The following is a 226,692-nucleotide window of genomic DNA, read 5'->3' as shown; positions in this document are numbered from 1 at the left end:
ACGACATGTCCATGTCGGCTTCAGTGAGGTCGTAGAAGCCCGGCTCGAGCTCGGGCAGCCTGGGGCGCTCCTGGCGCTTGAGCGGGTCGAGATCGGCCCAGCGCGAGCCGAGCACGCGGTACGCCGCGATGAGCGACTGCACGTGCACCTGGCGACGCGCGACGGCCAGTTCAGAGCCCGAGACCTTGTTGTTGAACGCGTTCGCCTTGGCGCGCTGCGCGAACGACTCGACCACCGGCGCGTGCGCGATGTCGGGGTTCGTGGAGCCGTCGGCCGCCGGCACGTTCTGCAGCGCGTCGAAGTAGGCGCGCCAGTTGTCCGGCACCGAGCCGGGGTTGTCGAGGTAGGCTTCGTAGAGCTCCTCGACGTAAGGCGCATTGCCGCCGAACAGGTACGAGTTCGACCTGTATTCCTGCATCATCTCGCTCACCTTTCGCGCCGGTTTCCGGGCTGGTAGGGGGTTGGAAAAACCTTCCGCGAGCGGCTACGCCACTGCTGCGGGACAAGCGACCCGGTCGTGCTCAGGAGACAAGCCGGGTAGGACCTGATTCGGCCGGCACTGTAACACCGAGGGGTATCCCCCGTTGCCGAATCGGAAGGGGTCTGCGGCAAGGCGGATGCCCGCAGTGCAGAAGCCGAGGCGCACGGCACGCATGCGATCACTTCAGCGCGGCAACAGCGCGCACGGCGCGGCAGCGCCGCGCCGCGGGGCGTCGCCGGCAGCGTGGCGGCCGCGCCGGCTGGCTGCCGGCAGACGACTCAGGTGGCGGTCTCGGTCGACGCGAGGCGGCGCCGCGCCGCCTGATATTCGCCGCGCAGGCGCTCGATCAGTTCGCGCGCCGGCACGACTCCCTTGATGCGGCCGATGCCCTGACCGCTGCCCCAGATGTCCTTCCAGGCCTTCTTGGCCTCGCCGCCGAAGTTCATCTTGCTGGGGTCGCTCTCGGGCAGGTTGTCGGGGTCGAGGCCGGCCGCCCGGATCGACGCCTTCAGGTAGTTGCCGTGCACACCGGTGAAGAGGCTCGAGTAGACGACGTCGTCGCTGCTGCCCTCGACGATCGCCGCCTTGTAGGCGTCTGGCGCACGCGCTTCGTCGGTGGCGATGAACGCCGAGCCGATGTACGCGAAGTCGGCACCCATGGCCTGCGCGGCGAGCACGCCACCCCCGGTGGCCATGGCGCCGCTCAGCGCGAGCGGGCCGTCGAACCATTCGCGGATCTCGGCGATCAGCGCGAACGGGCTCTTCACGCCGGCATGGCCGCCGGCGCCGGCCGCGACCGCGATCAGCCCGTCGGCGCCCTTGTCGATGGCCTTGCGCGCGAACGTGTTGTTGATGACGTCGTGCATCACCACGCCACCCCAGCCGTGCACCGCCTCGTTGAGGTCGCTTCGGGCGCCGAGCGAGGTGATGATGACCGGCACCTTGAAGCGTGCGCAGACCTCGAGGTCGTGCTCGAGCCGGTCGTTGCTTTTGTGGACGATCTGGTTCACCGCGAACGGCGCTGCGCGCCGGTCGGGGTTGGCGCGATCGTGCGCGGCGAGCGTCTCGGTGATCTCGGCAAGCCAGTCCTCGAGCTGCGACGCCGGGCGCGCGTTGAGCGCCGGCATCGAGCCGACGATGCCGGCCTTGCACTGCTCGATCACGAGCCGGGGGTTGCTGATGATGAAGAGGGGCGCGCCGATCACCGGCAGCGTCAGCGAACGAAACACGGCAGGCAGCGTCATGGGGCGGTCCGCTTCAGAACGAGTCGTTGTCGAGGGCCATCACGCTGGCGCCGCCATCGACGATGGCGGCGCGCAGTGCGGGGGTGCGGGTCAGCAGATGCTCGGCGTAGAACCACGCCGTTGCGACCTTCGCGCGCAGGAACGCCGCGTCGCCCCTGCCGGCGGCGAGCGTGTCCTCGGCGGCGATCAGCGCGCGCGCCATCTGCCATCCGGCCACGGTATAGCCGGCGAGCATGAGGTAAGGCACCGAGCCCGCGAACACCGCGTTGGGGTCGCTGCGTACGCGCTCGACGACGAAGTTCGCGACGGCCTCGAAGTCGGCCCGCGAGGCCGCCAGGCGGGTCGCCATCGCGCGAGCCGCAGCGCTGTCGCGCGGGGCCAGCGCGGCCTCGGTGCGCGCGATCTCGGTCGCGATCGAGCGCGCGGTCTGACCGCCGTCGCGGCCGGTCTTGCGGCCGACCAGGTCATTCGCCTGGATCGCGGTCGTGCCCTCGTAGATCGGCAGGATGCGGCTGTCGCGGAAGTACTGAGCGGCGCCGGTCTCCTCGATGAAACCCATGCCGCCGTGCACCTGGATGCCGAGGCTCGCCACCTCGACGCTCATCTCGGTGCTGAAGCCCTTCACCAGCGGCACCATGAATTCGTAGAACGCCTGCGAACGCTTGCGGGTCTCGGGGTCGGAGTCGTGGTGCGCGACATCGAACGCGGCCGCCGCGACGATCGCCATCGCGCGCGCGCCTTCCGTGTAGGCACGCATCGTCATCAGCATGCGCCGCACGTCGGGATGGTGGACGATGGTCGCGGAGCCCGGCACCGAGCCGTCCACCGGCCGCGACTGCACGCGCTCGCGGGCGTACGCTGCCGCCTTCTGGTATGACCTTTCGGCGACCGCGATCCCCTGCACGCCGACCGCGTAGCGCGCCGCGTTCATCATGATGAACATGTACTCGAGGCCGCGGTTCTCGGCGCCGACCAGGTGCCCGATCGCGCCGCCGTGATCGCCGAACTGCAGGACCGCAGTCGGGCTCGCCTTGATGCCCAGCTTGTGCTCGATGCTGACGCAGTGCACGTCGTTGCGCTCGCCGAGCGCGCCGTCGGCACCGACCAGGAACTTCGGCACCACGAACAGGCTGATGCCCTTGACCCCTTCGGGCGCACCGGCGATCCGTGCGAGTACGAAGTGCACGATGTTGGCGGCCATGTCGTGCTCGCCGTAGGTGATGAAGATCTTGGTGCCGAACAGCTTGTACGAGCCGTCGCCCTGCGGCTCGGCGCGCGTGCGCACCAGCGCGAGGTCCGAGCCGGCCTGCGGCTCGGTGAGGTTCATGGTGCCGGTCCACTCGCCCGAGATCATCTTCGGCAGGTAGAGCGCACGCTGCTCGTCGGTACCCGCGGTGAGCAGCGCCTCGATCGCGCCATCGGTCAGCAGCGGGCAGAGAGCGAAGCTCAGGTTGGCGCTGTTGAGCATCTCGGTGCACGCCGCGCCGATCGTCTTCGGCAGGTTCTGTCCGCCGAACTCGGTGGGGTGCTGCAAGCCCTGCCAGCCGCCTTCGGCGAACTGGCGGAACGCCTGCCTGAAACCGGGCGTCGTGCGCACCGTGCCGGCGTCCCACGACGATGGCTCGAGGTCACCGGTGCGGTTGAGCGGCGCGACCACGCTCTCGTTGAAGCGGGCACATTCGTCGAGCACCGCCTCGGCGGTGTCGACGCTGGCGTCCTCGAATCCGGGCAGCTGTCCGATCTGCTCGAGTCCGGCGAGTTCGGTCATGCAGAACAGCATGTCCTTGACGGGCGCGCGATAGCTCATGGTGTCTCCGTGGGGATCGAAAGGAAAAAGGGCGCCCCGTGGCGCCCTTCGTCCTGCAAACGTGCGTGGCGGGTGCCCTCAGAGCTTGCTGATCAGCTCCGGGACCGCGGTGAACAAGTCGGCCTCGAGGCCGTAGTCGGCGACGCTGAAGATCGGCGCCTCCGCGTCCTTGTTGATCGCGACGATGACCTTCGAATCCTTCATGCCCGCGAGGTGCTGGATCGCGCCGCTGATGCCGGCCGCAATGTAGAGCTGCGGTGCGACGATCTTGCCGGTCTGACCAACCTGCCAGTCGTTCGGCGCGTAGCCCGCGTCGACCGCGGCACGGCTCGCGCCGAGCGCGGCACCGAGCTTGTCGGCGAGCGGCGTCAGCACCTCGTTGAACTTGTCGCTCGAGCCGAGCGCGCGGCCGCCGGAGACGATGATCTTGGCCGAGGTGAGCTCGGGCCGATCGTTCTTCGCGATCTCGCTGCCGACGAAGCTCGAGAGGCCCGAGTCGCCGACCGCCGAGACGGTCTCGACCGCTGCGCTGCCGCCTTCGGCGGCCGCGGCATCGAAGCCGGTCGTGCGCACCGTGATCACCTTCACTGGGTCAATGCTCTGCACCGTCGCGATCGCGTTGCCGGCGTAGATGGGGCGCTCGAAGGTGTCGGCCGAGTCGACCTTGGTGATGTCCGAGATCTGACCGACGTCGAGCTTGGCCGCGACCCGCGGCGCGACGTTCTTGCCGCCCGCAGTGGCGGGAAAGAGGATGTGCGAGTAGCCCGAGGCGAGCGCGAGCACCTGCGCCGCGAGGTTCTCGGCGAGGCCGTGCGCGAACGCTTCGCTGTCGGCGAGCAGCACCTTCTTGACGCCCGCGATGCGCGCTGCAGCGGCGCCCGCATCGGCGGCGCCCTGCCCCGCGACGAGCACGTGCACGTCCGGGTCGCACTGAATCGCGGCCGTCACGGTGTTCAGCGTCGACGTGCGGATGCTCTGGTTGTCGTGCTCGGCGATGACGAGAGATGGCATGAGGCGGTCTCGGTAGGTTCGGTACGGCAGGGATCGTCGCTGCGCGGCTCGCGGTCAGATGACCTTGGCCTCGTTGCGCAGCTTCTCGACCAGCGTGGCGACGTCGGGCACCTTGACGCCCGCACCGCGCTTGGGCGGCTCGCTGACCTTGAGCGTCTTGAGGTGCGACGTGGCATCGACGCCCAGGTCTGATGGCTTGACCACGTCAAGCGTCTTCTTCTTGGCCTTCATGATGTTCGGCAGCGTCACGTAGCGCGGCTCGTTGAGGCGCAGGTCGGTGGTGACGATCGCAGGCAGCCTGATCTTGAGCGTCTCGGCGCCGCCGTCGACTTCGCGCGTGACGGTGGCGTAGCCGTCGGCGACCTCGACCTTCGAGGCGAAGGTCGCCTGCGGCAGGTCGGCGAGCGCGGCCAGCATCTGGCCGGTCTGGTTGCAGTCGTCGTCGATCGCCTGCTTGCCGAGGATCACGAGGTCCGGCTTTTCCTTGTCGAGGAGCGCCTTCAGCAGCTTGGCCACGGCGAGCGGCTGCAGTTCGCCGTCGTGCTGCACGAGGATCGCGCGGTCCGCGCCGATCGCCATGGCGGTGCGCAGCGTCTCCTGGCACTGCTGCACGCCGCACGAGACCGCCACGACCTCGGTGACGACGCCCTTCTCCTTGAGCCGGACCGCTTCCTCGACCGCGATCTCGTCGAACGGGTTCATGCTCATCTTGACGTTGGCGATGTCGACTCCGCTGCCGTCCGACTTGACGCGAACCTTGACGTTGTAATCGACCACCCGCTTGACGGGAACCAGAACCTTCATCGAGGAGCTCCTGAGTGGCAGGCGACCGGGTGGCCGCCGCATGGACGCGCGCCGCGGCGCACCGAAAAAGAACGAGCGTGCGATTTTGCCATCGGCGTCGAGCACGATGGGTGCAGCTGGTGCCCGGGACGGGCATCGAACCCGTACGCCCTCTCTCGAGCAGCGGCGGATTTTAAGTCCGCTGTGTCTACCAGTTTCACCACCCGGGCCGAGCGGCGAATTATCCGGCGAGGCGCGGCTCCGCCCGCGTCAGTCGATCGGGTTGTTGCCGTCGATGCCGTGCGCGGCCTTGTACCGGCGGTGGGTGAGGTCGAGCTGGTCCATCACGCGCGCGACGGCGGCCATGTCCTTGTCGGGTTCGGCAAGCAGACGGCGCAGTTCGTTGCGCAGGCGGTCGTATTCCGCGGCGAGCTCTTCAGCGTTCATGGATCTTGTCGCCGCACGAGGTGCGGTGCGGCTCGTCAAGCCAGGGTGGAGGCGCGGCCCGGAGTCGAACCGGGCTGAACGGATTTGCAATCCGGTGCATAACCGCTTTGCTACCGCGCCATGTGCGAATCATCGCAGACGATGCCCGACGTCGACGCCGGACCGAAAAAAGGGAAGCACGAGGCTTCCCTTTTTTCTTTATCTGGAGCGGGAGAAGAGTCTCGAACTCTCGACCTCAACCTTGGCAAGGTTGCGCTCTACCAACTGAGCTACTCCCGCATTGCTGTCGGTCTTCAGCAGCACCGTCAACGTCGAACAGTATATGCCAGAACCACGGGCCTTGTACAGGCCCTCGCGAATCAGTGCGTCAACAACTCCGCACCAGCAGGCGGAACCGCGGCCTTCGCCTCTTCCGCAGGCTTGGCCGGCTCCTCGTCAGGCAGCGCTTCGGGAACCGACTCGAGCGCGAGCTCGAGCACGCGGTCGATCCAGCGCACCGGCACGATCTCGAGCTGGTTCTTCACGTTCTCGGGGATCTCCTGGAGGTCCTTGACGTTCTCCTCGGGAATGAGAACCGTCGTGATGCCGCCGCGGCGCGCCGCGAGCAGCTTCTCCTTGAGCCCGCCGATGGCCGTGACCTCGCCGCGCAGCGTGATCTCGCCCGTCATCGCGACATTCGCCTTCACCGGGATGCCGGTGAGCGCCGACACGAAGGCCGTCGTCATCGCGGCACCCGCGCTCGGGCCGTCCTTCGGCGTCGCGCCATCGGGCACGTGGATGTGCACGTCGCGCTTCTCGAACATCTCGTCCTTGATGCCGAGCCGCTTGGCGCGGCTGCGCACCACCGAGCGAGCCGCCTCGACCGACTCCTTCATCACGTCGCCGAGCTGACCGGTGCGGATGATGTTGCCCTTGCCGGGCATCACCGCCGCCTCGATGGTCAGCAGGTCGCCGCCGACCTCGGTCCACGCGAGGCCGACCACCTGGCCGACCTGGTTCTGCTTCTCGGCACGGCCGTAGTCGTGCTTGCGAACGCCCAGGAACTCGTGCAGGTTCTCCTCGGTCACGACGACCTTGCCGCTGGTCTGCTGCAGCTGGATCGCCTTGACGACCTTGCGGCACACCTTCGAGATCTCGCGTTCGAGCGACCGCACGCCGGCCTCGCGGGTGTAGTAGCGAACGATGCCGCGAACCGCCGATTCGGTGATCTCGAGCTCGTCTTCCTTGACGCCGTTGTTCTTCGACTGCTTCGGGATCAGATAACGCAGCGCAATGTTGACCTTCTCGTCCTCGGTGTAGCCCGAGAGGCGGATGACCTCCATCCGGTCCAGCAGCGCCGGCGGAATGTTCATCGAGTTCGAGGTCGCGATGAACATGGTGTCCGACAGGTCGAAGTCGACCTCGACGTAGTGGTCGCTGAAGGTGTGGTTCTGCTCGGGGTCGAGCACCTCCAGCAGCGCCGACGACGGGTCGCCGCGGAAGTCCATGCCGAGCTTGTCGATCTCGTCGAGCAGGAACAAGGGGTTGCGCGTGCCGACCTTGGTCAGCGACTGCAGCACCTTGCCCGGCATGGAGCCGATGTAGGTGCGGCGGTGACCCCGGATCTCGGCCTCGTCGCGCACGCCGCCGAGCGCCATGCGGACGAACTTGCGCCCGGTCGCGCGCGCCACGCTCTGGCCGAGCGAGGTCTTGCCGACGCCCGGAGGCCCGACCAGGCAGAGGATCGGCGACTTCACCTTGTCGACGCGCTGCTGGACCGCGAGGTACTCGAGGATGCGGTCCTTGACCTTGTCGAGGCCGTAGTGGTCCTCGTCGAGCACCTGCTTGGCGAACGCGAGGTCCTGGCGCACCTTGGTGCGCTTGGACCACGGCAGGTTGACGAGCGTGTCGATGTAGTTGCGCACGACGGTCGCCTCGGCCGACATCGGCGACATGAGCTTGAGCTTCTTGAACTCGGCGTCGACCTTCTTGCGCGCCTCCTTCGGCATCTTGGCCGCGATGATCTTCTTCTCGAGCTCCTCCATGTCGGCGCCCTCTTCGCCGTCACCGAGCTCCTTCTGGATCGCCTTGACCTGCTCGTTGAGGTAGTACTCGCGCTGGCTCTTCTCCATCTGCCGCTTGACGCGGCCACGGATGCGCTTTTCCACCTGGAGGATGTCGACCTCGTGCTCGAGCTGCTCGAGCAGCTTCTCAAGGCGCTTGTCGACCTCGTAGAGGTCGAGCACGGATTGCTTGCTCTCGAGCTTGAGCGGCAGGTGCGCGGCGATCGTGTCGGCGAGGCGCCCGGCGTCGTCGATACCCGCGATCGACGTCAGGATCTCGGGCGGGATCTTCTTGTTGAGCTTGACGTACTGGTCGAACTGCTGCGTCACGGCGCGGCGCAGCGCCTCGACCTCGGGCTTCTGGTCGGTCTCGGGCGGCACCGGCGTGACCTCGGCGACGAAGTGCTCGCCGTTGTCGACGATCGAGTGGGTGTCGGCGCGCTGCACGCCTTCGACCAGCACCTTCACGGTGCCGTCGGGGAGCTTGAGCATCTGCAGAATCGACGACACGCAGCCGACGGCGAACATGTCGTCGGGGCGCGGCTCGTCCTTGCCGGCGGCCTTCTGCGCCACCAGCATGATCTGGCGGCCCGCTTCCATCGCGACCTCGAGCGCCTTGATCGACTTCGGGCGACCCACGAACAGCGGGATCACCATGTGCGGGAACACGACGACGTCGCGCAGCGGCAGCAGCGGCAACGTGATGCGTGCAGCGGGGAGAACAGGATGTCCGGACATTGTTGAACCTTTCTTTCTCCAGCCGATGTAGGGCTGGAGCGTTCGATTGCAAGGAGCCGGCCGCTGGGTGGGGCGGCTCCGGGATGACGGACTTGGGCGGGCGGGGAGCCCGTCAGGCGCTGAACTTCGCCTGCTCGCGGTAGACCAGCAGCGGCTTGGCCTCGTCCTGGATCGTGTGCTCGTCCAGGACCACCTTCGCGACGCCGTCCAGCGTCGGCAGCTCGAACATGGTGTCGATCAGCGACTGCTCCATGATCGAGCGCAGGCCACGCGCACCGATCTTGCGTTCGAGCGCCTTGCGGGCGATCGCCGACAAGGCCGATGGCCGGATCTCGAGCTCGACGCCGTCCATCGCGAAGAGCTTCTGGTACTGCTTGACCAGCGCGTTCTTCGGCTCCGTGAGGATGCGCACCAGCGCCTCGTCGGTCAGCTCGCCGAGCGTCGCGACCACCGGCAAGCGGCCGACAAGTTCAGGAATGAGGCCGAACTTGATCAGGTCTTCGGGCTCGACATCGCGGAAGATCTCGGAGACGCGCTTTTCGGACTTGCCGTGGACCGCCGCGCCGAAGCCGATGCCCGACTTCTCTGAGCGGTTCTGGATCACCTTCTCGAGGCCGTCGAAGGCGCCGCCGCAGATGAACAGGATGTTCGTGGTGTCGATCTGCAGGAAGTCCTGATTCGGGTGCTTCCTGCCGCCCTGGGGTGGCACCGACGCCATCGTGCCCTCGACAAGTTTGAGCAGCGCCTGCTGCACGCCCTCGCCCGAGACGTCACGCGTGATCGACGGGTTGTCAGCCTTGCGCGAGATCTTGTCGATCTCGTCGATGTAAACGATGCCGCGCTGGGCCTTCTCGACGTCGTAGCCGCAGTTCTGCAGCAGCTTCTGGATGATGTTCTCGACGTCCTCGCCGACGTAGCCGGCTTCGGTGAGCGTGGTCGCGTCGGCGATCACGAACGGCACGTTGAGCAAGCGCGCGAGCGTCTGCGCGAGCAGCGTCTTGCCCGAGCCGGTCGGGCCGATCAGCAGGATGTTGCTCTTGGCGAGCTCGATGTCGTCCTTGGAGCGGCTCATGTGCTTGAGCCGCTTGTAGTGGTTGTAGACCGCGACCGAGAGCGTGCGCTTGGCCACTTCCTGGCCGATCACGTACTGGTCGAGGCTCGCCTTGATTTCGCTGGGGATCGGCAGGTCGGTCTTGGCGGCCTTCGGGTCGGCGGCGTCCGCCGGAACCTCATCGCGGATGATGTCGTTGCAGAGCTCGATGCACTCGTCGCAGATGAAGACGCTCGGCCCGGCAATGAGCTTCTTCACCTCGTGCTGGCTCTTCCCGCAGAACGAGCAATACAGAACCTTCTCGCCGGAAGAACCTTTTTTTTCTGCCATGGGAGGGAAATCGCGTCTCGGAAGGGGGGCGCGAACAATGATAGTTGAAAAGAAAATGGGGCCTTACCGTCAAGAAAGGCCCCAATCCCGGCATTGTTGCCGCCCGCCGAAGCGGGCCGGCGTCAGCTCGATTCCGGCATGGTCCGGTGCGTCAGCACCTGGTCGATCAGCCCGTAGGCCTTCGACTCCTCGGGGTCCATGAAGAAGTCGCGCTCCATGTCGGTGCGGATCTTCTCGATGGGTTGACCGGTGCGCTCCGCGTAGATCTTGTTGAGCTGCTCGCGGGTCTTGAGGATCTCGCGGGCGTGGATCTCGATATCGGTGGCCTGCCCCTGCGCGCCGCCAGAGGGCTGGTGGATCATCACGCGCGAGTTCGGCAGCGCGAAGCGCTTGCCCTTGGCGCCGGCCATCAGCAGGAACGAGCCCATGCTCGCGGCGATGCCCATGCAGAGCGTCGACACGTCCGGCTTGATGAATTGCATCGTGTCGAACACCGACAGGCCCGCGCTCACCGAGCCGCCCGGCGAGTTGATGTAGAGGTGGATGTCCTTGTCCGGGTTCTCGCTTTCGAGGAAGAGCATCTGCGCCACGACCAGATTGGCGGTCTGATCGGTCACGGGCCCGACCAGGAAGATTACCCGCTCGCGCAGCAGGCGGCTGTAGATGTCGTAGGCGCGTTCGCCGCGGCCCGACGTCTCGATCACGATCGGGACCATGCCCAGACCTTGCGTTTCCAACGCGCTCATCGTTCGTCCTTGTTAGTGATCCGCAGCATGTGGGGGCCTCGAGTCGCGGCTCAAGAGGCGCCCCGGGGAGCTGGCGACGCCATGAGCCGAGGCGCCGTCCGGACTGGCCCGGCAGCGCCAGCCGCCATCAGCTGGCCATCAGCTCGTCGAACGGCAACGTGCGCTCGTTGACCTTCGCGCGGCCGAGCACGAACTCGGCGACGTTGTTCTCGACGACCACGGCCTCGACCTCGGCCATGCGCTCGCGGTCGCTGAGATACCAGCGCATCACCTCGGCCGGCTTCTCGTAGCTCTGCGCCAGCTCCTCGATGTGCGCCTGCAGCTGCTCGGGGCGCGCCTGCAGGTTGTTGCTGCGCACCAGCTCGCCGACCACCAGGCCGAGGCGGACGCGGCGCTCGGCCTGCGCCTGGAACATTTCGGCCGGGATCGGCGCGTTGTCGGCGTCCTTGATGCCGCGCTTCTTGAGGTCGGAGCGTGCCTCGGCGATGAGCCGATCGACCTCGCCGGAGACGAGCGCACGCGGCACGTCGAGCTCGGCGGCCGTGAGCAGCGTGTCCATCACGTTCGCCTTGTTGCGGGCGAGGACGCGGAACTTGACCTCGCGCTCGAGGTTCTTGCGCACGTCGGCGCGCAGCGCCTCGACCGTGCCGCCCGCGATGCCGAGCGCCTTGGCGAACGCCTCGTCGACCTCGGGCAGGCGCGCGGCCTCGACCTTCTTCAGCGTAACGAGGAAGTCGGCTTCCTTGCCGGCGACCTCGCGGCCCTGGTAGTTCTCGGGAAACTGCAGCGGGAAGGTCTTGGATTCGCCGACCTTCATGCCGCGCACGGCCGCGTCGAACTGCTCGAGCATCTGGCCTTCGCCGATGATGAACTGGAAGTCGCTGGCACGGCCACCGTCGAACGGCACGCCGTCGACCTTGCCCTCGAAGTCGATGGTGACGCGATCGCCCACGCTCGCCGGCTCGGCGGCCGGGCGCTGCGCGAAGGTGCGACGCTGCTTGCGCAGGATGTCGATGGTCTTGTCGACCGCCTCTTCGGTCACCTCGGCGGAGACGCGCTCGACCTCGGCCTGCCCGATGTCGCCCAGCTTCACCTCGGGGTAGACCTCGAACGTGGCGTCGAAGGCGACCTGGCCTTCTGGCGCGTCGGCCTTCTCGGTGATGCGCGGCGTGCCGGCAACCCGCAGCTTGGCCTCGTTGACCGCCTCGGAGAAGACCTGCCCGACCTTGTCGTTCATGACCTCGTTCTGCACCGAAAAGCCGTAGCGCTGCGCGACCACGCTCATCGGAACCTTGCCGGGGCGGAAGCCGTCGGCCTTCACGGTGCGGGCAATGCGGCGCAGGCGCGACTCGACTTCGGAGGCGATGCTCGACGACGGCAGCGTGAGCGTGATGCGACGCTCGAGCTTGTCGAGGTTTTCAACGTGGACGGGCATGGTTGGAACTTTCGAATTTCAGAGCTGGTGCGCGGGGCCGGACTCGAACCGGCACGCCGGTGAAGGCGTCAGGACCTAAACCTGGTGCGTCTACCAATTTCGCCACCCGCGCGTGGGTTCGGACGGCTGCGATGGCCGTCGCCGGGCCACTTGGCAGTGCGAGCCGGAACCCGGTAGTTTAGCGGCTCGCCCCGGCGCGCCCGGCGTGAATCCCGCCCGAGCATGGACAATCGCGCGGTGAGCGTAGAGCATTACGAGAACTTTCCCGTCGCATCGCTGCTGTGCCCGCCGCGGCTGCGTCCGGCCGTCGCGGCGATCTACCACTACGCGCGCACCGCGGACGACCTTGCCGACGAGGGCGACGCGGCACCGGCCGAGCGCCTCGAGGCGCTCGCGGCCTACCGGGCCGACCTGCTGGCCGTCGTCGCCGGTCAGGCGCCGTCGCCGCGCTGGCGAGCGGTGTTCGAGCCGCTCGCTCGTGCCATCGGCACTTATGGGCTGCCGACGCCGCTGCTGCTCGACCTGCTGAGCGCGTTCGAGCAGGACGTGGTGAAGCAGCGCTACCGCGACCGCGCCGAGCTGCTCGACTACTGCCGGCGCTCCGCCAACCCGGTGGGCCGCCTGCTGCTGCACCTCCACGGCGTGGACGATGCCGAGTCGCTGGCGCATTCGGATGCGATCTGCAGTGCGCTTCAGCTCGTCAACTTCTGGCAGGACCTCGGCATCGACGCGTCGCGCGGACGCATCTACGCGCCGGAGGGCGACCTCGCCCGATACGGCGTCAACCCCGACGACCTGCTGGCGCGCCGCGACGGACCGGCGGTGCACCGGCTGGTCGCCGAAGAGGTCGCGTGGGCGCGCGGGCTCATGCTGGCGGGCGCGCCGCTGGTGCACCGCCTCGGGGGCCGCGCCGGCTGGGAGCTGCGGCTCGTCGTGCAGGGGGGCCTCAGGATCGCCGAGCGCATCGAACGGATCGGCTGCACGACGCTCGTCGCACGCCCCGTGCTGCGCTGGCACGACGCTCTTGCGCTCGGCTGGCGCGCCCTCGCAATGCGCCGCCGCGACACGCACGTCGCCGCCGAGGCCGCATGACGCCCGAAGCCTATGTCCAGCAGAAGGCGGCAGCGAGCGGGTCGAGCTTCTACTACGCGTTCCTGTTCTTGCCGCCGCCGCGGCGCGCTGCGATCACGGCGTTCTATGCGTTCTGCCGCGAGGTCGATGACGTCGTCGACGAGGTGAGCGACCCGGGCGTCGCGGCGACGACGCTGGCGTGGTGGCGCAGCGAAGCCGCCGCCGCATTCGCCGGGCAGCCGACGCACCCGGTGACGAAGGCGCTGATGCCGCACACCGGGACGTACGACATCGAGCTCGGCCACCTCACGGCGGTGATCGACGGCTGCCAGATGGACCTCGAGCAGTCGCGCTACCTCGACTACCCGGGGCTCGAGCGCTACTGCCACCTGGTTGCCGGCGTGGTCGGCGAGGTCGCCGCCAACATCTTCGGCCGGACCGAGTCGGCCACGCTCGCCTACGCACACCGGCTGGGCCTGGCGATGCAGCTCACCAACATCATCCGCGACGTCGGCGACGACGCCCGGCGCGGCCGCATCTACATCCCGATGTCGGAGCTGAAGCAGTTCGACGTGAAGGCGCGCGAGATCCTCGACCGCCAGTACAGCGACCGCTTCACCGCGCTGATGCGCTTCCAGGCCGAACGCGCCGAGCGCACCTACGACGAGGCGTTCGCCCACCTGCCGGACGCCGACCGACGCGCCCAGAAGCCGGGGATCATGATGGCCAACATCTACCGCAGTCTCTTGCGCGAGATCGAGGCCGACGGGTTCCAGGTGCTGCACCAGCGCACCTCGCTGACCCCGCTGCGCAAGCTCTGGATCGCGATGCGCACGAACTGGCGCGGGCGGTGACGCAGCTCGGCCGCGGCGCCGGGCCACAGGGTCGACGCGGCCGTGCGCGCCCCAGCTTGACGCACGAGCGGAACCAGTGAACGAGCGGGCCTCGACGGGTGCCGGCGCGCCACACGTTGCCGTCGTCGGCGCTGGCTGGGCGGGGCTCGCCGCAGCCGTCGAGGCGACGCAGCTCGGCGCGCGGGTGCACGTCTTCGAGATGGCTCCCGGCGTGGGGGGTCGGGCGCGCGACGTCGCCGCCGGCCCGGTCGCGCTCGACAACGGCCAGCACATCGCGATCGGCGCGTACACCGAGACGCTGCGTCTGATGCGCACCGTTGGCGTGGCCGAGGCCGAGGCCTTCGTGCGTCAGCCGCTGGCGCTGGTCGGCGCCGACGGCAAGGGCCTGCGGCTGCCGCCCGGGCACCCGTTGCCCGCATTCGTGCGCGGCGTGCTCGCACAGCGGGGCTGGTCGCTGCGCGAGCGCCTGGCGCTGCTCGCCGCCGCGGCGCGCTGGGCGGCGAACCGCTTCGCCTGCGCACCGTCGCTCAGCGTCAGCTCGCTCACGGCTGGGCTGCCGGTTCGCGTGCAGGCCGAGCTGATCGAGCCGCTCTGCGTCGCTGCGCTCAACACGCCGGCCCACCAGGCGAGCGCCGCGGTGTTCCTGCGCGTGATCCGCGACGCGCTGTTTGCCGGCGCCGGGTCGTCCGACCTGCTGCTGCCGAAGGTGGGGCTCGGCGCGGCCTTTCCCGAGCCGGCGGCCCGCTGGCTGCGGAGCGCCGGCGCGACGCTGTCGACGCACCAGCGGGTGACGGCGCTGCGGCAGGTGGCCGACGGATGGCAGGTGGACGCCGCGACCTTCGACGGCGTGATCGTTGCCGCGAGTGCCTCCGAAGCCGCGCGCCTGCTGGTCGGCATCGACTCGGCCTGGTCGCGACAGGCGGGCTCCCTCGCCTACGAGCCGATCGTCACTGTCTACGCGACGAGCGCCGGAACGCGCCTGCCGGCGCCGATGCTCGCGCTCGCGGCCGGCGCGGAGCGCCCGGCGCAGTTCGTGTTCGACCGTGGCCAGCTCGGCGGACCCGCCGGAATGCTCGCGTTCGTCGTCAGCGGAGCGGGCGAGTGGCTGGCGCGCGGCATCGACGAGTGCGTGGCCGCGACGCTGGAACAGGCCGCCGCCGAACTCGGCGCCCACATGCGGACGCCGCTCGAGGTGGTGCGCGTCATCACCGAGAAACGGGCGACCTTCCGCTGCACGCCGGGCCTGCAGCGCCCGGCCGGACGCGTCGCGGACCGCCTGCAGGTGTCAGGCGACTACGTGGCCGGGCCGTATCCGGCGACGCTCGAAGGCGCGGTGCGGAGCGGTGTCGAGGCTGCACGGCAGCTCGCGCGCGAGCTCGGGCTTCCCGGCTGCAAGAGTCGCTGATCGCCCGCCAATGCGACAGGCACCGCCCGTACGTTGCGGGTGGTCGGTCGGACCCGAGAAACGAACCGGCGCAACGACAGCGTCGGCGGCTCAGACCCCCGGACGCGACCACCCTGACGGCGGAGGCCGGACGTTCGCCGGCCGCAGCCGGCTGCGACGGTCAGCCGGCCGGCTTGTGCGAGGCGACCGTGGTCGGCAGCGACTCGGTGACCCAGCGGCGCACCCGCTCGGCGTCACCGATGCGCGAGTAGCGGCCGGCCGAGTCGAGGAACACCATGATCAGCTGGCGCCCCGCGAGCTTGGCCTGCATGACGAGACAACGGCCCGCCTCCGAGATGTAGCCGGTCTTCTGCAGCCCGATATTCCACTCGGGGCTGCGCACGAGCCCGTTGGTGTTGCGGAACTGGACCGGGTGGTTGGCAACCTCCACGGCGTACTCGGGCGACGTCGAGAGCTGGCGGATGATCGGGTGCTGGTGTGCTGCCTTGACGAGCAGCGCCAGGTCGCGCGCGCTCGACTGGTTCCGGCTCGAGAGGCCCGTCGGCTCGACGAAGAAGGTGTCGCGCATGCCGAGCTCACGCGCCTTGCGGTTCATGGCGGCGACGAACGCCGGCAGCCCGCCCGGATAGTTGCGGCCGAGCAGATTGGCGGCGCGGTTCTCGGACGACATCAGCGCCAGGTGAAGCATTTCCTCGCGCGAGAGCTGGGTGCCGACGGCGAGCCGCGAGCGGCTGTTCTTGAGGGTATCCACGTCGTCCTCGGTGACGACGAGCATCTCGGTCAGCGGCTGATGCGCTTCGGTGACGATGAGCGCCGTCATCAGCTTGGTGAGCGACGCGATCGGCAGCACGGCCTCCGAATTCTTGCTGAACAGCACCTCGTTGGTGTCCTGGTCGAGCACCAGGGCGACGCTCGACTTGAGGTCGAGCGAGTCGGTCCGGTCGTGCAGGCCGTAAATCTGGCCGAACGACTGCCGCGCGGGCTCGCTCTGAACGGCCGCGACGAGCTTGCGGCTGACGCCGCGCTGCTGCGAATGCACGACGACCACCTGCCGTGATTTCGCGCTGCCGGCAACCCTGGCGGTGACGCCGCGGTCCGTGTTGCGCAGCACGACCAGCGGTCGCGCGGTGGTGCTCCTGGCCGTCACGCCCGCGGGCTTGCGCTTGGCTTGCGAACGCTGCCCGGCATCCGCCTCAGGGTGCACCAGGGCGAGCACCGCTCCGCACACCACCAAACCGGTTGCAAGCCAATTACGCGTTCTCACGGGCGATCCTTCAGGAAGTTTGGTGCAAATCCTATTTTGATCGAGAAAAACGCGCAAGATCAAAAACTTGCAAGGCGTTTCTAAAGTGCCGGCGGGCCGGCACTTGTTGGCACCGGCCGGCTTGCTAGCCCTGCGCCGCGACGCGCTCGGTCTTGCTGTGCAGCTTGTTCAACGCCGAGAGGTACGCCTTGGCCGACGCGACCACGATGTCCGGGTCGGCGCCCACGCCGTTGACGACGCGCCCGCCGCGTTGCAGCCGCACCGTCACCTCGCCTTGCGATTCTGTGCTGCCCGACGTGATGGCATTGACCGAATAGAGCAGCATTTCGGCGCCGCTTTGCACCTTCGACTCGATCGCGCGCAGGCTCGCGTCGACCGGGCCGTTGCCGGCGCTCTCGACCTCGAACGTGGTGTCGCCGGCGCTGAAGGCGACCTGGGCGTGCGGACGCTGGCCGGTCTTCGAATGCTGCGAGAGAGCGAGCAGGCGGTAGTGCTCGTCCTCGGTCTCGGCCGCGCCCTCCATCACCAGCGCGAGGATGTCCTCGTCGAAGATGTCGCTCTTGCGGTCGGCGAGCTCCTTGAAGCGGGCGAATGCCTGGTTCACCTCGGCTTCGGACTCGAGCTCGATGCCGAGTTCGTTCAGGCGCTGCTTGAACGCGTTACGCCCCGACAGCTTGCCGAGCACGATCTTGTTGGCGCTCCAGCCCACGTCCTCGGCGCGCATGATCTCGTAGGTGTCGCGCGCCTTCAGCACGCCGTCCTGGTGGATGCCCGAGGCGTGCGCGAACGCGTTGGCGCCGACCACCGCCTTGTTCGGCTGCACCACGAAGCCGGTGGTCTGCGACACCAGGCGCGACGCCGGGACGATCTGCGCGGTGTCGACGCCGACGTCGAGCCCGAAATAATCCTTGCGGGTCTTGACCGCCATCACGATCTCCTCCAGCGAGGTGTTGCCCGCGCGCTCGCCGAGCCCGTTGATCGTGCACTCGACCTGGCGCGCGCCGCCGATCTTGACGCCGGCGAGCGAATTCGCGACCGCCATGCCGAGGTCGTTGTGGCAGTGCACCGACCAGACCGCCTTGTCGGAGTTCGGGATGCGGCGCCGCAGGTTGGCGATGAACTCGCCGTACAGCTCCGGGATCGCGTAGCCGACCGTGTCGGGTACGTTGATCGTGGTCGCGCCTTCGGTGATCACGGCCTCGAGCACGCGGCACAGGAAGTCGGGGTCGGATCGATAGCCGTCTTCCGGCGAGAACTCGATGTCGCCCGCCAGGTTGCGAGCGAACCGCACCGACAGGCGCGCCTGCTCGTACACCTGCTCGGGCGTCATGCGCAGTTTCTTCTCCATGTGGAGCGCACTCGTCGCCAGGAAGATGTGGATGCGGGTGCGCGCGCCGCCCTGGAGCGCCTCGGCGGCCCGCGAGATGTCGCGGTCGTTGGCGCGTGCCAGCGAACACACGGTGCTGTTCTTCACCGCCTGGGCAATCGCTCGCACCGCCTCGAAGTCGCCGTTCGACGACGCCGCGAAGCCGGCTTCGATGACGTCGACCTTGAGCCGCTCGAGCTGGCGCGCGATGCGAAGCTTCTCGTCGCGCGTCATCGAGGCGCCAGGCGATTGCTCGCCGTCGCGCAGGGTGGTGTCGAAGATGATCAGCTGGTCGGCCATGGCGGAACCCCGGGTTGAAAAACAAAACGGCCCGCTGCGGTTTGCAAGCGGGCCGGTGTACGAGACGGTTGGACGCGGTCGTTCAGCGAACCCTGATGCTCGGAAGAAGAAGGAGAATCGCGGAAAGCCGCAGGCGCGTCATCGGGCCAATATAGCACGAGTCTTCGTCGAACTGCCAAGTCGTTCGAGGGCTGCGCGGGCCCGACGCGACGGGCCCCGCAGACGATCGTGGGCGCTCCCAGCGTTCGCCGCCGCGCACGCTCGCGGCTGCAATCGGCCCCCTTCCACCCGCCCGAGGGCGCTGTCGACCCGAGGGATCGGCACGTCCCTGATTATGGGAACCGCCGACGTCCCTGGGCTCGAGCGCCCGGCCCGCGCGCCGCAGGTTGCCGGCGGAGTGCCGCCTCCGAACCGCGAGTCGCCGACGCGCGGCACGCCCTTGAAGTCATGACCGGTGTAGCCGCGAGGACCGCGCCCGAGCCCTCGTCGCCCGCGGGGAGCTCTAGCGGTGCAGCCCCTGCTCGTCGGGCTCGTCGGTCGAGATCGCGATCACGCTGACCGGCTTGCCCTTGACGCGGCGCCGCACGTACATCGCGTAGCCCGAGAGGCCGTAGAGCATGAAGAGGCCGAACAGCGCGCCCGGCACGTGGAGGTTGATCACCGCGATGCCGAGCGCGATGAGGACGATCACGACGAACGGCACCGAGCGCTTCAGGCTGAGGTCCTTGAAGCTGTAGAACGGCACGTTGGTCACCATCGTCAGGCCCGCGTACAGCGTGAATGCGAACGTCAGCCAGCCGAGCCACGGGCCCTCGGCACGCGGTGCGAAGCCCTCGTTGTCCATCAACCAGATGAAGCCCATGACCAGTGCCGCCGCGGCCGGGCTCGGCAGACCTTGGAAGAAGCGCTTGTCGACGACGTTGACGTTGGTGTTGAAGCGCGCGAGGCGCAGCGCGGCGCACGCGCAGTAGACGAACGCGGCGATCCAGCCGGCCTTGCCGAGGCCCTTGAGCGACCACTCGTAGGCGATCAGCGCCGGCGCAGCCCCGAACGAAACCATGTCGGAAAGGCTGTCCATCTGCTCGCCGAACGTGCTCTGCGTGTTGGTCAGGCGCGCGACGCGCCCGTCCAGGCTGTCGAGCACCATCGCGCCGAACACGCCCCACGCGGCCTGCTCGAAGCGCCCGTTCATCGCCATCACGACGGCGTAGAAGCCGCCGAACAACGCGGCGACCGTGAACAGGTTCGGCAGGATGTAGATGCCCTTGCGACGACGCCGCGGCGGCGGCTCGAGCGCATCGGCGGCGACCGCCGGGTCGTCGTCGAGCGTCGAGTCGCCGTCGTGGGTCATCGCGTCAGGGCTGCCGGAGACGTCAGTTCTTCGACTGATCGACCAGACGGTTCTTGCGGATCCACGGCATCATCGCGCGCAGCTGCTCGCCGACCACCTCGATCGGGTGCTCGGCCGTGATGCGGCGGCGCGACATCAGCGTCGGCGCGCCGGCGCGGTTCTCGATGATGAAGCTCTTGGCGTACTCGCCGGTCTGGATGTCGGTCAGCGCCTTCTTCATCGCCGCACGGGTGTCGTCGGTGACGATCTTGGGGCCGGTCACGTACTCGCCGTACTCGGCGTTGTTCGAGATCGAGTAGTTCATGTTGGCGATGCCGCCCTCGTAGATGAGGTCGACGATCAGCTTGAGCTCGTGCAGGCACTCGAAGTACGCCATCTCGGGCGCGTAGCCCGCCTCGACCAGCGTATCGAAGCCCGCCTTGATCAGCTCGACCGTGCCGCCGCACAGCACCGCCTGCTCGCCGAACAGGTCGGTTTCGGTCTCTTCGCGGAAGTTGGTCTCGATGACGCCGGCCTTGCCGCCGCCGTTGGCGGCCGCGTAGCTGAGCGCGAGGTCGCGCGCCTTGCCGGATCGGTCGGCGTGCACCGCGATCAGGTGCGGCACGCCGCCGCCTTGCGTGTAGGTCGAACGCACGGTGTGACCCGGCGCCTTGGGCGCGACCATCCAGACGTCGAGGTCCTTGCGCGGCACGACCTGACCGTAGTGCACGTTGAAGCCGTGCGCGAAGGCGAGCGAGGCGCCCTGCTTGATGTTCGGCTCGACTTCGGTGCGATACACCTCGGCGATCTGCTCGTCAGGCAGCAGCATCATCACGATGTCGGCCTGGCGCACCGCGTCGGCGACTTCGGCGACCTTGAGCTTGGCCTGCTCGGCCTTGCCCCACGACGCGCCGCTGCGGCGCAGACCGACGGTCACGTTGACGCCGCTGTCCGACAGGTTCTGGGCGTGCGCGTGGCCCTGCGAGCCGTAGCCGATGATGGTGACGTTCTTGCCCTTGACGAGGCTGAGGTCGGCGTCTTTGTCGTAGTAAACCTTCATGCAGTTCTCCTTCGTGTCGTTGGGATGGGGTGCCGCTCTCGTCAGAGGCGCAGGATGCGTTCGCCGCGGCCGATGCCGCTGGTGCCGGTGCGCACCGTCTCGAGGATGACGCTGCGGTCGATCGCCTCGAGGAAGGCGTCGAGCTTGCCGGTGTCACCGGTCAGCTCGATGGTGTAGCTCTTGTCGGTGACGTCGATGATGCGGCCGCGGAAGATCTCCGCCATCCGCTTCATCTCCTCGCGCTCCTTGCCGACGGCGCGCACCTTGATCAGCATGAGCTCGCGCTCGGTGTAGGCGCCTTCGGTCAGGTCGACGACCTTGACGACCTCGATCAGGCGGTTGAGATGCTTGGTGATCTGCTCGATCACCTCGTCGGACCCGGTGGTCACGATCGTCATGCGCGACAGCGACGCGTCCTCGGTCGGCGCGACCGTCAGCGTCTCGATGTTGTAGCCGCGCGCCGAGAACAGCGCGACCACGCGCGACAGCGCGCCCGGCTCGTTCTCCAGCAGCAACGCGATGATGTGTTTCATGTTCGAACCTCTGGCTGGCACGCCGCCTGGCGACGTGCTCGATGGATGGGGCGGCGCGCGGGGCACGCCCGCAGGCGCGCCCGGCGGCGCTCAGGTCCGGGTCGACACGCGACCCGGTGCCGGGGTCAGAGGTCTTCCGACCCCAGCAGCATCTCGGTGATGCCCTTGCCGGCCTGCACCATCGGCCAGACGTTCTCGGCGGGATCGGTGCGCACGTCGAGGAACACGGTGCGATCCTTGAGCCGGATCGCCTCGCGCAGCGCCGGCTCGACGTCGGACGGCCGCGCGACCACCAGCCCGACATGCCCGTAAGCCTCGGCGAGCTTCACGAAGTCGGGCAGCGCGTCCATGTAGCTGTGCGAGTAGCGGCTGCCGTAGTCGATCTGCTGCCACTGGCGCACCATGCCCAGGTAGCCGTTGTTGAGCGAGATCACCTTGACCGCCGTGTTGTACTGGCGGCAGGTCGAGAGCTCCTGGATGCACATCTGGATCGAGCCTTCGCCGGTGATGCAGAAGACGTCCGAATCCGGCTTGGCGAGCTTGATCCCCATGGCGTACGGCAGGCCGACGCCCATGGTGCCGAGGCCGCCCGAGTTGATCCAGCGCCGCGGCTCCTCGAACGGGTAGTACTGGGCCGCCCACATCTGGTGCTGCCCGACGTCCGAGGTGACGTAGGTGTCGCGGTCGCGCGTGAGGTTGCGCAGCGTCTCGATCACGTACTGCGGCTTGATGACCTCGTTGCTGCCGGCGTACTTCAGGCACTCGCGGCCGCGCCACGTGTCGATCTGGTTCCACCACTGGCGCAGCACGGCGGCGTCGGGCCGCGACGAGGCCTCGCGCAGCTGCGCGGCGAGCTCGACCAGCACCTCCTTCACGTCGCCGACGATCGGCACGTCGACGCGCACCCGCTTCGAGATCGACGACGGGTCGATGTCGATGTGGATGATCTTGCGGTCGACCGATGCGAAGTGCTTGGGGTTGCCGATCACGCGATCGTCGAAGCGCGCACCGACGGCGAGCAGGACGTCGCAGTTCTGCATCGTCATGTTCGCTTCGTAGGTGCCGTGCATGCCGAGCATGCCCAGGAACTTGGGGTCGCTCGCCGGGAAGGCGCCCAGACCCATCAGCGTGTTGGTGCACGGCGCGCCGAGCAGGTCGACGAGCGCGCGCAGCTCGGCCGACGCGTTGCCCAGGATCACGCCGCCGCCGGTGTAGATGTACGGGCGCTTGGCGCCGAGCAGCAGCTGCACGGCCTTCCTGATCTGCCCGCCGTGGCCCTTGCGCACCGGGTTGTACGAGCGCATGTCGATCGACGCCGGGTAGTGGAACGGCGCGGTCGCCATGGACACGTCCTTCGGCACGTCGACCACCACCGGACCCGGGCGGCCAGTACGCGCGATGTGGAACGCCTTCTTGATCGTCGAGGCGAGCTCGCGCACGTCCTTGACGAGGAAGTTGTGCTTGACGATCGGGCGCGTGATGCCGACGGTGTCGCACTCCTGAAACGCATCGAGCCCGATCGCCGGCGTCGGCACCTGCCCGGTCACGATCACCATCGGGATCGAGTCCATGTACGCGGTCGCGATGCCCGTGACCGCGTTGGTGACGCCCGGTCCGGAGGTGACGAGCGCGACGCCGACCTCGCCGGTCGCTCGTGCGTAGCCGTCGGCCGCATGGACCGCCGCTTGCTCGTGGCGGACCAGCACGTGCTGGATCGACTGCTGCTTGTAAAGCGCGTCGTAGATGTAGAGGACGGCGCCGCCGGGGTAGCCCCAGAGGTACTTGACGCCTTCGGCCTGCAGGCTGCGGACCAGGATCTCGGATCCGTTCGGATCGGCGGGAGGGGTGGGGGGAATGGCGGCGAGCGCCACCTTGGCTTCGGGAGCGAAAGTTTCCATGTCGGACCTCTGTGAATTTCTCTGACGAAAAACCATCGGTGCACCTTGCCCGCCCTCGTGAGGCGGGTACGGTAGCTGCGGGGCCGGACATCGGCGCCTCGGATCGGGCGCGGCGGTCTCGGCAGTTCTGTTGTGCAACCGCACATTATCGCACCCGCGCCAGGTCGGATCCGTTGCTGGCGGGCCGCATTCGGCCGGCGTGGATAATCGCGCCGACTCCGCCCGGCCGACCTTGGCATCCGACAAAGAACTTTCCGACTTCCTGAAGAGCGTCGAGAAGCGTGCCTTCAAGCGCGCCTCGTACGCGGTCCGTGACGACGATGCCGCCCTCGACATCGTCCAGGAGTCGATGATCCGGCTGGCGAGCAGCTATCACGATCGTCCGCCCGCCGAGCTGCCGCTGCTGTTCCAGCGCATCCTCTCGAACGCGACGATGGATTACTTCCGTCGTCAGAAGGTGCGGAACTCCACGCTCACGAACTTCTCCGAGTTCGAGCGCGCCGGCGACGATGGCGAGTTCGACATACTGGAGACGCTCGAGGCGCTCGGCAGCTCGCCGGCGACCGAAAGCGCGGCCGATTCGGTGTCGCGGGCACAGATCCTGCAAACCATCGAGACCGAGGTCGCACAGCTCCCGGGCCGTCAACGCGAGGCTTTCCTGCTGCGTTACTGGGAGGAACTCGACGTCGCTGAAACCGCTGCCGCCATGGGCTGCTCGGAAGGGAGTGTCAAGACGCACTGCTCGCGGGCGGTCCATGCGCTGGCCAGAGCCCTCAAGGCGAAGGGAATCTCTCGATGAACCCCCAACACCCCCTGACCCGCCCCGCCGTCCGCGACGCCCTCGAACTGCGCCTGGCCAAGCGGATCACCGCCCACCTGACCGAGCGCAGCGACGAGATCGACGGCGACATTGCCGAGCGGCTGCGTTTCGCGCGAGAACAGGCGCTCGAGCGCGCGCGCACCGCTCGCCAGACTCAGGAGCAAGCCGCTGGCGTCCTGGTCGGCGTCAGCGCGGCCGGCGCCGGCATCCGCGCCGGCGGTCCGAGCTGGTGGTTGCGCCTCGCGTCGGTGGCGCCGCTGGTCGCGCTCGTCGGCGGCCTGGTGCTCATCCAGCACGGCCAGTCGCGCGCGCAGATCAAGGTGGCCGCCGAGCTCGACGCCGCCCTCCTCGGCGACGACCTGCCGATCAACGCCTACCGCGACGCGGGTTTCGTCGAATACCTCAAGAGCGCGCCCGGTCCATGAACACGCGAGCCGGACTGCCCGGCCGCGCGCTGCTCGGGGTGGCGCGCGAAATCCTCGGCGGCGGTGGTGCCCTGCTCGTGCTTGCCCTCATCGCATCGCCGTTCGCGACGGCAGCGGCGCCGGGCGCACCTGCCAACGCGGCGAGCGTCGCGTCCGCCGCCGCGGCGACGAGCGCGACCCCGCGCGGCAACGACGGGGCCGGCCGACGCGCGGCGAGCGCCGAGCGCGGCGTGCGCTGGTCGGCGCTGACGCCGACGCAGCGTCAGGTGCTGGCTCCGCTCGAGCGCGACTGGCCGTCGATCGAGCCCGAGCGCAAGCAGAAATGGCTCGTCATGGCCGAGCGTTTCCATACCCTGCCCCTTGCCGAGCAGACGCGCATCCAGGAACGCATGGCCGAGTGGGCCAAGCTCACGCCAGCCGAACGCGGACACGCCCGCATGCGCTTCCAGGAAGCCAACCGTGTCGCCGCCGACGAGCGGCGCCAGCGCTGGCTCGACTACCAGGCGCTGCCGCCCGAGCAGAAGCGGCGCCTCGCCGCGCGCGCGGCATCGGCGCCGGCTGCAGAGGCAGCCGCGCCGAACGCACTGCACCCGGTGCTCGAAAGCTCGCAGGCGAAGTCGAACGTCGTACCGAACCCGTCGCTGTCGGCACAGCCGAAGACGATCGCGCCGACCGTCGTGCGCGCGGGACCGGGTGCCACCACGACCCTGATCTCCCGGCGGCCGTCGCCGCCGCCGCATCAACAGACCGGCATGCCCAAGATCGCCGCCACCCCCGAGTTCGTCGACCGCTCGACGCTGCTGCCCAAGCGCGGCCCTCAGGCCGCTGCGATCGGCAGCCCGGCAGCGCCCGCCGCGCCGCCGGAACCGGCTCGATGAGCGCCGACAGCGTGGTGGCCGGCGCGCCGCCGGCGTTCGGGCCGACCCCGGGGCTGGCACGCCGCATGGCGTGCTTCGTCTACGAAGCGATGCTGCTGTTCGGCATCGGCCTCATCCCGGGCGCGGTCGGAGCATGGTTCGTCGCGCAGACCGAGCACCAGCACCCGTTGCAGAGCGACGCGGCGCTGCGCGTCTACGCCTTCGTCTTCTACGGTGTCTACTTCACCTGGTTCTGGTCGCGCCGGGGCCAGACGCTCGCGATGCAGACCTGGCGCATCGAGGTCGTCACCGCCGACGGCAAGCGCCTCAGTCAGGCCCGGGCGCTGATGCGCTACCTCGCGGCCTGCATGTGGTTCCTGCCGGGAACGCTTTACGCGCAGGTGAACCGCCTGCCGCCATGGCAGAGCCTGGCCGCCGTCGGCGCCGGCATCGTCCTGTACGCCCTTCTCACGCTGCTGCAGCGCGAGCACCAGTTCTGGCACGACGTGGTGTGCGGGACGCGCCTCGTCGAGCTGCCGCCGCCGCCGAAGCGGCGCCTCTTCGACTAGGGCCCACCACCACGGTGCCTGTCGCATTTGCGAGCCGACGACGTCGGCCTGCGGGGCGGGCCAGCCTGCGCCGTCGCGATCAGACCGCGTCTTCGTCGGTCTCGCCGGTGCGGATCCGCACCACCGTCTCGACCGGCGTGACGAAGATCTTGCCGTCGCCGATCTTGCCGGTCTTGGCCGCCTTGACGATCGCGTCGATGCAGCGGTCGGCGTCGTCGTCCTTCACGACGAGGTCGATCTTGACCTTGGGCAGGAAGTCCACCACGTATTCCGCGCCTCGGTAGAGCTCGGTATGCCCCTTCTGGCGCCCGAAGCCCTTCACCTCGGTGACCGTGAGGCCGGTGACGCCGTTGGCGGCCAGCGCTTCACGCACTTCTTCGAGCTTGAACGGCTTGACGATGGCGGTGATCTGTTTCATGCCGAGGGCTCGGAAGTCGCGGGGCGGGCTAGTTTAGGGCAAGGGTGCGCGCCTCGGCCGCGAGCGGTGAAGGGACTGCCTGGCCGTCGCATGCACGCCGACCACGCGCTCCCTAAGATCGGCGCTTTTCGCCTGCCATCTCCATGAAGAACGCCAGCCAGCGGCGCCCGGCAGCGGCGAGCGCCGACGAAGGCGTCACGGTCGAGGTCGAGGACGATCTGACCGCCATCGATGCCGCCGAATGGGACGCGCTCGTCGAGCGCCAGCCGTCGGCCAACCCGTTCGTGCGCCACGCCTACCTGCTCGCGCTCGACCGCTCGCGCAGCGCGATCGAGGACACCGGCTGGGCGCCGCACTACCTGCTGGTGCGGCGCGCCGGCCGGCTGGTCGGCGCCTGCCCGGTCTACCTGAAGGGCCACTCGTACGGCGAATACGTGTTCGATTGGGCCTGGGCCGACGCGTACCGGCGCCATGGGCTGACGTACTACCCCAAGCTGCTGGGCGCGGTGCCGTTCACGCCGGTGCCGGGGCCGCGCCTGCTGGCTGCGGACGACGCCGTGCGGCGCGCGCTCGTGCTTGCGCTCGAGCAGCTGGCCGCCGGCAACGAGCTCTCGTCGGCGCACCTGCTGTTCGTCGACGCTGCCGACCAGGCGGTGCTGCGCGAACGGGGCTGGCTGATGCGGCGCACGGTGCAGTTCCACTGGCACAACCGTTCGCCCGAGCCGTACGCCGACTTCGCCGAATTCCTTGCGCACCTGCAGCGCGACAAGCGCAAGAAGATCCAGCAGGAGCGGCGCCGCGTCGCCGACGCGGGCATCGAGTTCGAGCAGCGGCAGGGCAGCGCGATCACGCCGGCCGACTGGGACTTCTTCTATCGCTGCTACACCCTCACCTACCGCGCGCACCACTCGGCCCCGTACCTGACGCGCGACTTCTTCGCGCGCGCCGCGGCGGCGCTGCCCGAGAACTGGCTGATGTTCATCGCGCGCCGCGACGGCGAGGCGATCGCTGCCTCGCTGGTCGTCATCGACCCGGTGCGCAAGACCGCGTTCGGACGCTACTGGGGCACCCTCGCGCCGGTGAACTGCCTGCACTTCGAGGCGTGCTACTACCGTCCGCTCGCCTGGTGCATCGCCAACGGCTTCGAGCGCTTCGAAGGCGGCGCGCAGGGCGAACACAAGATGGCGCGCGGCCTGCTGCCGGTCGAGACCTGGTCGGCGCACTGGCTGGCGCACCCGCAGTTCGCCGACGCGATCGGCAACTACCTGGCGCGCGAGGGCGCCGGCATCGACGACTATCTGGACGAGCTGAACGAGCGCCGACCGTTCAGGGCCGAGACGAGCAGCTGAGAAGCGAGCGCCGGGGCGCGCCGATCACGCCTCCAGCCAGCTCTCCGCACCAACGCTTCAGAGGCGCCGATCGACCGGCGGACTGGCCCTTTCGTGCCGCGCCCGTTCATAGGCGGCGATCGAGTTGCGGACTTCCTCGCGTGCCGCGTCGGGGCCTTCCCAGCCCACCACCTTGACCCACTTGTTGGGCTCGAGGTCCTTGTAGTGCTCGAAGAAGTGCTGGATCTGCTGCAGGCGCAGCTCGTTCATGTCTTCAGGCTTCTGCCAGTGCTTGTAGATCGGCAGGATCTTGTCGATCGGCACCGCGAGCAGCTTGGCGTCGCCGCCGGCCTCGTCGGTCATCTTCAGCACGCCGATCGGGCGGCACGTCACGACGACGCCGGCGCCGAGCGGGAACGGCGTGATCACGAGCACGTCGACCGGGTCGCCGTCGTCCGACAGCGTCCGCGGCACGTAGCCGTAGTTGCAGGGGTAGTGCATTGCCGTGCTCATGAAGCGGTCGACGAACATCACCCCGCTCTCCTTGTCGACCTCGTACTTGATCGGGTCGGCGTTCATCGGGATCTCGATGATGACGTTAAATTCGTCGGGCGCGCGCGCGCCGGGGGTCACGTGGTGGAAGCTCATCGGTATCGCCGTTGAAGAAGGTCGCGCATTTTATGCGGGGGCCTGTGGCCGGTCCGTGCCGCCAAGCTGCGGCGGGCGCCATCGGCACGAATCCCAGGGTGTGGCGCCGACGCCGCGTCGCGCGAGACCCGGTCCGACCCTCGGGGTTCAAAGCGATGTTGGCAGCAGGGTTGTTCCTTTACATTCAGGCGGTTCGGTACGTCGCCGGCAAGACCTCACGGTCGCGCGGCGCCGTTCCTCGGACGTTCCCAGCAGAACACGACACACGAGGAAGGAACCAACTTGATCTCTCCCACGACGGCGCTCTATGTCTCGCTGGCCTGCGGACTCGCCGCAGTCCTCTACGGCTTCTTTCAGCGCAACTGGATCCTCAGCCAGAACGCCGGCAACCCGCGCATGCAGGAAATCGCCTCGGCGATCCAGCAAGGCGCCGCGGCCTATCTGGCCCGGCAGTACAAGACGATCGCGCTGGTCGGCGTGGTGCTCGCGGTCCTCATCTTCGTGTTCCTCGACAAGCTGAGCGCGGTCGGCTTCGTGCTCGGCGCGATCCTCTCCGGTGCCTGCGGCTTCATCGGCATGAACGTCTCGGTGCGCGCGAACGTGCGCACGGCGCAGGCGGCCACCAACGGCATCGGGCCGGCGCTCGCGGTCGCCTTCAAGGGCGGCGCGATCACCGGCATGCTGGTGGTGGGCCTCGGCCTGCTCGGGGTCGCCGGCTTCTACATGTATCTGACCGCCGGTGACGCGGGCCGCTCCACCGACCTCGCCGCGACCCTCAAGCCGCTGCTCGGCTTCGCGTTCGGCGCCTCGCTGATCTCCATCTTCGCGCGGCTCGGCGGCGGCATCTTCACCAAGGGCGCCGACGTCGGCGCCGACCTCGTCGGCAAGGTCGAGGCGGGCATTCCCGAAGACGACCCGCGCAACCCGGCGGTGATCGCCGACAACGTCGGCGACAACGTCGGCGACTGCGCCGGCATGGCCGCCGACCTGTTCGAGACCTACGCCGTCACCATCATCGCGACCATGTCGCTCGGCGCACTGATGGTCACCGGCGCCGGCGCCAATGCCGTGATCTACCCGTTGCTGCTCGGCGCGGTGTCGATCATCGCCTCGATCATCGGCTGCGCGTTCGTGAAGGCCGCACCCGGCATGAAGAACGTGATGCCGGCGCTCTACAAGGGTCTGGCGGTCGCGGGCATCCTGTCGCTGATCGCGTTCTACTTCGTCACCCGCGCGATGTTCCCGCAGGCGACCACGCTAGCCGACGGCGGCACGGTCTCGGCGATGTCGCTGTTCGGCGCCTGCGTCGTCGGGCTCGCGCTCACCGCGCTGCTGGTCTGGATCACCGAGTACTACACCGGCACGCAGTACAAGCCGGTGCAGCACATCGCGCAGGCGTCGACCACCGGCCACGGCACCAACATCATCGCCGGCCTCGGCGTCTCGATGCGCTCGACGGCGTGGCCGGTGCTCTTCGTCTGCGCCGCGATCATGATCTCGTACTGGCTCGCCGGCCTCTACGGCATCGCCGTCGCGGCGACCGCCATGCTGAGCATGGCCGGGATCGTGGTCGCGCTCGACGCCTACGGCCCGATCACCGACAACGCCGGCGGCATCGCCGAGATGGCGGAACTGCCGTCGGCGGTGCGCGACATCACCGACCCGCTCGACGCGGTCGGCAACACCACCAAGGCGGTGACCAAGGGCTACGCGATCGGCTCGGCGGGCCTCGCCGCGCTCGTACTGTTCGCCGACTACACGCACTCGCTGGCCGGTCGCGGCATGAACATCTCGTTCGACCTCAGCGACCCGCGCGTGATCATCGGCCTCTTCATCGGTGGCCTGATCCCCTACCTGTTTGGCGCGATGGCGATGGAAGCGGTCGGCCGCGCGGCGGGCGCCGTGGTGGTCGAGGTGCGGCGCCAGTTCCGCGACATCAAGGGCATCATGGAAGGCACCGGCAAGCCCGAATACGGCCGTGCGGTCGACATGCTGACCACCGCGGCGATCAAGGAAATGGTCGTACCGTCCCTGCTGCCGGTGATCGCGCCGATCCTCGTCGGCCTGCTGCTCGGCCCGGCCGCTCTCGGCGGCCTGCTGATGGGCACCATCGTGACCGGCCTCTTCGTCGCGATCTCGATGTGCACCGGCGGGGGCGCCTGGGACAACGCCAAGAAGTACATCGAGGACGGCCACCACGGCGGCAAGGGCAGCGAGGCCCACAAGGCGGCCGTCACCGGCGACACCGTCGGCGATCCTTACAAGGACACCGCCGGCCCCGCCGTCAACCCGCTGATCAAGATCATCAACATCGTCGCGCTGCTGATCGTTCCGCTGCTGCCGATGGCGGGCAGCGGCAGTGCGGCAGCCCCGCACGGCGCCCCGGCGTCGGCGGTGCAGAGCGCACCGGCGACGGCTCCGGTGCCCGCGACGGCGCCGGTCGCGTCGATGGCACCGGCCATCACCTCGGCCACGCCGGCGAGCGACGCGGCGAGCGGCGCGGGCGTGTCGAGCGGCGCGGCGGTGAGCACCGGCAACGCTGCGAGCACCGCCGGCGCGATGAGCGGCACCGTGGGCGCTGCCAGCGACGCCGGCGCGGCAGCTGCCCCGGCCTCGGCGGCGTCACGCTGAGCGTCGGCTCTTCCGACGAGAACGCCGTGCTCAGCACGGCGTTTTTGGTTCTGGCGCCGCCTCTAGCGGAGGTTCAACGCCTGAGCGAGTCGCGGATCTCGCGCAGCAGCTTGACCTCCTCGGCGACCTCGGGCGTGGGAGCCGGCGCCTTTCGCTTGAGCCGGTTGATCTGCTGGACCATCATGAAGATGATGAACGCGAGGATCAGGAAGCTCACGCCGGCCGTGATGAAGCTGCCGTAGGCCAGCACCGCCCCGCCCTTCTTGGCCTCCGCGAGCGGTAATCCGAACGGCTGTCCGGCCAGCGGCAGGTAGTAGTTGGAGAAGTCCAGCCCGCCGATGATGCGGCCGATCACCGGCATGATCACGTCGCCGACCAGCGAGTCGACGATGCGTCCGAACGCGGCGCCGATGATCACGCCCACCGCGAGGTCGATCACGTTGCCCTTGATCGCAAAGTCCCTGAATTCGGACACGAAGCTCATCGGCTGACTCCTTGTGGCACGCCGGACCGGCGCGGTGCCGAAAGCATACGGTCACCCGGGCGCGTCGCCACCCACGGCCTCGTTCAGACACGAAGGGCCGGCACCTCGCGGTACCGGCCCTTGCGGCGTTCGAACGGTCAGCGGCGGTCTGCGCGCGCCGCAACGCCCAGCGTCATTCGGTGGTCGCGCCCGACGCCTCGACCACGGCCTTCCAGCGCACGCGCTCGGTGGCCGCGAGCTTGCTCATCTGCTCGGGCGTTCCGGGCGTCGCCTCGAGGCTGTTCTCGCGCAGCAGTGCATTGAACTGCGGCTGGGCGAGGATCTCGTTGACCGCCTTGTTCATGCGCAGCAGCGTCTCGCGCGGCATCGACTTCTGCGCGACGAGGCCGAACCACACCACCGTGACCAGCTTCGGATAGCCGAGCTCGACCACGGTCGGCACGTCGGGCAGCTGGAACCAGCGCTTGTCGGTCGTCACTGCAAGCGGCTTGACCTTGCCGCCCTTGATCTGCTGCAGCAGCTGCGGCATGTTGTCGGTGTTGAACTGCACCTCGCCCGCCACCACCGCCTGCATCGCCGGGCCGTTGCCCTTGTACGGGACGTGCACGATGTCGATGCCGAGCGTCGTCTTCATCAGCTCGTTGAGCAGGTGGCCGGTGCTGCCGACGCCCGCGCTCGAGTACGCCACCTTCCCGGGGTTCGCCTTGGCATAGTCGATGAGACCCTTGAAGGTGGTCACCGGCAGGCTCGACGACGCGACGATGGCGTTGGTGGTCTGCGCGACCAGCCCGACCGGCTGCAAATCGGCGACCGGGTCGTAGCCCAGCTTGTCCTTGAACAGGAACTGATTGATCGAGATCTGCGACTGCGTGACCATCATGAACGAATGGTCGTCGGCGGCGCTCTTCACGAACGCGGTGGCGCCGACGCTGCCGCCGGCACCGCCGCGGTTCTCGACCAGCACCTGCTGACCCAGCTTCTCGGTCAGCCGCTCGGCGAGCAGGCGCGACAGGATGTCGGTCGAGCCGCCGGCCGCGTACGGCACCATCAGCTTGATCGGGCGGCTCGGCCAGTTGGCCTGCGCGGCGGCGGGTACGGCGAGACCGGCACCCAGCGTGGCGACCAGCGCACCGACCAGCGAACGACGATGACGGGCGAAGAGGTTCGACTTCATGGCGTCTCCAGGGTTGAGCCGTACGGCTGCATCGCGACCGGCCGAGGTGGCTTCGGGATTCGTGCCGGGAAATTCTAGAAGTCGCCTCTGTGAGGAAAGCTCATGCGCGAGGCGCTGCGCGAGAGCCGGGCTCACGCCGCACGCGCACGCGGTCGACGAGCCTGTGCGGCGGGGGCGTTCAGCCGCGGTGCGCGCTTGGTCGAACGCTCACGGCACGAGCCGCTGGTCGTAGAACCACGGCCGCTCCTTGCGCGCGACAAGCCGCGCGGCGTCGCGATGCGCCGGGTTGACGAGCGCGTTGAACTCCTCCGGCACGATCACCGACGGCACCAGGAGCAGGGCGCTGGCTCCCGACTGCAGCCAGGCGTCGCCGGTGTCGAGCGAAACCTTGCCCTCGGGAATCGCGCTCCAGCCGACCGGCAGGTCGGCGGCGGTGCGGACCTCGCGCCGCGCCCAGACCTCGTCGGGCACCTCGATGCGCACCAGGAAGCGGTTGAGCGGCAGTCCGTCGGCATTGAGGTGGACGATGGTCTCGAGGCACGCCAGCGCGATGCTCGAGGCGCTGTAGACGACCGGCCGGCCCTTGCGGTTCCAGCGCCCGCCGGTCTTCTCGGCGCCGCGGCCGCCAAGATCGTGGGCTTCGTAGTCGGGCGCGTCGGTCGCGATGCGCCAGAGTGCAACCGTCAAGCGTAGGCCGCGCTCTGCATGCGCGCGACGAGGTCGGCCACCAGCGCCTGACCCTCGGGCGTGTCCATCAGCTCGGCGGGGCGCTGGCCCCCGAGCGCCGGCAGCGGCCGCTCGAGCCAGCGCGCCACCCACGTCGCGGCGTCGAAGCCTTCGGGCCGGCCCGACTCCTGCACCATCGCCTGCACCTGGCCGACGAGGCGCGACATTCCGAGCACGCGCGAGCCTTCGTCGGGGGAGAGCGCCTTGTTCTCGCGCGACTTGCGGTCGACCGTCGCGCGCGGCAAGCCGAGCGTGCCGACCAGCTTTTCCTTGGATACCGCCATGCTGCGCGCCATCGCGTCGAGCGCGCTCGCGGGCACGCCGCTCTTGACGAGGCGGATGCGCTCCATGGGCCCGGCCTGGTAGACGCCGAGGTAATCGGTGGCAGCCACCGGCGCCGCCGCCTTGGCAGCGGGTGCCTCGCGCGGCACGCGCGGCGCCCCCGACCCGCCATAACCGGTGATCGACATCGTGCTCTTGGCCATTCGCGCTCCAATCAGATGAGCGTTCATTGTCGATCATTTGACGAGAAACAGCAAGCGTGGCGACCGTGCGTACCGACGCCTCGCGCGCGGCGCCGGGATGCCGACCCCGCAGCACTCGAGCGCTCCCGCCGCCGCGCTACCCCGCCGCCGCGCTACCCCGCCGTCGCCCGGAGCGCGCGCTTGGCCGGTGCGCCCCGCGTGGCGCGCTCGCGACTCTGCTCCTCGAGGTAGGTGTCGAGGTTCCTCAGGTGCTGCGTCATCGCCGCGCACGCCGCCTCGGCGTCGCGCTCGCGCAGGTGCTGCAGCACCTTGCGGCGCACCGCGATCATGTCCTCGCGCGGCGTGGGATCGACCCGCGCCAGCAGGGTGCGCACGATCTCCGAGAGCGCGTCGACGAGCATGACGATCACCTCGTTGTGGGTCGCGCGCGCGAGCAGCCGATAGAACTCGCCCACCGAACGCACGTTGCGCGAGCCCTGGCCGTGGCGAAAGCGTTCGGCGTGGAACGCGATGTCGGCCTCGATTGCGTCGAGCTCGGCGGCGGTTGCGCGCTCGCACGCCAGCCGCAGCGCGACGCAGGTCAGCTCGATGCGCGCCTCGGTGACGCTGGCGGTCGGCATCTGCCCGAGCGCGACCATGTCGCGCACCGCCTGCGTGACGCCGTCGGGCTGGCCGGTCCGGATGAAGAAGCCGCCGTTGACGCCGGTGCGGGCCTCCACGAGACCGGCGAGCTCGAGGCTGCGCAGCGCCTCGCGCACGCCGCTGCGGCTGATGTCGAACTGCTCGGCGAGCTCGCGCTCGCCCGGCAGACGATGCCCGGCCTGCAGCGAACCGTCGGCGATCTGACGCCGTATCTGGTCGCAGACCGCCTCGAACGCGCGGCGCTTGCGCACCGGAACGAAAGACGGCGCGCCGGCGCTCGCGTCGCGCGCCAGCGTTGGCGACGCCGATGTCGGCGTGGCCGCGGCGGGCGCCGTCGGCGCGCTCGCAGTCCTGGTGTTCGGCATCGATGCTCCCTCGTTCGGTCCGACCGTTCGGCGCGGTGCCACGGCGTGCCGTCGCACCGAGCTGCAGGAGACGTTATACGCGTCTTTTCATCATTGGTTGAACCTATGCGCACCGAACGCTACACTCGCTGCCGATGCCCGTCAGGAGACCCGCTTGGATCTAGCCCTCACCACCGCGCAGCAGGCCTTCCGCGACGAGGTGCGGGCGTTCATCCGCGAGCGGCTGCCGGCCGACATCCGCCAGCGCCTGCGCCTGGGGCATCCGCCGCGCAAGCAGGACACCGTCACCTGGCAGCGCATCCTCAACGAGCGCGGCTGGGCGGCGCCGCACTGGCCGCGCCGCTACGGCGGCTCCGAACTCGGCCAGATGGAGCGGCTGATCCTCCTCGACGAGATGTACCGCGCGCCCGCGCCGCTGCCGCAGGTGTTCAACCTCACGATGCTCGGCCCGGTGCTGATGAAGTTCGGAACGCCCGCGCAATGCGACTGGTTCCTGCCGCGCCTCGCGAACCTCGACCTCTGGTTCTGCCAGGGCTTCTCGGAACCGGGCTCGGGCTCCGACCTCGCGTCGCTGCGCACCCACGCGCGCCGCGACGGCGACCACTACGTCGTCAACGGCCAGAAGATCTGGACCACCACCGCGCACTTCGCGGACTGGGTGTTCGCCCTCGTCCGCACCGACGCCGCGGCGCACAAGCAGCACGGCATCTCGTTCCTGCTGATCGATCTGCGCACGCCGGGCATCACGATCCGCCCGATCACCTCGCTCGACGGCGACCACCACCTCAACGAGGTGTTCTTCGACGACGTGCGCGTGCCGGTCGCCAACCTCGTCGGCGAGGAGAACAGGGGCTGGAGCTGCGCCAAGTTCCTGCTCGCGAACGAGCGCACCGGCATCGCGAACGTGGGCCTGTGCCGCGAGCGCCTCGAATTCGCGCGCGAGCTCGCCGGCTCGACGCGCGAGGGCGAGCGCACGCTGCTCGACGATGCGCAGCTCGCATCCGAGTTCGCGACGCTCGACGCCGAGATCCGCGCGCTCGAGATCACCAACTGGCGCTTCCTGCTGAGCGAGCGTGCACGCGACGCGTTGCCGGCCTTCGCGTCGGTTCTCAAGCTGAAGGGCGTCGAGCTGCAGCAGGACATCGCCGCCCTGCTCGCGCGCCTGCACGGCCCCGCCGGCCTGGAACGGCGCCCGCTCGACGACCGCGAGCACCCGCCGCTCGCGCCGCGCTACTTCTATTCGCGCGCGGCGAGCATCTACGGCGGGACCAGCGAGGTGCAGAAGGACATCCTCGCCAAGGCGATCGTCGGGTGAGCACACGGAGCGCGCGATGAACTTCGAACTCGACGACGACCAGATCCAGCTCCACGACAGCGTGCGCCGCCTGCTCGCCGACCGCGGCCGCTTCGAGCAGCGCCGCACCGCGGCCGCCTCGGACGCCGGCTTCAGCAGCGAGCTCTGGAGCGGGCTCGCCGAGCTCGGCGTCACCGGTCTTGCCGTCGACGAGGCGTACGGCGGCTTCGCCCGCAGCGCGGTCGACCGCATGGTGGTGATGCAGGCCTGCGGGCGCGCGCTGCTGCTCGAGCCGCTGCTCGCGTCGGCGGTGCTCGGCGCGACCGCGCTGCAGCACGCCGGCGACGAGGCGCAGCGGCGTACCCTGCTGCCGGGCGTCGCCGCCGGCACGCGGCTGCTCGCCTGGGCGCACGACGAGGCGGGCGCGCATCACGCCGAGCGCCGGATCGCGACCCGCGCGCGGGCCGAGGGCGGCGCCTGGCGCCTCGATGGCCGCAAGATCAACGTGCTGCACGGCGCGGCGGCATCGAGCCTCGTCGTCAGCGCGCGCATCGACGGCGCCCCGGGCGACACCGGCGGCATCGCCCTCTTCATCGTCGACGCCGACGCGGCCGGCATGCAGCGACGCGCGCACCGTCTCGTCGACGACACGCCGGCCGCCGAGATCGCCTTCGACGGCGCCGCCGCCGAACCGCTCGGCGACCCGCGCGACGCCGGCGCCGCCGACGCCGCGCTGCGCGCGACGCTCGCCGCCGGCATCGGCGCGGCGTGCGCCGACATGGTCGGCGCGATGGAGCTCGCGTACGAGCTCGCCGTCGACTACCTCAACACGCGACGCCAGTTCGGCCGGCCCATCGGCGAGAACCAGGCGCTCCGCCACAAGGCAGCCGAGATGCTGGTCGGCCTCGAGATGGCGCGCAGCATGGCGATCGCCGCGGCGGTCGCGCTCGACGACCCGGCCGGCGACGAATCGGCGCGCGACCTCTCGCGCGCCAAGCTCGTCGTCGGCCGTCATGCCCGCCTCGTCTGCCAGCACGCGGTGCAGATCCACGGCGGCATCGGCATGACCGAGGAATACGCGGTCGGCCACGCGCTGCGCCGCGTCCACGTCCTCGACCAGCTGTTCGGCGACGTCGCCGCGCAGGCGCGCCGCCTCGCCGCGGCGGCCTGAGGCCGCTCGGCACGCTGCCAAGACGGACCCGGTCGCCCCGCGAATGGTCCGACCCTTCAACCCCGCGCCCGAGACCTCATGGCTGATCCGCTGATCTATCTGGACGAGCGCGCGGTGACGCGCGACGAGCTGCTGCTGCAGGCGCGGCGCGCGGCGACCGGGCTTGCGTCGCTCGGCGTCGGCGAAGGCGATTTCGTCGCCATGCTGTTGCGCAACGACTTCGCCTTCCTCGAGGCGCAGCAGGCCGCCGCGGCGGTCGGCGCCTATTCGGTGCCGATCAACTGGCACGGCAAGGCCGAGGAAGTGCGCTACGTGCTCGACGACGCGAAGCCGAAGGTGCTGATCGCGCATGCAGACCTCGTCGAGCCGCTGCGCGACGAGCTGCCGAGCGCGTTGCAACTGATCGTGGTGCCGACGCCGCCCGAGGTGCAGCAGCGCTATTCGATCGACCCGGCGCTCGCGCGTCCGCGCGCCGGCGACCTCGCCTGGCCCGACTGGTGCGCCGGGTTCGAGCCGTGGAGCGCGCCCGCGAGGCGCAGCCGCGCGACCATGATCTACACCTCCGGCACCACCGGCCACCCGAAGGGCGTCCGGCGCGAGCCGGCGACGCCCGAACAGGCTCAGGCCTACGTGGAGCTGATCGGGCGCGTCTACGGGGTGCGGCCCGGCATCCGCGCGCTGATCGCCGGACCTCTCTATCACGCGTCACCCAACGCCTATGGACGGCAGGCGCTGCCGAACGCCGACGTGCTGGTGATGCAGTCGAAGTTCGAGCCCGAGGAAACGCTCGCGCTGATCGCGACGCATCGGCTCACGCACGCGGTCATGGTGCCGACGATGTTCGTGCGCCTGCTGCGCCTGCCGGCGGAGGTGCGCGCGCGCTACGACGTGAGCTCGCTCGAGTGGGTCACCCACACCGGCGCGCCCTGCCCGGTCGAGGTGAAGAAGGCGCTGATGGACTGGTGGGGCCCCGTGGTCTACGAGACCTACGGCGGCACCGAGGTCGGCACCGCGACGCTCTCGACGCCGACCGACTGGCTCGCCCACCCCGGCAGCGTCGGCGTGCCGACCCCCGGAACGCGCATCGCGTTCTACGGCGAGGACGGCCGCCACGTGCCGGACGGGGAAGTCGGGGAGATCTTCATGCGGGTGCCGGCGTATGCCGACTTCACCTACCTCAACCACGAAGCCAAGCGCGCGAGCGTCGAGCGCGACGGTCTGATCAGCTGCGGCGACGTCGGTTACCTGAAGGACGGCCATCTCTACCTCTGCGACCGGCGCTCCGACATGGTGATCTCGGCCGGCACCAACATCTACCCGGCCGAGATCGAGATGACGCTGCTGCAGTGCCCGGGCGTGCAGGACTGCGCGGTGTTCGGCATTCCCGACGAGGAGTTCGGCGAATCGCTCGCGGCCGCCGTCCAGCCGCTGCCCGGCGCCACGCTGAGCGTCGAGGACGTACGCAGCTACCTGAAGGCGCACCTCGCCAACTACAAGGTGCCGCGCCGCATCGACTTCCACGCGCAGCTGCCGCGCGAGGACAGCGGCAAGATCTTCAAGCGTCACCTGCGCGACCCGTTCTGGAAGGCGGCCGGGCGCCGCATCTGAGCACGGCACCGGTGATGGACGCCGCCGACGTCGAGCGCGCCCTGACCCGCGTGATGCGGCGCATCGACAGCCCGCTCGGCGAAGTGCGCTCGCTGCAGCGCGTCACCGGCGGCGCGACCAAGCGCACCTGGTCGTTCGACTGGCACGCCGCCGGACACGTCGACCGGCTCATCCTGCAGACCGTCGATGCACTGCCGGCGCGCCGCCACGGCCCGCCGAAGCTCGCCGCCGCCGAAGACGCCGCGCTGATGGTCGCGGCGCGCCGCGCCGGCGTTGCCGCGCCGGTCGTGCGCCACGTGCTGCAGCCCGACGATGCGCTCGGCGACGGCACCATCACCGAGCGCGTCGACGGCGAGACGCTCGGCCGCAAGGTGGTGCACGACCCGGCGCTCGCGCCGGCGCGGCGGCGGCTCGCGGCGCAGTGTGGCGCGGCACTCGCCCGCATCCACCGCATGCCGCCGGGCGGCCTCGGCTTCCTGCAGCGCCTCTCGCCCGCCGACGAGCTTGCGACGTACGGCGCGCTGCTCGCCGAGCACGACCTGGGCGACCCCGCGCTCGCCTATGCGTTGCGCTGGGTCGGCGCGAACCTGCCGCGGCGCTGGGACGTGGGCGTGGTGCACGCGGACTTCCGTACGGGCAACCTGATCGTCGGGCCGGAGGGCCTCGCCTGCATCCTCGACTGGGAGATCGCGCGCATCGGCGACCCGATGCAGGACCTCGCGGTGCTGTGCCTGCGCACCTGGCGCTTCGGCGGGGCCGGCGAGGTCGGCGGCTTCGGCAGCCGCGCCGAGCTGTATGCCGCGTACGAGGCGGCCGGCGGCCGCGTCGACGTCGAGCGGGTGCGCTTCTGGGAGGCGTTCTCGAACCTCAAGTGGGCGATCTCGTGCGTGCGGCGCGGCCTCGCCACGCGCGCCGATGGTCGTCCGGCGAGCCTCGAGCTCGCCGCCGTCGGGCGTCGTCTCGAGGAGCCGCTGTGGGACTTCCTCGCCCTCGCGCGGAGCGTCGCATGACCCGCTCGATCCCCGACGCCGCGGTGCTGCTCGGTGCGGTCGCCGACTACCTCGAATCGGAGCTGCTGCCGACGCTCGCCGGCTACCACCGCTTCCAGACCCGCGTCGCGGCGAACGTGCTGCGCACGCTCGGGCGCGAGGCGCAGCTGGGCGCAACGCACGACGCGGCCGAGGGGGAACGGCTCCGCGCGCTGCTCGGCCACGCCGGCGAGGTCCCGGCGCTGCGCCGCGAGCTCGCCGTGCGGATCGCCGACGGGACCCGTGCGATCGACGATCCGCGCCTGCTCGAGCACCTCGAGCGCACCCTCGCCGACGCGCTGCGCGTCAACAACCCCGACTGGATCGGCGATGCGGAGGCCGGCGCACCGCACCCGTCCGCACGATGAAGGAGACGCCGTGGACCTCGGCCTCGAAGGACGCAGCGCACTGATCACCGGCGCGTCGAAGGGCATCGGTGCCGCGGTCGCCGCGGCGCTGGCTGCCGAAGGCGTGGCGACGCTGCACCTCGCGGCGCGCGACGGCGCCGCGCTCGAGCGCGTCGCCGCCGAGCTGCACGCGCGCCACGGCTGCCGCGCCGTCGCACACCCGACCGACCTGCGCGACCCGAGCCAGCTCGAACGCCTCGCCACGGATGCCGGCGACGTCGACCTGCTGATCAACAACGCGGGCGACATTCCCTCGGGCACGCTCGAGCAGGTCGACGCGGCGGCCTGGCGGCACGGCTGGTCGCTGAAGGTGTTCGGCACGATCGACCTCACGCGGCAGGTCTACGCGCGCATGAAGGCACGCCGCAGCGGCGTGATCGTCAACGTGATCGGCGCCGCCGGCGAGCGCCTGCCGGCCGCCTACATCGCTGGCAGCACCGGCAACGCCGCCCTGATGGCGTTCACGCGATCGCTCGGCGGGCAGAGCCTGAACGACGGCGTGCGCGTGCTCGGCATCAACCCCGGGCCGGTCGCGACCGACCGCATCGTCGCGTTGATGCGGCACCGCGCGCAGACGCAGTGGGGCGACGCCGAGCGCTACGTCGAGCTGATGCAGGCGTTCCCGCTCGGCCGCCCCGCCGAGCCGCGCGAGATCGCCGACGTCGTCGCCTTCATGGCGTCGGCACGCGCGAGCTACATGAGCGGCTGCATCGTCACCGTCGACGGCGGCGCGGCCGCATCGGGCGCGTCGCGCTGAAGCAGGTCCTCAGCCATCCATGGCGGGAAGGCACGAGCTTCACCCGAACAGCGCGTGGAGGACGGCGACGGTGCGGTCGCCCTGCACCGCGTCGACGTCGACGAACGCCGCACGCGGGCCGCTCTTGACGACGCGGGCGCGGCAGCTCGTCGCGACGCCGCGCGCCGCGTGCAGGTAACGCACCGTGAGCGACGCCAGCTCGAGCGGCGTCGCTGCCGGGACGGCCGCGCGTGCCGCAGTCATCAGCGCCGCGGCGATCGCCCCGCCGTGGAACGCCGGCAGGGTGACCGAACCGACCAGCCGGTCGGCGAACGGCAGGCACCAGTCGCCCTCGACCTCGCGGGCGCCGAGCGTCTCGTCGAAGCTCGACGCGTCGCCCGCGCCGGCCGACGCGAAGCGTGCGACGGCTGCGTCGCGTGCCGCCGCATACGCAGCGTCGGCAGGCGCCTGCCCCGGGCCGCTGCCGAGGATGTAGCGGCCCACGAGGCGCGCGAACGGCGCGCCGCGCGGGCTCGACGCGGCCGCGCCGTGCACCAGCGCGCTGCCGCAGCCCTGCGCGATGACGGCGGCGTCGACCCAGGCGTCGGCTCCGGCCGCCGGCGCGTCGAGCACGTCGATGCGCAGCTCGATCGTCGCCGTCGCAGCCGACGCGGTCGCCGCGTAGACCGCCGCGCCGCCGGCGTAGTCGAGCAGCGCGATCGCGGCGCGCAGGTCGATGTGGTCGGGCGCTTGCGCGTCACGCACCGCCGGCGCCAGAGGCAATTGCATGTTGATGCCGCTGGCGTCGTCGCCGAGCCAGCGCGCGTCGAGCGTCCGCACGAACGGGATGCTGGCCGAGTGGCGCGCGAGATCCATGGCGGCTCGGTCGATCAGCGCCGCAGCGGCGCGGCGCGGGTTCGCATGCTCAGCACACGCATGGCCGCCCAAGCGGCAGCTGGAGCGGATGGCAAGCCTTTGCGGAGAAGGAGCATGCGGTCCTTTGGTTGAACCAATCAACATTCTGGCGTCGGCCATCGCACCCGTCAACCGCAAGAAAAATGCTCAAACACGCCCACAAGGCACTTGCATGGTCCAACCAATGATCTATGATTGGTAGGACCACACCGGTTCTACCGGCTCTCGCCCCCACCCCCCCGGCCGGCGAACCTCTCCCTCGACGCTGAGGAAGCTCCGATGCTGAGTCCCGAAGACAACGAACGCCTCACCCGGGTCGGCCCGGGGACCCCGATGGGGCAGCTGATGCGGCTCTACTGGCTGCCGTTCCTGCCGGCGGCCGACCTCACGCCCGACGGCCAGCCTCAGCGCGTGCGCCTGCTCGGCGAGGAACTGCTCGCGTTTCGCGACAGCAGCGGCGCGATCGGCCTCGTCGACCACGCCTGCCCGCACCGCGGTGCGCCGCTCGTCTTCGCTCGCAACGAGGACTGCGGTCTGCGCTGCGTCTATCACGGCTGGAAGTTCGGTACCGACGGCCGCGTGCTCGACATGCCGGCCGAGCCGGCCGACACGCGCCTGAAGGACAAGATCCGCCTCAAACACTACGCGTGCGTCGAGCGCAACGGCATGGTCTGGGCCTACATGGGCGAGGACCAGGACACGCCGCCGCCGCTGCCGAACATGGAATGGAACCTGGTGCCCGAGGCCAACGTGCACGTGAGCCTGCGCATCCAGGAGTGCAACTGGCTGCAGGCGGTCGAGGGCGAGATCGACTCGGCGCACGCCGCCATCCTGCACGGCCGCATCGACGCGGGCGGCGCGATCAGCGACTGGGTGCAGAAGCGCGACCTGCGGCCGGTGTTCGAGTGCCAGCGCCGCGACTTCGGCATGAGCATCGCGTCGCGCCGCGTGCTCGACCCGGAGACCCACTACTGGCGCGTCAACCAGTTCCTGCTGCCGTTCTACACGCTGGTGCCGCCGCAGTCGCGCTACCCGGAGCTGAGCGGCCACGCCTGGGTGCCGATCGACGACTGCAACACGCTCTGCATCATGTTCTCGTACACGCCGGCGGCGCCGTTCTACGAGAAGTCGCGCCAGGTGTTCGTCGACGGCCATCTCGGCCGCGAGACCGGCCACCCGAGCCGCCATGCCTACGCGCCGCGACCGCCGACCGAACCGTTCGCCAAGTACTGGACCAAGTTCAACACGCAGAGCGGCTTCCTCTTCAACTACGACGCCCAGACCAAGACCTGGTTCTCGGGGCTGCCGGGCCTGTGGGTGCAGGACGCCGCGTGCCAGTCGGGCGTCGCGCCGATCTACGACCGCTCGAAGGAGAACCTGGGCATCAGCGACACCGGCATCGCGATGACGCGGCGCCTGCTTCTCGACAGCGTGAAGAAGCTGGCGAGCGATGGCATCAAGCCGGTGCGCCACGACGACCCGGATCTCTGGATGGTAAGAGCGGTGTCGCTGACCCTGCCGGCCGGAACGCCGTGGCAGGAAGCCGGCAAGCTGCCGATGACCGCGCGGGTCGGCGAGGACTTCGGCTACACGCCCTGAGCCCCGATGCCTGACCTCCTCGCGCTGCGCCTGCGCCAAATACGTCTCGAGGCCGACGGCGTCGCGTCGTACGAGCTCGTCGCCGCCGACGGCCGCGTGCTGCCGCCGTTCACGGCGGGCGCGCACGTCGACCTGCACCTGCCGGAGCAGCGCGTGCGCAGCTACTCGCTGGTCAACGACCCCGCCGAGCGCCATCGCTACGTGATCGCGGTGCAGCTCGACCGCGACGGCCGCGGCGGCTCGCGCTGGCTGCACGGCGTGCCGCGCGTCGGCGACGTGCTGCAGGCCAGCAGCCCGATCAACGACTTCGCGCTCGACGCATCCGATGCGCCGGCGGTGCTGGTCGCCGGCGGGATCGGCATCACCCCGATCGTCTCGATGCTGCACCGCCTCGTGAAGCTCGGCCGCCCGTGGCGGCTGCATTACGCCGCGCGCTCGCGCGAGCAGGCGGCGTTCCTCGATGCGGTCGAGCGGCTCGCCGGCGACGCGCCGTCGCGCGTCAGCCTTCATCTCGGCGCCGGCGACCCGCGGCTGGACCTGCGCGCGGTGATCGCGCAGGCACCGCCCGACGCGCACCTCTACTGCTGCGGTCCGGCACGCATGATCGACGAGTTCGTCGCGCTCGCCGCCGGCCGCGCGCCGACGCAGGTGCACGTCGAGCGCTTCGCGGCCGCCAGCGAGGCCGCGACCGGCGGCGGCTTCGAAGTGGTGCTGAAGAAGAGCGGCCAACGCTTTCTCGTCGAGCCCGGCAAGACCATCCTCGACACGCTGCTCGACCACGAGGTCGAGGTGCAGTACTCGTGCTCGTCGGGCGTCTGCGGGACCTGCCGCACCCCGGTGCTCGAAGGCACGCCGGACCATCGCGACGACTACCTGTCGGACGACGAGAAGCGCGCCAACGACTCGATCATGGTTTGCTGCTCGGGCTCGCGCTCGAAGACTTTGGTGCTCGACCTGTGACGACGCGGCCGCAATCCTCGTCGGGCACCGGTCGCGCCACGCCGCCCCCGGCGATCGCCGGCATCGTCAACTACCTGCGCGAGCGCCGCCTGCAGCCGGGCGACCGGCTGCCGTCGGAGCGCGACTTCGCCGAGCGCCTCGGCGTCGGCCGCAACGCGGTGCGCGAGGCACTCGCCACGCTGGTCACGCTGCGCGTCGTCGACTCGCGGCCCAACTCGGGCATCTTCCTGCGCCACGTCGCGCAGGAGAGCAGCTTCGAGACGCTGGTGATGCTCGCCGGCCTCGGGGAGGCGCCGAGCGCCGAAGAGGTCGACGAGACGATGGAGGTGCGGCGCCCGCTCGAAGTGCTCGCTGCGAGCCTGGCGTGCGAGCGGCGCACCGAGGACGACCTGCGGCGGCTCGACGCGGTCCAGCAGCGCACCGAGGCCGTGCTCGCGCGCGGCGGCAACATCGTCGGCGAGGACACCGAGTTCCACCTCGCGCTCGCCGCCGCCTCGCACAACTCGGTGCTGGTGCGCGTGCTGAACGCGTTCTACGAGTTCACCGCCGGCCGCCGCGCGGTGTGGTTCGAGAGCCAGGCCGAAGGTGCCGCGTCGGCGACCGACCACCGCCGGCTCATCGCGCACGTCGCCGCGCGCGATGCGACGGCAGCGCAGCAGCTCGTGCTCGGCCACATGACGCGCGCCAGCCGCTACTGGAACGAGCTGCTCGAAGGCGGTCTCGCCACTTCCGCAACGTCTGCTTCCGGCGCGGCCGCCCCTTCGACCGTTAGCCACCGTCAACCCGGACCCACGCCATGACACGCACATCCCTCGCCCGCCGCCTCGTGCTCGCCTGCATCGTCGCCGCGGCCTTGCCTGCGGCGGCGCAGACGTACCCCACCAAGCCGATCCGCGTGATCGTCCCGTATGCGGCGGGCGGCAGCACCGACCAGCTTGCGCGGGCGATCCAGCAGCCGATGAGCGACCTGCTCGGTCAGCCGGTGATCATCGACAACCGGCCGGGCGCCGGCGGCACCATCGGCACCGACATGGTCGCCAAGGCGGCGCCCGACGGCTACACGCTGGTGTTCGGCAACACCGGGCCGAGCGCGGTGGTCTCGATGATGCGCAAGACGCCGTACGACGAGCTCAAGGACTTCCGCCCGATCTCGACCGTCGCGATCACGCCGATGATCCTGGCGGTGCCGGCCGACATTCCGGTCACGACCGCCAAGGAGTTCGTCGCCTGGGTCGGCAAGCACCCGAACCTCAACTACGGCTCGGTCGGCAACGGCTCGCTGTCGCACATGACCGGCGAGTACTTCAACAGCCTCGCCGGCACCCGGCTCACCCACATCCCCTACAACGGCGGCGCGCCGCTCACCACCGCGTTCGTCGGCGGCCAGGTACAGGCGTCGTTCGTCACCGGCCTCGACGGGGCGACCATGCTCGCGACCGGCAAGGTCAAGTACCTGGCGGTCGGCACGCCGCAACGCACGCCGGTGGTGCCGGGACTGCCGGCGATCGCCGAGGAGATCCCGGGCTTTCGCAGCTCGGCGTGGTTCGGGCTGCTGGCGCCGAAGGGCACGCCGGACGAGATCGTCGCGAAGCTCAACGCGGCGGTCGTCGCGGCGGTCAGGCGCCCCGAGATCCAGAAGCTCTTCGCCAGCCGCAACGTCGAGGCGCGCAGCAGCACGCCAGCCGAGATGGAGGCGCTGATCCGCGACGAGATCGCGCAGTGGAAGCCGGTGATCCGCGACTCGAAGATCGAGATGTGAGCACGATGACGCGCGACGACATCCAGCGGCGCCTCGCCGACTTTCCCGAGCCGCGGCCGCGCCCGGCCGGAGCGCGCCTCGCGCTCGAGGGCATCCGGGTGGTGGACTTCACCCACTTCATCGCCGGCCCGCTCGCGACCATGATCCTGGCGGACATGGGTGCCGAGGTGGTGAAGATCGAGGCCATCGGCCGCGGCGACGAGTACCGCTACTACCCGCCCGCGCACCCGGACGACGCGACGCTCGGCGGGCCCTACCTCTGGTGCAACCGCAACAAGCAGAGCGTCGCGCTCGATCTCAAGAGCCCCGAAGGCCTGCAGATCGCCCGCGAGCTGATCGCCAGAGCCGACGTCGTGGTCGAGAACTTCTCGACCGGCGTGATGGAGCGCCTCGGCCTCGGCTACGACGCGTGCAAGGCGACGAACGAGCGACTGATCTACGCGTCGGTGTCGGCATACGGGCGCGAGGGCGCGTTCGCCGACCGGCTCGGCTTCGATCCGATCGCGCAGGCCGAGAGCGGCTTCGTGTCGATGAACGGCTACCCCGATCGCCAGGGCGTGCGCGCGCTGTCGCCGGTGATGGACATCAGCACCGCGATGATGGCCGCCAACGCGATCCTCGGTGCGATCGTCGCGCGCGAGCGCCACGGCATCGGCCAGCAGGTCGAGGTCGCCCTCTTCGACAACGCGGTGCTGATGACCGGCTACGCGACGGTGCAGCACCTGTTCAGCGGCGACGAGCCGCAGCGCCACGGCAACACCAGCCCGGACACCTGCCCGTCGGGCGTGTTCCAGGCCAGCGACGCGGCGTTCTACATCAACTGCGGCAACAGCAAGATCTTCCAGCGACTGATGGCGCAGGTGCTCGAGCGCCCGGACCTCGCCGCCGCACCCGAGTACGCGACGCCGAAGGACCGCATCGCGCGCCGCGCCGAGCTGTTCGAGATCCTGGGTGACGCCTTCTCGCGCGAGCCGTGGTCGCACTGGCAGCCGCGCATGCGCGCTGCCGCAGTGCCGTGCGGCCAGGTGCGCACGGTCGGCGAGACGCTGCGCTCGCCCGAGGCGCGCGAGCGCGGCATCGTGAGCCGGCTCGCCCACCCGGAGCACGGCTGGGTCCCGAACATCGCGTCGCCGATCCGCTATTCGGCGACGCCGCTGGCCGATCCGCAGCCGGCACCGTCGATCGGCGAGCACACCGCCCGCGTGCTGCGCGAAACCCTCGGCTACGCCGACGCGCGCATCGGCGAGCTCGCGGCGGCCGGCGCGATCGGCACCGCGGCGCGCGAATGACCGAGCGGACGCTGCGCGGCCGCGTTGCCGTGGCCGGCATCGGCGAGACGCCGTACTACCGGCACGGCGCGTCGCCCGACCCCGAGTTCAAGCTGGTGCTCAAGGCGATCCTCGCGGCGTGCCGCGACGCCGGGATCGACCCGCGCGACATCGACGGCTTCGCGTCGTACAGCAACGATCGCAGCGAGCCCGTACGCCTTGCCGCCGCGCTCGGTACGCATCGGCTCCGCTCGGCGACCATGCAGTGGGGCGGCGGCGGCGGTGGCTGTTGCGCCGCGGTCGCGAACGGCGCCGCGGCGATCCACGCCGGCCTGGCCGACTGCGTCGTGGTCTATCGAGGGCTCGCGCAGGGCCAGTACGGCCGCTTCGGCCAGAGCGCGGGCGACGTCACGGTGTCGGGCGAGATGGCGTTCCAGGCACCCTACGGCGTGCTCGCGCCGCCGCAGAAGTTCGCGCTGCGCGTGCAGCGCTACCTGCACGAGCACGGCATCGAGCGGGCGGCGCTGCGCGCCGTCGCTATGGCGTCGTACCACCACGCACAGGCGAATCCGCGCGCCGTGATGCACGGCAAGCCGCTCACCGAGGAACGGTACGACCAATCGCGCTGGATCGTCGAGCCGCTGCGCCTGTTCGACTGCTGCATGGAGAACGACGGCGCCGCCGCGATCGTGCTGCTGCCCGCCGAGCGCGCGCGCGACATGGCTGCCGGGCCCGCCTTCGTGCTCGGGGCGGCGACGGGCGCCGATCACCGCTTCGGCGCGCCCGCGCACAACTCCCCCGACTACGCCCGTGCGAACTACCACGGCGTCGCGGCCGACCTCTACGCGATGGCTCGAGTCGGCCCCGCGGACGTCGGTGTCGTGCAGAGCTACGAGAACTTCACCGGCGGCGTGGTGATGGCGCTCGCCGAGCACGGCTTCTTCGCGCCGCACCAGGCCAACGAGTTCCTGCGGCTCGAGAACCTGCTCGCGCCCGACGGCAAGCTGCCGCTCAACACCAGCGGCGGCAACCTCGCCGAGTGCTACATGCACGGCTTCGAGCTGGTGCTCGAGGCGGTGCGCCAGGTGCGCGGCACGTCGACCAGCCCGGCGCGCCGGCGCGACGTCGCGCTGGTGATCGGCGGGCCGATGGTCGCGCCGGCGAGCAGCCTGCTGCTCGGCTCCGAGGCTGCCCTGTGAGCGGGGCTGGCAGCTACCTGCCGCCGGGCCTGCCGGCGCCGGTGCCCGAGCCCGACGAGCTGTCGCGGCCGTTCTGGGATGGTCTCGTCGCCGAGCGCCTGCGCATCCAGCGCTGCCGTGCGTGCGCCACCTGGCAGTTCGGGCCCGAGTGGATCTGCCACCGATGCCACGCGTTCGACCCCGACTGGGTCGACGTGGCACCGCGCGGCCTGATCCACAGCTGGGAGCGCGTCTGGCATCCGTCGCACCGTGCCCTGCAGGGCCGCGTGCCTTACCTCGTGGTGCTGGTCGAACTGCCCGACGCCGGCGGCGTGCGCCTCGTCGGCAACCTGCTCGGCGACCCGTTGCAGGAGGTGCGGATCGGTGCTCCCGTCAGCGGGGTGTTCGAGCACCACGACGAGCCGTTCCGCCACGCCCTGCTGCAGTGGCGCGTCGCCGACGAGCGGTGAAGGAGAGCATGTCCGCCGGCAGCGTGCCGGCGTAGGCGACGCTCGCCGGCGGTGCGGTGTCGATGAGCCCGGAAGCGACGCTGGCCTGACCCTGCTGGGGCTGCCGTTCATCGGCGGCCGCGTGCTGCCAACGCCTTCGTCAGCAGCGCGCCCGCCCGTGGCTCAGCACGACGACGTCGCGCTCGACGACCCGACAACGGAACGCGACCTCGCCGCCCTCGCGCCAGGCCTCGAGGCGCAGCGTCTCGCCGGGGTACACCGGCGCCGAAAGGCGCGCCGCGATCGAGGTCAGCCGCGCCGGGTCGCCGTCGCAGAACGCGCGAACGAGGCCCCAGCCGGCGATGCCATAGGTGGCCAGGCCATGCAGGATCGGGCGCGCGAAGCCGGCGCGCGCCGCGAACGCCGGGTCGACGTGCAGCGGGTTGACGTCGCCCGACAGCCGATAGAGCAGCGCCGCGTCGGGCCGCGTCGGCAGGTCGAGCTCGACGTCGGGCGCGCGCTCCGGCGTTGCCGGCAGCGCCGGCGCCGGCGCGTCGCCACCGCCAACGTTCGCGAAGCCGCCGTCGCCGCGCAGGAAGAGCACCTGCTCGCTGGTCGCGACGAGCGCGCCGCTCGCCTCGTCGCTGAGCGTCTTCTCGACGTGCATCAAGGCGCCCTTGCCCGCGCCCTTGTCGGCGATTCCGACGACGCGGCTGCGCCCGATCAGCGTGCCCTCGGGGGCGAGCGGCCGGTGCAGCGTGACGCGCTGCTCGCCGTGCACGAGCTTGGTGTAGTCGATGCCGAGCTCGGGCCGGTCGCGCATCCAGAAGCCCGGGGACGCGAGCACCGCCGCCATGGTCGGCATCGCGACCAGGTTCCTTTCGTACGTGAAGCGCAGCTGCACCGGGTCGAGCGGGTCGGCGCCGATGCCGAGGCCGAGCGCATAGAGGATCGTGTCCTTGGCGGTGTACGCGTGACGAACGTCGGGTGAGGTCCAGGCGCGGGTCTTCTCGTATTCCATCGTCAGTCCTTGGCAGGCCAGCGGAACTGCGGCGCCTCCTTCGCGGCGAAGCGGCGCAGCGCTTCGGCCGTGTAGTCGCTCGTCGCGGCGATCGCCTGGCCGGCGGCTTCGAGGTCGAGCATCGCTTCGAGCTCGCTCTGCAGCGACACCTGGAGGGCGCGCTTGGAAAGGCTCATCGCGGTCGGCGGCGCGCCGCAGAAGCTGGCGGCGATGGCGTTCGCACGCGTCAGCAACGCATCGGGTGCGTGCACCTCGAGCGCGACGCCGAACTGCAGGGCCTCGGCGGCGCCGATCTCGCGCGCCGAGAAGATCAGCTCCTTGGCCCGCTGCAGGCCGACAACGCGCGGCAGCAGGTACCACGCGCCGACATCGGGAACGAGGCCGATGCGGTGGAACACCATCGCCAGACGCACCCGGTCGCTCACCAGCACGAGGTCGGCGGCGAGCGCGATGCTGAAGCCCGCGCCGTAGGCGACGCCATCGAGCGCGGCGATGACCGGCTTGTCGATCGCGAGCAGCGCGGTCGCGAGCTCGCGATAACGCTGCATGCCGGCGCGCCGCTGCTCGGGGCTGCGCGCGCCGCCCTGCTGCATGCCCTTGACGTCGCCGCCCGAGCAGAAGTTGCCGCCGGCGCCGGCGAGCAGCACCACGCGCACCGCCTCGTCTTTGGCCAGGGCGCGGAACGTGGCCGCGAGCTCGTCGGCCATCGCCGGCGACAGCGCGTTCTTCACTTCGGGTCGGTTGAGCGTGACGCGCGCGACGCCGCCGTCGCGCTCGACCTGCAGCGTGGCCGTGCTCATGCCGCCGCCCTTGCGGTGGCGACCGACACCGGTACGCCATCGGTCATGAGGTCGCAGTACTCGGTCATGCCGAGAACGCGGTGCTCGCCGCAGCGGTATTCGGTCATGGCTTCGACGATCCGCGTGTAGCTGCGGCCGTCGCCGCTGCTGCGCTTGTGGCGCAGCGGCACCGTGGTCAGCACGCGGCCGGTCATCGTGTACGTGCCGCTCGCGGTGGTCACGTGCGCGGCGAGCGAGCGCGGCACCCAGTCGGGGTCGTAGTCGGTGTCGATGCGGCCGTCGAGCACCGGCTCGTAGATGCCGCTCCGCAGCACGTTGCCGCTCACGCGAGCGGGTCCGCCTTCGGGCCGGCCCTTGAGCGACAGCAGGATCCCGAAGTCGCGGCCGAACGTGACCGGCAGCCACTTGTACCAGTAGAAGCTGTGCCAATGGCGCGGTCCCCAGCTCTTGTCGCGGTAGCCGGTGCCGTCGCGAAGGTCGTGGCGGACGCCGTCGATGGTGACGTGCCCGGCGACCGCCATGTTCTGCTCCGTGTGGCCGCGATAGACCGCGTGCTCGGGGTCGAGCGTGGCGCGCTCGCCCTGGAGCGTGACGATCTCGCCGCCGTGCATCGGCGAGACCCCCTCGAAGTCGAGCTCGATGTGCGCCGGCCGCTGCGGGAAGCGCTTGAACGCGCGACCCGGGTCTGCCATCGCCATCGGCTCGTCCATCAGCAGCAGGTCGCCCTCGTAGCGCACGCGATGGCGCCGGAACGGCTCGACCACGTCGAAGCGCATGCCCGCGGCGTCCATTGCCGCATTGCCGGCGAGCGCCGGGCGCCGGTACATGAAGCCGACGCGGCCGTCCGGCAGATATACGCAGCACGTCATCTCGGCGTGGCCTTCGTTCGGCCGGTTGCCGATGCGGACCCAGAGGCCGAGCCCCGCGTCCGAGTCGAACGCGTTGAAGTACATGCTCTCGTTGTAGTTCGAGACGGGCTCGGGTTCGTGCGTGTACTCGTCTCGTGGGTCGAGCTTCAGGCGCGTGTTCGGGGGCATGTACATCGGAGTCTCCTTGCCTCGGCTCGCCGTCGATGCGCGTGCGGCACGACGCGCGGCAGCGCCGCGCTCACAGGCTGATGTGGAAGCCCCCGTTCACCGCCAGATGCTGCCCCGTGATGTAGCTCGCCCCGTCCGAGAGCAGGAAGCACACGGTCTTGACCACTTCCTCGGGCTGCGCCCAGCGCCCCATCGGGATCTGCGCCAGCATGCCGTCGCGGAACTTGTCGCCACGCACGACTTCCGTCATCGGCGTCTCGACGACGCCGAAGCAGATCGAGTTGCTGCGGATGTTGTGCTTGCTCCACTCGCGCGCCGCGGTCATCGTCATGCCGAGCATGCCGGCCTTGGCCGCCGCATAGTTGATCTGCCCGATCGCGCCCTTTCGGCCGGCATCCGACGAGATGTTGACGATCGAGCCGCCGGTGGCGTCGCCGCTGCGCGCCCGCTCGAGCATGTGGCGGCCGACCGCCTGGGTCCAGAAGAAGGTGCCGGTGAGGTGCACGTCGATGACGTCCTGCCACTGCTGGCGCGTCATCTTCTCGATCATCGCGGGCCGCGTGATGCCGGCGTTGTTGACGAGGCCGTGCACGGCGCCGAAGCGCCCGATCGCGTCGCTCACCGCGCGCGTGGCGAGCTCGGGGTCGACGACGCTGCCGACCACTTCGAGCACGCGCCCGGCCGGCAGCGAGGCGAGCGCGGCGTGCAGGGTCTCGGCGTTGAGATCGACCGCGACGACGTTGGCACCGAGATCGACCGCGAGTTCGGTCAGCGCCTTTCCGATGCCCTGCCCGGCGCCGGTGACGACGACGGTGCGGCCTTCGAGCGAGACGATCGGCGCAGCCTGGGGCATCGGAGTTCCTGTCGTTGTTCGATGGTAGAACCAATGATATGCTGGACCTCTCCAGAGCGTCAACCGAGAGCCGCCCATGACGATCCGCCGCCGCGCCTGCATCGCCGGCGCCTTCGAGCACCCCACGCGCAAGGCGCCCGACAAGACGGTGGCGCAGCTGCACGCCGAGTGCGCGCGCGGCGCGCTGCTCGACGCCGGCCTCACGCTGCAGGACGTCGACGGCTACTTCTGCGCCGGCGACGCACCCGGGCTCGGCCCGAACAGCATGGCCGACTACCTCGCTCTCACCAGGCTGCGCCACGTCGACAGCACCGACACCGGCGGCTCCGCGTACCTGGTGCACGTGGCGCATGCCGCCGAGGCGATCGCGCTCGGCAAGTGCGACGTCGCGCTCGTCACGCTCGCCGGCCGCCCGCGCAGCGAAGGCTCGAGCGGCGTCGCGCCGCGCTTTGCCACGCCGACCACGCCCGACGTGCCGTGGGAGATGCCGTACGGCCCGGTCACGGTCAACATGTACGCGCTCGCGGCGGCGCGTCACATGCACGAGTTCGGCACCACCGCCGAGCAGCTCGCGTGGATCAAGGTCGCCGCGTCGACCCACGCCCAGCACAACCCGCACGCGATGCTGCGCGAGGTGGTGAGCGTCGACGAGGTGCTGGGCTCGCCGATGATCAGCGACCCGCTGCACAAGCTCGACTGCTGCGTGGTCAGCGACGGCGGCGGCGCCCTGGTCGTCACCCGGCCCGAGGTCGCGCGCTCGCTCGCGCGCCCGGTGGTCAACGTGCTCGGCGCCGGCGAGACGGTCAAGGGCCAGCTCGGCGGCCACGTCGATCTCACGTGGTCGGGCGCGGCCCTGAGCGGCCCGCGCGCATTCGAGGAGGCCGGCGTCAGCCCGGCCGACATCCAGTACGCGTCGATCTACGACAGCTTCACGATCACCGTGCTGATCCAGCTCGAGGACCTGGGCTTCTGCGCCAAGGGCGAAGGCGGCCGCTTCGTCGCCGACGGCAACCTGATCGCGGGCGTCGGCAGGCTCCCCTTCAACACCGACGGCGGGGGCCTGTGCAACAACCACCCGGCCAACCGCGGCGGCATGACCAAGGTGATCGAGGCGGTGCGCCAGTTGCGCGGCGAGGCCCACCCGGCGGTGCAGGTGCGCGACTGCCGCCTGGCGCTCGCGCAGGGCACCGGCGGCCTGCTCGGATCGCGCCATGGCAGCGCGACGCTCATCATGGAACGGGAGTGAGCCGATGACGACGCTGCACCAGGACCGCCCGCTCGCCGCCAATGCGGTCGACCCCGTGACCGAGCCGTTCTTCGCCGGCGCGAAGGATGGCGTGCTGCGCATCCGCCGCTGCACGGCGTGCGCGAAGCCGCATTGGTACCCCCGGCCGATCTGCCCGTTCTGCATGGGCGACACCGAATGGGTCGACGCGTCGGGCCAGGGCACCGTCTACAGCGTGAGCGTGACGCGGCGCGCCGGCCCGATTCCGTATGCGATCGCCTACGTGACGCTCGACGAGGGCGTGACGATGCTCACCAACATCGTCGACTGCGACCTCGACGCAATCCGCATCGGCGACCGGGTGACGGTGTGCTTCAAGCCCACCGAAGGCGGCGGCGCGCTGCCGATGTTCCGGCCGGCCTGACCGGGCCGCGCTCGGCGCGATCGCGCGTCGCGCCGGACGTCAGGCCGCGTGACGCTCGATCGCCGCGGCCCAGCGGCCCTCGCCGTCGCGCCGCACGGCGCCTTCGGCTTCGAGCTTGTAGAGGTGCGCGCGCAGCGAGCGCAGCGCGACGCCGTGCAGGCGCGGGTGCGTGCTGGCGTAGACGCGCGTGACCATCGACGCCTCGTCGGAAGGGCCGTTGCGCTGCACGTCCTCGAGCACCCGCGCCTCGCGCGCGAGGCGGTGGGCGATGGTTGCGCGGATCACGTCGTGCGGCGCGTCCATCAGGAAGCCGTGTCCCGGGGCGAGCCATTCGAGCTCTTCGCCGAGCAGCCGTTCGAGCGAGCGGAGGTAGACCGCCATGTCGCCATCGGGCGGGTTGATGACGACGGTCGTGCCCTGCATCAGGTGGTCGCCGGTGAAGAGGAGCTTCTCCTCTTCGAGCAGATAGCAAATGTGGTTGCTGGCGTGGCCCGGCGTGTGCACGCAGCGCAGGGTCGCGTCGGGCCCGAGCCGGATGCGCTCGCCGTCGGCGGGCACGTGCTCGGGAACGAAGCTCGCGTCCTGTCCTTCGGAATGGTCGGCGACGCGCCCGACGACGCGCGCATGCCACGCCTCGCGCAGCGCCGCCACCCCGGGCGAATGGTCGCGGTGCGTATGGGTGACGACGAGGCGCGTCACCCGGCCGGGCGCCGCATCACGCAAGGCCTGCAGATGCGCGGCGTCGGCCGGCCCCGGGTCGAGCAGGGCCCACTCGTCGCCGCCCGGGGTGCCGACGAAGTAGCTGTTGGTGCCCGGCCCGGTCATGAGGTTGCCGTTGTCGGCCGTGACGCGCAGCACGCGGGGCGACAGCCACACGGCGCGGCCCGGCGTGAGCTCCGCATCGGTCCGACCGAGACCATCGGGGTCGAGCCGGCCGATTTCGGCGTACGCCGCGTCGCCCGGGTTGAGCACGTGCCGCTCGCCCCCGACGCGCGCAACGCGCGGCCGCATCAGCGGAACGACCGCTGTCGCGCGCGCCGCCGCCACCGCCGCATCGGCGCTCGGGAACTGGGCAAGCCGGCGCAGCGTGTGCTCGGTGACGTTGAGCAGGCGCAGCCCGCGTGCCGGGTCGAGCGCCTCGGCAGGCGTCAGCCAGAGCAGTTCGACGTTTTCGGTGGCGTCGTGGATCGCGACCTGCCGCTCGGGCGCGCGCGCGACGAAGAAGCGCGTGTCGAAGATCTTCGGCATGCCCTTGGGCGTGATCCAGTGGCTGTGGTACGCGAGCTCGCCGAGCGCCAGCGAGACGCCGAGCCGATCGCACACCGCCGCGAGGTCGATGCGCCCGGCGTGCAGGTCGCGCCGCATCGCGACGAGCGCGTCGAAGTCGACCTGACCGAGGTCGACCGGGCGACCGTCGCGCGTGGTCGCGAAGAGCAGCCCGGACTCCTCGAAGCACTCGCGCACGGCCGCCACCCAGTACTGCAGGCCGTGCTCGGCGACGCCGAGGCGCGCGCTCGCGGCCCGGTCGTCGAGGCCGTGGCAGCGCGGGTAGTGCTCGCGGTCGGGCGGGTCGAGCAGGCCCCCGGGGAACACGGCAGCGCCGCTGTTCTGATCGCCGGGCCGGTCCGCGCGCCGCAGCAGCAGCACCTGCATGCCGCCAGGCGCGTCGCGCAGGACGATCAGCGAAGCCGCAGCGCGGGGGTGCGGTGCGGCGGGTGGCGCGTCGGAACGGTTCATTCGGGCTTGATGTTGGCGTCCTTCACGATGGTCGCCCAGCTGTTGTATTCGGTCGCGACTCGGCCGGCGAGCTGCTCGGGGCTGCTGCCGGCCGCCAGGCCGCCCGCGGCCTCGAACCTGGCGCGAACGTCGGGCATCGCGAGCACCTTGCCGACGGCCTCGTTCAGGCGCCCGACCGTATCACGCGGCGTTCCGGCCGGTGCGAACAGGGCGAACCAGACCTCGGCGTTGAAGCCCGGAACGGTCTGGTTGATCGGCGGCGTTCCCGGCACCAGCGGCGACGGCTGCTCCGAGCTGACGCCGATCAGGCGGAGCTTGCCTTCCTTGATGAAGCCCGCCATCTGCGACGACGTCGTCGTGAGCAGCATCTGCACCTCGCCGGTCAGCACCGCCTGCGTGGTCGGGGCCTGGCCCTTGTACGGGATGTGCGTCATGTTGGCGTTGGCACTGCGTGCCAGCAGCAGGGTCGACAGGTGCCCGAACGACGCCGGCCCGGCACTCGCGTAGTTGACCTTGCCCGGGTTCGCCTTCGCGTAATCGAGGAGCTCGCGCACGTTCCTGGCCGGCATCGCCGGGTTGACGACCAGCACCATCGGCTGCAGCGAGACCAGCGAAACGGGCGCGAAGTCGGTCAGCGGCGCGTAGCCGGCCTCCTTGGTGACGTGCGGCGCGATCACGAGGCCGTTGTTGGGGAACAGCAGCGTGTGACCGTCGGCGGGCGCCCGCGCGACCATGCGCGCCCCCAGCGTGCCCGACGCGCCCGGCCGGTTGTCGATCAGCACCGGCTGCCCGAGCAGTTTCTGCAGCGGCTCCTGCATCACCCGCGCGAGCACGTCGGTGGTGCCGCCGGGTGGATACGGCACGACAATCGTGACCGGCTTGGTCGGAAAGGTCTGACCGATGGCCGCCAGGGGCAGGGCCAGCGCCGCCGCGGCAACGGCCCCGAGCAGCGTGCGGCGCCGCGTGGGGCGCCCGTGAACGAAACGGCTCATGCTTGTCTCCTCTGGTGTGCTGGCGAGCGTGCCAGGATGCGGCACGACACGACGCGGCCGACCGAAACGACGACGTGACGCGACGCCTGCGCGGCCATCACGTCGAAGAACGGCAACGCGAGGTGCTGCACGTGCCGTACTCGTCGGCCTGCTGCGCGCGGATCAGGCGGACGTCGGGCCGGAGCGCCGGCACCGCGAAGAACGTGCGCTCGCCCGGCCCGGTGGGCAGCGGCTGATCGTGCGCGGGGGCGTGGCGCGCCAGCTCGGTGCCGAGGGCAGGGATCGGGCCATGTGGCGCGTCGGCAGCACCGAGAGCAGCTCGCCGAGCGCCGACGGCTCGCCAGTCGCGGCCGCTCGACGAAAGGCGGACGGTGCCCGGGCAGCGCTTGGTTCAACCATTGCCGAATGCTAGGCAGCGCCCCGCACGGTGTCAATGCAGCGCGCCCCGGGAGTTGCCCGGAGCCGGAGCCCGGGCGTAGGGACGCGCCGGCGGTCGCGCGACGGCGGCGCGTCCCGCGGCGCTGCCGTGCAGCGCGCGACCGACGCTCAGGCCGCGCCCGTGGTCCGCGTCCTGCGCGGCGCCCTCGCCGCCGCCTTCCCGCCCGCCTCCTGCGGCGCCTTCTCGGCGGTCTTCTCCGCGGGGGTGGACGCCTTGGGTGCTGCGGCGCCGCGCGCCGCGCGCGGTGCAGCGTCTGCTCCCTCGCCGCCCACGCGCGAGAGGTAGGTGCGCTGCAGGCGCTTGAGGCTGGTCTCCATCTCCTCGACCGCGGCGTTGACGTCGCCGTCCTCGAGGTGCTTCATGAAGCGGCGCCGCGACGGCAGCACGAAGGTGTTGGGATACTCGCCGATGGTCTGCACGAAATGGTGCAGCACGTCGAGCACGCCGTTCATCACGATCACCATGATCGGGTTGCCGGCGATGCGCGCGAGGATGCGGTGGAACTCGAGGTGCTTCTCGGCGCGCAGCGGGAAGTCGCCGCGCGAATGCGCCTCGGCGGCCTCGTCGATGTTGCGATGCAGGTCGGCGATGTCGTCGGCGCTCGCGCGCACGCACGCCTCGCGCACGATGATCGACTCGAGCCAGATGCGCGCCTGCGTCAGCTCGGCGGGCTGGATCGAGCCCACGTGGTAGAGGTCGAGCAGCCCGGTGACGATGGCGTCGCCGCTGCGCTCGCTGATGAACGCGCCGCCGCTGGCGCCCTTCTGCAGCCGGATCAGCCCGGCGTGCTCGAGCGAGCGGAGCGCCTCGCGCAGCGTGTTGCGCGACACCCCGAACTGCTCGGAAAGGGCGCGCTCCGACGGCAGGCGGCTGCCGATCTTCAGTCGCCCGGCGATCAGCTCGCTGCGGATCTGCGCCGCGATCTCCTCGAAGGCACGGGCCGAGCGGATCGCCTTGAAGGTCGCGGGCGGCTGCGGCAGGTCGGCGTCGGCGGGGTCGGTCTTGGAGCTGGGCAAAGGGAAACCTCGGTCATGGGTCGCGTCGCACACGGCAGGCACGCGCACGCGGCGGGATCATACGGCGCGAGGTCGGCGCGGCGCCCCCGTCGGCGGCTGGAGCTGGCTCACCGGTACTACCATTGCCTCGTCTCTTCTTTGCATTGCAAGGCCAAGACACCGATGCTCGCTCCCCACGCCCACCAGCACGCCACGCCATGAGCGCCAGCACCGTCCCGCCGCCGGTGACGCCGCGTGCCGCGTCGACCACCCTCGTCGTGCGTGATGGCGACGGCGGGCTCGAGGTGCTGATGCTGCGCCGCTCGCTGCAGGCGAGCTTCATGCCCGGCGCCTACGTGTTCCCGGGTGGCGCGGTCGACGCGAGCGATGCCGACACGGCGTGCGCGACGCTCTGCGACGAGCCTGCGGCGAGCATCGCCGACCGCATCGGCGCCGTCACCGAGGTCGGCGAACACGCGCTCGGGCATGCCGTGGCCGCGCTGCGCGAATGCTTCGAGGAGTGCGGGCTGTGGCTGGGTGCAGCCCAGGCACCGGACGCCGCCGTGCTCGCGAGGATGCGGCGCCGCCTTCACGCGGGCGAGGCGTTCGCAGTGCTGGCGGCCGAGATCGGCCTGCCGCTCGCGACCCGCGCGCTGCAGCCTTGGAGCCACTGGGTCACGCCGGTCGGCATGCCCAAGCGCTTCGACACCCTGTTCTTCGTTGCCGCTGCGCCCCACGGCCAGGTGCCGGAGGTCGACGCCGGCGAAACCACCACGCTGGCCTGGGTGCGCCCGGGCCCGGCCCTCGCGGCACATGCGGCCGGCGCGTTCCCGATGGAGTTCGCGACGCGCACCACCGTCCGCTCGCTGTTGCGGTTCGAAGCGCGTGGGGCGGCCGCGCTGCTCGCGCACGCGGCGGCGCAGCGCCATCTGCCGCCGCTGCATCCGCGTCTCGCGCGCGATGCCGAGGGGCGCATCGCCGGCGTGCTGCTGCCGGGCGAGGCGGGCTACGACCAGGCTGCCTAGCGGTCGGCTCGGCTGACGACCCAGAGCACTGGCCCGGGCCCGCTCCTTCGGGTAATCGTGGGCTCGAGCTTCCGGGCCCCGGACACGTCCGGACCGAGAGCGCGAGGTGTCACGCCTCGCCTGCTCGTACCCCGAGATCCGATCGGTTTGCAGCTGATGGTGCGAATGGTATAACCTTTCGAGCTCCGACCCCCGCCTGCCGCCTCGCGTTCACCTCCCGATGTCCTCTTCGAGCCACCGCACCCTCGCCGACCTGCTGTCGCCGGGCGCGGGCTTGGTCATCCCGGGCGCGGCCAACGCGCTCGCCGCACGCATGGTCGAGGACGCGGGCTTTCCGGTCGTCTATCTCACCGGCGCCGGCATCGCCAATTCGTGGCTCGGCGCGCCCGACATGGGTCTGACCACCGCAACGGAGGTCGCAGCCCACATCGCCGCGTGCCGCGAGGCGGTCACGATCCCGATCGTCGCCGACGGCGACACCGGCTTCGGCAATGCGATGAACCTCGTCCGCACGGTGCGCCTCTTCGAGCGCGCCGGCGCCGACGCGATCCAGCTCGAGGACCAGGTGTTCCCCAAGCGCTGCGGGCACTTCGACGGCAAGGCGGTGATCCCCGCCGCCGCGATGGTGCAGAAGATCAAGGCGGCTGTCGACGCGCGCGCCGATGCGCGCCTGCTCGTGATCGCGCGCACCGACGCGCGTGCGGTCGAGGGCTTCGATGCGGCGATCGACCGCGCCGCTGCCTACCGCGAAGCCGGCGCCGACGTGCTCTTCGTCGAGGCCCCGGCCTCTGAAGCCGAGCTGCGCGCGATCCCCGAGCGCCTGCCCGGCCCGCACCTCTGCAACGTGGTGCACGGCGGCAAGACGCCGATGCTGCCGCGCGCGGTGCTCGCCGGCATCGGCTACGCCGGCATCCTGTACGCCAACGCGGCGCTGCAGGCCGCGATGCTCGCGATGCAGAAGACGCTCGCCCACCTCGCACGCGAAGGCTCGCTCGCCGGCATCGAGGACACGCTGATCGGCTTTCCCGAGCGCCAGGCCGCCGTCGACATGGCGCGTTGGTCCGGTATCGAACGGCGCTACGCCGAGCCCTGACGCCGATCGTCGAAACCGCGATGCCCCGGATGCCTGTTGACGCCGCCGACGATGCCGTGCTCTCGCTCGGCGCCGAGCGCGACTGCGCGATGCGCGGCCACGACCATCGGGCCTTCGGCAAGCCGACCGGCGAAGCCCTCCATACCCACGCCGCGCCGTGGGCGTCGTGCGGCCGGGCCCGGACACCATGACTGCACCGCAAGGGCCGCTCGCCGGCATCCGCGTGATCGAGATGGCCGGGCTCGGCCCGGCGCCGTTCTGCGGCATGCTGCTCGCCGACATGGGCGCCGAGGTGATCCGCGTCGATCGCATCGGCGACGCCGACCTCGGCCTCAAGCGCGACCCGCGCTTCGACATCGTGAGCCGCGGCAAGCGCTCGGCCGCGATCGACGTGAAATCGGCCGCCGGACGCGACGCGGTGCTGCGCCTCGTCGCGCGCGCCGACGTGCTGATCGAGGGCTTTCGCCCCGGCGTGATGGAGCGCCTCGGCCTCGGCCCCGACACCTGCCTCGCCGTCAACCCGCGGCTCGTCTTCGGGCGCATCACGGGCTGGGGCCAGGACGGCCCGCTCGCGCACGCCGCCGGGCACGACCTCAACTACATCGCGCTCGTCGGCGCACTCGATGCGATCGGCGATGCCGCCGACCGGCCGCCGGTGGCGCCGCTCAACCTCGTCGGCGACTTCGGCGGCGGCTCGATGTACCTTGCGTTCGGCATCGCGAGCGCACTCGTCGAGCGCGCGAGCTCGGGGCGCGGGCAGGTCATCGACGCTGCCATCGTCGATGGCGTCACCCACCTGCTGGCCGGCGTGCACGGGCAGGTCGCCGGCGGCAGCTGGCAAGCCGAGCGCGGCGAGCACGTGCTCGGCGGCGCGGCACCGTGGAACACGGTCTACGCGACGGCGGACGGCCGCTACGTGAGCATCTGCGCGATCGAGCAGCGCTTCTACGCCGAGCTGCTGCGCCGGCTCGGCCTCGACCCGACGACCTTGCCGGACCGCATGGACCGCGCGCAATGGCCGGCCCTGCGCGAGCGCTTCGCGGCGATCTTCGCGAGCCGCACCCAGGCCGAATGGCGCGAGCGACTCGAGGGCAGCGACGCCTGCTTCGCGCCGGTGCTCGGCGTGCGTGAGGTCGCCGGGCACCCGCACGTGCAGGCGCGCGGTCTGCTGCAGGCGGTCGGCGGCATCCCGCAGCCGGCGGTCGCGCCGCGTCTCGATCGCACCCCCGGCGCCATCCACGGCGAGTGCATCGCTCGGCCGGGCCAGCACACCGACGCGGTGCTGGCCGACTGGGGCTTCGACGCCGAGGAAATCGCTGCCCTGCGCGCCGGCGGCGTCGCGGCCTGATCCCGCGACGCCGAGGTCGATCGCCCGATCGTCCGGCGCGTGTCGGCTCAAGCGGGCAGCGCCAGCACCGCCTTGCCGACCTGGCGCCGCTCCTCGAGCGCGGCGTGCGCGGCCTCGACGTCGTCGAGCCCGTAGCGGCCGTTGACGTCGACCGCGAGACGACCGTCGAGCAGGCCCTCGAACACCGCGGCCGCGCGGCGCCGCGTCGCTGCCGCATCAGGCAGATGGTCGGCGAGGCGCGGCCGCGTGAGGAACAGCGAGCCGGCCTCGCCGAGCTCGAGCGGATCGAGGTCGCGAACCGCGCCCGACACGGCGCCGTAGTTGACCACCAGCCCGCGCAGCCGCGTCGCGGCGAAGCTCTGGCGCAGCGTGTCGCGCCCGATCGCGTCGAACACGACGTCGACGCCGGTGCCGCCCGTGAGCGCGCGCGCGGCGTCGGCGAAACCCTGGTACGCCAGCACCGCGTCGGCGCCGCGGCCGCGAGCGACTGCGGCCTTCTCGGGCGTGCTGGTGGTCGCGAGCACCGTCGCGCCGAGCGCCTTCGCGAACTGCACCAGCAACTGTCCGATCACGCCCGACGCGGCATGGACGAGACAGGTGTGGCCCGGCCGCAGCGCGGCGACGTCGTGCGCAAGGTAGTGCGCGGTGCAGCCGGGAAACATCGCCGCCGCGGCCCGCTCGAGCGGCAGCGCGTCGGGAACCCGGGCGAGGCGCGCCGCCGGCACCGCCGCGTACTCGGCATAGCTGCCCCACGACAGGCACCACGCGACGCGGTCGCCGGGCTGCACGTCGGCGACGCCCGCGCCGAGCGCGACGACCTCGCCGGCGCCTTCCATGCCGAGCGTGCACGGCAGGCGAACCGGGTACGTGCGCGAACGCTCGTACTTGCCCTGGCGCGTGTGCACGTCCATGAAGTTGATGCCGGCGTAGCGCACCCGCACCAGCACCTCGCCGACGCCGGGGCGCGGCACGTCGACCTCGCGCCGCAGCAGCACCTCGGGGCCGCCATGGCGTTCGATGCGAATGCTTTTCACGACGGGCGCGGTTCGATGGAGTCGGCGATGTTAGCCGACAATGGTCTTACCAATGCATGGTCCACAGGCGCGTCGACGCGTCCTTCGCGACGCGATGTCACCCGGATCGCTGGGGCGCGCCGCGGGAACGGCGGCGTCACCGGAGGGCAGCGAATCACAGCGCGCGCCCGAGGTTGGCGAACCCCAACATCACGAACATGGCGAACAGGCCCCGCTGGAACGTCGCTGCGCCGATGCGGTTGCGCACGCGGGTGCCGAGCGCCATGCCGACGAACGCAGAAAGCAGCGCGACGATCGCCTCGCCCGTGAGCTGGATCGGGTGCGCGCCGCCCTGCAGGCGCAGCGCGAGCGCGAGCGTCGCGACCGTGAACGAGAGCCCGAGCGCCTGCACCAGCTCGTCCCGGCCGAGTCGCAGCGACTGCAGGTACGGCACGAACGGGATCACGAACACCGCAGTGGTGCCGGTCACCACGCCCGTGACGAGGCCGACCGCGATGCCGAGCCAGCGCGAGCGTCGCGACAGATCCGGCAAGCCGGGCCGCCACAAGCCCCACGCGCCGTAGGCGACGAGCACCGCGCCGAGCGCCGCGTGCGCGGGGCTCGCACCCGAGCCTGACGCCGGCAGTTCGGGCACCCACAGTGTGGCGAGTACCAGAGCTCCCCATGCCGGCCAGAGCCGGCGCACCAGAGGCCGCAGCGCCGGGCCGAGGCTCTGCCCGACGTTCGTCGCGAGCGACGGCAGCACCAGCAGCGCGGCTGCCGCTGCGGGCGGCATCCAGAGACCGAGCAGGCTCACCGCAACGGTCGGCAGGCCCATGCCGGTAATCCCCTTCACGGTTCCGGCGAGCACGAACACGGCAGCGATGGCAAGCAGCGACGACGACATCATTCGGCGATGCTGAAGACGAACCGTCGCCGCGTCCGTTTGGATCTGCAGCGCCTATCCTTCGGCAAACACGAAGATTCGGCATGAGCCAGACCCTGCGCGACGCGGCCTACCGGGTCGCACCGTTCGACCTGCGGCTGTTCGCCGCGGTCATCGCGCGCGGCAGCATCACCGCGGCGGCGGCCGCGATGCACCTGTCGCTCGCTGCCGCGAGCGCTCGCCTCAAGGGCCTGGAAGCAAGCGTCGGCACGCAGCTTCTCGAGCGCTCGAAGGCGGGCGCGACGCCCACACCCGCGGGCCGCGCTCTGGCCCGGCACGCCGAGCGCGTGCTGGTCGAACTCGAGGCGCTGCACGTCGAGATGGCGCGCTTCGCCAAGGGCCTGCGCGGCACCCTCCGCGTGCTCGGCAACACCGCTGCGATGACCGGCGAGCTGCCGCCCCGCCTGGGCCGCTTCCTGGTCGCCCACCCCGACATCGACGTCGCGCTGCACGAGGCGTCGAGCGACGCCATCGTCGACGCGCTGCGCGGCGGGCGCGCCGAGCTCGGCATCGTTGCGGACTACGTCGACACCGCAGGGCTCGCGACCCTGCCGTGGATGCGCGACCGCCTGGTCGCGCTCGTGCCGGCCCGCCACCCGGCGGCGCGCCGCCGCACGATCACGCATGCCGGACTGCTGGCGCACTCGCTGGTCGGGCTGACGCCGGAGAGCGGCCTCAGCCGCTTTCTGTCGCGCGAGGCCGAGCGCGTCGGGCGCGCGCCGCAGCATCGCGTGCGGGTCGGCGGCCTCGACGCCGCGGCGCAGCTCGTCGCCGCCGGCGTCGGCGTCGCGGTGATGCCGCAGCGTTGCGCCGAGCGCTGGGCCGACGAGAGGGTGCGCATCGTCGCCCTCGCCGACGCCTGGGCCGACCGGCAGCTGCTGCTCTGCCTCGGCGACGAGGCTGCCCGCGCACCGGGGGTCGAGGCACTGGTCGAGGCGCTCTGCGCAGGGTGACGAGAAACGACGCCGCGGCGCGAGCGCCCGAGCGCGGCAGGTACGGCGGTTGCCCCGGCAACCGCATGAACACACCCCTCCCTTCGCACCGCGCCGTCGCGCTCAGCGCCGCGGCCCTCGTGGCCGCGCTCTGCGGCTCGCCCGCCCAGGCCCAGCGCGACAGCGCATCGGCACCCGCGCTCACGCTGGTCGCGTCGTTCGACCACCAGGTCACCGGCGTCACCGTCGCCGAGGACGGCCGCGTCTTCGTCAACTTTCCGCGCTGGACCGAGGACGCGCCGGTCTCGGTCGCCGAGCTGAAGAACGGCCGCCTCGTGCCCTACCCCGATGGCAACTGGAACGCCTGGCGCAACGCTCGCAAGGACGAGCTCTCGGCGGCCGACCACTGGGTCTGCGTGCAGAGCGTCGTCGCCGACGGCCGCGGCAGCCTGTGGGTGCTCGACCCCGCGGCGCCGGCGATGGACAAGGTCGTGCCGGGCGGCCCCAAGCTCGTGCAGATCGACCTCGCGACCAATCGCGTGCGCCGCACCATCGCGTTCGACGACCGCGTCGCGCCGCAGGGCTCGTATTTGAACGACGTGCGCTTCTCGCCGGACGGCGCCGCTGCGTACATCACCGACTCGGGCGCTCGCGGCGCGATCGTCGTCGTCGACCTTGCGAGCGGCAACGCGCGTCGCGTGCTCGACGGTCACCCGTCGACGCAGCCCGAGAAGGACGTCGTCGTCACCTATGGCGGCAAGCCCCTGCGCCGGCCGGACGGCCGCGGCGTCGAATTCGCGGCGGACGGCATCGCGCTGTCGCCCGACGGCCGCACGCTGTACTGGCAGGCGATCAAGGGCAAGACGCTCTACAGCGTTCCGACCGAGGCCCTCGCCGCCGGCGACCCGGCCGACAAGGTGGTTCGCGTCGGCGACAACGGCCCGGCCGACGGCCTGTGGATCGGCCGCAAGGACGGCCGCATGTTCATCACCGCGCCCGAAGACGACGCCGTGAAGGTGCGCGACCTCGCGGCGCCGGGCTCGACGCCGCAGGTGCTGCTGCGCGACAAGCGCCTGCGCTGGCCCGACACCTTTGCCGAAGGGCCGGACGGGCGCATCTACGTGACGACCTCGCGAATCCAGGACTCGGCGTACTACAAGCCCTCGGCGCCGGCGGCATTGCCGACGCAGCTTTGGAGCTTCGCGCCGCGCCGTCCGTAGCAGCGCCGCGCGTCGACGCGCGCGCGTCGAGACGGCCTTTACTTGAGCGCGTTGACGACGGCGTCGAAGAACGCCGCATTCGAGATCACCGCCGCGCCCGACGGCTTCGACTGCGCGCCCCAGGTCACGATCACGACCTTCTGCGGCCGGTCGATGTAGATGTTCTGGCCGAAGATGCCGGTCGCGTAGAACGCCTTGTCGGCCATCGACTGCGGCGTCGTCGACACCCACCACATGTAGCCGTAGTTCTGGAAGTTGCCGGTGGTCAGCTGCTTGGGCGTGGTCGCCTCGTCGACCCAGCCGGCCGGCAGGATCGACTGGCCGTTGATCACGCCGTCGTTGGCGATGAAGAGACCGAAGCGGCCATAGTCGCGCAGCGTGGCGCTGATGCCGCTGCCGCCGATCTCGTTGCCGTCGGGCGAGTCGAGCCACCAGTTGGCGTCGGCCTCCATGCCGAACTTCGACCAGATCTTCTCCGAGAGATAGTCCGCCAGGTGCTTCTTGGTCGCACCGATCACGACCTCGCCCATCACCTGCGTCTCGCCGGTGCTGTAGTTGTTCACCGAACCCGGCGGCGCGATGCGCGGCAGCTTGGCCATCAGCGCCATCGCCGAGCCGGGCTTCTGCGCGATCTGCGCCTCGAGGAGCTGGCGCCGGTCGGACGTGGGGTCGGTGTAGGTCTCGTTCCACTTGACGCCCGACGCCATCATCATGATGTTGCGGACCGTGGTGTCCTCGTACGCGCTGCCGATCAGCGCCGGCACGTACTTCGTCGTCTTGTCCGCCAGGTTGAGCTGACCGTCCTTGATGGCGGCGGCGGCCAGCGTGGTGGTGATCGACTTGGCGACCGACATCGACATCCAGCGCGTCTTCTCGGTGTTGCCGTACTGGTAGGTCTCGTTGACGATTTGCCCGTTCTTCAAAATCAGCAGAGCCGAGATGCGGTTCTGCGACAGGTAGTCGTACATGTCGTAGTTGCGCCCGCCCGCCGTGAACTTGACGTCGGTCAGCTGAGTCGCCGCGCGCGGCAGCGGATACGGGCTCGAGCTCGCCTTGATGGTGCGTGTCGGGAACAGGCGGTCGATGTTGCGGAACGTGTTGACCGAGAGGTCGGGCGTCAGCGCGCCGTCGTACACCTGTCGCACGTTGCCGATCGGCTCGTCCGCATGCGGGTAGCGGTCGGAGTCGTCATCGCCGCCACCGCCACAACCGGCGAGCAAGAGGGTGCTGCAGGCGAGTGCGCCGACGACCGGGGCGATGCGCGTGGGGAAGCGGGAACGGGAAATCGACGCAAGCTTCAATTCTGTCTCCGATGTTGTTTCGTTCATGCTGCGCGGACGGGCGCGCCGGCCGAGTCTACGCGTGGTCCGACCTTTGCGCGCGAGGGCGCCGCGGCCGGGCGGTAGGCGCTGCGGCCGCCGGTTCGACCATTGCGCGAGCGCGCCGGCGGGCCGCGAGACTGTTGGCCATGACTCCCGGTTCAGCGCGGCGAACGGCACGTCCTGACATGCGGTTGCCGATCCCGCAGCGCCGATACAAGCCAACCTTAGCGCCAAGGGTTGTCTCGGTGTGCCCGGCGCGTAGCGAGGCGAAAGCTTGCGCTTGCGGCCCTGCCGCACGGCCGACAACAAGCACCCGAGGAGACTCCATGACGACTCCGTTCCGCCCCTCGACGGCAACGTCCCCGCGCGCGCTGCGCTGGCTGCGCGGTGCCTGCATCGCACTGGGCAGCGCGGTCGCGCTTGCCGCCACGTCGTCCGCGTTCGTCGAGACGTTGAACGTGGCCGAACTCATCCAGCAGGCCCTCAACGCCAAGCTGAACCGCACCCGCTCCAACCTGCCCGACTACAAGGTCGACGCCGACTGGCCCAGGCAGCTGCCCAACAACTGGATCATGGGTCAGGTGGGCGGCATCGCGGTCGATCGCTACGACCGCATCTGGGTGCTGCAGCGCCCGCGCAGCCTGACGGTCGACGAGGCCGGCGCCGCGCAGGTGCCGCCGCGCTCGGAGTGCTGCTTCCCGGCGCCGCCGGTGCTGGTGTTCGACAGCGACGGGAACCTCATCAACGCGTGGGGCGGCGCCGCACCCGGCTACGACTGGCCGCAGACCGAGCACGGCATCTGGGTCGACAACGAGAACAACGTCTGGATCGGCGGCAACGCCGCGACCGACCGCCAGGTGCTCAAGTTCACGTCGAGCGGCCGCTTCCTGATGCAGATCGGCCACCCGTCGACCGACCCGATCGACAGCACGCGCACCGACATCCTGGGACAGGTGGCGCAGATCCACGTCGACGACCGCGCCAACGAGGTCTACCTGGCCGACGGCTACGGCAACCACCGCGTGATCGTCTACGACTCGCGCACCGGGGCCTTCAAGCGCATGTGGGGCGCTTACGGCCGGCCGCCGACCGACTTGGCACTCGGCGCCTACGACCCGTCGCAGCCGGTGGCGACTCAGTTCAGGAACCCGGTGCACTGCGTGAAGATCGCCGACGACGGGCTCGTCTACGTCTGCGACCGCGTCAACAACCGCATCCAGGTGTTCACCAAGGCGGGCCAGTTCGTGCGCGAGTTCTTCGTCGCGCCACAGACGCGCGGCAACGGGGCGGTATGGGACGTCGAGTTTTCCAACGACCGCAACCAGCGCTACCTGCTCGTGATCGACGGCGAGAACAACGTGGTGTGGACGCTCGACCGCAGCAACGGAGCGGTGCTCGACAAGCAGTTCCATGCCGGTCGCAACGCCGGCCAGTTCCACTGGGTGCACCAGGCGGCGACCGACTCCAAGGGCGCGCTCTATACGGGCGAGGTCGACACCGCCAAGCGCGTGCAGCGCTTCGTGCTCGACAGGCGCTGAGCGCAACGGGAGCGCCGGCCGTGTGCCGGCGAAGCCTTTCGGGCACGTGGCCGGCGAGCCGGTTGCGAGCGATGCGACCGACCTGCCGTACCGGCGCTCACGAAGGCGCCGCTTGCGGCGTGCCCTGCGGTTGACGTCTTCGGCGCCACCCTCAGGCCGCGAGCCGCTCGCACGCCATCGCGAGGTTGGCGCGCGCCTGCCGCTCGAGCAGGCTCCAGGCGACGTCGGTGCGGAAGATCCGCGGCTCGGCCAGCAGATGCTGCAGGACGGCGACGCGCTGCAGCCGGTACGCCGCCCTGCCGAGCCACGGCCGCTCGCGCCGCAACTCGAGTTCGCGCGCGGCGAAACGCTGCGCAGGGCTGCCGAGGTGCGCAAGCGCGATGTCGGCAATGAGGTCGGCGTCCGGATGGAGCACCTGCCGCGAACCGCCGGCTGCCAGCACGAGGTCGTGGATGCGCTGGGTTCGCTCGAAGCTCGTCGGGGTGGCGGCGAGTGCACGCGCGGCCCAGGTCGCGTTGCGCGACGCGTTGTCGCCGCTCCGCGGGCTGCAGACGGCGCCGCTGAACCACAGCGCGAGCCCTACCTCGTCCGCGCGCTGGCAGTGCTCGACCCACGCGCTCCACAGGCTCAGGCACTCGCGCAGGTGCCGCATGCCGTGGCAGTGGCGATGCGGCTGCGCCCACGCGTCGAGCAGATCCGCCTTGATCGCGACCGGGGGCTGCTGACCGCTCATGCCCCAGATCGTCTCCCAGCTCGCCTCGGCCTCGGCGTCGGAGAGCAGCGGCATCACCCAGGCCTGCGCGCCCGGACGCTCGTCGAGCCCTCGCGTCGCGAGGGAGGGCCTGGCCGTTCTCCTCAGCGGCACCGGAGCGTGATGTGTCATGGTCGTCTCCTCCCGGCTGCCGCAGGAGCGGCATCGGGTGCGGAGTGTTCGCGATCGCGGCGAATCGCGAATCCCCTGTCGGCGGGATGCGCCGCCTCAGGCCGGCGCGGCAGGCGGACCGGCCCAGCGCTCCAGCGCCGCCCGCAGCACCTCCAACGACAGCGGCTTGGTCAGGAAATCGTCCATGCCGCTCGCGATGCAGCGCTCGCGGCTCGCGACGAGCGCATCGGCCGTGAGGGCGACGATCACGGTGCGTGGCTTGCCGGCGGCTTCCGCGCGGCGGATGCGCTCGGTCGCGTCGTAGCCGTCGGTCACGGGCATGTGGCAGTCCATCAGCACGAGGTCGTAGCGCTGCGACGCCACGGCATCGCATGCCGCATCGCCATCGGACACGACGTCGACACGGCAGCCGAGCTTGCGCAGCATTCCGGTCACGACGAGCTGGTTCACGGGCTCGTCTTCGGCCAGCAGCACGAGCGCGCCGACCAGCGACACGGGCGGGGTGGACACGGCGACGTGCGCGTCGGCCGGCGCGACGGTCTTGGCGAGTCCCAGCTCGAACGCGAGAACCGAGCCGTGGCCCGGCTCGCTCGTGGCATCGATGCGCCCGCCCATCATCTCGACGAGCTGGCGCACGATCGCGAGGCCCAGGCCGCTGCCGCCATACTGGCGCGACGTCGACGCGTCGGCCTGCGTGAAGGCATCGAACACCGAGTCGAGGTGCTCGCGCGTCATGCCGATGCCGGTGTCGCGAACCTCGAAGCGCAGCCGGGCCGCCGCCGGCGCATCGTCGACCACCGTCACGCGCAGCTCGACCTCACCCCGTTCGGTGAACTTCACCGCGTTGTGCAGCAGGTTGACCAGCACCTGGCGCAACCGCACCGGATCGGCCGCGAGCGTCGCCGGCAGCGCCGCGTCGAGATCGCAGCGCAACTGCACCGGCTTGCCGTCGGCGGTCGCGGCGATCACCTCCACGGCCTCGCGGGCGAGCTCGCGCACGTCGACGGCCGTGACGTTCAGCACCAGCTTGCCCGCCTCGATGCGCGACAGGTCGAGCACGTCGTCGATGAGGCCCAGCAGCAAGGTCGCCGACCGATGCCCGGCATCGGCATAGCGGCGCTGCAGCGGCGACAGCGGCGTCTCGAGCAGCAGCCGGGTGGTGCCGAGCACGCCGTTGAGCGGCGTCCGGATCTCGTGGCTCATGGTCGCGAGGAACTGCGACTTGGCGATGCTCGCCTGCTCGGCGGCCCGTCGCGCGTGCTCGAGCTCGACCGCCTGCGCCTCCAGCGCCCGCGTCTCCTGCTCGAGCCGGTTGACGAGTTCGCGCGCCGTGCGCACCGCCTGCCGGGTACGGTCGCGCAGGCGCTCGCTGACCGACGCCGTCGCGGCGAGGTAGAGGCCGAGCACGTACATGGTGGCCGCTGCCGCAGCGTGGCCGAGCATCGCCGCGGGGCCGCGTTCGTCGGTCGTGTAGCCGGCGTAGCCCAGGTACACGAGCGGCAGCAGGTGCGCGAAATGCAGCGCGCGCCGGAACCCGAAGCCGGCCTGGTCGGCGACTCGGATGAGGATGAAGAAGGCCACGTAGGGGTTGCCGTGCCCGAGGTGGTGCAGCGTCGGCAGCCAGACCAGCACGTCCAGGTGCAGGAACAGCAGGCCGACGTCGAAGCGGCCGGTGCGGCCGTAGGCCAGCAGCACGAGCCACCAGCTGATCGACGCGTACGCCACGTTCAGCAGGACGAGCCTGCGCAGTTCGTCCGACGCGAACGCGTCCGGCCCGCGCAGGTCGTGCACGACGAGCAGCACGCACAGCACGGCGAAGCCGATCGCGCGAAACGCGGGGATCTGCACGGCGTGGACGCGCCACGCGCTGACGATGCGCCGCTCGCTCAGCACCGTCTCGTCGAGGGTGAAGCCAGCGTCGCGGCCCTGTGCGGTCGGGGAGATCGCCACGTGCGTGCAGCCCGCGGTCGGGCGTTGCCCGGGACGCCAATCTACCGCAGCGCGGCGCGACCGATGACCCGGCGTTCTCCCGAAGCCGCGCGTCGCGCCGCGCGCGAGCACTGCGCAGGGCTCGGGTGGCCCGGCCCGTCAGGTCGCGGGTCACCGCAAGGGGAGCGCGCTTGCCGAGCTCGGCATCGCTCCTCTCGATGGCGGACGACGCAGGGCCACGCCCGCGGCGCGACCGACGAGAATCGACAGCTCACCCGATTTCACCGACCGACGCAGGTTCGGGCTGTCGTCATGCGCATGCTCTCCTTCTTCGCCGCGCCGGGGTTCTGGTCGCGCGTATCGGGCCGCGCGGCTCCGGTCGCGTTCGCCAGCGATCCGGATCGCATCAAGGATCTGCTCGCCGGGCTCCGCCTGGTGCGCGAGCTCGACCCCTAGGAGTCGGGAACCCGATGGTTCCTGTACGAAGACCCTCAGGACGGCTCCACGTGGGAGTACCGCGTCGAGGCGTTCGGCGTGATGCCCGACAAGGAAACGCTGATTCGCGGGACGCCGACCTTCGCGTCGGTACTCGACTGCATCTGCGCGTCCCGCCACGACGACGAGGTCGTGGTTGCAGTCAGCTACCTGAACGATCCGCGCGGCTTCGAAGTCTTCCTGGCGCGGCTCGAGAGCCTGGCAGACTCGGCGACCGACCGACGTAGCATGCGCAACATCGCACTGGCGCTCGCATGCTCCCCGGTTTCGGTGCCTTACAACTACCGCGGTTACGAAGGCAAGTCCATGGCGCAGATCGAAGCCGACTACGCCTACTTCGTCGCGCTGGCAAGGCGTGCCGCCACGCTGAAGGCGCGGGCCGAAGCATCGATCGGCGAGACGATCGACGCGCCGGCCGACCCCCGCTGGTAACGGCACGTCGGCGCAGCCGCGAAACCATTGCGCCCCGCGCCGTGGCAGCGAACGCACGAGCGGTCTCATGGTCCGACCATTGATATGATGCCGCGATGCAGCAAGCGCCCTCGGCCGGCTGGGCGGGCCGATGGTTTCCCGCTCTCACGGAAGCCGCCGTCGGCCGCTACCTGATCGGCCAGCTGGTGTCGGTCAACGGGACCTGGGTGATCGACATCACGATCAACCTGCTGGTGTGGCGCCTCACCGCCTCGCCCGCTCTGCTCGGCGCGGTGAACTTCCTGCTGTTCGGGCCGATGGTCGTGGTGGCGCCGCTCGCCGGATTGCGGCTGCGCTCGGACAACGCGCGGCGCGCGACGCTGTCCATCCTGGCGGTCTCCCTCGCGATCGCCCTGGCGCTCGCCGCCCTCGCGGCGACCCACGCACTCGGCACTGCGGCGATCGCCGTGCTCGCCCTGCTGCGTGGCATCTGCAGCGGGCTCGAGCTGCCGGCGCGCCAGGTGCTGCTCGCCGCCTCGGTGGTGAACCCGGCGCTCATCGGCAACGCGGTCGCGATGAACACGGTCGTGTTCAATGTCGGTCGCATGCTCGGGCCGGCGATCGCCGCCGCGCTGTTCGCGGCGCTCGACGCGACCTGGGGCTTCGCCATCGGCGCCGCGACGCTGGTGGTGATGATCCTGTGCGTCGCGAGCATGCCGCTGCCGCCGATCGGCACGTCGAGCGGCGCCGGCGCGGCACGCGGACCCGGCCTGCGCCACGCGGTCCGGTACGTGCGCGCCGACCGGATCGCATCGCTCTTCATGCCGACCTGCGCGCTGGTGGGCCTGTTCGCCGGCAGCCTGCAGACGATCGTCCCGGCGCTTGCCGACCGCTTCGGGGGCGCCGCGGCGTGGGCGGGCTGGCTGTTCGGCGCCTCCGGCTTCGGTTCGCTCTGCGCGGGCATCCTGCTCTCGACGAGCTTGATGCCCGTTGCGCTGTCGCGCCTTCAGATCAGCATGCCGTGGGTCGTCGCTGCCGCGCTGATCGGCGTCGGCTTCGCGCCGCTGCCGGTGGTCGCGATGCTCTGGTTCTTCGCGATGGGCTTCGCGTTCACGTTCTGCGCCGCCGGCTTCAACAGCGGCCTGCAGCAGCGCGCGCCGGCCGAGCTGCGGGGGCCGCTGATCGGCCTCTACAGCATGTGCTTCATGGGCTCGCTGCCGCTCGGCCACCTGCTCGCCGGCATCCTGGCGCAGCGCCTCGGCGTACGCGTCACCCTGCTGATCCTGGGGGCGCTGATGGCCGCCGGCGCGGCGGCGGTGTTCGTGCCGCGCTGGGTTTCGCTGCGCCGGGTCGAACTGAACAGCGAGCGAATCTGACGCGTCGACCGCGCCGGCGCCCAGGTATAATGGTTGGACCTTTCGATCGCGAGGCGCCCATGTCCGACACCTCCACCGCCCGGCCGCGTCCGCTCGCCGGAGTCCGCGTGCTCGACTTCACGATCATGATGGCCGGCCCCTACGCGACGCGCTACCTCGCCGACCTGGGCGCGGAGGTGATCAAGGTCGAGGCGAGCGAAGGCGACTACATCCGCAGCCGGGCGCCGCTGCGCGACGGCCACAGCGCCTACTTCAGCCACCTCAACGCCGGCAAGCAGAGCATCGTGCTCGACCTCAAGAACCCCGTGGCGCTGCAGGCGGTCAAGGCACTCGTGGCCGAATGCGACGTGGTGGTCGAGAACTTCCGTCCCGGCGTGATGAAGCGCCTGGGGCTCGACTACGAGACGCTGGCCGCGATCAACCCGCGCCTCGTGATGTGCTCGATCTCCGGATTCGGTCAGACCGGACCGGCCGCGCTGCGCCCGGCGTACGCGCAGATCGTGCAGGCCGGCTCGGGCTACGAGCTCGCGTTCGCGCGCTACCAGGGCGAGACGGCGCAGCCCGCCAACACCGCCATCTTCATCGCCGACGTGCTCGGCGGCACCTACGCGTTCGCCGGCATCCTGGCGGCGCTGAACCAGCGCCACCTCACCGGGCGCGGCCAGCACGTCGACACGACACTGATCGAGGGCATGCTGAACCTGATGCCGTACGAGGTGCAGGAGGCGCAGTTCCCCGAGCCCAAGCGACGCCCGGTCTACCCGCCCTTCCCCACGCGCGACGGCTGGCTGATGGTCGCCGCGGTGTCGCCGCGCAACTTCGAGGGCCTCCTCGACGCGATCGGCGTCGATGGTTGGCGGGCCGATCCGACCATGATGAACGACGCCGCGCGACAGAAGAACTGGAGTGCGGTCATGGACCGCGTGCGTGCCTGGACCGCCGAGCGTGACACCGCCGAGTGCGAGCGCATCATCGGCGGCGCCGGCGTTCCGGTCACGCCGTACCTCACGGTGCGCGAGGCGCTCGACGAGGCGCAGCTGGTGCATCGCGAAAGCCTGGCACGCACACGCGACGGTGCCGGCGAGCTCCTGGTCCCCAATCTGCCCTTCAAGCTCTCGGACGGCGAGGTTCGCGTCGGCGCACGCACGCCCGAACTCGGCGCCGACACCGACGCGGTGCTCGCGCGCGTGCTCGGCTGGAGCGAAGCGCAGATCGCCGCGGTCAAGGCGCCGGCCGCCGACGCCTGAGGCGATGGTCACGCCCGCGCGGCTCGAAGGTCGCGTCGCCGCGGTGACCGGCGCGGCGCGCGGCATCGGGCGTGCGATCGCGGAGCGACTCGCCGCCGACGGCGCGCGCGTCGCCTGCATCGATATCAGCGCGGCGCGCATCGAGCAGGCAGTCGCCGAGATGCAGGCCCGCGGCGCCGACGTGCGCGCGTACGCGCTCGATGTCGCGGAGCGCAACGCCGTGCATGCCGCGTTCGCGCGCATCGAAGCCGACTTCGCGAGCCCGCTCGCCATCCTCGTCAACAACGCGGCGTGGATCCGCTACCAGGCACCGTCCGCGATCGACGCCGAGACGCTCGACCGCATGCTCGGCGTCGGGGTGAAAGGGCTGATCTGGACGCTGCAGGCCGCGCAAGACCCGCTGCAACGCAGCGGCCACGGCTCGGTGATCAACATCTGCTCGACCGCTGCCCTGCGCGCGACGCCCGACTCGCTCGCCTACTGCGCGGTCAAAGGTGCGGTGGCCGGACTCACGCGTGCGGCGGCGGTCGATTTCGGCCGGCTCGGCATTCGCGTCAACGCCATCGCGCCGGCGTTCGTCGCCACCGCGGCGGCGCTCGCCAACTTTGACGAGGCCGGCATCGCTCAGCGCCGGCGCAGCACGCCGCTCGGGCGCTTGGCGGACGCGAGCGAGATCGCGTCGGTCGCCGCTTTCCTGGCGTCGGACGACAGCAGCTTCATCAACGGCGAGCTGGTCGTCGTCGACGGAGGACGCACTCACGCGGCGCTCTGAGCGCCGCTGCGCGATCGAGGCTCAGCGGCGCCGGGCGGTGCCGCGCGTGCTCTTCGCGCCGGCGGCGGCCTTCTTCGCGCTGGACCGACCTTTGGCGGCCACCTTGGCGCCCGCACCTGGAGCTGCCCTGCGCGCCGGGGCGGCCGCGCCCTTGCGCGCAGCGGTCGAACCGTTCGCCGCGCCCTTGCGGACGGCGCCCGTCGCACCGGTTGCCGACTTGCGCGACGCGGTTTCCGAGGCGCCGGCGGTCTTGCGGCTGGCGACCGAGGACCCGTTACCGGACGTCTTGCGGGACGCGCCCGTCCCGTTGCCGGCGCCCTTGCGGGCAGCGCTCGCAGGCGAAGCCGCCGGTCGGCGCGGCGCCGGACCCGAACCGGCAGCCGCGTTGCGTGGCGCAGCCGACGCCCCGCGGCCGGCACCCGCCGCGCGCGCCGACGTCTTGCCCACGGGGGCCTGCGCGTTGGCCGAGCGCCGTGCGCGCAGCGCACGGCTGCGCTGAGAGGCTGCATCGAACAGATGACCATGCAGCGCCTTCAGGTGGCGCGACATCAGTGCGGCGGCGGCGTCGGCATCGCGTCGGCGCAGGCATTCGACGATCTGACGCTGCACCTTGACCGTGTCTTCCTTCGGCACCGCGCTGTCGCGCGCGATCACCTGCAGCACGATGTCGGTGAGGGCGTCGACCATGATCACCATCACCTCGTTCTGCGTCGCCTGCGCGAGCACACGGTAGAAGCTGACCAGCTGCACGCGCCGCTCGTCCCAACGCTTCTCGCGGGTGAGCCGCTCGGTGCGGGCGATGCTCTCCTCCAGCGCGTCGAAGTCGGCGTCGCTGCCGCGCTCGCACGCCAGCCGGATCACGGCATCCTGGATGATCACGCGGCTCTCGGTGAGGTTCTCGAGCGAGATGCGGCCCAGGTGGACCATGTCGCCGAACGAGCGCGTGACGACCGCCGGGTCGCCTTCGCGGATGAACGCCCCGCCCTTGACGCCCTTGCGCAGCTCGATCACGCCGGCGATCTCGAGGCTGCGCAGCGCTTCGCGCACCGCGGTGCGCGAGCTGCCGAACTGCACCGCGAGCTCGCGCTCGGCCGGCAGCTTGTCGCCCGGTTTCAGGCGGCCCATCGAGAGCTGGCTCCGCACCTGCTCGCAGATCGCCTCGAAGATGCGCGGCGTGCGCACCGATGCCTCGTCGGAGAGCGACCGGGCGTCGGTGCGCGCGGGTGCCGTGCTGTCGTTCATGCTGTGCTTCCGGAACCGTCGTGGGGCCGATTATCTTCGGCGGCTGCCCGCCCGGGCTTCTCGTTGCCCCCTGTGTCGCGCGGCCGACACGAGGGCCGTCGATCACGCGTAGACGAAGCCGTCGAACAGGCGCCGCGTGGTGCGAAAGAACGATCCGCTCTCGGCGAACCAGCCGCTGCCGTCGCGGCGCACGCGGGCATCGACCGTCAGCACGCCCGACGGCATCGCGAGGCGCAGCGGCCCCTCGCGCCCGGGACGGGCGAGACGGGCCGGGATGCTGCCGTCGATCAGCGTCGCGACCGCCGTGCAGAGCGCGCCGGTGAGCGGCACCGCGCGGTGCGGCTGCCCGTTCGAAAGCATGCGGATCACGAGGTCGGCGGCGTCCGCCGGGATGCCTTCGCCAGCGAGCGTGATCGTCGCGCGCGGCGCGGCGACGAACGCGATCAGCGGCAGCATGCGCACGCCCGCAGCGGCATCGAGCGACGGCGCGATGCCCATGGCGACCGACGCGTGGCGGCGGATCTGCTCGAGGCGCTGCATCAGGCCGGCGTCGGCGTCGATCTCGTCGGGCAGCTCGCCGCCGCCGAGGCCGAGCGCTGCGGCGTCGACGAACACGCAGGCGTTGGCGGCGTCGACCATCGACGCATCGATCGCGCCGATGCCTGCGACGTCGAGCCGGTCGCACGCGCGGCCGGTCGGCAGCAGGCGCCCGGTCGACGCGCCGCCCGGCTCGAGGAAGTCGAGGCGCACCGGCGCAGCGCGGCCGTGCACGCCGGGAATCTCGAGCTCGCCCGTTTCCACGCTGCGGCCGCCCGCGACCGCAAAGCGCGACTCGATGATCTTGCCGGTGTTGGTGTTGTGGATGCGGACCAGCGCCTCGTCGCCGCGCGGTGCCGAGACCAGGCCTTCGTCGACCGCGAACGGCCCCATGGCCGACGACATGTTCCCGCAGTTGCCGCGGTACTCGCACCGCGCTTCCTTCACCTGCACCTGCACGAACGTGTAGTCGATGTCCGCGCCGGGCCTGGTCGGCGCGTCGACGATGCAGACCTTCGAGAGCGACGACACGCCGCCGCCCATGCCGTTCAGTTGCCGGCCGTAGCGGTCGGGCGACCCCATCGCGGCAAGGAAGATCGCGTCCCACTCGCCGCGATCGGCCGGCAGATCGCGCCGATGGAAGACGAGGCCCTTGCTGGTGCCGCCGCGGATGAACGCGGCCGGAATGCGTCGCGCCATCGGATCGGGCGCCTCAGTACGCGCGCGGGGAGACGGCGGCGTTCTCGCGCACGTCGACGCTCATCTCGCCGACGCCGTCGATCGCGATGCGCAGCGTGTCGCCCGGCGCGAACGGACCGACGCCTTCGGGCGTGCCGGTCGCGATCACGTCGCCCGGCCGGATCGGCAGTACCGAGGAGATCAGTTCGATCAGCTCGGCGATCCCGACGATCATCTCGCTGGTGTCGGCCTGCTGGCGCAGCTCGCCGTTGACCCAGAGGCGATTGGAGAGCGCCTGCGGCTCGGGGACCTCGTCGGCGGTGACGAGCCACGGCCCGAGCGGCGTGAAGCCGGCGAACGACTTGCGCATCGAGCGCTCCTCCTCGGCGACGCCGGGCTCGATGCGCATGGTCGCGTCGATGAGGCACGCGTAGCCGAACACGTGCGCCATCGCGTCGGCCCGCGGGATGTCGCGGCCGCCCTTGCCGACGACCACCGCGAGCTCGGATTCGTGGTCGAAGCGGCGGGTCGAGCCTTTGGGCAGACCGATCGTGCCGCGGTGGCCGACCAGCGACCCCGGCGCCTTCAGGAAGAAGCCCTGCTCGCGCGCGCTGCGGCCCTGCTTGGTGACGACACGGCTGCCGAGCTCGCCGATGTGCTTGCGGTAATTGGCGGGCGCCGCGAACACGTGCGGCGGCGCCGGGTTCGCGGGCAGCAGGCGCACGCGATCGAGCGGCCGCGCGGCTGCGCGGGAAGCTTCCTCCTGCAGGCGCGGCGCGACCTCGTCCCAGTTCTCGATCAGCCAGTTCACGCGCTGCTGCGGCATCAGATCGAGAGCGGCGGGCAGCGCCGCAGTCGTGTCGCGCACCACGTCGCCGTCGACGAGGCCGATGCGGTGGTCGTCGAAGCTCGCGATCTTCATGCGGCAGCCGTTTCTTCGCGGTAGTACCCGAGCGCCTTCAGCACCGGTGTGTCGTTGACCTGGAACAGAGTCGCCTCCCCGCTGCCGGCATTGCGGTGCGCGTGCCAGGCCCACGGCGCGACGGTGAAGAAGTCGCCCGTGCTCCAGTCGAAGCGCTGCTCGCCGACCGTGGTGTTGCCTTCGCCGCGCACCACGTAATAGAGCTTGCTGCCGGTGTGACGGCGCGCCCGGCCCTCGAAGCCCGGGCGCAGGCGCTGCAGCAGCATCGACAGCGTGCGCATCGCGGGCCCGCCGTCGGCCGGGTTGCGGTATTCCAGGACGACGTCGTCGAACGGGTCGGGGACGAGCCCGGCCGCCGCGTTCAGCGCCGCCTCCGCCATCTGCCGCGTGTACGCGAGCAGCGGGTTGCTGCCGGGCGGCACGTCGACGTTCGGGGGGCGCATCAGCCCGCTGCCGAACTGGCGCAGCGTGCGGTCGGGGATGGCGTCGACCGGCTGGACACTGCCGGCGTAGCCCTCGAAAAAGGTCGCCTGCAGCATGCGCATCAGCGAGATGTCGAGCACGTCGAGCCAGATCATCGGCTCGCTGCCCTTGTGGACGTGGTCGTGCCAGGTGCCGGCCGGCGTGAGCACGAGGTCGCCCTCGTGCATGGGGTAGCACTCGCCGTCGACGGTGGTCCAGGCGCCGTCGCCCTGCATCACGAAGCGGAACGCGTTGGCCGAGTGGCGGTGCGCGGTCGCGACCTCGCCGGGCAAGATGACCTGGATCGACGCCCAGAACGTGTTCGTGGTGCCGTACGGGAGCCCGGGGTTGTGCAGGCGCAGCGTGCGGCGCGGCCCGCCGGCGCCGAGGTCGACCTCGCGGCCGAGGCGCTCGAGCAGCGGCATCAGGTCGCGGCCGCGCCAGTGCAGCGACTGCACGTCGGGCTTGGGCTCGCGGGTGAAGAGCGGGGGGTCGTCCGGCTGCGCGACCCGGCAGTTGAAGCGCGCGAGGTCGGCCTTGAGCGCGCGGCGCGCGTCGGCGTCGGTCAGCGACGAGGTGTCGGCCATGTTCCTATCCTTCGACAAGCGCAGCGGCGGGCTGCGGCGTGGCCCGAGAGCCTACCGCGCCGCGCACCGTGTCGACGAGGCCCGCCGCGTCTTCAGGCTCGACGTCGGCACGCCACGCGACCTGGCCATCGGGGCGCACCAGCACCAGGCGGCGCTCGTACACGCGCTCGGCCTCCTCGTGCTCGATGTCGACCACGCGCAGCGGCACGCCGGCCGCTGCGGCCGCGGCAACGATCGCGTCGACCGGCGGCGGCTCGGCGCCGAATCGCAGCAGCACGAACTCGCGCCCGAACAGGTCGAGCGTCGAACGCCCCGGCTCGAGCCAGACGTGCGGCGCACGCGAGCCGGGCCGCGCGGTCTGCACGTACCTCGACACCTCGTCGGGCGGGCGCGGCGTGCCGTCGGGCACGAGGATCGGGGAGCCCTCGTAGACGTAGCCGAGATGGATGCCGATCGAGAACCACTCGCGCTTCATCATTTCGGTGTAACGCGCGCCGTACTCGCGGCGCGCCGCGTCGATGTCGGGCCCGTCCCGATCGAACACCGCCGGGTCGGGCTTGAGGATGCGCGGCGACAGCATGCGCTTGAGGTTGTCGCCCGCCTCGCTGACGTTGCGCACCGCAACCGGCTGCTGCTCGCTCTCGTAGGTGTCGAGCAGCGCATCGCCGCCCCAGCCCTGCAGCACCGCAGCGAGCTTCCAGCTCAGGTTGACGGCGTCCTGGATGCCGGTGTTCATGCCGAAGCCGCCGGTCGGCGAGGTGAGATGGGCGGCGTCGCCGGCGATGAAGACCCGTCCCTTGCGGTAGTGGTCGGCGACGAGCTGGCGGCGCACCCAGGGCAGCATCGAGAGGATCTCGAACTCGAACTCGCGGCCGACCGCGCGCACGATCGCGCGCCGCACTTCGTCTTCGCCGACCGCGCGACGCTGGTCGTCGCCGACCAGCGAGAAGCGCCACTGGTCGCGCCCGTTGATGGCGACCAGCGTCGCCCAGGTGCCTTCCGGTCCGATGAAGATGTAGCGGTACGCGGGCGCCTTGGTGTGCAGGCGCTCGAGGCCCTCGCAGCGGAAGATCACGTTGGTGGTGTACGTGAGCACCGCGTCGCCGGTCATGCCGATGCCGAGCCACTGGCGCACCCGGCTCGCGCCACCGTCGCAGCCGACGACGTACTCGGCCTCGACTGTCTCGGTGCGGCCCGATTTCGCCTCGGCGAGCGTCGCGACGACGTGGCTGCCGCGGTCGTCGAGGCCGGTGAGCTCGGTCTCGTGGCGCAGTGTCACGCGCCCGCTCTGTCGGGCGAAGCGCAGCAGCACCGGGTCGAAGAAGTTCTGCGGGCAGCGCTCGCGCTTCTGCGGGCTCTGCGGCGGGCACTTCTCCTGGCTCGGCGCGGGAAACGGCTCGCGCCCGAACTCGTAGCCGTTGAGGTCGGTGACCCACGCGCAGTCCTGCGGGTAGTCGCGGTTGTAGCCGGCGCTCTCGACCCAGGGCACGATGCCCCAGCGCCGGCAGAACTCCATGGTGCGGATGCCCACCATGTCCATGCGCGGTTGCGTGATCACGCCGTCGCTCTTCTCGACGAGCAGGCATTCGACGCCGCGCCAGGCGAGGTCGCCTGCGAGCGCGAGCCCGACCGGACCGGCGCCGACGACGAGAACCGGGGTTCGTTGGCCCATGGTGTGCTGCATCAACGCACCAGCGCGCGGCCGATGACCATGCGGTGGATCTCGTTGGTGCCTTCGATGATCTGGTTCAGCTTGGCGTCGCGCATCATCCGCTCGAGCGGGTATTCCTTCGAGTAGCCGTTGGCGCCGAACACCGACACCGCCTCGGTGGTGACCTCCATCGCGATATCGGTGACGTAGCACTTGCACATCGACGCGATCACCTGGAGCCGGCTCAGGTCGCCCGAATCGATCTCGTCGCAGATGCCGTAGAGCATGTGGCGCGCGGCCTCGATCTTCATCGCCATGTCGGCGAGCTTGAACTGCATGCCCTGGAACTGGCCGATGGGCTTGCCGAAGGCGCGGCGCTCCTTGCAGTAGGCGACCGACAGGTCGAGCGCCGCCTGCGCGAGACCCAGCGACGACGCCGCGATGGTCGGCCGGTTGAGGTCGAGGATGCGCATGCACGCGCTGAAGCCTTTGCCCTCCTCGCCGACCAGCGCGTCGCCGGGCACCACCATCTCGTCGAAGAAGATCTCGTGGTTGGGCGCGCCGTTGCGGCCCATCTTCTTCTCCTTGCGACCAAGGCGAAAGCCCGGCGTCTTCACGTCGACGAGGAAGCAGCTGATGTTCTCGTGCGGCGGACCGTCGCCGGTCTTGGCGAACACGAGCACGACATCGGCGACCTCGGCCCAGGTGATCCAGCACTTCTGGCCGTTGATGACCCAGTCGCCGTTCGGTTGGCGCACGGCGCGGGTCTTCATGCCGGAGACGTCGGAGCCGGCGTGCGGCTCGGTCATCGCGACCGCCGCCATCAGCTCGCCGCGCGCGGAGCGCGGCAGATAGGTGCGCTTCTGCTCGTCGGTGCCGAAGTGGACCAGCGGCAGGATGAGGCCGATCGAGTTGTTGCAGCAGAGCGTCGACGCCGTCAGCGAGCCGCGTGCGGTCTCCTCCTTGGCGATGCACACGCTCGTGAGGTCGCCCCCCGGGCCGCCGTATTCCTCGGGCACCCACATCTGCAGCAGCCCCATTTCGCCCATCGCCCGACGCCAGCCGTCGGGAAAGCGATCGGACTCGTCGATCTCGGCGGCGTGCGGCGTGATCTCCTTCTCGGTGAAGCGGCGGACCGCGTCGCGCAGCGCGAGCTGCTCCTCGGTGAATCTCATTCGGTGCTCCTGCGTTGCAGCGACTCTAATGGTCTGTCCATTTGGCGTCAATCGCGGGGCTTCAGCCGAGCGGGATCACGTGCTCCTCGGCCCAGATGCCGCGAAAGCGCTGGTAGTCGATCACCGTCGAGCTGCTCGTCTTGCGCTCGGCACTGGCCCAGCCGGGGCTCGCGAGCGCCGCCTGCAGCGCCGCGACGTCGTCGAAGTGCAGCTCGACCACGCCGTCGCACGCGGGGTCGGGGGCGCCCGGAACGCGCAGCGGAAGATTGATCACGTACTTGCGCAGACCGGGCAGGTTGGCCTTCACGAACGGCGCGTGCACGTTGAACCAGAAGTCGCGCACCTCCTCGAGCGAGGCGCCGGCCGGGTGGCTGAAGATGGAGATGAACTTGATCACGAGGAGCCTTTCGGGATGGCGCGGGAGGCGGGACGGGTGCCCGGGGTGACGCCGGTGCGGCCGCCGTCGACAGGCAGCACGACACCGGTGATGTACGAAGCGTCGGGTGACGCCAGGAAGCGCACCGCGGCGGTCACCTCGTCGGGGTACGACGGGCGGCCGAGCGGCGTGTGCGGGATCAGCGGCTGCGCGCTGCCCCGATCGGTCGAGATCGACGCGACGACGACCGTGCGGCCGGTGAAGGCATCGCTCATGCGGCGGGGTCGCGGCGCGCGCGCTCGGCGGCGTCGGCGGCGGCGATGCGGCCGAACACGCAGCCCTTGCCGAGCGACGAGCCGCTCATGTACGACGCGCCGTGAAAGCCGCCGGCGACCTCGCCGACCGCGTAGAGGCCGTCGATCGGCGCACCGAACACGTCGAGCACGCGCGCGCCGGTATCGGTGCGCAGGCCGCAGTACGTCGACGTGAGCCCGGTCGTGCATGCGATGCCGTAGAACGGCGCGCGCTCGACCAGGGTCGGCGTGCCGTAGCCGGTGCTCAGCGAGGTGCGGCCGAACTCGTCGCTCGAGCGGCCGTCGCGCGCGTCGTTGTAGCGGCGCACCGTCTCGGCGAGACCGTCGGCGTCGATGCCGAGCGCGGCGGCGAGGCCGGCGAGCGTCGGCGCCTCGCGGATCAGCCCGGCCGCATGCGCGGCGCGGTAGTCCGCGACGCTCGGCAGCGGCGACGACTGGTCCATCACCTGCTGGTCGAACACCTGGAACGCGACCGCGCCCGGCTGTTCGAGGCAGCGGTCGCCGATCACCTTGTACGACAGCGACTCGTCGACGAAGCGCCGGCCGGCGCGGTTGACGACGATCGCGCCGCGGTACATCGCCGACAGGATGCGCGGCGCGCGGTCTTCGTGGCCGGGCGCCGGCGCGTCGACCGGGGCGCCGAAGGTGCCCTTGGTGAAGCCCATGTCGACAAGGTCGGCGCCGAGCGCCCACGCCATCCGGAGGCCGTCGCCGGTGTTGCCTTCGCCGCCCATCGGCCGAGCCGCACGCAGGTGCGGCGCGAAGCGGTCGACGAGCTCGCGCGAGCGCGAGAAGCCGCCGGTCGCGAGCACCACGCCGCCGCGCGCGACGAGGCGCTCGCCGCCGGCGAGCTCGACGCCGATCACGCGCCGCTCGGCACCCTCGCCGCGCGTGAGAAGACGTGCCGCCGCGGCGTCGCTGCGGAAGCTGACGAGCCCGCTCGCGAGCGCGCGCTCGTGCAGCAGCCGAAGCGCCTCGCGCGGGTTGGTGCCGTGGTTGCGCGGCACCGACTGCATGCCGCTCAGCGACACCTGGTCGAAGGGAATGCCGAGACCCTGCAGCCAGCGGTACGCGTCGTACTGCCGCTCGGCGTAGGTATGGACCAGGCCCCGGTCGTTGAACCAGCCGCCCGCCTTCATCAGGTCTTCCTCCAGCAGCTCGGGCGAGTCGGGGACGCCCTTGCTCTTCTGCACGTCCGTCCCGGCGAACGCGAACGCGCCGCCGCACATCGCGGTGCTGCCACCGTACCTCGGCGTCTTCTCGAGCCAGGCGACGCGCGCACCTGCCTCGGCCCCGGCAAGCGCGGTGCAGTGGCCTGCCATGCCGGCACCGACGACGACGAGGTCGAAGACGTCCGCCTGTCGGCCCGCTGAGCGGCGGGTGGTCACGTCGTCGTCTCGCCCTGCGGGCATGGCCGTGGACGCGTTCGCGTGGGTGCCAGGGGTCGGCGCAGCGGCCATTCGATCGGTGTTCATGTGGGAGCCTTCAATCGCAGTGCGCAGACCGCGTCAGTTCGCCTTGATGTCGAGCACCTTGACGATGCGCTGCAGCTCGGCCGATTCCTTCTGCAGGCCGGCGGTGATCGCCGCCGGCGTGTTGGCGTCGGTCGGCGTCTCGCCGCCAAGCTCGCGCATGCGGGCGGCGAACTCTGGCTCGCCGAGGATCTTCTTCACCGTGCGGTGCAGGAGGTCGAGCGTCGGCTGCGGCGTCCGGGCCGGTGCGAAAAGGCCGAACCAGGTGTCGAGGTCGAGGCCCTCGAGGCCGAGCTCGGCCATCGACGGAACGCTCGGAAACAGCGCGCTGCGCTTCTCGCTCATCACCGCCAGCGGGCGCAGCTTGCCGGCCTCGAGGTTGCCTTTGGAGTCGTTGCCGGTCGCGAGGGCCCACTGGATGTCGCCCGCGAGCAGCGCCTGCAGGGTGCCCGGCGTGCCCTTGTACGGCACGTGAACGAACGAGGTGCCGGCGGCGACGTTGAGCATCTCGGACCCGAGATGCGAGAGCGCGCCCACGCCCGACGAGCCGTACGCCGCCGGCTGGCCGTTGGCCGGCTTGCCGCGCACCAGCAGGTCCGGCAGCGTCCTGATCGGCGACGTCGACGGCACGACCAGCAGCAGCGGCGAGCGGAACACGATCGCGATCGGCGCGAGGTCGCTCATCCGGTAGCCGACGTCCTTGTTGACGTGCGGCACCGCGGTGATCGGACCCGCGACCGTGAAGACGAGGGTGTGGCCGTCGGGCTCGGACCTGGCGACGGACTGGGTGCCGAGGCCGCCCCCGGCACCCGCACGGTTGTCCACGATCACCTGCTGCCCGAACTCGTCGGACAGGCGCCTGGCCAGGATGCGGCCGACGACGTCGGTCGCGCCGCCCGGGGGGAACGCGATGACGAGCCGCACCTGCTTGGTCGGGAAGGACTGCGCGCCGGCGCCGCCGGCGAGCAGAAGCAGGCCCGAGAAGGCAGCGGCCAGGACGATCTTCGGCATGACGTCTCCCCTTCCCGGTGCCGCCGCGCCGGCGCGCCGCCGCTGGCGGGCGCGTCGGTGAACTATGGTCTGACCATTATCACGGCATCCGGACCGGCCGATCAAGCGCCGCGCGCGCATCGGGCGCGGCCGCGTTGACGCACCCGGAGCTTGGTCATACCATTTGCAACGCGGCTGCCGGGGAGGCATCGCGCCTGCATACAGCCGAGGAGACATGATGGCCCTCTCGCGTCGAAGCCTGCTGACCGCCGCCGCGCTGCTGGCGCTCGCCGCCGGCCCGGCAGCCGCCCAGCGCTACCCGACCAAGCCGATCCGCCTGGTCGTCAACTTCGCCGCCGGCGGCACCAGTGACGTGATGGCGCGTGCGCTCGCCAAGCCGCTCTCGACCGCGCTCGGCCAGCAGATCATCATCGAGAACAAGACCGGTGCGCTCGGCGCGATCGGCGCCGCCGAGGTCGCGCGCGCGGCACCCGACGGCTACACGCTGCTCCTCACCACCCAAGGCTCGCTCACCGAGATCCCGGTGCTCTCGCCGCAGACCCCGTACGACCCGCGCACCGCGTTCGCGCCGGTCACGATGATCGGCGAGTCGCCGCTGGTCCTGTTCGCGCACCCGAGCTTCCCGGCCAGCGACATGAAGAGCTTCGTCGCCTACGCGAAGTCGCAGCCCCAGGGCGTCGACCTCTCGGTGACCGGATCGAGCGTCAAGCTCGGGGCCTACGCGCTCGCCGGCGCCGCCGGCATCAGGATCAGCCAGATCCCGTACGCCGGCCAGGGCCCCGCCCTCACCGCGGCGCTCGGCGGCCACACGCCGCTCGCCCTCAACACGTCGTCGACCACGCTGATGCAGCACGTGCAGGCGGGGCGCCTGAAGCTGCTCGGCGTCGGCACGCCGGGCCCCTACAAGCTGCTGCCGGGGGTCGCGCCGATCGCGGAGACCCTGCCTGGCTACACCGCCAGCGCCTGGTGGGGGGTCTTCGCCCCCGCGGGAACCCCGCCCGACGTGGTCGACCGGCTCTACCAGGCGTTCAAGCGCGCGCTCGCCGAGCCGGGCATCGACGAGCTGTTCGTCGCGAACGGGGTGTCGCAGGTCACGACGACGCCGGCCGAGCTCGGCGCCATCGTCGCCAAGGGCATCGAGCAAACCCGCGCACTCGTCAAGCAGCACCACATTCCGCAGGAGTAAGGCGCGGGCGCCGCGGCAACGCGTTCCATGCGGCCGCCGCGCGGCCACGAGGGCACCGTCCGCGTCCGGTCCAGGCGGTGCGATCGCGACCGGCGCGCAGGCGTCAGTTGATCCGGATCCCCTTCTCGCCGATGAAGCGGCGCCACTTGGCGAGGTCGCTGCGCAGCACGCTCTCGAGGTACTTCGGGCTGGTGTCCTCCGCGGGATCGACCGCGATGTCGCGCATGCGCGCCCGCGCTGCCGGCAGCGCGAGGAAGCGCGCGACCTCGCGCCCGATGCGCTCGACCGCGTCGGCGGGCGTGCCGGCCGGCGCCATCAGGCTGTACCAGGTGGTGACGACGAAGCCCGGCAGGCCCTCCTCTTCCATGGTCGGCAGGTCGGGCGCCGCGCCGAGCCGCCGAGCGCCGGTTACCGCGAGCCCGCGCAGTTTGCCGGCGGCGATGTGCGGCAGCGACGACGTGTCGCCGAAGATCATGTCGATCTGGCCGCCCATCACGTCGATCATCGCCGGGCCGGCGCCCTTGTACGGCACGTGCGTGGTCTCGACCTTGGCGAGCAGGTTGAACATCTCGCCGGAAAGGTGCGGCGTTCCCCCGTGCCCGGACGACCCGTAGGTGAGCTTGCCGGGCTGGGCACGCGCCGCGGCGATGACGTCCTTGACCGAATGGAACGGGCTCTTCGGGTTCACCACCAGGATGTTCGACGACGTGTAGACCATCGCGACCGGCGTGAAGTCGCGAATCGGGTCGTAGCCCGGCTTCTCGTAGAGGTTGGGGTTGATGGCCATCGTGCTGTTGACCGCCATCAACAGCGTGTAGCCGTCGGGCGGCGCCTTCGCCACCATCGCGGCACCGAGGCCGCCGTTCGCGCCCGGCTTGTAGTCCACGATCACGCGCTGACCGAGCCCCTGGCTGAGGTGTTCGCTCACGAAGTTCCCGAACGTGGTGCCGAGCCCGCCGGGCGCGTAGGGCACGATCAGCGTGATCAGGCGGTCAGGGTATGCCGCACGCGCCGGTCCGGCGAAGAAGCCGCTACCGGCGGCCAGCCCGAGCGCCAGCGCGCCGCGTCGATCGATGCCGTTCATGGTCGGTTTCCTCCTGTCGCTGCGGTGTGTGCAGCAGCCAGCTCGACGAGCGGCTCGTCGGTGTAGAGCCGCAAGGGGCCGGCCATGCCGAGCGCGTGGTGGCCGCGCGCGACCACGAGGCGGTGCAGCGAGGCCAGCACGCCCGTCATCGGCATCGCCGCGGTCGCGCTGCGGCCGAGCTCGAGTGCGATCTCGAGGTCCTTGAGCGCGTTGAAGCTCGACCCGATCAGCTCGCCGCCGAGCATCTGCGGCGCGTAGCGGCGCAGCACCGCGGAGTCGGCGAGCCCGCCTTCGATCGCCTGGGGCAGCCGTGCGACGTCGAGACCGAGCCGCGCCGCGAGGTGCAGCGCCTCGGCGAGCACTGCGCAGGTGCCGAAGCTGATCATCTGGTTGCAGGCCTTGCCGACCTGGCCGCTGCCGGTGGCTCCCAGGTGCGTGACCCGGCTCGCGAAGCTCATCAGCACGGGCCGCGCGCGCTCGACCGCGGCGGCGTCGCCGCCGGCGAACACCGCGAGCGAGCCTTCGCGCGCGCCGACCGGCCCGCCCGAGACCGGCGCGTCGACCCACTCGATGCCGGCCTCGCGGCGCGCGCGCTCGGCGATGCGGCGGGTCGCCAACGGGTGGATCGTCGAGTGGTCGGCGACCAGCAGACCGGCATGCGGCGCGGCCGCGACGCCGCCCGGCCCGAACATCAGCGTCTCGATCGCCGCGTCGTCCGTCACGCACAGGCACAGCAGCTGGACGCGCTCGGCAAGCGCCGCCGGGCTCGGCGCCAGATGCGCACCCGCGGCAACGAGCCCCATCGCCTTGGCGGGGCTGCGATTCCACACGTGCAGCTCGAATCCCGCAGCGAGCACGCGCTCGGCCATCGGCGCTCCGATCGCGCCGAGGCCCGCCCAGCCGACACGCCGCACGGGGGCTTCGCCGGATGCCGCCACGCCTATTCGACCTTCATGTTGGCGGCCGCCGCGACCGCCTTGTAGCGCTCGTACTCGCGACCGACGAAGGTGCGCGTCTCGGCGGGGTTGCGGGGCGCGACGTCCTGCCCGAGCGCGGCGAACTTCTTGCGCAGCTCGGGGTCGGCGAGCACCTCGGCGAGCGCCGCTGAAATGCGCGCTGCGGTGTCCGGCGGGATGCCCGCAGGGCCGATGACCGCGGTCCACGGCGCCTGCTCGACCGCCGGGTAGCCGGCCTCGGCGACGGTCGGCACGTCGGGCAGGTCCGGGAGGCGCGACGCCCCGGTGACCGCCAGGGCGACCAGCTTGCCGCTCTTGATGTGCTGCAGCGCGACCTGGATGTTGATGACGTGCATCTGCACGCGCCCTTCCATCAGGTCGGGCAGCGCGGCGCCGTCGCTCTTGTACGGCACGTGCGCGATGTCGATGCCGGTCTCCTTCTTCAGCACCTCGGCCGCGAAATGGTTGCCGGTGCCGATGCCGGCCGACGAGTACGCGAGCTTGCCGGGGTTGCGCTTGCTGTAGGCGACGAAGTCGCGCAGCGTGCGCACCCCGAGCTGCGGCGGCACCACGATCACCAGCGGGTACTGCACCACGGTGCCGAGGTAGGTGATGTCCTTCTGGATGTCGAACGGCACCTTCTGCAGGTGCGGCAGCATGACGAGGGTGCCGGTCGAGCTCATCAGCAGCGTGCGGCCGTCGGGCGCGCTCTTCTTCAGCTCGGTCATCGCGAGCACGCCGCCACCGCCCGGCTTGTTGTCGACGACGATCGTGGTGCCGAGCTTCTTCGCGAGCGGCTCCGCCACCAATCGCGCGGCGACGTCGGTGCCGCCTCCGGCCGCGAAACCGACGATGAGGCGCGTCGGTTCGCCGGCCGCGCTGTTCTGCGCGTGGGCGTTGGGGGCGGCGAGCACGCCGAAGGCGAGCGCGAGCGGTGCCGCCCACCGCGCCAGCACGCGGGCTCCCGGCATTCGTGTGCGAGCGTACATCGGCAGCCTCCTGGCGTTGGTCGGACCATTCGCGACTCTATCGATCGACTGCAATCCGGTTCTCGTGGAAAACGCGAATCCTCGCTTGTGGACGAATGTCGAACTGCGGGCGATCCCCACCTCGCGCCTGGCCGCGCGCACCTACGATCGCGCAGCCGTATCGACGACGCCCGAGCCATGCCACCCTCGTTCGAAACCCTGCGCTGGGAACTGGACGGTCCCGTCCTGACGATCACGCTCGACCGCGCCGACCACATGAACGCGATGACGCGGACCATGCGGCGCGAGCTCTGCCGCGTGCTCGACCTCGCCGACGGCGACGACGCGGTGCGGGCGGTCGTCTTCACCGGCGCCGGCACGCGCGCGTTCTGCGCCGGCTTCGACCTCGCCGGCGGCCCGGCATCGTTCGACCCCGCGAACCGCGCCGACGATGCCGTCGACGAGCCCGACCGCGACGGCGGCGGCGTGCTCGCGCTGCGCCTCTTCGCGAGCACCAAGCCGCTGATCGCCGCGGTGAACGGCGCCGCGGTCGGCATCGGCGCCGCGATGACGCTGCCGATGGATCTGCGCATCGCCGCCGACGGCGCGCGATTCGGCTTCGTCTATGCGCGCCGCGGCATCGTGCCCGACGCCTGCGCGAGCTGGTTCCTGCCACGCGTCGTCGGCATCGGTCGGGCGCTCGAGTGGTCGCTGAGCGGGCGCCTCGTCACGGGGGCCGAGGCGCTCGCCGGCGGTCTGGTGCAGCGCCTCGTCCCGGCGGACGAGCTGCGCGGCGCCGCGCGCGCCGCCGCGCTCGAGATTGCCGAAAACACCGCCCCCGTGTCCGTCGCGCTGACGCGCCAGCTGATGTGGCGGATGCTGGGCGCCAACCACCCGATGGCCGCGCACCGCCTCGAGAGCCGCTTGATCGCCGAGCGCGGCGCGTCCGCCGACGCACGCGAGGGCGTCGCCGCATTCGCCGCCAAGCGCAAGCCCGCCTTCGAAGGGCGGGTGAGCGAGGCGTTCGCGGCGCCCGAACCGTGGCGCACGGACCCGCCGTTCGGCGCTTGCGACGAGCGCTGAGTCTCGCGACCACCGCGTTCGCGCCGGCCGCGCCCGTGACGCGCTGCCGCGGCTCGGGCGTCACCCCATTGACGGCGCGGCATCGGAACAATATGGTTCAACCAATGAGATCCACTCGGCAGGAGATCCAGCCATGAACCCGTCGCGTCGCGCCACTCTCAAGTCAGCCGCCGGCCTGCTGACGGTGTTCACGCTGCCGGCGAGCCTGGCGCAGCCCGGTTACCCCAACGCGTTGATCAAGGTGGTGATCCCGACGCCGGCCGGTGGCGGTCACGACGCCATGATGCGGGTGATCGGCGAGAAGCTGACCGCGAGCTGGGGCCAGCCGGTGATCGTCGAATCCAAGCCCGGTGCCTCGGGCGCGATCGCCGCCACCACCGTCGCCAAGGCGCCTCCCGACGGACACACGCTGGTGCTGGGCTACAGCGCGCTCATCAGCAACGTCGTGCTGATGCCGAACCCGGGCTACAAGCTCGAGGAGCTGGCGCCCGTGTGCATGCTGGCGCTGACGCCGATCGCGATCGGCGTGCGCTCGTCGCTCGGCGTCAAGACGCTGGCCGAGTACGTGACGCTCGCCAAGTCGCGGCCGGGCAAGCTCACCTACGGCTCGTACGGGCAGGGCTCGGGCGGTCATTTCGTCGGCGAGCTGCTGAACGGCGCGGCGGGCATCGACGTGACCCACGTGCCGTACAAGGGCGAGGCACCCGCGATCCAGGACCTGCTCGGCGGCCAGATCGACGCCGCGATCACCTCGGTCGGCGCGGTGTCCCGTTACCCCGACAAGATCGTTCCGCTCGCCGTGTCGAGCCCGCAGCGCTTCGTGCGCTACAAGGACGTGCCGACCTTCGCCGAGACCGGCTATCCCAGCGTCAACATGCCGGGCTGGGGCGCCCTCTTCGCCCCTGCCGCCACCCCGCAGCCGATCGTCGACAAGGTGGCTGCGGAAATGGCGCGAATCCTCGCCCTTCCCGACGTTCCGCCGCGCCTCCACGAGCTCGGCTTCGACCCGCTGCCGTGGGGCCCAGCGCGTCTGCGTACCTTCATGACCGAGCAGATGGCGCAGACCCGCAAGCTCGTCGAAAGCGGGCGCGTCAAGCTGTGAGCCCACCGCGCCACGCGCTGGTCACCGGGGCGGCGGGCGGCATCGGTCTGGCCATTGCCGGCGCCCTGGCGCGCGACGGCCTCCACGTCGTCCTGGCCGACCGCAGCGAGGCGGTGCTCGAAGCCACCGCCCGCCTGGTCGCCGAAGGCCTGCGCGCCAGCGGCCACGTGGTCGACGTGGCCGACGAGACGCAGCTGCTCGCGCTTGCCGCGGCGCTCGACGCCGACGGCGGCTGCGACGTTCTCGTCAACAACGCCGGCGTGCACCCCAAGCGCGGCGGCGGCCACTACGCGCTGCCCGACATCGACACGGCGCAATGGGAGCAGGTGCTGCGCGTCAACCTCACCGCGCCGTTCATCCTCTGCCGCGAGCTGGTGCCAGGCATGCAGCGGCGCGGCTGGGGTCGCATCATCAACATCGCCTCGCGCGCCGGCCGCACGTTCATTGCGCCGGCCGGCATGCACTACTCGGCCTCGAAGGCCGGCCTGATCGGCCTGACGCGGCAGATCGCCGGCAGCTACGCGGCGCACGGCATCACCGCCAACTGCATCGCACCCGGGCGCATCGAGACGCCGCTCTCGAACCAGTCGTCGCCCGACGTGATCCGGGCGTCGGTCGCCGCGATCCCCGCGCAGCGCCTCGGCAGCGTCGACGAGATTGCCGCCACTGCACGCTTTCTGGCGTCCGACGGCGCCGGCTACATCACCGGCGTCTGCGTCGACGTGAACGGGGGCGCGTTCATCGGGTGAGCACGCGTCGGGGCCCGGTCAGCCCATGAAGCTGCCGCCGTTGGCGTCGACCACCGCGCCGGTGATGTAGCCGCCGTCGTCGGAGCACAGGAAGGCGACGATCGCGGCGATCTCGTCGGGCTGTGCGGCGCGCCCGAGCGGAATCGACTTCAGTGCCGCCGCGGCAGCGGCCGGCGGCACCCGGCTCGTCATCGGCGTCTCGACCCAGCCGGGCGCCACGCAGTTGGCGGTGATCGCGTGCGGCGCGCACTGCAGCGCGAGCGCGCGCGTCATGCCGATCAGCCCGGCCTTCGACGCCGCGTACTGCAGGCCGCCGGTGATCGCGCCGGTGCGGCCGGCGCGCGACGCGATGTTGACGATGCGGCCCCAGCCGCGGCCGCGCATCGCCGGCACCACCGCCTTGCAGAGCAGGAACGGCGCCGTCAGGTTGACGCCGATCACCGTGTTCCAGTCGTCGAGCGTGGTCGCGTCGAGATCGAAGCCGGCACGTCCGCGCGAGGTGCCCGCGTTGTTGACGAGCATGTCGACGCCGCCGTGCTCGGCGTCGACGCGCGCAACCAGTTCCGCAATGCCTTCGGCGCTCGCGAGGTCGGCGCCGACGGCGTGCGCGCGCAGCGTGTCGAGCTCCGCGTTCAGCGCGTCGGCGGCCGGGGCGAGCGTCGACGCGCGATCGACCATCAGCACGCGGTGCCCCTGCCTCAGCAGACGGCGCGCGATGGCGAGACCGATTCCGGACGCCGCGCCGGTGACGAGTGCGGTACGCGACGGCGGCGGGCTCACGTCGACGCCTCGCGCCGCACGACCAGCGTCAGCATGTCGGCGACCATCGCCGGCTTGGCGGCGCCCTCGAGCTCCATGGTGTAGCGCCGCCGCAGCAGCGTTCCCTTGGGCGCCGGCTCGGCGGCGGCCAGATGCATGTGCAGGCGAACGCGCGCGCCGACCTGCACCGGCGTCGGGTAGCGCACCTTGTCGAAGCCGTAGTTGAAGGCATGGCCGTGGCGGCGCACCCTGACGATCTGCGATGCGAGCCCCGGCACCAGCGACAGCGTGAGGAGGCCGTGCGCGATGGTGCGGCCCTCGGGGAGCTCGCGGCGCGCCCGCTCGACGTCGACGTGGTACCAGTTGCGGTCGCCCGTGAGCTCGGCGAACGCGTCGATCATCGGCTGATCGACCGTCAGCCACGCGCTGCATCCGAGATCACTGCCGACGTGGTCGGCAAGCTGGCTGAGGTCGTCCACTTCAAGCATCGTCATCTCCGTTCGGGGGCGCGCTTCGAGCCGATCGCTGCGCCGACCTGCCGATATGCGGTCACGGTGCGATGCTTGGCGCGCCGGCGGCTCGCGCTACATTATCAATGGTCCGACCAAGCGAGTCGATGGCGGGACCGATCACGCAACCTCACTCGAAAATCGATATGTCCACCAGGCCCGGCATGCCCCGGGAACACGCCGAAGCGATCGCGCTCGAGGCGCTCGACCAATGGGCACGTGCGTTCGCCGAACGCGACCCGGACGCCATGGCGCGGCTGCACAGCGAGCGCGCCCTCTTCTTCGGCTCGCGGCCGCAGCTCTATGCCGGACGCAGTGGCGTGCGCAGCTACTTCGCATCGCTGCGGCCGCGCAGCAGCAACAGCGTGCGCTTCAGCGACGTCGCCGCCGAGGCGCTCGCCGACACGGTCATTCAACTCGCGGCGACCGCCTGGTTCACGGTCGACCACCGGGTGCCGATCCCGATGCGCGTCTCGCAGACGCTGGTCTGCGAAGACGGCCAGTGGGTCGTTGCCCAGCACCACGCCTCGCCGCCGCCGGCCGCCACCTGAACGAGGAGCATCCATGAGCAACGACATCCTGATCGCGCGCCCGGCGCCGCACGTGGGCCTGGTACGGATCGACCGCCCCGAAAAGCGAAACGCGCTGAGCGTGCCCTTGCGCAAGGAGCTCGTCGCCGCCTTGCAGTCGCTCGACGACGACGCCGACGTGCGCGCGATCGTGCTCGCCGGCAGCGACCGCATCTTCGCGGCCGGCGCCGACCTTTCGGAAATCGTCGATGCGAGCGCCATCGACATGATGCTGCGCGCGACGAACCGGATGTGGGCCGCGATCGCCCGGCTCACCAAGCCGATGGTCGCTGCGGTGCGCGGCATCGCGTTCGGCGGCGGGCTCGAGCTGGCTCTGCACGCCGACCTCATCGTCGCCGGCGAGAGCGCACGCCTCGGCCTGCCCGAGATCAAGGTCGGCCTCATGCCCGGCGCCGGCGGCACCCAGCGCCTGCTGCGCCTGCTCGGCAGACAGCGCACGCTGATGCTGTTGCTGACCGGTGACGCGCTCACGGCGCCCGAAGCGCTGGCGCTCGGCATCGTCAACCGCGTGGTGCCTGACGATCAGGTCGACGCCGAGGCGCTCGCGCTGGCGGGCCGAATCGCCGCGATGCCGCCGCTCGCGGTGCGGCAGATCCGCGAGGTGGTGAACGCCGGCGCCGACTGCCCGCTGGACGCTGCGCTGATGCTCGAGCACAAGGCCCTGCAACTGCTCTGCGCGAGCGAGGACAAGCGTGAAGGCATTCGTGCGTTCCTGGAGAAGCGAACTCCGGTGTTCACCGGGCGCTGAACTCGGCCGGTCGCTGCCTGGGCCGCGCCGTGGCGAGCGCGGCGCGTTGCGGCGGCGAATGCTCCGTCGCGGACGAGCGGGTCAACCATCCGCACGCCGGGTCTCGGACCGCCACGCGCGAGCCTCACGGCCGACCGAGCGCGGCGCCCCTGCCGCGCCCCTATTCGCTGCAGCCCCCTACTCGGGCGTGACCTTCGCCGCCTTCACCTGCTCGGCCACCGACGCGCTCTCCTCGCGGATCGTGCGCACGAGCTGATCGCGGTCGCCGGCCACGACCGTGAGGCCCTTCGACACGGCGTTGGCCTCGGCGAACGCCGGGTCGGTGAGGATCGCGCGCACGTCGTTGCGGATCCGGTTGGTCACTTCGGCCGGCGTGCCCGCCGGCGCGAAAAGGGCATACCAGATCGACGTCCGCACATACGGGTAGCCTTCTTCCGCGGTGGTCGGCACCTTCGGAAACTGCGCGACCCGGCGGGAGCCGGCGACGGAGATCGGCTTGATGCGCCCGGCGGCGATCAGCGGCGCGGCGACCGCAGCCGACCCGGTGCCCAGCATCACCTCGCCGCTGGCGAGCGCCTGCAGGTTCGGCGTGATGCCCTTGTACGGCACGTGCAGCAGGTCGGTGCCTTCGCGCACGTTGATCGTCTCGTACAGCAGGTGCGGCTGGCTGCCGATGCCAAACGAGCCGTAGTTCAGCTTGCCTGGGTCGCGCTTGGCAAGCGCGATCACTTCCTTGAGGTTGTTCGCCGGCAGGTTGGCGTTGGCGATCAGCAGCTGGTCGCTGATCACCATCATCATGATCGGCTCGAAGTTCTTGTCGGGGTCGTACGGCAGCGACTTGTAGAGGAAGCGGTTCGCGACCATCGACTGGTTCACCGTCGCGAGCAGCGTGTATCCGTCGGGCGGCGCCTTCGCGACCGCCTCGGTGCCGATCAGCGACCCGGCACCGCCGCGGTTGTCGATGACGATCGGCTGCTTCCAGCGCGTGGTCAGCTCGTTGGCGATCGCCCGGGTCAGGATGTCGATGCCGCCACCGGGCGCGAACGGGACGATGACGCGGACCGGGCGGCTCGGCCAGGACTGGGCCTCGGCCTGCGAAGCAGCGGTGCCGAGGAACGTCGCCGCGGCGCCGGCGAGGAGAAGAGAAAGAACACGTCGCAAGATCGAATCTCCAGGAATTGCGCCATCCGATGCGTGCGTCACGCGCGGCGGCGCGGCGGCCCAGCCGGCAACGTCAGCGTCAAGCGCGGGGGCACAGCGGGGCGGTGGGCTCGCGCGTGCTGCCGTGATCGGCTGCCTCGCCGGCCGGTCCGCGGCGCGATCGTACCCATAGGTCGGACCAGGCTGTTGCGCGGAAACCCTGTTCCCGACACACGGCGGGAGATGCATGTGGCGTTCATTCGCGTGGCGCCAAATTGGCATGTCCATCAGCGAGACCGGGCACTCGAGTCAAGCCTTGCTTGCCCGACAGCGCTGGGTCTGCGCCTGCCCTGCGCCTACAGCGAGGGTCGCGCCTGCGGCTGAGCTGAGAGGTGCCCGGGCTGCGACGTCGACGGTCACCGCGCTCGGGTCGACGTCGGTTTGCTACCGGTCACGACACGACGCGGAACCATTCGCCGTCGCATCGCGCAGGGCGGGCACACCGTAACGGGAGACGGGCGAACGACGGGCAAGATTCGGCTCATCGGTGGTAGGGGCGAGGCGGCTCGCGCTGGAGCCTGCAATCAGCGCGTCGTAGCCCTCAAGTCCGCGTCGTTGGCTGTACTGCGCCGCCGTTCGACGTGCCTCACGGCGTCGCGCCAGTGTCGCGGGGCCACCCTCGAGCGCCTCGATGATCGCTCGGTGCCAGCCCGGCACATCGAAGAAGTTCACCAGCGTGCCGTTGACGTCGGGCACGATGACGTCGTGCAAGGGTGCCGTATCCGAGGCGACGACGAGGGCCCCGCAGGCCATCGCCTCGAGCAGTGACCAGCTCAGCACGAACGGATAGGTGAGATAGCAATGCACCGCGGAGACTTGCATGAGCCTGACGAACTGCTGTCTTGGGACACGGCCGACGAAATGCGTGCGAGCCGGGTCGACCCGGACTTCGGCCAGCATGTGCTCGACCCAGTTCGCCGCGTTTTTCGGCCGGGCGCCGTAGCTGACGTCCGTGCCGCCGACGATGACGGCGCGGCAGGTGGGATGCCGGCGCTGCACCTGCTCGAGCGCACGCATGAAGATGTGAAAGCCGCGATAGGGCTCCAGGTTGCGCGCGACGAACGTGATCACCGGGTCGCCACACTTCAGCACGGTTCCATCCGCGAGCTTCAGCGCGGCGTTGGCGTCGGGGCCGAGTTCATGCGTCGGGATGCCCTCGTGCTGCAGCGCGATCGACGGGTGAAAGATCGCCGGGTGCTGAGCCTTCTGCCAGGGCGTCGGCGTGACGGCGGCGTCGCAATGCGTGAGGTTCAACGCGTGCAATCCGTTCCACGTCCGGATGCGCGCACGGTCGTCGAAGGTAGCGGGGAACTCGGGGTCGAAGCCGACATCCGCACCCGTGCCGCGGTAGTACCACTCGCAGTAGTGCACCAGGCGGGCATCGGTGAAAACGTCCTTGGCGTACAGGCTCTCGCCCCAGCCGGGATGTGCCACGATCACGTCGGGGGTGAAGCCGCGCGCCCTGAGGTGCAGCATGGCGCGCGCCGCCGCCTGCCCGTGAAGGGTGGCAGCTTCCATCAACCGAAGGTATGGGTGCGCCGCACGGCCGGCGGTTCGACTCGCGAGTCGATACCGCGTCAAGGCGCCGAAACTGGCCACGCCGGGGGCCGTGTCGCGAGCGAGCGCACGTACCTGCCAGCCGGGACGTGCCGCCCATGCAGCCGCAAGTGCGCCGAACTGGCCGGGGAAGTTCTGGTGAATGACAAGCAAGCGCATGCTGCGCCCTCGAAGCGATCTGTCGCCCGCTCGTGCAATACCGCGGTGAGAACCGAAAGCCGGCGCTTGATCGAACGATCGCCGAGCCCGCGACCGCTCACCTGCTAGCCAGCAGCCACGCGCGGCGCCGCCGGGCCCCTCCGGCATCGGGCCAAACGCCGCTCATGGCCCCCAACTTGCCGCCAGCGTCGGCGCGAGCACTTGTTGCATGTTTGGCGGCAGCACCGTCGCGCCGGCGGCCGGTGGCGCGAACGCAGCCATGGCATCGACCAACCCCTGCACCCTCGACTCGAGCAGGGTGCTACCGTCGGCGAGCCGGAACTCTTCGACGCGGTCGGCACGGGCGACATACCAGTCACGCACGACGATCTGATCGGCAGTACCGACGATGCTGACCTCCAGCGCATGGCCCGTCTGGCGGAACCACAACTGGTCCCGTTCGACGCCCTGCAGGAACTGCAGTACGTCGGTGTTGCCGAACGCGGTGTCGTGGTCCTCGATCACGTCGGAGCCATAGTCACGGGCGAAGAGATAGCTCCTCAGCACCGTCAGCAGGCTTTCGAAGAGCACGACGACGACGAGGCCGACGACCAGCACGTCCAGCGTGGCCAGGCCTCGATGGACGAGCACCTTGTCCATCACGACCTGGAAGAACAGCGGGCTGACGAGCGCGAACAGTTGCAGGAAGAGCGAGACCAGCAGCACCTCTCCGAACAGGCGCCGGTACTTCACGAGGCTCGGAATGAACCAGCTGAAGTCGAAGCGCGCCAGATCGCCGGCGATGCTCGCCCGGCTCGCCACGAGGATGAGTTGACCGGTCCACTGCCCGTCGAACGCATCGACGGACTCGATCGCCGGCCGGCCGCCCGCCGACGGGCGCGAGGGATCCATGAACAGGACGCGCCGGCCGTCGCATTGCGCGAGCAACAGCACACGACCGTCGCTCATGAGCGCCAGGGCCGGCAGCGGAACCAGCGTCAGCCGCTCGGTCGAGCTGCGAACGAGCTTCGCCTTCAGCCCGAGCTCACGCGCGCCGAGCAGCAGATCACTGGGCGTCAGCGGCTCGGACGCGGCTTTCCCCAGTCGATGCAGCAGTGCCGCCGGATCGGCGCCCACCTGGTGGAAGCGTGCGATCAGTGCCAGCGCCTCCAGTGCCGCAGAGAAGGCGGTGGGGCTCGACGACCGCGAGGCGCCGGCACTCTCAGGCACGGCGCCGCCCGACGAGCTGCCGCGCGAGGCGGAGGTAAAGGGGGCCGCTGAGGCGGCGGCGGCAACGGTCACGAAGGTCTTTCGGCGCCGTGAAACCAAGGGCGCTGAACGACTGTAGGCGCAGCCATCGGCCGTCGATCCCACCCGTCCGAGGGCCGTTGGAGGTGACGCATCGGAGCGGTCCGGGACGCGTCGGCAGACGCCTCGAGGCCCGGCTCATCGCCGCATCGGCCGGCCGCGTGCGGTCGGCGCGCACCTAAGTGGCATGGACGACGGCTTCGCGCGGAACGATGTCCGCAACGATCACGAAGACGCGGACCCTCGCGCCCCGCGCGGGAGCCACCGAGCGGGAGGGGATGCTCCTCAGGACCGCGCTAGCGCGACGGCACCGGCACCATCGGCGCATCCTCCGACGGCAGCCACAGCACGGTCGCGGACGTGCAGAGCGCAATGCCCGCGAGCACCAGCAGCAGGGTGTCGAATCCGACGCCCTTGACCAGCGGCCCCAGCAGCCAGAGCGCGAGCGAGCTGAGGCCGAGCGACACCGCGAGGCGCATGCCGGCCACGCGCGAGCGCATGTGGTCGTCGACGTAGCGCGCGATCACGGTTTCCGTGAACGGAATGGCGCCGAACACGAAGACCATGGTGCCCAGCAGCGCCGCATACAGCCACCAGCCTTGTGCGTGCGAGGCGAGCAGCAGCATCGGCACCTGCGCGAGCGTGATCCCCAGGTAGAGCGGTTTCAGCGCGACGCGATCGATCAGGCCGCCGACGACGATCTGCGCCAGCGATGCGATCGCATAGACGGCGCCGAGCAGCAGGCCGAGCGTCGCCGGGTCTTCCATCACGCCGTGGAAACGCTCGTTCAGCAGCTGCGCGTTGCCGTTGGTCGTCAGGTTGAACAGCATGCTGCCGGTCGCGGCCGCGACGGTCATCACGCCGAGCACGCGCGCGAGCTGTGCGCGCGTGAGCGGCACCACCTGGCCGCGCTTGCGCTTGGCCGGCGCTTCGCTCTCGTGCGGCACCACGCGCATGAAGACGAAGCCGAGCACGATGGCCACGGCACCCGGCAGCGCGAACGCAGCGCGCCAGCCGAGCCACTGCACCAGGAAGCCCGTGAGCACCGCGCTCACCGCAATGCCGAGGTTGCCCACCAGCCCGTTGAGGCCGATCGTCGCGCCCGGTCGCGCCGCCTGCTGCAGCAGCATGGGAATGCCGACCGGGTGGTAGATCGACGCGAACGCGCCGATCAGCGTGAGCGCGCCCGCCAGCTGCCACGGCCCGGTGCTCAGCGCCGCGAGGATGGCCGCGGCGCCGATGCCGAAGAAGAACACGACCATCATCGAGCGCCGACCCCAGAGGTCGCCCAGGCGCCCGGCCGGCATCGAGCCCACGCCGAACAGGATGAACGCGCCGACGCCGTACGGCATCAAGTCTTCCCAGCGGCTGAAGCCGAAGTCCCGTGCGATGGTGCCGACCGCCGCCGCGAAGATCAGCAGGAACATGTGGTCGACCGCGTGCGCGACGTTGAGCAGCGTGACGACGGACTTCGAATGCATGGCGCGCCCCCGGTGAGCGCGGCAGTTTGCCCGATCGCGCGGCGGCGTCGGACGTGCATGGCTCGGGACTTTCACCCGGCTCCGACTGGACGGTCGGGCGGGCCGAGGCCCGCCGCGCCCGACGGCGTGAAGACGCCTTGGCGATCAGTTCTTGCCGGCCGCCACGCGCGCTTCCCACTGGCGCTTGGCTTCGGCCTTCTGCGCCTCCGCGCGCGCCGCTTCCTCGGCCATGCGGCGCTCGAACTCGACGCGATAGTCGGCGATCTGCTCCGCGAACTTCTCGGGGTTGCGCGACGTGACGTCGGCTTCGCGCTCGGCGCGGCTGCGCGCAGCAGCCTCGACCGCGGCGTGCGCACGCGCGGCCTTGCGCACCGCGGCCGGATCACCCGGCGCCGGTCGCGCGAGGGCCCGCCGTGCGGCCTCCTGCGACGCCAGATGCTCGGCCTCGAGACGGGCCGCCCTCGCCTTCGCGGCGGCTTCGAGAACCGCGGCCGCGTTGTCGGCGCGCGTGGGCGGCGGGGGTGGTTTCGGCGGGCTGGCCGTCGGCGCAACGACCGGTCGGCGTCGCTCGATGCGCGGCGGCAGATCGCCGTCGTCCTCCGGCGCGACCTCGCGCGGCTGGCGCTTCGTACGCTCGACGTCATAGAGCGTGTGCGGATCGCGGTCGAAGCCACGGCCGCCCGGCGAATCGAGCAGGAGCCCCGGCGTGCGCGACGCGCGCCGCACCTCGGACGGTTCGCGATCCGACCGCGCGGTGCCGACCGGCGGGGTCTTGTCGGCAGCGCTGCCGGCCTCGGGCGTCGCGCCCGGCGTCGGCTTGGCGCCTGCATCGGCAGACAGCGGCGCCGGGCTGGACACGGGTGCGGAAGCAGCATCGGCATCGGCTCCGGCCTCGCTGCCGGCTGCCGCGTGAACATCGGCATCGGCACCGGGCGGGAGGCCGTCGACGGCTGCAGCGACCGCGCGGTCCGCAGCATCGGCATCGACATCGGCCGGAGGCGCTGCGCGCTCGTCCGCCCACTCGAAGCCGGTGCCGGTGTCGGCCTCGAGGTCCAGGTCGACGTCGGGCGGCGTCGCCGCCGCCTCGGGTGCGGCGGTTTCGGCCGCGTCGATTCGTTCCTCGTGGACCGCATCGACCAGGCTGGCCGGCGCGGAGACCGCCGGGTCTTCGTCCTCGAGCTCGGAGTCGGCGTAAACGGTCGGGCGCGCCAGCGGCGCCGGCGCGGCCGCGGCCCGGCGCGACCAGCGCAGGTAGACGAGCCAGGCCACGCCGAACAGGGCCGCAGCAACCGCCGCGCTGACGAGGCCGGCCAAGATCCAGGTATAGGACGAGTCCACGATGATCCGCTTGTAGGGGTACCGGAGCTTAGAGCGGACCATCGGCCGGCGAACGCCCGAGATGACGGGCTTTCCGGCGTCTGTTCGAGCCGACGCCGGTCAGCCGGGCTCGACCTGCAGCTCGCGGACCGGACGCACTTCGATGCTGCCGTACTGCGCCGGCGGGATGCCGGCGGCGATCTGGATCGCCTCGTTGAGGTCCTTGGCGTCGACCAGGTAGAAGCCGGCGAGCATTTCCTTGGTCTCGGCGAACGGCCCGTCGAACAGCGTCGTCTCGCCGTTGCGCACCCGCACCGTCGTCGCGGTGTGGGTGCCGTGCAGCGCGTCGGCGGCCAGCAGCCGGCGACTGCCGGCGAGCTGCTGCGCGTACTCGGCGCAGACCGCGTCGCTGCAGGCGCTCCAGTGCGCGGCGTCGAGGTAGACCAGGCAGAGGTACTTCACAGCGTTGCCGCCATTTCGGCGAGCTGCGCGGCGCAGGTGCCCCAGCCCTCGTGAAAGCCCATCTTCTCGTGCGCCTCGCGGTCCTCGACGTTCCAGTGGCGCGCGCGAGCGGTGTAGCGCGTGGTGCCGTCGCGCAGGTCGTCGAAGGTCACGATCAGCGTCATGAACGGCTTCTCGGACGGCTCCCAGGCGCTCACGTAGGCGTCGGTGACGACGAGGCGCCGGTTCGGCACGATCTCGAGGTAGACGCCACGGTTCGGGAACTCGGTTCCGTCGGGGCCGCGCATCACGACGAGGTTCGAGCCGCCGACGCGCAGGTCGACTTCCGCGTGCGTGGTGGTCCACGGCCTGGGCGTGAACCATCGCTTCATCAGCTCGGGCTCGGTCCAGCAGCGGAACAGCTTGTCGGGCGACGCCGCGATGTCGCGGGTGATGACGAGATCGCGATCGGTCGTGTTCATCGGCAGGCTCCTCGGACGGTCACGACGCGAAGGGGATCGGCTCGCCGCCGACCGCCCAGCTGATGCCGTGGCGATCGGTGAGCATGCCGAAGGTGCGCGCCCAGAAGGTCGGGCCCATCGGCATGGTCACCTGCCCGCCTTCGGCGAGCGCCTGGAACGCGCGCTCGGCCTCGCCGACGGTGTCGAACTGCAGCGCGAGCATCGCGCCCTTGACGCCCTCGTACGGCATGCCGTGCGGCGGGTCGCCGGCGAACAGCATCGCGCCGCCGGGCAGCACCAGCGCGGCATGCATGATGGCGTCGCCGCTCTGCGCGGCGACATTGCCGCAGCCGTCGCTCGGCGCGCTCGCCGGCATGTCGGCGTAGCGCAGCATTGCCTGAATGGTGGCGCCGAGCGCCTTCTCGTAGAACGTGAACGCCTCGCGCGTGGTGCCCGGGAAGCTCAGATAGGGGGTCAGCGTGGTGGCCATGGGACTCCTGCAAAGGTCGGTTGAGTGTTGCGGGCAGGACGCCTGCACGATGTAGTCGAACCGCGACGGCGGCTTTCGACACCCCCGCGCAGATTCTTTTCTCAGCCCTCGAGCTCGGCCAGGCGCTGCAGCAGGAAACGGCGCTCGGGCTCGTGGCGCGCGAGCTCGGCGGCCGCACGGTAATGCTCGCGTGCCTCGGCGTGGCGGCCGGCACGACGGTTCAGGTCGGCGGCAGCCGCGTGCGCCGGCGGGTAGTCGGGCAGCTGTGCGAGCAGCGGTGCGATGAGCGCCAGTCCGGCTTCGGCCCCGTCGCGCATCGCGAGCGCCACCGCGCGGTTGAGCGCGACCACCGGGCTCGGCTCGACGCGCAACAAGGCGCCGTAGAGGCCGACGATCTGCGGCCAGTCGGTTGCCGCCGCGCTCGGCGCCTCGGCGTGCAGGGCCGCGATCGCGGCCTGCAGCGCGTATGCGCCGAAGCCGCGCGTGGAGAGCGCCGCCTCGGCGAGCGCGCAACCCTCCTCGATCGCCGCGCGATTCCAGAGGGAGCGATCCTGCTCGTCGAGCGGCACCAGCTCGTCGTCATCGGTGCGCCGCGCCGGGCGCCGCGCGTCATGGAGCAGCAGCAGCGCCAGCAGACCGGTCACCTCAGGCTCGGGCAGCAGCGCGTGCAGCAGCCGCGCGAGGCGGATCGCCTCGGCCGCAAGCGCCTCGGCGCGCGTCGCGTGCGCCTCGTTGAAGAGGAGGTAGACGACGCGCAGCACGTCGGCCAGGCGCGCCGGGCGCTCGGCCGGCCCGGGCACCTCGTACGGAATGCGCGCGGCCGCGATCTTGGCCTTGGCGCGCACGATGCGCTGCGCGAGAGTCGGCGTCGGCACCAGGAACGCCGCGGCGATCGCTTCGGTGGTGAGACCGCAGACCTCTCGCAGCGTGAGCGCGAGGCGCGCCTCCATCGAGAGGCTCGGGTGACAGCAGGTGAACACGAGGCGCAGGCGGTCGTCCTCGATGGCGTGGACGGCGTCGACCTGCTCTTCCCAGCTGGGCGCGCTGTCGGCGAGCGCCTCGGCGTGCTCGGCGGCGTCATCCCAGTCGACGAAGCGGCGCGAGCGACGCATCCGATCGATCGCCTTGAAGCGCCCGGTCGACACCAGCCAGGCCACCGGGTTGTCGGGAACGCCGCGCGCGGGCCACTGTTCGGCGGCGGCAACGAAGGCGTCGTGCAGGGCCTCCTCGGCGGCGTCGAAACTGCCGAGCAGGCGCACCAGCGTCGAGAACACCGTGCGGCTCTCGTCGCGGTAGAGCGCGGCGATGGTGTCGTTCATGCGCCGGAGGTCGGCTCGATCGCCGCTGCGGCGTCGGCGGGGTACGTCACCCGGTCGCCGTCGATGCGGGCAAAGCGCGTCAGCCGGTGTCGCTGCAGACGCGTCGCGCTCGCGATTTCGGCGCTCGCCACGCCACGCGCAAGCAGCGCGTCGGCGATCAGCGAGCGATGACAGCGCCAGGGCACCGCCTCCGCACACATCAGCGCGAGGCGAGCGTGCGCGGCGAGCTCGATCAGGTGGTCGAGTTCGGCGCGGAACGCCGGCGTCTGCATGTAGTCCGCGTAGCCGCGAAAGGACAGGTTGCGCCAGCCGGCGTTCGGCGAGTCGGCGAGCGGCCGGCGGAAGCCTCCGAGCCCGGCCACGTGCGCGTAGCCGATGCCTGCCGACTGCATGGACGCGGCAAGCGCGTCGGTCGCGAACTGCGGGTTGTGGCGCGAGCGCGGCACGGTGCGCACGTCGATCAGCCGGGTGACGTCGTGCCCGCGCAGCAAGTCGACGAACGCCTCGATGGGCCGTGTCGAATGGCCGACCGTGAGCACGGCATAGCGCGTGTCGTCGTCGCCCGCGTCGCCTTGCGTCCCCGCAGCCGCTCGACGCGTGCGCTGCGGCGCGCTCGTTGCGACAGCGATTGCGAGTGCGCCGGCGCTCGCGGCGATCGGTGACGCGGCCGGCGCCGGGCCGCAGCACGCACGGAACTTCATGGGAACGCTTCGATAGATTGCTGGGTCGAAGGTTCGATTCTGCGTTGGTGCCGGCGAAGCCCCAATCGCTGCCCCAGCCCGCGTGCAAGCCGATCGCAGCGACAGCGGATACCTCGCAAACCCACCCCTGCCCAAAGCGGTTCGAGCGCGGCGCTTTGGGACGGCGGCAAAGGTCCGACCTATCCTCGGACCGCGTCGCCGGCGCGAGTGCGGAACGCCGGCGCGGCCGACGTCGAAACGCCTACACACCGACCGCGGCACGCGAGCGCCGCTCGACGTGAGCGAGAGCCGCCGGTCGCGCAGGCGCAGGCGGGCGTCGAGACCTCTCGCCCCTCGCGCGCGACCTGGAACGCAGCGCACGAGGGCCAGCTACAAAACACCTCGTCGCGCCGATTTTGTGGGAACAGCGGTGCCGGCGAATACAGTTTCGAAACTTGCGCCCGAATATCTCAGGTGCCTTAATACCCGCCAATCCCTGTCGAACAAATTTACATCGAACGGTCGCCGGCGCGCCGAGCCATATCGTGACAACACGTTATGTGTTTGGCATAGAAACTGCAGACCGAATCTGCGGCGTCCGGAACCGGTGAGCGACAAGGGTTTCCTCGGGGCCTGCCGGACGCGGCGTTGACGCGGCTCGATCGCGACGCGTCGGCCACAACGAAATCAAGGAGAGGTTCGTGAACAAGAAGGTTCTGGGATTCAAAGCGGCCGCGCTCGCGCTGGCCAGTGCGGCCTGCCTGTCGTCCGCGCACGCGGCCCCGGTCGTCACCGTGCTGCCCGACGCGTCGGCGGCTTCGGCGGCCGCGCTCGTCAACGCCCTGCTCGGCTCCAACAGCGGGATCGCGGTCGTCGCCGGCTCGGCGCAATACACCGGGGCGGCTACCGCATCGGGCACCTTCGCGAACGGCGGCACCGGGTCGAGCGGCCTCGGCATCGACCGGGGTGTCGTGCTGTCGAGCGGCGATGCGCGCTTCGTGGGCAGCAGCGCCGCCTTCCCGGGCGACGTGGCCAACAGCACCGGTACCTTCACCGCAGGGTTCGGCAACTCGCTCACCCCGAACATGTCGCCCGGCACGAGCCTCCTGAGTTCGCTGTCGCCGTTCGGCACCCAGAACGCCTCGGTGCTGAGCTTCAATTTCATTCCGAACAACCAGCGAATCACGATGAGTATCGTGTTCGGCTCGGAAGACTATAACGACGCGCTCAATTCGGGTTTCCCGACCGATGTCTTCGGTATTTTCGTCAACGGCGTCAACTACGCGCTGGTTCCGGGCTCCAATACCCCCATCTCGGCGTCATCGATCAATTGCGGCGGCCCCACCTCCGGTGCAGCGCCCAATATCGGTGGTCAGAACTGCAACCTGTACCGCGACAACCCGCCGTTCTTCGATTCCATCATCACCGAGCTCGACGGGCTCACCACGCGCATCGACCTCACGATCCCGGTCAATTTCGGCGCCGTCAACTCGATCTCGTTCGCGATCGCCGACGCGATGGACTCGTTCGGCGACTCGGCGCTCCTCATCTCCGCCGGCATCCAGGCCATCCCGGAACCTTCGACGCTGGCGCTCGGCAGCGCCGCCGGGCTGTTGCTGTGGCTCTCGCGCCGTCGCCAGGCGCGCGGGCAGTCCTCGCGCGGCGCAGCCCTTTCCTGATCACGACCTCTACCACAGGAGACACCATGGAACGACGTAGTTTTCTCTCGGGCGCTGCCGCTGCAGCCGCCACCGCCGCCACCGCGCTGGTCGGCAAGGAAGCGGCCTTCCCGAGCACCGCGGCGGCGCAGACCGCCCAGCCGCAGCGTCTGGTGACGCAGGTCTGGTCGCGTCACGCCCAGTGGGTGCGCACCGAAGCCGAGACGCGCCAGGACCCGTACGGCACCGGCGTCGCGATCGGCGAGGCGATGCGCGCGGGCGGCTACGCCGCGGTCGACCTGACCGTGCGCGACGGCGGCCACGTGCTTCCTTCGCAGGTCGCCACGCATCTGCCGCAGATGCTGGCAGGCATTCGCAGCACCGGGACCATCTGCGACCACATCGGCACCAACTTCGCGCCGCCGACCAACGCTGCGGACACGTCCTGGATCCAGACCCAGTTCGTGCACGAGATCCTGTCGGTGGCGGGCGCCAACGGCATCCGCAAGTACCGCTTCAACAACAGCGGTGGCCAGTCCTTCGCGAACAACACGTTCGGTCAGACCATGACCTCGCTGCTCGACGCGGTGCGTCTGCAGTATCGCCGCCTGGCCCAGATCAACGCGATGTACGGCGGGATCCAGGGCGTGGCGCATACCCACGGCAGCAACATCGGCAACACGGTCGAGCCGTATGCCTATGCGATGCAGGGTATCGACCCGCGCCTCATCGGTATCAACCTCGCGATCGGCCACGTCGTGTCGAACGCGCCCGGCAACGCGTGGCAGATCATGATGCGCCGCTGGATGCCGAACATCGGTTGCGTCGCGCCCGAGGACGTCGCCGGCACGATCAATCCCACCACGGGCGCGCTCAGCGTCGGCCGGGTCTCGCCGGGCATGCCGGGGCTGATCAACTGGACCACCTTCTACCAGCTGCTGCGCCTCGGTGGCTACAGCGGGGCGGCGGAGAACCAGCTCGAGTACAGCATCACCGGTGGCACCGGCACGTCGGTGAGTCTCAACAACGCCGACTTCGCCGACAGCCCCAACTACACGAGCGGCCGACTGACGCCGGCGATCATGATCGCCGAGTTCCGCAAGAACTCCGACTCGATCCGTACCCGCGCGATCGCGGCCGGCTGGGATCCGTCGCAGATCCTCTGACGTGGCTTGCGGGTGGTTCGTCGTCCCGATGAATCGCCTCACCGCAAGAACGCCCACCTTCGCGGTGGGCGTTTGCTTTCGGGCCGCGCGGGATCAGGAAGGCCGGCGCGCGATCCGGCGTGTTGCGCCCCGCACCGTCACCCGAACTTGACCGAATAGCCCCACGAGTCGAGGCCGCTCGGAATGGCGTTGAACGCCATCGTGATGCGGCGCTCACCCTGGTTCGGAGGCACGGCGTGCAGCAGGTAGCTGGGGAACAGGACGACGTCGCCCGGAGCCGGCTTGGGGCTGATCCAGCGATCGCCGTTGAACGGCGTCGACGTGACGTTGGCGTGCTCGTTCTTGAACACGAAGTCGCTGCCGCCTGCGGAGCGCAGGAACACGGTCTGCGACGCCTCGTGCGTGTCGGTGAGGTAGACCACGCCCGAGATGAAGCTGTTGGCGTGGTTGTGCATGGCCTGCTGACCGCCCGGCTCGAGCACGTTGACCCACATTTCCTTGATCGACCACTCGAGACGCTCGCCGAACATCAGCGCGCCCATGTCGACGATCTTCGGGGTGATCACGGTCGCGGCCTCGACCAGCAGCGGGCTGTCGTCGGGGCCGAGCAGCGCCGTGTGCGAAAGCTGGTCGGACGCCTTGTTGAGGTCGCGCGGCATCACGGTGAAGTGCCGCACCAGACCCTGAACCAGGCTCGCGCTCAGGGTGCCGGGGGCGCGCAGGAAAGGGGTCGGGAAGAGGCCGAAGACTTCATCCATCGCGTGCACCTGGCGGAGATTCGGAGGTCGGACGAAAAAGGGCCCCGGGGGTTGCCCGGGGCCACGAAGCACCGTTCTGGACGATGAGAGACAAGCGTTAGCGGCGCCGCGCGCTCAAGCCCTCCGGCGCACGAGCAGCATCGTACCGGCGCCCAGCATGAACAGCAGCCAGGTGCCGGGTTCCGGGACGGTGCCCACGAGCGTGACCAGGCCGGAGGCGAACGCGGAACCCGCGTTCGCTCCGCCGAGACCCACCGAGGCCTCACTCGTGAGCAGCAGCTCGAGCGTGCCGACGGTTCCCGGCGTCAGGTAGTAGTCGAGCGTGCGGCTGGCGGTGATGATGTCCTCGAACAGCGTGACGCCGCCGCTCGTCAGACGCGCGAACAGCGAAACACCCGACAGGCCCGAGCCGGTCACGGCTTCGAACGGGTCGAGGCCCAGGTTCAGGATGAGCCAGCCGCCGTTGACGAACGAACCGAAGAAACGCGCGGCGCCGACCGCGCTGGAAACACCGGCACCGGTGCCGGTGACATCCGCCGACGCGTTGAGCAGGCCGGTGTCGGCGATCGCGCCGGCCGTCGCGATGTCGGCGGTCCCGATCGATGCCGCGGTCGCGATGACCGGCGCCGCGCCCGGCGGGCTCGATTGCGAGCCGATACCAGGCGCACCGTCGCTCAGGGCGATCGCGTCGGCGTTGAGTTCCACGTTGAAGAACGAGATCGGCGCCGCTTGCGTCGAGAACGCAAGAGCCGCCAGACACCCCACCAAGATTCGCTTGATCACTTCGACCCTCCCTTTGTGCCGATGAAGAAGGACGCGCACCATGCGCGCCCTTCGAACGTCCATCTCGTCGAACGCTCGAAATGGGCCCGAGCGCCCCTCGCGGGTGCCCGGGCCCAGCCGATCATGCTCCGATTACTTCACGGTGCGCACGTTGGCGGTGCCCTGAAGCTTGCGTTGCACGCCGGCAGCGTCGACGAAGTTGGCCGAGACCACCAGCGGGACGGCGTTGCCCTCCGGAACGTTGTGATCGATGTCGCCCTTGTTGAAGGTCGCCACCAGCGACGTGCCGTTCGCCGAGAGGCTGGCGGTGACCGCGGTGAACACCTTGTTCGAGAGCGGCGCCTTCAGTTGAACGTTGCCGATCGTCGGGTCGCCCAGGCCGACCGGGCCGATGTCGAGCTTCCAGCCAGCCGGGACCGTCATCATCGCGGTGACGAGGCCCTGAACGCCGGTGTGCACGCCGTTCGCCGAGCGCAGGTTCAGCACGTTCGGCACGATCTGCAGAGCGGCCGGCTCCGGCGCGAGCGTGACGATCACCCGGCCCGCCGGACGCGGGTCCGTGCAGTCGTTGTAGAAGTACTCGCCCTCCTTGTCGAACTTGTACTGGGCGGTCTGACCCGGCTGCAGCCTGAAGTTGAACTTGCCCTCGAAGAACTGGGTGGCGCAGTGCTCCTTCAGGTTCGGCGCGTTCGGGAACGTCTCGACACCCGGGTTCCGGAACGTCACCGTCGTGCCGACCGGGACCGAACGGTTCGACGGGATCATCGAGTTGGTGTTCACGCTATCGCCGGTCGAGGTCGCGGTGTTGTTCGAGCGCGCCATCCAGATCTCGTTGGCCGGCACGATGCCCGCTGCGGTGTTGTCCGTCGGGCGACGGATGTTCGGGATCTGCAGGGCGTCCGGAGCCTCGCCGCTGCCCGACACGATGGTCGGGTTGGCACGCGTGCCGGTGTAGTACTTGGCGGTGCCGCCGAGCTTCCACGCAAACACCGCGTCACCGTTGCCGCCTTGCGAGTACGGCTGGCTGCCCGCCATGTTGGTGGTCGCAACGTACTGCTCGCCGTTGACCATGTACGAGATCGTGCCGGCCTGGCTGGGCGCACCCATCGAGTAGCGCCACAGCTCGTCACCCGTGGCCGCGTCACGCCCGATCACGTAGCCGTCCATCTGGGTGTGGAACAGCAGGTCGGACGCCGTGACCAGCGGGTTGTGCTGGCGCGAGAGGTCGAGCACGAGCCGCTTGTACCAGACGACCTGACCGGTCGAGCTGTTGACGCCGAGGATGGCACCCGACTGATAGCCGCCGATCATGCGCAGGCCGTTGCCGCCCTGCTGCAGCGGGTGGCCGCCGGGCATGTACGAGAGCCCGACGTAGTGCATGTTGAGCTTCGGGCTGTACGACACGTTGGTCATGTCGTTGCCGCCGTTCTGGCTCGGCGGGAACACGTACACGAAGCCTTCGTACGAGCCGTCGTAGAGGCAGCCGTTGCGCGGCGGCCCGACCATGAAGGGCTCTTCCGCCGTCAGGTAGTTCGGCGTCTTGTAGACCAGCCGGTACTGACCCGGGTTCGCGGGATCGGGCTCGGCCTGAAAGCCGTTCCAGTTCGGGGCGATGCGGTTCTGGTCGCCGGGAACCGCGGAGCCCAGATTCTGCTTGTTGACGCAGAGGTCGCTGTAAATGTTCTGCAGCGGGAAAGGCTGCGTCAGCGCCGGGTTGTTGCGGCTGTCGCCGGGAACCGCGCGGTACTCGATCGGCAGCACCGGCTTGCCCGTGGCGCGATCCAGCGTGAACTGGAACGCCGACTTGCTGCCATAGAGCAGGACCTTCTTGACCTGCCCGCCGATGGTCACGTCCGCCAGCGTCGCCGGCAGCGCGTTGTCCATGTCCCAGATGTCGTGCTTGACGGCCTGGAAGTGCCACTTGTAGGCACCGGTGTTGAGGTCGAGCGCGACGATCGAGCTGCCGAACAGGTTGTCGCCAGGACGGCCTTCACCGTTCTGCGAGCCATTGCAGCTGCGCACGTTGCCGAACGGCACGTAGATCATGCCCAGTTCGGGATCGATGGTGCCGCCCTGCCACGGGGTTGCGCCGGCGGTGCGGTAGCACTCGTTGGGCGTGTCGTTCGGCGTGACCTTGGTGGTGAAGGAGTCGCCGGGATCGAAGGTCGTTCCGTTCACATCGGTGAACGTGGACCCGTGCGGGTAGGTGCTGAAGAACGTCCAGACCACCGCGCCGGTGTCGGCGCGCAGCGCGACGAATGCGCCACGGTTGTTGTCGTTGTTGCCCATGAACACCAGGCCGTAGGGCGCACCCGCAGCCTTGTAGTACATCGGGCGGACCTTGGCGATGCCGCTGATGGCCTCGCCGTTTGACGCGACCGGCTGGACGGCCCAGAGGACGGCGCCGGTGTCCTTGTTCAGGGCGACGACGCGGTTGCCGGCAGCGGTCGTGAAGATCTTGTCTTCACCGTACGCGACGCCGCGCTGCTGCGTGGCCGGACCGTAGTTGTTGGGCGCCGGGTCGCTGGCGTTCGGCACCCACTTCCACTTGACCTCACCGGTGGCTGCATTGAGCGCCATCGCGCCGCCGCCGGGCGGGTTCAGGTACATGGTGCCGTCGACGACGATCGGCGTGGTCTGCTGGGCCGTCGCGTTGTTGCCGGGGCGCGAGACCGGCGAGGTCACCGGCTCGGCGCCGGTGTGGGTCACCCACGCCAGACCCAGGTTCTTGACGTTCGCCTTGTTGATCTGCGTCAGCGAGCTGTAGCCATGGCTGCCGAGGTTGCCGGTGGTATAGGGCCAGTTGGCGCCTGCGGGCGTGAGCGCCGACTGGGCGATCGACACGCCGGGCGCTGACGTGGCCGCGATGACGGCGGTCAACGCCGTCAGGGCGGATAAGCGTAGTTTCATTGGTTATCTCCTCGTTGTGCTCTCTGAAACGGAAAGCGGCTGAGCGACGGCGGGACTTCACCCGGTTCCCCGTCAGCCGTGTCTCACTCAGCCGCGTCGCACGCGTGCAGCCTCCTGGCAGACCCGGGGACGATGCCATGCGACCAACAAAGAAACACCGGACGCTTGTTTGGCCCGACCGTTCGAGCGCCCTGCGATATCGCGGGCCGAGGCAGCGGCCGCGCACCGGCGGGCGCGACCCCGCCGTGGCGGCTACGTGCGGGGCTGAACGGGACAAGGGAAGTGCACGGAGCCGCGCAGTGCCGCGGCGTTTCGCTGCGGCGGCGTCCCTCGGTGCGAATCCGGCGGGGCGGCGCGATCAGCGTCGGCGCATGCGCCGCGTCAGCAGGCGCCGTCCGGCTGGGACAGCTCTTCTTCCGTGGGGGCCTTGGCCGGCTCGGCGTGGCGGCCCGCGCCGCCCGCGCCGGTGGCGCGCGTCGCCTGAGACGGAAGGGAGCGTTCACCAGCGATCACGACCTGGCATCCGGTGACCGGGCAGGCGATGTCGAACGCGGCGCGTCCTTGCAGGAGCTGCTTCCACGCGTCGCCGACACTGCGCGCGCGCAGGTGCAGCGTGACGAGCACCGACGGCAACAGCGACTCCGCGTCGTGCACGGCGGTTCCCGTGGCGCGCGCGAGCAAGGCGACGGCCTCGGGCAGCGGCACGCCGTCGAAGTCGAGCAGCAGGTCGTTGCCCTGCCGGCGCACGGGGCCGCCCGCGGCGGGCTCGGGCGATGGCGGCAACACGGCCGCTGGTGATGGTCTGGCCGATGCGACCGACGCTGCGAGGATCGCTTCCGGCGTCTCGGCCCGGCCGAACAGCTGCGGGCCGACGAAGGCGAGCGCGAGCAGGCTCGAGCCGCCAAGCACGCCGGACGCCAGCAGGTGCTTGGCGCGCGCCGCGGCCGGGGCCTGCGACGTGGCGCCGAACCTGCCCGGCCAGCCCGCCGCCTGCTGATTGGCCGCCCGGCAGAGCGCGCGCAGCGATCGCGAGCCAGCGTCGTCCGTCATGCGGGTCCTTAGGCGCGCGCAGCGCGTGCCGCGATCGCCGTGTGGCGGGCGATCAGGCGGCGCGCGTTCTCGGCGATCGGCGCGTCGATCATGCGGCCGTCGAGTGCCGCGGCGCCGCGCCCTTCACGCGTGGCGGCTTCGAGCGCGTCGATCACGCGGCGGGCGCGCTCGACCTCTTCGCTGCTCGGCGCGAACAGCGCATTGAGGATCGGCACCTGCGCGGGGTGGATGCACGACGCGCCCACGAAGCCGAACCGGCGCGAGCGCCGCACGATGTCGGCGAACTTCGCCTCGTCGGCGAAGTTCGTCATGCTGTCGACCAGGCCGAGCGGCAGCACGCCGGCCGCGCGCGCGGCGTAGACGAGCTGCTGCTTGGGCATCAAGAGCGTCTCGAAGCTGGGCTCGATGCCGCAGTCGAGCGCGAAGTCTTCCGAGGCGAGGTTGAGCGCGACGATGCGCGGGCTCGCCCGCGCGATGGCCGCGGCGTGCAGCCACGCATCGGCGCTCTCGATCAGCACGATGAGGCGCGAGTGACCGACCGTCATTCCGCGCTGCTGCTCGACTTCGCCGATCAGCTCGTCGAGCAGGCGCACGTGATCGGCGCTCGCCACCTTGGTGAGCGTGAAGCCGTCGACGTGCGGCCCGACCGCCGCCTCGATGTCGCGCACCGCCAGGCCGAGCGGCCGGTTGATGCGCACCAGCACGTCGGCGCCGCCGGCGCGCACCCGCTCGGCGGCAGCCGCCACGCAACGGCGCGCGAGCTCCTTTTCGGACGGCGGAACGCTGTCCTCGAGGTCGATCTGGATGCAATCGGCACCGCGCTCGTGCGCGCGTGCGACGAAGCGCTCGACGTGCGCCGGGACGTAGAGCAGCGAGCGCCAAACCGGCAGCTCGGGGCTCATCACTCGTCGCCGCCGGCGCTGGCGCCGCGTCGCTCGACCACCACCTCGGACTCGACCAGCGCCCGGTAGCCGCCCGCGTCGATGCCGAGCTCGCTGAGGAGGTCGCGGTTATGCTGGCCGAGCCACGGCGCCGGCTTGCGGATGGTGCCCGGCGTGCCCTGCAGGCGCGGCACCACGTGGTGCATCGGCAGCGTGCCCATCTCGGGATCGGGGTAGTCGGCGAGCAACTCGCGCTCGACCACGTGCGGGTCGGTGAGGATCTGCGAGACGTCGTAGATCGGACCGCACGTGACCTCGGCCTTCTCAAACACCGACACCACCTCGGCCTGGGTGTGACGGGCGACGAACTCGCCGATGATCGCGTCGAGCTCGGCGGCATGCCGCACCCGGTCGGCATTGGTGCGAAAGCGCGGATCGTCGATGAGCTCGGGCCGGCCGATCGCGCGCAACGTGCGCTCGGCCATCTTCTGCGTCGAGCCCGAGAGGCTCACGTAGCGGCCGTCCTTGGCCCGGTAGGCGTTGCGCGGCGCCGCGTTGGTCGAGCGGCTGCCGGTGCGCTCGCGCAGGCGCCCGGTGAGCCGGTAGTTCGCCGCCTGCGGGCCGAGCATGGCGAGCAGCGGGTCGAGCAGCGGCAGGTCGACGACTTGCCCCCTGCCGCCGTTCATCTCGATCTCGCGCAGCGCGATCATGACCGCCGACGCGCCGTAGAGCCCGGCGATCCCGTCGGCGAGGTACATCGGCGGCAGCACCGGCTCGCGGTCGGCGAAACCGTTGATCGCCGCGAACCCGGACATCCCTTCGATCAGCGTGCCGAAGCCGGGCCGCTCGTGATACGGGCCGTCCTGCCCCCAGCCCGAGATGCGCACGATCACGAGGCTCGGGTTGCGCTCGAGCAGCACCTCCGGCGCCATGCCCATCTTCTCGAGCACGCCGGGGCGGAAGCTCTCGATGAACATGTCGGCCGACGGCACGAGGTCGAGCAGCAGGTCGCGCGCACGCTGCTTGTGCAGGTCGAGGCACAGGCTCTTCTTGTTGCGCGCGTAGATCTTCCAGTGCGTCGACACGCCCTCGGTCTGCCAGGCGCGCAGGGTGTCGCCGGCGGGCGGTTCGACCTTGATCACCTCGGCACCGAAGTCGCCGAGGATCTGCGTGAGCACGTTGCCGGCGAACAGGCGCGACAGGTCGAGGATGCGCAGGGTCTTGAGCGGACCCGACGCCTGCGGCTCGTAGTCGCGCCGATGCAGCTTCGAGGTCGGCCCGGCGGCGGTTGCGCCAGACGACGAGGCGCCGGCTGCGGATGGCGCGAGTGCCTGCAAGGTGTTCACGTTCATGGTGGCGGCATCAGTCGACGGCGTTGCCGCCTTCGAGGAACTCGGCGATGTCCCAGAACCCGGTGCGCGGCATCGGCAGGTCGCCGCGCGTGCGCACCTCGAGCAGGAAGGGCTGGTCCTGCTCCATCGCGTGCCTGAGGCCGTCGGCGAGCTCGTTCGGGTTCGTCACGAGCATCGAGTCGATCCCGAACGACTTGGCCATCAGCATGAAGTCGGGGTTGTAGAGCTCGCCGTTCGGGCGCCGGAACTGGGTGCCGTACGCGTTCTGGAAGTAGGTGTTGCCGACGGTCTGGATCGTCGAGAAGCAGAAGTTGTTGAACAGCACCCAGAGCACCGGGATGTCGAGCTCGACCGAGGTCGCGAGCGCGCCCATCACCGACGTGAGGCCGCCGTCGCCCACCAGGCCGATGACCTTGCGCTCGGGCGCGCCGAGCTTGGCGCCGATCGCCGCGGCGGGCGAGAAGCCCATCGTGGCCATGCCGCCGCTGGTGAGGAACGAGGCCGGCCGCTCGATCTGCAGCTGCTGGCCGGCGCCGTTCTTGTTCCAGCCGACGTCGGTGACGAACACCGCGTCGGCGGGCGCCAGCTCCGAGAGCTCGCGCAGCAGGCGCGCCGGGTGGATCGGCGTGCCGGCGTCGTGCTGCGACTCGCGCAACGCCGCCTGCCAGTCGCGCTTGCGCTCGGCGACCGCCGCGGCCTGGGTCCGCGCGACCTCGGCCGGACGCGGCGACGCGCCGAGCACGTCGATCAGCGCGCGCATCGTCGCCTTGGCGTCGCCGACGATGCCGACATCGACCGGATAGCTCTTGCCGATCTCGCCCGGGTCGATGTCGATCTGGATCAGCTTCGAGCCCGGAATGTTGAAGGTGTACTCGGGGCGCCACGAGCTGCAGTCGGCCTCGCCGAATGCGGTGCCGATCGCCAGGATCACGTCGGCGCTCTGCGTCGTCTCGTTGGCGGCGCGGCTGCCCCAGATGCCGGTGGTGCCGAGCGCGAGCGGGTCGCTCTCGGGGAACATGCCCTTGCCCATCAGCGTGGTCGCGACCGGCGCCTGCAGGCAGCGCGCGAGCTCCGCGAGTTCGGCGGTGGCTTCGGAGAGTGCGACGCCGTTGCCGGCGAAGATCACCGGGCGCTCGGCGGCCTTGAGCATCGCCGCGGCTTCGGCGAGCCCCTGCGCGTCGCCGACCGGGCGGCGGTACGCCGGCCGGCGCGACAGCGTCTCGGCGGGCACGTCGACGACGCCGGCGAACACGTCCATCGGCACGTCGACCAGGACCGCACCCGAGCGGCCGGTCTGCGCGAGGTTGAGCGCGCGCGGCATCACGTCGGCGAGGAACTTCGCCTCGTCGACGCGCCAGACACGTTTGCAGACCGGCTTGAAGATGTCGGCCTGCGACGCGTCGGCGTGCAGTCGGATCTGCTGGTGCGCCTCGCGGGCGTGGTGGTACGAGGGCGTGTTGCCCGAGATCACCAGCATCGGCGTGCCGTCGGCGCCGGCCGTCGCGACGCCGGTCAGCGCATTGGTCAGACCAGGCGACAGGTGGACGTTGACGACGGCGAGCTTGTGCGAGACGCGAAAGTACGCGTCGGCGGCGTGCACCGCCTGCTGCTCGTGGCGGAACGAGACGTACTCGATGCCGAGCTTGTGGCAGGCGTCGATCAGGCCGTAGTTGGTGTGGCCGCACTGGCCGAACACCTTGGTCACGCCTTCCTGCTGCAGGCAGTGGGCGATGTACATCGCACCGGTCATGCGGGTCGTGGTCATGGAATCCTCGTCAAGAAAGGCTGGCCGTGATGAGCCGCTCCTCGGTCATCTCGCGCATGGCGTAGCGCGGACCTTCGGTGCCGACGCCGCTGTCCTTGACGCCCGAGAAGGGCATCAGGTCGACCCGGCTGCTGGAGGGCTCGTTGATGTGGACGACGCCGACGTGCAGGCGGCGCGCCGCGTTGAGGGCCGTCATGACGTCGCGCGTGAAGACGCCGACCGCCAGCCCGAACGGCGTCGCGTTGATCTGCCGCACCGCGTCGTCGAGGCCGTCGACCGGGATGACCGAGACGACGGGTCCGAAGATCTCGTCGCAGATGACGCGCATCTCGGGGCGCACGTCGGTCAGGATGGTCGGCTGCATCAGCGCGCCCTCGCGGGTGCCGCCGTGCAGCAGGCGCGCGCCCTGCGCGATGGCCTCGTCGACCCAGGCGAGCGCGCGCGCGGCGTCGCGTTCGCTGATCAGGGGGCCGATCACGTTCTGGCGGTCGTGCGGATCGCCGACCTTGAGCGCGCGCGCGGCCGCGACGAAGCGCGGCACGAACGCGTCGATCACCGCGCGGTCGACGAACAGGCGCTGCACCGAGGTGCAGGCCTGGCCAGCGCGCCGGAACGCCGACTGCACCGAGCGCGTCGCCGCACGGTCGAGGTCGGCGTCGGCACAGACCAGCGTCGCCGCGATGCTGCCGAGTTCGAGCGCCACCGGGCGCAAGCCCACGGCGTCGCGGATGCTCTTGCCCACCGGCGTGCTGCCGGTGAAGCTGTAGAACGCGATGTCCTTGTTCTCGACAAGCCAGCCGCCGACCTCGGAGCCGGGGCCCTGCACCAGGTTGAGGTGCCCGGGCGGCAGGCCGGCGTCGAGCAGCACCTGCGCGAGCAGCGCGCCGCTGAGCGGCGCCACCTGCGGCGGCTTGACCACCATCGTGTTGCCCGACGCCAGTGCCGGCGCCACCTTGTGGGCGACCATGTTGAGCGGCGAGTTGAACGACGTGATGCCGCACACCACGCCGCGCGGCACGCGGATCGTGAACGCCATCCGGTGCGCGTGGCCGGGCGCCGCCTCGATCGGCACCATCTCGCCGACGAGGCGCTTGCCCTCTTCGGCCGAGATGATGAAGGTCTGGGCGGCGCGCGTGACCTCGTTCTCGGCGTCGACGTACGGAAAGCCGGCCTCGGCGACGATGGTGCGGGCGAACTCGTCGCGCCGCGCCTCGATCAGCTCGGCCGCCTTCATGAGGATGCGGTAGCGGTCGTACGGCGCGAGCTTGTTCGACTCGAACGAACGACTTGCCGCGGCGACCGCCGCGTCGACCTGCTCCTTCGAGGCGCGCTCGCAGCGACCCACCAGCGAGCCGTTGAACTTGTCGAAGACCGGGAAGTCTTCGCAGCCCTCGACCCAACGGCCGTCGATCAGCAACTGAGCGTGCTGAGCACTCGGCGCTTCCTTGTCCAACACGCACCCCCTCGCGGATTCCGGACAGCTGCGGGCTGCCCCGACCGGGGTGCCTGCAGCCGATGTTAGTTTTCTCGCGCCAACGTGCCGCAGAGAACGAGGCGCGGACGATGCCCGAGCGCGCCCAAAATTCCCAGGTATCGCGGATTTGGCCGGTCTTCAGGCGCTGCGGCGCTGCCCTGCGATGTTGTGCAGCTGCATGGCCGTGCTCGGCACGCGCTCGTGCGAGCGGAACGCCTCGAAGAGCGCGCTGTCGAGCGCGCTGGCTCCCGCCGGCGCCTGCTCGAAGTTGGCCCAGCGCAACCACTTGCCGATCTGGAAGCGGTGCACCTCGACCGCGAGCATCTCCGAGCGGCGCCACGACGACACCGTGGCGTCGATCTCCTGCCACGCCAGGCGCAGCCAGTGGTCGCGCCGTGCGCGCCGCAGGGCGCGCTCGTTGGTCGGCAGCCGCAGGCACCGCTCGAGCGGCAGCTTGCCGCCGCTCGCGAGAAAGGCGCTGAACCCGCGGCACAGCCAATCCAGGTCGGCGCGCTCGATGTTGTCATTGGCCACGCGCTGCGCGCGCACCAGTTCCTCGTCGAGGACCGACCAGGCGCTGTCGGGCGGGGCCGCCGGCCGCAAGGGTTGCAGCGGGACCCGCGAGCTGTCGGAGCCGGTATCAAGCACGCTCACCAACTCCCTCGTGGCCACGCATCTCGTGACTGCCTGAGCGCTTCACCGGACACATGAGATTTCCTCAAAGGTTAGGGTTTCTTCCTAGCCGTACAGCGCTCGCGAGCTTGTCGGCACCGGGGAAAGTCTATAGTTCGACGGAGCCCCGGCCTAACGACGATTTGTTCAACCAAACATAAGCAAAACTCAATGAAGCTGGTGTTCCTGGCGACCCTCGACGCGATCCTTCGCAGGGGCAGCTTCGCGGCCGCCGCCGAGGAGATCGGGCTCACCCCGAGCGCGGTGAGCCTGCAGGTGAAGCGGCTCGAGGAACACCTCGGCCAGCCGCTCTTCGTGCGTACCGGCCGGGTCGCGCAGCCGACCGCAGTGGCACGCGAGCTCGCGCAGTCGCTGCGCGACGCGCTCGCCGCGATGGAATCGCTGCGCGTGCGCTCGACCCCGGTGGTCGAGGGCCGTATTGCGGTCGGCACCATCCGCACCGTGCAGAGCAGCACGCTTCCGGGCGCGCTGATGGAGGTGCACCGGCGCTACCCCAAGCTCTCGGTGCGCGCGGTCCTCGGCGAGTCGGGCGCGCTCATGGAGCAGCTGAAGATGGGCGGGCTCGACGCGGCGGTGGTCATTCGCCCGTCGACCGGCGGCGCGAGCCGCTTCCGCTGGCATCCGCTCGCGCACGAGCCGTTCGTCCTGATCGCACCGCTCGACAGCGAGGAGACGAACCTTGCCGAGCTGGCGCGCCGCTACGACTGGATCCAGTTCGACACCGCGCTGGTCAGCGGTCGGCTCGCCGCCAACCACCTGCGCCGCGTGCTCCCGCGCGTGCGCGGCAGCGTCGAGGTCGACTCGATCGATGCGATCGTCGCGCTGGTCTCGGCCGGCATGGGCATCTCGGTGGTGCCCAAGCCGCGTCATCCCATCAGCAGCGTGCACCCGGTGCGCGAAATCACCTTGAAGGACGGGCCCGTCCGCGAGATCGCGTTCGTGTGTCGCGAGCTCGACGCCGACAACCGCCGGGTGATCGCCCTGCGCGAGTCGTTCGAGCACGCCTACGCGGCGTCCGGGCACTGAGCCGGCGCGACCCGATCGACGCTCGGCCCAACAGCAGGCGCTCGGCACGTCCTCGACGCGCCGAACGAAAAAGGCCCCGGGACCGAAGTCCGGAGCCTTGCAGGCATCGTCCGTGGACGATGCAGCGAGCAGGCGGGCGGCCGGGCCGCCCGCGCGGCTTACTTGATGACCTGCACGTTGGCGGTCGACACCAGCTGCTTCTGCTGGCCGTTGTTCATGAAGTTCGCCGACACCGTCAGCGGCACCGAGGTGCCCGCCGGGATGTTGTTGTCGATCAGCGACTTGTCGAACGTCACGAGCAGCGTCGAACCACTCACCGTCGCGTTCACCGCCGGGAACAGCGTGGTCGACAGCGGCGTCTTCAGCTGCACGTTGCCGTTGCCGTCGAGCGTGTAGCCCGCCGGGACCTTGAACGTCGCGGTGACCAGACCCTGCACGCTGGTGAACACGCCGTTCGCGGGGCGCATGTTCAGCGTCGACGGGATGAACGACAGCGCGCCCGGCACGTTCTGCGGAACCGCGTAGACGATCACGCGGCCGGTCGGACGCGGGTCCGTGCAGTCGTTGAACCAGTACTCGCCTTCCTTGGTGAAGGTGTACTGAAACGACTGGCCGGGGTTCAGCTTGGGGTTGAAGAGCCCCTCGAAGAACTGCGTCGCGCAGTGCGCCTTGGTGTTCGGGAAGTTGGGGAACGTGGCCGAGCCCGGATTCAGGAACGTCACCGTGGTACCGACCGGCACGCGCATGTTGGTCGGGTTCATCGACGCCGTCGTCACCGTGTCGGCGCTGCCGGCCGTGTCGGCGGTCCGGTTTGCGCGCGCCAGGTAGACCGTGTTGTTCACGGTCGCGCCCTCGGTCATCGTGGTGTTGACCGTGCGACGGACCTGGAACGGAGCCGGCGTCGGCGCCTCGCTGCTGCCCGTCACCGGGTGCTTGAAGGTGCCGCCGAGCTTGAACGCCCACAGTTTGTCGCCTTCCGAGAGGATCGCGACGTACTGGTCCGAGCCCACGGTGTAGGTCACCGGTGCGGCGCCGATGCTTGCACCCGTCTGGAACTTCCAGAGCGACTTGCCGGTGACCGCGTCGAGCGCGTAGAAAAGCCCGTCAGGCTGACCCACGAACACGATGTCGCCGGCCGTGATCAGGGGACCCTGGCCGTGAGCGGCGTCGAGCCCAAGGTGGTTGCGCCATGCGACCTCGCCGGTCGACGCGTTCAGGGCGATGATGCCCCCGCTCTGGTACTCGCCCGGCGCCCGCAGGCCGTTGCTGCTCTCGCCACGATCGTGCGCGACGAGCGCCACGCCGTACGGGATGTAGACCATGTTGGTCCGCGGGCTGTAGCCGTGCGTCGACCAGTCCGCGCCGCCGTTCTGGCTGGTCATCGACAGCACCGGCATGTCCCAGTGGTCGTCATACATGCAGCCCAGGCGGTGAGGCGGCGTGCCCGGTTCGCGCGGATAGTCCGCGGGATAGGTGACGAAGGGCTTGTCGACGTCGAGGTAGTTCGGCTCGGTGTAGACGAGTTCACCCCGTGCGTTCGGCTGGTAGCCGTTGTAGTTCGGCACACCGCGCCACGGGCTGCCCGGAATGTTGTTGGGGCTCAGCGGCTCCCAGACCACGCATTCCGGGAACCACATGCCTTGCGCCGTGAACGGCTGAGTCGGCGTGCTGAGCTGGCGTGAATCCACCGGCCGGCCCTTCTCGACCACGCCGGTCAGGGGCTTGCCGTTCGTCCGGTCCAGAATGAACGTCATCGCCGGCTTGCTGCCGTAATAGATCGCCTGCTTGGTCTGACCAGCGATCTGCACATCGGCCAGCACCGGCGCATGGACGTTGTCCATGTCCCAGTGGTCGTGGCGGATGGACTGGAAGTGCCACTTGTACGCACCGGTCTTGAGGTCGAGCGCGACGAGCGAGTCGCCGAACAGGTTGTCGCCCGGGCGGCCGGATGCGTCCTGCGACGACGCGCAGCTGCGCACGTTGCCGAACGTGAAGAAGACCTGCTGCGTGCCGGGATCGACCGCTCCGTGGACCCACGCGGCCGCTCCGGCGGTGAGCGCGCACTGCGGATTGGTCCCCCAGCTGGCGCCCGCGTCGACGGTCTTGCCGTTGACGTCGGTCACGACGCGGCTCGGCTCGGCGCTGTAGAACGTCCAGACCATCGCGCCGTCGCTGCTCCGCATGGCGAAGGCCGAGTTGCGGTTGCCGTCGTTGGTCGACATGAAGACCATGCCGTCGTGATAGATGGTGGCCACCTTGGCGACGTTGCCGAGGCTGGCACCGCCGGGGCCGGTCGGCTGCACGACCCACACCTGGGCGCCGGTGTTCTTGTCGAGTGCGACCATGCGGTTGCCGCTGGCCGTGGTGTAGACCTTGCCGTCGCCGACGGACACGCCGCGCCGGGTGCCGGTGGGGCCGAAGCCGGTGTTCGCGACCGTGGGCTCCCACTTCCACTTCGTCACGCCCGTTGCACCATCGATGGCGCTGACGCCGCCGCTCGGCGTGTCGAGGTAGATGACGCCGTCGACCACGATCGGGGTGGTTTGCTGCCCCGTGCGCGGCACGCCCGGCGCCGGCGTCGGCGTCGTCGCAGCCGCGGCCGAGACGCTCGTCATCCATGCCGGACCGAGGTTGTTGAGGTTCGACTTGTTGATCTGGCTCAGCGACGAGTAGCTCTGGTTGCCGAGGTTGCCGCCGACCTTGGGCTGGTCCTTGTCGCCGGGCGTGCAGCACGCATTGAGATCGGCCGCGGCACCGAACATGACCGCGGGCGTCGTCAGCGCCGCGATGGCAATCAGCGACGAGACGATGGGATTGAACTTCATTGAGCCTCCTAGTGGCATGTACGAACTTGTCCCCGATGCGGTGGTTCCGGCGAACACCTTCATCCGGGGACTCTCACCGGTACTGGGCGACGGGCTTGGCACCTGCCGCCAGGTATTCTGTAGAGTAGAACGGCGTTCTAGAACAGACCCGCCATTGAACGCGCGCCGGCCTCGCTTGTGAGTAGGCAAAAACCCGAACGGCTGGCCGAGCGGCCGAGCGCCGGGGATGGCCGGCGCGAGCGACCGAAGGTCGCCGGCGAGAGGCTCAGAGGCGCTCGAGCGCCTTCGACAGCCACTCCACGCACACCCGCACCTTGGCCGATGTCTCGAGCCGCGCCGGGTAGACGGCCCAGATGTTCGCTTCCTGCTCGAACTCGGGAAGGATGCGCACCAGCCTGCCGGCGGCGATGTGCGGACCGACGTCCCACATCGAGCGCAACAGGATGCCGCGGCCGTCGACCGCCCACTGCACGACGATCTCGCCGTTGTTCGACGACAAGGGGCCGGTCACCTTGACGGTGCGCTCGCGCTTGCCGGAGCGCAGCCGCCACACGCCGAACGGATGGTCGCGCTCCTTGATGATGAGGCAGTCGTGGCTGGCGAGGTCCGCCAGCGACTTGGGCATGCCCTTCTCCGCGAGGTAGCTCGGTGCCGCGCACAGCACGCGATGGTTCGACGCGAGGCGGGTCGCGATCAGGTGCGGCGCGATCTCGTCGCCGACCCGCACATCGAGGTCGAAGCCTTCGGTCGCCACGTCGACCAAGCGGTCGAACACCTCGAAGCGCACCTGCAGCGCCGGATGCTTCTCGACCATTCGCGAAATGGCCGGGCCCACGATGTTGCGCCCGAAGCCGAAGCTGCTGCAGATGCGCAGCAACCCGCGCGGCGCGCGGCGCTTGAGGTTGAGGTCTTCGTAGAGCTGCTCGACCTCGTCGAGGATGCGCTGGGCGCGGTTGTAGATGCGCTCGCCCTCCTCGGTGACGACGACGCGGCGCGTGGTGCGGTGGATGAGGCGCGCGCCGAGGTCCTCCTCGAGGATCCGGATGCGCTTGCTCACGTACGCGGTCGAGACGCCGAGCTCCTCGGCCGTGGCCGCGAAGCTCGCCTTGCGCACTACCGACAGGTAGACGCGCAGGTCTTCGGTGAGCGGAGCTTTGTTCACGCTTCGTGCACGGTCGGTTTACGGACGATGGATTGTATTTGCCGGAAGCGGCCCCTAGGATGCGCCCTCACTCGAGTGGAGAAGCCATGACGCAGGTCGTTCGATTCGCGTCGATTCCGGGCGACGGGATCGGCAGGGAAGTGATGCCCGAGGCGCTGCGCGTGCTCGAAAGAGCCGCCGGCGCGTTCGATTTCGAGCTGCAGGCCGAGCCGATGGAATGGGCCAGCTGCGACTACTACCTCGCCCACGGCCAGATGATGCCGAGCGACTGGAAGGCGCAGCTCGAAGGCTTCGACGCCCTCCTCTTCGGCGCCGTCGGCTGGCCGGCGACGGTGCCGGATCACGTCTCGCTGTGGGGCTCGCTGCTCAAGTTCCGGCGCGAGTTCGACCAGTACGTGAACCTGCGGCCGGTGCGCCTGTTCGAGGGCGTGCCCTGCCCGCTCGCCAACAGGAAGCCCGGCGACATCGACTACTTCGTGGTGCGCGAGAACACCGAGGGCGAGTACACCAACCTCGGCGGCGTGATGTATCCGGGCACCGAGCGCGAGATCGTGATCCAGGAGTCGGTCTATTCGCGCCACGGCACCGACCGCGTGATGCGCTATGCGTTCGAGCTCGCCAACTCGCGGCCGCGCAGGCACCTCACGGTCGCGACCAAGAGCAACGGCATCGCGATCAGCATGCCGTGGTGGGACGGCCGCGCCGACGCGATCGGCGCCGAGTACCCGCAGGTTGCGGTCGACAAGCAGCACATCGACATCCTCACCGCGCGCTTCGTGCTGCAGCCGGGCCGCTTCGACGTGGTGGTGGCGAGCAACCTCTTCGGCGACATCCTCAGCGACCTCGGCCCGGCGACCACCGGAACGATCGGCCTGGCGCCCTCGGCCAACCTGAACCCCGAGCGGCGCTTCCCGTCGCTGTTCGAGCCGGTGCACGGGTCGGCGCCCGACATCTACGGCAAGGGCATCGCCAACCCGATCGCGATGATCTGGTCGGCCGCGCTGATGCTCGACTTCCTAGGGCAGCGCGCGGCGCACGACGCGATCCTGCGTGCCATCGAGGACGTGCTGCGAGCCGGTCCGCACACGCCCGATCTCGGCGGCAACGCGAGCACGGCCGACATCGGTCGGGCCATTGCCGAGCGGATCGCGTCCGTGCCGTGAAAGCACAGGCACGGCGCCGCAGAAGCGCCGGTCCACCCTATCGAACCCAAACGAAGGAGACGACATGACACCACGTTCCAGCACCCGACGCGCTGGCAAGACCCGCCTCGCGCTGGCCGCCGCCGCGGCAACCGCGCTGGGCGGTGTGCTTGCGGGTCCGGCCGCGGCGCAGCCCGCGGCGGGCATTCCGACCGGTGGCCCGACTTCGCTCGCTGCGACGGTGAAGGCACGCCAGCACATGTTCGGCTTCGAGAACGTCAATGCGACGACCGGTGACGTACGCCGCGACCGCGTGATCGCCTCGTGGCTCACGACCACCACGTTCGCGGTCGCCGCCAACGGCAAGGTCTTCATGATGGACGGCTTCATCAACGACGACGACGTCGTGACGCCGCCGGCGCGCAAGCGCACGCCGACCGGACTGCAGGAGCTCGTCGACCTCAAGCCCGAGTGGATCTTCGTCGGCCACGGTCACGCCGACCACACCGACTACGTCGCCAACGTCGCGTATCGGACCGGGGCGACGATCTTCGGCGCCGCCGAGCACTGCGCGCAGATGCAGCGCGACGCGGTCGCGCAGTTCGGCGTCGGCCAGTCGGTCAAGTGCACGTCGGTGCTCGCGGCGGGCGTGCCGATTGGCACCAAGGCGATGAACCTGCCGCACCTCAAGCCGGCGCTCTGCCTCAACGTGATCCGCCACCTGCACGGTGCGGCGACGCCCGCCGACACGACCATCCCGCCGAACGGCATCGAGTTCCGCGCCGGCGAGGACCCGCGCGAGTTCGACCTCTGGGGCAGCGGCCCGGCAGCGTACCCGAACGTGCGCACCACCGGCGGCCCGGGCGGCGACCTCAACATCCTCTATCAGTTCATCGTGCCGGGGCCGCGCAACTTCTCGCTGTCGATCTACGACAGCGTCGGGCCCTACAAGGAGCTGGCGCCGAACCTGATCACCGAGTTCCAGGCCTGGCCCGCGACCGACGTGCTGATCGGTGCGGTGAGCGGCGCCAACAACCCGACCAACGGGATGCGCGACGCCGCCATCTACGTGCGCGACATGCAGCCGAAGGTGTTCGTGCCGAGCCACCACGACGAGTCGCAGCGCCGTCGCGGCGCCGCCGGCGGCTCGGGTGAGACCTGGAAGCGCAACATGCTGACGTCGATGACGAACATCGGCATTCCGGCGGCGCAGCAGCCCGAGGTGCGCTGGCTCAACGATCCGTACGACTACGTCCGGCCTTCGCTGCTGACGTTCGACCCGAGCTCGCCGCGCTGGACCAAGACCGCGGCGCGGCCGAGCGCGACCTGCAACTGACGCACAACGAGACCGGAGACAACGCCATGAGACAGCATTCCTCCAAGCTGCACGCCGTGCACGTCGCGCTTGTTTCGATGCTCGCGAGCGCACTCGTCGCCGCCTGCGGCGGCAGCGACGACGATGACGACGCGCCGGCCAACCCCGGGCCGAGCGCGCCTGCCACGCCCGCAGCGCCGGCACAAAGCGCGCAGATCGCCGCCCGCACCCACTACTTCGGCGCCGAGAACGTCGACCAGGCCACCGGTGCGGTGCGCAGCGAACTCGTCGTCATGTCCTGGATGAGCAACACGACGTATGCGGCGGCGATCAACGGCAAGGTGGTGCTGCTCGACGCCGCGCTGATGCGGCGCGAGACCACGCCCGGCCGCACACCGACCACGCTCGACGAGGTGGTCGCGCTGATGCCGTCGTACATCTTCGTTGGCAAGGCCGCACCGGGCTACGCCGACCTCGCGGCCAACGTCGCGTTTCGCACCGGCGCCACCGTGGTCGGGACGCAGGAGCACTGCGACGCACTCGAGGCCGACGCGCGCCGCCAGCAGAACTGGAGCGGCACCGCGAAGCTGCTCAAGTGCACGGCGGTCGTGCCGGTCAACCAGCCGATCGGTCAGACCGTCACCGCCACCCAGATCGCCGACCTCGCGACCTGCGTGCGTGCGGTCAAGCACAGCGATCAGAACGTTGCGACGGCCGATCCGCGCCTGCCGGCAGCGAGCTTCGACTGGAGCCAAAACGGCGACGCCCGCGACGCCACGCTCTTCCCGCGCGGCACGGCGGCCAGGGACAACGTGACGACCACCGGCGCCGCCGGCGGCCCGGCGCTGCTGTACCACTTCACGATCGGCGCCGAGCGCAACTTCACGCTGGTGTGGAACGATCGCGTCGGCTCGCTGCCGGAGAACGCGCCGGTCGCGCTCGGCCTGCTTCGCAGCCTGCCGAAGACCGACGTCCAGGTCGGCTCGGTCGACGTGTCGAACGCGTCGAGCAACGGCCTGCGCGACGCCGCGTACTACATCCAGGCGCTGCAGCCGAAGATCTTCTTCCCGGCCGGTCACGATGCCGCGGCACAGCGCGCCGGCGCGTTCAACACCGCCGAGCTGATGAAGCGTGCGCTCGAGGCGTCGATCGACAACGTCGGCGTGCCGAACGAGCCCGAGCTGCGGATCAACTTCGACCCGTACGACTACGTCAAGCCGCACGACATGACGTTCGACCCGTCGGCTCCGGCATGGCAGCGCGCGGGCGATCGCCCGATGCCGCTGAACTGCCAGTAGCGCTTCGACACACGGGCGACGCTCCCGCCGAGGCCGACACGCGGGGGCACCAGCCCCCGCGCCTGTTCGTGGCTCGCGTGAATCGCGCAGCCCCTGCCGATTCGCCAGAATGGCGGCCCTCGAATTGGGCGAGGGAGCGAAGCGATGGCAATGGACGTGGTCGACTACGAGATCCGCGGTTCGGAGATGCAGTTCGTCGAGGTCGAGCTCGACCCGGGCGAGGCGGCGATCGGCGAAGCGGGCAGCATGATGTTCATGGACGCGGGTGTTCGCATGAACACCGTGTTCGGCGACGCGTCCGGCGGCGCACAGGGCGGTGGCCTCTTCGGCAAGCTGCTCGGCGCCGGCAAGCGCCTCGTTACGGGCGAGTCGCTGTTCACGACGGTCTACACGAACGAAAGCGCCGCCAAGCGGCGGGTCGCCTTCGCCGCGCCCTACCCCGGCAAGATCATTCCGATCGACCTGCGCCAGCTCGGCGGCACGCTGATCTGCCAGAAGGATGCGTTCCTGTGTGCGGCGCGCGGCGTCTCGCTCGGCATCTGGTTCCAGCGCCGCCTGTCGACGGGCTTCTTCGGCGGCGAGGGCTTCATCATGCAGAAGCTCGACGGCGACGGGCTTGCCTTCGTGCACGCCGGCGGAACGGTCGTGCGGCGGGAGCTGCAGCCGGGCCAGATCCTGATGGTCGACACCGGCTGCCTGGTCGCGCTCACGCCGAACGTCAGCTTCGAAGTCGAGTACGTCGGCCAGATCAAGACCGCGTTGTTCGGCGGCGAGGGCCTCTTCCTCGCCAAGGTGACCGGCCCGGGCACTGTGTGGCTGCAAAGCCTGCCGTTCTCGCGCCTCGCGTCGCGCGTGTTCGCGGCGGCGCCGCAGCGCGGGGGCTCGCGCGAGGAAGGCTCCCTGCTCGGCGCCGGCGCGATCGGCGGCGTGCTCGGCGGCATCTTCGGCGGCGACGACGAGTAGCCTGCGCCGCGCCCCGCGGCCGGTCGCGTCCACCGACGTCAGCGACGTTCGGACCGACCAAAGCAGAAGGGCCCGGTTCTCACCGGGCCCTTCGTGCGATCGACACGAGCGGCGGGCGCCGCTCGGTGCGACGACGCGATGCGTCAGGCGCCGCGGCGCGCCTTGGTCGCGGCCTGCGTGGCGCCGGTGACCGTGGCGGTCATCGCCTGCACGTTGGCATCGGCCGTCTCGGCCATCTGCGCGACCGCCTTCTGCGCGTTCTCGATCGCGTTGTTTGCCGCGGCAGCGCCCGAGCGGACGAACGAGAGCACGTTCTCGGTGCCGGCCGGCGCGTTGCGGGCGGCACTGTCGACGGCGCTCATGAAGCGCGTCTGCGCGTCGGCCGCCACGGCCTGCGCGACACGGCCGACTTCGGCGCCGGTCGTCGCGGCGACCTGGTACACGCTGCGGGCGTAGGCGGTCGCGCGTTCGGCGGCCGGCTGGGCCAGGCTGGCTTGCAGCGCCCAGACGTCCTGCGGCTGCTTCACGGAAAGCAGCGCCTGGCTGGCCGAGCTGGCCTCGCCGAGCGCGTCACGCGCGGTGCGGACGTTCAGCTCGACGAGCTGCTCGACGCCTTCGAAGCCCTTTGACGAGAGTTGGAACAGCGCATCGAAGGTGGCCTTCTGCGCGTCGAGGAATTGTTCGGTGGTCAACATGGCGATCTCCTGGTTGGTGGTGCCTGACGGTGCACTTTTGCTGCACCGCAACATAACCGCAGTATACCCGTGCGTGAGCGGTTTGCAAGTGACTTGTGCTGCGGCGCAGCATGAATCAACCAGGGCCGCCTAGCCGGGGGCTCGGCGCCCGACGGGGCGGCCTACGCAGGAACGCCGTCCAGCGGCCGAAAGGGCGCCGCACGCGGAGCGCCCGGCGCCTCGGCTTCTGCGCCGTCGCGGCCTCAGGTGCCGGCCAGCCGAGTCGCTGAGCCCTGGCCGCGGTTGCCACCTCCAACGCTAGCCGCCGTTTCGCTGCGTCGGGGCCGGCGTGGCGGCGGCGGCGCCCCGCGCTCAGTCCGGCTTGATCTTGCGGTCGCGGATCAGCTGGCCCCAGACCTTCGACTCGGACTCGATCACGCGCGCGAGCTCCTCGCGCGTGCCGGGCGCCGGCGTGAGGCCGTGCTTGTCGAGCTCGGCCTTGACGTCGGGCGCCGACAGCACCTTGACGAGCTCGCGGTTCCAGCGCTCGAGGATCGGCGTCGGCGTCTTGCCGGGCGCCACGAACGCGTACCAGTTGGTGGCGTTGAAGCCGGGAAAGCCCGACTCGGCGACGGTCGGCACGTTCGGCACGAAGGCCGAACGCGCGAGGCCCGTGGTGGCGAGCGGGATCAGCCTGCCGGTCGCGATGTGCGGCCCTGCCGTCGCGGGAGTCGAGTAATACGCGCCGACGCGGCCGCCGAGCAGGTCCTGCATCGCCGGCGCGCCGCCCTTGTACGGGATGTGCACGGTGTCGATGCCGGCGCGCTGGTTGAGCAGTTCGCCCGCGAGGTGTGACGCCGACCCGTTGCCGGTCGATGCGTAGTCGAGCGAGCCGGGCTTCGCTTTCGCCTTCGCGATGAACTCGCCCAGCGTCTTCACGCCGACGTCGGCATGCACGACGAGGACGTTGGGAAAGCTCACGCCCATGGTGAGCGGGGCGAGGTCCTTCTGCGGGTCGTAGCCGACCTTCATCATGTGCGGAGCGACGCAGAGCGGTCCGACCGAGCCGAGCAGGATCACCGACCCGTCGGCCGGCGCACCGGCGACGTACTGGTGGGCGAGGTTGCCGCCCGCGCCGGCTCGGTTGTCGACCACCACCGTCTGGCCCAGGTTCTCCTGCAGCTTCTTGGCGATGAGGCGGGCGGCGCCGTCGGCCGCGCCGCCGGCGGCGAAGCCGACCACCAGCGTGATCGGCTTGGCGGCGAACTCCTGCGCCGACACCGGCAGCGCTGCGGCGGCGAGCACGGCGCCAGCCGCAACGGCGATGAAGCGTCTCCTGTCCATGTGGTCTCCAGATCGAGGTGAAGCGGGCGGTCCGGACGGCTCGAAGCACCGGCTCGGTCCCTGCACCGCGTTCGCCCGTGGCCGTCGTGCGGAGTCTTGCGCGCGACGCCCTGCCCCACCACTGGTGCTGACCCGGCCGTTGCGGTCGGTCGGACCCGCGCGAGCCCGTGCGTGTCGCCCCCTTCGCTGCGCTCAGCGTGCTCGCCCCGACTGGTGCCAGCGGCTAACCTTGGCCGCTCCTCGCGACGACGGAAAGATTGCACATGGACGGGTGGCCGAGCTGGCGCGGCGTGATCGAGTTCGGCGCGACGCTGGCGTTCGCGCTTTCGGGCCTCATCGAGGCATCGCGCAAGAAGCTCGACGTCGTGGGCGTGTGCGTGGTCGCCTTTCTCACCGCGTTCGGCGGCGGCACGCTGCGCGACGTGCTGCTCGACCGACGACCCTTCTTCTGGGTCGAGCACGCCCACTGGATCAGCGCGCTGCTGGTGCTGTGCGTCGCCTCGATGCTGCTGCTGCGCACGCGCCACATCCACTTCACCGCGCGTGCGATGCAATGGCCCGACGCGGTCGGGCTCGGCCTCTTCGCCGCCTCGGGCACCCAGATCGCGCTCGACGTGCAGATGCCGGCGATCGTCGCCGCGCTGATGGGCACCGTGACCGCGGTGTTCGGCGGCGTGCTGCGCGACGTCGTCTGCAACGACATCCCTCGCACGTTCATCGACCATCGGCCGTATGCGGTGTGCGCGTTCGCCGGCGCCTGGGTGGTGATCGGCGCCGATGCGCTCGGGCTCGCAGCCGGGGTGGGCCTGGTGCTCGGCGGCGCCGTGGCGATGACCTTGCGGGCGCTGGCGCTCTGGCTCGGCTGGCGCGTGCCGGCCTGGCGTCAGCAGGATTGAGCCAGGCTCGCCGGTCCGCGTGGGCGGCCGTCACGGCAGCGCCAGCGTCTCGGCCAGGTGCGCGTACACGGCAGCGACGCGCCGGAGGTGGCGCGCTTCGGGGTGCGTCAGCAGCCAGAGGTCGGTCTCCGCATCGTCGAGCGGTTCGCTGATCGCGACGACGTCGCTGCGCCCCGCGGCCAGGAACAGCGGCACGATGCCGACGCCCATGCCGAGCGCGACCAGCTCGAGCACCGAGAGGATGCTGTTGACGCGATAGCGCGGCTCGACCTTGGGCAGGTGGCGCTTGCGCCAGAGCACCGACGGATGCTCCGGCAACGCGTCGTCGGGCGCGACCCAGTCGGCGCTGCCTGACGCGACGTCGGCCCTGGCGCGCGCGGCACGCCGCCGCGCCGCGTGGATCGCGACCCGGATCGTGCCGATGCGCCTGCCCACCAGGTGCTGCGGCGGCCGCTTGGTCGCACGCACCGCGATGTCGGCGTCGCGCCGGGTCAGGCTCGCGACCTCGTTGCCCGCGTGCAGCTCGTATTTCAGCAGCGGGTGAAGGTCGCGCAGGCCCGCCAGGGCCGGTGCGACGAGCCCATGCAGCAGCGTGTCGGTGGTCGTGATCCGCACCGTTCCCGACACCCGCGACGGCTCGGCCTCGGCCGCCGAGCGCGCCGCCTCGACGGCTGCCTCCATCGCTTCGGCGTGCTCGGCGATCTGCAGCGCGAGCTCGGCGGGCACGTAGCCGCTGCGCGTGCGCTCGAAGAGCGGCCGGCCGAGGCCTCGTTCGATGCGCTGCAGGGAGCGGAACACCGTCGACGCGTCGACGCCGAGCCGCTCGGCTGCGGCCGCCAGCGTTCGCCCGCGGGCGAGTGCGAGCACCGTCTCGAGGTCGGCGGCGTCCAGCCGGTATTGCGTCGTTGCAATCAATGTGTGCCCTCGTGCGCATTCTCACGGTGCCGATGCAATCCTACAGTGGCTGCTCGCTCACCCACCTCAGGAGACTCCCCATGACCTCACCTTCGCAGACCCACCAGCTCGGCATCGCCGTCCTGCGCGTGAGCCTCGGCACGATGTGGATCGCCCACGCGCTGCTCAAGCTTCTGGTCTTCACGCTGCCCGGTACCGCGCAGTACTTCGCGAGCATCGGATTTCCGGGCTGGCTCGCCTATCCGGTGTTCGCGGCCGAGCTCGCCGGGGGCATCGCCCTCGTGCTCGGCCTCTACGCGCGCCAGGCGGCGCTCGCCCTGCTGCCGGTGATGGCGGTCGCCGCGTGGGTGCACGCGCCGAACGGCTGGGTGCACACCAGCACGGGCGGCGGCTGGGAATACCCGGTGTTCCTGATCGCCGCCTCGGTGGCGCTCTGGCTGCTCGGTGACGGTGCGGGGGCGCTGCGGCGCAGCAGCGCGCTCGTGCCGCGTCTCGGCACCGCCTGAGAAAAGCCCGGTCGCCGTTCGTCCTTGCCGCGGCTGGGGCCGGACGACGCGATCACCGCCGCGATGGCCCCAGCCCCGTTCTCGTCGTTCCAACCTTTCCAACAGGAGACCCTTCATGAAGCTCTACTACGCCCCCGGTGCCTGCTCGCTCGCCGTCCACATCGCGCTGCGCGAGATCGGCGCCCCGTTCGACGCCGTCGCGGTCGACCTCGCCACCCACAAGCTCGCCGACGGGTCGAGCTACCTCGACGTCGCACCGCGCGGCTACGTGCCGGTGCTCGAATTCGACGACGGCACGCGCCACAGCGAAGCGGCTGCGCTGCTGCAGTTCGTCGCCGATTCGGACCCGGCCAGGACGCTGATCGGCGAGCCCGGCACCACGCGCCGGCTGGCGGCGACCGAGTGGCTCGCGTTCGTCGCGACCGAGTTGCACAAGACCTTCAGCCCGTGGCTCTGGCACAAGGAGACGGCCGATTCGACCCGCCAGGCCGCCAAGGAGAAGCTCGCGGCCCGCTTTGCCGAACTCGACACGCTGCTCGCAGGGCAGGACTTCCTCGCCGGCGACTACAGCGTCGCCGACGCGTACGCGTTCACCATCGTCAACTGGGCCAACTTCCTCGCCTTGCCGCTCACCCGCTACCCACGCCTGACGGCCTACCTCGCACGCGTCGCGTCGCGACCGGCGGTGCAGGCCGCGCTGCGCGCCGAAGGCCTGGTGCGCTGAAGGAGGCCACCATGCCCATCATCACGGTGAAGGTGAGCGTGCCGCCGGCACGCGAGACGAGCCAGCGCATCGCGGCGACGCTCGGCGAGCTGACGACGACGATCCTCGGCAAGGATCCGAACCTGATCGCGATCGCGATCGACCACGTGGCCCCTGCCGACTGGTACGTCGGCGGGCGCTCGCTCGCCGAGCAGGGCCGGCACAGCGTCTACGTCGACATCAAGGTGACCGACGAGACCAACACCAAGGCCGAGAAGGCCCGCTTCATCGAGGCGGTGTTCGCGGCGTTCGAACAGCTGCTCGGCACGCTGCACGAGGAGAGCTACGTGCACGTTCACGACGTGCGCGCAGCGGCGTACGGCTACGGCGGCCGAACGCAGGAGTACCGCTGGCAGCACGCCCGCGACGCGGCACGCTAGCCCGAAGCAGAGCGCCTGCCGTCCGCAGCGCGGCGCGGCGGGCGCTCAGCTCACGACCTGGTAGTAGAGGTTCTGCGGGTGCTTCGCCTCGGCGAAGAAGAGCCAGCGATCGGCCACGAGACCCGGCACCTGCAGCACCAGCGCGATCACGAACGCGCTCGGCCACGCGCCGACCAGACCGGCCGCGAGCAGCGCGGCCGGCGCGGCGAAGCCGAGCACGTGGGTCGCGAGGCGCACCTGGCGCACCGCCGCGACGGAGGCACGATGGAAGAACTCGCGCGTGTTGAACGAGCCGCCGGTCATGCCCATCGACGTCTGCACCAGGCGGCTGGCGCGGATGCCGGTCGCCGATTGCAGCGTCGAGCGATGACGCAGCGCGGTGTTGCGGCGCAGCGCCAGGCTTCGGGCTCCCCAGGCCAGCAGCGTGACGACGAGCGCGACCGATGCCGCGGTCCGGGCAAGCGCCTCGTGTCCCGCCAGCACGCCCAGCGCCGCCGCCAGCATTAACCCCGACGAGAGGCCGCTGAGCGCGAAGCTTGCGAGCGTGAGCGGGTGCGCCCACTCCTCGATGAACCGCAGGCACGCGTAGATCATTCCGGTGCAGGTCCAGAGCAGCCCGGCCCCGGCGATGGCGAGCAGCGGCAGCAGCGTCGCCGTGAGCGCTGGCGGCGATCCCGCGCGCAGCGCGAGCCACCACAGCGCGACCAGCCCGATGAACGCCGGCAGCACGATCACCTCGCGCGACAGCCACGACGTGCGCCACATCATCGCGGCGCGCCACGCCCGCTCCGGCCGGCCGAGGTGGAGGAACGACGCCGCGAGTCCGGCCACGAGCAGCAGCAGCGCGACGACCAGCGCCGGGCCCGCGGCCGCCGGCGCCACGTCGACGCCGAGCAGCAGCGCGACCGCGAGCGCGACGACGAGCCCCTGCGCCGCGCCGGCGAGCGTCGTGAACGAGACCACCGACCAGGCCGGGTTCATGCGAACGGCGCCCCGGCGCTCGTGGTGCCCGAGCCGGCGCGATCCATCTCGCGGTCGCGCACCGACGGCATCGGCGACGTCGCGCCGACCGCGGGGGTCGGCCGGCGCGGCAGGTACTGGTTGGCCGGCTGCGTGTTCCATTCGGGCATGAGCGGGTAGCCGCCGCGCTCGCGAATCGCGACGGATACCTCCGACGTTGGATCCTTGACGTCGCCGAACAGGCGCGCGCCGGTCGGGCACGCCTTCACGCACGCGGGCTTCCGGTCCTCCGGCGCCAGGTCGTCGTTGTAGATCCGGTCGACGCAGAGCGTGCACTTGGTCATCACCTGGCGCTCTTCGTCGAGCTCGCGCGCGCCGTACGGGCACGCCCACGCGCAGTACTTGCAGCCGATGCACTTGTCGTAGTCGACCAGCACGATGCCGTCTTCCTTGCGCTTGTAGCTCGCCCCGGTCGGGCACACCGGCACGCACGGCGGGTCCTCGCAGTGCAGGCAGCTCTTCGGAAAGTGGATCGTGTCGGTGAGCGGAAACACGCCCGCCTCGAAGGTCTGCACCCGGTTGAAGAAGGTGCCGGTCGGGCTCGCGCCGTACGGCCGCTCGTCGGCGAGCGGGCCGGCGCTGCCCGAGGTGTTCCACTCCTTGCACGAGGTCACGCAGGCGTGGCAGCCGACGCAGACGTTGAGGTCGATGACGAGGGCGAGCTGCTTCGCGAGCGTCTCGGCCTCGCCGGCGCTGGTGGTTGCAGTCGGCGTGCCGCGGCCGATGCCGGCGGCGCCGGCGCCGCCTTCGTCAACGGTCGGACCAAACGGCCCTGGTGCCAGCGGCGGCGCGTCGCTGCGGCCGACGCTGCCGCCGAGCAGATCCTTGAGCCAGCCGATCATGACGCGCGCCGTCCCGCGAAGTAGGTCAGCACCTTCTCGACCCGTGACGGCTGCGGGCTCGCGCCGGCCACCTGCGGCAGCGTGTGGGCGTCCTCGTCGGGCTCGGCCGGCCGGATGCGCACCCGAACGTCGTACCAGCCGGCCTGCCCGGTGATCGGGTCGGAGTTGCTGATGCGCCGGCCGGCCCCGGGGTCGCCGATCGGCAACTCTTCGCTGATCAGGTGGTTGAGGAGGAAGCCCTTCCTCGCCTCGTCGGCGCCGGGCGCGAGTTGCCACGCGCCGTCGGCCTTGCCGATCGCGTTCCAGGTCCATACCGTGCCCGGCTCGACCGCTTCGCTGTACCGAAGCATGCAGCGCACCTGGCCCCACTGGCTCTCGACCCAGCACCAGCCGCCGTCGGCGATGCCGGCAGCCGCGGCGGTCGCCGGGTTCACATGCAGGTAGTTGTGGCTGTGGATCTGGCGCAGCCACGCGTTCTGCGCATCCCACGAGTGGTAGTGCGCCATCGGGCGTTGCGTGATCGCGTTGAGCGGGTACGCCTCGACGTCGGTCGCAGCGTCCTCGAGCGGCGGGTACCAGAACGGCAGCGGGTCGAAGTAGGTCTCGATGCGCTCGCGCAACTCGTCGGGCGGCTGGCGGCCGGGGCTCTTGCCCTGCGCAGCGAGCCGGAAGCTCTGCAGCGTGTCGCTGTAGAGCGCAAGCTGCACCGGGTCGTTCTTCTGGCGCCAGCCCTTCTCCTTGGCGAAGTCGAGGTACTCGCGGTTCCAGTTGCGCATGTGGCGCATCGACTCGGGCAGGTGGTACTGGAACACGCAGTTGTTGGCCGCGTACATCTCCCACTGCTTCGGGTTCGGCGCGCCCCGCAGGTGCTGGCTGCCGTCGACGCCGCGCCAGCCCATCAGAAAGCCCACGCCCGGCGCCGGCTCGAAGTTGACGACGAAGTCGGGGTAGCCGCTGAAACGCCGCGTGCCGTCGTGGTGGGTGAATGCCGGGAACTTGAGGCGCGACGCCAGCTCGATCAGCACCTCCTGGAACGGCTTGCAGTCGCCGGTCGGCGGCACCACCGGGACCCGCACCGAGTCGACCGGGCCGTCGAACTCGGAGATCGGCCGGTCGAGCATGCTCATCACGTCGTGGCGCTCGAGATAGGTGGTGTCGGGCAGCACGAGGTCGGCAAACGCGACGGTCTCGCTCTGGAATGCGTCGCACACCACCAGGAACGGGATCATGTAGTCGCCCGCCTCGTCCCTGCGATTGAGCATCTCGCGCGCGACCATGGTGTTCATGCTCGAGTTCCAGGCCATGTTGGCCATGAAGATGAGCAGCGTGTCGATGCGGTACGGATTGCCGTTGACCGCGTTGCCGATCACGTTGTGCATCAGCCCGTGGGCCGATAGCGGGTGCTCCCACGAGAACGCGTGGTCGATGCGGATCGGCGAGCCGTCGGGGTTGATCGCCAGCTCGTCGGGGCTGGCCGGAAAGCCGAGCGGCGCCGCGTTGAGCGGCGTGTTCGGCTTGATCATGTCGGGCGAATTGAACGCGCGGTAGTTCGGCACGATGTGGCGCGGGTACGGCGCCTTGTGGCGAAAGCCGCCGGGGGCATCGATGGTGCCGAGCACGCTCATCAACACCGCGAGCGCGCGCACCGTCTGGAAGCCGTTCGAGTGCGCCGCGAGGCCGCGCATCGCGTGGAACGCGACCGGCCGCGCCTGGGTCGTCGGGTGGCGCTTGCCCCAGGCATCGGTCCAACCGATCGGCAGTTCGTACGCCTGTTGCAGCGCGGTGGTGCCCATCTCCTCGGCGAGCCTGACGATGCGCTCGGCGGCGATGCCGGTGATCGCCGCCGCCCACTCGGGCGTGCAGCTCGCGACGCGCTCGCGCAGCAGCTGGAACGACGGCGCGACCGGCGTGCCGTCCGGCAGGCGGTAGTGCCCTTCGAGCGCCGGGTCGCAGCCGTTGGCGATGCCTTCCGGATACGCGGGCTTGACGGTGCCCGAGGGCAGATCCCACACCAGCTTGTTGTGCGGCTCGCGGCCGTCGCCGGGCGGCCCGCGCGTCGGGTCGAACGCGAACAGCCCGTCGCGCGCGCCACCGTCGAGCACGACCAGCTGCGGCGCATTGGTGAAGCGCTTGAGGAACGCATGGTCGATGCGGTCGGTGCGGATCAGCTCGTGCAGCAGCGCCATGAAGAGCGCGCCGTCGGTGCCGGGCCTGATCGGGATCCACTCGTCCGCGATCGCCGAGTAGCCGGTGCGCACCGGGTTGATCGAGATGAAGCGCCCGCCGCTGCGCTTGAACTTGGCGATCGCGATCTTGAGCGGGTTCGAGTGATGGTCCTCGGCGGTGCCGATCATCACGAAGAGCTTGGCCTTGTCGAGGTCGGGCCCGCCGAACTCCCAGAAGCTGCCGCCGATCGTGTAGATCATCCCCGCGGCCATGTTCACCGAGCAGAAGCCGCCGTGCGCCGCGTAGTTGGGCGTTCCGAACTGGCGCGCGAACAGGCCCGTGAGCGCCTGCATCTGGTCGCGCCCGGTGAAGAGCGCGAACTTCTTCGGGTCGGTGGCGCGGATGTGTGCCAGGCGTTCGGTGAGGATCTCGAACGCGCGGTCCCACGAGATCGGCTCGAACTCGCCGGCGCCGCGCTCGGCGCGTTGCTTCCTGAGCATCGGCTGCGTCAGCCGGGCGGGCGAGACCTGCTTCATGATCCCCGACGCGCCCTTGGCGCAGATCACGCCCTTGTTGAGCGGGTGCGCCGGGTTGCCGTCGATGTAGCGGACTTCACCATTGCGCAGGTGCACGCGCACCCCGCAGCGGCACGCGCACATGTAGCAGGTGGTGGTCTTGACCTCGGTGGCGGCGAGCGGCGCCGGCGACGCGAGCGGATCGTGCAGCGGGTCGCGGGAGAGGAACTTGAACATCGGCGATCGGCCCCGACGGGACGGCGTGCCCCGAACGCCATCCTAGGACGCGGCAGCGAACCGCGAAACGCATAATTCCCATCGCATCGATCGGCTCGATCGATCACCTGGCGACTCACCACATGTCCCGCATCGATATCGACGACGCCGGCGGGCTGCCCGACGTACGGCTCACCGTGCAGCAGCTGCGCGTCTTCGTCGCCACCGCGCAGGCCGGGTCGACGCACGCGGCGGCCGACCGCGTCGCGCGCTCGCAGTCGGCGGCGAGCACCACGCTCGCGGCGCTCGAGTCGACGCTCGGCACGAAGCTGTTCGACCGGATCGGCCGCCGGCTCGTGCTGAACGAAAGCGGGCGTGCCTTGCTGCCGCGCGCGGTGTCGCTGCTCGAGCAGGCCGGAGCGATCGAGGGCCTGTTCGCCGGCGCGCCGGTCGCCCCGCTGCGCATGGCGGCGAGCCTGACGATCGGCGAGTACGTGCTGCCGCAACTGGTCGCCGACTGGCGCGCCGCTCATCCAGGCAGCGCGGTGAGCCTCGCCATCGCCAACACGCGTGCCGTCATTGACGCGGTGGTCGCGTTCGAGGCCGACGTCGGCTTCATCGAAGGCCCGCAGACGCATCGCGACCTGATCGCGCAACCCTGGTTGCCGGACGAGCTCGTGATCGTCGCCGCTGCCGGTCACCCGCTCGCCGGTACCAGCGCCAGCACGCAGGCGCTGCAGGGCGCCGAATGGGCGCTGCGCGAGCCCGGCTCCGGCACGCGCGAGGTGGCCGACCGCTGGCTCGTCGAGCATCTCGGGCGCGTCAAGCTCGCGTTCGAGCTCGGCAGCCCCGAGACCATCAAGCGCCTGGTGGCGTGCACGTCGGTGCTCGGCATGCTGTCGCGGTACGTGGTGCTGCGCGAACTCGCCGACGGCACCCTCGCCGAGGTGCGCACGCGGCACGCGCCGCCGGCGCGTCGCTTCGCGATGATCGTGCATCGCGACAAGCAGCTCGGCGCGGGCACGCGCGAGTTCGTCGCGCGATGCGCGCAGGGCGTGGGCGCCTCGGCGCCGCGTTCCGCCCGCGGCGCGGCGAAGCGAAGACGCTAGCGCGTTGCCCGCCTTGACGAGCGCCGTGCCGGGCGCATGGATGGCTCAGCCGCCCTTGCGCCCCTGCCGCACCAGCCGCCAGAGATACGCGAGCACGATCGCGCCGAACACGATCCACGAGCCCGGCTCGAGCACCGCAGCGATCGTCCCGTAGCGGCTCTCCATCAGGTAGCCCGCGCCGGTGAGCAGACTCACCCACAGCAGCGATCCGACCGCCGACCAGACGACGAACGGTGCGAGCGCCATGCCGCTGAAGCCGGCCGGCAGCGCGATCAGCGTGCGCACGCCGGGCAGCAGGCGACCGAACACGAGGACCGGCGCGTGGTAGCGGTCGAACCATTTCTCGGCGGACTCGATCTCCGCACGCGAGACCGCAAGCCAGCGGCCGTGCCGATCGGCGGCGCGCTTGACGCGCTCGGCGCCCCACCAGCGCCCGGCGAAGAACCACGGCAAGCCGCCGAGCAGCGACCCCGCGGTGCCGGCGAGGACCACGAGCACCGGATGCAGTTCGCCGCGCGCCGCGCTGAAGCCCGCGAACGGCATGATCAGCTCGGACGGGATCGGCGGAAACACGTTCTCGGCGAACATCAGGAGGACGATCGCGACATAGCCGCGGTCGGCGATGAACTCGGTGATGGTGTCGACCATTCGGCTTCGATGCGGGGGGCTGACCTGAAGGCATCAGGCGAGCGCACCGGCGCAGCGGCCCATGGATCGACCGGGGTCGAAGACCTGCGCGCAGCTGCTCGCCAGGCGCCGCGACGCTCGTGCGCGCGACGCTGCCAGATCGTATATTGGCCGCCCTCCTCCACTCGCACCGGGGTCGCGCCATGCCGTCTTTCGTCCTGCACCTGCGAACGGTCGTCGTCGCGACCGCGGTGACTTTCTCGCTCGGCGCGGCGCATGCCGCCTCGCAGGCGCCGATCGCCGCCGAGAACGGGATGGTCGTGACCGCGCAGCACCTTGCCACCCGGGTCGGCGTCGACGTGCTGAAGGACGGCGGCAATGCGGTCGATGCGGCAGTCGCGGTCGGCTACGCACTCGCGGTGGTCTATCCCGCGGCCGGCAACCTAGGCGGCGGCGGCTTCATGACGATCCAGCTCGCCGACGGCCGCAAGACCTTCCTCGACTTCCGCGAGAAGGCGCCGCTCGCCGCGACGGCCAACATGTATCTCGACAAGGACGGCAACGTCATCAAGGGAGCGAGCACGACCGGGCACCTTGCGGTCGGCGTGCCGGGCACCGTATCGGGACTCGAGCTGGCGCTCTCGAAGTACGGGACGATGAAGCGGGCGCAGCTGCTCGCGCCGGCGATCAGGTACGCCGAAGATGGCTTCGTGCTCGACCAGGGCGACGTCGACATGCTGCTGACGTCGACCGACGACTTCGGCAAGGACGCCGCCACCGGGGCGATCTTCCTGAACCGCGGCGAGCCGTTCCAGGTCGGCCAGCGCCTGGTCCAGAAGGATCTCGCACGGACCCTGAAGCGGATCGCCGAGCAGGGCGAGGCGGGCTTCTACAAGGGGCCGGTCGGCGCCGCCATCGTCGCCAGCAGCCAGGCCGGCAAGGGGATCATCACGCAGGCCGACCTCGACCAGTACAAGACGCGCGAGCTCAAGCCGGTCGAGTGCAGCTACCGCGGCTACGGCATCGTCTCGGCGCCGCCGCCGAGTTCGGGCGGCGTGATCATCTGCGAGATCCTCAACATCCTCGAGGGCTATCCGCTGAAGGACTGGGGCTTCCGCTCGGCGCAGGCGGTGCACGTGCAGATCGAGGCGATGCGGCACAGCTACGTCGACCGCAACAGCTACCTCGGCGACCCCGACTTCGTGCAGAACCCGCTCGAGCGTCTGCTCTCGAAGGACTACGCGGCGAAAATCCGCGCGGCCATAGACCCGGGCAAGGCCGGCGTGTCGCGCGACATCAAGCCAGGCGTCGCGCCGCACGAGGGTTCGAACACCACGCATTACTCGATCGTCGACAGGCAGGGCAACGCGGTCTCGGTGACGTACACGCTGAACGACTGGTTCGGCGCCAAGGTCATGGCGAACGGCACCGGCGTGCTGCTCAACGACGAGATGGACGACTTCACCGCCAAGATCGGCGTGCCCAACCTCTATGGCCTGGTGCAGGGCGAAGCCAACAAGATCGAGCCCGGCAAGCGACCGCTCAGCTCCATGAGCCCGACCATCGTCACGCAGGACGGCAAGCCCGTCATGGTGGTCGGCACGCCCGGCGGCAGCCGCATCATCACGGCGGTGCTGCACACCATCGTCAACGCGATCGACTACGGCATGAACGTGCAGGAAGCGGTCGACGCACCCAAGTTCCACCAGCAGTGGCTGCCGGAGACGACCAACGTCGAGAACTTCGCCCTCAGCCCCGACACCCGCAGGATCCTCGAAGGCATGGGCCACAAGTTCGCCGGCCCGCAGCCGGCGAATCACCTCGCCGCGATCCTGGTCGGCGCGCCCAGCCTCGGCGGCAAGCCGGTCGGCAAGAACCGCTACTACGGCGCCAACGACCCGCGCCGCAACAGCGGACTCGCGCTGGGGTACTGAACCGGCGATGCGCCGCACGCTCCCCGTGGGGCGTGCTGCACGCAACAGCATCGATCGAGCGGGCCCGGGAAGCGGCACCGTGCAGCACGCGCGCTTCGCTCCGCTGCCGGCGCATGGCCTCGTCGACGAGACGCTTCACTTACGCGTCGAGGGACTCGAGCCCGGCGCGCGCGTGCGCCTGCGTCTCGCGAGCGCGGGCGCGCCCGGCACGATGTGGATGGCCGAAGCGACGTTCGTCGCCGACGCGGGCGACGTCGACCTGACGCGCGATGCGCCGCTCGAAGGCTCGTACGCGGGTGTCGACCCGATGGGCCTGTTCTGGTCGCGCGCGGCGGTACCCGGCGTTCCCGGCGAGACCGCGGCCGACCCGGCGGTCGTGACCCTCACTGCACGCGACGCCAGCGGCCAGGCGTTCCTCAGGCACGAGCTCCGCCGCTCGTTCCTTGCCGCGGGCGTTCGGCAGGCAAGCGTCGATGCAGCGGGACTCGTCGCGCGGCTCTTCACGCCGCCAGCGCGCGGTCCGCACCCGACGATGATCGTGCTCGGCGGCTCGGACGGCGGCTTTCGCTGGTGCAGCGAAGTCGCGAGCCTGCTCGCATCGCGCGGGTTCGCGACGCTCGCGCTCGCCTACTTCGGCATCGAACCGCTGCCTCCGACGCTGGACCGCATTCCACTCGAGTACTTCGAACGCGCGATCGACTGGCTGTCGGCGCACCCGGCCGTCGACCCGCGGCGCATCGGCGTGATCGGTGCCTCGAGAGGCGGCGAACTGGCGTTGCTGCTGGGCGCGACCTTTCCTGCGCTGCGTGCCGTCGTCGCCTACGTGCCGAGCGGCATTCTCTGGCCCGGCGTGCCGCAGATGGACCATGCCGCGTGGACCTGGCAAGGGCGCGAGCTGCCGACCGCGGGGCAGATGCCGCTGGCGGACTGGCAGCGCATGCTCGCGGACGCCGGGCTGCAGGACGACACGCCCGAGGCATACCAGCTCGTGTTGCATGACCTCGGCATGATCGAGGCCGCGACGATCCCGGTCGAGCGCATCCACGGCCCGATCCTCTTCATCACCGGCCGGGACGACCGGCTCTGGCCTTGCGAACAGCTCACGGGCTTCGCCTTGCGCCGACTGCAGGAGCGCGGCTTTGCGCACCGAGTCGAGCACCTCTCGTACGGCGGCGCCGGGCACGCCATCGGGTGGCCGCACGTGATCGCACCCGCCACACGAACCACGCACCCGGTCACCCGCGCCGTCATGGACCTGGGCGGCACGCCGGCGGCGAACGCGCGCGCGGCTGCCGATTCGTGGCCACGCATGCTGGACTTCCTGCAGCGAAGCCTCTGATGCGAATGGCCCGACCAAACGGCCCACGCGGCGGCCGCACGGACGACCGGAGCCGGCGTCGGGCGACATGGCTATCAGGCCACGACGAAAAGCTGTTGACAGCGCCGACGTTCTGATCGGAACATTGCCGCCCGGCAACGCGGTGGACGGTCTGACCACTGCCCCAGGCTCGGTTCGAGTCGCGCGGTGTGCCGTCCAGGACAGGAGAGCACGATGAGACTCCGTTCTCTTGGCACGGCTTGCGGGCTGTTGCTGGCGGCGAGCGCCGCGCCCACGTGGGCGTTGTCGCCCGGCCCGAACAACGCGATCACCGACGTTCCCGGCATCAGCGTCGGTCACGTCACCGGCCCCGACTCGGGCGTGACCGTGGTCCGTGCTGCAGGCCCCAACGGCCAGGGCGTGGGCGGCGGCTTCACCCAGCGCGGCGGCTCACCGGTGACGCGCGAGACCGACCTCATGCGGCCCGACAACATGGTCGAGACGATGAACGCGGTCGTGCTGAGTGGCGGCAGCTCGTATGGCCTCGCGGCTGCGCCGGGTGTGATGCAGTGTCTCGAGAACGCCGGCATCGGATTCAGCGTCGGCGGCGGCAACGTCGTTCCCATCGTGCAGGCCGCATCGACTTTCGACCGTGCGACGTGCTCGGCGCCGCCGGCCTCGCGGCCCGACTACACCTCGGGGCTGCAGGCGTGCCTGGCCGCGAACAGCGGGCCTGTGGCACAGGGCAACGTCGGTGCGGGAACCGGCGCGGTCGCGGGCGGTGTGAAGGGCGGCATCGGCAGCGCGAGCATCGTGCTGCCCAACGGCATCATCGTCGGTGCGATCGTCGCGGTGAACTCCGAAGGCGTGCCGTACGACGACACCGGCACGCTGTTCGGAACCACGCTCGAGGTCGGCAACGAGTTCCGCGACCTCACCAAGATCGGCGAGCTCATCAAGTACCGGGTTCCGGCGAGCCTGCCCGGCGGCGCGCTGCGCAGCGGCACCAACGCGGTCGTCGCGACCAACGTGCAGCTCACGAAGTCGCAGGCCACCAAGATCGCCGAGATCGCCGACGACGGCGTCGCGCGTGCGGTGAATCCGGCGCATACCGCGGGCGACAGCGACACGCTGTTCGTGCTCGGCACCGCGCGGCTCGCGATGGCGTCGCTCGGCGACCCGAATGCCGTGGTCACCCAGATCGGCACGGCGGCCGCGAACGCGGTCTCGCGCGCCATCGTCCACGCCGTGCTCTCGGCGCGCTCCACGACGTGCCACAAGAGCTACTGCGACACCTTCCCGCTCGCCTGCCGTTTCCGGCGCTAGGAGGCCACGATGCGACTCGACTCTGCCTTCGGCGCCCTGCTCGCCGTTGCGCTCGCCGCTCCGGCGGTGGCTCAAACGCTGCCGCAGAACCCCGGCCCCAAGAACGCCATCACCGACGTGCCCGGCATCGAGGTCGGCCAGTACACGGCGACCAACGGCACCGGCGGCATGACCGGCACCACGGCCATCATCGCGCGCGGTGGAGCGATCGGCGGCGTCACCCAACGCGGCGGTGCACCCGGCACCCGCGAGACCGACATCCTCAAGTCCGAGAAGGCGGTCGGCGTCACCCACGCCGTCGTGCTGACCGGCGGCAGCGCGTACGGCCTCGCGGCGGCCGACGGCGTGATGAGCTGCCTCGAGAGCCAGGGCATCGGCACGCCGGTGTTGAACAGGATGATCGTCCCGCTCGTGCCAGCCGCGGTGATCTTCGACCCGGGTCGCTGTGCGCCGTTCAACTTCCGACCCGACGCGTCGTTCGGCGTCAATGCCTGCCGCGCCGCGAACAACGGGGCGGTCGCGATGGGCAACGTCGGTGCGGGCGCCGGCGCACGCTCGGGCGGCGTCAAGGGCGGGCTCGGCACCGCGAGCGCGGTGCTGCCGGGCGGCATCGTGGTGGGCGCCATCGTCGCGGTCAATTCGAGCGGTCGCACGTTCGACGCGGCCACGGGGCAGTTCTTCGCCGGCTACATCGCGGGCACGTCCGACCTCACGCCGACCGCGGCCGCGAGCGCCGCCGCCGAGATCCCGAGCGAGGAGTTCCTGCGTGCGACGACGATCGCCGTGGTGGCGACCAACGCGACCCTGACCAAGGCGCAAGCCAACAAGGTCGCGCAGATGGCGGACGACGGCATGGCGCGCGCGCTTCGCATCGCGCACGGCACGGGCGACGGCGACACCGTGTTCGCTCTGGCCACGGGCACCGTCGGCGGCACCCCCAACCTCAACCAGATCGGCGGCGCCGCTGCCGACGCCCTGTCGCGTGCGATCGTGCGCGCGATCATCGCGGCGCAGGGCATCCATACCGGCAGCGGGGCGGGCGCCTGCAACGTGAGCAGCTACTGCGAGCAGTTCCCCCAGAACTGCCGTCGATAGGCCGCGGCTGCAGGCGAACGCCGGCGGCGGGCCTGCTGGCTCCCCGCCTGCAAACGAACGCTCGCGCGAGATGCGCGCGGACGCAGCGACTGTCATGGGCATGGATGTCTTGCGACTCGAGGGTCTGCACGGCCCGCTGCGACCTGCTGCTGCCTGACAAGCGCCCTCATCGGGCAGGCGATATTCGCGCCGCGCGATGCCACACCGCCGGCGTCACTGCAATCAGGCTCGTCGCCACGTGAGCGGCACGTCTATCGTTCAAAGCCATCGCTGTCGCAGAGCTGCCGTAGACCGCGTTGTTTGGAGGGCTGCGCCTGGTGGTGGCATGCGGATTGCCAGACGCTATGGTCCCAATTAGCAGGAGAGATCCATGCACATCATTCGAACCACGATCGTCACCATCGCCGTCGCCGCCTCGGCGGGCATCGTCGCGGCGCAGCCCTCGGGTAATGCTGTGAGCCGCGCGGCAAGCGCCGCGGTCACGCCGGGCGACCAGAACATGGGTCGCACGCCCGACAACCGCAGCGGCGGTCTGATGGGCAACGACAGCGCCGCGCGTTCGGCCGCGGGCAGCGTCGGCCGTGCGGCGAGTGCGGCAGTCACGCCGGGTGACCAGAACATGGGTCGCACGCCGAACAACCGCAGCGGCGGCATGATGGGCAGTGGTGGCGCGGCCGCCACGGCTGGCAGTGCTGCCAGCGCAGCGGTCACGCCAGGCGACCAGAACATGGGTCGCACGCCGGGCAACCGCAGCGGCGGCATGATGGGTGACGACCGCACCGGCAGCGGCGCGACCACCATGCGCCGTGGCGCGCGCGCCGACCGCAACTGACGCCACGCACAGCTGATCGGCGGCGCCGGAGGCGTTGCCGATCCGTTTTCGAAGGCCGCAGTGCGGCCTTCTTCTCGGCTTTCGGGCTACCGGTACCCATGCGAATCGACGTGCGCATCGTCGCGACCATCGGCACGTGCCCACCGCCTGCTCGAACCCACACTGGCTCCTGCCGAAGCGCCGTGATCTCACACGCGCGAACATCGCTCGCACACGACCCGCGTCGCGCGAAAGGGCTCACGTGATCTGATCGCCGCGTCGTCGGCACGTCGGGTTACTCGTCTGCGCATATTGGCACGGTCGGTCTCACCACCATCGGTCCTCAGCCGTGAGCAACGGCCGACCGCCATCGGCCCTGTCGCCGTGCCGATGAGGACCTGCCCACGGCGACACGGCTGCCGATTCACGGCCACTGCGCGGTCCGAACGCCGCCCCTGCATTGACGGCACGCCCGCAACCTGTTCACCTCCCTCCCCTTCGAGCCGACCTGACGGCTCCATACAAGGGAGAAGGCATTGACGAGCGTACGAGTAGCGGGTTTCGGCGTCTCTCTGGACGGCTTTGCCGCCGGGCCCGAGCAGAGCCTGACGCAACCGCTGGGCCGGAATGGCCCCGAGTTGTTCCAGTGGTTCTTTCCGACGCGGACCTTCCGCGCGATGGTCGGGCAGGACGGTGGAAGCACCGGCGTCGACGACCAGTACGCCCAGCAGGCGATGGCCGGCTTCGGTGCGTTCATCCTCGGCCGCAACATGTTCGGCCCGGTGCGCGGCCCATGGCCGGATGAAACGTGGAAGGGTTGGTGGGGCGACAACCCGCCCTACCACGCGCCGACCTTCATCCTCACGCATCACCCCCGACCGTCGATCGAGATGGAAGGCGGAACCACCTTCTACTTCGTCAGTGACGGCATCGAGTCGGCGCTGCGGCAGGCGCGCGCCGCCGCCGGCGACAAGGACGTCAAGATCGGCGGTGGTGTCGAGACGGTGCGGCAATACCTGCGCGCCGGCCTCGTCGACACCATGCACCTGGCGCTCGCGCCAGTCGCGCTCGGCGAGGGCGAGGCGCTGTTCGCCGGCATCGACCTTCGTGCGCTCGGCTTTCGCGTCGTGGAACGTGCCGCGTCCGACGCGGCGACGCATGTGGTGCTGGCGCGTTCGTAGCCGGAACGCATCGAGCACGAATAACCTCCTCGCTTCCTTCACGCAACGTCGCTATCCGGACGACGCGGTCGGACCTGCAACACCGTCGCTGCCCGCTGCAAGAGCGGCGCAGCGCCGAACGGCACCCGCCCTGCGCGGCCGCGAAAGCTCGATGCGAAACTGACGCGCTCGATCCAGGCGCATCATCACGCCCATCGCCCTGCGGTCACCTTTCAAAGCCTGGTCGCTCCAACGCGCGCACTCCGCCTTCATGCCATCGCCTCACACCACGCCCGCTCACGTCGTCAGCACGGCGCCGCGCACATCGGCATGGATCGATGTCAAAGATCCGCTGAGGACCGCGACATGACCCGCCTCATCGTCGCCATCACCGGAGCGAGCGGTGCCGTCTACGGCGTGCGCCTGCTCCAGGCCATGCGCGAGGTGCCCGGTTGGGAAACCGACCTCGTGATGACGCCGTCGGCGGCGCTCACGCTCGCGCAGGAGCTGGACCTGCAGCGCTCGCACGTCGAGGCGCTCGCGACCCGCGCGCACAACGTCCGCGACATCGGCGCGAGCATCGCGAGCGGCTCGTGGCCGACCGCCGGCATGGTGATCGCGCCCTGCTCGATGCGCACCCTGGCCGCGATCGCGACCGGCGTCACCGACAACCTGGTGACGCGTGCCGCCGACGTCGTGCTCAAGGAACGTCGCCGCCTGGTGCTGCTCGCGCGCGAAAGCCCGCTCCACCTCGGGCACCTGCGCAACATGGTCGCCGTCACCGAGATGGGCGCCATCGTCTGCCCGCCGGTCCCCGCGTTCTACAACCGCCCGCAGACGATCGACGAGCAGGTCGATCACACCGTCGGCCGCACGCTCGACCTGTTCGACATTCCGCACCAGGGGCTGCTCAAGCGCTGGAGTGGACTGCAGCAGCGCGGCGACGACAGCACCTGACCCGCAACATCCGGGCGACCCGCCGTGCAGGGTCGAACTTTCTTTGAAGGTCAGACCGATCGCGAACGGACGCGACGGTCGGCCCCGCGCTTCACTGGGTGGGCAGCGTTGCCCGCAGCCACGGGTCGCCTTCCGACTGGAACGTCTCGATCAGGAAGTCGACGAGCGCGCGGGTCCGCGCGGGCACGTACTTGCGGGTCGGCATCGCGGCGTAGAGCGTGAGGCCGGTGTAGTGCCAGCCGGGCAGCACGCGCACCAGGGTGCCGGCGGCGAGCGCATCTTCGAGCATGAACGACGGCAATCCCGCGATGCCGACGCCGGCGATCGCCGCGGCCATCAGGGTGTCGGCGTGCTCGGCGGCCAACACGCTGCGCGGCAGGTACTCGCTCGTGCGGGCTTCGGCACCGTCGCAGGTGCCGCCGGGGTCGTCGCAGTGCAGCGTCACGGTGCGGGGCACGCTCACCGAATTGATCACCAGCGAGGCATGGTTCGCGAGATCGGGGGGCGACCGCGGCGTGCCGTGGCGCGCCAGGTACGCCGGCGCGGCGGCGAGCACGACGAGCGAGGTGGCCAGCCGATGGGCGACGAACTCGCCGTGCTCGAGCTCGCCCTGCGTCATCAGCAGCGACACGTCGAAGGCCTCGTGGGCCATGTCGAGCAGCCCACTGCTGGCGAGGTCGAGCGCCACGTCGGGATACCGCGCGAAGAAGCGCGGCAGGTGCTTGGCGAGCTGGTGGTACGAGAACGCCGGCGACACCAGCACGCGCACGCGCCCGCACGGCTGCACCGTCGAGCGCGTCGCCAGCGCCTCGGCCTCCTCGATGTCGGCAAGGATCTGGCGCGCCCGCGCGAGGTATTCCTCGCCGGCCTCGGTGAGGGCCAGGCGCCGGGTCGTGCGATGCAGCAGCCGCACGCCGAGGTGGGCTTCGAGGTCCGCGACAAGACGCGTGACCGCCGCCGGTGCCGCGTCGAGCGCGCGCGCGGCCGCGGCGAAGCTTCGTTCGTCGACCACACGCACGAACGCGCGCATCGACAGCAATCGATCCATGTCCTTCTCAGCCCGCTGCCATGGTTTCCAGTGCGCCCGAGTCTAGGCCGGCGGGCGTCGACGGTCGGCGCGCCGGGGATCGATCCTTGCGAATCGCGCAATGACGCCTTGGCGGCGGACGCCTTGGTCCGGGGAGCTCCAAGGCCTACATTGACTGCATCGGCGCTCGACCCACCAGGACAGGCGACCGAAGCGGACAGGACGGCGTGGCAACCCATGCCGCCGTGCCCATCCACTCCAACGTTCAAGGAACTGCATCATGAAGAGCAACAAGACCCTCCTCGCCGCCACCGCCATTGCCCTGCTGAACGGCGCCTCCCTCGCCAATGCAGGCACGTATTCGCTGGCTCCGGCCGGGCAAGGCCCGATCGACAACCCGGTCGCGCAGACCTCCAGCGTCAGCCGCGAGCAGGTTCGCTCGCAGATCGCGCAAGCCCGTGTGCGTGGCGAGCTGATCCCCGCGGGTCAGGGCCCGGTCGGCAACCTGCGCTCGTCCGCGTCGGTGCTCGCCCGTGCCGACGTCAAGACCCAGACGCTCCAGGCCCGCAACGCCGGCGCGCTGGTCCCCGCCGGTGAAGGCCCGGTCGACGCGATCACCGCGACGTACCACCGCGCGAACGCTCCGGTCGCCGACTGAGCAGCCCTGCGATTGCCCGTCCGGGTCGATGCGGCCGGTGCTCGCGTCGCCCGCATGGATCGGTCCGACCGATCGCAGCCGCGCGAGTCGCCGCGGCGAGCCCGGCATTCCAGCAACGCGCTTTCACGTCCCGAGACAAGGCCCCCAACCGGGGCCTTTTTCACGTCCGCTCGGCAGGCCGACCGCCGCTTCAGGCGTTCGCCCGCAAGGCGATGCCGACGAGAACGAGCACCAGCACCGCCGCCAGCAGCAAGGCGAGTCCACGCCAGAACGCAGCAGGGTTGCGCTCGAGCAGCGGACGTCGGTGCGCGACCGTGAACTCCGGGCCGGGGTGGCACAGGTCGTGGATGAATTCCGAGAGCGCCTGCTGGCGCCGCGAGGGGTTCGGTTGCAGGGCCTTGCGCAGCACGCGGTCGAGCCACGGCGGCAGGTCGGACCGATGCGCGCCCACCGGCACGTAGCGCAGCCGGCTCAGGTCCGCTTCCGAGCCGGTGCGCGCGAGATCGAGCCCATACGGCAACGCACCGGTCAGCAGCTGGTAGGTGACGACGGCGAGCGAGAACAGGTCGGCCCGAGCGTCGACCGCACGGCCGAGCAGCGCCTCGGGCGCCGCGTACTGCAGCTCGCCCGCCGGCCCTTGCGGGGCGGGCTCGGCGTCGCGTTCGGCGAGCCCCGCCACCCACGTCGCGCCGAAGTCGATGAGGCGGACCGTGCCGCTGGCGTCGAGCATCAGGTTGGCGGGCCGCACGTCGAGATGGACCATCTCCTGGCGATGCAGCGCCTGCAACCCGCGCGCGGCTTGCGCGACGAGGCCGCGCACCGCGTCGAGGCCCGGCGCGGGGTGGTCGATCATCCATTGCGCGAGCGTCTGGCCATCGACGTATTCCATCGCGACGAACAGATGCCGACGCGGCGCGTCGTCGCGCGCGGCCTTCAGCACGTGCGGGTTGTCGACGCGCCGCGCGACCCACTCCTCGAGCATGAAGCGGTCGAGCATCGACGGGTCGTCGGCGGCTTCGATCGACGGCGTCTTGATCGCCACGTGCCGCCCGCTCGCGTCTTCGAGTGCGAGGTGCACATGGCTGCGCGGACTCACGTGAAGCTCGCGCACGATCGTGTAGCCCTCGAAGCGCTCGCCTGGGCGTAGCGGCGGGGACACGACGAGACCTTCGCGTGCGTGCTGCAGGGCATGCGACGCCGGCGGCGGCAAGGCGTCGACGCGCACGATCTGCACGGTCGCGTCGTCGTCGCTGCCGCTCGCCCGTGCCGCTCGGGCGAGCGCCGCCGCGACGGCGTCGAGGTCGTCGGCGTTTGCCGCGAGCGCCGCCTGCACCGCCCCGGCATCGAGGTACTCGTACGCACCGTCGGTCGCGAGAAGGTAGGTCTCGCCTGCCTCGAGCGGCCACGCGAGGTAGTCGATGTCGACGCTGCGGTCGACGCCGAGGGCGCGGCCGAGGTAGGTGCCGCCGTGGTCGGCACGGACGCGATGGTCTTCGCTCAGCTGCTCGAGAGACTGCGGATGCAGCCGGTACACGCGCGCGTCGCCGACGTGCAGCAGGTGCGCCTCGCGACCCTTCAGCACCAGCGCGCTGAACGTGCAGATGCAGCCGAGGTCGCGATCGCGGCGCCCGGCGCCGCGCTGCGTCTGCGCGTGCAGCCACGCATTGGTCGCCTGCAGCACGCACTGCGCGGCACGGCGCACCGGCCAGGCGTCGGACGTGGCGTAGTAGTCGTCGAGAAAGCCGCGGACCGCGGTGGCGCTCGCGACGTGGCTGACGCGGCTGCTGCCGATGCCGTCGGCGAGCGCGACCACGATGCCCTTGCTCGCGAGCTGGGCGCCGCGCGCCAGCACCGCGCCGTGGAAGTCCTGGTTGGTCTTGCCCGGACCTGCGAGCGAGTGCTGGCCGATACGGACTTCGAGCGTCAAGCGGCGGCGCGCTTGGCCCGCGTGTCGGCGCGCGTCGTGAGGTCGCGCTTGGGCGCCGTCTTGTAGTGCGTCGCGTAAAGCGTCGCCCCGACGAAGGTCAGACCGCCGACCAGGTTGCCGACCACGGTGGGGATCTCGTTCCAGAGCAGGTAGTCCATGAACGTGAAGTGGCCGCCGAGCATCAGGCCGGCCGGGAACAGGAACATGTTGACGATCGAGTGCTCGAAGCCCATGTAGAAGAACACCAGGATCGGCATCCACATGCCGATCACCTTGCCCGACACCGAGGTCGACATCATCGCCGCGACGACGCCGGTCGAGACCATCCAGTTGCACATCACGCCGCGGATGAAGAGGGTCAGCATGCCGGCTCCGCCGTGCGCGGCGTAGCCGAGCGTGCGCCCTTCGCCGATGCTGCCGAGCTTCTGCCCGACCGCGTTGGGTGCCTCGGAGAAGCCGAAGGTCAGCACGATCGCCATGAACACCGCGACCGTGATCGCGCCGGCGAAGTTGCCGACGAAGACCAGGCCCCAGTTGCGCAGCACGCCGGTCCAGGTGGCGCCCGGACGCCGATCGAGCACCGCCAGCGGCGCCAGCGTGAACACGCCGGTGAGCAGGTCGAAGCCCATCAGGTAGAGCAGGCAGAAGCCCACCGGGAAGAGCAGCGCACCGATGAGCGCGTTGCCGGTATTCACCGTCACCGTGACCGCGAACGCGGCGGCGAGTGCGAGGATGGCGCCGGCCATGTAGGCGCGGATCAGGGTGTCGCGCGTCGACATGACGAGCTTGGACTCGCCGGCGTCGACCATCTTGGAGACGAATTCGGCAGGGACTACGTAGGCCATGGTGCTTCCAGGAGGTAGAAAAGGGATGAGTTCAGGTGAGCGCGACCTGCACGCAGCGGCCCGCGAGGCGCACGTGGTGCACGGCGACCTTCAGCTCCGGGTGCTCGAGGCACTCGCCGGTGGCCAGGTCGAAGTGGTGCTTGTAGAGCGGCGACGCGACGACGAGCCGCTCGCCGAGGTTGCCCACCAGGCCGCGTGCGAGAACGCTCGCGCCGGTCTTCGGGTCGACGTTGTCGATGGCGTGCAGGCGGTCCGCGCCGATCCGGAACACGGCCACGTGACGGCCGCCGATGCGCGCGGCGACGCCGGTGTCTGGAACGATGTCGTCGAGCTCGCAGATCTGCGTGGCTTCGGTTGCTCCGCTTGTCATCACTCGTGCCCTCCGCGTTTCAGGCCGGTACCCGCTCGTCCTCGCGTGCCGGCCGCGGCTGACCGCGCTCGCGCACGAAGACGATGCGCTCGTCGGGCCGATCGCTGTTGACGAACGAGCGGAAGCGCTTGCGCACCGCGGGGTCCGTGATCGCGGTCTTCCACTCGCACTGGTAGGTGTCGACGACGTGCTGCATCGAGGTCTCGAGCTCGCCGTTGATGCCGAGGCTGTCGCGCAGCAGCACGTCCTTGAGGTAGTCGAGGCCGCCTTCGAGGCCTTCGCGCCAGGTGCTGGTGCGCTGCAGCCGATCGGCGGTGCGCACGTAGAACATGAGGAAGCGGTCGATCAGGCGGACCAGCTCGTCCTTCGAGAGGTCGCTCGCCAGCAGCTCCGCGTGGCGCGGCTTCATGCCGCCGTTGCCGCAGACGTAGAGGTTCCAGCCCTTGTCGGTCGCGATCGCGCCGACGTCCTTGCCTTGCGCCTCGGCGCATTCGCGCGTGCAGCCCGAGACGCCGAACTTGATCTTGTGCGGCGCGCGCAGGCCCTTGTAGCGGTTCTCGAGTTCGACTGCGAGACCCACGCTGTCGCCGACGCCGTAGCGGCACCAGGTCGACCCGACGCAGCTCTTCACGGTGCGCAGCGCCTTGCCGTAGGCGTGGCCCGACTCGAAGCCGGCGGCGATCAGCTCCTCCCAGATCAGCGGCAGCTGCTCGACGCGAGCGCCGAACAGGTCGACGCGTTGCCCGCCCGTGACCTTGGTGTAGAGCCCGTACTTCTTGGCGACCTGCCCGACCGCGATCAGGCCGTCGGGCGTGACCTCGCCGCCGGGCATGCGCGGCACCACCGAGTAGGTGCCGTCCTTCTGGATGTTGCCGAGGTAGTAGTCGTTGCTGTCCTGCAGGCCGGCGAGTTCGGGCTTGAGGACGAACTCGTTCCAGCACGACGCGAAGATGCTCGCGGCGACTGGCTTGCAGACATCGCATCCGAGGCCCTTGCCGTGCCTCGCGACGAGCTCGCTGAAGCTGCGGATGTTGCCCACCCGAACCAGGTGATAGAGCTCCTGGCGCGAGTACGCGAAGTGCTCGCAGACATGGTTGGTCACCGCCATGCCGAGCCGCGCCATTTCGGCCTTCATCACCTGCGTGACGAGCGGCACGCAACCTCCGCAGGTGCTGCCGGCCTTGGTGCAGGACTTGATCGCGCCGATCGTGCACGCGCTGGCACCGACCGCCTCGCAGACACGGGCCTTGCTGACGTCGTTGCACGAGCAGAGCTGCGCGCTCGCCGGCAGCGCATCGGCACCGAGCGCCGCCCTGGCCTTGCCGTCGCTGCCGGGGAGGATCAGGAACTCGGGGTCGGCCGGCAATGCGATGCCGTTCAGCGCCATCTGCAGCAGCGTGCCGTATTCGGCGGCATCACCGACGAGCACCGCGCCGAGCAGCTGCCTGCCGTCGGCGCTGACGACGATCTTCTTGTAGATCTGCCGCAGCTCGTCGGTGTAGCTGAAGCTGCGGCTGCGCGGCGTGCGGCCCTGCGCGTCGCCGATGCTCGCGACGTCGACGCCCATGAGCTTGAGCTTGGTGCTGAGGTCGGCGCCGACGAACGCCGCGTCCGGCTCACCGGCGATGTGGCGCGCCGCCACGCGCGCCATGTCGTAGCCGGGCGCGACGAGCCCGAAGGTCTGCTCGTTCCACGACGCGCATTCGCCGATCGCGTAGACGTCGCGGTCGCTGCTGCGACAGTGGCTGTCGATCACGACGCCGCCGCGCGGCCCGATCGCGAGCGCGCACTGGCGCGCCAGCTCGTCACGCGGACGAATGCCGGCCGAGAACACGATCATGTCGGTCTCGAGCCAGCTGCCGTCGGCGAACACCATGCGATGGCGCGCACCCGCACCGTCGGTGATCTCGACGGTGTGGCGCCCGGTGTGCACGTGCACGCCGAGCGTCTCGATCTTCTCGCGCAGCACCCGGCCGCCGGCGTCGTCGACCTGCACCGTCATGAGACGCGGCGCGAATTCGACGACGTGGGTGTCGAGGCCCATGTCGACGAGCGCCTTCGCGCACTCGAGCCCGAGCAGGCCGCCGCCGACCACCACCCCGCTCTTCGACCGGGCGCCCGACGCCTTCATGGCTTCGAGGTCCTCGATCGTGCGGTAGACGTGGCAGTGCGCACGCTCGCGGCCGGGCACCGGCGGCACGAAGGGGTACGAGCCGGTCGCGAGCACCAGCTTGTCGTACGTGAGCACCTCTCCCGTGGCGCTGGTGACGGTGTTCTGGCGTCGCTCGACCGCGACCGCGCGCGCGCCGAGGCGCAGTTCGAAGCCCGTGCGCTCGAAGAAGCCCGGCTCGACCAGCGAGAGGTCCGCGGCCGATTGGCCGGCGAAGAACGACGACAGATGGACGCGGTCGTACGCGGGCCGCGGCTCCTCGCAGAGCACCGTGACGCGCGCATCCCGAACGCCGGCTTCGGCCAACGTCTCCAGGAACTTGTGGCCCACCATGCCGTGGCCGACGAGAACGATCTGCATACGCTTTTTCTACCCAATCGAGCACTGCGCGGACCCTCGCGCGCGCCGGACCGTGCAGCGAAGCGGTCGCCGCAGCCTGCCGATGCCGCGCGAGCGTTCCGCCGTGGCGCACGCGATCGAACAGCGATCACGCAGCGCCCGGGTCCGAGCTTCCGAGCGAAGATTCCGCAAGCCCCATGCCAGACAGCCGAGCCGCGGGCTCTCTGCCCGCTCGCGGCGGCTCCCGCACGGCGCATGCCCCATGTTGCAGCGCGACATGGCCAAGCCGGTGCCCGCCACGCCGCTTCGGTGCGTGCGAGTGAGCGACCGCAGGCGGAAAGGCTCGCGCACAGGGCATGACCCACCGTCGAGACGCCGGATCGGTGCGCCGGGCGAGCAACGCCTCGGCTCTGGGCCGTGGCGATCTCGGGCCATCGCCGGCTGAGTCGCCGCTTGCCGGATCGATTGCCCGGCCGACGGACCGAACCCGCACGACCAGAGCTCGACCGCGCGCCGCGTTCGGCATCGCCGCATGGAGCCTGCCTGCAGCCTCGCCCCATCGGGCTTGGCCCATCACACCTCCAGAGGCGCGAGGTGTATTCTTCGCGCCCGCTGCAGCGCCGCCACGGTCCAGCGCCCGTCACAGGAGAGCTGCGGCCGGCACCCAGCCGGCAGCGACGAGAACCGGGAGACACGATGCGGCAAGCACGAGGCAGGAGCACCTGATGCCGGCGGCAGCCGAGCGCCTCTGCGCCGGCGCTCGTGCACGACCCGCGGCGGCAAGCGCCTCCGGCCCGTCGCACGCAGGCCGGTGCGGGACACCCTCGCGATCGATTCCGCGCTCGCGCCCGCATCCCTGCTTGCCGGCGCGCGCCACGTGCCGGGAGCCGCGCGTGTGGACGAACGGTAGGTCCGTTCCAAGCGCCCCGCATCTACCATCGTCGCCGCGTTGCAGACCGCTGCCGATGGCCCGGCACGGCCGTCGGCAACGCTTCGTTCACCACGAGGAGAGCACCTGTCTCGATTGGTCTGACCAACCACTGCAAACGAATGCCTTTCGCCGCAGCCTCGACCTCGTCGCTTCGCGGTCGCCCGGAAGGGTCCGATCCACGCAGCGCGCACCAGGGTTGCGTCGCCGGCGTCGGCTCTCCCACTGGCACGCGCTTTGCGTTTCGATTCGAAACATTCGTCCGGATGCTTCCGAACGGTGCGCCCGCGCACTGCCGCCGCTCCTGCTTGCCTCATCTGTCGGCGCGCCGCTCCCGTGGTGCTGGGTGGCCTGAACCAGGTTGCGCGGGCGCACGAGAAAACACCGGACCCTTTCGCACCGCAGCAATCACTACGCGATGCCGCGAGGCCTCGTTCAAGAAGTTATGCAACTGGCGCAGCTCGTATCAGACGCCGGAACGTTCTGGGCGCCATGACGGCGCGGTATCTCATCATCCCGACCGGAGGACAAATTGACTCATACGATTTCTTTAGAACGCAACACGACGAAGTTGCACCGAAGCAGGAAGGCGAACGCTCTGCGCGCTCCGGCTTTCGCGTTGTCGCTGCTGAGCCTTGCCATCGCTTCTGCTCACGCGAACCAGTGGTCGTACCCGGGCGACCCGGGCTTCGTCGCCACCAATCCGCAGCAGATGCCTGCGGCCAAGGCGAGCTGGGAAACGCCGGAATACGGCAACTTCACCGGCACCACCGGTGGCACCGCGGTGACCGTGCCGTGGCAGCTGTTCGCGGTCAACGCGTCGACCGCCTACGCCCTCGGCTACTACGGCCAGGGTGTCACGATCGGCATGCTGGACTCGGGCTATCGGCCCACGCACGAGGCATTCCAGACCCCGCTGATCGTCTCGGCGCGCGGGTCGGGTGTCTACGCCACGTCGGGCTTCGGCTATCGCACGGCGAACCCGGGCAACCCGTTCACCGCAGGCGACCCGTTCGTCATCGACGGTGACCAGGCGCGCACCAGCGACTACTCGCACGGCACCGGCATGCTCGGCGTCACCTCCGGCAAGCGGGACAACGTCGGCCAGCAACAAGGCATCGCCTTCGCCTCGACGATGGTGGTCGCCAAGACCGGTGGTTCGGACACCCAGTCGCATGGCCCGTTCCACGACTACGTCTACTTCTATACCGCCACCAAGGCGCTGGTGGACGCAGGCGCGAAGGCGATCAACGAAAGCTGGGGCTCGTTCGTCCAGACGATCGACAGAACCCGCTTCGACGGTCTGGGGCGCGACCTGGGCGCCAACGGCAATCGCACGAACGCCTATCAGATCGCGGGCAAGGACAGCACCAGCCCCACGGCGATGGCGACGACCATTCCGAACGAGTTCCTGCGAGACCTCGAATACCAGTTCTTCTTCTTCAAGAAGACCTATTCCGCGGGCGGCATCCAGTACAACCCCAACTTCCCGGGGCTGTCGTTCATGGACGCCATCTGGAACGCGATCAAGGTCACCGGCACCGTCGACGTCCGCTCGGCCGGCAACAACGACTGGAGCAACCCGTACTTCCGCCCGTCGTACCCGTTCTTCAATCCGCAGGCCGAGAACCAGTTCGTGAGCGTCGGCGGTGTGCAGCCGCCGACCGCCGCCAACCCCGAGTACACCAAGCAGTTCGGGTTCAACGAGGCGGGCCTTGCCAAGTGGTGGGTCGTGTCGACCCCGTCGAACAACGTTCGCACCACGAGCAGCGGTGGCGACACGGCCTACTCGAACTCGAGCGGCACCTCGCCGGCCACGCCGGTCGCGACCGGCGTGATGGGAGTGCTGCTGTCGCGCTTCCCGAACATGGACGCCAAGCAGGCGCGTGAGGTGATGCTCACCACCGCCAACAACAAGATGACCGACGGCGTGCGGTTCCTCGGCACCGGGCAAACCTCGCCTACCGGGGTGTCCATCGCGTGGACTGCTCCCGACGGTCTTCCCGACGACCGCTGGGGCTGGGGGATTCCCGATCTGGCCAAGGGCATGCATGGCCCCGGCCAGTTCCTGACCCCGATGCTCTACAACATGAGCAAGGCGGCGGTCGACGTCTGGTCGAACGACATCGGCCAGATCGCGATCAAGCAACGCGAATCGGAAGACCGTCAGTGGCTGGCGAACTACCGCCAGCAAGGCATCGCCATGGCGGGCGACTTCAGCCCCAACGTGCTGAACCCCGACGGCTCGGTGAGCCCGCAGGCCTTCGTTCTCCAGGGCATCCTGAACGATCCGCAGATCCAGGCGATCACCAACGGCCACCCGGAGATGTACGACAAGATCCCGTACAGCGACGCTCTGAAGTGGCGCAAGGAATGGATGGACGCCCGCGCGGCCTACATCCAGGACAAGATCGACCGCGGCCAGTACAACGCCTCGCTCACGAAGTCGGGCACCGGCACGCTGTTCCTGACCGGCAACAACACCTACGCGGGCGGCTCGAACGTCACCGGCGGGAAGCTTTCGGTCGTCGGCAGCAACAGCTCGGGCGTGACGGTCAGCAACGGCGGCACGCTGGGTGGCACCGGCAGCGTCGGCGGCTCGCTGGTCGTCCTGCCGGGTGGCACGCTGGCGCCGGGTGTCAGCGCCACCGAAGCGGCGAGCGTCGCCGGCGTCGTCGTCGACGTGACGGTGCAGCCGGGCGACGTGCTGCGCGCCAACATGGCCAAGATCGCCCTCGGTTCGCGCTTCGTCGCCACGCTCGGCGCCGGCGGCACGTCGTCGCGCCTCGTGGCGACGGGCACCGTCGCGCTCGGCGGCAACCTGGTCGTCGACTTGGCCACGGCGCCGACCCCGGGGCAGCAGTTCACACTGGTCCAGGCTGGTACGCTGGTCGGCACGTTCTCGGGCTTGCCCGAAGGCGCGTCGGTCACGTCGGGTGGACGGCAGCTCCGGATCTCGTATACCGGCAACCGGGTGACCCTCACGGCGATCTGAATGCACGGCAGCCTGCCGTCGGGAACGGCCATGGGCGCAGCGTCCGTCAGGAGCGGCAGTCATGGCCCTCTCAGGATCGACCGGTCTCCGGCCCCACTTTCAACCTCAGGAAAACAATCATGCAAAAGCGTGCCCCATGCATCCTCGCGACTCTCGTCGCCGGATTGACGGCGTTCGCCGGCCCCGCCAGCGCCTCGCCCGAACTCGTCGTCAACGGCGGGTTCGAAAGCGCCACTTTCGACGGCTGGACCCCGACTGGCGAGTCCGACTTCAACGGCGTTGAATGCCCGGGCCCCGGCGCCTCCGTGTACAGCGGGAACTGCAGCGCGTTCTTCGGACCGGTCTTTGCGACCGGCGGTATCCAGCAGACCATCGACGTCGGCAGAGCCGGCGTGCCTTGGATGTTGTCGTTCGCGTTCAAGCCGGATGGCGGCATTCCGAGCAGCTTCACCGCGAGCTTCGGCGGGCAGACGCTGCTGTCGCTGTTGAACGCGGCGCCCGACGGCTACACGCTCTATCGGTTCGGCGGCCTTACCAATGCGGCCAGCATGACGCTGTCGTTCGATTTTCTCGACCAAGCCGGCGTCCTGTTGCTGGACAACGTCTCGCTGCAGGTGCCCGAACCCGCGACGATCGGGCTGCTGGGCGCCGGCCTCGCCGGGTTGCTGATTGCTCGCCGTCGCAAGTCGGCCTGACGACAAGCCGCTTGCCGGCGGACCCGTTCGTCCGCCGGCGCGTCTCTCGAAGGCGCCTGCCGCACACCGGCAGGCGCCTTTTTCATGGCCGGCACTCAGGTAACGATCGCGCAGCGCCGCATCGACACCCGCCTGCCACGCAGCAGGTGCGGCTCGAAAGCGCGCGGAAGCGACGCAGCCGCGGGGGGCGCCGAACGACGGGCGTTCGCTCGCCTGATGCGCCGCAGCCGGACGGCAATGGTCCGACTTCTGCCCGAGTCGCGACGACGGACCCGACGCCTCCCGCACGGCACTGGCGACGGTCGAGCGCTCAACAGCCGCGCCGACGCGACGCCCGATCAATAGCCCGCCGCGCGATCCACGGCCGCCGGGATGATCCCCGATTCGCGATAGCGCCTGATGTTCGCCGCGACGATCGCAGAAGCCGTGGTCCGGTCGGTGGCTGCCGAGATGTGCGGCAGCACCGTCACGCCCGAATGCGCCCACTGCCAGGCATCGGCCGGCAGCGGTTCGCGATCGAAGACGTCGAGCACAGCGTGCGTCAACCGCCCCGCATCGAGCGCCGCCCGCAGCGCGCCATCGTCGACGATCGGTCCGCGGGCGAAATTGATCAGCGACGCGCCGCGGCGCAGCGCCTCGAAAGCGCCCGCGTTGACCACGCCGCGGGTCTGTGGCGTGAGGGGCAGCAGGCACACGAGGATGTCGGTCCGTCCGAGCATCGCGACGAGTTCGTGGTCGCCGGCATGGCATTCGACGCCGGGCAGCGCCTTGGGACTGCGGCTCCAGCCGCACACCCTGAAGCCGGCGTCGAGCAGCTTCGCCGCGCTCGCGGCACCCAGCGCTCCGAGCCCCAACAGCGAGACCGTCCGCCGGCCCGGCGGCGCGTAATCGTGCGGCAGCCACTGACGCGCGGCCTGCTGGCGCGCATAGCGCGGCATGTCGCGGTGCAGGTACAGGGTCCAGGCGAGCACCGCCTCGGCCATCGTCGCGGCGAGTTGCGGGTCGACCAGGCGCACGATCTTCAGCCCGGTGTCCGGCAGATCGGCGACGAGTCGCTCGACGCCCGCCCACACGCTGTGCACCAAGCGCAGGTTGGGCATCGCGCGAAGATCCTGCGGCCGCGGGTTCGCGACGATCGCGATCTCGCACGCGGCCCGCGCCGCTGCATCGAGCTCCTCGAAGGCAACCACGGTCTCGGCCGGCATCGCCGCCTGCAGCGCGTCGACCCAGCGTCGAGCAGAGCTTCCGGTCTCGGCCGAGACGAAGGGCAAGGGTTCGGTCACTGGGGTCGTCGGGCGTTCAGCGAGTGACCATCATAGGGAGCGGTGCCGCAGCACGAGTGGGCGGTCGCCCCCGCAGGCTCTGCAAGCCGCGGACATCGACGCCGCTGTGTGGACGATCGCTACGGAGCCGGCACCATGGCGCGTGATCCGTGGCGCCGTCATGGCCTCAGGAGGAGCGCGACCGATTGGTCTTGCGACCGGAGCCGCCCAGCGGGCCTGACGGGACCTTGCGTCGCGCATCGATCTTCTTGCCCGCGCCGGGAAGCTTGTTGACGTTGCTCCAGGCGCGCGCGTTCGCTGCGGGACGAGCGACATCTTTCGGCGCATCGCTCGCTTCGATGGTCGGGCGTTTCTGCGTGGGGGCGTCCGCGACCGTGTCTTGCTTCGACATATGAGGCTCCCGAAGATGCTGCATCATCGGCCGCCGGTCGGGCTTCGGGCGTCAGACGAGAGGCTCTGTGGGCGAAGGAATCTCGCACGCCGCATACCTCGTCCGACCGCGGTCATGGGTCGGCCGCGCCGCCGATGACGCGTCGTGACCGCGCCGTCGCCGAGCGGCGTCACCCGGACCTCTCGAGGCTTCACGGCGGCGCATCAGGGGATGCAGCGGTTCGCGCGCGGCAGCGACCCCGACTGCGGCCACTCGGCGTCTTGCAGGAACCGGCCGCCGAGCTCGACGCCTGCGGTGATCAGCCGGTCGATGTGCACCGGGTCGCGGTCGAGCTTCGACGCCAGGTCCAGGTCGCCGAACGGCATCTCGATCACGCGGATGCCGATGTGGCTGTAGCTCGACGGCACGGCTGCGGCGCTCATGCGGGCGGCGATCTGATTCACCTTTTCGATGAAGTACAGCTCCTGCGCGAGCGCGAGGTTGCCGCCGAGCTCGTTGCGCCGATCGGCGATGTCTCCGATCGCCTGCGGTACGCTCGCCTGCCGCTGGGGGTTGATCTGGATCACCCAGATCTCGTCGGGCTTGTGCGCGCACATCGAGGGGTCGGTGAACTCGCGAACCGGCGGGTTGCTGGTGAAGAGCCCGTCCCAGTAGTGACGCCCGTCGATCTCGATCGAGCGGTAGAGCGGCGGGATCGCGGCAGAGGCGACCAGGTGGGCGGTGGTCAGCGCCTGGCCGCCGAACACGCAGCGCTCGCCGCTCAGCACGTCGGTCGCGCCGACCATCAGTGCGACGGGGCTGCGCGAACGCTGCTCCGGCGTCAGCCGCGCCAGGCCGACGTGCTCGTCGACCAGTTCGCGCAATCGTTGCTCGACGAGCGGCCGATACAGGTAAGGGCTGATCTCGGCCGCCAACGGTGCACGCGCTGCGACGACGCCCCACAGGTTGAGCAGCGCATCCGAGGGCTCGGACGCCTTGACCGCGTTCCAGAACGCGGTGAGTCGCGCGACCGCCTCGTCCGGGCCACCCCCGATGAGGCCCGCCCACGCGAGGGCGGCGCACATCGCCCCGCCTGACGTTCCGCTGAGGCCGACGAGCTCGAAGCGAGGCCAGAGGTCGGGCGCGAGCAGTCGCCTCAGCACGCCGGCGCCGAACGCCGCATGGCTGCCGCCACCCTGGCACGCGATCGCGACCTTCCTGCGTTCCGGCACTGCCGCTCCCCGTGCAAGGCTTCTCGAGGGCGGATTGTGACGCTGGCTCCGCGCCGGTTGCCCGAGGGCTCCGGGACCGGCGGTGCGCAGAGCCCATAAGGGCCGACGAGCCAGAGCTCGGGCACATGGCAGCGGTGCAGGACGCTTTCGAGCTCTGCGCCTGCCGGCGCGGCTCGATCCGATCACCGCGGCAGAGGCCTACGTCACGCGTGACCTGGTCGTACTGACCCAGTAGGCGCTCAGCGGTTGCTGCCGGACGAGGGCCGGGGCGCGAGTTCACGGCGGAGGCGCCTTCTGCTGGCCCGCCGACGCGCTCGTCTCAGCTGGCGAGGTCGGGCTCCGCTCCGGGGTGGCGCGCCAGCACATCAGCCTCCGTCATGCGGTATCGCGTCAGCCGGCGCTTGGGGTGATCTCGTCAATGATCCACCAGCGGTACAGATGAGGGGTTCGGGCATAGTGCCGTCCATGCTATCCCCGCACCTCCCGCGCAAGCCGCGCCTGCTCACCGAGATTCACGCATGAAGCTCGGACCCGGCGGATTCTGAACTCGCGACCGGGCACAGCATCCGATCGCAGATCAATGCGGCGAGCTCATAGCACACGCGCGTGAATGCAACGATCTCGCGATGCTGATGGTCTCTTGGATCAAAGTTAGCTAGACCGTCGAAGCGGGATGATCGATGCGTGCTTCGCGCGCTGCATTGCACAGGCGTAGGCTGCCTTCATCCTTGCCGAGCGGGGGCTAGTAGTCGAGAGCCTCACCACGACTCGCGGCATGGCCGAAACGCTGTTCGGGCTGCAAGCACTGATCAAGGGTGTGGTCACGTCCAACATGCTGGACGAGCATGACCGCGCACTCAGGCGAGCCAGCGCCCAAGAGCGCCTTAAAGCCTCGGATCTGAGAGACCGCTTGTCCAGGGGCGATGCTCGCGTCCACGTGTGCACAACCGCACCTGAGCCGAACAGCGTTACGGATGGTGGGAGGGGGAACAGCCGGCGGACTGAGCCGCCGCGTGCTCGGAACCATTTTTGGCGCAGGTCACCTGGGCGGAGGGCAGCTCCGCGAAATCCGAATCAGGGTCTGCTGCGCCAGCAGCGCAACGAGGCTTGTCACTCCGAGTAGGCTAGTACCGTCAGTGCGTCAGGGAGGGATGCCTGGCGTAAGTGAAAGGCGCACTGCTACAGGCTGGGTGGCGTACTCATCGCTATTGCACACATAAGGGTCGTCATACAGCAGCCAGATCGTGCCGAAGCCGCTCCGCAAGCCGAATTCCATTGTTTCGAGGAACCGCTTCGTGTTCGGCGAGGACCACGAGCCGAGCGACTTCCAAATTGGTATTGGTCCAGAATTGGGAGCCACATAGGCTCGCGTGTAGAGCCCCACAAGCACACGGTCGGTTTGACTCTGAATGCTGTAGATCGAATACGGTCCACAAGCTATTGCGTGCGCCGCGGTGGAGGAAGCGAGCAAAGCAATCGATAACACCAGCGTCTTCATCCCGTCAGTCCTTGCGAGTGGCCAGCGCGCAACCTCTGCGTAGCTATGCTGCAAGTTAGCTTAGGTGCAAGCGCAAGGCTCTCGTCTAAGGGAAACCCCACCAAGGACTACGGCGCCGCCGGCTGACTCGCGCGCGAGCTGGGCTCTAGTTCAGCTGCACGAAATACGCAGTAGGCTGCATGCTCCAGGACTGAATGGCAGAGCAATTGCTGACGGTCGAATCGCCGTAGTACCAGATCGTCACCGGCTTACCTTCACTCTTCTGCTGAAGCAAGGTGTCGTAAGCCGCTTTGCAGGCTGTCGGCTTGATGGAGAAAACCAGCGGATAGAGGGACTCCAGTGCACATATGCGGTGGACCTCGTAGGAACCCAGCGAGAGCGTCACCGCCCCGGATCCATCCAAGCCGAAGAATGTGATCTGCCCAGTGCAGGAAAACGCGCCCCATGCAGGCGCCGCCGCCAAACTGCTGCAGACGGCCAAAGTACTCAGAATCTTCTTCAAGGCTTCTCCTCTTGAGGGCCGCCGTCGCGGCGTAGGTCAGTGTGTCCTGCCAGCGCGAGGCCGAGCCGCCTCAGTCTGGCGGACGTGCCACTCACAGGGCCCCGGTCTAACCCTGAATGTGCTGCTGCGCGACGTGCAGACCGCGAGGAGCGCCTCGAGAGCACGCGTCCCCAAAACGACGCGCTCGCGGCGCGGGCAACCGTCAGGTGCTGCCATGCCGCTCAGCTGTTGTCTGGTCTCGCCGCCCTCGCCAAGCTGGTGTAGACCGATGAACTAGCGAGCCGCGTCAAGGCGTTGGCGGAACGCAACGGAATTGCTGCGTAGAGCCCTTCGCGTGACGGCGAGTGCACCCAAAGCCAGCACTGCCAGCGGCAGCGTCGCGGGCACCGGAACGACCATAGGTTGAGCTTGAACCAGCCAGCTACCCGCTGCCCGCAGGCCCCTGCTATCCGGCGGGGGCGACCCCAGGCTCGGAACCTGTTCGTCACCCAGAAAGCCCGCAGGGCCTGTGAAGATCGCACTCGGATCTGGCGGCCGGTCGATTACCAACTCTGCGAGCTGGCGCGATTGCGGTGCGAAGCCCGGATCGCCTGTCATGGCGCGATAGGCCAGCCGCTCGCCGGTGCCACTAACGTCGACAGGGCCGATTCCCAGCAATGAGCCGAAGTTGAAGAAGGCCGCCTCGTTCGCGGGGGTGATGGGCCCGGGGCTCAAGAGGCCCGAGTTGGTGAACAGGCTTGTGACCTCGGCGCTTGTCGCGTATCGAAAGCCTGCAAATGTCTGCCCCGGCGCCAACATCCCCGGCGTCGCGGCAGAGCCGGGAAAAAAGTAGTTTGCCGGCACGCCCTGTATGGCTGCATAGGAAAGCCCCGCCGTGCGGTCGACGTCAAGAAATAGCAGGCCCGTTGCGGTATCTAGCGTCCCAGTGCCTGCTCCTACCGCGGTACCGACGCTCACCAGCGCAGCATGCGCGGGTAGAGCCCAGAGCGCCGCTGCAACACAGACAAGGCTTGACCTCACCTTCCATTTACGAGCGATCATGTTGATCTCCAAACGCGCTGCATGCGCCGACGCAGCGGAAACTCCCGACGACGTGGCTGGACGGCACCGGCCCGGTGGAGCCTCACTGATTAGTGGAAGGGGTGCGAACGGGACGTGGTATCCCCCGTTTGGGGGCCCACACGGTGACGCGCCCGATCCTCTTCCTAGCGGATGGTAAGCACGCCCCGCACGGTGCCGGCGTGTCGGACGTGCTGCGGCATCAGGTGAGGTACTCCACTGGACGTTATACAGCCCTGGCGGATGTCCCACCGCCTTCAGCAGCACACTGGTGTAGAAGCCATAGTCACTTGCACGGTGCTCAGCAGGTTTGAGGACGCCGGCGCCAGCGGACCAGGTAGGCTTGCTTTCGTCCGCGCACAGGGAATGTCATGCAAGCCAATCCGTTTTCGCCCCCGAGGTCGGCCGTCGATGATGTCGTCTCAGAGGAGGTGGCTCCCGCCCTGTGGAACCCGGGTGTCGCAGCGAGCTGGAGCCTGTTGCTCAGCCCCGCCTTCGGCGCGTTCCTGCACATGAAGAACTGGCAAGCCATGGGGGAGCATGAGAAGGCTGCCACCGCTAAAGGCTGGATGATCGGGACACTCATACTCTTGTTCTGCCTGATCCTTGCTTCGTCCTTCTGGGCAGATAGCAAGCCGCTCGAACGTCTCTTGAGCTTCGCTGGCATGGGGCTGCTCTTCAGTTGGTACTTTTCAAGCGGAAAAGCACAGATGGCCTTCGTCAAGGCGCGATACGGAAAGGCGTACCCGAGAAAGGGCTGGCTCAAGCCAATGTTGCTAGCACTTGCGGTCTTCGTCGGCTTCGTCGCCGCTGGTACTGCGATGATGCTGCTGGCGGCCGCTCTCAACGTGACGCCCGCGTGAGATTCAGCACCCAAACGGAGCGGCCTAGCCATCTTCAGTGAGGACCCTTCAGGGGCACGTCTCTAGGCGGAAGCCAGGTTTTGCCCCTCACCTGCAACATGGCGGCTATGGACATCCGCTGCCTCAGCTCGCCCATATGTGGTGGGTCGAGCGGTGCGCCGAGCGGATTAGAGCGGCCGAGCCCGACATCGAACATATGGCCTCCGTTCAGCACGCGTTCGAGCTCTGCGACGGCTGCCGGGTCTGGATCTAGTCGATGCGGCTGACGCGTTCGCAGCTCGCGAGCCGGTGGTCTTGCCGGCTTAACGCTCGGGCCGGCGGCGGCCGCCATGCGCTGGGAGGTGCTGCCCGGCAGTTGCGCGGCTTCTGCCACCGCCAACTGCTCACTCGGGTACGTTATGAACAGCGAGATGGCGCGACTCCCAGCCCTTTCGGGCAGCGCGCGACGCTAGCGCCTAGCAGCGAGCCGTCGGCTTTGCTGCTTACGCGCTCGAAGACGGCCCTGCAATGCACCCGCCCGGCGGCGCACGCTGACCGCTCACAGTTGTGGGAGCCTAGTTGTGGCCTCGTCATAAGGAGATCGCATGAACGCATTGTTCACCTCGGCTGCCTAGTACCGCCCCGAATGTGACGCCGGCGAACCGTTGCATCGAGCGGGCCGGAACGGTGGAAGGACACCGGAGCCTTCGTCGCACCATCTTGCCTTATGGAACATGGTCCGCTGGCTGGCTGTGAACGCGCCCCGCCTCGCGTTGTCTCTCGACCGCGCCCATGCTGACGAGGTTGCCCAAACCCGGCCGTTGCGCGAGCATCGTGCGCGCGCCGCATCCTGGCGCGTGCGCCGTCCGCGCCCGACGCGCCGTCGAAGCGAGCCGCCAATCGCCTCGGCCACCGTCGGCGAGACCCCACCGACGCCCCGCGTCTCAGCAGAGTTGCAGACCCATGAGCCTTCATGCACGACTTCGTTCGCGCGCGACCGAGAACAAGCCGATTCGGGTCGGCCTCATCGGCGCCGGCAAGTTCGGTTCGATGTACCTGGCGCAGGTTCCGCGCACGCCCGGAGTGCACCTGGCCGCCGTCGCTGATCTCTCTCCCGAGGCGGCGCGCCGGAACCTGGCCCGCGTCGGCTGGAGCGTTGAACGGAGCGGCGCGACCAGCATCGCCGAAGCGCTCGAGACGGGCGCTACACACGTGGGCGACGACTGGCGCGCGCTCGTTGCCCATCCGGCGATCAACGTGGTCGTGGAGTGCACCGGCTCGCCGGTGCACGCGGTCGAGCACTGCCTGGCGGCGTTCGCGCATGCCAAGCACGTCGTCAACGTCACGGTCGAGGCCGACGCGTTCTGCGGCCCTCTGCTCGCCAGGCGCGCCGCCGAAGCCGGCGTCGTCTACTCGCTCGCGTTTGGTGACCAGCCGGCGCTGATCTGCGACCTTGTCGACTGGGCGCGCACCTGCGGATTCCCGGTCACCGCCGCTGGCCGAGGCCACAAGTGGCTGCCGCACTTCGCGCAGTCGACGCCAGAGACGGTCTGGGGCTACTACGGGTTGAGTCCCGAGCAGGCGCGGCGGGGCGGCCTCAATCCGAAGATGTTCAACAGCTTCCTCGACGGTTCCAAGCCCGCCATCGAGTCAACGGCCGTAGCCAACGCCACCGGGCTGGCCGTGCCGAGCGACGGACTGTCTTACCCGCCCGGCAGCATCGACGAGATCCCCTCATTGATGCGCCCTCGCGCCGAGGGCGGGGTGCTGGAGAAAAAAGGCATGGTCGAAGTGGTGTCGTCGCTGCGCCGTGACGGAACGCCGATCGCGTACGACATCCGGATGGGCGTCTGGGTCACCGTCGAGGCGGAGACCGATTACATCAGGAACTGCTTCGAGGAATACAACACGCAGACCGACGCGAGCGGCCGCTACTTCACGCTCTACAAGCGCTGGCACCTGATCGGCCTCGAGGTGGGCTTCTCGGTCGCGAGTGTCGCGCTGCGGGGCGAGGCCACGGGTGTCGCGACCTGCTGGAACGCTGACGTCATCGCGACTGCGAAGCGCGACCTGCGACCAAACGACGTGCTCGACGGCGAAGGGGGTTACACGGTCTGGGGCAAGCTCGTCCCGGCCGAGGCATCGGCTCGGATCGGCGCATTGCCTCTCGGCCTCGCCCATGACGTCAAGGTGATCCGGCCGGTGGCGCTGGGGCAGAGCCTCACGTGGAACGACGTGGCGATCGACACGACCACCCCCGCGTACCGGCTGCGACGCGAGATGGAAGCGCTATTTGGGCCCGGGGTCTAGGGACGGCGGATTGCGACGTTCGTGGGCGGCAGCGTGCCCGTGGTGACGAGGTGATCTCGCCTCGACGGGGTCGTGCTCGACGCGTCAGCGCCGCCCGCGCATCCACAGCTCGGACGAACTCGTCATCCGGCGTTCCTCGAGCAAATCATGGAACCCTGCGCCCTCACCTCCGCGATTTCCCTCCAGCACTCGACTTGCTACGTTGGCAAGCACGACCGTGCGCTGCGAGAGCCATCGCTCATGGCGAGGTCGCTACTCAGTTTCGAGAGGCGCTGCTCAAATCGGTACAACTACGCGGGACTGGAGCCGACCCGCCGTTGCGTGTGACCTCGGAAGCCGCCTCCATTCGGAGCCTTTCAAGGTAGTCGCCCCACACCTGCATCATGCTTCGGCGTTGCAGCATGAACTCGGCGCGATCGTAGGCCGTTCAAAGTGGGCCCAACTTGCCGTGCGCGAGCTGGGCCTCGATGACGTCCGGGTGCACGTTCAACTGCTCTACCAGCAGGGTTCGAGCCATAGCGCGAAAGCCATGGGCAGTGGCTGTCTCCTTGTCATACCCAAGCCGACGCAGAGCGGTGTTCACCGTGTTGTCGCTCATTGGTCGAGCATTGCCGAGAGCAGAGGGAAACACATATTTGACGTGCCCCGTCAACCGCTGCAGTTCGCGCAAGATTGCGACAGCTTGGTGCGGCAGCGGCACGGCGTGCGGACGCCCGTTTTGCTTCTCGTAGCGGCTTCGCTTCATCTCCACGGCAGGGATGGTCCATGTGGGCTCGGGGCCATCGAGCTCTAGAGCAGGGGCGCTGGAAAAGCAACGCGGAGAGCTGGAGCGCAGCGCGCGTCAGGGGGCTGCCCCGATAGTCAGCAATGGCCTCGATAAGAGCGCCAACGGCTCGCGGCTCGGTGACGGCCGCCATGTTCTTGACGAGAACCGGCTTGAGTGCGCCGCGCAGGTCCGCGGCCGGGTTTCGCTCAGCTCGACCAGTCGCGATGCCGTACCGAAAACCTGGCCGCACGCCTGCTGCAAGGAATGCACCGTCTCCCGAACACCACGAGCTTCTACACGCTGGAGAGCCTGCAAGAGCAAGGGTGCGCTGATAGCAGGCAGCGCGGATGCCCCGAGATAGGGAAAGATGTCCTTCTCCAAGCGCTCAATCCAGCGCCGGGAATGGGCTTCGCTCCACTCCGATTGGCGCGTCTCGTGGAACTCACGAGCAACGGCCTCGAAATTGTCTAGCGCGACCCCGGCGCGGCTGGCCTTGGCCGCCTTGCGCGCCACGCCCGGGTCCACCTCAGATGCCAGCAAGGTGCGTGCGGCGTCGCGCTTCTCCCGAGCCATCTTGAGGCTGGTGTCCGGGTACACGCCCATCGACAGCAGCTTTTCCTTGCCGCCGAAGCGGTACTTGAAGCGCCACCAACGTCCGCCAGATGGCGTCATCTCCAGGTAGAGCCCGCGCCCGTCGTAGAGTCGCTGACGCTGCGGACCCGACGCGGTTCTGCGGATCTGGACGTCTGAAAGAAGGTCGGGTTTCACGGCGTTTGGGGGTAACTGTTGGCCGTCGATGCTGTTACCCCGAATTGTTACCCCCAAAAGCGACGGGATTGCATGGGCGGGCGCGGCACGCTCCGACACCTCCAATCACGCTCTACGCCCGGTGCGGACGAAAAAAAGGGTCCTCTCGGGACCCTTCGAACTGATCGACTGGAGCGGGTGAAGGGAATCGAACCCTCGTATGAAGCTTGGGAAGCTGCCGTTCTGCCATTGAACTACACCCGCAGCGATCGCGATTATAGGGAGCCGTGCGGCGGCTGGGCCATCATCGGCTGATGTCGACATCCCCCGAAAACGCTCGTTCCGCCGCGACGCCCGACGCTCCCGAGGCGGCCGCCTCGCCTTTCTCCGATTCGCACGAGGCCTCCGCGCTCGCCTCTTCCACCGGCGCGCCTCGGCGACCGATCCGCAGCTTCGTCGTGCGCGCAGGGCGCATCGGTCCTGGCCAGGCGCGTGCGCTTGCCGAGCTGGCGCCGCGTTACGTCATCCCCTACCAGGCCGCGCCGTTCGACTTCGCCGCAGCGTTCGGACGCCAGGCCCCGCTCGTCGTCGAGATCGGCTTCGGCATGGGAGACGCCACGGCCAGGATCGCGGCGCAGCGGCCGGACGACGACTTCCTGGGCATCGAGGTGCATCCGCCGGGCGTCGGCGCGCTGCTGCAGCGCATCGAGGCCGCCGCGCTCAGCAACCTGCGCATCGTGCAGCACGATGCCGTCGAGGTGATCGAGCACATGGTCGCGCCCGATTCGCTCGCCGGCGTGCACGTGTTCTTCCCGGACCCCTGGCACAAGGCCCGCCACAACAAGCGGCGCCTGATCCAGCCGGCGTTCGTCGCGTTGCTGTCGAGCCGGCTCGCGCCGGGCGCCTATCTGCACTGCGCGACCGACTGGGAGCCGTACGCCGAGCAGATGCTGGAGGTGCTCGCGGCCGAGCCGCTGCTCGCGAACCGTCACGACGGCTTCGCGCCGCGCCCCGACTACCGCCCGCTCACCAAGTTCGAGGCGCGCGGCGTGGCGCGCGGCCACGGCGTGTGGGATCTGATCTTCGAGCGGCGTTGACGCCGACTACCCGCGCCAGTCGACCAGCCCCGTGTACGCGGTCGCGATCACGATCACGCCGAACGCGATGCGGTACCACGCGAACGGCGTGAAGGTGTGGGTCGAGATGTAGCGCAGCAGCCAGCGCACGCACAGCCACGCCGAGACGAACGAGAACAGCAGGCCCACCAGGAACACCGGCAGGTCGGCCGTCGAGAGCAGCGCGCGCTCCTTCCACAGACTGTAGAGGCCGGCGCCGATCAAGGTCGGAATCGACAGGAAGAAGCTGAACTCGGTGGCGGCGCGGCGCGAGAGGCCGAGCAGCATGCCGCCGATGATGGTGGCGCCCGACCGGCTGGTTCCCGGCACCAGCGCGAAGCACTGCACCAGGCCGACCTTGAGCGCGTCGAGCGGGCGCATGTCGTCGACGGTGTCGATGCGGGCGACGACGCTGCGCCGCTCGGCCCACAGGATGACGAGGCCGCCGATGATGAAGGTGGTCGCGACGACCACCGGCGTGAAGAGATGTTCCTTGACCGCCTTGCCGAACAGCAGCCCGAGCACCACGGCCGGGACGAATGCGATCGCGACGTTGAGCGCGAAGCGGCGCGCTCGCGCGTCGCTGCCGAGGCCGCCGAGCGTGTGCACCAGGCGCTGCCAGTAGACGACGATCACGGCGACGATCGCGCCGCTCTGGATCGCGATGTCGAACACCTTGGCCTTGGCGTCGTCGAAGCCGAGCAGCGAGCCGGCGAGGATCAGGTGCCCGGTGCTCGAGATCGGCAGGAACTCGGTGAGTCCCTCGACGATGCCCATCACGGCGGCCTTGACGAGCAGCATCGAATCCAACGCGGTCTCCGGGCAAAAGAGCGCGATGTTAGCGAGGCGGTGGCGACTGCCCGCCGCTTTGTCGCGTCAGGGCGGACTGGTCGCGAGGTCGATGCGCAGCCCTCTCGGCGTCACGTGCACGCCGGCGACGGTGAGACCGAGGTCCGCGAGTCGCCCGGCGGTCGACTCGGGCAGCCGGTAGACCACCGCGCCTTCGAGCAGCGCGGCCACCGCCGGGCGGCCGATCTGGTCGATGCGGCGCTGCCAGGCGGCGGGCACCCGCTCGAGGTCGAAGCGCTCGACCCGCACGTCGGCAAGGCGCAGCGTCGCGTCGCCCGCATCGAAGCGCAGCGCGGCGCTGCTCGCGAGCACGCCGTCGTAGGTCGCGCCAGCAATGCGTTCGGCGATGCGAACGTCGAGGTCGATGCCCACCCGGTCGGCCGCGGCGTCGAGCCGGAGGCGCGGCCGCGCCACGCGCAAGTCGACGATGTCGAGGAGGCGCCGCTCGATCGGGAAGCGTTCGCCGACCACTTCGCGCAGACGCGCCTCGGGCACCTCGATCGAGCGCGGCGGGGCGAGCGCGGCGCAGCCGGTGAACGGGATCGCGAGCAGCGCGCCGAGCAGCGACCGCCGCGCCGCGACGACGGCGCCGACGAGGCCGGCCTGTCGCTCCTCGCGAGCGCGGGCGTCGGCTTCCGGTGATCGGCCATCGAAGGCTCGCCACGCGCCCGCGGCTTCGGCAGATGGCCCGCGCTGCGCCATCACCGGCCCTGACCGACGCGTCCGCACGACGGCGCGCTCACGCGGCGCGCGGCGGTGCCGCCGCACGCCTGGCGAGCTTCAGCGCAGCGAGCGCGTCGCGCACCGCCCACACCACGACCGCGGCCGCGCACGCCGTCAGCAGCCACGACAGCACCGGGTACCGAACCGGCACCAGCGCGCTCGGCTCGTGGCGCCAGCGCGTGACCACCTGCCACGCGACGAACGCGATGTAGAGCCCGCTGTTGACCGCGAGCAGCATGTGGTTGGTGCGCTCCACGGGCGCCAGGATGCGGATGCGGTCCTCGACCACCGAATCGGCGATCGTCACGACGTACTCGAGCACGAGGATGCCGAGGATCACCCAGCCCCAGGCGCCGTGCCACTCGAGCCAGGCGAGGCCCGCGAACGAGATGCCGAACAGCCACGAGCGCGCGCTGTGCAGCGCGAGTTCGAGCGCGGCCTCGGTGCGCTGCGGCAGGTGCTCGCGCCACTCGTGGTTGACGAACGTGTCGAACGCGCCGAGGCCGCCGTGCACGACCAGCAGCACGAGGGCGATCTCGATCGGCGTCATGCGGACGGCAGTGCGATCGGCTGCAGCGGGTCGTCGGGCACCCGGTCGACGTCGGCGGTCCAGACCACCGCCTCCGAGTCGCTCGGCGCGCGCCAGTCGCCGCGCGGCGAGAGCGACCCGCCGGAGCCGACCTTCGGCGAGTTGGGCACCGCGCTGCGCTTGAACTGGCTGGTCTTGAAGAAGCGCCAGAGGAAGTTGCGCAGGTGCTTTTTGATCGCCGGCAGCGCGTACTCGTTGCGCGCGACCTCGGCACCGTCGATCCAGCGTCCCTGCTCCCGGTCGTGCCAGGCCGTGTACGCGAGGTACGCCACCTTGGTCGGTGCGAAGCCGTAGCGCAGCGTGTAGTAGAGGTGGAAGTCCTGCAGCTCGTAGGGGCCGACGCTCGCCTCGCTGCTCTGGTCGGGCTTTTCCTGCTCGGTGCCCGGGACGAGCTCGGGACTCACCTCGGTCGCGAGGATCTCGTCGAGGACCGAGTCGTCGCCGGCCTCGACCGAGCCGCTCGCCGCGACCCAGCGCACCAGGTGCTTGATCAGCGTCTTGGGGACGCTGGCGTTCACGTTGTAGTGCGACATGTGGTCGCCCACGCCGTAGGTGCACCAGCCGAGCGCGAGCTCGCTGAGGTCGCCGGTGCCGACCACGATGCCGTCGTGATAGTTCGCGAGACGGAACAGGTGACTGGTGCGCTCGCCCGCCTGCACGTTCTCGAACGCGATGTCGTAGACCGGCTCGCCTTTGGCGTACGGGTGGCCGATGTCGGCCAGCATCTGCAGGCAGCTCGGCCGGATGTCGATCTCCTCGGCGGTGCAGCCGACCGCCGCCATCAGCCGCTTGGCCTGCTCGAGCGTGCGCGTGCTGGTCGCGAAGCCCGGCATCGTGTACGCGAGGATGTTGCTGCGCGGCAGGCCGAGGCGGTCCATCGCCTTCGCGCACACCAGCAAGGCGTGCGTCGAGTCGAGCCCGCCCGAGACGCCGATCACCAGCTTCTTGATACCGGTCGCCGCGAGCCGCTGCAGCAGCGCGAGCACCTGGATGTTGTAGACCTCCATGCAGCGCTCGTCGCGGCGCTCGACGTCGGCCGGCACGTACGGGAAGCGCTCGACCGCACGCTGCAGCGGGAGCGGGAACGTGGTCGGCACGGGCAGCTCGAAGCGCACCGTGCGGAACGACGCGAGGCGCGCCTGGTGCGCCTCGGCCGACGCGCCGAACGACGTCATCCGCATGCGCTCGCGCGACACCCGCTCGAGGTCGACGTCGGCGGTGATGAAGTGCGAGCCGTCGACGAAGCGGTCCGACTCCGCGAGCATCTCGCCGTGCTCGTAGATCAGGGCCTGGCCGTCCCAGCCGAGGTCGGTGGTCGATTCGCCGAGGCCCGCCGACGAGTACAGGTACGCCGCCAGGCAGCGCGCCGACTGCAGGCTCACCAGGCGGTGCCGGTAGTCCGACTTGCCGATCGTGATGTTCGACGCCGAGAGGTTGACCAGCACCGTCGCGCCGGCGAGCGCCGCGTAGCTCGACGGCGGGATCGGCACCCACACGTCCTCGCAGATCTCGACGTGGATCTTCAGCAGCGGGATCGACGCCGCCTCGAAGATCAGGTCGGCGCCGAACGGCACCTCGGTGCCGAACAGGCGAACGCTCGTCGACGTCGCGGTCGAGCCGGGGTTGAACTGGCGCGCCTCGTAGAACTCGCCGTAGTTCGGCAGGTAGGTCTTCGGCACGATACCGAGCACGCGCCCGCCCGCGACCACCGCGGCGCAGTTGTAGAGCTTGTGGTCGACCCGAAACGGCAGGCCGACGATCGCGACCACCGGCACCCGCTCCGTGGCCTCGACGACCGTGCCGAGCGCCCGCTCGCAGGCTTCGAGCAGCGCCGCCTGGTGAAAGAGGTCGTCGCAGGTATAGGCCGACAGGCCCAGCTCGGGGAACGCCACCAGCACGGCGCCCTGGTCGTGTGCCTGCTCGAGCAGCGTGACCGTTTCGGCGGCGTTGAACACCGGGTCGGCGACGCGGATGCGCGGCACCGCGACCGAGACGCGCGCGAAGCCGTGCGCGTAGGGATTCAGGAACGCGAGCGTGGGGTCCAACGGTTCCTCCGGAATGATCGGTCGAACATCATGGCACGCGGGATGTCGCCGCACCCGCACGCAAGGAATGGCGACGCCGCGGGCGTCACTCGGGCCGCGGCAGCTCGAGGTCGGCCGATGCGGTCGTCGCGACGCAGAGTGCGCCCTCGAAGTGACGCAGCGCCTGCTCGTGGCGCTCGGCGCTCTGCGTGGCCGAGCAGTCGCGCGGCACCGTCACCTCATAGTCGCGCATGCGCGCATCGGCCGCGGTGTAGAGCACGCACTGGTCGCTGGCGACGCCGGTCACGACGAGCTTGCAGGCACGCAGATGGCGCAGCAGCAGGTCGAGCGGCGTGGCGTAGAAGCCCGAGTGCTTGGGCTTGAGCACGAAGTAGTCGTCGGCATCGGGCGCGAGCAGGTCGCCGATCCGGCCGCCACCGTTCGCCTCGGCGCGCGCCTGCGCGACCACCTCGCGGAAGTCGGAGCGCCAGCGCCCGTGGTTGTCGTTGGCGTAGATCACCGGAATCCTGTTGGCGCGGCAGCGCGCCTTCAGCGCCGCGATGCGTTCGGCCGCGGGCAGCGCGGATTCGAGCAGGCGATCGGCGTCCGGAAATTTCCAGTTGCTGAGCATGTCGATGATCAGCAGCGCGGTCGCGCCGGGCGCCTCGTCCTCGGCGAGCGGGGTTCGTTCGACTTCTTCAGGCATGGGTGTCGGGTTGTCGCAGGCCGCCGCGCGCGCTCACATGGGCTTGGCGACCATCAGGTAGAAAACGATCACGAGCGACACGAACGCCGGCACGCCGAGCGCCGTCCACCAGCGCCAGAGGCGCAGGTATTCGGCCGGCAATCCCTGGTTCGCGGCGGCGGCGGTCTCGGCGAGCTTGCGCATGCGGATCTGGATCGCGACCACCGGCAGCCAGCACGCGCCGGCAACGAAGTAGAGGACGATCGACCAGAGGATCCACGCGCTCGTGAGCGGGAATTGCGCCAGGTGCGCGAGCCACAAGCCGGTGACCGGCTGGATGACGATCGTCGACGTCGTGAACACCCAGTCGGCGATCACGACGAGCTTGACGACATTGGCTACCGTGCGCGCGTCGCCGGTTCGGCTCGCGAAGAACATGTAGTAGGCCGAGCCGATGCCGGTGCCGAACAGCACCGTCGAGGAGAGCACGTGCAGCCACTTGACGACGACGTATTCCATGCGCGAATGGACGCTGGTGATGCCCGGGCGTAGCAGCCGCCGTGCCGGCTGTCCTCAGCGGCGCGAGTCGCCGCCGCGGTCCAGCACCAGCAGCAGCACCAGGATGGCGACGATCGGCAGGTTCTTCAGCACCGGGCCGTACGGATGCAGCCAGAACTCCGGCAGGCGCACGGTGATGATCGCGGTGTAGCCGGCGATCAGCGCGAGCTGCGCGAGCCAGAGCCAGCGCCGGCCCTTGAGCAGCAGCGTCGCCACGCCGAACGCGAGGTCGAGCCCGGCCGCGCCATAGAGTGCGAGCGGCGCCAGGGCCGGCGGCACGCCGGCGCGCGCGAGCAGTGCGTAGCTCTCGTCGACCGGATAGATGCCGAGCGACACGATGCCGGTGACGATCCACACCGCGACCAGCGCGAGGCGCAGCAGGGGCACCAGCCAGGCGAGCGCGGCCGAGCGAAGCACGTCGAACGCGAACGCGCGTGGCACGAAGGCGGCGACGTCGCGCGGCGATCGGCCGAGCAGCGCCGTCGTCGCGTCGGCCGGCGCCACGTTGCCGCGCTGCAGCATCGCCCAGGTTTCGGGGTCGAGCGGGCTCGCCGGCACGTGTTGCAGCACGCGCGCGCCGAGCCCCACGAGCGCCGCCGGAACCGCGAACGTCAGCGCCGGCGGAAGGCCGAGCGAGCGGCGCAGCGCCGCCACGTAGCCGGCGAGCGTGGTCGCGCGCGGGCCGACCAGCGGAATGCGGCCGCGTGCGTGCAGTGGCCGCTCGACCAGCGCCTGCAGCGCCGGGATGAGATCGTCGACGTGGATCGGTTGCAGCGGCTGCTTGCCGCCTGCCGGCAACGGCAGCACCGGCGCGGTCGCGAGCGCGGTGAAAAGGCGCGCGCTCGCGCCGCCGGAGCCGAACACCAACGAGGGCTGCGCCACCGCCGCCTCGATCGGCAGGCCGAGCAAAACCTCGTCGGCGGCTCGCTTGCTGTGGTGATACGCGCTGGTCGCCGCGTCGTCGGCACCGAGCGCCGACACCTGCACGACCCGGCGCACGCCGGCCGCCGCACAGGCACGGAACAGCGCCGCCGGTGCGCGCGTGTGCAGCACGTCGAAGGTCTGCGAGCCGTGCTCGCGCAGGATGCCGACGCAGTTGACCGCGACGTCGACGCCCTGCACCGCCTGGCTCCAGGCGGCGGGCTCGACCGCTTCGGTGAGGTCGATGCGGACCCAGCGCTCGTCGGGCTGCAGGTCGCCGGGCGCGCTGCGACCGGCGAGGCGCAGCTGGTGCCCGGACTCGGCGAGCGCCGCGCGCAGGCGGCTGCCTATGAAGCCGCTGGCACCGACCAGCAGGACGTTCATGCGAGCGACGGCAGGTGGCGAGGAACGTGGAACGGCATTTGCCCCGACCTTGCAATCGACATTCCTGCCTTCCACGCCCATGCCGACCATTCCCCGCGCCCTCACCAACACCCTGACCACCGGCAGCGCCGCCAGCCTGCTCTCGCTGCTGATGCTCGCGCTCGGCGCGCGCCGCGAGGCGCAGGCGATCGCCGCGCCGATGAACGCGATCAGCCATTGGTTCTACGGCAAGCGCGCCTACACGATCGACGACGCGTCGCTCAAGCACACCGGCGTCGGCGTGGTTGTCCATCACCTGTCGGCGCTGGTCTGGGGCGCGCTGTTCGAGGCGGTGCTGAAAGGCCTGGCGAAGCGGCGCCGTCCGGTCGCGACGCACATCGGGAAAGCCACGAAGGATCGCGCGCCGGTCGGCGGCGTCGGGGCCGGTCCGCTGCTTGTGGGCGCCGCGGCGGTCACGGCGGTGGCCGCCCTCACCGACCTCAAGCTCGTTCCCGAGCGTCTGACCCCCGGCTTCGAGAACCGCCTGCGCCCGGGCAGCGTCGCCCTGGTCTACGTCGCGTTCGCGGCGGGCCTCGCGATCGCCGCCGCCGCGGCACGACGCGACTGAGCCATCCGTCACGCCGGGGCGACCGGCGCGCCTGATCGCGCCGGCACCGGTATCCGGGCACGACGCTGGGGCGTCGGCGCGCGACTACAGTTGCGCCCGAACGCCGCGTCACCTCCCGTGCCCTCTTCCCTTCCGCCCGCCCGTTCGCTGCCGCACGCCGCCCGCGCGCCCGGCCGCGAATGAAGCGCTGGGCCAAGGTCGCGCTGCCGATCGTCGCGGCAGCCGTCGTCGGCGGGTTCGTCGCGCGCGCCGTCGTCATCCGCAAGGCCGAGCAGGCCGCGGCGGCCGCACCGCTCCGGCCCGCCGGGCTCGAGCTCGCGGCCACCGACGTCGCCGCGGCGGAGGTCGTCGAGCTCGGCCAGGTGCTCGAGGTCTCGGGAGGCCTCAAGGCGTTCAACAGCGCGGTGATCCGCGCCAAGGTCGCTGCCGAAGTGCGCAGCCTCGACGTGCGCGAAGGCGATCGCGTGCGCGCCGGTCAGGTGCTCGGCCAGCTCGACCCGCTCGAGCTCGACCTGCGCGTGCGCCAGGCCGAGCAGACCGCCGCGTCGACGCGCTCGCAGTACGAGATCGCGCGCCGCACGCTCGAGAACAACCGCGCCCTGGTCGCGCAAGGCTTCATCTCGCCGACCGGCCTCGAGACGTCGGTCTCGAACGAGGCCGGTGCGCGCGCGACGCTGGAAGCCGCGAATGCCGCGGTCGACCTGGCGCGCAAGGCTCGCGCCGACGCCCGCCTCGTCGCCCCGATCGCCGGCATCGTGTCGCAACGCCTGGTGCAGCCGGGCGAGCGGGTCGCGATCGACGCGCGCCTCGTCGAGATCGTCGACCTGTCGCGCCTCGAGCTCGAGGCGGCGCTCGCCCCCGAGGACGTCGCCCGGCTCGAGCTCGGGCAGGTCGCGCAGCTGCAGGTCGACGGCATCGGCGCGCCCGTGGCGGCCCGCGTCGCCCGCATCAGCCCGACCGCGCAGCCCGGCACCCGGTCGGTGCTCGCATACCTGAGCGTCGAGCCGAACCCGGCGCTGCGCCAGGGGCTCTTCGCGCGCGGCCGCATCGAGCTGGCGCGCCGCCGGGTGCTCGCGGTGCCCGAGGCGGCGCTGCGCAGCGACCAGGCGGCGCCTTACGTGCTGCAGGTGGTCGAAGGCGTCGCGCGCCGCACGCCGGTGCGCGTCGGCAGCGCCGGACGCGTCGGCAACGAGGCGTGGGTCGAGATCGTTGACGGCCTTGCGGCCGGCGCCACCGTGCTGACGGCGAGCGCCGGCGTCGTGCGCGACGGCACCCGGGTGCGGCTCGCCGCGCCGGCCGCGGATGCGTCTGCAGCGGGCACCCGCAACGCCGGCAACGGCACCGCGTCGCCCCGCGCCTCCGCCACATCCGCCGCGCCTCTGCCGCCGTCTTCGCCCACGCCGGCGGCACGCTGAGCCATGTGGTTCACGCGCGTCTCGATCGCCAACCCGGTGCTGGCCACGATGGTCATGCTGGCGTTCGTCGTGCTGGGCCTCTTCAGCTACCAGCGCCTCGCGGTCGACCAGTTGCCGAACGTCGACTTCCCGACCGTCGTCGTCGCGATGGACTACCCCGGCGCGTCCCCCGAGATCGTCGAGAGCGAGGTGACGCGGCCGGTCGAGGAGGCGGTCAACACGGTCGCCGGCATCAACTCGCTCTACTCGCGCTCGTACGAAGGCACCTCGGTCGTCATCGTCGAGTTCAACCTCGACGTCGACGGCCGCAAGGCGGCCGAGGACGTTCGCGAGAAGGTCGCGGCGATCCGCCCTAACCTGCGCGACGAGGTCGAGCAGCCGCGCGTCTCGCGCTTCGACCCGCAGAGCGTGCCGATCTACAACGTCGCGGTGCTCTCGCCCGACGGGGCGACGTCGCCGCAGGCGCTCACGACGTGGGCGACGCAGGTGCTGCAGAAGCGCCTGCAGAACGTGCGCGGCGTCGGCTCGGTGAGCGTAGTCGGCGGTGTCGAGCGCCAGATCAACGTCTACCTGAAGCCTGCGGCGCTCGAGGCGCTCGGCATCGGTGTCGACCAGGTCGTCGCCGCGGTGCGCGGCGAGAACCAGGAGCTGCCGCTCGGCGCGATCCGCTCGCTGACCCAGGAGCGGGTAGTGCAGATCAACGCGCGCCTGAATCGCCCCGAGGACTTCCGCGAGATCGTCGTCGCACGCAAGACGGTGGGTGGGGCGACGCTCGCCGCCGGCGGCAACGCGTCGACCACGCCGGTCAAGCTGTGGCAGGTCGCCGACGTCGTCGACGGCCCGCAGGAGATCGAGAGCCTCGCGCTCTACAACGGCCGGCGCACCGTGCTGCTCTCGGTGCAGAAGTCGCAGGGCGAGAACACGATCGCGGTGGTCGACGGGCTCAACCGCGCACTCGCCGAGACGACGCCGCTGCTGCCCCCGGGCGTCAAGGTCGAGGTCAACCGCGACAACTCGCGCGCCATCCGCGTCGCCGTCGCGAACGTCAAGCAGACGCTGTTCGAAGGCGCCGCGCTGACCATCCTCATCGTCTTCCTGTTTCTCAACTCGTGGCGCTCGACGGTCATCACCGGGCTCACGCTGCCGATCGCGCTGATCGGCACCTTCGGATTCATGTACGCGTTCGGCTTCACGATCAACACCGTGACGATGATGGCGCTCTCGCTCTGCGTGGGCCTGCTCATCGACGACGCGATCGTGGTGCGCGAGAACATCGTGCGCCACGTGCAGATGGGCAAGAGCGCGCACGACGCGGCGCTCGCCGGCACCCAGGAGATCGGCCTCGCGGTGCTGGCGACCACGCTCTCGATCGTCGCCGTGTTCCTGCCGATCGGCTTCATGGGCGGCATCGTCGGCAAGTTCTTCCACGAGTTCGGTCTGACCATCGTCGCCGCGGTGCTGATCTCGATGTTCGTGAGCTTCACGCTCGACCCGATGCTCTCGAGCATCTGGCACGACCCGCAGGCCGGCCGCCACGGCGTGGTTGAAGCAAACGGGCGGCGTTCGTTCTACGACCGCACGGTCGGCCGCGTCACCGCCTGGTTCGACCGCTTCACCGAGCGCCTCGGCGACGCCTACCAGTCGATCCTCGCGTGGTCGCTCGGCCACAAGCGTGCGACGCTCGGCCTCGCGCTCCTCACCTTCGTGGCGAGCTTCTTCGTGGTGCCGATCCTCGGCGCCGAGTTCGTGCCGAAGGCGGACTTCTCGGAGACGCAGGTCAACTACTACACGCCGGTGGGCTCGTCGCTGGAGGCGACCGAGACGCGCGCGCGCCAGGTCGACGCCGCGCTGCGCGAGCTGCCGGAGGTCCGCTACACGGTCACCACGATCAACAGCGGGCAGGCCGCCGGCAAGATCTACGCGACCACCTACGTGCGCCTCGTCGATCGCGACCGGCGCGCGCGCAGCGTCAACCAGCTCGCGATCCCGATCCGCGAGCGCCTCGCGGCGATCCCCGGCATCACCGTCACCAACATCGGTCAGACCGACATGGGCGGCGGCAAGAGCCTGCAGTTCTCGGTGCAGGGCGACGACCTCGGCGAGCTCGAGCGGCTGTCGCGGATCATCATGCCGCGCCTCGCGGCGATCCCCGGCCTGGTGGACCTCGACAGCACCTTGAAGCCCGACAAGCCGACGATCGCGATCGATGTCCGGCGCGACGCCGCATCCGACGCGGGCCTCGGCGTCAACGCGCTCGCCGGACCCTTGCGCACGCTGGTCGCCGGCACGCTGGTCGGCAACTGGCGCGCGGAGGACGGCGAGAACTACGACGTCAACGTGCGCCTCGCCCCGCAGAGCCGCAGTGCGATCGAGGACCTGCAGCGCCTGCCGATCGTCGTCGCGGCGGCCGCCGACGGCTCGCCACGGGTGGTGCGCCTCTCGCAGATCGCCGACGTGCGCGCCTCGACCGGCCCCAACCAGATCAACCGGCGCGACCTCGCGCGCGAGATCAACATCGACGCCAACGCGCTCGGCCGCAGCTCGGGCGACGTGTCGGCGGACATCCGCCGGGTGCTCGACGGCATCGACTGGCCGCCCGGCTACCGCTATCGCTTCGGCGGCTCGACCAAGAACATGACCGAGTCGTTCGACTACGCGCTAGGCGCCCTCGGCCTCGCGATCGTCTTCATCTACATGATCCTGGCGAGCCAGTTCAGGAGCTTTCTGCAGCCGCTCGCCCTGATGAGCTCGCTGCCGCTGACGCTGATCGGCGTCGTGCTCGCCCTGCTGGTGTTCCGCTCGACGCTCAACATGTTCTCGATCATCGGCATCGTGATGCTGATGGGCCTGGTCACCAAGAACGCGATCCTGCTGATCGACTTCGCGATCCGCGCCCAGCGCGGCGAGCACGAGGCGGGCGGCGCCGCGCCGCTCGAGCGCGAGGCGGCGCTGCTGCACGCGGCGCGGGTGCGGCTGCGTCCGATCCTCATGACGACGCTCGCCATGATCTTCGGCATGGTGCCGCTCGCGTTCGCGCTCTCGGAAGGCTCGGAGCAGCGCGCACCGATGGGCCAGGCGGTGATCGGGGGCGTGATCACGTCGTCGCTGCTGACGCTGGTGGTGGTGCCGGTCGTCTACTGCTACCTCGACGACGCGTCGCGCTGGCTCAAGCGCAGGCTCGGCCTCGCGGCGCGCCCCGTGCAGCCTGCCACGGTGACGAACGGCTGATGGGGGCACCCTTCGGCGCCGGCCGGTTCGCCGAGCCCGAAACCCTAAACTACGGGGCTGCCCGCGCGCCCACTTTCCGCCTGCCATGAACGTCGAACTCGCCCGCTTCAACATGATCGAGCAGCAGATCCGGCCCTGGGACGTGCACGACCCCGAGGTGCTGCAGCTGCTCGCCGTGGTCAGGCGCGAGGACTTCGTTCCTGCCGAGCACCGCCAGCTCGCGTTCGTCGACACCGAAGTGCCGCTGCCGAACGGTCAGTGCATGCTGCAGCCGAAGATCGAGGCGCGTCTGCTCGCGGAACTGCAGGTGCAGCGTCACGAGCGCGTGCTCGAGATCGGCGCCGGCTCGGGCTACATGGCCGCCCTGCTCGCGCACCGCGCCCAGCACGTCACCACGCTCGAGATCGACCCCCAGCTCGCGCAGCTCGCCGCCGACAACCTGCGCCGCGCCGGCGTCAAGAACGTCGACGTGCTGAACGTCGACGGCGCTGCCAGCGTCCCGGTCGAAGGGCCGTTCGACGTGATCGTGCTCTCGGGCTCGGTCGCCGAGGTGCCGTCCAACCTGCTCGCGCAGCTCAAGGTCGGCGGGCGGCTGACCGCCATCGTCGGCCAGCGTCCGGTCATGCGCTCGGTGCTGATGACGCGCGACGCCGACGGCAGCTTCAGGACGCGGGTGCTGTTCGACACCGTCGCGCAGCGCCTCAGGAATTTCGGCGAGCCGAGCCGCTTCCACTTCTGATGGCGCGCCGCGAGGTCAGCCTGCCGCGCGCCGGCGGCGCCGGCCCGCGGGACGCCGGGCGCGGCCGCGCGCGCGGCGCGGCGCTTCGCGCGGCGCCCCTCGCGCTGGCACTCGTCCTCGGCGCCGGTCTCGCCCGAGCGCAATCGCTCGGCGAGCTCTACGGCGCGGCGCACGCCTACGACGCCACCTATCTGTCGGCGCGCGCCCAGGCCGAGTCGGCGCCGTACCGCGTCGAGCAGGCGCGCGCGCTGCTGCGCCCGAACCTGGCGCTCGCCGGCAGTGCGGTGCGCAGCTACTCGAACCCCGCGCTCGGCGAGAGCTACGGCAGCCATTCGTTCAACTTGCAGATCAGCGGGCGCCAGCCGCTCTTCAATCGCGCCAACGTCGCCAACCTCGGCCAGGCCGAGCGTTCGCTCGAAGCGTCGAACGCCGAGCTCGCGGCGGCCGAGCAGGACCTCATCCTGCGCCTCAGCCAGGCCTACTTCGACGTGCTCGCCGCGCAGGACACGCTCGCCACCACGCGCACCAGCATGGCCGCGATCAGCGAGCAGCTCGCGTCGGCGCGCCGCAATTTCGAGGTCGGCACCGCGACGATCACCGACACGCGCGAGGCGCAGGCCCGCTACGACCTCGCGCGCGCGCAGGAGATCGCGGCGCAGAACGACCTCAACAACCGGCAGATCGTGCTCGACCAGCTGGTCGGGCGCAGCAACGTCGCGCCGCGCCCGCTCGCCGCGCCGGTGACGCTGCCCGACGTGCCGGCCGGCAACATCGACGTGCTGGCTGCCGACGCCGCCAACGGCCATCCGCAGGTGCGCCGCGCGCAAGCCGCCTACGAGATCGCCCAGCTCGAGACCGAGAAGGCGCGCGCCGGCCGCCTGCCGACGATCGACGCCATCGCCTCCCTCGGCGCCGGCCGCAGCACCGTCGCGGCGGGCCAGACCGGCAACAACGCCGGCTCGAGCATCGGCGTGCAGCTCAACCTGCCTCTCTACACCGGCGGCCAGGTGCAGGCACGGATCGCCGAGACGCTGGCGCTCGAGGAGCGCTACCGCAACGACCTCGAAGCGGTGCGCCGCCTCGTGACCCAGCAGACGCGCCAGGCGTACTACACGCTCGGCTCGAGCGCGGCGCAGGTGCGCGCGCTCGAGGCCGCCGAGTCGTCGAGCCAGCTGGCGCTCGAAGCGACGCAGCTCGGCTACCGGGTCGGCGTGCGCGTCAACCTCGACGTGCTGAACGCGCAGACCCAGCTCTTCCAGACCCGGCGCGACCTCGCCCGCGCGCGCTACGACGTGCTGCTCGGGACGCTGCGCCTGCGCCAGGCGGCCGGGCAGCTCGCGCCGGCGGACCTGGTCGCCGTCGACGCCGTGCTGACGCGCTGAGCGCGGCGTCCTGCTCGGCGCGTGGTGCGTCACTCTCGCCGCGCGTGCCGAGGGGTCGCACCGCGGCCCGGTCGCCGTCATTCGCCGCCGCGCCTCGTCGCTCCCTACCCGATCGACCCGGGCGTTCCGCCGGCGCGACGCCGGCGTCCGGTACCGCCTGACGCGTTCGGCGCCCGTCCTGCAGCCGGCATGCGCCGGTCCTATGATCCGCCCCCGCAACGATCATCCGGAGCCCTATCTTGGCCACCTCCCTCGCCCGCATGGCTCCCCTCGCCGCCGCGCTGCTGCTGGCGGCGTGCGCGAGCACCGACGCGCCGCGCGCCCTCGACCCTGCCGGCGCTCCGAGCGCGAGTGCAGCCCCGCGCGCACCCGACGCCGCCCTGCTCGCCGCGGCGACCGCCGAGCAGCCGGCGGTCGTGAAGACGCTCGAGCGGCTCGTCAACATCGAGACCGGCACCGGCGACGCCGACGGGATGGCGGCGATGGGCCGCCTGCTCGAGGGCGAGCTGACCGCGCTCGGCGCGACGGTGACGCGGCATCCCGCGGTGGCCGGCGTCGTCGGCGAGAACATCGTCGGCCGCATCCGCGGCAACGGCACGCGCCGCATCCTGATGATCGGCCACATGGACACCGTGTACGTGAAAGGCACGCTGGCCGAGGCGCCGTTCCGCGTCGAGGGCACCCGCGCCTACGGCCCCGGCATCGCCGACGACAAGGGCGGTGTCGCAGTGATCCTGCACACGCTGCGCCTGCTGCGCGCGCGGGGCTTCGACCGCTTCGGCGAGATCACGGTGATGTTCAACACCGACGAGGAACGCGGCTCGTTCGGCTCGCGCGACCTGATCCGGAAGCTCGCCTCGGAGAACGACGTCGTGCTGTCGTTCGAGCCGAGCGGCACGACCGAGTCGCTGACGCTCGGCACCGCCGGCATCGTTTACTACAGGGTGCGCGTGAAGGGTCTGGCGGCGCATGCGGGCGCCAACCCCGAGCTCGGTGTCAACGCGCTGGTCGAGGCCTCGGACATCGTGCAGCGCACCGCCGACCTGGACGACAAGTCGCGCGACCTGCGCTTCAACTGGACCATCGGCAAGAGCGGCGGCGTCGCCAACATCATCCCGGACGCCGCCGAGCTCGAGGCGAACATCCGCTACGCGCGCAGGGAGGACCTCGACCGCCTGCTCGCCACGCTCGAGCAGCGCATCCAGGGCCGCAAGAAGCTCGACAAGAGCGAGATCACGATCGCGCCCGAGTACGGCCGCCCGGCCTTCAACGCGACGCCCGAAGGCCGAGCGCTGGTGCAGCGCGCGGTCTCGATCTATTCCGAGGTCGGGGGCAAGCTCGCGGTGGTCGATCGCACCGGCGGCGGCACCGACGCCGCCTACGCGGCGCTGTCCGGCAAGCCGGTCATCGAGAGCCTGGGCCTGCCGGGCTTCGGCTATCACAGCAACCAGGCCGAGTACGTGCAGATCGACGCGATCCCGCGCCGGCTCTACCTCGCGAGCCGGCTCGTGATGGAGCTGTCGGGGCGCTGACGGGCTGGCGCGTCAACGGAGGCGCGACGGCTGCGCAAATCGCTGCGCGTGGATGCGCCGGCGCGTCGGATAACAGCGCGCCCGCAGCCTACAGCGGTCTCCGAGCGTCGGTCCGGCGTGTCTCGTTCAGTCAATGCGCGCCGCGGCGCGGGCGAGCCGGGCGGCGCGGCGTTCAGCCGCCGTGCTCGTCGGCACGTCCGGCGAGTACCTGCGCGATGCGCTCGGCAGTGCTCGCCGCGGCTCCCCGGTGCGCCGACGCAAACGCGAAGGCCCGCGCCGCGCGATCGCGACGCGCGTCGGCAGCGCCCGGCTCGAGCCACGCCAGCGCCCGCTCGACCGCCGCGTCGATGTCCGGCACGCGCGCGGCCGCTCCCGCCTCGATCGCGCGCTCGGCGGCGTCTTCGAAGTTGAACGTGTGCGGGCCCACGACCAGCGGGCAGCCGCACGCCGCCGCCTCGATCAGGTTCTGACCGCCGAGCGGCGCGAAGCTGCCGCCGAGCAGCGCGACGTCGGCGAGCACGTACCACGCCGGCATCTCCATCATCGAGTCGCCGAGCCAGACGTCGGCCGCACCGTCGGCGGCCGAAGGGGCGTCGTCCCACCGGCTGCGCCGCGCGAGCGTGAAGCCGGCTTCCACGACGAGGTCGGCGACCGCGTCGAAGCGCTGCGGATGGCGCGGCACGATCACCAGCAGCGGCGGTGCGGCGACGCGCTGCCAGCTCGCCAGCAGCCGCGCCTCCTCGCCCTCGCGCGTGACGGCGGCGAGCACGACACGGCGCTCGCCGACCGCGCCGCGCCAGGCACGCCCGCGTGCCATCGTCGCGGCGTCGGGCGTCAGGTCGAACTTCAGGTTGCCGAGCACCTCGACGCATCGGGCGCCGACTTCGAGGAGCCGTTCGGCGTCGGTCCCGGTCTGCGCTGCGACATGCGCCAGGCGTGCGAACGCGGGCCGCAGCAGCGCATCGACACGCCGGCCCCGGCGCCGGCTGCGCTCGCTGAGCCGCGCATTGACGAGCAGCATCGGCACGCCGAGCCGGGTCGCCTCGGCGATCAGGTTGGGCCAGACCTCGGTCTCGAGCAGCACCCCGGCGGCGGGTCGGAACCGTCGGACGAAGCGGCGCACCGCGCCCGGCGTGTCGAACGGCAACCACGCCTGCGCGTCGCCGTCGCGCAGCAGCGATGCCCCGGCGGCGCGGCCGGTGGCGGTGCCGTGCGTCAGCAGCAGGCGCACGCCTGGAAGCCGCTCGCGGAGGGCGTCGATCAGCGGCGCCGCGGCGCGCGTCTCGCCGAGCGAGACGGCGTGGATCCAGAGGGCGCCCGGGGCGAGCGGCGGCGCACCGCGGTAGAAGCCGACGCGTTCGCCGAGCGCGGCGCGGTAGAGCGGCTCGGCGCGGCCGCGCCACAGCACGCGCAGCAGGTACGCGGGCAGCCCCAGCCGCAGCAGCGAGGAATAGGCGGCGCGCGCGAAGCGCTGCGGCAGGCTCTCGCGCAACGATGGCGGCGTCGCGCGGCCGCCGGTCGATGCCGCCCGACGCGGCGTCGCTCGCGTCATGCCGATGGCGACGCACCCGGCGCGGGCTGTCCGACGCGCTGCCACGCCTCCCACACCGCGTAGACCGACGGCGCCGGGCGGCCCTCGACCGCCACCTGATGCCGCGCACCATGGCGCGCTTGCGGGCCGGTGCGCCAGGCCGTCGGGTGGTTGTAGACCTGGACGTGCGGCAGGCCGAGCGCGACGGCGATGTGGCTCGGCCCGCTGTCGACGCCGATCGCACCGGCGCTCGCCGCGAGGCGGTCGACGAAGCTGCCGAGATCGAGCGTCGGCCAGACCTGGGCGGCGGCTCCGATGCCGGCCGCGATGTGCTCGGCGCGCGCGCGCTCGGCCGCGTCGGCGGTCGGCAGCGCGATGCGCGCGCCGGAATTCGCGAGGCGTCGTCCGAGCTCGATCCAGTTCGCCTCGGGCCAGAGCTTGTCGGCGCGCGAGGTGCCGTGGATGAAGACGACCGGTGCGTCGGGCCGAGTCCCTGCACCATCGATCGCTGCGGCGGCCGACTCGTCCGCGTCGCCCACCGCCGCGACGTCGGCGCCGCCGGCGCCGCGCAACGCGGCGCCGGCGACTCGTGCAAGCCCGTCGGAGCCGCCTGCCGGCGGGGGCTCCGCGCGTTCGCCGGTCGCGCTCCCACTGCCGATCCTGCGCGCCCCCCGCAGCCCGAACCTCGGCGGCCCCGACACCGCGGTGCCGAGCGCCTTCGCCGCCAGCTCGCGCGAGCGGTCGACGGCGTGGCTGCGCGGCTCGACGCGGATCGCGCGGCCGACCAGCCAGCGCGCGGGCGCCTCGTGACTCGAACCTTCGGTACGGTTGGCGAGCCCCACGCTCGGGCCGCGCGCCAGCGCGGCGACGAGCGCCGACTTGGTGAGCCCCTGCAGGTCGAGCACCAGGTCGTAGCGCTCGCGCCGCAAGCGGTGAACGAACGCGCGCACCTGCGAACGGACCGCCGCGCGGAGCAGCCCCTCGCGGCGCCAGCGCCGCAACGGCATCTCGATGACCGCGTCGACGCCCTCGGTGCGCTGCAGCAACGGTGCGAAGCCCGGCTCGACGACCCAGTCGATGCGCACACCTGGTCGGGCAACGCGGATGTCGGCGACCACCGGCAGCGCGTGCACCACGTCGCCGAGCGACGACAACTTGACGATCAGGACCCGCACGTCGGGGCTCGGTGCCGCGGCGGCAGCCGAACCACGCGCGTCAATGCGCGGCGGCGGCGATCCGCGCGTCGGGCTTGGCGGCGAGCAGCGCGTCCATGCAGGCGCGCTCGATGCGCTCGAGCGCCTCAGGCGTCGACCCCTCGAAGCGCAGCACCAGCACCGGCGTCGTGTTCGACGCGCGGATCAGGCCGAAGCCGTCGTCGTACTCGACGCGCACCCCGTCGATGGTGACGACCTCGCGGGCGCCCTCGAAGCGCGCCTCCTTCTGAAGCCGCGCGACGACCTGCGGCGGCTCGCCTTCGGCGCACGCGACGTTCAGTTCAGGCGTGCTGAAGCCGGCCGGCAGCGCGTTCAGCACCGCGCTCGGGTCGGCGCTCCGGCTCAGGATCTCGAGCAGGCGCCCTGCCGTGTAGGTCGCGTCGTCGAAGCCGTACCAGCGCTCGCCGAAGAAGACATGACCGCTCATCTCGCCCGCGAGCGGCGAGCGCATCTCCTTCATCTTCGCCTTGACCAGCGAGTGCCCGGTCTTCCACATCAGCGGCTCGCCCCCGGCTTGCCGGATCAGCGGCCCGAGGCGCTGCGAGCACTTGACGTCGAAGATGATCGGCGCGCCCGGGTTGCGCGACAGGACATCCCGGGCGAACAGCATCAGCTGGCGGTCGGGGTAGATGATCTGGCCGTCCTTGGTGACGACGCCGAGGCGGTCGCCATCGCCGTCGAATGCCAGGCCGAGCTCGGCGTCGGTGTTCGCGACGCGCTCGATCAGCTCGGCCAGGTTCTCGGGCTTGCTCGGGTCCGGGTGATGGTTCGGGAAGTCGCCGTCGACTTCTGAGTAGAGCTCGTCGACCGTGCAGCCGAGCGCGCGCAGGATCGCCGGGCCGGACGCGCCGGCGATGCCGTTGCCCGAGTCGACGACGATGCGCATCGGCCGCGCCAGCTTGCAGTCGCCGACGATGCGCTGCGTGTACTCGGCGAGCACGTCGAGCGTGCGCGCGGTGCCGGTGCCGGTCGCGTAGTCCTCGGCCTCGATGCGGCGGCGCAGGCCCTGGATCTCGTCGCCGTAGATCGCGCGGCCGGCGAGCACCATCTTGAAGCCGTTGTAGTCCTTCGGGTTATGGCTGCCGGTGACCTGGATGCCGCTGTGGCAGCCTTCCGAGCCGCGCGTCGCCGCCACGTAGTAGAGCATCGGCGTCGTCACGGCGCCGATGTCGAGCACGTCGATGCCGGTCGAGACCAGGCCGCGGACCAGCGCGGCAGCGAGCGAGGGTCCGGACAGGCGGCCGTCGCGGCCGACCGCGACCATGCGCTCGCCGGCGGCGAGCGCCTCGCTGCCGAACGCGCGCCCGAGGTGCTCGGCGAACGTCTCGTCGATCGTCTTGCCGACGATCCCGCGGATGTCGTAGGCCTTGAAATTGGATGCGGTGACGTTCATGGATCCTCGTCGGAGTGGCCGGGGCATTGTAGGAAGCGCTGGGAGCCACCCGGCGCGCGGCCCGCGTGGGCAAGCCGTACGCCTGCCATCGCCCGGCAGCCGCGTCACCCCGCCTGCCAGCGTCATCGGAAGCTCGAGCTAGCCGCCCTGCCCCGACTTCTGCGCCGCCCGCCGCGCGATCTCGTCGGGCGAGACGTCCTCGACGTGAGTGCCGATGTGCCAGACGTGGCCGAACGGGTCGGTGATGCCGCCCATGCGATCGCCGTAGAACTGCGTCTCGACCGGGCGGGTGACGGTCGCGCCCGCGTCGGCGGCGCGCGCGACCGTGGCATCGACGTCGTCGACGTACAGCATGATGCCGACCGGCGAGCCGCCGATCGAGCGCGGCCCGCGCGCGCCGATCTCGGGGTGCTCGTCCGCCAGCATGATCACCGCGCCGCCGATCCGGATCTCGGCGTGGCCGACCCGCCCGTCGGGCGCGTTCATGCGGAACGACTCCTCGGCGCCGAACGCACGCTTGTAGAAGTCGATCGCGTCGGCGGCACCGGCGCAGATGAGGTACGGGGTCACGGCGCTATAGCCGTCGGGGATGGGCTTGACGGGAGGGGCCACGAAAGCTCCTTTCGCTGCGGTTGCGGATGCCGTCCAACGCCGCTCGGGCCGCGGAAAGCGCTGCCCGGCGCCATCGCGACGGTGAGAAGCGCGCACCGTAGATCAACGGTCCTGCGTTGGCAACCGACGCGGCGCGCCTCGCTTGCGACGTTTCACCCCGTCGGCGCGGCCCGCGCGTTCAACCCTCGAGCGCCGATTCCGCGCCGCCACCAGGAGAAGCCATGCCCCGCCTCGCCAAGTCCCCGCTCGCGCTCGCCGCGCTCGCCGTCGTGTTGCCGCTGATCGCGGTCGCGCAGCCGCCGTCGGCCGCGCCCGGCAGCGCCGCACCGATCGCCGCGCAGCCGCCCGAGCGCCGCAGCACCCTCGCCGACCAGCAGGCGGTCGCGGTGACGATCTACAACGAGGACCTCGCGCTGGTGAAGGACGCACGGCGCGTCGGCCTCGACGCCGGCGCCAATCGCATCGCGCTGCGCGACGTCAGCGCGCGCCTCAGGCCCGAGACCGCGCTGCTGCGCAGCGTCTCGAGCCCCGGCTCGCTGGAGGTGCTCGAGCAGAACTTCGACTTCGACGTGCTGACCCCCGCCAAGCTGCTCGAGAAGTCGGTCGGCAGCACGGTCCGGGTGGTGAAGACGCACCCGACGACCGGCGCCGAGACGGTCGAGACCGCGCAGGTGCTCGGCGTCAGCGACGGCGTGGTGCTGCGCATCGGCGACCGCATCGAGACCGGCGTGCCGGGCCGTATCGTGTTCGACGCCGTACCGGCGAGCCTGCGCGATCGCCCGACGCTGGTGACCGACCTGCGCAGCCGCCAGGCCGGCAGCCAGGACGTCGAGCTCTCGTATCTCACGGGCGGCCTGTCGTGGCAGGCCGACTACGTGGCGGAATTGAGCGCCGACGAGCGCACGGTCCAGCTCAACGGCTGGGTGACGCTCACGAACCGCAGCGGCACCACCTACCGCAACGCCAAGCTGCAGCTGGTGGCCGGCGACGTGAACCGCGTTCGCGACGTCATGCGCAAGGCGAGCATGGAGCGGATGGTGATGAGCGCACCGGCCGCCGCGCCCGCGCCGATGGCGCAGGAGGCGCTGTTCGAGTACCACCTCTACACCCTCGGCCGGCCGACCACGCTCGCCGAGAACCAGACCAAGCAGGTCGCGCTGCTCGGTGCCTCCGGCGTGCCGGTGAAGAAGGAGCTGGTGCTGCGCGGCGGCGACCACTACTATCGCAGCGCCCTCCCGGAGATCGGCCAGAAGCTCAAGGCCGGCGTCTACGTCGAGTTCGCCAACCGCGAGAACGCCGGGCTCGGCGTGCCGCTGCCGAAGGGCGTGGTGCGCGTCTACAAGCGCGACAGCGCCGGCAACGCCCAGTTCGTCGGCGAGGACCGCATCGACCACACCGCGAAGAACGAGACGGTGCGGCTGCACCTCGGCGACGCGTTCGACGTGACCGCCGACAAGAAGCAGACCGACTTCAAGCGCCGCGAACCGACCAACCGCGCGAGCTACGTCTACGAGAGCGCCTACGAGATCGTCGTCCGCAACGCCAAGGCCGAAGCCGTGCAGGTGACCGTGCGCGAGCCGGTGCCCGGCGACTGGACCATGCTCGAGCAGTCGGCGCCGCACACCAAGGTCGCCGCGGGCGCCGCCGAATGGCGCCTCGAGGTGCCGGCCGGCGGCTCGACGAAGCTGACGTACCGGGTGATGGTGCGCTACTGAGGCGGCTGCGCGCAGGGCGGACTGCGGCGGGCGGCCGATGCGATCGACCGCCGACTCAGGCGTCGTGGACCACGCCGCCCCACGCGGCGGCGACCTCGGCGCGCAGTTCCGCCTCGCGTCCGCGGTAGCGCGGCGAGAAGTGGAACGGCACCACCTTGCGCGCGCCGATGCGGCGCGCGATCGTGCCGGCCTGCGGCGCCGTGAGGTGGTTCTTGCGCGCTGCGTGGTCGCGGTCGGCGTCGAGGAACACCGACTCGATGAACAGCAGGTCGGCACCTTCCAGCAGCGCGACCAGGCGCTCGACGTTGTCGGGCGTGAAGCGCAGGTCGGTCACGTAGCCGATGCGCCGCCCGGGCACGGTGTCGAGCACCAGCGGACGCAGTTCGCCCACGTTGAAGCGCTCGGCGTGTCGGCCGCCGCGGTCCGACCATTCGACGTCGATCGGCGTGTCGTCGGACGCGCCCGCGAGCACCGCGTCCTTCAGCGTGCGCAGCCAGGCGCCGGTCGCGAGCCCGCGCGCGGCGATGCGGTCGGCGGCGACGCGCACCTGCGCCTTCTCGTCGATCGCGAACGCGAGCACCGGCATCTCGTGGTCGACGAGGCTCGCGCGCACGTCGAACAGCGGCTCGCCGAGCAGCACGCGGTCGTCGCTCGACGGCGCCTCGACCTCGAAGTCGCCGCGCGCGAATCGATCGACGCTGGTGAAGCGCGCGTGGCGCCGCGTGCCGTCGGCCTCGAACGAATGCGCCTCGATCGTCATCGCCACCTCGTAGCGATGCACCACGTTCCAGGTGTAGGCGCGCAGCTTGTGCTCGAGCTGGTCGACGAAGCCCGGCCCGCCCCACAGCACGAAGTGCGGCACGCGGCCGAGCGCGAGTGCGAGCCAGTGGTCGAAGCCCGCGAAGTGATCCATGTGGGTGTGCGTGACGAACGCGTGGCTCGCGCGCAGCAGCACGCGCGGGGCGAGGCGCTCGATCTCTCCGAGGTCGAACAGGAGCGCGCGCCGCTCGTCTCGCAGGTCGACCACCAGCCCGGGCTCGTTGCCGGTGGGGTCGAGCAGGCGGACGTCGAGCGTGGTGCGCATGCCGGCGTGCGGCAAGCGGCGTGCGGACCCGAGGACACGCGACGAGCCGCTATCCTCGCGGCCGTTTCGACAGCACCGCGCTCTGCCTTCCATGTCCCTCGACACGCTCCCGCCGCGACTGCAGGCCTGCATCGCCGCCCATGGCGTCGCGGTCGAGGTCGTCGCCAGCGCCGAGGCCGCGGCGAGCGCCGAAACCGCCGCGCGCATCCTCGGCGTCGAAGTCGGCGACATCGTCAAGACGCTGGTGCTGACCGACGGCGTGCGCAGCTTCGCCGCCGTGATCCCCGGTCACCGGCGGCTCGACCGGCGCAAGCTCGCGGCGGTCGTCGGCGCCGTGCGCACGCCGCGCTTCGCGAGCGCCGACGAGGTGCTGGCGCTGAGCGGCTATCCGGCCGGCGGCGTCGCGCCGCTCGCGTTCGCGACCGCGCTCACGATGGTGGTCGACGCCGCGGTCGCCGCACCCCCGGGCCGCATGGTGGTCGCCGGCGGCGGCCGCCCCGAGCTGCTGATCCGACTCGGTGCCGACGACATCGTGCGGCTCAACGCTGCCGTGGTGGCGCCGGTGAGCGCGGACGCGGCCTAGCCACGCACGAGCGCGCGCCCGGGGCGGCGCCGCGGTGCCCCGCCGCGCCGCGCCTCAGTTGTTCTCGGCCAGCTGCTCGAGGATCGCCGGGTTCTCGAGCGTCGACGTGTCCTGCGTGATCGCTGCACCGGTCGCGACCGAACGCAGCAGACGGCGCATGATCTTGCCGCTGCGCGTTTTGGGCAGGTTGTCGCCGAAGCGAATGTCCTTCGGCTTGGCGATCGGGCCGATCTGCTTGCCGACCCAGTCACGCAGCTCCTTGGCGATCTTCTTGGCCTCCTCGCCGGTCGGGCGCGGGCGCTTGAGGACGACGAACGCGCAGATCGCCTCGCCGGTGGTGTCGTCGGGACGGCCGACGACCGCGGCCTCGGCGACGAGCTCGGTGTGCGAGACCAGCGCCGACTCGATCTCCATCGTGCCCATGCGATGGCCGCTGACGTTCAGCACGTCGTCGATCCGCCCGGTGATCGTGAAGTAGCCGGTCTTCTCGTCGCGGCTCGCGCCGTCGCCGGCCAGGTAGTACCGGCCCTGGAACTCGTCGGGGAAGTAGCTCTTCTGGTAGCGCTCGGGGTCGCCGTAGATCGTGCGGATCATGCTCGGCCACGGCTTCTTGATGACGAGGATGCCGCCCTGCCCGTTCGGCACGTCGTGGCCGGCCTCGTCGACCACCGCCGCCATCACGCCCGGGAACGGCAGCGTGCACGAGCCGGGCACCAGCGGCGTCGCGCCGGGCAGCGGCGTGATCATGTGACCGCCGGTCTCGGTCTGCCACCACGTGTCGACGATCGGGCAGCGTCCGCCGCCGACGTGCTTGTGATACCACTCCCAGGCCGCCGGGTTGATCGGCTCGCCGACCGATCCGAGGATGCGCAGGCTCGAGAGGTCGACGTTCTTCGGGTGCACCGCCTCGTTGCCTTCGGCGGCCTTGATCAGCGAGCGGATCGCCGTCGGCGCGGTGTAGAAGATCGTCACCTTGTGGCGCTCGATCACGCGCCAGAAGCGGCTCGCGTCGGGGTACGTCGGCACGCCTTCGAACACCACCTCGGTGCCGCCGAGGGCGAGCGGGCCGTACGCGATGTAGGTGTGGCCGGTGACCCAGCCGATGTCGGCGGTGCACCAGAACACGTCGTCGGGCTTGAGGTCGAACGTCCACTTGGTCGTGAGCGCCGCGTGCAGCAGGTAGCCGCCGGTCGAGTGCTGCACGCCCTTGGGCTTGCCGGTCGAGCCCGAGGTGTAGAGCAGGAACAGCGGGTGCTCGGCGCCGACCCACTCGGGGTCGCAGGTCGTCGGCTCGGCATCCATCACGTCGTGCAGCCACTTGTCGCGCGGCGCGACGAACGTCACGTCGCCGCCGCTGCGCCGGTAGACCAGCACGTCGCGCACCGTCTCGCAGCCCTGCATCGCGAGCGCCTCGTCGACGATCGCCTTCAGCGGCAGCGCCTTGCCGCCGCGCATCTGCTCGTCGGCGGTGATGACCAGCGCCGCGCCGGTGTCGGCGATCCGATCGCGCAGCGACTGCGCCGAGAAGCCGCCGAACACCACGGAGTGGGTGGCGCCGATGCGCGCGCAGGCGAGCATCGCGACCACGCCCTCGACCGACATCGGCATGTAGACGATGACGCGGTCGCCCTTGACGAGGCCGCGCGCCTTGAGCGCGTTGGCGAGGCGGCAGGTGCGCTCCAGCATCTCGCGATAGGTGACCTGGGCCACCGCGCCGTCGTCGGCCTCGAAGATGATCGCGACCTTGTCGCCGAGCCCGTTCTCGACGTGACGGTCGAGGCAGTTGTACGACGCGTTCAGGGTGCCGTCGGCAAACCACTTGAAGAACGGCGGCGTGCTCGCGTCGAGCACCTGGCTGAACGGCGTGCGCCAGCTCACGAGTTCGCGCGCATGGCGCGCCCAGAAGCCTTCGTAGTCGGCCTCGGCTTCGGCGACCAGCACGTGGTAGGCGTCCATGCCCGACACGTGGGCGTTGCGGACCAGCTCTTCGGGCGGGAAATAGGTCGGCGTCTCGGTCGTCATGCGAAGGTCTCCTGAGGTGCGCGGAAATCGTTCGAGGGCTGCTCGTGTTTGTACCTCATGGCGAGCAGGCGACCGACCGCGAATGACCCGATCCCGCACGTGCGGCCACCAGCCCGGCGGGCGGGGCCCGCCACCGCGTGCAGCCTAGAATTCGAGGGTTTGCCCGCCCTCCTCGCCTTTTCGAAGGACCCGATGACCCCGCCTCGCGACCACGGCCCGCGCCTGCTCCGGCCGCTGCCCAACTTCATCTTCATGAGCCGGTGGCTGCAGCTGCCGCTCTACGTGGGGCTGATCTTGGCGCAGTGCGTCTACGTGTTCCACTTCTGGGTCGAGCTCGTCCACCTCATCGAGGCGGCGTTCGGCAGCCAGAGCGCGCTCGACGCGCTGGTGCGCAGCCTCGGCTACACGCTGCCGGCCGACCCGGTGACCGGCGTCGCGACCGCGCCGACACAACTCACCGAGACGGTGATCATGCTGGCGGTGCTCGCGCTGATCGACGTCGTGATGATCTCGAACCTGCTGATCATGGTGATCGTCGGCGGCTACGAGACATTCGTGAGCCGCATGCACCTCGAAGGCCACCCCGACGAACCGGAGTGGCTGAGCCACGTCAACGCATCGGTGCTGAAGGTCAAGCTCGGCACCGCGATCATCGGCATCAGCTCGATCCACCTCCTCAAGACCTTCATCAACGCCGGCAACTACAGCGAGAAGGTGCTGATGTGGCAGACCATCATCCACATCGCCTTCCTGCTGTCGGCGATCGCGATCGCGTTCACCGACCGCCTGCTGCCGTCGCCGCATCACGACAGCGGCGTCTGAAGCGCCGCGGTCGCGGCGCCGCGCGCGGCGACTCGTGCAGGCGCCCGAGCCTCTTACCGTCAAGCGCCCGAGCGCGCCTCGAACCATGACCATCCTTCGCTACACCGACCTCGTCGATTCCGTCGCCGCCGCGCTGCAGTACATCAGCTACTACCACCCGGCCGACTTCATCCGGAGCCTGGCGCGCGCGCACGAGCTCGAACAGAGTCCGGCGGCCAAGGACGCGATCGCGCAGATCCTCACCAACTCGAAAATGAGCGCCGAGGGCCGGCGGCCGATCTGCCAGGACACGGGCATCGTCAACGTGTTCCTTAAGATCGGCATGGACGTGCGCTTCGAGGGCTTCCCGGCCGGCATCGAGGACGCCGTCAACGACGGCGTGCGCAAGGGCTACCAGAACCCCGACAACATGCTGCGCGCGTCGGTCGTCGCCGACCCGCAGTTCGCGCGCAGGAACACCGGCGACAACACGCCCGCGGTGATCCACACCACGCTGGTGCCGGGCGCTACGGTAGAGGTGACGGTCGCGGCCAAGGGCGGCGGCAGCGAGAACAAATCCAAGCTCGTGATGATGAATCCGAGCGACAGCATCGTCGACTGGGTGCTGAAGACGGTGCCGACGATGGGCGCCGGCTGGTGCCCGCCCGGCATGCTGGGCATCGGCATCGGCGGCACCGCCGAGCGCGCGATGCTGCTCGCCAAGCAGAGCCTGATGGACGACATCGACATGGCCGAGCTCAAGGCGCGCGGGCCGCAGAACGCGGTCGAGGAGCTGCGCATCGAGCTGTTCGACAAGGTCAACGCGCTCGGCATCGGCGCGCAGGGTCTGGGCGGCCTGACCACCGTGCTCGACGTCAAGATCGCGATGTACCCGACGCACGCGGCCGGCAAGCCCGTCGCGATGATCCCGAACTGCGCGGCGACGCGCCACGCGCATTTCGTGCTCGACGGCTCCGGCCCCGCGTACCTCGAGCCGCCGAGCCTCGACCTCTGGCCCGACGTGAGCTGGGCGCCCGACTACAACAAGTCGGTGCGGGTCGACCTCGACGCGCTGACGCCGGAGACGGTCGCGAGCTGGAAGCCGGGCCAGACACTGCTGCTCTCGGGCAGGATGCTCACCGGCCGCGACGCCGCCCACAAGCGCATCGCCGACATGCTGGCGCGCGGCGAGCCGCTGCCGGTCGACTTCAGGAACCGCGTCATCTACTACGTCGGCCCGGTCGACCCGGTGCGCGACGAGGCGGTCGGCCCGGCGGGCCCGACCACCGCGACGCGGATGGACAAGTTCACCGAGACGATGCTCGCCGAGACCGGGCTCATCGCAATGATCGGCAAGGCCGAGCGCGGCCCGGTCGCGATCGACGCCATCCGCAAGCACCGGAGCGCCTACCTCATGGCGGTCGGCGGCGCGGCCTACCTGGTGTCGAAGGCGATCCGCCACGCGCGGGTGGTCGGCTTCGCCGACCTCGGCATGGAGGCGATCTACGAGTTCGATGTCAAGGACATGCCGGTGACGGTCGCGGTCGACTCGAACGGCGTGTCGGTGCACCAGACCGGCCCGCAGGAATGGCAGGCGCGCATCGCGGCGTCGTCGATCGCGCGCAAGCCGGTGGCGGTGGTCTGACGCCTCGGCCTTCGAGGCCGGCGCCATGCGGCACGTGCGGAGCGACGCGCTCGGCACGGCAGCAGCAACGCAAAAGGGGCGAGGCCGCCCCCCGTGCGTCGACCCGCGCGGCCCGCGCGGGTCAAACGATCAGCGCGCGGCGGGGCGGGCGGGGTCGACGAACGCGGTGTGCGACGCGCGCGCCGACTTCGCGCCGAGCTTGCCGGCCAGCCACACGGCGGCGCTGGCGGCCCAGGCGGCGCCACGCGGCGCGCGGACCGCGGGAGGGACCATGACGTTGATGGACGGGGTGTTCATCGATGTGCTCCTTGGGTGATGCGGGTTGGAAAACCAGCACATGGCGCCATACTAGGGTTTCCACTAGGGTTCGGCCCATTGACTTGGCGAATCCGGCCATCACCGGCGCGAATGCCGGCAACCCTTCACGCCTCGATGACGACCCGTCCGATCAACTTCCGCACGCTCGACCTCAACCTGTTGCGCGTCTTCGACATCGTCATGCTCGAGCGCAACGTCACGCGGGCGGCGGCGCGCCTCGCGATGACGCAGCCGGCGGTCAGCAACGCGCTACGGCGCCTGCGCGAGTCGACCCACGAGGAGCTGTTCGTCCCCACCTCCACCGGCGTCAGGCCGACCGCGCACGCGGAGGCGCTGTGGCCGACCGTGCGCACCGCGCTCGACAGCCTGCGCGCCGCGCTCGAGCCGCAGGCGTTCGACCCGCGCACCGACGCGCGCAACTTCACGCTCGCGATGGCCGACGCGACCGCGGCGCTGTTCGTGCCGGTGCTGGTCGACCTGCTGCAGCGCGAGAGCGCGCTCGTCGACCTGCGCATCCTGCCGCTGACGACGCGCGACCCGCGTCCGATGCTCGAGACCGGCCAGGCCGACGCGGCGATCGGCTTCTTTCCCGACGTCGCGAGCGCGCTCGATGCCGACGGCAGCTCGAGCGTGCTGCGCCGGCGCGCCCTCTATCGCTGCGGCTACGTCTGCGCGATGCGCCACGACCATCCGCTCGCGGCGAAGGAGACGCTGACGCTCGACGACTATTGCGCGGCCCAGCACGTGCGCGTCAGCTTCGCCGGACGCCAGCGCGGCTACGTCGACGCCGCCTTGCTCGCGCTGCAGCGCGAGCGCCGCGTGATGGTCACGGTCAACCAGTTCTTCAGCGCCGCGGCGGCGGTGCACCAGTCGCAGCTGCTCACGGTGCTGCCGCGCACCTTCATCGAGGCGACCGGCTTCGCGCCCGAGCTCGCGGTGCGCGCGCTGCCTTTCGAGCTGCCGCCGATCGACGTGATGCTGCTCTGGCACGGCCGCCACGACGCCGACCCGAGCCGGCGCTGGCTGAGCGACCTGCTGGTGCGCGCCGCGACCGAGATCGAGGCGCGCCACAACCCGGCGAGCCCGTCCGCCGCCTGCGCTGCGACCCTGCCGGCCGTTCCCCGGGCCGCGTCGCCGGACGCCGCGCCCGCGCTCGCCGCCGCGTCCTGATCGTCGGCCGCGGGTGACAGGCGGCTCGCACGGCGGCGCGTCACCCCGCCGCGCCGTGCAGGGTGGACGGGTCAGCCGCGTGGATGGTGCGCCGCGTGCAGCGCCTTCAGGCGCTCGCGCGCGACGTGCGTGTAGATCGTGGTCGTCGAGATGTCGGCGTGGCCGAGCAGCATCTGCACCGCGCGCAGATCGGCGCCATGGTTCAGCAGGTGCGTCGCGAACGCGTGGCGCAGCGTGTGGGGCGACAGCGGCACGTCGATGCCGGCGCGCCGCGCGTGCGCCTTGATCAGCTTCCAGAACATCTGGCGGGTCATCGCGCCGCCGCGCGCGGTGACGAACAGGGCATCGCTCGACTGACCCGCGAGGATCTGCGCGCGCCCGTCGGCCAGGTAACGCACCAGCCACGCATGCGCCTCCTCGCCGAACGGCACCAGCCGCTCGCGCGAGCCCTTGCCGGTCACGCGCAGCGCGCCTTCGGCCAGGCCGAGGTGCACCGTCTTGATCGACACGAGCTCGCTGACACGGAGACCGCTCGCGTAGGTGAGCTCGAGCATGGTGCGGTCGCGCAGGCCGAGCGGCGTCTCGACGTCGGGGGCGGCGAGCAGCGCCTCGACCTGCGCCTCGCTCAGCGTGCCCGGCACGCGCAGCGGCTGGCGCGCGCTCGCGAGGCGCAGGGTCGGGTCGGCGTCGACGCGGTGCTCGCGCAAGGCCCAGCGGAAGTAGCGCCGGAACACCGCGAGGCGCCGGTTGCTGCTGGTGGCGGTGCTGCGCGCATGGCGCGCCGCCGCGTACTCGCGCAGGTCCGACTCGCGCGTCCCATCGAGGCCCCGCTCGTGGGTCGCCGCCAGCCACTCGGCGTAGAGCGTGAGGTCGCGCCGGTACGCGGCGAGCGTGTTCGCCGCCAGGCCGTCCTCGATCCAGATCGAATCGACGAAGCCGTCGATCGCCGAGCGGCTCGCGGCAGCGGCCGCGGACGCCGCCGGCGTGAACGATGCCGGGCGGAACGTTTCGACGGCCGCCGCGGCGCGCGGCCGCGCCGGCGTCATTCGAGCGTCAGCTTCTGCGCGGCGACGACCTTCTTGTAGACCTCGAACTCGGCCGCGATCTGCGCCGCGAACTCCTCGGGCCGGTTGGCGACGATCAGCGAGCCGGTGTCCTCGATGCGCTTCTTCACCGACGGATCGTCGATCGTCTTCTTGACCGCGGCGTGCACCTTGTCGACGACGTCGCGCGGCATGCCCTTGGGCCCGTAGATGCCGTAGTACGCCATGCGGTTCACCGGCTCGAGGCCGACTTCCTTGAACGTCGGCACGTTCGGCAGCTGGGCGAGGCGCTGCGGTGCCGCGATGACGATCGCGATCAGGCGCCCCTGCTGAATGAACGGCAGGGCCGACGGCAGGTTGTCGAAGATGATCGGCACCTGGCCGGCCACGGTGTCGTTGAGGGCGGGGCCCGCGCCGCGATACGGGATGTGGGTGACGAAGGTGCCCGAGAGGTTCTTGAACAGCTCCATCTGCAGGTGGCCGATGCCGCCGGTGCCCGAGCTCGAGTACGAGTACTTGCCGGGGCTCTTCTTCAGTTCGGCAAGGAAGCCCTTGTAGTCGCGTGCCGGGAAGCTCGGGTGCACCGCGATCACGTTCGGCGTCGCCGCGACGTTGATGATCGGCGTGAAGTCGGTGATCGGGTTGTAGGCGAGCTTGGGGTTGATCGCCGGGTTCGCGGCGGTCGTCGACACCGTCGCCATGCCGAGGGAGTAGCCATCGGGCGCGGCGCGCGCGATCTCGGTCGCGCCGACGGAGCCGCCGCCGCCGGCCTTGTTCTCGACGATCATGGTCTGACCGAGGGGGCCGTTGATCTTCTCCGCGACGACGCGGGCGATGATGTCGGTCGTGCCTCCCGGCGCGAACGGTACGACCAGCCGCACCGGCTTGGTCGGATAGCTCTGGGCCAGGGCGGCACCCGAAGCGGCGCCGAGAACGGCGGTGGCGCCGGCGGCGAGCAGAAGTCGACGATGCATTCGAAAGGTCTCCGAGGGATGCCGGTCGGCGGCGCCGACCGAAGCGGATCAGTTTAGTGGCGAGGCGGCGGCCGCAACACCGCTGGCACACTCGGTTCGATGACCAATCCGCTCCTTCTCCTGCCGGATTTCATGCTCATCGCGATCGGTGCGTTGATCAGCCGCTTCACGGCGCTCGACCGGCCGATCTGGGAGGCCGCCGAGAAGCTCGTCTACTACGCGCTGTTCCCGGTGCTGCTGTTCAACTCGGTGGTCAAGAGCCCGCTGCGCCTCGGCGACACCGTCGTGCTGGCGGCGGCCGGCGTCGGCACCGTGCTGGTCGGCATCGCGCTCGCCTATGCGTTGCGGCGCTGGCCAGGAGTCGACCTGCGCCGCCACGCGTCGGGCGCGCAGACCGCGTTCCGGTTCAACTCGTTCATCGCGCTCGCCATGGTCGAGCGCCTGCTCGGCCCGCAGGGCGTCACCTGGATGGCGCTCCTGATCGCGCTCTGCGTGCCGATCTGCAACGTCGCCGCGGTGTGGCCGCTGGCGCGCCATGGCGGCCAGCCGCTCTTTCGCGAGCTGCTGCGCAACCCGCTCATCATCAGCACCCTTGCCGGGCTTGCCGCCAACCTGCTCGGCGTGACCTTCCCCGAGCCGATCGCGACGACGCTGCAGCGGATCGGCCTGGCCGCGCTGCCGATCGGCCTGATGGCGGTCGGCGCCGGACTCACGATCGGTGCGCTGAAGGCGGCGCCGCGGCTCGCCGCGGCCTTTCTCGCGCTGCGCCACGCGGTGCTGCCGCTGGTCGGGATCGGCCTGGCCGCGCTGCTGAAGCTGCCGGCGGCCGAATCGGCGACCGTGGTGCTGTTCGCGTCGCTGCCGACCGCGTCGAGCGCCTACGTACTGGCCGCGCGAATGGGCGGCGACGGCGCCTTCGTCGCCGGGCTGGTGACGGTGTCGACCGGCCTCGGCATGGTCAGCATCCCGCTCGCGCTCGCGACGCTCGCCTGGCTGTCGTAGGTCCCGCGCTGCGCGAGCGCCCAGTCGATGTGCTCGCGGACCAGCTCGCCGGCCGTTTCACGGCGTGCGAGCAGTGCCGCGGTGATGGCGTCGACCGCCGGCTCACCGGCAGGCAGCGCGCGCAGCGCGTTGCCCAGCGCCACCGCGAGGTTGCGCTGCCAGCGCTGGTGGCCGATGCGACGGATCGCGCTGCCTTCGGTGCGGCGCAGGAACTCGTCCTCGCTCCACGCCCAGAGTTCGAGCAGCGTCGCGTCGGCGACATCGTCGCGCGGGTCGAAGTCGGGAAGAACGCTCCGACTCGCGAACTTGTTCCACGGACAGACCAATTGGCAGTCGTCGCAGCCGTAGATACGGTTGCCGAGCGCGACCCGGAACTCCTCGGGAATCGCCCCGTCGTGCTCGATCGTCAGGTACGACAGGCACTGCCGCGCGTCGAGCCGGTACGGCGCGACGATCGCGCCGGTCGGGCAGACGTCGATGCAGGCGCGGCAGCTGCCGCAGCGCGGCTCGACCGGTTCGCTCGGCGGCAGCGCCAGGTCGACGCAGATCTCGCCCAGGAAGAACATCGAGCCGCCCTCGCGGTCGAGCACCAGCGTGTGCTTGCCGCGCCAGCCGATGCCGCTGCGCGACGCGAGCTCGACCTCGAGCAGCGGCGCCGAGTCGGTGAACACGCGGTGCCCGAATGGTCCGACCGACGCGGCAAGGCGGTCGGCGAGCTTCTGCAGGCGCCCCCGCATCACCTTGTGGTAGTCGCGGCCGCGGGCATAGAGCGAGACGTTGGCGCGCTCCGGCTCGCCCAGGCGGCGCCATTCGACGGCCTGCCAGCCATCGGGCGCGCGGCGCGGCAGGTAGTCCATGCGCGCGGTGATCACCGAGACGGTGCCCGGCACCAGTTCGGCAGGCCGCGCCCGCTTCAGGCCGTGCGCCGCCATGTAGTCCATGCTGCCGTGCCAGCCGTTATCGAGCCAGGCCAGAAGCCCCGGCTCGGCCGTGGCCAGGTCGACGCCGGCCACCCCGATCTGGGAAAATCCGAGCTCGCGGGCCCAGGCCTGCAGGTTCGCGAGCACGCTCGCGCTGTCCAGTTCCGCGAGTTCGCTCGCGCCGTTCAACTGCCCGGCATCGATCATTTGACGATTCTAGAAAGCCGACACTGGCACTGGCCCGACGAGGTTGCTTGCGCCGCCACGGCCGCGCGCCTGGCCGCGCTGCCGCTCGCGACCGAGTTCATCGAGCTGAACGGGCCGCTCGGCGCCGGCAAGACGACCTTCGTGCGCCATCTGCTGCACGCGCTCGGGGTGCACGGTCACGTGAAAAGTCCGACCTATGCACTGATGGAGCCGTACGACGTCGAGCGCGACGGGGCACCGCTCGCGCTCTGGCACTTCGACTTCTACCGCTTCGACGATCCCAACGAATGGGAGGACGCCGGCTTTCGCGACATCTTCGCGAGCCCCGGCGTCAAGCTGGTCGAATGGCCCGACAAGGCGGGCGACCTGCTGCCGGTGCCCGACCTGCGGATCACCATCGAGCCCGGCGACGGCGAGCGTCGGACGGTGCGCGCCGACGCGCTCAGCGCCGCGGGCGTGGGCCTGCTGAAGGGCGTCGATGCGTCGCCGGTCGGCGCCGCGCCGGAGGTCGCGGGCGCGCACACGGGGGTGGCCGATGCAGACGCCGTCGTACCGCCACGCACCGGAGTCGAAACCGCATGAGCAGCGCCAGCCGCCGTGCCGCCCTGCGCTCGATGGGCGCGCTCGCCCTGCTGCTCGGCGCCCGCCAGATCGCATTCGGCGCCGGCATCGTCGGCGTGCGGGTCTGGCCGGCGAGCGAGTACACGCGCATCACGATCGAGTCCGATGCCGCGCTCACCGCACGCCATTTCGTCGTCGACTCGCCGAACCGCCTCGTCATCGACATCGACGGCCTCGAGCTCAGCCCCACGCTGCGCGAGCTGGTCGGCAAGGTGCAGGCCGACGACCCGTTCATCGCGGGTCTGCGCATCGGCCAGAACCAGCCGCGCGTGGTGCGCCTCGTCATCGACCTCAAGCAGGCGATCCGGCCGCAGCTGTTCGCACTGACGCCGGTCGCGGCGTACCGGCACCGGCTCGTGTTCGACCTCTTCCCCGTCGTCGAGGCCGACCCGCTGCTCGCGCTGATCCGCGACCGGGAAGCTGCCGAGCGACAGGCGGCGAGCGACGTGCGCGATGCGCTCGGCGAGTTCATCGGCGGGATCTCCGGGCGGCGCCCGGCACCGGGTGCGTCCGCACCGGCGCTCGCCCGTGCCGATCCAACGCCGCCGACGGCCGCTCCACCGGGCGCGCCCGCGAGCCGTGCGCCCGCCGCACGCGGCACCGCCGACGCCGCGGTCGCCGCCGGCGCGACGTCGCCGCACCCCGGCGAGGTCGACGTGCTCGCCGGCACCAGCCGCGAGGCCACCGGCAGCGTCACCAAGCCGCCGGCGGGTGCCGACGACGCGAGCGTCGCCGCGGCGACTCCGGAGCCACGCGGTGGCGGCACGCGCAGCGCTCGTGGCGGACGCAACACGCCGGCCGACGCGCAGGCGCGCATCGACCGCCTCGTCGTCGTCGCGCTCGACCCCGGGCACGGCGGCGAGGACCCGGGCGCGATCGGCCCGTCGGGCCTGCGCGAGAAGGACGTCGTGCTGCAGATCGCGCTGCAGCTGCGCGACCGCATCAACGCGATGCCGAACATGCGCGCCATGATGACCCGCGACGCCGACTACTTCGTGCCGCTGCACGAACGCGTGAAGAAGGCGCGCCGGGTCCAGGCCGACCTCTTCGTCTCGATCCATGCCGACGCGTTCATGCGGCCCGAGGCGCGCGGCGCGTCGGTGTTCGCGCTCAGCGAGCGCGGCGCCAGCAGCTCGGCGGCGCGCTGGATGGCGAGCCGCGAGAACGCCGCCGACCTGGTCGGCGGGGTCAACGTCGAGACCAAGGACGCCACGGTGATGCGTGCCCTGGTCGAGATGAGCACCGCCGCGCAGATCCGCGACAGCATGAAGCTTGGCGGCGAGGTGCTCACGCAGATCGGCAAGGTCGGCAAGCTGCACAAGGCGAGCGTCGAGCAGGCGGGCTTCGCGGTGCTCAAGGCACCCGACATCCCGTCGATCCTGGTCGAGTCGGCGTTCATCTCGAACCCCGAGGAGGAGTCGCAGCTGCGCGACCCGAGCTACCAGGGCAAGCTCGTCGACGCGCTCGCGGTCGGCATCGGGCGCTACTTCGCGCGCAACCCGCCGCTGGCGCGCAGTCGGCAGCTGTAGGAGGCAGGCGCCGGCGGCGTGGCGGCGCCGAGCTGGCGACAATGCGCGCGCGTCCACTCCGCACCCATCGCCGATGCTGCACCCCCAGGCCCGCGCCCTCCTCGACCTGATCGAACAACGCGGCGTTCCGCCGACCCACACGCTGACGCCGGTCGAGGCACGGCGCTGGTACCGCGAGCGGCGTGCCCTGACGCAGCCGGCGCCGCCGCCGATCGGCGAGAGCGTCGACCTCGCGGCCGAGGGGCCGCACGGCGCGATCCCGCTGCGCCTCTATCGCCCCCTCCACGCCGACTCGCAGGCCGCGCTGCCGGTGCTGGTGTACTTCCACGGCGGCGGCTGGGTCATCGGCGACCTCGAGACGCACGACACCCTGTGCCGCGAGCTCGCCAACGGCGCCGCCTGCGCGGTCGTCGCGGTCGACTACCGCATGGGCCCCGAGCACCGCTTTCCGGCCGCGGTCGACGACTGCATCGCGGCGACGCGCTGGGTCGCCAGCCATGCGGCCGCACTCGGCGTCGACGCGGCGCGGCTCGCGGTGGGCGGCGACAGCGCGGGCGGCAATCTCGCCGCGGTGGTCGCGATCGCGGCACGCGACGGTGGCGGGCCCGCCATCGCGTATCAGCTGCTGATCTACCCGGCGACCGACGCGCGGCGCGGCCACCCCTCGCACACGACCAACGGCGAGGGTTACCTGCTGACGCGCGACACGATGCAGTACTTCCACGACCACTACATCGACGACGCCGCGCACGACCTCGACTGGCGCGCCTCGCCGCTGCTGCACCCCGACCTCGCGCGCCTGCCGCCCGCGCTGCTGCTGACCGCCGGGTTCGATCCGTTGCGCGACGAGGGACTGGACTACGCCGACGCGCTCACCGCCGCCGGGAACCGCGTCAGCTACGTCTGCTACGAGCGCCAGATCCACGGCTTCATCACCATGGGCCGGGTGCTCGACGAGGCCAACAGCGCGGTCGCGCTGTGCGCGGCCGAGCTGCGTCGGGCGCTCGGCACGCGCGCGGGCTGACCGCGGACCCGGGCGCCGGGGGCCGACCGGCCGAGCGTCGCCGGAAGCGACCGGCTGCGGGTGGCGCCAGGACGATGCGGCGATGCGGACGCACGTCGCGTCGACTCGACCAAGCTCGAGAACGAGCCACGCGCACCCGCGCAGCGCCTCCGCCACGTAACCACGTGCAAACCCGCGCAGCGCGTGAACGAGTGCGCGGGCCCGCATCGCGCGCCGGCCGGACCCCGCCCCACAATGCGTGGCGCGCCGTGTCCTGCCCTCGATGCCGCGCCTCCGTTCTCGCCGCCAGCCCTGCCCGCCATGCCCCATCCCGACACGCCCGCCGACGACTTCGAGAAGACCTTCGTGCTGCGCCGCCGCCCGGACGAGTCCGGTGCCGACTACGTCAGGGACACCGGCGAGTGGATCGCGCGCTGCGTGCAGCGCGCGCTGCACCTCAACCCGACGCTGTGGGCCTCGGAGGTCACGCCGATGGTGCTCGACATGAGCACCGTGCAGCGCTTTCGGCTGATGAGCCCGGAAGACGTCGCCGCGCAGCTCCCGCTGCCGACCCGGCACCCGGGCTGAGCTCGCGGCCCGCTGCCGCGCCTCAGAGCGCCGGCTGCCGGCCCTTCAGGCGCGCGCTCACCGCGCCGACGATGACCGCGATGCCGGGCAGCAGGATCGCCGCCCAGATGATCTTGTCGAGGTTCTGCTTGACCCACGGGATGTTGCCGAACAGGTAGCCGGCCACCGTGAGGCTGCCGACCCAGAGCACCCCGCCGCCGACGTCGTAGGCGGTGAACTTGCGGCGCGTCATCTGTGCCACGCCGGCGACGAACGGCGCGAACGTGCGCAGGAACGGCATGAAGCGCGCCAGCACGATGGTGATGCCGCCATAGCGCTCGTAGAACGCGTGCGCCTCGTTGAACGCCTTGCGGTTGAACCAGCGCGAGTCCTCCCAGCCGAACACGCGCGGGCCGAGGTGGCGGCCGATCGTGTAGTTGGTCTGGTTACCGAGGATCGCCGCCGCGACCAGGATCGCGAACGAGAGCGGCAGGCTCATCAGCCCTTGCGCGCACAGCGCCCCCACCACGAACAGCAGCGAGTCGCCGGGCAGGAACGGCATCACGACGACGCCGGTCTCGACGAACACGATCGCGAACAGCAGCGCGTAAACCCAGGTGCCGTAGGTCTGCACGAAGGTCGCCAGGTGCACGTCGACGTGCAGCACGAAGTCGAGCAGAACGCCGATGATGTCCATCGGCGGATTATCGACGAGGGTTTCGGGGCTTCTTTTCGGGGTTGGCGAGCGGTTTGACGGGGCGCGACTCGAAGCCGGTACGGCGGGCCTCCCGCCGCAGCGTCGACGGCGTGGGCGTCGGGCCGACGACGGTCGAGGCGCCCCTGCAAGCCTCCCTCCGGATGCCCCCGGAGGCACGCTTCCTACAATGCCGCATGAACGCCGTGCCACCCTCCTCGCTGCGCCGGCCGATCCGCGAGCTGCCGGCCGAGCTGATCAGCCAGATCGCCGCCGGCGAGGTGGTCGAGCGACCCGCGTCGGTGGTGCGCGAGCTCGTCGACAACGCCGTCGACGCCGGCGCGACCCAGGTCACGGTGCGCCTCGTTTCGGGCGGCGTGCGCTCGATCGTGGTCGAGGACGACGGTCACGGCATCGACGAGAGCGAGCTCGCGCTCGCGCTGCGCCGCCACGCGACCAGCAAGATCGCGTCGCTCGACGACCTCGAAGGCGTCGCGACCATGGGCTTTCGCGGCGAGGCGCTGGCCGCGATCGCGTCGGTCGCCGAGCTCGCCATCGCGAGCCGCCCCGCGCAGGCCGCGCACGCGGTGCGGCTCGACGCGCGCTCGGGCGAGCTGACGCCGGTGGCGCGCGGCACCGGCACCAGCATCGAGGTGCGCGAGCTCTTCTTCAGCACGCCCGCGAGGCGCAAGTTCCTCAAGAGCGACGCCACCGAGCTCGCGCACTGCGTCGACGCGGTGCGGCGCCACGCCCTCGTGCGCCCCGACGTCGGCTTCGCGGTGTGGAGCGACGGCCGCCTGGTGCAGCGCTGGCCGCGCGGCGACGCCGCCGCGCGCGTGCGCGACGTGCTCGGCGACGCCTTCATCGCGACGAGCCGCGAGCTCGCCGCGCTGCCGGCCGGCGCCGGCACGGGTCACCTGCAGCTGCGCGTCAGCGGCCGCGCCGGCGAGCCGGCCGCGGCCAAGGCGCACGGCGACCACCAGTACGTCTACGTCAACGGCCGCTTCGTGCGCGACAAGCTGATCGCCCATGCGGTGCGCTCGGCGTACGACGACGTGCTGCACGGCGCGCGCCAGCCGGCGTACCTGCTGTTCATCGAGATCGCGCCGGAACGCGTCGACGTCAACGTGCACCCGACCAAGGTCGAGGTGCGCTTTCGCGACTCGCGCGAGGTGCACCAGGCGGTGCGCCGCGCCGTCGAGCAGGCGCTCGGCAACGCGCGCTTCGCCGACGCGGCGGAGCGCGGGCTCGGCGACGTGGCGGGCGGCAGGCAGGGCGCCTGGAGCCCGGGCCTCGGCGTGGCGGGTCCGGAAGGCGACGGCGGCCGCGCGGGCTCGGGATCGTTCGCCGGCGCGGCGGGCGGATCGCCTGCCGACACAGCGGCGGGATCGTCCGCACGCGGCAACGCCGGCTGGCCGCCGGCGCGCTTTGGCGCTGCGCCAGGCCCGGCTGCCGTCGAGCAGAGCCTGCTCGCGTTCCGCTCGGCCGCCGCCCCGTACGCGCGTGAAGACGTCGCGGCGGCATGGCGCTTCGATGGCGCAGGTGGCGGCAGCGTCGACGCTACGCGCGTCGAAGCTGCCGGTGCGCGCGACGTCGAACCTGGCGGCGCCGAGGCCGGAGCTGCCGACCCGCCGGGCGCGGCGCCGCTCGGTCGCCTCGGCTCCGGCACGGTCGCAGGCGCCGAGGCGGGTTCCGGTGCGTCGCCCAACGCCGGTGACGCCGCCGGCCCGCGCGCGCCCTCGGCCCACCCGGCCGACGCCGATCGGCCGCTCGGCAACGCGCTCGCGCAGGTCGCCGGCGCGTTCATCCTCGCTGAAAACGCGCAGGGGCTGGTCGTCGTCGACATGCACGCGGCGCACGAGCGGGTGGTCTACGAGCGGCTCAAGGCGAGCTCGATCGGCCACACCGTCAACGCCCAGCCGCTGCTGATCCCGGTCACGTTCGCGGCCACCGCGCACGAGATCGCAACCGCCGAGGCGCACGTCGACACGCTGCTCGCGCTCGGCCTCGACGTCGCGCCGCTCTCCGCCGGGGTGCTCGCGGTGCGCTCGCAGCCGGCGGCGCTCGCCGGCGCCGACGCGGTCGAGCTCGCGCGCAGCGTGCTCGCCGACCTGGCGCAGGTCGGCGCGAGCGGCGTCGTCGAGCGCGCGCGCGACCGCATCCTCTCGACCATGGCCTGCCATGGCGCGGTACGTGCCAATCGATCGCTGACCGTCGACGAGATGAACGCGCTGCTGCGCGACATGGAACGAACCGAGCGGTCGGAGGTCTGCAACCACGGGCGCCCGACCTGGCGCCAGATCACGATCCGCGAGCTCGACGCGCTGTTCTGGCGCGGTCGCTGAACCGCGGCTCTGCCGCACCCGTCGCGACCGCCCGTGTCGCGACCACCACCCGATCCCATGGCGACCCTCAAGCTCAAGAAAGGCCGGCCGGCGCCGGCGACCCCGGGCCGCGCGCCGGTGCGCGGCCACGGCAGCGGTGTCGCGAAGCGGCCCACGCTGGCCGAGGCGCAGCAACAGCGCGCGCGGCGCGAGGAGGCGTTCGCGAGCCGCAGCGAGGCCGGGCGGCGCGGGGAGCACGCGCAGCCGCCGCGCGCATCCGGCGATCGGGCGCGCGGCCCCGGCGACGGGCCGCCGTTCACCGACCGCGCGCGCGAGGCTGCCCAGCGGGAGCCGAGGGGGTCAGAGGAGCGTGGCCGCGGACGCGGCGACGCGGGACAGCGACCGGTGGGCGAGCGTGCGAGCGGCCCCGGCAATCGGCCGCCGCGGCCCTTCGAGCCGCGCGGCGGCGCCGGCGATCGGCGGCCGTTCGACGACCGTCCGCGTGGCGCGGGTGATCGTTCGCCGCGGCCGTTCGAGGACCGTGGGCGCGGAGCCGGCGGCGATCGTCCCGCCCCGAACGATGGACCCCGACGCGAGTTCGAGGGCCACCGGCACGATCCGCGCAACGAGTTACGCCGGCCGAACGAGGATCGTTCGCGAGGTGGCGATCGTGACCCGCGCGAAGGCGGCGACCGCCGGCCGGCGCCTCCGCACGCGCGCACCGAACCGCGCGGACGCGGCGCCCCGCCTGAACGCCGGCCGTTCGGCGATCGCGAGCGCCCGCCGCCGCGAGAAGCACCGCGGAGCGGGCCTCCGTCGCGGCACCACGAGCGCGGCCGAGACGACCCTGCCGGCCGATCGGCCGGGCCGCGCGGGCACAAGGACCCGTTCGCCGCCGACGCCCCGGCACGGCGCAAGGACCCGTTCGCGGCCGGTGAGCCGGCTCGCCGCCGCGACCCGTCCGCAGACCGTGGGCCGCGCCGCGAGCACGAGCACGAGCACGAGCCGCAAGCGGGCGACCGACCGATGCGTCGCAAGGATCCGTTCGCAGCGGGCGGACCGGCGCGACGCGACGACCCGCCGACGGGGGCCACCGCTCGCGGAGACCGCCCCGGCGCCGACGCCCCCGCGCACCGCGATGCGCCGGCGACCCGGCGCGCGCAGCCCGAAAAACTCGAGCGCGAGGCCGACGCGCCCCATGACCGGCGCCCCGCGCCGGCGCGAACCGCACCCGCTGCCGCAGGCAGCGAGGCGCCCGACAGCCGGAACGCCGACGCGCGTCCCGGCGGGAGCGCCGAAGCCCTGCGCCTGTCCAAGCGCATGAGCCAGCTCGGCATCGCGTCGCGGCGCGAGGCCGACGAGTGGATCGCGCGCGGCTGGGTCCGGGTCGATGGTCAGGTGGTCAGCGAGCTCGGCGCGCGCGTGCTGCCGACGCAGCACATCACCGTCGACGCCAAGGCGCGCAACCAGCAGGCCGAGCGCGTGACCGTGCTGATCAACAAGCCGGTCGGCTACGTCAGCGGCCAGGCCGAGGACGGCTACCAGCCGGCGTTCGTGCTCGTCACGCCCGAGAACCAGTGGCGCGAGGACCGCTCGGGCAAGCGGTTCCTGCGCGAGCACCTGCGCAGCCTCGTGCCGGCCGGCCGGCTCGACATCGATTCGACCGGACTCCTGGTGCTGACGCAGGACGGCCGCGTCGCCAAGCAGCTGATCGGCGAAGACTCCGACATCGAGAAGGAATACCTCGTGCGCGTCGAGCCGACGCCGGGCCGCAGCCGCAGCGACGCCGACATCGAGCGCCTGCGCTTCGGGCTCGAGCTCGACGGCGAGCCGCTTCGGCGCGCCGAGGTCGAGTGGCTCAACGAGGACCAGCTGCGCTTCGTGCTGCGCCAGGGCAAGAAGCGGCAGATCCGCCGCATGTGCGAGGCGGTCGGTCTGCACGTGACCGGCCTCAAGCGCGTGCGCATCGGCAGCGTGATGCTGGGCGACCTGCCGACCGGGCAGTGGCGCTACCTGCGGGCGGACGAGGCGTTCGGGCCGGCACGTTCGGCGTCGGCTCGTGATGCCGTGGCGAGCGACATCGAACCCCGCTCGGACGCGACCGAAGCCGCCTTTGCGCAGGCCGCCGACCTCGTGCCGACAGCCGACCCCAGCGACGCGACGACGCCGGCGGAAGCGAACCGCGACGCGAGCGACGCGACTCGCGCCGCCCCGCCCTCAGCGCAGATGGAAGCTGCCGCCGAACAGGCCCAGCAGGCCGATCACGATCAGGTAGATCGCGATGATGAAGTTCAGCAGCCTCGGCATGATCAGGATCAGGATGCCGGCGATCAGCGAGACGAGCGGGCCGATGCTGAGCGTTAGGTTCATGGGAGCTCCGAAGGGTCGTTGAAGGTCGGTCAGCGCAGCCGGCGCACCGACGACAGCTGGTTCTGCAGGCGCCCGAGGCTGGGATAGCGGCCGCGCTCGTAGATCGTGCAGGTGCCGCGGAACTCCGCATCGCTGCAGACCTCCCAGCGCCCGCCGGTCACGACCAGGCTCGACGCGCGGTCGTTGAAGTCGCGCGAGCCGAGGTCGGCGACGTCGCGCTCGAGCTCGATGTCGCGCCCCTGGAAGTCGGACCGCGAATAGAGGCGGATCGTGCCGCGGTCGCCACGGTCGAAGCCGCCGCGGCGGTCGTCGTCAGCGCGGCCGCCGCGGTCACGCCAGCGGCCGTCGTCGTCACGTCCGCCGCGCTGGTCGAAGTCGCGCCCGCCGCGCCGGTCGGCGTCGCGCCCGCGCTCGTCGAACACCTCGCGGGCGGAGCTCACGCGATCGTTCAGGCGGCCGTCGATCGAGCGGTACTCGCCGCGGTCGAACAGCTGGCAGTAGCCCTTGAAGCCGGAGTCGCTGCACAGCTCCCAGCGCCCCGACCGCACGATCACGCTCGACGCGCGGTCGTTCATGCCCGAGCCCTGCAGGTCGCGCATGCCGTCGCGCAGCGTGATCTGGCGCCCGCGGAAGTCGTCGTGCTCGTAGAGCGTGATCTCGGCGGCCTGGGCGACGCCGGCGAGCAGCAGCGCGGCGCCGAGAGCAAATGAGCGAGGCAGGTTCGATCCCATCGCAGCTTCCTCGTGGCCGGCGCACGGCATGCGCGCCGCTGCCTAAAGTGTCCGCCGCGCACCCGGCGAGGCCATCGGAGGAGCCGGGCGCGGTCTGTCGGCCGGAAGCGGGCGATGGCGTGCGGCGGCTCCTACGGTCGCACGGGCGAGCGCCGAGGCTTTCGGCATGGGTCGACGGGCGCGCAGGCCATGCTGCGCGGCAATGGCGTGGCGCGATCCAGCGGCGACATCGCGGCCGCTCCGACGAGCTGGAGCGAGGACGCGGTTCGTGACGGGTTGGCCATCGCCAACGGACCTGCTGCACCGGGCGCCGCGGCGCACGCGCCGGCCCGCCGTCGCAGGATCGCGACCGGCGCTCACCGCCGCAAGCGAGCTATGCGGACGTGCCCGAAGGCGCCGCCGGCGCCGCCCCGTCGCCCCGGCCCCGGCGCCCCGCCTGCTACCCTCCCCCGGTGCCGCCGAACCCCGCCCCTTCCCGCATGACGCCGTCGATGGTCGTCGTGATGCTGACGCTCTTCATGGGCATCCAGCCGGTCACCACCGACCTCTACCTGCCCGGCCTGCCGACCCTGCAGCGCGAGCTCGGGGGCGGCGTCGCGGGCGCGCAGCTGACGCTCTCGGTGCTGATCATCTGCTTCGGCGTCGGCCAGCTCGTCTGCGGGCCGCTCGCCGACCGCTTCGGCCGCCGACCGGTGCTGCTCGCCGGCGTGGGGCTCTACACGCTCGCGGCGCTCGGCGGCGCCACCGCGCCGAGCATCGGTATGTTGGTCGCCTGGCGCGCGCTGCAGGGCGCGGCGATGGCCGCGGCGGTGACCTGCGGGCGCAGCGTGATTCGCGACCTGTTCGTGCCCGCCGAGGGTGCCCGCGTGCTGTCGCGCGCGCTGAGCGGGCTTGGCGTGATCGCGATGCTGTCGCCGGTGTTCGGGGGGCTCGCGGTCGAGACGCTCGGCTGGCGCGCCGCGCTCGTGATGCCGGCGCTGTTCGGCGCCGCGACGCTGGCGCTCGTCGCCACGCGCTTCGAGGAGACGACGCCGCTCAAGAACCCGTTGGCCACGCGGCCCGGAACGCTGCTCGCCAACTGGCGCGCGGTGCTCGCGAACCCCACGTTCCGCGCCTGGGCGACGCTTTCGGCGTTCACCTACGGCGGCCTCTTCTTCATGCTCGCCGGCTCGTCGTTCATCTTCATCGAGCGCCTCGGCACGCCGCGCGCCGCGTACGGCGTGATGCTCGGGACGATGTCGGTCGCCTACGTGGCAGGCACCGTGCTGTGCCGGCGCCTGCTGCCGCGTTTCGGCCTGCGCGGCACCGTCGCGCGGGGCGCCTGGTTCTCGCTCGCCGGCGGCGTGTCGATGGCCGCGCTCGACCTCGCCGGCGTCGCCAGCGTCTGGGCGATCCTGCTGCCGCAGTACGTGTTCGCGATCGGCCACGGCATCCACCAGCCGTGCGGCCAGGCCGGTGCGGTCGGACCATTCCCCGAACGCGCCGGCACCGCGGCGTCGCTGTCGGGCTTCGTGATGACCGCCGCGGCCCTCGGCGTCGGCCTCTGGGTCGGCCACGCCCTCACGGCGGCGAGCTCGCTGCCGGTGACGCTCGGCATCGGCGCGTTCAGCATCGGGCTCGCGGCGGTCGCCTGGACCTGGGTGCAGCGCGACGGCGAACCGGCGGCGAGCCCGCAGCCCGCGCCGCGCGCTGCGTGAGCGACCCCGGCTATTTGGTGCTCGCCGGCCCCACCGCGGCCGGCAAGACCGCCGCCGCGCTCGCGATCGCCGACGCGCTGGCGCCGCGCGCGCCGGCCGAGATCGTCAGCGTCGACTCCGCGCTCGTCTACCGCGGCATGGACATCGGCACCGCCAAGCCGAGCCGCGAGGAACGCACGCGCGTGCCGCACCACCTGATCGACATCGTCGAACCGACCGAGCACTACTCGGCGGCGCGATTCGTCGCCGACGCGACCCGCCTGGTCGCCGAGATCCGCGCTCGCGGCGCGCTGCCGCTGCTGGTCGGCGGCACCATGCTCTACGTGAAGGCGCTGTTCGACGGCCTCGACCAGATGCCCGCCGCCGACCCGGCGCTTCGCGCCGAGCTCACCCGCCGCGGCCAGGCCGAAGGCTGGCCCGCGCTGCACGCCGAGCTGGCGCGCGTCGACCCCGCGACCGCCGCGCGCCTCGCCCCCGGCGACAGCCAGCGCGTGCAGCGCGCGCTCGAGGTCTGGCTGCAGAGCGGGCGACCGATCTCGGCGTGGCAGACCGCATCGCGCGAGCCTCGAACCCGCGCCACGCCGGCGCCGCTGATCAGCCTGGAGCCGCTCGATCGCGCCTGGCTCCACGCGCGCATCGGCGAGCGCTTCGCCGCGATGCTCGCCGCCGGCTTCGTCGACGAGGTGCGCGCGCTGCGCGCGCGCGGCGACCTCGGGCCCGACCTGCCCTCGATGCGCTGCGTCGGCTATCGCCAGGCGTGGGCTGCGCTCGACGCCGGCCACCTGAGCGATCTGCACGCCACCGGCAGCGCCGCGACGCGCCAGCTCGCGAAGCGGCAGATGACGTGGCTGCGGTCGATGCCGGAGCGGCACGTCGTCGCGGCCGACGCGTCGGATGCGCTCGAACGCACGGTGGCGTTGGCGCTGGAGCTGGTCGAGGCGCACCGCTTGCCGCCCGAGCCTTCGGCCCCCAACGAGGAACGCATCTGAACGAACTCACTGCCCTCGTCGAAGTCCGCAACCTCGCCAAGCGCTTCGCCGACGCTGCCGTGTTCGAGCACGTCGACTTCGACGTCGCGCCGGGCGAGTTCGTCGCGGTGGTCGGCGAGTCGGGCGTCGGCAAGTCGACGCTGCTCAACTGCATTGCCGGGCTCGACCGGCCCGACGCCGGCACGGTGCGCATCGAGAACACCGACATCGGCGCGCTCGACGAGGCGGCGCAGGCATTGTTCCGGCGCGCCCACCTCGGCTTCGTGTTCCAGGCGTTCCACGTGCTGCCGCACCTCGACGTGGCGCAGAACGTCGCGCTGCCGTTGCTGCTGCTGCGCAGGCCCGACCCGGCGCGCGTGGCCGAGGTGCTGAAGGCGGTCGGCCTCGACGGCTTCGGCGACCGCCTGCCGGCGACGCTCTCGGGCGGCCAGCTGCAGCGCGTCGCGATCGCGCGCGCGCTGGTGCACCGGCCGCGCCTCATCCTCGCCGACGAGCCGACCGGCAACCTCGACCCGGCGAGCGCCGCGCGGATCATCGACCTGCTGCACACGCAGGTGCACGAGCAGCAGGCGGCGTGTCTGCTGGTCACCCACTCGCGCGCCGCGGCGAGCCGCGCCGACCGCGTGCTCACGCTCACCGCCGGCGGCATCGCCGCGTGAGCGTGCCGACCTTCACTGCCGCCGAGTCGGCCGCCTGACGTGTTCGCGCTGCTCGCCAAGCTGTCGTGGCCCGAGGTGCGCCACCACCCGTGGCAGAGCGCGCTCGCGCTGCTGGCGGTGCTGCTCGGCGTCGCACTCGCGTTCGCGGTTCACCTGGTCAACCGCTCGGCGCTCGCCGAGTTCAGCGGCGCCGTGCGCTCGGTGAATGCGCAACCAGACTTCGAGCTGCGCGGCCCGCCGGTGGGCTTCGACGAGGCGCTCTACGAGGGCGTGGCGACGCACCCGCAGGTGGCGGCGGCGAGCCCGGTCATCGAGGTGGAGACGCTGGCGACGGCGGTGGCGGGACAGGCGCCGAGCGACGCGACCCAGCCGCTACGCCTCCGCCTGATCGGCATCGACGCCCTCGTCGTCGCCCGCCTCGCGCCGACCCTGCTGCCGCAGCCCGCAAAAGGGATCGACCGTTTCGCGCTGGTCGACCCGGCGACGATCTTCCTCAACGACCAGGCACGGCGCCGGCTCGGCGACGCTGAGCCGGGCTCGCTGCTGCGCCTGCAGTCGGCCTCCGGACCCGTCGATGTGAAGGTCGGCGGCAGCGTCGGCCTCGCCGGCCCGCCCGCGGCGGTGCTCGACATCGCCGGCGTGCAGGCGGGCTTCGGCTGGGTCGGGCGGCTCAGCCGCATCGATGTGCGGCTCGCCGCCGGGGCCGACCGCGACCGCGTGCTGCACGACTTGGCGCTACCGGCCGGCGTGCGCGCCGCCGACCCCGGCGAGGCCGGCGCGCGCGTCTCGAACGTGTCGCGCGCCTACCGCGTCAACCTCACGGTGCTCGCGCTGGTCGCGATGTTCACCGGCACCTTCCTCGTGTTCTCGGTCTTCGCCCTCTCCGTCGCCAAGCGTGAGCCGCAACTCGCGTTGCTTGGCGTACTCGGCCTCACGGCGCGCGAGCGCCGGCAGCTGGTGTTGGCCGAGTCGGTGCTGCTCGGGCTCGTGGGCAGCGCGCTCGGGCTGCTGGCCGGCAGCGCGCTCGCCGCGGTCGTGCTGCGCGTGTTCGGCGGCGACCTCGGCGGCGGCTATTTCGCCGGCGTCGCACCGTCGCTGCAGTTCGACATCGCCGGCGCGCTGGTCTACGGCTCGCTCGGCGTCGTCGCCGCTGCGGTCGGCGGCTGGCTGCCGGCGCGCGCCGCCGAGTCGATCGCCCCGGCGCAGGCGCTCAAGGGGCTCGGCTCCACGCGGCCGCCGTCGCGCACGCCGCCGCGCGTCGCGCTGCTGCTGCTCGGCATCGCCGCGCCGCTGGCGCTGCTGCCGCCGGTTGGCGGCATTCCCCTGGCGGCGTACCTCGCGGTCGCGTGCCTGCTGCTGGGCGGCATTGCCGCCGTGCCGGCGCTGATCGGCGCGCTGCTGCGCGTCGTGCCGGCGCCGCGGGGCGCGCTCGCGCTGCTCGCGGTGCAGCGGGCGCGCCATCGGCGCGGCGACGCCACGATCGCGGTCGCCGGCGTGGTCGCGAGCCTGGCGCTGTCGGTCGCGATGACGGTGATGGTGACGAGCTTTCGCGACTCGGTCGCGCGCTGGCTCGACACCGTGCTGCCGGCCGACCTGTATGCGCGCGTCAGCGGCGGCGGGGACATCGGCCTACCGCCGGGCTTCGTCGAGCGCGCGGCGGCGGTGCCCGGCGTCGCGCGCGCCGAGCCGCAGCGCGTGACCTCGGCGCCGCTCGACCCGACCCGGCCCGCGGTCGCGCTGATCGCGCGCCCGCTCGGCGCCGACCCCGCGCGCAGCCTCCCGCTGGTCGGCGACCTCGTCGCCGCGCCGCCTGGCGCGGTCGCCGCCTACGTGAGCGAGGCGATGGTCGACCTCTACGGCGCTCGGCCGGGCACGAGCCTCGCGCTGCCGCTGCCGAACGGCACGCGCGTCGACGTGTTCGTGCGTGGCGTCTGGCGCGACTACGCGCGCCAGCACGGCGCGGTGCTGCTCGACGCTGGCGACTACCGGCGCCTCGCCGTCGACACGCGCGTCGACGATCTCGCGCTCTGGCTCGCGCCGGGCACGTCGACCGCTGACGTGCAGCGCGCGCTGCGAGCCGAAGCCGAGGCGCTGCGCCCCGGCGGCGCGCCGCTCGACTTCGCCGCCCCGCGCGAGATCCGCGCGGTGTCGCTGCGCATCTTCGACCGGAGCTTCGCCGTGACGTACGGCCTGCAGGCGATCGCCATCGCGATCGGCCTGTTCGGCGTGGCCGCCAGCTTCTCTGCCCAGGTGCTCGCGCGCCGCAAGGAGTTCGGCCTGCTGAGCCACCTGGGGCTGACGCGACGCCAGATCACTGCCGTCGTCGCCGCCGAAGCCGCGGTTTGGACGACCTGCGGCGCCCTGCTCGGCCTCGCGCTCGGCCTCGCGGTGAGCGTCGTCCTCGTCGACGTCGTTAACCCGCAGAGCTTCCACTGGACCATGGACCTCGCGGTGCCGTGGCTGCGGGTCGGCGCGCTGTGCGCAACCGTGGTCGCGGCGGCGACGCTGACGGCGTGGCTCGCCGCACGATCGAGTGCGAGTGGGCGGGCGGCGTTGGCGGTGAAGGAGGACTGGTAAGCCATGGCCGCCAAGCGAACCGCCGCCACCCAATGGGCGCGCACGCTGCAGCGCAGCTTCAACGCGCTGTCGCGCGCGTCGATGAAGGCCGGCACACAGGCGCTGGCGAGCGGGACAAAGGCGCTGAAGGCGAACTCGAAGGCGATGGCGTCGGGCTCGAAGGCGCTGAAGGGGAACGCGAACACGTTGTCGGCGAGCGCGAAGGCGGTGTCAGCCGGCGCGAAGGCCGTGTCCGCCGGCTTGGAAGCCGCAGGCCTCGCACCCGCACCCACGCGCGCCCGCCGCGCGCCACTCGAACCCGGCTTCACCAAGGGCGTCGTGATCTCGCCGCTCGGCACCCGCAGCTACCGCCTCTACAAGCCGCCCGGCCTTGCGCCCGGCGAGCGCGTGCCGCTGCTGGTTATGCTGCACGGCTGCCTGCAGACGGCTGAGTCGTTCGCCCGCTCGACCCGCATGAACCGCGTCGCAGCGCGCGAGGGCTTCATCGTGCTCTACCCCGAGCAGGCCCGCGTCGCGCACCAGCAGCGCTGCTGGAACTGGTACGACACGCGCTCCGGCGCGGCGCAGCGCGAAGCCGACGTGCTGCTCGCCGCGATCGACCAGGTCTGCCTGCTGGAGCCAGTCGACCCGACCCGCGTCGCGATCGCCGGCTTCTCGGCCGGCGCCGGCATGGCCGCGCTGTTCGCGTGCCGTCACCCGAACCGCGTCGCCGCCGTCGCGATGCACGCCGGCGTCGCGCCGGGGCTCGCCGACAGCACCGCAAGCGCTCTCGCCGCCATGCGCGGCCGCTACACGCTGGCGCCGCAGTTCGGCGGGCGTGCCGGTGCGGCGCTGCCGCCGCTGCTGGTGATCCAGGGCACGGCCGACCACGTCGTCGCCCCTGCCAACGCGCGCCTGGCCGCCGACGCCTGGGCCGCGGCGACTGGCGCGACCGCGGCTGCCTCAAGAGAAGTGCGCCGCGGCCAGCGCTACCCGACGACCGTCACCGACTATCGAAAACGCGGCCGAGTGGCGGTGACGCTGTGCGAGGTGGAAGGGCTGGGCCACGACTGGAGCGGCGGGGCCAGCGGAACTCGATTTGGCGACCCGGCGGGGCCGGACGGGGCGCGGATGATTTGGGCGTTTGCCGCGCGCGCGTTTGCGCGGCAGGCAGCTTCAAGCGTGCGCTAGCTCACCGAAGATCGCCGCTAATCCCTCGTCGAAGATCGGCACTCAGTATTAGCGCTCGCGTCGGGGGCGACGCGTGCACCAATCTAACGTTCGACATGAGCGGCGGCCGTAGGCAGGCTAGCCTGGCGGAGGGCGTCCGCTCGATGAAGTGGTTAGATGTTTCGCTAGGTGCCGGCATTAGTTTGCACTCGACCGTCGGCTTGGAACAGCGCTTTCACCGTGGCAAGAGCGGCTTCCGATGCCGTGGCAAGTTCAACGGTCTGCTCAGAGGCGGCAGCGAGAGCGCGGCTCCGCTCTTGTAGCTCTTTCGCTGCTCCGGCCGGGTCGTGATAGCAGTGAAGGAGATTAAGGAACCGCTGTGCTTCGCTGAAGTGCTGCCGAACCTCCTTGCTACCGAGAGCATTTGTCGGCGCACTCAGGCTAAGCTTTACAAGATAGTAGATGGCATCGCTGTAAATCGAAAAGAGCGTAGTACGAATCCATTCCACATCGCGCGCCCGTCGCTCCCGACGGTGAGCCAGAAAGCTAAGGAAGGTCTGCAGAACACGTTCCGCAGCAAGGAGTGAGTGGAACTAGTGCCATCGAACGGTTTGGGGTCCGCGAGAGCCGGCTTCGGACTGCGCAAGGGCCTTCGGCAGGCCGACTCGCGCGC

204 protein-coding genes, 5 tRNA genes and 2 pseudogenes (1 of these 211 only partly in view) are annotated in these 226,692 nt (G+C 70.7%); 89 read left to right on the top strand and 122 right to left on the bottom strand.

All coding sequences use genetic code 11. The annotated features are described in order from the left end of the window. From HQN59_RS10425 to HQN59_RS10360, 14 genes are all read right to left on the bottom strand, one after another. Nucleotides 1–421, bottom strand: partial view of a 2-oxoglutarate dehydrogenase E1 component gene (locus HQN59_RS10425; protein ID WP_176069214.1) — the 5' portion only. 2,438 nt of this gene lie to the left of the window's left edge; only the first 421 of its 2,859 coding nucleotides appear in the window; its start codon is at nt 419–421; its stop codon lies off the left edge, out of view. A 338-nt stretch (nt 422–759) separates the two neighbouring features. Then, nucleotides 760–1,725, bottom strand: a complete 966-nt coding sequence (locus tag HQN59_RS10420) for an NAD(P)H-dependent flavin oxidoreductase (protein WP_176068894.1) — start codon at nt 1,723–1,725, stop codon at nt 760–762. 13 nt (nt 1,726–1,738) lie between these two features. Next, nucleotides 1,739–3,532: an acyl-CoA dehydrogenase gene (locus tag HQN59_RS10415; protein ID WP_176068892.1), complete on the bottom strand. Its 1,794-nt coding sequence runs from the start codon at nt 3,530–3,532 to the stop codon at nt 1,739–1,741. Between the two features lie 78 nt (nt 3,533–3,610). Next, the gene (locus tag HQN59_RS10410; RefSeq protein WP_176068890.1) at nt 3,611–4,543 is read right to left on the bottom strand and encodes an electron transfer flavoprotein subunit alpha/FixB family protein; all 933 of its coding nucleotides are present in this window, start codon (nt 4,541–4,543) and stop codon (nt 3,611–3,613) included. A 54-nt stretch (nt 4,544–4,597) separates the two neighbouring features. After that, nucleotides 4,598–5,347, bottom strand: coding sequence for an electron transfer flavoprotein subunit beta/FixA family protein (locus HQN59_RS10405; protein WP_176068888.1), 750 nt, complete (start codon nt 5,345–5,347; stop codon nt 4,598–4,600). A 117-nt stretch (nt 5,348–5,464) separates the two neighbouring features. Next, nucleotides 5,465–5,556: transfer RNA gene (locus HQN59_RS10400), tRNA-Leu, on the bottom strand. Between the two features lie 40 nt (nt 5,557–5,596). Beyond that, the gene (locus tag HQN59_RS10395; protein ID WP_176068886.1) at nt 5,597–5,773 is read right to left on the bottom strand and encodes a hypothetical protein; all 177 of its coding nucleotides are present in this window, start codon (nt 5,771–5,773) and stop codon (nt 5,597–5,599) included. Between the two features lie 46 nt (nt 5,774–5,819). Then, nucleotides 5,820–5,893, bottom strand: a tRNA-Cys gene (locus tag HQN59_RS10390). 83 nt (nt 5,894–5,976) lie between these two features. Continuing rightward, nucleotides 5,977–6,052: transfer RNA gene (locus HQN59_RS10385), tRNA-Gly, on the bottom strand. Between the two features lie 80 nt (nt 6,053–6,132). Further along, a complete protein-coding gene (gene lon / locus HQN59_RS10380) occupies nt 6,133–8,553 on the bottom strand; it encodes an endopeptidase La (protein ID WP_176068884.1) in 2,421 nt (806 codons plus the stop codon). A 112-nt stretch (nt 8,554–8,665) separates the two neighbouring features. Beyond that, complete coding sequence (clpX, locus tag HQN59_RS10375) at nt 8,666–9,934, bottom strand: ATP-dependent Clp protease ATP-binding subunit ClpX (protein WP_176068882.1); 1,269 nt, start codon at nt 9,932–9,934, stop codon at nt 8,666–8,668. Between the two features lie 122 nt (nt 9,935–10,056). Further along, complete coding sequence (gene clpP, locus HQN59_RS10370) at nt 10,057–10,680, bottom strand: ATP-dependent Clp endopeptidase proteolytic subunit ClpP (protein ID WP_176068880.1); 624 nt, start codon at nt 10,678–10,680, stop codon at nt 10,057–10,059. A gap of 127 nt (nt 10,681–10,807) precedes the next feature. Beyond that, on the bottom strand, nt 10,808–12,115 hold the full coding sequence (gene tig / locus HQN59_RS10365; RefSeq protein WP_176068878.1) for a trigger factor: 1,308 nt from the start codon (nt 12,113–12,115) through the stop codon (nt 10,808–10,810). 25 nt (nt 12,116–12,140) lie between these two features. After that, nucleotides 12,141–12,227: transfer RNA gene (locus HQN59_RS10360), tRNA-Leu, on the bottom strand. A gap of 125 nt (nt 12,228–12,352) precedes the next feature. Here HQN59_RS10360 and hpnC point away from each other — a divergent pair. The 3 genes from hpnC to hpnE all read left to right on the top strand — a co-directional run bounded on the left by hpnC (nt 12,353) and on the right by hpnE (nt 15,445). After that, nucleotides 12,353–13,207, top strand: a complete 855-nt coding sequence (gene hpnC, locus HQN59_RS10355) for a squalene synthase HpnC (protein WP_342451170.1) — start codon at nt 12,353–12,355, stop codon at nt 13,205–13,207. Beyond that, nucleotides 13,204–14,040 carry a presqualene diphosphate synthase HpnD gene (hpnD, locus tag HQN59_RS10350; protein WP_176068874.1) on the top strand — a complete coding sequence of 279 codons (837 nt, stop codon included), beginning with the start codon at nt 13,204–13,206 and terminating at the stop codon, nt 14,038–14,040. The genes hpnC and hpnD overlap by 4 nt, the downstream gene beginning before the upstream one ends. Before the next feature lie 76 nt (nt 14,041–14,116). Continuing rightward, nucleotides 14,117–15,445 carry a hydroxysqualene dehydroxylase HpnE gene (hpnE, locus tag HQN59_RS10345; protein ID WP_176068872.1) on the top strand — a complete coding sequence of 443 codons (1,329 nt, stop codon included), beginning with the start codon at nt 14,117–14,119 and terminating at the stop codon, nt 15,443–15,445. 160 nt (nt 15,446–15,605) lie between these two features. On the opposite strand, the gene pbpG is transcribed toward hpnE, so the two are convergent. From pbpG to HQN59_RS10315, 6 genes are all read right to left on the bottom strand, one after another. Continuing rightward, nucleotides 15,606–16,709, bottom strand: a complete 1,104-nt coding sequence (gene pbpG / locus HQN59_RS10340) for a D-alanyl-D-alanine endopeptidase (RefSeq protein ID WP_342451169.1) — start codon at nt 16,707–16,709, stop codon at nt 15,606–15,608. Nucleotides 16,710–16,833: 124 nt separating this feature from the next. Continuing rightward, nucleotides 16,834–18,375, bottom strand: coding sequence for a 2-isopropylmalate synthase (locus HQN59_RS10335; protein WP_176068870.1), 1,542 nt, complete (start codon nt 18,373–18,375; stop codon nt 16,834–16,836). Between the two features lie 502 nt (nt 18,376–18,877). After that, on the bottom strand, nt 18,878–19,726 hold the full coding sequence (gene pssA, locus HQN59_RS10330; RefSeq protein ID WP_176068868.1) for a CDP-diacylglycerol--serine O-phosphatidyltransferase: 849 nt from the start codon (nt 19,724–19,726) through the stop codon (nt 18,878–18,880). A gap of 22 nt (nt 19,727–19,748) precedes the next feature. Further along, nucleotides 19,749–20,765, bottom strand: a complete 1,017-nt coding sequence (gene ilvC / locus HQN59_RS10325; RefSeq protein ID WP_176068866.1) for a ketol-acid reductoisomerase — start codon at nt 20,763–20,765, stop codon at nt 19,749–19,751. A gap of 41 nt (nt 20,766–20,806) precedes the next feature. Then, nucleotides 20,807–21,298: an acetolactate synthase small subunit gene (gene ilvN / locus HQN59_RS10320; RefSeq protein WP_176068864.1), complete on the bottom strand. Its 492-nt coding sequence runs from the start codon at nt 21,296–21,298 to the stop codon at nt 20,807–20,809. 125 nt (nt 21,299–21,423) lie between these two features. Beyond that, a complete protein-coding gene (locus tag HQN59_RS10315; protein WP_176068862.1) occupies nt 21,424–23,196 on the bottom strand; it encodes an acetolactate synthase 3 catalytic subunit in 1,773 nt (590 codons plus the stop codon). Nucleotides 23,197–23,428: 232 nt separating this feature from the next. Here HQN59_RS10315 and HQN59_RS10310 point away from each other — a divergent pair, with 232 nt between their 5' ends. Genes HQN59_RS10310 through HQN59_RS10295 form a run of 4 tightly spaced genes read left to right on the top strand, consistent with a single transcriptional unit; the run spans nt 23,429 to nt 25,867 of the window. Continuing rightward, entirely contained in the window at nt 23,429–23,995 is a 567-nt protein-coding gene (locus HQN59_RS10310) for an RNA polymerase sigma factor (RefSeq protein WP_176069212.1), read from the top strand. Further along, a complete protein-coding gene (locus HQN59_RS10305; RefSeq protein ID WP_246294831.1) occupies nt 23,992–24,441 on the top strand; it encodes a DUF3619 family protein in 450 nt (149 codons plus the stop codon). Before HQN59_RS10310 ends, HQN59_RS10305 begins: the two co-directional genes overlap by 4 nt. Next, a complete protein-coding gene (locus tag HQN59_RS10300) occupies nt 24,438–25,319 on the top strand; it encodes a DUF3106 domain-containing protein (protein WP_176068860.1) in 882 nt (293 codons plus the stop codon). The genes HQN59_RS10305 and HQN59_RS10300 overlap by 4 nt, the downstream gene beginning before the upstream one ends. Then, a complete protein-coding gene (locus HQN59_RS10295; protein ID WP_176068858.1) occupies nt 25,316–25,867 on the top strand; it encodes an RDD family protein in 552 nt (183 codons plus the stop codon). Before HQN59_RS10300 ends, HQN59_RS10295 begins: the two co-directional genes overlap by 4 nt. Before the next feature lie 79 nt (nt 25,868–25,946). Here the strand turns inward: HQN59_RS10295 and HQN59_RS10290 are convergent, their stop codons facing one another. Further along, nucleotides 25,947–26,285, bottom strand: a complete 339-nt coding sequence (locus HQN59_RS10290; protein ID WP_176068856.1) for a P-II family nitrogen regulator — start codon at nt 26,283–26,285, stop codon at nt 25,947–25,949. Nucleotides 26,286–26,428: 143 nt separating this feature from the next. Here HQN59_RS10290 and HQN59_RS10285 point away from each other — a divergent pair, with 143 nt between their 5' ends. Further along, nucleotides 26,429–27,634 (top strand): GNAT family N-acetyltransferase, encoded by a 1,206-nt coding sequence (locus HQN59_RS10285; protein ID WP_176068854.1) that lies wholly within the window; start codon nt 26,429–26,431, stop codon nt 27,632–27,634. 57 nt (nt 27,635–27,691) lie between these two features. Here HQN59_RS10285 and ppa read toward each other — a convergent pair whose 3' ends face one another. Further along, a complete protein-coding gene (ppa, locus tag HQN59_RS10280) occupies nt 27,692–28,261 on the bottom strand; it encodes an inorganic diphosphatase (protein WP_176068852.1) in 570 nt (189 codons plus the stop codon). A 285-nt stretch (nt 28,262–28,546) separates the two neighbouring features. Between ppa and HQN59_RS10275 the strand changes: the two genes are divergently transcribed. Then, nucleotides 28,547–30,892 (top strand): sodium-translocating pyrophosphatase, encoded by a 2,346-nt coding sequence (locus tag HQN59_RS10275; protein WP_176069210.1) that lies wholly within the window; start codon nt 28,547–28,549, stop codon nt 30,890–30,892. Nucleotides 30,893–30,965: 73 nt separating this feature from the next. Here HQN59_RS10275 and mscL read toward each other — a convergent pair whose 3' ends face one another. From mscL to HQN59_RS10250, 5 genes are all read right to left on the bottom strand, one after another. Next, nucleotides 30,966–31,376 carry a large conductance mechanosensitive channel protein MscL gene (gene mscL, locus HQN59_RS10270; protein WP_176068850.1) on the bottom strand — a complete coding sequence of 137 codons (411 nt, stop codon included), beginning with the start codon at nt 31,374–31,376 and terminating at the stop codon, nt 30,966–30,968. Between the two features lie 172 nt (nt 31,377–31,548). Continuing rightward, a complete protein-coding gene (locus tag HQN59_RS10265; RefSeq protein ID WP_176068848.1) occupies nt 31,549–32,550 on the bottom strand; it encodes a Bug family tripartite tricarboxylate transporter substrate binding protein in 1,002 nt (333 codons plus the stop codon). Between the two features lie 207 nt (nt 32,551–32,757). After that, nucleotides 32,758–33,237, bottom strand: a complete 480-nt coding sequence (locus HQN59_RS10260) for an RES family NAD+ phosphorylase (protein WP_176068847.1) — start codon at nt 33,235–33,237, stop codon at nt 32,758–32,760. After that, a complete protein-coding gene (gene parS, locus HQN59_RS10255) occupies nt 33,234–33,761 on the bottom strand; it encodes a type II RES/Xre toxin-antitoxin system antitoxin (RefSeq protein ID WP_246294830.1) in 528 nt (175 codons plus the stop codon). Before parS ends, HQN59_RS10260 begins: the two co-directional genes overlap by 4 nt. A gap of 152 nt (nt 33,762–33,913) precedes the next feature. Further along, entirely contained in the window at nt 33,914–34,768 is an 855-nt protein-coding gene (locus HQN59_RS10250) for a FadR/GntR family transcriptional regulator (RefSeq protein WP_176068845.1), read from the bottom strand. 154 nt (nt 34,769–34,922) lie between these two features. On the opposite strand from HQN59_RS10250, the gene HQN59_RS10245 reads away from it, so the two are divergent. From HQN59_RS10245 to HQN59_RS10220, 6 genes are all read left to right on the top strand, one after another. Next, nucleotides 34,923–36,083 (top strand): acyl-CoA dehydrogenase family protein, encoded by a 1,161-nt coding sequence (locus HQN59_RS10245; RefSeq protein WP_176068843.1) that lies wholly within the window; start codon nt 34,923–34,925, stop codon nt 36,081–36,083. Between the two features lie 16 nt (nt 36,084–36,099). After that, the gene (locus HQN59_RS10240) at nt 36,100–37,233 is read left to right on the top strand and encodes an acyl-CoA dehydrogenase family protein (protein ID WP_176068841.1); all 1,134 of its coding nucleotides are present in this window, start codon (nt 36,100–36,102) and stop codon (nt 37,231–37,233) included. A 78-nt stretch (nt 37,234–37,311) separates the two neighbouring features. Beyond that, nucleotides 37,312–38,841 carry an acyl-CoA synthetase gene (locus HQN59_RS10235; protein WP_176068839.1) on the top strand — a complete coding sequence of 510 codons (1,530 nt, stop codon included), beginning with the start codon at nt 37,312–37,314 and terminating at the stop codon, nt 38,839–38,841. A 14-nt stretch (nt 38,842–38,855) separates the two neighbouring features. Next, complete coding sequence (locus HQN59_RS10230) at nt 38,856–39,851, top strand: phosphotransferase family protein (RefSeq protein WP_246294829.1); 996 nt, start codon at nt 38,856–38,858, stop codon at nt 39,849–39,851. After that, nucleotides 39,848–40,237, top strand: coding sequence for a DUF6285 domain-containing protein (locus tag HQN59_RS10225; RefSeq protein ID WP_176068837.1), 390 nt, complete (start codon nt 39,848–39,850; stop codon nt 40,235–40,237). The genes HQN59_RS10230 and HQN59_RS10225 overlap by 4 nt, the downstream gene beginning before the upstream one ends. Before the next feature lie 10 nt (nt 40,238–40,247). Beyond that, complete coding sequence (locus HQN59_RS10220; RefSeq protein WP_176068835.1) at nt 40,248–41,033, top strand: short-chain dehydrogenase/reductase; 786 nt, start codon at nt 40,248–40,250, stop codon at nt 41,031–41,033. 39 nt (nt 41,034–41,072) lie between these two features. Here the strand turns inward: HQN59_RS10220 and HQN59_RS10215 are convergent, their stop codons facing one another. Continuing rightward, on the bottom strand, nt 41,073–41,888 hold the full coding sequence (locus HQN59_RS10215) for an acyl-CoA thioesterase domain-containing protein (RefSeq protein ID WP_176068833.1): 816 nt from the start codon (nt 41,886–41,888) through the stop codon (nt 41,073–41,075). Between the two features lie 318 nt (nt 41,889–42,206). On the opposite strand from HQN59_RS10215, the gene HQN59_RS10210 reads away from it, so the two are divergent. From HQN59_RS10210 to HQN59_RS10180, 7 genes are read left to right on the top strand one after another with little or no spacing between them, the layout of a single operon-like run. Then, nucleotides 42,207–43,526, top strand: a complete 1,320-nt coding sequence (locus HQN59_RS10210; protein WP_176068831.1) for a Rieske 2Fe-2S domain-containing protein — start codon at nt 42,207–42,209, stop codon at nt 43,524–43,526. A gap of 6 nt (nt 43,527–43,532) precedes the next feature. After that, nucleotides 43,533–44,486, top strand: coding sequence for a PDR/VanB family oxidoreductase (locus tag HQN59_RS10205; RefSeq protein WP_176068829.1), 954 nt, complete (start codon nt 43,533–43,535; stop codon nt 44,484–44,486). After that, complete coding sequence (locus HQN59_RS10200) at nt 44,483–45,286, top strand: FCD domain-containing protein (RefSeq protein ID WP_176068827.1); 804 nt, start codon at nt 44,483–44,485, stop codon at nt 45,284–45,286. Before HQN59_RS10205 ends, HQN59_RS10200 begins: the two co-directional genes overlap by 4 nt. Further along, nucleotides 45,283–46,245 carry a Bug family tripartite tricarboxylate transporter substrate binding protein gene (locus HQN59_RS10195; RefSeq protein WP_176068825.1) on the top strand — a complete coding sequence of 321 codons (963 nt, stop codon included), beginning with the start codon at nt 45,283–45,285 and terminating at the stop codon, nt 46,243–46,245. Before HQN59_RS10200 ends, HQN59_RS10195 begins: the two co-directional genes overlap by 4 nt. 5 nt (nt 46,246–46,250) lie before the next feature. After that, nucleotides 46,251–47,534, top strand: coding sequence for a CaiB/BaiF CoA transferase family protein (locus tag HQN59_RS10190; RefSeq protein WP_176068823.1), 1,284 nt, complete (start codon nt 46,251–46,253; stop codon nt 47,532–47,534). Continuing rightward, nucleotides 47,531–48,712 (top strand): thiolase C-terminal domain-containing protein, encoded by a 1,182-nt coding sequence (locus tag HQN59_RS10185; protein WP_176068821.1) that lies wholly within the window; start codon nt 47,531–47,533, stop codon nt 48,710–48,712. Before HQN59_RS10190 ends, HQN59_RS10185 begins: the two co-directional genes overlap by 4 nt. After that, a complete protein-coding gene (locus HQN59_RS10180; RefSeq protein WP_176068819.1) occupies nt 48,709–49,161 on the top strand; it encodes an OB-fold domain-containing protein in 453 nt (150 codons plus the stop codon). The genes HQN59_RS10185 and HQN59_RS10180 overlap by 4 nt, the downstream gene beginning before the upstream one ends. 139 nt (nt 49,162–49,300) lie before the next feature. On the opposite strand, the gene HQN59_RS10175 is transcribed toward HQN59_RS10180, so the two are convergent. The 4 genes from HQN59_RS10175 to HQN59_RS10160 form a co-directional block, all read right to left on the bottom strand. Next, complete coding sequence (locus HQN59_RS10175) at nt 49,301–50,167, bottom strand: MaoC/PaaZ C-terminal domain-containing protein (protein WP_425342716.1); 867 nt, start codon at nt 50,165–50,167, stop codon at nt 49,301–49,303. Continuing rightward, the gene (locus HQN59_RS10170; protein ID WP_176068815.1) at nt 50,164–50,961 is read right to left on the bottom strand and encodes an enoyl-CoA hydratase/isomerase family protein; all 798 of its coding nucleotides are present in this window, start codon (nt 50,959–50,961) and stop codon (nt 50,164–50,166) included. The genes HQN59_RS10175 and HQN59_RS10170 overlap by 4 nt, the downstream gene beginning before the upstream one ends. Continuing rightward, entirely contained in the window at nt 50,958–52,004 is a 1,047-nt protein-coding gene (locus HQN59_RS10165) for a DUF7064 domain-containing protein (protein ID WP_176068813.1), read from the bottom strand. The genes HQN59_RS10170 and HQN59_RS10165 overlap by 4 nt, the downstream gene beginning before the upstream one ends. Nucleotides 52,005–52,068: 64 nt before the next feature. Then, nucleotides 52,069–52,851: an SDR family NAD(P)-dependent oxidoreductase gene (locus HQN59_RS10160; RefSeq protein WP_176068811.1), complete on the bottom strand. Its 783-nt coding sequence runs from the start codon at nt 52,849–52,851 to the stop codon at nt 52,069–52,071. Between the two features lie 76 nt (nt 52,852–52,927). Here HQN59_RS10160 and HQN59_RS10155 point away from each other — a divergent pair, with 76 nt between their 5' ends. Both HQN59_RS10155 and HQN59_RS10150 read left to right on the top strand, forming a co-directional pair. Beyond that, entirely contained in the window at nt 52,928–54,097 is a 1,170-nt protein-coding gene (locus HQN59_RS10155; protein ID WP_176068809.1) for a thiolase domain-containing protein, read from the top strand. 4 nt (nt 54,098–54,101) lie between these two features. Then, the gene (locus HQN59_RS10150; RefSeq protein ID WP_176068807.1) at nt 54,102–54,500 is read left to right on the top strand and encodes a Zn-ribbon domain-containing OB-fold protein; all 399 of its coding nucleotides are present in this window, start codon (nt 54,102–54,104) and stop codon (nt 54,498–54,500) included. Between the two features lie 39 nt (nt 54,501–54,539). On the opposite strand, the gene HQN59_RS10145 is transcribed toward HQN59_RS10150, so the two are convergent. The 4 genes from HQN59_RS10145 to HQN59_RS10135 form a co-directional block, all read right to left on the bottom strand. Next, nucleotides 54,540–56,237 carry an MBL fold metallo-hydrolase gene (locus HQN59_RS10145; protein WP_176068805.1) on the bottom strand — a complete coding sequence of 566 codons (1,698 nt, stop codon included), beginning with the start codon at nt 56,235–56,237 and terminating at the stop codon, nt 54,540–54,542. After that, nucleotides 56,234–57,229, bottom strand: a complete 996-nt coding sequence (locus HQN59_RS10140; protein ID WP_176068803.1) for a Bug family tripartite tricarboxylate transporter substrate binding protein — start codon at nt 57,227–57,229, stop codon at nt 56,234–56,236. The genes HQN59_RS10145 and HQN59_RS10140 overlap by 4 nt, the downstream gene beginning before the upstream one ends. Beyond that, entirely contained in the window at nt 57,226–57,360 is a 135-nt protein-coding gene (locus HQN59_RS26520; protein ID WP_259372717.1) for a hypothetical protein, read from the bottom strand. The genes HQN59_RS10140 and HQN59_RS26520 overlap by 4 nt, the downstream gene beginning before the upstream one ends. Nucleotides 57,361–57,775: 415 nt before the next feature. Beyond that, entirely contained in the window at nt 57,776–58,684 is a 909-nt protein-coding gene (locus tag HQN59_RS10135; RefSeq protein ID WP_246294827.1) for a FadR/GntR family transcriptional regulator, read from the bottom strand. A 197-nt stretch (nt 58,685–58,881) separates the two neighbouring features. On the opposite strand from HQN59_RS10135, the gene HQN59_RS10130 reads away from it, so the two are divergent. Both HQN59_RS10130 and HQN59_RS10125 read left to right on the top strand, forming a co-directional pair. Continuing rightward, nucleotides 58,882–59,688 (top strand): NUDIX hydrolase, encoded by an 807-nt coding sequence (locus HQN59_RS10130; RefSeq protein ID WP_176068800.1) that lies wholly within the window; start codon nt 58,882–58,884, stop codon nt 59,686–59,688. Between the two features lie 220 nt (nt 59,689–59,908). Then, a complete protein-coding gene (locus tag HQN59_RS10125) occupies nt 59,909–60,781 on the top strand; it encodes an isocitrate lyase/PEP mutase family protein (RefSeq protein ID WP_176068798.1) in 873 nt (290 codons plus the stop codon). Here the strand turns inward: HQN59_RS10125 and HQN59_RS10120 are convergent. Continuing rightward, the gene (locus HQN59_RS10120; RefSeq protein ID WP_176068796.1) at nt 60,766–60,924 is read right to left on the bottom strand and encodes a hypothetical protein; all 159 of its coding nucleotides are present in this window, start codon (nt 60,922–60,924) and stop codon (nt 60,766–60,768) included. The two genes, HQN59_RS10125 and HQN59_RS10120, sit on opposite strands and share 16 nt — an antisense overlap. A gap of 44 nt (nt 60,925–60,968) precedes the next feature. Between HQN59_RS10120 and HQN59_RS10115 the strand changes: the two genes are divergently transcribed. Continuing rightward, nucleotides 60,969–62,129 (top strand): CaiB/BaiF CoA transferase family protein, encoded by a 1,161-nt coding sequence (locus HQN59_RS10115; protein ID WP_176068794.1) that lies wholly within the window; start codon nt 60,969–60,971, stop codon nt 62,127–62,129. 47 nt (nt 62,130–62,176) lie between these two features. Here HQN59_RS10115 and HQN59_RS10110 read toward each other — a convergent pair whose 3' ends face one another. After that, on the bottom strand, nt 62,177–63,163 hold the full coding sequence (locus HQN59_RS10110; protein ID WP_176068793.1) for a zinc-binding dehydrogenase: 987 nt from the start codon (nt 63,161–63,163) through the stop codon (nt 62,177–62,179). A 154-nt stretch (nt 63,164–63,317) separates the two neighbouring features. Then, nucleotides 63,318–64,052: a sulfite exporter TauE/SafE family protein gene (locus HQN59_RS10105; protein WP_176068791.1), complete on the bottom strand. Its 735-nt coding sequence runs from the start codon at nt 64,050–64,052 to the stop codon at nt 63,318–63,320. An 80-nt stretch (nt 64,053–64,132) separates the two neighbouring features. Here HQN59_RS10105 and HQN59_RS10100 point away from each other — a divergent pair, with 80 nt between their 5' ends. Both HQN59_RS10100 and HQN59_RS10095 read left to right on the top strand, forming a co-directional pair. Further along, entirely contained in the window at nt 64,133–65,041 is a 909-nt protein-coding gene (locus HQN59_RS10100) for a LysR family transcriptional regulator (RefSeq protein WP_176068789.1), read from the top strand. Between the two features lie 65 nt (nt 65,042–65,106). After that, on the top strand, nt 65,107–66,240 hold the full coding sequence (locus HQN59_RS10095; RefSeq protein ID WP_176068787.1) for an L-dopachrome tautomerase-related protein: 1,134 nt from the start codon (nt 65,107–65,109) through the stop codon (nt 66,238–66,240). Nucleotides 66,241–66,278: 38 nt separating this feature from the next. Here the strand turns inward: HQN59_RS10095 and HQN59_RS10090 are convergent, their stop codons facing one another. Then, nucleotides 66,279–67,541 (bottom strand): serine hydrolase domain-containing protein, encoded by a 1,263-nt coding sequence (locus HQN59_RS10090; protein WP_246294826.1) that lies wholly within the window; start codon nt 67,539–67,541, stop codon nt 66,279–66,281. A gap of 347 nt (nt 67,542–67,888) precedes the next feature. Between HQN59_RS10090 and HQN59_RS10085 the strand changes: the two genes are divergently transcribed. Continuing rightward, the gene (locus tag HQN59_RS10085) at nt 67,889–69,100 is read left to right on the top strand and encodes an NHL repeat-containing protein (RefSeq protein ID WP_176068783.1); all 1,212 of its coding nucleotides are present in this window, start codon (nt 67,889–67,891) and stop codon (nt 69,098–69,100) included. A 151-nt stretch (nt 69,101–69,251) separates the two neighbouring features. Here the strand turns inward: HQN59_RS10085 and HQN59_RS10080 are convergent, their stop codons facing one another. Further along, nucleotides 69,252–69,983: an HD domain-containing protein gene (locus HQN59_RS10080; protein ID WP_176068781.1), complete on the bottom strand. Its 732-nt coding sequence runs from the start codon at nt 69,981–69,983 to the stop codon at nt 69,252–69,254. Between the two features lie 96 nt (nt 69,984–70,079). Continuing rightward, a complete protein-coding gene (locus HQN59_RS26100; protein WP_176068779.1) occupies nt 70,080–71,933 on the bottom strand; it encodes an ATP-binding protein in 1,854 nt (617 codons plus the stop codon). A gap of 291 nt (nt 71,934–72,224) precedes the next feature. Between HQN59_RS26100 and HQN59_RS10070 the strand changes: the two genes are divergently transcribed. From HQN59_RS10070 to HQN59_RS10050, 5 genes are all read left to right on the top strand, one after another. Further along, nucleotides 72,225–72,368 (top strand): hypothetical protein, encoded by a 144-nt coding sequence (locus HQN59_RS10070; RefSeq protein WP_176068776.1) that lies wholly within the window; start codon nt 72,225–72,227, stop codon nt 72,366–72,368. A gap of 81 nt (nt 72,369–72,449) precedes the next feature. Continuing rightward, nucleotides 72,450–72,839 (top strand): hypothetical protein, encoded by a 390-nt coding sequence (locus HQN59_RS10065; protein ID WP_176068774.1) that lies wholly within the window; start codon nt 72,450–72,452, stop codon nt 72,837–72,839. A gap of 95 nt (nt 72,840–72,934) precedes the next feature. Then, on the top strand, nt 72,935–74,194 hold the full coding sequence (locus HQN59_RS10060; RefSeq protein ID WP_176068772.1) for an MFS transporter: 1,260 nt from the start codon (nt 72,935–72,937) through the stop codon (nt 74,192–74,194). Between the two features lie 59 nt (nt 74,195–74,253). Further along, on the top strand, nt 74,254–75,441 hold the full coding sequence (locus HQN59_RS10055) for a CaiB/BaiF CoA transferase family protein (protein ID WP_176068770.1): 1,188 nt from the start codon (nt 74,254–74,256) through the stop codon (nt 75,439–75,441). Nucleotides 75,442–75,445: 4 nt separating this feature from the next. After that, on the top strand, nt 75,446–76,213 hold the full coding sequence (locus HQN59_RS10050; RefSeq protein WP_176068768.1) for an SDR family NAD(P)-dependent oxidoreductase: 768 nt from the start codon (nt 75,446–75,448) through the stop codon (nt 76,211–76,213). A gap of 21 nt (nt 76,214–76,234) precedes the next feature. On the opposite strand, the gene HQN59_RS10045 is transcribed toward HQN59_RS10050, so the two are convergent. From HQN59_RS10045 to HQN59_RS10000, 10 genes are all read right to left on the bottom strand, one after another. Beyond that, nucleotides 76,235–77,455, bottom strand: coding sequence for a FadR/GntR family transcriptional regulator (locus tag HQN59_RS10045; protein ID WP_176068766.1), 1,221 nt, complete (start codon nt 77,453–77,455; stop codon nt 76,235–76,237). A gap of 102 nt (nt 77,456–77,557) precedes the next feature. Then, entirely contained in the window at nt 77,558–78,691 is a 1,134-nt protein-coding gene (locus HQN59_RS10040) for a 2-methylaconitate cis-trans isomerase PrpF family protein (RefSeq protein WP_176068764.1), read from the bottom strand. Between the two features lie 13 nt (nt 78,692–78,704). Then, nucleotides 78,705–79,592, bottom strand: coding sequence for a fumarylacetoacetate hydrolase family protein (locus HQN59_RS10035; protein ID WP_176068762.1), 888 nt, complete (start codon nt 79,590–79,592; stop codon nt 78,705–78,707). Next, nucleotides 79,589–80,641 carry a cupin domain-containing protein gene (locus HQN59_RS10030; RefSeq protein WP_176068760.1) on the bottom strand — a complete coding sequence of 351 codons (1,053 nt, stop codon included), beginning with the start codon at nt 80,639–80,641 and terminating at the stop codon, nt 79,589–79,591. The genes HQN59_RS10035 and HQN59_RS10030 overlap by 4 nt, the downstream gene beginning before the upstream one ends. A gap of 4 nt (nt 80,642–80,645) precedes the next feature. Next, nucleotides 80,646–82,313, bottom strand: a complete 1,668-nt coding sequence (locus HQN59_RS10025; RefSeq protein WP_246294825.1) for an FAD-dependent oxidoreductase — start codon at nt 82,311–82,313, stop codon at nt 80,646–80,648. Between the two features lie 11 nt (nt 82,314–82,324). After that, the gene (locus HQN59_RS10020) at nt 82,325–83,467 is read right to left on the bottom strand and encodes an acyl-CoA dehydrogenase family protein (RefSeq protein WP_176068756.1); all 1,143 of its coding nucleotides are present in this window, start codon (nt 83,465–83,467) and stop codon (nt 82,325–82,327) included. A 61-nt stretch (nt 83,468–83,528) separates the two neighbouring features. Further along, nucleotides 83,529–83,864, bottom strand: coding sequence for an EthD family reductase (locus tag HQN59_RS10015; protein ID WP_176068754.1), 336 nt, complete (start codon nt 83,862–83,864; stop codon nt 83,529–83,531). Next, on the bottom strand, nt 83,861–84,118 hold the full coding sequence (locus HQN59_RS10010) for an SDR family oxidoreductase (RefSeq protein ID WP_176068752.1): 258 nt from the start codon (nt 84,116–84,118) through the stop codon (nt 83,861–83,863). Before HQN59_RS10010 ends, HQN59_RS10015 begins: the two co-directional genes overlap by 4 nt. Further along, nucleotides 84,115–85,632 carry an FAD-dependent oxidoreductase gene (locus HQN59_RS10005; protein WP_176068750.1) on the bottom strand — a complete coding sequence of 506 codons (1,518 nt, stop codon included), beginning with the start codon at nt 85,630–85,632 and terminating at the stop codon, nt 84,115–84,117. Before HQN59_RS10005 ends, HQN59_RS10010 begins: the two co-directional genes overlap by 4 nt. 33 nt (nt 85,633–85,665) lie before the next feature. Further along, nucleotides 85,666–86,640: a Bug family tripartite tricarboxylate transporter substrate binding protein gene (locus tag HQN59_RS10000; RefSeq protein WP_176068748.1), complete on the bottom strand. Its 975-nt coding sequence runs from the start codon at nt 86,638–86,640 to the stop codon at nt 85,666–85,668. A 217-nt stretch (nt 86,641–86,857) separates the two neighbouring features. On the opposite strand from HQN59_RS10000, the gene HQN59_RS09995 reads away from it, so the two are divergent. Next, nucleotides 86,858–87,826 (top strand): tripartite tricarboxylate transporter substrate-binding protein, encoded by a 969-nt coding sequence (locus HQN59_RS09995; RefSeq protein ID WP_176068746.1) that lies wholly within the window; start codon nt 86,858–86,860, stop codon nt 87,824–87,826. A 103-nt stretch (nt 87,827–87,929) separates the two neighbouring features. Here HQN59_RS09995 and HQN59_RS09990 read toward each other — a convergent pair whose 3' ends face one another. From HQN59_RS09990 to HQN59_RS09980, 3 genes are read right to left on the bottom strand one after another with little or no spacing between them, the layout of a single operon-like run. Next, nucleotides 87,930–88,910 carry a Bug family tripartite tricarboxylate transporter substrate binding protein gene (locus HQN59_RS09990; RefSeq protein ID WP_176068744.1) on the bottom strand — a complete coding sequence of 327 codons (981 nt, stop codon included), beginning with the start codon at nt 88,908–88,910 and terminating at the stop codon, nt 87,930–87,932. Continuing rightward, nucleotides 88,907–89,848, bottom strand: coding sequence for an NAD(P)-binding domain-containing protein (locus HQN59_RS26795; protein WP_176068742.1), 942 nt, complete (start codon nt 89,846–89,848; stop codon nt 88,907–88,909). The genes HQN59_RS09990 and HQN59_RS26795 overlap by 4 nt, the downstream gene beginning before the upstream one ends. 2 nt (nt 89,849–89,850) lie before the next feature. Further along, a complete protein-coding gene (locus HQN59_RS09980) occupies nt 89,851–90,855 on the bottom strand; it encodes a Bug family tripartite tricarboxylate transporter substrate binding protein (protein WP_176068740.1) in 1,005 nt (334 codons plus the stop codon). 177 nt (nt 90,856–91,032) lie between these two features. Here HQN59_RS09980 and HQN59_RS09975 point away from each other — a divergent pair, with 177 nt between their 5' ends. From HQN59_RS09975 to HQN59_RS09965, 3 genes are all read left to right on the top strand, one after another. After that, nucleotides 91,033–91,917: an enoyl-CoA hydratase-related protein gene (locus HQN59_RS09975; protein ID WP_176068738.1), complete on the top strand. Its 885-nt coding sequence runs from the start codon at nt 91,033–91,035 to the stop codon at nt 91,915–91,917. A gap of 133 nt (nt 91,918–92,050) precedes the next feature. Further along, on the top strand, nt 92,051–93,019 hold the full coding sequence (locus HQN59_RS09970) for a Bug family tripartite tricarboxylate transporter substrate binding protein (RefSeq protein ID WP_176068735.1): 969 nt from the start codon (nt 92,051–92,053) through the stop codon (nt 93,017–93,019). Beyond that, nucleotides 93,016–93,768, top strand: coding sequence for a 3-oxoacyl-ACP reductase FabG (locus HQN59_RS09965; RefSeq protein WP_176068733.1), 753 nt, complete (start codon nt 93,016–93,018; stop codon nt 93,766–93,768). The genes HQN59_RS09970 and HQN59_RS09965 overlap by 4 nt, the downstream gene beginning before the upstream one ends. A gap of 18 nt (nt 93,769–93,786) precedes the next feature. Here HQN59_RS09965 and HQN59_RS09960 read toward each other — a convergent pair whose 3' ends face one another. Both HQN59_RS09960 and HQN59_RS09955 read right to left on the bottom strand, forming a co-directional pair. Further along, a complete protein-coding gene (locus tag HQN59_RS09960) occupies nt 93,787–94,548 on the bottom strand; it encodes a 3-oxoacyl-ACP reductase FabG (protein WP_176068731.1) in 762 nt (253 codons plus the stop codon). Beyond that, complete coding sequence (locus HQN59_RS09955; RefSeq protein ID WP_176068729.1) at nt 94,545–95,015, bottom strand: MaoC family dehydratase; 471 nt, start codon at nt 95,013–95,015, stop codon at nt 94,545–94,547. Before HQN59_RS09955 ends, HQN59_RS09960 begins: the two co-directional genes overlap by 4 nt. A gap of 167 nt (nt 95,016–95,182) precedes the next feature. On the opposite strand from HQN59_RS09955, the gene HQN59_RS09950 reads away from it, so the two are divergent. Then, entirely contained in the window at nt 95,183–95,587 is a 405-nt protein-coding gene (locus HQN59_RS09950) for an SgcJ/EcaC family oxidoreductase (RefSeq protein ID WP_176068727.1), read from the top strand. A gap of 13 nt (nt 95,588–95,600) precedes the next feature. After that, nucleotides 95,601–96,374, top strand: a complete 774-nt coding sequence (locus HQN59_RS09945; RefSeq protein ID WP_176068725.1) for an enoyl-CoA hydratase-related protein — start codon at nt 95,601–95,603, stop codon at nt 96,372–96,374. Between the two features lie 177 nt (nt 96,375–96,551). Here HQN59_RS09945 and HQN59_RS09940 read toward each other — a convergent pair whose 3' ends face one another. The 10 genes from HQN59_RS09940 to HQN59_RS09895 form a co-directional block, all read right to left on the bottom strand. Continuing rightward, entirely contained in the window at nt 96,552–97,535 is a 984-nt protein-coding gene (locus HQN59_RS09940; protein WP_176068723.1) for a Bug family tripartite tricarboxylate transporter substrate binding protein, read from the bottom strand. Between the two features lie 423 nt (nt 97,536–97,958). Next, the gene (locus HQN59_RS09935) at nt 97,959–99,290 is read right to left on the bottom strand and encodes a glycosyltransferase (RefSeq protein ID WP_176068721.1); all 1,332 of its coding nucleotides are present in this window, start codon (nt 99,288–99,290) and stop codon (nt 97,959–97,961) included. Between the two features lie 162 nt (nt 99,291–99,452). Further along, nucleotides 99,453–100,571, bottom strand: coding sequence for a cysteine peptidase family C39 domain-containing protein (locus HQN59_RS09930; protein WP_176068719.1), 1,119 nt, complete (start codon nt 100,569–100,571; stop codon nt 99,453–99,455). A gap of 302 nt (nt 100,572–100,873) precedes the next feature. Beyond that, on the bottom strand, nt 100,874–102,058 hold the full coding sequence (locus HQN59_RS09925) for an MFS transporter (protein ID WP_176068717.1): 1,185 nt from the start codon (nt 102,056–102,058) through the stop codon (nt 100,874–100,876). Between the two features lie 144 nt (nt 102,059–102,202). Then, nucleotides 102,203–103,396 (bottom strand): hypothetical protein, encoded by a 1,194-nt coding sequence (locus HQN59_RS09920; protein ID WP_176068715.1) that lies wholly within the window; start codon nt 103,394–103,396, stop codon nt 102,203–102,205. Nucleotides 103,397–103,495: 99 nt separating this feature from the next. Next, nucleotides 103,496–103,837 (bottom strand): YciI family protein, encoded by a 342-nt coding sequence (locus tag HQN59_RS09915; protein WP_176068713.1) that lies wholly within the window; start codon nt 103,835–103,837, stop codon nt 103,496–103,498. Then, a complete protein-coding gene (locus HQN59_RS09910) occupies nt 103,834–104,298 on the bottom strand; it encodes an SRPBCC family protein (protein ID WP_176068711.1) in 465 nt (154 codons plus the stop codon). Before HQN59_RS09910 ends, HQN59_RS09915 begins: the two co-directional genes overlap by 4 nt. A gap of 19 nt (nt 104,299–104,317) precedes the next feature. Next, the gene (locus HQN59_RS09905; RefSeq protein ID WP_176068709.1) at nt 104,318–104,767 is read right to left on the bottom strand and encodes a VOC family protein; all 450 of its coding nucleotides are present in this window, start codon (nt 104,765–104,767) and stop codon (nt 104,318–104,320) included. Nucleotides 104,768–104,868: 101 nt separating this feature from the next. Further along, entirely contained in the window at nt 104,869–106,086 is a 1,218-nt protein-coding gene (locus HQN59_RS09900; protein WP_176068707.1) for an RNA polymerase sigma factor, read from the bottom strand. Beyond that, nucleotides 106,083–106,787, bottom strand: coding sequence for a DUF488 domain-containing protein (locus HQN59_RS09895; RefSeq protein WP_176068705.1), 705 nt, complete (start codon nt 106,785–106,787; stop codon nt 106,083–106,085). Before HQN59_RS09895 ends, HQN59_RS09900 begins: the two co-directional genes overlap by 4 nt. A gap of 773 nt (nt 106,788–107,560) precedes the next feature. On the opposite strand from HQN59_RS09895, the gene HQN59_RS09890 reads away from it, so the two are divergent. Both HQN59_RS09890 and HQN59_RS09885 read left to right on the top strand, forming a co-directional pair. Then, nucleotides 107,561–108,445 carry a choice-of-anchor L family PEP-CTERM protein gene (locus HQN59_RS09890; protein WP_176068703.1) on the top strand — a complete coding sequence of 295 codons (885 nt, stop codon included), beginning with the start codon at nt 107,561–107,563 and terminating at the stop codon, nt 108,443–108,445. Between the two features lie 26 nt (nt 108,446–108,471). Next, nucleotides 108,472–109,590: a twin-arginine translocation signal domain-containing protein gene (locus HQN59_RS09885; protein ID WP_176068701.1), complete on the top strand. Its 1,119-nt coding sequence runs from the start codon at nt 108,472–108,474 to the stop codon at nt 109,588–109,590. A gap of 137 nt (nt 109,591–109,727) precedes the next feature. On the opposite strand, the gene HQN59_RS09880 is transcribed toward HQN59_RS09885, so the two are convergent. The 9 genes from HQN59_RS09880 to HQN59_RS09840 all read right to left on the bottom strand — a co-directional run bounded on the left by HQN59_RS09880 (nt 109,728) and on the right by HQN59_RS09840 (nt 121,217). After that, on the bottom strand, nt 109,728–110,348 hold the full coding sequence (locus HQN59_RS09880) for a TIGR02466 family protein (protein WP_176068699.1): 621 nt from the start codon (nt 110,346–110,348) through the stop codon (nt 109,728–109,730). 114 nt (nt 110,349–110,462) lie between these two features. Further along, a complete protein-coding gene (locus HQN59_RS09875) occupies nt 110,463–111,131 on the bottom strand; it encodes a PEP-CTERM sorting domain-containing protein (RefSeq protein WP_176068697.1) in 669 nt (222 codons plus the stop codon). A 132-nt stretch (nt 111,132–111,263) separates the two neighbouring features. Further along, the gene (locus HQN59_RS09870) at nt 111,264–114,041 is read right to left on the bottom strand and encodes an outer membrane protein assembly factor BamB family protein (protein ID WP_176068695.1); all 2,778 of its coding nucleotides are present in this window, start codon (nt 114,039–114,041) and stop codon (nt 111,264–111,266) included. A 381-nt stretch (nt 114,042–114,422) separates the two neighbouring features. Further along, complete coding sequence (locus HQN59_RS09865; protein WP_176068694.1) at nt 114,423–114,950, bottom strand: hypothetical protein; 528 nt, start codon at nt 114,948–114,950, stop codon at nt 114,423–114,425. 149 nt (nt 114,951–115,099) lie between these two features. After that, a complete protein-coding gene (locus tag HQN59_RS09860; RefSeq protein WP_176068692.1) occupies nt 115,100–115,993 on the bottom strand; it encodes an HpcH/HpaI aldolase/citrate lyase family protein in 894 nt (297 codons plus the stop codon). Continuing rightward, nucleotides 115,993–117,324 carry a CaiB/BaiF CoA transferase family protein gene (locus tag HQN59_RS09855; RefSeq protein ID WP_176068690.1) on the bottom strand — a complete coding sequence of 444 codons (1,332 nt, stop codon included), beginning with the start codon at nt 117,322–117,324 and terminating at the stop codon, nt 115,993–115,995. Before HQN59_RS09855 ends, HQN59_RS09860 begins: the two co-directional genes overlap by 1 nt. 10 nt (nt 117,325–117,334) lie before the next feature. Continuing rightward, entirely contained in the window at nt 117,335–119,089 is a 1,755-nt protein-coding gene (locus HQN59_RS09850; protein ID WP_176068688.1) for a thiamine pyrophosphate-binding protein, read from the bottom strand. Nucleotides 119,090–119,099: 10 nt separating this feature from the next. Further along, the gene (locus HQN59_RS09845) at nt 119,100–120,542 is read right to left on the bottom strand and encodes an aldehyde dehydrogenase family protein (protein WP_176068686.1); all 1,443 of its coding nucleotides are present in this window, start codon (nt 120,540–120,542) and stop codon (nt 119,100–119,102) included. A gap of 159 nt (nt 120,543–120,701) precedes the next feature. After that, nucleotides 120,702–121,217: a hypothetical protein gene (locus HQN59_RS09840; protein WP_176068685.1), complete on the bottom strand. Its 516-nt coding sequence runs from the start codon at nt 121,215–121,217 to the stop codon at nt 120,702–120,704. 189 nt (nt 121,218–121,406) lie between these two features. Between HQN59_RS09840 and HQN59_RS09835 the strand changes: the two genes are divergently transcribed. After that, a complete protein-coding gene (locus tag HQN59_RS09835) occupies nt 121,407–122,282 on the top strand; it encodes a LysR family transcriptional regulator (RefSeq protein WP_176068683.1) in 876 nt (291 codons plus the stop codon). A gap of 158 nt (nt 122,283–122,440) precedes the next feature. Here the strand turns inward: HQN59_RS09835 and HQN59_RS09830 are convergent, their stop codons facing one another. Together HQN59_RS09830 and HQN59_RS09825 are read right to left on the bottom strand one after the other, a co-directional pair. Next, nucleotides 122,441–125,107, bottom strand: coding sequence for an outer membrane protein assembly factor BamB family protein (locus tag HQN59_RS09830; protein WP_176068681.1), 2,667 nt, complete (start codon nt 125,105–125,107; stop codon nt 122,441–122,443). Between the two features lie 265 nt (nt 125,108–125,372). Next, entirely contained in the window at nt 125,373–126,269 is an 897-nt protein-coding gene (locus tag HQN59_RS09825; protein ID WP_176068679.1) for a LysR substrate-binding domain-containing protein, read from the bottom strand. An 86-nt stretch (nt 126,270–126,355) separates the two neighbouring features. Between HQN59_RS09825 and HQN59_RS09820 the strand changes: the two genes are divergently transcribed. From HQN59_RS09820 to HQN59_RS09805, 4 genes are all read left to right on the top strand, one after another. Beyond that, nucleotides 126,356–127,432 carry a tartrate dehydrogenase gene (locus HQN59_RS09820; protein WP_176068677.1) on the top strand — a complete coding sequence of 359 codons (1,077 nt, stop codon included), beginning with the start codon at nt 126,356–126,358 and terminating at the stop codon, nt 127,430–127,432. Between the two features lie 64 nt (nt 127,433–127,496). After that, on the top strand, nt 127,497–128,747 hold the full coding sequence (locus tag HQN59_RS09815; RefSeq protein WP_176068675.1) for an MBL fold metallo-hydrolase: 1,251 nt from the start codon (nt 127,497–127,499) through the stop codon (nt 128,745–128,747). Nucleotides 128,748–128,773: 26 nt separating this feature from the next. Next, a complete protein-coding gene (locus HQN59_RS09810) occupies nt 128,774–130,024 on the top strand; it encodes a hypothetical protein (RefSeq protein WP_176068533.1) in 1,251 nt (416 codons plus the stop codon). A gap of 144 nt (nt 130,025–130,168) precedes the next feature. Then, a complete protein-coding gene (locus tag HQN59_RS09805; RefSeq protein WP_176068673.1) occupies nt 130,169–130,987 on the top strand; it encodes a TIGR00266 family protein in 819 nt (272 codons plus the stop codon). A 143-nt stretch (nt 130,988–131,130) separates the two neighbouring features. Here HQN59_RS09805 and HQN59_RS09800 read toward each other — a convergent pair whose 3' ends face one another. Together HQN59_RS09800 and HQN59_RS09795 are read right to left on the bottom strand one after the other, a co-directional pair. Further along, a complete protein-coding gene (locus HQN59_RS09800; protein WP_176068671.1) occupies nt 131,131–131,682 on the bottom strand; it encodes a phasin family protein in 552 nt (183 codons plus the stop codon). A gap of 351 nt (nt 131,683–132,033) precedes the next feature. After that, a complete protein-coding gene (locus HQN59_RS09795) occupies nt 132,034–133,005 on the bottom strand; it encodes a Bug family tripartite tricarboxylate transporter substrate binding protein (protein WP_176068669.1) in 972 nt (323 codons plus the stop codon). Nucleotides 133,006–133,268: 263 nt separating this feature from the next. Between HQN59_RS09795 and HQN59_RS09790 the strand changes: the two genes are divergently transcribed. After that, nucleotides 133,269–133,901: a trimeric intracellular cation channel family protein gene (locus HQN59_RS09790; RefSeq protein WP_176068667.1), complete on the top strand. Its 633-nt coding sequence runs from the start codon at nt 133,269–133,271 to the stop codon at nt 133,899–133,901. 30 nt (nt 133,902–133,931) lie between these two features. Here HQN59_RS09790 and HQN59_RS09785 read toward each other — a convergent pair whose 3' ends face one another. Beyond that, entirely contained in the window at nt 133,932–134,816 is an 885-nt protein-coding gene (locus HQN59_RS09785) for a LysR family transcriptional regulator (protein WP_176068665.1), read from the bottom strand. Nucleotides 134,817–134,896: 80 nt separating this feature from the next. On the opposite strand from HQN59_RS09785, the gene HQN59_RS09780 reads away from it, so the two are divergent. The 3 genes from HQN59_RS09780 (at nt 134,897) to HQN59_RS09770 (ending at nt 136,465) form a co-directional block, all read left to right on the top strand. Further along, nucleotides 134,897–135,322 carry a DoxX family protein gene (locus HQN59_RS09780; RefSeq protein ID WP_176068663.1) on the top strand — a complete coding sequence of 142 codons (426 nt, stop codon included), beginning with the start codon at nt 134,897–134,899 and terminating at the stop codon, nt 135,320–135,322. 115 nt (nt 135,323–135,437) lie between these two features. After that, on the top strand, nt 135,438–136,046 hold the full coding sequence (gene gstA, locus HQN59_RS09775; protein ID WP_176068661.1) for a glutathione transferase GstA: 609 nt from the start codon (nt 135,438–135,440) through the stop codon (nt 136,044–136,046). An 11-nt stretch (nt 136,047–136,057) separates the two neighbouring features. Continuing rightward, nucleotides 136,058–136,465: a tautomerase family protein gene (locus tag HQN59_RS09770; protein WP_176068659.1), complete on the top strand. Its 408-nt coding sequence runs from the start codon at nt 136,058–136,060 to the stop codon at nt 136,463–136,465. Between the two features lie 45 nt (nt 136,466–136,510). Here the strand turns inward: HQN59_RS09770 and HQN59_RS09765 are convergent, their stop codons facing one another. The 3 genes from HQN59_RS09765 to HQN59_RS09755 are packed head-to-tail and all read right to left on the bottom strand — an operon-like array spanning nt 136,511 to nt 141,245. Continuing rightward, entirely contained in the window at nt 136,511–137,446 is a 936-nt protein-coding gene (locus tag HQN59_RS09765; protein WP_176068657.1) for a dimethyl sulfoxide reductase anchor subunit family protein, read from the bottom strand. Further along, nucleotides 137,443–138,324 (bottom strand): 4Fe-4S dicluster domain-containing protein, encoded by an 882-nt coding sequence (locus HQN59_RS09760; RefSeq protein WP_425342715.1) that lies wholly within the window; start codon nt 138,322–138,324, stop codon nt 137,443–137,445. Before HQN59_RS09760 ends, HQN59_RS09765 begins: the two co-directional genes overlap by 4 nt. Continuing rightward, a complete protein-coding gene (locus HQN59_RS09755; RefSeq protein ID WP_176068655.1) occupies nt 138,324–141,245 on the bottom strand; it encodes a molybdopterin oxidoreductase family protein in 2,922 nt (973 codons plus the stop codon). The genes HQN59_RS09760 and HQN59_RS09755 overlap by 1 nt, the downstream gene beginning before the upstream one ends. A gap of 122 nt (nt 141,246–141,367) precedes the next feature. Here HQN59_RS09755 and HQN59_RS09750 point away from each other — a divergent pair, with 122 nt between their 5' ends. After that, nucleotides 141,368–142,333: a LysR family transcriptional regulator gene (locus HQN59_RS09750; RefSeq protein ID WP_176068653.1), complete on the top strand. Its 966-nt coding sequence runs from the start codon at nt 141,368–141,370 to the stop codon at nt 142,331–142,333. Nucleotides 142,334–142,378: 45 nt separating this feature from the next. Here HQN59_RS09750 and HQN59_RS09745 read toward each other — a convergent pair whose 3' ends face one another. Next, on the bottom strand, nt 142,379–142,981 hold the full coding sequence (locus tag HQN59_RS09745; protein WP_176068651.1) for a DedA family protein: 603 nt from the start codon (nt 142,979–142,981) through the stop codon (nt 142,379–142,381). A 182-nt stretch (nt 142,982–143,163) separates the two neighbouring features. On the opposite strand from HQN59_RS09745, the gene ggt reads away from it, so the two are divergent. The 7 genes from ggt (at nt 143,164) to HQN59_RS09710 (ending at nt 151,561) form a co-directional block, all read left to right on the top strand. Continuing rightward, nucleotides 143,164–144,894 (top strand): gamma-glutamyltransferase, encoded by a 1,731-nt coding sequence (ggt, locus tag HQN59_RS09740; RefSeq protein WP_176068649.1) that lies wholly within the window; start codon nt 143,164–143,166, stop codon nt 144,892–144,894. 7 nt (nt 144,895–144,901) lie between these two features. Further along, entirely contained in the window at nt 144,902–146,233 is a 1,332-nt protein-coding gene (locus HQN59_RS09735; RefSeq protein WP_176068647.1) for an acyl-CoA thioester hydrolase/BAAT C-terminal domain-containing protein, read from the top strand. A 213-nt stretch (nt 146,234–146,446) separates the two neighbouring features. Next, nucleotides 146,447–147,538, top strand: coding sequence for a P1 family peptidase (locus HQN59_RS09730; RefSeq protein ID WP_217704010.1), 1,092 nt, complete (start codon nt 146,447–146,449; stop codon nt 147,536–147,538). A 9-nt stretch (nt 147,539–147,547) separates the two neighbouring features. Further along, complete coding sequence (locus HQN59_RS09725) at nt 147,548–148,633, top strand: P1 family peptidase (protein WP_176068645.1); 1,086 nt, start codon at nt 147,548–147,550, stop codon at nt 148,631–148,633. A gap of 370 nt (nt 148,634–149,003) precedes the next feature. Then, complete coding sequence (locus HQN59_RS09720; protein ID WP_176068643.1) at nt 149,004–149,465, top strand: hypothetical protein; 462 nt, start codon at nt 149,004–149,006, stop codon at nt 149,463–149,465. 515 nt (nt 149,466–149,980) lie between these two features. Continuing rightward, entirely contained in the window at nt 149,981–150,625 is a 645-nt protein-coding gene (locus tag HQN59_RS09715) for a dihydrofolate reductase family protein (RefSeq protein WP_176068641.1), read from the top strand. 345 nt (nt 150,626–150,970) lie between these two features. Beyond that, complete coding sequence (locus HQN59_RS09710) at nt 150,971–151,561, top strand: UbiX family flavin prenyltransferase (RefSeq protein ID WP_176068639.1); 591 nt, start codon at nt 150,971–150,973, stop codon at nt 151,559–151,561. 91 nt (nt 151,562–151,652) lie between these two features. Here the strand turns inward: HQN59_RS09710 and HQN59_RS09705 are convergent, their stop codons facing one another. Next, nucleotides 151,653–152,609 carry a LysR family transcriptional regulator gene (locus tag HQN59_RS09705; RefSeq protein WP_176068637.1) on the bottom strand — a complete coding sequence of 319 codons (957 nt, stop codon included), beginning with the start codon at nt 152,607–152,609 and terminating at the stop codon, nt 151,653–151,655. A gap of 259 nt (nt 152,610–152,868) precedes the next feature. On the opposite strand from HQN59_RS09705, the gene HQN59_RS09700 reads away from it, so the two are divergent. Next, nucleotides 152,869–153,246: a DUF4148 domain-containing protein gene (locus HQN59_RS09700; RefSeq protein ID WP_176068635.1), complete on the top strand. Its 378-nt coding sequence runs from the start codon at nt 152,869–152,871 to the stop codon at nt 153,244–153,246. A gap of 190 nt (nt 153,247–153,436) precedes the next feature. Here HQN59_RS09700 and HQN59_RS09695 read toward each other — a convergent pair whose 3' ends face one another. Genes HQN59_RS09695 through nirB form a run of 4 tightly spaced genes read right to left on the bottom strand, consistent with a single transcriptional unit; the run spans nt 153,437 to nt 158,918 of the window. Further along, the gene (locus tag HQN59_RS09695) at nt 153,437–155,173 is read right to left on the bottom strand and encodes a bifunctional protein-serine/threonine kinase/phosphatase (RefSeq protein WP_176068633.1); all 1,737 of its coding nucleotides are present in this window, start codon (nt 155,171–155,173) and stop codon (nt 153,437–153,439) included. Further along, nucleotides 155,170–156,018 (bottom strand): formate/nitrite transporter family protein, encoded by an 849-nt coding sequence (locus HQN59_RS09690; RefSeq protein ID WP_176068631.1) that lies wholly within the window; start codon nt 156,016–156,018, stop codon nt 155,170–155,172. Before HQN59_RS09690 ends, HQN59_RS09695 begins: the two co-directional genes overlap by 4 nt. A 31-nt stretch (nt 156,019–156,049) precedes the next feature. Continuing rightward, nucleotides 156,050–156,388 (bottom strand): nitrite reductase small subunit NirD, encoded by a 339-nt coding sequence (gene nirD / locus HQN59_RS09685; protein WP_176068629.1) that lies wholly within the window; start codon nt 156,386–156,388, stop codon nt 156,050–156,052. Between the two features lie 19 nt (nt 156,389–156,407). Continuing rightward, complete coding sequence (gene nirB, locus HQN59_RS09680) at nt 156,408–158,918, bottom strand: nitrite reductase large subunit NirB (RefSeq protein ID WP_176068627.1); 2,511 nt, start codon at nt 158,916–158,918, stop codon at nt 156,408–156,410. 1,526 nt (nt 158,919–160,444) lie between these two features. Between nirB and HQN59_RS26680 the strand changes: the two genes are divergently transcribed. Continuing rightward, entirely contained in the window at nt 160,445–162,820 is a 2,376-nt protein-coding gene (locus HQN59_RS26680; protein WP_176068625.1) for a S8 family serine peptidase, read from the top strand. 119 nt (nt 162,821–162,939) lie between these two features. Beyond that, nucleotides 162,940–163,515: a PEP-CTERM sorting domain-containing protein gene (locus tag HQN59_RS09670; RefSeq protein ID WP_176068623.1), complete on the top strand. Its 576-nt coding sequence runs from the start codon at nt 162,940–162,942 to the stop codon at nt 163,513–163,515. Nucleotides 163,516–163,853: 338 nt separating this feature from the next. On the opposite strand, the gene HQN59_RS09665 is transcribed toward HQN59_RS09670, so the two are convergent. The 6 genes from HQN59_RS09665 to HQN59_RS09640 form a co-directional block, all read right to left on the bottom strand. Continuing rightward, nucleotides 163,854–164,720, bottom strand: coding sequence for a 2-hydroxyacid dehydrogenase (locus HQN59_RS09665; protein ID WP_176068621.1), 867 nt, complete (start codon nt 164,718–164,720; stop codon nt 163,854–163,856). Between the two features lie 244 nt (nt 164,721–164,964). Further along, nucleotides 164,965–165,189 carry a hypothetical protein gene (locus tag HQN59_RS09660; RefSeq protein WP_176068619.1) on the bottom strand — a complete coding sequence of 75 codons (225 nt, stop codon included), beginning with the start codon at nt 165,187–165,189 and terminating at the stop codon, nt 164,965–164,967. 203 nt (nt 165,190–165,392) lie between these two features. Next, nucleotides 165,393–166,400: a patatin-like phospholipase family protein gene (locus HQN59_RS09655; protein WP_176068617.1), complete on the bottom strand. Its 1,008-nt coding sequence runs from the start codon at nt 166,398–166,400 to the stop codon at nt 165,393–165,395. 1,141 nt (nt 166,401–167,541) lie between these two features. Then, complete coding sequence (locus HQN59_RS09650; protein ID WP_176068615.1) at nt 167,542–167,898, bottom strand: hypothetical protein; 357 nt, start codon at nt 167,896–167,898, stop codon at nt 167,542–167,544. Between the two features lie 145 nt (nt 167,899–168,043). Then, nucleotides 168,044–168,400, bottom strand: coding sequence for a hypothetical protein (locus HQN59_RS09645; protein WP_176068613.1), 357 nt, complete (start codon nt 168,398–168,400; stop codon nt 168,044–168,046). Between the two features lie 273 nt (nt 168,401–168,673). Further along, nucleotides 168,674–169,453 (bottom strand): hypothetical protein, encoded by a 780-nt coding sequence (locus HQN59_RS09640; RefSeq protein WP_176068611.1) that lies wholly within the window; start codon nt 169,451–169,453, stop codon nt 168,674–168,676. A 377-nt stretch (nt 169,454–169,830) separates the two neighbouring features. Between HQN59_RS09640 and HQN59_RS09635 the strand changes: the two genes are divergently transcribed. Next, nucleotides 169,831–170,322, top strand: coding sequence for a hypothetical protein (locus tag HQN59_RS09635; protein WP_176068609.1), 492 nt, complete (start codon nt 169,831–169,833; stop codon nt 170,320–170,322). A gap of 942 nt (nt 170,323–171,264) precedes the next feature. After that, nucleotides 171,265–172,611: an NAD(P)H-dependent oxidoreductase gene (locus HQN59_RS09630; RefSeq protein ID WP_176068607.1), complete on the top strand. Its 1,347-nt coding sequence runs from the start codon at nt 171,265–171,267 to the stop codon at nt 172,609–172,611. 427 nt (nt 172,612–173,038) lie between these two features. Here HQN59_RS09630 and HQN59_RS26790 read toward each other — a convergent pair whose 3' ends face one another. The 3 genes from HQN59_RS26790 to HQN59_RS09620 form a co-directional block, all read right to left on the bottom strand. Continuing rightward, nucleotides 173,039–173,356, bottom strand: coding sequence for a tyrosine-type recombinase/integrase (locus HQN59_RS26790; protein WP_342451183.1), 318 nt, complete (start codon nt 173,354–173,356; stop codon nt 173,039–173,041). A 96-nt stretch (nt 173,357–173,452) separates the two neighbouring features. Further along, nucleotides 173,453–174,145: a tyrosine-type recombinase/integrase gene (locus HQN59_RS26785; protein ID WP_342451167.1), complete on the bottom strand. Its 693-nt coding sequence runs from the start codon at nt 174,143–174,145 to the stop codon at nt 173,453–173,455. A gap of 169 nt (nt 174,146–174,314) precedes the next feature. Beyond that, nucleotides 174,315–174,388 (bottom strand) — tRNA-Gly (locus HQN59_RS09620). A gap of 50 nt (nt 174,389–174,438) precedes the next feature. Here HQN59_RS09620 and trmB point away from each other — a divergent pair. After that, nucleotides 174,439–175,221 (top strand): tRNA (guanosine(46)-N7)-methyltransferase TrmB, encoded by a 783-nt coding sequence (gene trmB, locus HQN59_RS09615; protein WP_176068605.1) that lies wholly within the window; start codon nt 174,439–174,441, stop codon nt 175,219–175,221. A 6-nt stretch (nt 175,222–175,227) separates the two neighbouring features. Here trmB and HQN59_RS09610 read toward each other — a convergent pair whose 3' ends face one another. From HQN59_RS09610 to HQN59_RS09580, 7 genes are all read right to left on the bottom strand, one after another. Next, nucleotides 175,228–176,049, bottom strand: a complete 822-nt coding sequence (locus tag HQN59_RS09610; protein ID WP_176068603.1) for an undecaprenyl-diphosphate phosphatase — start codon at nt 176,047–176,049, stop codon at nt 175,228–175,230. Nucleotides 176,050–176,115: 66 nt separating this feature from the next. Next, complete coding sequence (locus HQN59_RS09605) at nt 176,116–176,790, bottom strand: DUF1439 domain-containing protein (RefSeq protein WP_176068601.1); 675 nt, start codon at nt 176,788–176,790, stop codon at nt 176,116–176,118. Between the two features lie 37 nt (nt 176,791–176,827). Next, nucleotides 176,828–177,361 carry a hypothetical protein gene (locus tag HQN59_RS09600; protein ID WP_176068599.1) on the bottom strand — a complete coding sequence of 178 codons (534 nt, stop codon included), beginning with the start codon at nt 177,359–177,361 and terminating at the stop codon, nt 176,828–176,830. Continuing rightward, nucleotides 177,358–179,445, bottom strand: coding sequence for an NAD(+) synthase (locus HQN59_RS09595; RefSeq protein WP_176068597.1), 2,088 nt, complete (start codon nt 179,443–179,445; stop codon nt 177,358–177,360). Before HQN59_RS09595 ends, HQN59_RS09600 begins: the two co-directional genes overlap by 4 nt. An 85-nt stretch (nt 179,446–179,530) precedes the next feature. Beyond that, nucleotides 179,531–180,130, bottom strand: coding sequence for a cysteine hydrolase family protein (locus HQN59_RS09590; protein ID WP_176068596.1), 600 nt, complete (start codon nt 180,128–180,130; stop codon nt 179,531–179,533). 33 nt (nt 180,131–180,163) lie between these two features. Continuing rightward, the gene (locus tag HQN59_RS09585) at nt 180,164–180,628 is read right to left on the bottom strand and encodes a DUF2269 family protein (RefSeq protein ID WP_176068594.1); all 465 of its coding nucleotides are present in this window, start codon (nt 180,626–180,628) and stop codon (nt 180,164–180,166) included. A gap of 54 nt (nt 180,629–180,682) precedes the next feature. Beyond that, complete coding sequence (locus HQN59_RS09580) at nt 180,683–181,972, bottom strand: SDR family oxidoreductase (protein ID WP_176068592.1); 1,290 nt, start codon at nt 181,970–181,972, stop codon at nt 180,683–180,685. A gap of 79 nt (nt 181,973–182,051) precedes the next feature. Here HQN59_RS09580 and HQN59_RS09575 point away from each other — a divergent pair, with 79 nt between their 5' ends. From HQN59_RS09575 to HQN59_RS09550, 6 genes are all read left to right on the top strand, one after another. Beyond that, the gene (locus HQN59_RS09575) at nt 182,052–182,579 is read left to right on the top strand and encodes a hypothetical protein (RefSeq protein ID WP_176068590.1); all 528 of its coding nucleotides are present in this window, start codon (nt 182,052–182,054) and stop codon (nt 182,577–182,579) included. A gap of 179 nt (nt 182,580–182,758) precedes the next feature. After that, entirely contained in the window at nt 182,759–183,994 is a 1,236-nt protein-coding gene (locus HQN59_RS09570; protein ID WP_176068588.1) for an efflux RND transporter periplasmic adaptor subunit, read from the top strand. A gap of 3 nt (nt 183,995–183,997) precedes the next feature. Beyond that, nucleotides 183,998–187,222, top strand: a complete 3,225-nt coding sequence (locus HQN59_RS09565) for an efflux RND transporter permease subunit (RefSeq protein ID WP_176068586.1) — start codon at nt 183,998–184,000, stop codon at nt 187,220–187,222. 85 nt (nt 187,223–187,307) lie between these two features. Beyond that, nucleotides 187,308–187,961 (top strand): protein-L-isoaspartate O-methyltransferase family protein, encoded by a 654-nt coding sequence (locus tag HQN59_RS09560; RefSeq protein WP_176068585.1) that lies wholly within the window; start codon nt 187,308–187,310, stop codon nt 187,959–187,961. Next, nucleotides 187,961–189,343: a TolC family outer membrane protein gene (locus HQN59_RS09555; RefSeq protein WP_176068583.1), complete on the top strand. Its 1,383-nt coding sequence runs from the start codon at nt 187,961–187,963 to the stop codon at nt 189,341–189,343. The genes HQN59_RS09560 and HQN59_RS09555 overlap by 1 nt, the downstream gene beginning before the upstream one ends. Before the next feature lie 239 nt (nt 189,344–189,582). Then, entirely contained in the window at nt 189,583–190,875 is a 1,293-nt protein-coding gene (locus HQN59_RS09550) for a glutamate carboxypeptidase (protein ID WP_246294822.1), read from the top strand. A 172-nt stretch (nt 190,876–191,047) separates the two neighbouring features. Here the strand turns inward: HQN59_RS09550 and HQN59_RS09545 are convergent, their stop codons facing one another. From HQN59_RS09545 to HQN59_RS09530, 4 genes are all read right to left on the bottom strand, one after another. Beyond that, a complete protein-coding gene (locus HQN59_RS09545) occupies nt 191,048–192,433 on the bottom strand; it encodes a 3-deoxy-D-manno-octulosonic acid transferase (RefSeq protein WP_425342714.1) in 1,386 nt (461 codons plus the stop codon). Next, nucleotides 192,424–193,581: a lipopolysaccharide heptosyltransferase I gene (waaC, locus tag HQN59_RS09540; protein ID WP_176068579.1), complete on the bottom strand. Its 1,158-nt coding sequence runs from the start codon at nt 193,579–193,581 to the stop codon at nt 192,424–192,426. The genes HQN59_RS09545 and waaC overlap by 10 nt, the downstream gene beginning before the upstream one ends. Before the next feature lie 40 nt (nt 193,582–193,621). Beyond that, nucleotides 193,622–195,013: a phosphomannomutase/phosphoglucomutase gene (locus HQN59_RS09535; protein WP_176068577.1), complete on the bottom strand. Its 1,392-nt coding sequence runs from the start codon at nt 195,011–195,013 to the stop codon at nt 193,622–193,624. A 138-nt stretch (nt 195,014–195,151) separates the two neighbouring features. Next, nucleotides 195,152–195,625, bottom strand: a complete 474-nt coding sequence (locus tag HQN59_RS09530; RefSeq protein ID WP_176068575.1) for a VOC family protein — start codon at nt 195,623–195,625, stop codon at nt 195,152–195,154. A 221-nt stretch (nt 195,626–195,846) separates the two neighbouring features. On the opposite strand from HQN59_RS09530, the gene HQN59_RS09525 reads away from it, so the two are divergent. Continuing rightward, nucleotides 195,847–197,340 carry a DUF4139 domain-containing protein gene (locus HQN59_RS09525; protein WP_176068574.1) on the top strand — a complete coding sequence of 498 codons (1,494 nt, stop codon included), beginning with the start codon at nt 195,847–195,849 and terminating at the stop codon, nt 197,338–197,340. A 55-nt stretch (nt 197,341–197,395) separates the two neighbouring features. On the opposite strand, the gene HQN59_RS09520 is transcribed toward HQN59_RS09525, so the two are convergent. Next, nucleotides 197,396–198,424: a ribonuclease Z gene (locus HQN59_RS09520; RefSeq protein ID WP_176068572.1), complete on the bottom strand. Its 1,029-nt coding sequence runs from the start codon at nt 198,422–198,424 to the stop codon at nt 197,396–197,398. 91 nt (nt 198,425–198,515) lie between these two features. On the opposite strand from HQN59_RS09520, the gene HQN59_RS09515 reads away from it, so the two are divergent. Continuing rightward, nucleotides 198,516–199,007, top strand: a complete 492-nt coding sequence (locus HQN59_RS09515) for an aminoacyl-tRNA deacylase (protein ID WP_176068570.1) — start codon at nt 198,516–198,518, stop codon at nt 199,005–199,007. A gap of 54 nt (nt 199,008–199,061) precedes the next feature. On the opposite strand, the gene acs is transcribed toward HQN59_RS09515, so the two are convergent. Further along, nucleotides 199,062–201,029: an acetate--CoA ligase gene (gene acs / locus HQN59_RS09510; RefSeq protein WP_176068568.1), complete on the bottom strand. Its 1,968-nt coding sequence runs from the start codon at nt 201,027–201,029 to the stop codon at nt 199,062–199,064. A 192-nt stretch (nt 201,030–201,221) separates the two neighbouring features. On the opposite strand from acs, the gene HQN59_RS09505 reads away from it, so the two are divergent. Both HQN59_RS09505 and HQN59_RS09500 read left to right on the top strand, forming a co-directional pair. Continuing rightward, complete coding sequence (locus tag HQN59_RS09505) at nt 201,222–201,851, top strand: TIGR00645 family protein (protein WP_176068566.1); 630 nt, start codon at nt 201,222–201,224, stop codon at nt 201,849–201,851. Between the two features lie 85 nt (nt 201,852–201,936). After that, nucleotides 201,937–203,475 (top strand): fumarate hydratase, encoded by a 1,539-nt coding sequence (locus HQN59_RS09500; protein ID WP_176068564.1) that lies wholly within the window; start codon nt 201,937–201,939, stop codon nt 203,473–203,475. A gap of 129 nt (nt 203,476–203,604) precedes the next feature. Here the strand turns inward: HQN59_RS09500 and HQN59_RS09495 are convergent, their stop codons facing one another. Then, nucleotides 203,605–203,772, bottom strand: coding sequence for a hypothetical protein (locus HQN59_RS09495; RefSeq protein WP_176068562.1), 168 nt, complete (start codon nt 203,770–203,772; stop codon nt 203,605–203,607). Between the two features lie 135 nt (nt 203,773–203,907). Here HQN59_RS09495 and HQN59_RS09490 point away from each other — a divergent pair, with 135 nt between their 5' ends. Continuing rightward, nucleotides 203,908–204,963: a LysR family transcriptional regulator gene (locus HQN59_RS09490; RefSeq protein WP_217704009.1), complete on the top strand. Its 1,056-nt coding sequence runs from the start codon at nt 203,908–203,910 to the stop codon at nt 204,961–204,963. Nucleotides 204,964–205,034: 71 nt separating this feature from the next. On the opposite strand, the gene xerD is transcribed toward HQN59_RS09490, so the two are convergent. Both xerD and HQN59_RS09480 read right to left on the bottom strand, forming a co-directional pair. Then, a complete protein-coding gene (gene xerD, locus HQN59_RS09485) occupies nt 205,035–206,009 on the bottom strand; it encodes a site-specific tyrosine recombinase XerD (RefSeq protein ID WP_176068560.1) in 975 nt (324 codons plus the stop codon). Further along, nucleotides 206,006–206,980: a tripartite tricarboxylate transporter substrate binding protein BugE gene (locus HQN59_RS09480; RefSeq protein ID WP_176068558.1), complete on the bottom strand. Its 975-nt coding sequence runs from the start codon at nt 206,978–206,980 to the stop codon at nt 206,006–206,008. Before HQN59_RS09480 ends, xerD begins: the two co-directional genes overlap by 4 nt. A 99-nt stretch (nt 206,981–207,079) precedes the next feature. Between HQN59_RS09480 and HQN59_RS09475 the strand changes: the two are divergent. Then, nucleotides 207,080–207,973: pseudogene (locus HQN59_RS09475) on the top strand (AEC family transporter); the annotation flags it as partial. On the opposite strand, the gene queG reads toward HQN59_RS09475, so the two are convergent. After that, the gene (gene queG, locus HQN59_RS09470; RefSeq protein ID WP_176068556.1) at nt 207,859–209,109 is read right to left on the bottom strand and encodes a tRNA epoxyqueuosine(34) reductase QueG; all 1,251 of its coding nucleotides are present in this window, start codon (nt 209,107–209,109) and stop codon (nt 207,859–207,861) included. The pseudogene HQN59_RS09475 and the gene queG sit on opposite strands and share 115 nt — an antisense overlap. Between queG and tsaE the strand changes: the two genes are divergently transcribed. From tsaE to HQN59_RS09450, 4 genes are all read left to right on the top strand, one after another. Further along, on the top strand, nt 209,110–209,691 hold the full coding sequence (gene tsaE, locus HQN59_RS09465; RefSeq protein ID WP_425342706.1) for a tRNA (adenosine(37)-N6)-threonylcarbamoyltransferase complex ATPase subunit type 1 TsaE: 582 nt from the start codon (nt 209,110–209,112) through the stop codon (nt 209,689–209,691). Continuing rightward, on the top strand, nt 209,688–211,259 hold the full coding sequence (locus HQN59_RS09460; RefSeq protein ID WP_176068554.1) for an N-acetylmuramoyl-L-alanine amidase: 1,572 nt from the start codon (nt 209,688–209,690) through the stop codon (nt 211,257–211,259). Before tsaE ends, HQN59_RS09460 begins: the two co-directional genes overlap by 4 nt. Nucleotides 211,260–211,332: 73 nt before the next feature. Continuing rightward, a complete protein-coding gene (locus HQN59_RS09455; protein ID WP_176068552.1) occupies nt 211,333–212,283 on the top strand; it encodes an alpha/beta hydrolase in 951 nt (316 codons plus the stop codon). A gap of 300 nt (nt 212,284–212,583) precedes the next feature. Further along, nucleotides 212,584–212,850 carry a hypothetical protein gene (locus HQN59_RS09450; protein WP_176068550.1) on the top strand — a complete coding sequence of 89 codons (267 nt, stop codon included), beginning with the start codon at nt 212,584–212,586 and terminating at the stop codon, nt 212,848–212,850. Nucleotides 212,851–212,872: 22 nt separating this feature from the next. Here the strand turns inward: HQN59_RS09450 and HQN59_RS09445 are convergent, their stop codons facing one another. Next, nucleotides 212,873–213,526: a DedA family protein gene (locus tag HQN59_RS09445; RefSeq protein ID WP_176068549.1), complete on the bottom strand. Its 654-nt coding sequence runs from the start codon at nt 213,524–213,526 to the stop codon at nt 212,873–212,875. Nucleotides 213,527–213,720: 194 nt separating this feature from the next. Between HQN59_RS09445 and mutL the strand changes: the two genes are divergently transcribed. Beyond that, on the top strand, nt 213,721–215,868 hold the full coding sequence (mutL, locus tag HQN59_RS09440; protein WP_176068547.1) for a DNA mismatch repair endonuclease MutL: 2,148 nt from the start codon (nt 213,721–213,723) through the stop codon (nt 215,866–215,868). A gap of 339 nt (nt 215,869–216,207) precedes the next feature. Here mutL and HQN59_RS26085 read toward each other — a convergent pair whose 3' ends face one another. Both HQN59_RS26085 and HQN59_RS26080 read right to left on the bottom strand, forming a co-directional pair. Beyond that, nucleotides 216,208–216,456, bottom strand: coding sequence for a hypothetical protein (locus tag HQN59_RS26085; protein WP_246294821.1), 249 nt, complete (start codon nt 216,454–216,456; stop codon nt 216,208–216,210). Nucleotides 216,457–216,477: 21 nt separating this feature from the next. Next, a complete protein-coding gene (locus HQN59_RS26080) occupies nt 216,478–217,047 on the bottom strand; it encodes a hypothetical protein (RefSeq protein ID WP_246294820.1) in 570 nt (189 codons plus the stop codon). Between the two features lie 120 nt (nt 217,048–217,167). Between HQN59_RS26080 and HQN59_RS26075 the strand changes: the two are divergent. Next, nucleotides 217,168–217,803: pseudogene (locus HQN59_RS26075) on the top strand (pseudouridine synthase); the annotation flags it as partial. A 261-nt stretch (nt 217,804–218,064) separates the two neighbouring features. Here HQN59_RS26075 and HQN59_RS09430 read toward each other — a convergent pair. Both HQN59_RS09430 and HQN59_RS09425 read right to left on the bottom strand, forming a co-directional pair. Further along, on the bottom strand, nt 218,065–218,217 hold the full coding sequence (locus HQN59_RS09430) for a DUF3096 domain-containing protein (RefSeq protein ID WP_176068545.1): 153 nt from the start codon (nt 218,215–218,217) through the stop codon (nt 218,065–218,067). 29 nt (nt 218,218–218,246) lie between these two features. Next, on the bottom strand, nt 218,247–218,948 hold the full coding sequence (locus tag HQN59_RS09425) for a beta/gamma crystallin-related protein (protein ID WP_176068543.1): 702 nt from the start codon (nt 218,946–218,948) through the stop codon (nt 218,247–218,249). A gap of 479 nt (nt 218,949–219,427) precedes the next feature. Here HQN59_RS09425 and HQN59_RS09420 point away from each other — a divergent pair, with 479 nt between their 5' ends. The 5 genes from HQN59_RS09420 to HQN59_RS09400 are packed head-to-tail and all read left to right on the top strand — an operon-like array spanning nt 219,428 to nt 226,040. After that, the gene (locus tag HQN59_RS09420; RefSeq protein ID WP_176068541.1) at nt 219,428–220,645 is read left to right on the top strand and encodes a multidrug effflux MFS transporter; all 1,218 of its coding nucleotides are present in this window, start codon (nt 219,428–219,430) and stop codon (nt 220,643–220,645) included. Continuing rightward, on the top strand, nt 220,642–221,634 hold the full coding sequence (gene miaA, locus HQN59_RS09415) for a tRNA (adenosine(37)-N6)-dimethylallyltransferase MiaA (protein ID WP_176068539.1): 993 nt from the start codon (nt 220,642–220,644) through the stop codon (nt 221,632–221,634). Before HQN59_RS09420 ends, miaA begins: the two co-directional genes overlap by 4 nt. Before the next feature lie 59 nt (nt 221,635–221,693). After that, complete coding sequence (locus HQN59_RS09410) at nt 221,694–222,293, top strand: ABC transporter ATP-binding protein (RefSeq protein ID WP_342451166.1); 600 nt, start codon at nt 221,694–221,696, stop codon at nt 222,291–222,293. Between the two features lie 39 nt (nt 222,294–222,332). Next, nucleotides 222,333–224,870: an FtsX-like permease family protein gene (locus tag HQN59_RS09405; protein ID WP_176068537.1), complete on the top strand. Its 2,538-nt coding sequence runs from the start codon at nt 222,333–222,335 to the stop codon at nt 224,868–224,870. 3 nt (nt 224,871–224,873) lie between these two features. After that, on the top strand, nt 224,874–226,040 hold the full coding sequence (locus HQN59_RS09400; RefSeq protein ID WP_246294819.1) for an extracellular catalytic domain type 1 short-chain-length polyhydroxyalkanoate depolymerase: 1,167 nt from the start codon (nt 224,874–224,876) through the stop codon (nt 226,038–226,040). Nucleotides 226,041–226,204: 164 nt separating this feature from the next. Here the strand turns inward: HQN59_RS09400 and HQN59_RS09395 are convergent, their stop codons facing one another. Beyond that, nucleotides 226,205–226,528 (bottom strand): hypothetical protein, encoded by a 324-nt coding sequence (locus HQN59_RS09395; protein ID WP_176068535.1) that lies wholly within the window; start codon nt 226,526–226,528, stop codon nt 226,205–226,207. Between the last annotated feature and the right edge of the window lie 164 nt (nt 226,529–226,692).

Origin of the sequence: Rhizobacter koreensis (assembly GCF_013366375.1) — a bacterium.
Classification (GTDB): domain Bacteria; phylum Pseudomonadota; class Gammaproteobacteria; order Burkholderiales; family Burkholderiaceae_C; genus Schlegelella_A; species Schlegelella_A koreensis.
Note: the sequence above shows the minus strand (reverse complement) of the source record. Positions and strands in the feature narration are given on the sequence as shown.

Excerpts from the sequence above, each read along its gene's own strand:
- HQN59_RS10420 (WP_176068894.1), bottom strand. The coding sequence starts at position 1,725 with ATGACGCTGCCTGCCGTGTTTCGTTCGCTGACGCTGCCGGTGATCGGC.
- HQN59_RS10415 (WP_176068892.1), bottom strand. The coding sequence starts at position 3,532 with ATGAGCTATCGCGCGCCCGTCAAGGACATGCTGTTCTGCATGACCGAA.
- HQN59_RS10410 (WP_176068890.1), bottom strand. The coding sequence starts at position 4,543 with ATGCCATCTCTCGTCATCGCCGAGCACGACAACCAGAGCATCCGCACG.
- HQN59_RS10405 (WP_176068888.1), bottom strand. The coding sequence starts at position 5,347 with ATGAAGGTTCTGGTTCCCGTCAAGCGGGTGGTCGATTACAACGTCAAG.
- HQN59_RS10395 (WP_176068886.1), bottom strand. The coding sequence starts at position 5,773 with ATGAACGCTGAAGAGCTCGCCGCGGAATACGACCGCCTGCGCAACGAA.
- lon (WP_176068884.1), bottom strand. The coding sequence starts at position 8,553 with ATGTCCGGACATCCTGTTCTCCCCGCTGCACGCATCACGTTGCCGCTG.
- clpX (WP_176068882.1), bottom strand. The coding sequence starts at position 9,934 with ATGGCAGAAAAAAAAGGTTCTTCCGGCGAGAAGGTTCTGTATTGCTCG.
- clpP (WP_176068880.1), bottom strand. The coding sequence starts at position 10,680 with ATGAGCGCGTTGGAAACGCAAGGTCTGGGCATGGTCCCGATCGTGATC.
- tig (WP_176068878.1), bottom strand. The coding sequence starts at position 12,115 with ATGCCCGTCCACGTTGAAAACCTCGACAAGCTCGAGCGTCGCATCACG.
- hpnD (WP_176068874.1), top strand. The coding sequence starts at position 13,204 with ATGACGCCCGAAGCCTATGTCCAGCAGAAGGCGGCAGCGAGCGGGTCG.
- HQN59_RS10335 (WP_176068870.1), bottom strand. The coding sequence starts at position 18,375 with ATGGCCGACCAGCTGATCATCTTCGACACCACCCTGCGCGACGGCGAG.
- pssA (WP_176068868.1), bottom strand. The coding sequence starts at position 19,726 with ATGACCCACGACGGCGACTCGACGCTCGACGACGACCCGGCGGTCGCC.
- ilvC (WP_176068866.1), bottom strand. The coding sequence starts at position 20,765 with ATGAAGGTTTACTACGACAAAGACGCCGACCTCAGCCTCGTCAAGGGC.
- ilvN (WP_176068864.1), bottom strand. The coding sequence starts at position 21,298 with ATGAAACACATCATCGCGTTGCTGCTGGAGAACGAGCCGGGCGCGCTG.
- HQN59_RS10315 (WP_176068862.1), bottom strand. The coding sequence starts at position 23,196 with ATGGAAACTTTCGCTCCCGAAGCCAAGGTGGCGCTCGCCGCCATTCCC.
- HQN59_RS10305 (WP_246294831.1), top strand. The coding sequence starts at position 23,992 with ATGAACCCCCAACACCCCCTGACCCGCCCCGCCGTCCGCGACGCCCTC.
- HQN59_RS10300 (WP_176068860.1), top strand. The coding sequence starts at position 24,438 with ATGAACACGCGAGCCGGACTGCCCGGCCGCGCGCTGCTCGGGGTGGCG.
- HQN59_RS10295 (WP_176068858.1), top strand. The coding sequence starts at position 25,316 with ATGAGCGCCGACAGCGTGGTGGCCGGCGCGCCGCCGGCGTTCGGGCCG.
- HQN59_RS10290 (WP_176068856.1), bottom strand. The coding sequence starts at position 26,285 with ATGAAACAGATCACCGCCATCGTCAAGCCGTTCAAGCTCGAAGAAGTG.
- HQN59_RS10285 (WP_176068854.1), top strand. The coding sequence starts at position 26,429 with ATGAAGAACGCCAGCCAGCGGCGCCCGGCAGCGGCGAGCGCCGACGAA.
- ppa (WP_176068852.1), bottom strand. The coding sequence starts at position 28,261 with ATGAGCTTCCACCACGTGACCCCCGGCGCGCGCGCGCCCGACGAATTT.
- mscL (WP_176068850.1), bottom strand. The coding sequence starts at position 31,376 with ATGAGCTTCGTGTCCGAATTCAGGGACTTTGCGATCAAGGGCAACGTG.
- HQN59_RS10265 (WP_176068848.1), bottom strand. The coding sequence starts at position 32,550 with ATGAAGTCGAACCTCTTCGCCCGTCATCGTCGTTCGCTGGTCGGTGCG.
- parS (WP_246294830.1), bottom strand. The coding sequence starts at position 33,761 with ATGGCCAAGAGCACGATGTCGATCACCGGTTATGGCGGGTCGGGGGCG.
- HQN59_RS10250 (WP_176068845.1), bottom strand. The coding sequence starts at position 34,768 with ATGCCGAACACCAGGACTGCGAGCGCGCCGACGGCGCCCGCCGCGGCC.
- HQN59_RS10240 (WP_176068841.1), top strand. The coding sequence starts at position 36,100 with ATGAACTTCGAACTCGACGACGACCAGATCCAGCTCCACGACAGCGTG.
- HQN59_RS10235 (WP_176068839.1), top strand. The coding sequence starts at position 37,312 with ATGGCTGATCCGCTGATCTATCTGGACGAGCGCGCGGTGACGCGCGAC.
- HQN59_RS10230 (WP_246294829.1), top strand. The coding sequence starts at position 38,856 with ATGGACGCCGCCGACGTCGAGCGCGCCCTGACCCGCGTGATGCGGCGC.
- HQN59_RS10225 (WP_176068837.1), top strand. The coding sequence starts at position 39,848 with ATGACCCGCTCGATCCCCGACGCCGCGGTGCTGCTCGGTGCGGTCGCC.
- HQN59_RS10215 (WP_176068833.1), bottom strand. The coding sequence starts at position 41,888 with ATGGATCTCGCGCGCCACTCGGCCAGCATCCCGTTCGTGCGGACGCTC.
- HQN59_RS10210 (WP_176068831.1), top strand. The coding sequence starts at position 42,207 with ATGCTGAGTCCCGAAGACAACGAACGCCTCACCCGGGTCGGCCCGGGG.
- HQN59_RS10205 (WP_176068829.1), top strand. The coding sequence starts at position 43,533 with ATGCCTGACCTCCTCGCGCTGCGCCTGCGCCAAATACGTCTCGAGGCC.
- HQN59_RS10195 (WP_176068825.1), top strand. The coding sequence starts at position 45,283 with ATGACACGCACATCCCTCGCCCGCCGCCTCGTGCTCGCCTGCATCGTC.
- HQN59_RS10190 (WP_176068823.1), top strand. The coding sequence starts at position 46,251 with ATGACGCGCGACGACATCCAGCGGCGCCTCGCCGACTTTCCCGAGCCG.
- HQN59_RS10185 (WP_176068821.1), top strand. The coding sequence starts at position 47,531 with ATGACCGAGCGGACGCTGCGCGGCCGCGTTGCCGTGGCCGGCATCGGC.
- HQN59_RS10170 (WP_176068815.1), bottom strand. The coding sequence starts at position 50,961 with ATGAGCACGGCCACGCTGCAGGTCGAGCGCGACGGCGGCGTCGCGCGC.
- HQN59_RS10165 (WP_176068813.1), bottom strand. The coding sequence starts at position 52,004 with ATGTACATGCCCCCGAACACGCGCCTGAAGCTCGACCCACGAGACGAG.
- HQN59_RS10160 (WP_176068811.1), bottom strand. The coding sequence starts at position 52,851 with ATGCCCCAGGCTGCGCCGATCGTCTCGCTCGAAGGCCGCACCGTCGTC.
- HQN59_RS10155 (WP_176068809.1), top strand. The coding sequence starts at position 52,928 with ATGACGATCCGCCGCCGCGCCTGCATCGCCGGCGCCTTCGAGCACCCC.
- HQN59_RS10150 (WP_176068807.1), top strand. The coding sequence starts at position 54,102 with ATGACGACGCTGCACCAGGACCGCCCGCTCGCCGCCAATGCGGTCGAC.
- HQN59_RS10145 (WP_176068805.1), bottom strand. The coding sequence starts at position 56,237 with ATGAACCGTTCCGACGCGCCACCCGCCGCACCGCACCCCCGCGCTGCG.
- HQN59_RS10140 (WP_176068803.1), bottom strand. The coding sequence starts at position 57,229 with ATGAGCCGTTTCGTTCACGGGCGCCCCACGCGGCGCCGCACGCTGCTC.
- HQN59_RS10130 (WP_176068800.1), top strand. The coding sequence starts at position 58,882 with ATGAGCGCCAGCACCGTCCCGCCGCCGGTGACGCCGCGTGCCGCGTCG.
- HQN59_RS10125 (WP_176068798.1), top strand. The coding sequence starts at position 59,909 with ATGTCCTCTTCGAGCCACCGCACCCTCGCCGACCTGCTGTCGCCGGGC.
- HQN59_RS10120 (WP_176068796.1), bottom strand. The coding sequence starts at position 60,924 with ATGGAGGGCTTCGCCGGTCGGCTTGCCGAAGGCCCGATGGTCGTGGCC.
- HQN59_RS10115 (WP_176068794.1), top strand. The coding sequence starts at position 60,969 with ATGACTGCACCGCAAGGGCCGCTCGCCGGCATCCGCGTGATCGAGATG.
- HQN59_RS10105 (WP_176068791.1), bottom strand. The coding sequence starts at position 64,052 with ATGATGTCGTCGTCGCTGCTTGCCATCGCTGCCGTGTTCGTGCTCGCC.
- HQN59_RS10100 (WP_176068789.1), top strand. The coding sequence starts at position 64,133 with ATGAGCCAGACCCTGCGCGACGCGGCCTACCGGGTCGCACCGTTCGAC.
- HQN59_RS10095 (WP_176068787.1), top strand. The coding sequence starts at position 65,107 with ATGAACACACCCCTCCCTTCGCACCGCGCCGTCGCGCTCAGCGCCGCG.
- HQN59_RS10085 (WP_176068783.1), top strand. The coding sequence starts at position 67,889 with ATGACGACTCCGTTCCGCCCCTCGACGGCAACGTCCCCGCGCGCGCTG.
- HQN59_RS10080 (WP_176068781.1), bottom strand. The coding sequence starts at position 69,983 with ATGACACATCACGCTCCGGTGCCGCTGAGGAGAACGGCCAGGCCCTCC.
- HQN59_RS10070 (WP_176068776.1), top strand. The coding sequence starts at position 72,225 with ATGCGCATGCTCTCCTTCTTCGCCGCGCCGGGGTTCTGGTCGCGCGTA.
- HQN59_RS10065 (WP_176068774.1), top strand. The coding sequence starts at position 72,450 with ATGCCCGACAAGGAAACGCTGATTCGCGGGACGCCGACCTTCGCGTCG.
- HQN59_RS10060 (WP_176068772.1), top strand. The coding sequence starts at position 72,935 with ATGCAGCAAGCGCCCTCGGCCGGCTGGGCGGGCCGATGGTTTCCCGCT.
- HQN59_RS10055 (WP_176068770.1), top strand. The coding sequence starts at position 74,254 with ATGTCCGACACCTCCACCGCCCGGCCGCGTCCGCTCGCCGGAGTCCGC.
- HQN59_RS10050 (WP_176068768.1), top strand. The coding sequence starts at position 75,446 with ATGGTCACGCCCGCGCGGCTCGAAGGTCGCGTCGCCGCGGTGACCGGC.
- HQN59_RS10045 (WP_176068766.1), bottom strand. The coding sequence starts at position 77,455 with ATGAACGACAGCACGGCACCCGCGCGCACCGACGCCCGGTCGCTCTCC.
- HQN59_RS10040 (WP_176068764.1), bottom strand. The coding sequence starts at position 78,691 with ATGGCGCGACGCATTCCGGCCGCGTTCATCCGCGGCGGCACCAGCAAG.
- HQN59_RS10035 (WP_176068762.1), bottom strand. The coding sequence starts at position 79,592 with ATGAAGATCGCGAGCTTCGACGACCACCGCATCGGCCTCGTCGACGGC.
- HQN59_RS10030 (WP_176068760.1), bottom strand. The coding sequence starts at position 80,641 with ATGGCCGACACCTCGTCGCTGACCGACGCCGACGCGCGCCGCGCGCTC.
- HQN59_RS10025 (WP_246294825.1), bottom strand. The coding sequence starts at position 82,313 with ATGGGCCAACGAACCCCGGTTCTCGTCGTCGGCGCCGGTCCGGTCGGG.
- HQN59_RS10020 (WP_176068756.1), bottom strand. The coding sequence starts at position 83,467 with ATGAGATTCACCGAGGAGCAGCTCGCGCTGCGCGACGCGGTCCGCCGC.
- HQN59_RS10010 (WP_176068752.1), bottom strand. The coding sequence starts at position 84,118 with ATGAGCGATGCCTTCACCGGCCGCACGGTCGTCGTCGCGTCGATCTCG.
- HQN59_RS10005 (WP_176068750.1), bottom strand. The coding sequence starts at position 85,632 with ATGAACACCGATCGAATGGCCGCTGCGCCGACCCCTGGCACCCACGCG.
- HQN59_RS10000 (WP_176068748.1), bottom strand. The coding sequence starts at position 86,640 with ATGCCGAAGATCGTCCTGGCCGCTGCCTTCTCGGGCCTGCTTCTGCTC.
- HQN59_RS09995 (WP_176068746.1), top strand. The coding sequence starts at position 86,858 with ATGGCCCTCTCGCGTCGAAGCCTGCTGACCGCCGCCGCGCTGCTGGCG.
- HQN59_RS09990 (WP_176068744.1), bottom strand. The coding sequence starts at position 88,910 with ATGAACGGCATCGATCGACGCGGCGCGCTGGCGCTCGGGCTGGCCGCC.
- HQN59_RS09980 (WP_176068740.1), bottom strand. The coding sequence starts at position 90,855 with ATGTACGCTCGCACACGAATGCCGGGAGCCCGCGTGCTGGCGCGGTGG.
- HQN59_RS09975 (WP_176068738.1), top strand. The coding sequence starts at position 91,033 with ATGCCACCCTCGTTCGAAACCCTGCGCTGGGAACTGGACGGTCCCGTC.
- HQN59_RS09970 (WP_176068735.1), top strand. The coding sequence starts at position 92,051 with ATGAACCCGTCGCGTCGCGCCACTCTCAAGTCAGCCGCCGGCCTGCTG.
- HQN59_RS09955 (WP_176068729.1), bottom strand. The coding sequence starts at position 95,015 with ATGCTTGAAGTGGACGACCTCAGCCAGCTTGCCGACCACGTCGGCAGT.
- HQN59_RS09950 (WP_176068727.1), top strand. The coding sequence starts at position 95,183 with ATGTCCACCAGGCCCGGCATGCCCCGGGAACACGCCGAAGCGATCGCG.
- HQN59_RS09945 (WP_176068725.1), top strand. The coding sequence starts at position 95,601 with ATGAGCAACGACATCCTGATCGCGCGCCCGGCGCCGCACGTGGGCCTG.
- HQN59_RS09935 (WP_176068721.1), bottom strand. The coding sequence starts at position 99,290 with ATGCGCTTGCTTGTCATTCACCAGAACTTCCCCGGCCAGTTCGGCGCA.
- HQN59_RS09925 (WP_176068717.1), bottom strand. The coding sequence starts at position 102,058 with ATGCATTCGAAGTCCGTCGTCACGCTGCTCAACGTCGCGCACGCGGTC.
- HQN59_RS09910 (WP_176068711.1), bottom strand. The coding sequence starts at position 104,298 with ATGAACACGACCGATCGCGATCTCGTCATCACCCGCGACATCGCGGCG.
- HQN59_RS09905 (WP_176068709.1), bottom strand. The coding sequence starts at position 104,767 with ATGGCCACCACGCTGACCCCCTATCTGAGCTTCCCGGGCACCACGCGC.
- HQN59_RS09900 (WP_176068707.1), bottom strand. The coding sequence starts at position 106,086 with ATGAACGACACCATCGCCGCGCTCTACCGCGACGAGAGCCGCACGGTG.
- HQN59_RS09895 (WP_176068705.1), bottom strand. The coding sequence starts at position 106,787 with ATGAAGTTCCGTGCGTGCTGCGGCCCGGCGCCGGCCGCGTCACCGATC.
- HQN59_RS09885 (WP_176068701.1), top strand. The coding sequence starts at position 108,472 with ATGGAACGACGTAGTTTTCTCTCGGGCGCTGCCGCTGCAGCCGCCACC.
- HQN59_RS09880 (WP_176068699.1), bottom strand. The coding sequence starts at position 110,348 with ATGGATGAAGTCTTCGGCCTCTTCCCGACCCCTTTCCTGCGCGCCCCC.
- HQN59_RS09870 (WP_176068695.1), bottom strand. The coding sequence starts at position 114,041 with ATGAAACTACGCTTATCCGCCCTGACGGCGTTGACCGCCGTCATCGCG.
- HQN59_RS09860 (WP_176068692.1), bottom strand. The coding sequence starts at position 115,993 with ATGAGCCCCGAGCTGCCGGTTTGGCGCTCGCTGCTCTACGTCCCGGCG.
- HQN59_RS09855 (WP_176068690.1), bottom strand. The coding sequence starts at position 117,324 with ATGAACGTGAACACCTTGCAGGCACTCGCGCCATCCGCAGCCGGCGCC.
- HQN59_RS09850 (WP_176068688.1), bottom strand. The coding sequence starts at position 119,089 with ATGACCACGACCCGCATGACCGGTGCGATGTACATCGCCCACTGCCTG.
- HQN59_RS09835 (WP_176068683.1), top strand. The coding sequence starts at position 121,407 with ATGAAGCTGGTGTTCCTGGCGACCCTCGACGCGATCCTTCGCAGGGGC.
- HQN59_RS09830 (WP_176068681.1), bottom strand. The coding sequence starts at position 125,107 with ATGAAGTTCAATCCCATCGTCTCGTCGCTGATTGCCATCGCGGCGCTG.
- HQN59_RS09820 (WP_176068677.1), top strand. The coding sequence starts at position 126,356 with ATGACGCAGGTCGTTCGATTCGCGTCGATTCCGGGCGACGGGATCGGC.
- HQN59_RS09815 (WP_176068675.1), top strand. The coding sequence starts at position 127,497 with ATGACACCACGTTCCAGCACCCGACGCGCTGGCAAGACCCGCCTCGCG.
- HQN59_RS09810 (WP_176068533.1), top strand. The coding sequence starts at position 128,774 with ATGAGACAGCATTCCTCCAAGCTGCACGCCGTGCACGTCGCGCTTGTT.
- HQN59_RS09805 (WP_176068673.1), top strand. The coding sequence starts at position 130,169 with ATGGCAATGGACGTGGTCGACTACGAGATCCGCGGTTCGGAGATGCAG.
- HQN59_RS09800 (WP_176068671.1), bottom strand. The coding sequence starts at position 131,682 with ATGTTGACCACCGAACAATTCCTCGACGCGCAGAAGGCCACCTTCGAT.
- HQN59_RS09795 (WP_176068669.1), bottom strand. The coding sequence starts at position 133,005 with ATGGACAGGAGACGCTTCATCGCCGTTGCGGCTGGCGCCGTGCTCGCC.
- HQN59_RS09790 (WP_176068667.1), top strand. The coding sequence starts at position 133,269 with ATGGACGGGTGGCCGAGCTGGCGCGGCGTGATCGAGTTCGGCGCGACG.
- HQN59_RS09780 (WP_176068663.1), top strand. The coding sequence starts at position 134,897 with ATGACCTCACCTTCGCAGACCCACCAGCTCGGCATCGCCGTCCTGCGC.
- gstA (WP_176068661.1), top strand. The coding sequence starts at position 135,438 with ATGAAGCTCTACTACGCCCCCGGTGCCTGCTCGCTCGCCGTCCACATC.
- HQN59_RS09770 (WP_176068659.1), top strand. The coding sequence starts at position 136,058 with ATGCCCATCATCACGGTGAAGGTGAGCGTGCCGCCGGCACGCGAGACG.
- HQN59_RS09765 (WP_176068657.1), bottom strand. The coding sequence starts at position 137,446 with ATGAACCCGGCCTGGTCGGTGGTCTCGTTCACGACGCTCGCCGGCGCG.
- HQN59_RS09755 (WP_176068655.1), bottom strand. The coding sequence starts at position 141,245 with ATGTTCAAGTTCCTCTCCCGCGACCCGCTGCACGATCCGCTCGCGTCG.
- HQN59_RS09750 (WP_176068653.1), top strand. The coding sequence starts at position 141,368 with ATGTCCCGCATCGATATCGACGACGCCGGCGGGCTGCCCGACGTACGG.
- HQN59_RS09745 (WP_176068651.1), bottom strand. The coding sequence starts at position 142,981 with ATGGTCGACACCATCACCGAGTTCATCGCCGACCGCGGCTATGTCGCG.
- ggt (WP_176068649.1), top strand. The coding sequence starts at position 143,164 with ATGCCGTCTTTCGTCCTGCACCTGCGAACGGTCGTCGTCGCGACCGCG.
- HQN59_RS09735 (WP_176068647.1), top strand. The coding sequence starts at position 144,902 with ATGCGCCGCACGCTCCCCGTGGGGCGTGCTGCACGCAACAGCATCGAT.
- HQN59_RS09730 (WP_217704010.1), top strand. The coding sequence starts at position 146,447 with ATGAGACTCCGTTCTCTTGGCACGGCTTGCGGGCTGTTGCTGGCGGCG.
- HQN59_RS09725 (WP_176068645.1), top strand. The coding sequence starts at position 147,548 with ATGCGACTCGACTCTGCCTTCGGCGCCCTGCTCGCCGTTGCGCTCGCC.
- HQN59_RS09720 (WP_176068643.1), top strand. The coding sequence starts at position 149,004 with ATGCACATCATTCGAACCACGATCGTCACCATCGCCGTCGCCGCCTCG.
- HQN59_RS09710 (WP_176068639.1), top strand. The coding sequence starts at position 150,971 with ATGACCCGCCTCATCGTCGCCATCACCGGAGCGAGCGGTGCCGTCTAC.
- HQN59_RS09705 (WP_176068637.1), bottom strand. The coding sequence starts at position 152,609 with ATGGATCGATTGCTGTCGATGCGCGCGTTCGTGCGTGTGGTCGACGAA.
- HQN59_RS09700 (WP_176068635.1), top strand. The coding sequence starts at position 152,869 with ATGAAGAGCAACAAGACCCTCCTCGCCGCCACCGCCATTGCCCTGCTG.
- HQN59_RS09690 (WP_176068631.1), bottom strand. The coding sequence starts at position 156,018 with ATGGCCTACGTAGTCCCTGCCGAATTCGTCTCCAAGATGGTCGACGCC.
- nirD (WP_176068629.1), bottom strand. The coding sequence starts at position 156,388 with ATGACAAGCGGAGCAACCGAAGCCACGCAGATCTGCGAGCTCGACGAC.
- nirB (WP_176068627.1), bottom strand. The coding sequence starts at position 158,918 with ATGCAGATCGTTCTCGTCGGCCACGGCATGGTGGGCCACAAGTTCCTG.
- HQN59_RS09670 (WP_176068623.1), top strand. The coding sequence starts at position 162,940 with ATGCAAAAGCGTGCCCCATGCATCCTCGCGACTCTCGTCGCCGGATTG.
- HQN59_RS09665 (WP_176068621.1), bottom strand. The coding sequence starts at position 164,720 with ATGCCGGCCGAGACCGTGGTTGCCTTCGAGGAGCTCGATGCAGCGGCG.
- HQN59_RS09660 (WP_176068619.1), bottom strand. The coding sequence starts at position 165,189 with ATGTCGAAGCAAGACACGGTCGCGGACGCCCCCACGCAGAAACGCCCG.
- HQN59_RS09650 (WP_176068615.1), bottom strand. The coding sequence starts at position 167,898 with ATGAAGACGCTGGTGTTATCGATTGCTTTGCTCGCTTCCTCCACCGCG.
- HQN59_RS09635 (WP_176068609.1), top strand. The coding sequence starts at position 169,831 with ATGCAAGCCAATCCGTTTTCGCCCCCGAGGTCGGCCGTCGATGATGTC.
- HQN59_RS09630 (WP_176068607.1), top strand. The coding sequence starts at position 171,265 with ATGAGCCTTCATGCACGACTTCGTTCGCGCGCGACCGAGAACAAGCCG.
- HQN59_RS26790 (WP_342451183.1), bottom strand. The coding sequence starts at position 173,356 with ATGAAGCGAAGCCGCTACGAGAAGCAAAACGGGCGTCCGCACGCCGTG.
- trmB (WP_176068605.1), top strand. The coding sequence starts at position 174,439 with ATGTCGACATCCCCCGAAAACGCTCGTTCCGCCGCGACGCCCGACGCT.
- HQN59_RS09605 (WP_176068601.1), bottom strand. The coding sequence starts at position 176,790 with ATGGCGCAGCGCGGGCCATCTGCCGAAGCCGCGGGCGCGTGGCGAGCC.
- HQN59_RS09600 (WP_176068599.1), bottom strand. The coding sequence starts at position 177,361 with ATGACGCCGATCGAGATCGCCCTCGTGCTGCTGGTCGTGCACGGCGGC.
- HQN59_RS09590 (WP_176068596.1), bottom strand. The coding sequence starts at position 180,130 with ATGCCTGAAGAAGTCGAACGAACCCCGCTCGCCGAGGACGAGGCGCCC.
- HQN59_RS09585 (WP_176068594.1), bottom strand. The coding sequence starts at position 180,628 with ATGGAATACGTCGTCGTCAAGTGGCTGCACGTGCTCTCCTCGACGGTG.
- HQN59_RS09580 (WP_176068592.1), bottom strand. The coding sequence starts at position 181,972 with ATGAACGTCCTGCTGGTCGGTGCCAGCGGCTTCATAGGCAGCCGCCTG.
- HQN59_RS09575 (WP_176068590.1), top strand. The coding sequence starts at position 182,052 with ATGCCGACCATTCCCCGCGCCCTCACCAACACCCTGACCACCGGCAGC.
- HQN59_RS09570 (WP_176068588.1), top strand. The coding sequence starts at position 182,759 with ATGAAGCGCTGGGCCAAGGTCGCGCTGCCGATCGTCGCGGCAGCCGTC.
- HQN59_RS09565 (WP_176068586.1), top strand. The coding sequence starts at position 183,998 with ATGTGGTTCACGCGCGTCTCGATCGCCAACCCGGTGCTGGCCACGATG.
- HQN59_RS09560 (WP_176068585.1), top strand. The coding sequence starts at position 187,308 with ATGAACGTCGAACTCGCCCGCTTCAACATGATCGAGCAGCAGATCCGG.
- HQN59_RS09555 (WP_176068583.1), top strand. The coding sequence starts at position 187,961 with ATGGCGCGCCGCGAGGTCAGCCTGCCGCGCGCCGGCGGCGCCGGCCCG.
- HQN59_RS09535 (WP_176068577.1), bottom strand. The coding sequence starts at position 195,013 with ATGAACGTCACCGCATCCAATTTCAAGGCCTACGACATCCGCGGGATC.
- HQN59_RS09525 (WP_176068574.1), top strand. The coding sequence starts at position 195,847 with ATGCCCCGCCTCGCCAAGTCCCCGCTCGCGCTCGCCGCGCTCGCCGTC.
- HQN59_RS09520 (WP_176068572.1), bottom strand. The coding sequence starts at position 198,424 with ATGCGCACCACGCTCGACGTCCGCCTGCTCGACCCCACCGGCAACGAG.
- HQN59_RS09515 (WP_176068570.1), top strand. The coding sequence starts at position 198,516 with ATGTCCCTCGACACGCTCCCGCCGCGACTGCAGGCCTGCATCGCCGCC.
- acs (WP_176068568.1), bottom strand. The coding sequence starts at position 201,029 with ATGACGACCGAGACGCCGACCTATTTCCCGCCCGAAGAGCTGGTCCGC.
- HQN59_RS09505 (WP_176068566.1), top strand. The coding sequence starts at position 201,222 with ATGACCCCGCCTCGCGACCACGGCCCGCGCCTGCTCCGGCCGCTGCCC.
- HQN59_RS09500 (WP_176068564.1), top strand. The coding sequence starts at position 201,937 with ATGACCATCCTTCGCTACACCGACCTCGTCGATTCCGTCGCCGCCGCG.
- HQN59_RS09495 (WP_176068562.1), bottom strand. The coding sequence starts at position 203,772 with ATGAACACCCCGTCCATCAACGTCATGGTCCCTCCCGCGGTCCGCGCG.
- HQN59_RS09490 (WP_217704009.1), top strand. The coding sequence starts at position 203,908 with ATGACGACCCGTCCGATCAACTTCCGCACGCTCGACCTCAACCTGTTG.
- xerD (WP_176068560.1), bottom strand. The coding sequence starts at position 206,009 with ATGACGCCGGCGCGGCCGCGCGCCGCGGCGGCCGTCGAAACGTTCCGC.
- HQN59_RS09480 (WP_176068558.1), bottom strand. The coding sequence starts at position 206,980 with ATGCATCGTCGACTTCTGCTCGCCGCCGGCGCCACCGCCGTTCTCGGC.
- queG (WP_176068556.1), bottom strand. The coding sequence starts at position 209,109 with ATGATCGATGCCGGGCAGTTGAACGGCGCGAGCGAACTCGCGGAACTG.
- HQN59_RS09460 (WP_176068554.1), top strand. The coding sequence starts at position 209,688 with ATGAGCAGCGCCAGCCGCCGTGCCGCCCTGCGCTCGATGGGCGCGCTC.
- HQN59_RS09455 (WP_176068552.1), top strand. The coding sequence starts at position 211,333 with ATGCTGCACCCCCAGGCCCGCGCCCTCCTCGACCTGATCGAACAACGC.
- HQN59_RS09450 (WP_176068550.1), top strand. The coding sequence starts at position 212,584 with ATGCCCCATCCCGACACGCCCGCCGACGACTTCGAGAAGACCTTCGTG.
- HQN59_RS09445 (WP_176068549.1), bottom strand. The coding sequence starts at position 213,526 with ATGGACATCATCGGCGTTCTGCTCGACTTCGTGCTGCACGTCGACGTG.
- mutL (WP_176068547.1), top strand. The coding sequence starts at position 213,721 with ATGAACGCCGTGCCACCCTCCTCGCTGCGCCGGCCGATCCGCGAGCTG.
- HQN59_RS26080 (WP_246294820.1), bottom strand. The coding sequence starts at position 217,047 with ATGGGGCGCGTCGGCCTCGCGCTCGAGTTTTTCGGGCTGCGCGCGCCG.
- HQN59_RS09430 (WP_176068545.1), bottom strand. The coding sequence starts at position 218,217 with ATGAACCTAACGCTCAGCATCGGCCCGCTCGTCTCGCTGATCGCCGGC.
- HQN59_RS09425 (WP_176068543.1), bottom strand. The coding sequence starts at position 218,948 with ATGGGATCGAACCTGCCTCGCTCATTTGCTCTCGGCGCCGCGCTGCTG.
- HQN59_RS09420 (WP_176068541.1), top strand. The coding sequence starts at position 219,428 with ATGACGCCGTCGATGGTCGTCGTGATGCTGACGCTCTTCATGGGCATC.
- HQN59_RS09400 (WP_246294819.1), top strand. The coding sequence starts at position 224,874 with ATGGCCGCCAAGCGAACCGCCGCCACCCAATGGGCGCGCACGCTGCAG.